Annotated in this window: 181 protein-coding genes, 1 pseudogene and 1 riboswitch (1 of these 183 only partly in view); of the genes and pseudogenes, 109 read left to right on the top strand and 73 right to left on the bottom strand. The window is 72.3% G+C overall.

Going from position 1 to position 230,686, the window contains the following annotated elements; all coding sequences use genetic code 11:
- Nucleotides 1–93: the 3' portion of a hypothetical protein gene (locus LG395_RS03780; RefSeq protein ID WP_372463196.1), read on the top strand. The gene continues 42 nt to the left of window position 1, outside the view; the window shows 93 of its 135 coding nt (coding positions 43–135); its start codon lies off the left edge, out of view; its stop codon occupies nt 91–93.
- A 227-nt stretch (nt 94–320) separates the two neighbouring features.
- Here the strand turns inward: LG395_RS03780 and LG395_RS03775 are convergent, their stop codons facing one another.
- Nucleotides 321–1,265, bottom strand: a complete 945-nt coding sequence (locus tag LG395_RS03775) for a hypothetical protein (protein WP_225808429.1) — start codon at nt 1,263–1,265, stop codon at nt 321–323.
- An 80-nt stretch (nt 1,266–1,345) separates the two neighbouring features.
- Here LG395_RS03775 and LG395_RS03770 point away from each other — a divergent pair, with 80 nt between their 5' ends.
- On the top strand, nt 1,346–1,540 hold the full coding sequence (locus LG395_RS03770; protein ID WP_171152288.1) for a DUF3046 domain-containing protein: 195 nt from the start codon (nt 1,346–1,348) through the stop codon (nt 1,538–1,540).
- Nucleotides 1,541–1,720: 180 nt separating this feature from the next.
- Nucleotides 1,721–2,971: an AI-2E family transporter gene (locus LG395_RS03765; protein ID WP_225808461.1), complete on the top strand. Its 1,251-nt coding sequence runs from the start codon at nt 1,721–1,723 to the stop codon at nt 2,969–2,971.
- Between the two features lie 24 nt (nt 2,972–2,995).
- Here LG395_RS03765 and LG395_RS03760 read toward each other — a convergent pair whose 3' ends face one another.
- Both LG395_RS03760 and LG395_RS03755 read right to left on the bottom strand, forming a co-directional pair.
- On the bottom strand, nt 2,996–3,742 hold the full coding sequence (locus LG395_RS03760) for a hypothetical protein (protein ID WP_225808428.1): 747 nt from the start codon (nt 3,740–3,742) through the stop codon (nt 2,996–2,998).
- A gap of 87 nt (nt 3,743–3,829) precedes the next feature.
- Nucleotides 3,830–4,327 (bottom strand): hypothetical protein, encoded by a 498-nt coding sequence (locus LG395_RS03755; protein WP_225808427.1) that lies wholly within the window; start codon nt 4,325–4,327, stop codon nt 3,830–3,832.
- Between the two features lie 235 nt (nt 4,328–4,562).
- Here LG395_RS03755 and recA point away from each other — a divergent pair, with 235 nt between their 5' ends.
- The 3 genes from recA to LG395_RS03740 all read left to right on the top strand — a co-directional run bounded on the left by recA (nt 4,563) and on the right by LG395_RS03740 (nt 9,399).
- The gene (gene recA, locus LG395_RS03750; RefSeq protein WP_225808426.1) at nt 4,563–5,684 is read left to right on the top strand and encodes a recombinase RecA; all 1,122 of its coding nucleotides are present in this window, start codon (nt 4,563–4,565) and stop codon (nt 5,682–5,684) included.
- A gap of 3 nt (nt 5,685–5,687) precedes the next feature.
- On the top strand, nt 5,688–6,569 hold the full coding sequence (gene recX / locus LG395_RS03745; RefSeq protein WP_225808425.1) for a recombination regulator RecX: 882 nt from the start codon (nt 5,688–5,690) through the stop codon (nt 6,567–6,569).
- A 301-nt stretch (nt 6,570–6,870) separates the two neighbouring features.
- Complete coding sequence (locus LG395_RS03740) at nt 6,871–9,399, top strand: ABC transporter permease (RefSeq protein ID WP_225808424.1); 2,529 nt, start codon at nt 6,871–6,873, stop codon at nt 9,397–9,399.
- A 259-nt stretch (nt 9,400–9,658) separates the two neighbouring features.
- Here LG395_RS03740 and LG395_RS03735 read toward each other — a convergent pair whose 3' ends face one another.
- The 8 genes from LG395_RS03735 to LG395_RS03705 all read right to left on the bottom strand — a co-directional run bounded on the left by LG395_RS03735 (nt 9,659) and on the right by LG395_RS03705 (nt 16,201).
- On the bottom strand, nt 9,659–10,099 hold the full coding sequence (locus LG395_RS03735; RefSeq protein ID WP_225808423.1) for a rhodanese-like domain-containing protein: 441 nt from the start codon (nt 10,097–10,099) through the stop codon (nt 9,659–9,661).
- On the bottom strand, nt 10,096–10,647 hold the full coding sequence (locus LG395_RS03730) for a cupin domain-containing protein (RefSeq protein ID WP_171152282.1): 552 nt from the start codon (nt 10,645–10,647) through the stop codon (nt 10,096–10,098). Before LG395_RS03730 ends, LG395_RS03735 begins: the two co-directional genes overlap by 4 nt.
- A gap of 68 nt (nt 10,648–10,715) precedes the next feature.
- Nucleotides 10,716–10,763 carry a hypothetical protein gene (locus LG395_RS41615; RefSeq protein ID WP_309506048.1) on the bottom strand — a complete coding sequence of 16 codons (48 nt, stop codon included), beginning with the start codon at nt 10,761–10,763 and terminating at the stop codon, nt 10,716–10,718.
- Between the two features lie 204 nt (nt 10,764–10,967).
- Complete coding sequence (locus LG395_RS03725; RefSeq protein ID WP_225808422.1) at nt 10,968–12,626, bottom strand: FAD-dependent monooxygenase; 1,659 nt, start codon at nt 12,624–12,626, stop codon at nt 10,968–10,970.
- Nucleotides 12,627–12,803: 177 nt separating this feature from the next.
- A complete protein-coding gene (locus LG395_RS03720) occupies nt 12,804–13,736 on the bottom strand; it encodes an amino acid ABC transporter permease (protein ID WP_171152280.1) in 933 nt (310 codons plus the stop codon).
- A complete protein-coding gene (locus LG395_RS03715; RefSeq protein WP_171152279.1) occupies nt 13,733–14,398 on the bottom strand; it encodes an amino acid ABC transporter permease in 666 nt (221 codons plus the stop codon). The genes LG395_RS03720 and LG395_RS03715 overlap by 4 nt, the downstream gene beginning before the upstream one ends.
- A gap of 74 nt (nt 14,399–14,472) precedes the next feature.
- Nucleotides 14,473–15,312, bottom strand: coding sequence for a glutamate ABC transporter substrate-binding protein (locus tag LG395_RS03710; protein WP_225808421.1), 840 nt, complete (start codon nt 15,310–15,312; stop codon nt 14,473–14,475).
- 112 nt (nt 15,313–15,424) lie between these two features.
- Nucleotides 15,425–16,201, bottom strand: coding sequence for an amino acid ABC transporter ATP-binding protein (locus LG395_RS03705; RefSeq protein WP_171152277.1), 777 nt, complete (start codon nt 16,199–16,201; stop codon nt 15,425–15,427).
- A gap of 296 nt (nt 16,202–16,497) precedes the next feature.
- Here LG395_RS03705 and LG395_RS03700 point away from each other — a divergent pair, with 296 nt between their 5' ends.
- Nucleotides 16,498–17,184 carry a response regulator transcription factor gene (locus LG395_RS03700; RefSeq protein ID WP_225808420.1) on the top strand — a complete coding sequence of 229 codons (687 nt, stop codon included), beginning with the start codon at nt 16,498–16,500 and terminating at the stop codon, nt 17,182–17,184.
- A 9-nt stretch (nt 17,185–17,193) separates the two neighbouring features.
- Nucleotides 17,194–18,624, top strand: a complete 1,431-nt coding sequence (locus tag LG395_RS03695) for a sensor histidine kinase (RefSeq protein WP_225808419.1) — start codon at nt 17,194–17,196, stop codon at nt 18,622–18,624.
- Between the two features lie 64 nt (nt 18,625–18,688).
- Here the strand turns inward: LG395_RS03695 and LG395_RS03690 are convergent, their stop codons facing one another.
- Nucleotides 18,689–19,687 carry a TAXI family TRAP transporter solute-binding subunit gene (locus LG395_RS03690; RefSeq protein ID WP_171152274.1) on the bottom strand — a complete coding sequence of 333 codons (999 nt, stop codon included), beginning with the start codon at nt 19,685–19,687 and terminating at the stop codon, nt 18,689–18,691.
- A 128-nt stretch (nt 19,688–19,815) separates the two neighbouring features.
- On the opposite strand from LG395_RS03690, the gene LG395_RS03685 reads away from it, so the two are divergent.
- Nucleotides 19,816–20,247 carry a pyrophosphohydrolase domain-containing protein gene (locus tag LG395_RS03685; RefSeq protein ID WP_225808418.1) on the top strand — a complete coding sequence of 144 codons (432 nt, stop codon included), beginning with the start codon at nt 19,816–19,818 and terminating at the stop codon, nt 20,245–20,247.
- Between the two features lie 12 nt (nt 20,248–20,259).
- Here LG395_RS03685 and LG395_RS03680 read toward each other — a convergent pair whose 3' ends face one another.
- The 3 genes from LG395_RS03680 to LG395_RS03670 form a co-directional block, all read right to left on the bottom strand.
- On the bottom strand, nt 20,260–20,703 hold the full coding sequence (locus LG395_RS03680) for a MarR family winged helix-turn-helix transcriptional regulator (protein ID WP_225808417.1): 444 nt from the start codon (nt 20,701–20,703) through the stop codon (nt 20,260–20,262).
- A 59-nt stretch (nt 20,704–20,762) separates the two neighbouring features.
- Entirely contained in the window at nt 20,763–21,122 is a 360-nt protein-coding gene (locus LG395_RS03675) for a DUF6204 family protein (RefSeq protein ID WP_225808416.1), read from the bottom strand.
- Between the two features lie 231 nt (nt 21,123–21,353).
- Nucleotides 21,354–22,727 (bottom strand): chitinase, encoded by a 1,374-nt coding sequence (locus tag LG395_RS03670; RefSeq protein WP_171152270.1) that lies wholly within the window; start codon nt 22,725–22,727, stop codon nt 21,354–21,356.
- Between the two features lie 242 nt (nt 22,728–22,969).
- Between LG395_RS03670 and LG395_RS03665 the strand changes: the two genes are divergently transcribed.
- On the top strand, nt 22,970–23,806 hold the full coding sequence (locus LG395_RS03665; protein ID WP_225808415.1) for an SDR family NAD(P)-dependent oxidoreductase: 837 nt from the start codon (nt 22,970–22,972) through the stop codon (nt 23,804–23,806).
- Nucleotides 23,807–24,191: 385 nt separating this feature from the next.
- Here LG395_RS03665 and LG395_RS03660 read toward each other — a convergent pair whose 3' ends face one another.
- Both LG395_RS03660 and LG395_RS03655 read right to left on the bottom strand, forming a co-directional pair.
- On the bottom strand, nt 24,192–25,340 hold the full coding sequence (locus LG395_RS03660; protein WP_171152268.1) for an MAB_1171c family putative transporter: 1,149 nt from the start codon (nt 25,338–25,340) through the stop codon (nt 24,192–24,194).
- Entirely contained in the window at nt 25,333–25,854 is a 522-nt protein-coding gene (locus LG395_RS03655; protein ID WP_171152267.1) for a regulator component, read from the bottom strand. Before LG395_RS03655 ends, LG395_RS03660 begins: the two co-directional genes overlap by 8 nt.
- 358 nt (nt 25,855–26,212) lie before the next feature.
- Between LG395_RS03655 and miaB the strand changes: the two genes are divergently transcribed.
- Together miaB and LG395_RS03645 are read left to right on the top strand one after the other, a co-directional pair.
- Entirely contained in the window at nt 26,213–27,742 is a 1,530-nt protein-coding gene (gene miaB, locus LG395_RS03650; protein ID WP_225808414.1) for a tRNA (N6-isopentenyl adenosine(37)-C2)-methylthiotransferase MiaB, read from the top strand.
- Between the two features lie 143 nt (nt 27,743–27,885).
- Nucleotides 27,886–28,599, top strand: a complete 714-nt coding sequence (locus tag LG395_RS03645; RefSeq protein ID WP_225808413.1) for a class III extradiol dioxygenase subunit B-like domain-containing protein — start codon at nt 27,886–27,888, stop codon at nt 28,597–28,599.
- Between the two features lie 246 nt (nt 28,600–28,845).
- On the opposite strand, the gene LG395_RS03640 is transcribed toward LG395_RS03645, so the two are convergent.
- A complete protein-coding gene (locus LG395_RS03640) occupies nt 28,846–29,133 on the bottom strand; it encodes an antitoxin (RefSeq protein WP_171152264.1) in 288 nt (95 codons plus the stop codon).
- Nucleotides 29,134–29,157: 24 nt separating this feature from the next.
- Nucleotides 29,158–29,442: a hypothetical protein gene (locus LG395_RS03635; RefSeq protein WP_225808412.1), complete on the bottom strand. Its 285-nt coding sequence runs from the start codon at nt 29,440–29,442 to the stop codon at nt 29,158–29,160.
- A 181-nt stretch (nt 29,443–29,623) separates the two neighbouring features.
- Here LG395_RS03635 and miaA point away from each other — a divergent pair, with 181 nt between their 5' ends.
- From miaA to hflX, 6 genes are all read left to right on the top strand, one after another.
- Complete coding sequence (gene miaA / locus LG395_RS03630) at nt 29,624–30,562, top strand: tRNA (adenosine(37)-N6)-dimethylallyltransferase MiaA (protein WP_225808411.1); 939 nt, start codon at nt 29,624–29,626, stop codon at nt 30,560–30,562.
- Nucleotides 30,563–30,888: 326 nt separating this feature from the next.
- Nucleotides 30,889–31,356, top strand: coding sequence for a hypothetical protein (locus tag LG395_RS03625; RefSeq protein ID WP_225808460.1), 468 nt, complete (start codon nt 30,889–30,891; stop codon nt 31,354–31,356).
- Between the two features lie 66 nt (nt 31,357–31,422).
- Entirely contained in the window at nt 31,423–32,292 is an 870-nt protein-coding gene (dapF, locus tag LG395_RS03620; protein WP_171152261.1) for a diaminopimelate epimerase, read from the top strand.
- 187 nt (nt 32,293–32,479) lie between these two features.
- Nucleotides 32,480–34,921, top strand: a complete 2,442-nt coding sequence (locus LG395_RS03615; protein WP_225808410.1) for a RelA/SpoT family protein — start codon at nt 32,480–32,482, stop codon at nt 34,919–34,921.
- Nucleotides 34,922–35,003: 82 nt separating this feature from the next.
- The gene (locus LG395_RS03610; RefSeq protein ID WP_225808409.1) at nt 35,004–36,527 is read left to right on the top strand and encodes a M1 family metallopeptidase; all 1,524 of its coding nucleotides are present in this window, start codon (nt 35,004–35,006) and stop codon (nt 36,525–36,527) included.
- 208 nt (nt 36,528–36,735) lie between these two features.
- A complete protein-coding gene (gene hflX / locus LG395_RS03605) occupies nt 36,736–38,226 on the top strand; it encodes a GTPase HflX (RefSeq protein ID WP_225808408.1) in 1,491 nt (496 codons plus the stop codon).
- 63 nt (nt 38,227–38,289) lie between these two features.
- Here the strand turns inward: hflX and LG395_RS03600 are convergent, their stop codons facing one another.
- A complete protein-coding gene (locus tag LG395_RS03600) occupies nt 38,290–39,498 on the bottom strand; it encodes a trypsin-like serine peptidase (RefSeq protein WP_225808407.1) in 1,209 nt (402 codons plus the stop codon).
- A gap of 459 nt (nt 39,499–39,957) precedes the next feature.
- On the opposite strand from LG395_RS03600, the gene LG395_RS03595 reads away from it, so the two are divergent.
- The 4 genes from LG395_RS03595 to LG395_RS03580 all read left to right on the top strand — a co-directional run bounded on the left by LG395_RS03595 (nt 39,958) and on the right by LG395_RS03580 (nt 46,960).
- Nucleotides 39,958–41,463, top strand: coding sequence for a diaminobutyrate--2-oxoglutarate transaminase family protein (locus LG395_RS03595; RefSeq protein ID WP_225808406.1), 1,506 nt, complete (start codon nt 39,958–39,960; stop codon nt 41,461–41,463).
- 212 nt (nt 41,464–41,675) lie between these two features.
- Complete coding sequence (locus LG395_RS03590) at nt 41,676–43,772, top strand: IucA/IucC family protein (protein ID WP_225808405.1); 2,097 nt, start codon at nt 41,676–41,678, stop codon at nt 43,770–43,772.
- Between the two features lie 105 nt (nt 43,773–43,877).
- Nucleotides 43,878–44,648: a GNAT family N-acetyltransferase gene (locus LG395_RS03585; protein WP_225808404.1), complete on the top strand. Its 771-nt coding sequence runs from the start codon at nt 43,878–43,880 to the stop codon at nt 44,646–44,648.
- 320 nt (nt 44,649–44,968) lie between these two features.
- Nucleotides 44,969–46,960: an ATP-dependent DNA helicase gene (locus LG395_RS03580; protein ID WP_225808403.1), complete on the top strand. Its 1,992-nt coding sequence runs from the start codon at nt 44,969–44,971 to the stop codon at nt 46,958–46,960.
- A 208-nt stretch (nt 46,961–47,168) separates the two neighbouring features.
- Here the strand turns inward: LG395_RS03580 and lexA are convergent, their stop codons facing one another.
- Nucleotides 47,169–47,948, bottom strand: coding sequence for a transcriptional repressor LexA (gene lexA, locus LG395_RS03575; protein WP_225808402.1), 780 nt, complete (start codon nt 47,946–47,948; stop codon nt 47,169–47,171).
- Between the two features lie 564 nt (nt 47,949–48,512).
- On the opposite strand from lexA, the gene nrdR reads away from it, so the two are divergent.
- Nucleotides 48,513–49,064 (top strand): transcriptional regulator NrdR, encoded by a 552-nt coding sequence (gene nrdR, locus LG395_RS03570; RefSeq protein WP_225808401.1) that lies wholly within the window; start codon nt 48,513–48,515, stop codon nt 49,062–49,064.
- A 165-nt stretch (nt 49,065–49,229) separates the two neighbouring features.
- Nucleotides 49,230–52,124, top strand: a complete 2,895-nt coding sequence (locus LG395_RS03565) for a vitamin B12-dependent ribonucleotide reductase (RefSeq protein WP_225808400.1) — start codon at nt 49,230–49,232, stop codon at nt 52,122–52,124.
- A gap of 70 nt (nt 52,125–52,194) precedes the next feature.
- Here the strand turns inward: LG395_RS03565 and LG395_RS03560 are convergent, their stop codons facing one another.
- Entirely contained in the window at nt 52,195–52,728 is a 534-nt protein-coding gene (locus tag LG395_RS03560) for a TerD family protein (RefSeq protein ID WP_225808399.1), read from the bottom strand.
- Nucleotides 52,729–52,883: 155 nt separating this feature from the next.
- On the opposite strand from LG395_RS03560, the gene LG395_RS03555 reads away from it, so the two are divergent.
- The 3 genes from LG395_RS03555 to LG395_RS03545 all read left to right on the top strand — a co-directional run bounded on the left by LG395_RS03555 (nt 52,884) and on the right by LG395_RS03545 (nt 55,203).
- Complete coding sequence (locus LG395_RS03555; protein WP_171152245.1) at nt 52,884–53,489, top strand: YdbC family protein; 606 nt, start codon at nt 52,884–52,886, stop codon at nt 53,487–53,489.
- 136 nt (nt 53,490–53,625) lie between these two features.
- On the top strand, nt 53,626–54,285 hold the full coding sequence (locus tag LG395_RS03550; RefSeq protein WP_225808398.1) for a histidine phosphatase family protein: 660 nt from the start codon (nt 53,626–53,628) through the stop codon (nt 54,283–54,285).
- Between the two features lie 12 nt (nt 54,286–54,297).
- The gene (locus LG395_RS03545) at nt 54,298–55,203 is read left to right on the top strand and encodes an ADP-ribosylglycohydrolase family protein (RefSeq protein WP_225808397.1); all 906 of its coding nucleotides are present in this window, start codon (nt 54,298–54,300) and stop codon (nt 55,201–55,203) included.
- Between the two features lie 363 nt (nt 55,204–55,566).
- On the opposite strand, the gene LG395_RS03540 is transcribed toward LG395_RS03545, so the two are convergent.
- Complete coding sequence (locus LG395_RS03540) at nt 55,567–57,117, bottom strand: MFS transporter (protein ID WP_225808396.1); 1,551 nt, start codon at nt 57,115–57,117, stop codon at nt 55,567–55,569.
- A 184-nt stretch (nt 57,118–57,301) separates the two neighbouring features.
- On the opposite strand from LG395_RS03540, the gene LG395_RS03535 reads away from it, so the two are divergent.
- The 3 genes from LG395_RS03535 (at nt 57,302) to LG395_RS03525 (ending at nt 59,409) form a co-directional block, all read left to right on the top strand.
- Complete coding sequence (locus LG395_RS03535; RefSeq protein WP_171152238.1) at nt 57,302–57,925, top strand: TetR/AcrR family transcriptional regulator; 624 nt, start codon at nt 57,302–57,304, stop codon at nt 57,923–57,925.
- An 81-nt stretch (nt 57,926–58,006) separates the two neighbouring features.
- Complete coding sequence (gene rnhB / locus LG395_RS03530; protein ID WP_225808395.1) at nt 58,007–58,708, top strand: ribonuclease HII; 702 nt, start codon at nt 58,007–58,009, stop codon at nt 58,706–58,708.
- Nucleotides 58,709–58,776: 68 nt separating this feature from the next.
- The gene (locus tag LG395_RS03525; RefSeq protein WP_171152234.1) at nt 58,777–59,409 is read left to right on the top strand and encodes a hypothetical protein; all 633 of its coding nucleotides are present in this window, start codon (nt 58,777–58,779) and stop codon (nt 59,407–59,409) included.
- A gap of 517 nt (nt 59,410–59,926) precedes the next feature.
- Here LG395_RS03525 and LG395_RS03520 read toward each other — a convergent pair.
- Both LG395_RS03520 and LG395_RS03515 read right to left on the bottom strand, forming a co-directional pair.
- Nucleotides 59,927–60,547: a hypothetical protein gene (locus LG395_RS03520; protein ID WP_171152232.1), complete on the bottom strand. Its 621-nt coding sequence runs from the start codon at nt 60,545–60,547 to the stop codon at nt 59,927–59,929.
- Nucleotides 60,548–60,942: 395 nt separating this feature from the next.
- Nucleotides 60,943–63,108 (bottom strand): RecQ family ATP-dependent DNA helicase, encoded by a 2,166-nt coding sequence (locus LG395_RS03515; protein WP_225808394.1) that lies wholly within the window; start codon nt 63,106–63,108, stop codon nt 60,943–60,945.
- Nucleotides 63,109–63,250: 142 nt separating this feature from the next.
- Between LG395_RS03515 and LG395_RS03510 the strand changes: the two genes are divergently transcribed.
- The 7 genes from LG395_RS03510 (at nt 63,251) to LG395_RS03480 (ending at nt 75,523) form a co-directional block, all read left to right on the top strand.
- The gene (locus tag LG395_RS03510; protein ID WP_225808393.1) at nt 63,251–64,813 is read left to right on the top strand and encodes a DUF4192 domain-containing protein; all 1,563 of its coding nucleotides are present in this window, start codon (nt 63,251–63,253) and stop codon (nt 64,811–64,813) included.
- A 974-nt stretch (nt 64,814–65,787) separates the two neighbouring features.
- Complete coding sequence (locus tag LG395_RS03505) at nt 65,788–67,701, top strand: glycogen debranching N-terminal domain-containing protein (RefSeq protein ID WP_263982106.1); 1,914 nt, start codon at nt 65,788–65,790, stop codon at nt 67,699–67,701.
- A gap of 152 nt (nt 67,702–67,853) precedes the next feature.
- Entirely contained in the window at nt 67,854–68,612 is a 759-nt protein-coding gene (locus tag LG395_RS03500) for an NUDIX hydrolase (RefSeq protein WP_171152226.1), read from the top strand.
- Nucleotides 68,613–68,775: 163 nt separating this feature from the next.
- The gene (locus LG395_RS03495; protein WP_372463195.1) at nt 68,776–71,523 is read left to right on the top strand and encodes an ATP-binding cassette domain-containing protein; all 2,748 of its coding nucleotides are present in this window, start codon (nt 68,776–68,778) and stop codon (nt 71,521–71,523) included.
- A 162-nt stretch (nt 71,524–71,685) separates the two neighbouring features.
- A complete protein-coding gene (locus LG395_RS03490; RefSeq protein ID WP_171152222.1) occupies nt 71,686–72,573 on the top strand; it encodes a FadR/GntR family transcriptional regulator in 888 nt (295 codons plus the stop codon).
- Nucleotides 72,574–73,006: 433 nt separating this feature from the next.
- On the top strand, nt 73,007–74,548 hold the full coding sequence (locus LG395_RS03485) for an RNA polymerase sigma factor (RefSeq protein ID WP_171152220.1): 1,542 nt from the start codon (nt 73,007–73,009) through the stop codon (nt 74,546–74,548).
- Nucleotides 74,549–74,668: 120 nt separating this feature from the next.
- On the top strand, nt 74,669–75,523 hold the full coding sequence (locus tag LG395_RS03480; protein ID WP_225808390.1) for a serine protease: 855 nt from the start codon (nt 74,669–74,671) through the stop codon (nt 75,521–75,523).
- Between the two features lie 98 nt (nt 75,524–75,621).
- Here the strand turns inward: LG395_RS03480 and LG395_RS03475 are convergent, their stop codons facing one another.
- The gene (locus tag LG395_RS03475; RefSeq protein WP_014675476.1) at nt 75,622–75,852 is read right to left on the bottom strand and encodes a DUF7455 domain-containing protein; all 231 of its coding nucleotides are present in this window, start codon (nt 75,850–75,852) and stop codon (nt 75,622–75,624) included.
- Nucleotides 75,853–76,293: 441 nt separating this feature from the next.
- Here LG395_RS03475 and LG395_RS03470 point away from each other — a divergent pair, with 441 nt between their 5' ends.
- The 6 genes from LG395_RS03470 (at nt 76,294) to LG395_RS03445 (ending at nt 83,318) form a co-directional block, all read left to right on the top strand.
- Nucleotides 76,294–78,417, top strand: a complete 2,124-nt coding sequence (locus LG395_RS03470; RefSeq protein WP_171152216.1) for a DNA gyrase/topoisomerase IV subunit B — start codon at nt 76,294–76,296, stop codon at nt 78,415–78,417.
- Nucleotides 78,418–78,740: 323 nt separating this feature from the next.
- The gene (locus tag LG395_RS03465; RefSeq protein WP_225808389.1) at nt 78,741–79,277 is read left to right on the top strand and encodes a DUF1453 domain-containing protein; all 537 of its coding nucleotides are present in this window, start codon (nt 78,741–78,743) and stop codon (nt 79,275–79,277) included.
- Nucleotides 79,274–80,425, top strand: a complete 1,152-nt coding sequence (locus LG395_RS03460) for a sensor histidine kinase (RefSeq protein ID WP_225808388.1) — start codon at nt 79,274–79,276, stop codon at nt 80,423–80,425. Before LG395_RS03465 ends, LG395_RS03460 begins: the two co-directional genes overlap by 4 nt.
- A complete protein-coding gene (locus LG395_RS03455) occupies nt 80,422–81,111 on the top strand; it encodes a response regulator transcription factor (protein WP_225808387.1) in 690 nt (229 codons plus the stop codon). The genes LG395_RS03460 and LG395_RS03455 overlap by 4 nt, the downstream gene beginning before the upstream one ends.
- A 162-nt stretch (nt 81,112–81,273) precedes the next feature.
- A complete protein-coding gene (locus LG395_RS03450; protein ID WP_225808386.1) occupies nt 81,274–81,729 on the top strand; it encodes a DUF485 domain-containing protein in 456 nt (151 codons plus the stop codon).
- Nucleotides 81,726–83,318: a monocarboxylic acid transporter gene (locus LG395_RS03445; RefSeq protein WP_225808385.1), complete on the top strand. Its 1,593-nt coding sequence runs from the start codon at nt 81,726–81,728 to the stop codon at nt 83,316–83,318. The genes LG395_RS03450 and LG395_RS03445 overlap by 4 nt, the downstream gene beginning before the upstream one ends.
- Before the next feature lie 14 nt (nt 83,319–83,332).
- Here LG395_RS03445 and LG395_RS03440 read toward each other — a convergent pair whose 3' ends face one another.
- Entirely contained in the window at nt 83,333–84,022 is a 690-nt protein-coding gene (locus LG395_RS03440; RefSeq protein ID WP_171152194.1) for a response regulator, read from the bottom strand.
- A gap of 157 nt (nt 84,023–84,179) precedes the next feature.
- Between LG395_RS03440 and LG395_RS03435 the strand changes: the two genes are divergently transcribed.
- The 3 genes from LG395_RS03435 to LG395_RS03425 all read left to right on the top strand — a co-directional run bounded on the left by LG395_RS03435 (nt 84,180) and on the right by LG395_RS03425 (nt 86,968).
- Nucleotides 84,180–84,995, top strand: a complete 816-nt coding sequence (locus tag LG395_RS03435; protein WP_014675484.1) for an ABC transporter ATP-binding protein — start codon at nt 84,180–84,182, stop codon at nt 84,993–84,995.
- Nucleotides 84,985–85,848 (top strand): ABC transporter permease, encoded by an 864-nt coding sequence (locus LG395_RS03430; protein ID WP_171152193.1) that lies wholly within the window; start codon nt 84,985–84,987, stop codon nt 85,846–85,848. The genes LG395_RS03435 and LG395_RS03430 overlap by 11 nt, the downstream gene beginning before the upstream one ends.
- Nucleotides 85,849–85,909: 61 nt before the next feature.
- The gene (locus LG395_RS03425; RefSeq protein ID WP_225808384.1) at nt 85,910–86,968 is read left to right on the top strand and encodes an ABC transporter substrate-binding protein; all 1,059 of its coding nucleotides are present in this window, start codon (nt 85,910–85,912) and stop codon (nt 86,966–86,968) included.
- A 27-nt stretch (nt 86,969–86,995) separates the two neighbouring features.
- Here LG395_RS03425 and LG395_RS03420 read toward each other — a convergent pair whose 3' ends face one another.
- The 4 genes from LG395_RS03420 to LG395_RS03405 all read right to left on the bottom strand — a co-directional run bounded on the left by LG395_RS03420 (nt 86,996) and on the right by LG395_RS03405 (nt 91,703).
- The gene (locus LG395_RS03420) at nt 86,996–87,676 is read right to left on the bottom strand and encodes a response regulator (RefSeq protein ID WP_225808383.1); all 681 of its coding nucleotides are present in this window, start codon (nt 87,674–87,676) and stop codon (nt 86,996–86,998) included.
- Entirely contained in the window at nt 87,673–89,352 is a 1,680-nt protein-coding gene (locus tag LG395_RS03415; RefSeq protein ID WP_225808382.1) for an ATP-binding protein, read from the bottom strand. Before LG395_RS03415 ends, LG395_RS03420 begins: the two co-directional genes overlap by 4 nt.
- A 99-nt stretch (nt 89,353–89,451) precedes the next feature.
- Nucleotides 89,452–90,393: a ferredoxin family protein gene (locus LG395_RS03410; protein ID WP_225808381.1), complete on the bottom strand. Its 942-nt coding sequence runs from the start codon at nt 90,391–90,393 to the stop codon at nt 89,452–89,454.
- A 53-nt stretch (nt 90,394–90,446) separates the two neighbouring features.
- Complete coding sequence (locus tag LG395_RS03405) at nt 90,447–91,703, bottom strand: citrate synthase (RefSeq protein WP_225808380.1); 1,257 nt, start codon at nt 91,701–91,703, stop codon at nt 90,447–90,449.
- A 120-nt stretch (nt 91,704–91,823) separates the two neighbouring features.
- Here LG395_RS03405 and LG395_RS03400 point away from each other — a divergent pair, with 120 nt between their 5' ends.
- Both LG395_RS03400 and LG395_RS03395 read left to right on the top strand, forming a co-directional pair.
- On the top strand, nt 91,824–93,020 hold the full coding sequence (locus tag LG395_RS03400) for a citrate synthase/methylcitrate synthase (protein ID WP_225808379.1): 1,197 nt from the start codon (nt 91,824–91,826) through the stop codon (nt 93,018–93,020).
- Between the two features lie 338 nt (nt 93,021–93,358).
- Nucleotides 93,359–94,459: a CobW family GTP-binding protein gene (locus LG395_RS03395; RefSeq protein WP_225808378.1), complete on the top strand. Its 1,101-nt coding sequence runs from the start codon at nt 93,359–93,361 to the stop codon at nt 94,457–94,459.
- Between the two features lie 53 nt (nt 94,460–94,512).
- Here the strand turns inward: LG395_RS03395 and LG395_RS03390 are convergent, their stop codons facing one another.
- Entirely contained in the window at nt 94,513–96,972 is a 2,460-nt protein-coding gene (locus tag LG395_RS03390; RefSeq protein WP_225808377.1) for a DNA gyrase/topoisomerase IV subunit A, read from the bottom strand.
- Between the two features lie 270 nt (nt 96,973–97,242).
- Here LG395_RS03390 and LG395_RS03385 point away from each other — a divergent pair, with 270 nt between their 5' ends.
- The 4 genes from LG395_RS03385 to LG395_RS03370 all read left to right on the top strand — a co-directional run bounded on the left by LG395_RS03385 (nt 97,243) and on the right by LG395_RS03370 (nt 102,078).
- Complete coding sequence (locus tag LG395_RS03385; protein ID WP_171152176.1) at nt 97,243–98,646, top strand: M16 family metallopeptidase; 1,404 nt, start codon at nt 97,243–97,245, stop codon at nt 98,644–98,646.
- The gene (locus LG395_RS03380) at nt 98,643–100,031 is read left to right on the top strand and encodes a M16 family metallopeptidase (RefSeq protein ID WP_225808376.1); all 1,389 of its coding nucleotides are present in this window, start codon (nt 98,643–98,645) and stop codon (nt 100,029–100,031) included. The genes LG395_RS03385 and LG395_RS03380 overlap by 4 nt, the downstream gene beginning before the upstream one ends.
- A 234-nt stretch (nt 100,032–100,265) precedes the next feature.
- Nucleotides 100,266–100,426, top strand: a riboswitch (cyclic di-AMP (ydaO/yuaA leader).
- 12 nt (nt 100,427–100,438) lie between these two features.
- Nucleotides 100,439–101,194, top strand: a complete 756-nt coding sequence (locus LG395_RS03375) for a M23 family metallopeptidase (RefSeq protein ID WP_171152173.1) — start codon at nt 100,439–100,441, stop codon at nt 101,192–101,194.
- 197 nt (nt 101,195–101,391) lie between these two features.
- The gene (locus LG395_RS03370; RefSeq protein WP_171152170.1) at nt 101,392–102,078 is read left to right on the top strand and encodes a GntR family transcriptional regulator; all 687 of its coding nucleotides are present in this window, start codon (nt 101,392–101,394) and stop codon (nt 102,076–102,078) included.
- Between the two features lie 203 nt (nt 102,079–102,281).
- On the opposite strand, the gene LG395_RS03365 is transcribed toward LG395_RS03370, so the two are convergent.
- Nucleotides 102,282–102,563: an HPr family phosphocarrier protein gene (locus LG395_RS03365; protein WP_171152168.1), complete on the bottom strand. Its 282-nt coding sequence runs from the start codon at nt 102,561–102,563 to the stop codon at nt 102,282–102,284.
- 176 nt (nt 102,564–102,739) lie between these two features.
- Between LG395_RS03365 and LG395_RS03360 the strand changes: the two genes are divergently transcribed.
- The 4 genes from LG395_RS03360 to LG395_RS03345 all read left to right on the top strand — a co-directional run bounded on the left by LG395_RS03360 (nt 102,740) and on the right by LG395_RS03345 (nt 108,452).
- Nucleotides 102,740–105,550, top strand: coding sequence for a bifunctional acetate--CoA ligase family protein/GNAT family N-acetyltransferase (locus LG395_RS03360; RefSeq protein ID WP_225808375.1), 2,811 nt, complete (start codon nt 102,740–102,742; stop codon nt 105,548–105,550).
- A 397-nt stretch (nt 105,551–105,947) separates the two neighbouring features.
- Entirely contained in the window at nt 105,948–106,544 is a 597-nt protein-coding gene (locus LG395_RS03355; RefSeq protein WP_014675503.1) for a DUF5998 family protein, read from the top strand.
- Nucleotides 106,544–107,740, top strand: coding sequence for an alkaline phosphatase family protein (locus LG395_RS03350; RefSeq protein ID WP_171152164.1), 1,197 nt, complete (start codon nt 106,544–106,546; stop codon nt 107,738–107,740). Before LG395_RS03355 ends, LG395_RS03350 begins: the two co-directional genes overlap by 1 nt.
- 52 nt (nt 107,741–107,792) lie before the next feature.
- Complete coding sequence (locus LG395_RS03345; RefSeq protein ID WP_171152162.1) at nt 107,793–108,452, top strand: thymidine kinase; 660 nt, start codon at nt 107,793–107,795, stop codon at nt 108,450–108,452.
- A 30-nt stretch (nt 108,453–108,482) separates the two neighbouring features.
- Here the strand turns inward: LG395_RS03345 and LG395_RS03340 are convergent, their stop codons facing one another.
- The gene (locus tag LG395_RS03340) at nt 108,483–109,274 is read right to left on the bottom strand and encodes a VOC family protein (protein WP_225808374.1); all 792 of its coding nucleotides are present in this window, start codon (nt 109,272–109,274) and stop codon (nt 108,483–108,485) included.
- A 318-nt stretch (nt 109,275–109,592) separates the two neighbouring features.
- Here LG395_RS03340 and LG395_RS03335 point away from each other — a divergent pair, with 318 nt between their 5' ends.
- On the top strand, nt 109,593–110,441 hold the full coding sequence (locus LG395_RS03335; RefSeq protein WP_225808373.1) for a sulfurtransferase: 849 nt from the start codon (nt 109,593–109,595) through the stop codon (nt 110,439–110,441).
- A 60-nt stretch (nt 110,442–110,501) separates the two neighbouring features.
- Here LG395_RS03335 and sepH read toward each other — a convergent pair whose 3' ends face one another.
- On the bottom strand, nt 110,502–111,542 hold the full coding sequence (sepH, locus tag LG395_RS03330) for a septation protein SepH (protein ID WP_225808372.1): 1,041 nt from the start codon (nt 111,540–111,542) through the stop codon (nt 110,502–110,504).
- Nucleotides 111,543–112,042: 500 nt separating this feature from the next.
- Here sepH and LG395_RS03325 point away from each other — a divergent pair, with 500 nt between their 5' ends.
- Nucleotides 112,043–112,822 (top strand): hypothetical protein, encoded by a 780-nt coding sequence (locus LG395_RS03325; protein ID WP_225808371.1) that lies wholly within the window; start codon nt 112,043–112,045, stop codon nt 112,820–112,822.
- Here the strand turns inward: LG395_RS03325 and LG395_RS03320 are convergent.
- Both LG395_RS03320 and LG395_RS03315 read right to left on the bottom strand, forming a co-directional pair.
- Complete coding sequence (locus LG395_RS03320) at nt 112,746–114,065, bottom strand: D-arabinono-1,4-lactone oxidase (protein ID WP_225808370.1); 1,320 nt, start codon at nt 114,063–114,065, stop codon at nt 112,746–112,748. The two genes, LG395_RS03325 and LG395_RS03320, sit on opposite strands and share 77 nt — an antisense overlap.
- Nucleotides 114,025–115,263: an MFS transporter gene (locus tag LG395_RS03315; RefSeq protein WP_225808369.1), complete on the bottom strand. Its 1,239-nt coding sequence runs from the start codon at nt 115,261–115,263 to the stop codon at nt 114,025–114,027. The genes LG395_RS03320 and LG395_RS03315 overlap by 41 nt, the downstream gene beginning before the upstream one ends.
- Before the next feature lie 172 nt (nt 115,264–115,435).
- Between LG395_RS03315 and LG395_RS03310 the strand changes: the two genes are divergently transcribed.
- Nucleotides 115,436–116,563, top strand: coding sequence for a ferrochelatase (locus LG395_RS03310; protein ID WP_225808368.1), 1,128 nt, complete (start codon nt 115,436–115,438; stop codon nt 116,561–116,563).
- A gap of 8 nt (nt 116,564–116,571) precedes the next feature.
- Nucleotides 116,572–117,387, top strand: a complete 816-nt coding sequence (locus tag LG395_RS03305; RefSeq protein WP_171152147.1) for an inositol monophosphatase family protein — start codon at nt 116,572–116,574, stop codon at nt 117,385–117,387.
- Nucleotides 117,388–117,464: 77 nt separating this feature from the next.
- Here the strand turns inward: LG395_RS03305 and LG395_RS03300 are convergent, their stop codons facing one another.
- A complete protein-coding gene (locus tag LG395_RS03300; protein WP_171152145.1) occupies nt 117,465–117,638 on the bottom strand; it encodes a hypothetical protein in 174 nt (57 codons plus the stop codon).
- 413 nt (nt 117,639–118,051) lie between these two features.
- Here LG395_RS03300 and LG395_RS03295 point away from each other — a divergent pair, with 413 nt between their 5' ends.
- The 4 genes from LG395_RS03295 to LG395_RS03280 all read left to right on the top strand — a co-directional run bounded on the left by LG395_RS03295 (nt 118,052) and on the right by LG395_RS03280 (nt 121,585).
- Nucleotides 118,052–118,705, top strand: coding sequence for a response regulator transcription factor (locus LG395_RS03295; RefSeq protein ID WP_130438183.1), 654 nt, complete (start codon nt 118,052–118,054; stop codon nt 118,703–118,705).
- 5 nt (nt 118,706–118,710) lie between these two features.
- Nucleotides 118,711–119,967 carry a sensor histidine kinase gene (locus LG395_RS03290; RefSeq protein WP_225808367.1) on the top strand — a complete coding sequence of 419 codons (1,257 nt, stop codon included), beginning with the start codon at nt 118,711–118,713 and terminating at the stop codon, nt 119,965–119,967.
- Between the two features lie 393 nt (nt 119,968–120,360).
- The gene (locus LG395_RS03285) at nt 120,361–120,657 is read left to right on the top strand and encodes a DUF4193 domain-containing protein (protein ID WP_171152140.1); all 297 of its coding nucleotides are present in this window, start codon (nt 120,361–120,363) and stop codon (nt 120,655–120,657) included.
- Between the two features lie 13 nt (nt 120,658–120,670).
- The gene (locus LG395_RS03280; RefSeq protein WP_225808366.1) at nt 120,671–121,585 is read left to right on the top strand and encodes a hypothetical protein; all 915 of its coding nucleotides are present in this window, start codon (nt 120,671–120,673) and stop codon (nt 121,583–121,585) included.
- Between the two features lie 57 nt (nt 121,586–121,642).
- Here LG395_RS03280 and LG395_RS03275 read toward each other — a convergent pair whose 3' ends face one another.
- A complete protein-coding gene (locus LG395_RS03275) occupies nt 121,643–122,107 on the bottom strand; it encodes a DUF3093 domain-containing protein (protein WP_171152137.1) in 465 nt (154 codons plus the stop codon).
- A gap of 112 nt (nt 122,108–122,219) precedes the next feature.
- Between LG395_RS03275 and LG395_RS03270 the strand changes: the two genes are divergently transcribed.
- The 8 genes from LG395_RS03270 (at nt 122,220) to LG395_RS03235 (ending at nt 129,677) form a co-directional block, all read left to right on the top strand.
- Nucleotides 122,220–122,804, top strand: a complete 585-nt coding sequence (locus tag LG395_RS03270) for a PaaI family thioesterase (RefSeq protein ID WP_225808365.1) — start codon at nt 122,220–122,222, stop codon at nt 122,802–122,804.
- Nucleotides 122,801–123,352: a dUTP diphosphatase gene (dut, locus tag LG395_RS03265; RefSeq protein WP_171152133.1), complete on the top strand. Its 552-nt coding sequence runs from the start codon at nt 122,801–122,803 to the stop codon at nt 123,350–123,352. Before LG395_RS03270 ends, dut begins: the two co-directional genes overlap by 4 nt.
- A gap of 1 nt (nt 123,353) precedes the next feature.
- Nucleotides 123,354–124,115: a DUF3710 domain-containing protein gene (locus LG395_RS03260; RefSeq protein WP_171152131.1), complete on the top strand. Its 762-nt coding sequence runs from the start codon at nt 123,354–123,356 to the stop codon at nt 124,113–124,115.
- A gap of 199 nt (nt 124,116–124,314) precedes the next feature.
- Nucleotides 124,315–125,040: an ABC transporter ATP-binding protein gene (locus LG395_RS03255; protein ID WP_225808364.1), complete on the top strand. Its 726-nt coding sequence runs from the start codon at nt 124,315–124,317 to the stop codon at nt 125,038–125,040.
- Between the two features lie 134 nt (nt 125,041–125,174).
- Nucleotides 125,175–127,733, top strand: a complete 2,559-nt coding sequence (locus LG395_RS03250) for an ATP-binding protein (protein WP_225808363.1) — start codon at nt 125,175–125,177, stop codon at nt 127,731–127,733.
- Nucleotides 127,727–128,446: a response regulator gene (locus tag LG395_RS03245; protein WP_171152124.1), complete on the top strand. Its 720-nt coding sequence runs from the start codon at nt 127,727–127,729 to the stop codon at nt 128,444–128,446. The genes LG395_RS03250 and LG395_RS03245 overlap by 7 nt, the downstream gene beginning before the upstream one ends.
- Nucleotides 128,447–128,525: 79 nt before the next feature.
- A complete protein-coding gene (locus LG395_RS03240; RefSeq protein ID WP_171152122.1) occupies nt 128,526–128,924 on the top strand; it encodes an OB-fold nucleic acid binding domain-containing protein in 399 nt (132 codons plus the stop codon).
- A 3-nt stretch (nt 128,925–128,927) separates the two neighbouring features.
- Nucleotides 128,928–129,677 carry a DUF3159 domain-containing protein gene (locus LG395_RS03235; RefSeq protein WP_225808362.1) on the top strand — a complete coding sequence of 250 codons (750 nt, stop codon included), beginning with the start codon at nt 128,928–128,930 and terminating at the stop codon, nt 129,675–129,677.
- A 103-nt stretch (nt 129,678–129,780) separates the two neighbouring features.
- On the opposite strand, the gene LG395_RS03230 is transcribed toward LG395_RS03235, so the two are convergent.
- The 3 genes from LG395_RS03230 to LG395_RS03220 all read right to left on the bottom strand — a co-directional run bounded on the left by LG395_RS03230 (nt 129,781) and on the right by LG395_RS03220 (nt 131,333).
- The gene (locus LG395_RS03230) at nt 129,781–130,449 is read right to left on the bottom strand and encodes a potassium channel family protein (RefSeq protein WP_014675525.1); all 669 of its coding nucleotides are present in this window, start codon (nt 130,447–130,449) and stop codon (nt 129,781–129,783) included.
- Nucleotides 130,449–131,120, bottom strand: coding sequence for a potassium channel family protein (locus LG395_RS03225; protein WP_014675526.1), 672 nt, complete (start codon nt 131,118–131,120; stop codon nt 130,449–130,451). Before LG395_RS03225 ends, LG395_RS03230 begins: the two co-directional genes overlap by 1 nt.
- A gap of 63 nt (nt 131,121–131,183) precedes the next feature.
- The gene (locus LG395_RS03220) at nt 131,184–131,333 is read right to left on the bottom strand and encodes a hypothetical protein (RefSeq protein WP_167347930.1); all 150 of its coding nucleotides are present in this window, start codon (nt 131,331–131,333) and stop codon (nt 131,184–131,186) included.
- 161 nt (nt 131,334–131,494) lie between these two features.
- Between LG395_RS03220 and LG395_RS03215 the strand changes: the two genes are divergently transcribed.
- Complete coding sequence (locus LG395_RS03215; protein ID WP_171152118.1) at nt 131,495–133,543, top strand: APC family permease; 2,049 nt, start codon at nt 131,495–131,497, stop codon at nt 133,541–133,543.
- 86 nt (nt 133,544–133,629) lie between these two features.
- Nucleotides 133,630–134,958, top strand: coding sequence for a class I SAM-dependent RNA methyltransferase (locus LG395_RS03210; RefSeq protein WP_171152116.1), 1,329 nt, complete (start codon nt 133,630–133,632; stop codon nt 134,956–134,958).
- A 245-nt stretch (nt 134,959–135,203) separates the two neighbouring features.
- On the opposite strand, the pseudogene LG395_RS03205 reads toward LG395_RS03210, so the two are convergent.
- Nucleotides 135,204–135,572: pseudogene (locus LG395_RS03205) on the bottom strand (transposase family protein); the annotation flags it as partial.
- A 290-nt stretch (nt 135,573–135,862) separates the two neighbouring features.
- On the opposite strand from LG395_RS03205, the gene LG395_RS03200 reads away from it, so the two are divergent.
- The 14 genes from LG395_RS03200 (at nt 135,863) to LG395_RS03135 (ending at nt 153,011) form a co-directional block, all read left to right on the top strand.
- Nucleotides 135,863–136,291: a hypothetical protein gene (locus tag LG395_RS03200; protein ID WP_225808361.1), complete on the top strand. Its 429-nt coding sequence runs from the start codon at nt 135,863–135,865 to the stop codon at nt 136,289–136,291.
- Nucleotides 136,292–136,310: 19 nt separating this feature from the next.
- A complete protein-coding gene (locus tag LG395_RS03195; protein WP_225808360.1) occupies nt 136,311–138,659 on the top strand; it encodes a hypothetical protein in 2,349 nt (782 codons plus the stop codon).
- A 206-nt stretch (nt 138,660–138,865) separates the two neighbouring features.
- Nucleotides 138,866–139,384, top strand: coding sequence for a hypothetical protein (locus LG395_RS03190; protein ID WP_225808359.1), 519 nt, complete (start codon nt 138,866–138,868; stop codon nt 139,382–139,384).
- A 500-nt stretch (nt 139,385–139,884) separates the two neighbouring features.
- The gene (locus tag LG395_RS03185) at nt 139,885–140,781 is read left to right on the top strand and encodes an LLM class flavin-dependent oxidoreductase (RefSeq protein WP_225808358.1); all 897 of its coding nucleotides are present in this window, start codon (nt 139,885–139,887) and stop codon (nt 140,779–140,781) included.
- 243 nt (nt 140,782–141,024) lie between these two features.
- Nucleotides 141,025–141,216: a hypothetical protein gene (locus LG395_RS03180; protein WP_225808357.1), complete on the top strand. Its 192-nt coding sequence runs from the start codon at nt 141,025–141,027 to the stop codon at nt 141,214–141,216.
- 31 nt (nt 141,217–141,247) lie between these two features.
- Nucleotides 141,248–141,541 (top strand): hypothetical protein, encoded by a 294-nt coding sequence (locus tag LG395_RS03175; protein ID WP_225808356.1) that lies wholly within the window; start codon nt 141,248–141,250, stop codon nt 141,539–141,541.
- 74 nt (nt 141,542–141,615) lie between these two features.
- Nucleotides 141,616–142,638 carry a ParB/RepB/Spo0J family partition protein gene (locus tag LG395_RS03170; protein WP_171152103.1) on the top strand — a complete coding sequence of 341 codons (1,023 nt, stop codon included), beginning with the start codon at nt 141,616–141,618 and terminating at the stop codon, nt 142,636–142,638.
- 103 nt (nt 142,639–142,741) lie between these two features.
- Nucleotides 142,742–143,845 carry a DUF6421 family protein gene (locus tag LG395_RS03165; protein WP_225808355.1) on the top strand — a complete coding sequence of 368 codons (1,104 nt, stop codon included), beginning with the start codon at nt 142,742–142,744 and terminating at the stop codon, nt 143,843–143,845.
- Between the two features lie 118 nt (nt 143,846–143,963).
- The gene (locus LG395_RS03160; protein ID WP_225808354.1) at nt 143,964–146,060 is read left to right on the top strand and encodes a SidA/IucD/PvdA family monooxygenase; all 2,097 of its coding nucleotides are present in this window, start codon (nt 143,964–143,966) and stop codon (nt 146,058–146,060) included.
- Nucleotides 146,053–146,265, top strand: a complete 213-nt coding sequence (locus tag LG395_RS03155) for an MbtH family protein (protein WP_171152096.1) — start codon at nt 146,053–146,055, stop codon at nt 146,263–146,265. The genes LG395_RS03160 and LG395_RS03155 overlap by 8 nt, the downstream gene beginning before the upstream one ends.
- Complete coding sequence (locus LG395_RS03150; protein ID WP_171152089.1) at nt 146,262–147,086, top strand: 2OG-Fe(II)-dependent halogenase WelO5 family protein; 825 nt, start codon at nt 146,262–146,264, stop codon at nt 147,084–147,086. Before LG395_RS03155 ends, LG395_RS03150 begins: the two co-directional genes overlap by 4 nt.
- 30 nt (nt 147,087–147,116) lie before the next feature.
- Entirely contained in the window at nt 147,117–147,929 is an 813-nt protein-coding gene (locus LG395_RS03145; RefSeq protein WP_225808353.1) for a phytanoyl-CoA dioxygenase family protein, read from the top strand.
- Complete coding sequence (locus LG395_RS03140; protein WP_171152085.1) at nt 147,926–149,026, top strand: zinc-binding dehydrogenase; 1,101 nt, start codon at nt 147,926–147,928, stop codon at nt 149,024–149,026. The genes LG395_RS03145 and LG395_RS03140 overlap by 4 nt, the downstream gene beginning before the upstream one ends.
- A gap of 88 nt (nt 149,027–149,114) precedes the next feature.
- Nucleotides 149,115–153,011 (top strand): non-ribosomal peptide synthetase, encoded by a 3,897-nt coding sequence (locus LG395_RS03135; protein ID WP_225808352.1) that lies wholly within the window; start codon nt 149,115–149,117, stop codon nt 153,009–153,011.
- Between the two features lie 727 nt (nt 153,012–153,738).
- Here the strand turns inward: LG395_RS03135 and LG395_RS03130 are convergent.
- Entirely contained in the window at nt 153,739–154,653 is a 915-nt protein-coding gene (locus LG395_RS03130) for a thioesterase II family protein (RefSeq protein WP_171152081.1), read from the bottom strand.
- A 43-nt stretch (nt 154,654–154,696) separates the two neighbouring features.
- A complete protein-coding gene (locus LG395_RS03125; RefSeq protein WP_225808351.1) occupies nt 154,697–155,935 on the bottom strand; it encodes an MFS transporter in 1,239 nt (412 codons plus the stop codon).
- Between the two features lie 220 nt (nt 155,936–156,155).
- Between LG395_RS03125 and LG395_RS03120 the strand changes: the two genes are divergently transcribed.
- From LG395_RS03120 to LG395_RS03045, 16 genes are all read left to right on the top strand, one after another.
- Nucleotides 156,156–157,337 carry a cytochrome P450 gene (locus tag LG395_RS03120; RefSeq protein WP_171152077.1) on the top strand — a complete coding sequence of 394 codons (1,182 nt, stop codon included), beginning with the start codon at nt 156,156–156,158 and terminating at the stop codon, nt 157,335–157,337.
- A 34-nt stretch (nt 157,338–157,371) separates the two neighbouring features.
- The gene (locus tag LG395_RS03115; protein WP_225808350.1) at nt 157,372–163,911 is read left to right on the top strand and encodes a non-ribosomal peptide synthetase; all 6,540 of its coding nucleotides are present in this window, start codon (nt 157,372–157,374) and stop codon (nt 163,909–163,911) included.
- 26 nt (nt 163,912–163,937) lie between these two features.
- Entirely contained in the window at nt 163,938–166,358 is a 2,421-nt protein-coding gene (locus LG395_RS03110; RefSeq protein ID WP_225808349.1) for a non-ribosomal peptide synthetase, read from the top strand.
- Between the two features lie 55 nt (nt 166,359–166,413).
- Entirely contained in the window at nt 166,414–171,171 is a 4,758-nt protein-coding gene (locus LG395_RS03105; protein WP_225808348.1) for an excinuclease ABC subunit UvrA, read from the top strand.
- Nucleotides 171,168–172,139 carry a hypothetical protein gene (locus LG395_RS03100; protein WP_225808347.1) on the top strand — a complete coding sequence of 324 codons (972 nt, stop codon included), beginning with the start codon at nt 171,168–171,170 and terminating at the stop codon, nt 172,137–172,139. Before LG395_RS03105 ends, LG395_RS03100 begins: the two co-directional genes overlap by 4 nt.
- 195 nt (nt 172,140–172,334) lie before the next feature.
- Nucleotides 172,335–176,261 carry a non-ribosomal peptide synthetase gene (locus tag LG395_RS03095; protein ID WP_225808346.1) on the top strand — a complete coding sequence of 1,309 codons (3,927 nt, stop codon included), beginning with the start codon at nt 172,335–172,337 and terminating at the stop codon, nt 176,259–176,261.
- 15 nt (nt 176,262–176,276) lie between these two features.
- Nucleotides 176,277–177,119 carry a DUF6202 family protein gene (locus tag LG395_RS03090; RefSeq protein WP_225808345.1) on the top strand — a complete coding sequence of 281 codons (843 nt, stop codon included), beginning with the start codon at nt 176,277–176,279 and terminating at the stop codon, nt 177,117–177,119.
- A 1-nt stretch (nt 177,120) separates the two neighbouring features.
- Nucleotides 177,121–177,945, top strand: a complete 825-nt coding sequence (locus LG395_RS03085; protein ID WP_171152061.1) for an aspartyl/asparaginyl beta-hydroxylase domain-containing protein — start codon at nt 177,121–177,123, stop codon at nt 177,943–177,945.
- 58 nt (nt 177,946–178,003) lie between these two features.
- The gene (locus LG395_RS03080; RefSeq protein ID WP_225808344.1) at nt 178,004–179,050 is read left to right on the top strand and encodes a ketoacyl-ACP synthase III family protein; all 1,047 of its coding nucleotides are present in this window, start codon (nt 178,004–178,006) and stop codon (nt 179,048–179,050) included.
- Nucleotides 179,047–180,972 carry an HAD-IIIC family phosphatase gene (locus LG395_RS03075; RefSeq protein ID WP_225808343.1) on the top strand — a complete coding sequence of 642 codons (1,926 nt, stop codon included), beginning with the start codon at nt 179,047–179,049 and terminating at the stop codon, nt 180,970–180,972. The genes LG395_RS03080 and LG395_RS03075 overlap by 4 nt, the downstream gene beginning before the upstream one ends.
- Nucleotides 180,965–181,225, top strand: a complete 261-nt coding sequence (locus LG395_RS03070; RefSeq protein WP_225808342.1) for an acyl carrier protein — start codon at nt 180,965–180,967, stop codon at nt 181,223–181,225. The genes LG395_RS03075 and LG395_RS03070 overlap by 8 nt, the downstream gene beginning before the upstream one ends.
- Before the next feature lie 39 nt (nt 181,226–181,264).
- On the top strand, nt 181,265–181,696 hold the full coding sequence (locus LG395_RS03065) for a VOC family protein (RefSeq protein ID WP_171152052.1): 432 nt from the start codon (nt 181,265–181,267) through the stop codon (nt 181,694–181,696).
- Between the two features lie 69 nt (nt 181,697–181,765).
- Nucleotides 181,766–182,608 carry a dimethylargininase gene (ddaH, locus tag LG395_RS03060; RefSeq protein ID WP_212768341.1) on the top strand — a complete coding sequence of 281 codons (843 nt, stop codon included), beginning with the start codon at nt 181,766–181,768 and terminating at the stop codon, nt 182,606–182,608.
- A gap of 40 nt (nt 182,609–182,648) precedes the next feature.
- A complete protein-coding gene (locus LG395_RS03055; RefSeq protein WP_171152050.1) occupies nt 182,649–183,248 on the top strand; it encodes a nitroreductase family protein in 600 nt (199 codons plus the stop codon).
- A 4-nt stretch (nt 183,249–183,252) separates the two neighbouring features.
- Nucleotides 183,253–183,960, top strand: a complete 708-nt coding sequence (locus LG395_RS03050) for a 4'-phosphopantetheinyl transferase family protein (protein WP_225808341.1) — start codon at nt 183,253–183,255, stop codon at nt 183,958–183,960.
- A 242-nt stretch (nt 183,961–184,202) separates the two neighbouring features.
- Complete coding sequence (locus LG395_RS03045) at nt 184,203–185,111, top strand: LuxR C-terminal-related transcriptional regulator (protein ID WP_308071205.1); 909 nt, start codon at nt 184,203–184,205, stop codon at nt 185,109–185,111.
- Between the two features lie 118 nt (nt 185,112–185,229).
- On the opposite strand, the gene LG395_RS03040 is transcribed toward LG395_RS03045, so the two are convergent.
- Complete coding sequence (locus LG395_RS03040; protein ID WP_225808340.1) at nt 185,230–186,669, bottom strand: endo-1,4-beta-xylanase; 1,440 nt, start codon at nt 186,667–186,669, stop codon at nt 185,230–185,232.
- Nucleotides 186,670–187,158: 489 nt separating this feature from the next.
- On the opposite strand from LG395_RS03040, the gene LG395_RS03035 reads away from it, so the two are divergent.
- Entirely contained in the window at nt 187,159–188,583 is a 1,425-nt protein-coding gene (locus LG395_RS03035; protein ID WP_225808339.1) for a non-reducing end alpha-L-arabinofuranosidase family hydrolase, read from the top strand.
- Between the two features lie 123 nt (nt 188,584–188,706).
- Here LG395_RS03035 and LG395_RS03030 read toward each other — a convergent pair whose 3' ends face one another.
- A complete protein-coding gene (locus LG395_RS03030; RefSeq protein WP_225808338.1) occupies nt 188,707–189,960 on the bottom strand; it encodes an MFS transporter in 1,254 nt (417 codons plus the stop codon).
- Between the two features lie 267 nt (nt 189,961–190,227).
- Between LG395_RS03030 and LG395_RS03025 the strand changes: the two genes are divergently transcribed.
- A complete protein-coding gene (locus LG395_RS03025; RefSeq protein ID WP_225808337.1) occupies nt 190,228–192,720 on the top strand; it encodes a phospholipase D-like domain-containing protein in 2,493 nt (830 codons plus the stop codon).
- 174 nt (nt 192,721–192,894) lie between these two features.
- Nucleotides 192,895–193,587, top strand: a complete 693-nt coding sequence (locus LG395_RS03020) for a phosphatase PAP2 family protein (protein ID WP_225808459.1) — start codon at nt 192,895–192,897, stop codon at nt 193,585–193,587.
- A 7-nt stretch (nt 193,588–193,594) separates the two neighbouring features.
- On the opposite strand, the gene LG395_RS03015 is transcribed toward LG395_RS03020, so the two are convergent.
- From LG395_RS03015 to LG395_RS02895, 25 genes are all read right to left on the bottom strand, one after another.
- The gene (locus LG395_RS03015; protein ID WP_171152039.1) at nt 193,595–194,920 is read right to left on the bottom strand and encodes a glutamate-1-semialdehyde 2,1-aminomutase; all 1,326 of its coding nucleotides are present in this window, start codon (nt 194,918–194,920) and stop codon (nt 193,595–193,597) included.
- 7 nt (nt 194,921–194,927) lie between these two features.
- Nucleotides 194,928–195,479, bottom strand: a complete 552-nt coding sequence (locus LG395_RS03010; RefSeq protein WP_171152037.1) for a dTDP-4-dehydrorhamnose 3,5-epimerase family protein — start codon at nt 195,477–195,479, stop codon at nt 194,928–194,930.
- A complete protein-coding gene (locus tag LG395_RS03005; protein WP_225808336.1) occupies nt 195,476–196,702 on the bottom strand; it encodes a polysaccharide pyruvyl transferase family protein in 1,227 nt (408 codons plus the stop codon). Before LG395_RS03005 ends, LG395_RS03010 begins: the two co-directional genes overlap by 4 nt.
- Nucleotides 196,699–197,646 (bottom strand): glycosyltransferase family 2 protein, encoded by a 948-nt coding sequence (locus LG395_RS03000; protein ID WP_171152033.1) that lies wholly within the window; start codon nt 197,644–197,646, stop codon nt 196,699–196,701. The genes LG395_RS03005 and LG395_RS03000 overlap by 4 nt, the downstream gene beginning before the upstream one ends.
- Entirely contained in the window at nt 197,643–198,962 is a 1,320-nt protein-coding gene (locus tag LG395_RS02995) for an MATE family efflux transporter (RefSeq protein WP_225808335.1), read from the bottom strand. The genes LG395_RS03000 and LG395_RS02995 overlap by 4 nt, the downstream gene beginning before the upstream one ends.
- Nucleotides 198,963–198,967: 5 nt before the next feature.
- Nucleotides 198,968–200,251, bottom strand: a complete 1,284-nt coding sequence (locus LG395_RS02990) for a DUF4910 domain-containing protein (RefSeq protein ID WP_225808334.1) — start codon at nt 200,249–200,251, stop codon at nt 198,968–198,970.
- The gene (locus tag LG395_RS02985) at nt 200,239–201,264 is read right to left on the bottom strand and encodes an NAD-dependent epimerase/dehydratase family protein (RefSeq protein WP_171152029.1); all 1,026 of its coding nucleotides are present in this window, start codon (nt 201,262–201,264) and stop codon (nt 200,239–200,241) included. The genes LG395_RS02990 and LG395_RS02985 overlap by 13 nt, the downstream gene beginning before the upstream one ends.
- A gap of 3 nt (nt 201,265–201,267) precedes the next feature.
- Nucleotides 201,268–201,915 (bottom strand): PIG-L deacetylase family protein, encoded by a 648-nt coding sequence (locus LG395_RS02980; RefSeq protein WP_225808333.1) that lies wholly within the window; start codon nt 201,913–201,915, stop codon nt 201,268–201,270.
- Nucleotides 201,912–202,706: a glycosyltransferase family protein gene (locus LG395_RS02975; RefSeq protein WP_171152025.1), complete on the bottom strand. Its 795-nt coding sequence runs from the start codon at nt 202,704–202,706 to the stop codon at nt 201,912–201,914. The genes LG395_RS02980 and LG395_RS02975 overlap by 4 nt, the downstream gene beginning before the upstream one ends.
- Nucleotides 202,703–203,953 carry a class I SAM-dependent methyltransferase gene (locus LG395_RS02970; RefSeq protein ID WP_225808332.1) on the bottom strand — a complete coding sequence of 417 codons (1,251 nt, stop codon included), beginning with the start codon at nt 203,951–203,953 and terminating at the stop codon, nt 202,703–202,705. Before LG395_RS02970 ends, LG395_RS02975 begins: the two co-directional genes overlap by 4 nt.
- Nucleotides 203,954–205,177: a glycosyltransferase gene (locus tag LG395_RS02965; RefSeq protein ID WP_225808331.1), complete on the bottom strand. Its 1,224-nt coding sequence runs from the start codon at nt 205,175–205,177 to the stop codon at nt 203,954–203,956.
- Nucleotides 205,178–205,179: 2 nt separating this feature from the next.
- Nucleotides 205,180–206,418 (bottom strand): O-antigen ligase domain-containing protein, encoded by a 1,239-nt coding sequence (locus tag LG395_RS02960; RefSeq protein ID WP_225808330.1) that lies wholly within the window; start codon nt 206,416–206,418, stop codon nt 205,180–205,182.
- 1 nt (nt 206,419) lies between these two features.
- Nucleotides 206,420–207,967: a right-handed parallel beta-helix repeat-containing protein gene (locus LG395_RS02955; protein ID WP_225808329.1), complete on the bottom strand. Its 1,548-nt coding sequence runs from the start codon at nt 207,965–207,967 to the stop codon at nt 206,420–206,422.
- A 12-nt stretch (nt 207,968–207,979) separates the two neighbouring features.
- Nucleotides 207,980–209,932 carry an alginate lyase family protein gene (locus LG395_RS02950; protein WP_225808328.1) on the bottom strand — a complete coding sequence of 651 codons (1,953 nt, stop codon included), beginning with the start codon at nt 209,930–209,932 and terminating at the stop codon, nt 207,980–207,982.
- On the bottom strand, nt 209,929–212,109 hold the full coding sequence (locus LG395_RS02945) for a bi-domain-containing oxidoreductase (RefSeq protein WP_225808327.1): 2,181 nt from the start codon (nt 212,107–212,109) through the stop codon (nt 209,929–209,931). Before LG395_RS02945 ends, LG395_RS02950 begins: the two co-directional genes overlap by 4 nt.
- A 17-nt stretch (nt 212,110–212,126) precedes the next feature.
- Nucleotides 212,127–214,061, bottom strand: a complete 1,935-nt coding sequence (asnB, locus tag LG395_RS02940; protein ID WP_225808326.1) for an asparagine synthase (glutamine-hydrolyzing) — start codon at nt 214,059–214,061, stop codon at nt 212,127–212,129.
- Nucleotides 214,062–214,064: 3 nt separating this feature from the next.
- Complete coding sequence (locus LG395_RS02935) at nt 214,065–215,585, bottom strand: Wzz/FepE/Etk N-terminal domain-containing protein (protein ID WP_225808325.1); 1,521 nt, start codon at nt 215,583–215,585, stop codon at nt 214,065–214,067.
- Nucleotides 215,582–216,952, bottom strand: coding sequence for a Wzz/FepE/Etk N-terminal domain-containing protein (locus LG395_RS02930; RefSeq protein ID WP_171152006.1), 1,371 nt, complete (start codon nt 216,950–216,952; stop codon nt 215,582–215,584). The genes LG395_RS02935 and LG395_RS02930 overlap by 4 nt, the downstream gene beginning before the upstream one ends.
- Complete coding sequence (locus LG395_RS02925; protein ID WP_225808324.1) at nt 216,949–218,202, bottom strand: glycosyltransferase family 4 protein; 1,254 nt, start codon at nt 218,200–218,202, stop codon at nt 216,949–216,951. Before LG395_RS02925 ends, LG395_RS02930 begins: the two co-directional genes overlap by 4 nt.
- A gap of 1 nt (nt 218,203) precedes the next feature.
- Nucleotides 218,204–219,520: a nucleotide sugar dehydrogenase gene (locus LG395_RS02920; RefSeq protein ID WP_225808323.1), complete on the bottom strand. Its 1,317-nt coding sequence runs from the start codon at nt 219,518–219,520 to the stop codon at nt 218,204–218,206.
- Nucleotides 219,521–219,593: 73 nt separating this feature from the next.
- On the bottom strand, nt 219,594–221,072 hold the full coding sequence (locus LG395_RS02915; RefSeq protein ID WP_225808322.1) for a sugar transferase: 1,479 nt from the start codon (nt 221,070–221,072) through the stop codon (nt 219,594–219,596).
- Between the two features lie 817 nt (nt 221,073–221,889).
- Nucleotides 221,890–222,894, bottom strand: a complete 1,005-nt coding sequence (gene meaB, locus LG395_RS02910; protein ID WP_225808321.1) for a methylmalonyl Co-A mutase-associated GTPase MeaB — start codon at nt 222,892–222,894, stop codon at nt 221,890–221,892.
- A 7-nt stretch (nt 222,895–222,901) separates the two neighbouring features.
- Nucleotides 222,902–225,076, bottom strand: coding sequence for a methylmalonyl-CoA mutase (scpA, locus tag LG395_RS02905; RefSeq protein WP_225808320.1), 2,175 nt, complete (start codon nt 225,074–225,076; stop codon nt 222,902–222,904).
- On the bottom strand, nt 225,076–226,890 hold the full coding sequence (locus LG395_RS02900) for a methylmalonyl-CoA mutase family protein (RefSeq protein WP_225808319.1): 1,815 nt from the start codon (nt 226,888–226,890) through the stop codon (nt 225,076–225,078). Before LG395_RS02900 ends, scpA begins: the two co-directional genes overlap by 1 nt.
- A gap of 100 nt (nt 226,891–226,990) precedes the next feature.
- The gene (locus LG395_RS02895) at nt 226,991–227,488 is read right to left on the bottom strand and encodes a MarR family winged helix-turn-helix transcriptional regulator (RefSeq protein WP_225808318.1); all 498 of its coding nucleotides are present in this window, start codon (nt 227,486–227,488) and stop codon (nt 226,991–226,993) included.
- Nucleotides 227,489–227,608: 120 nt separating this feature from the next.
- Here LG395_RS02895 and LG395_RS02890 point away from each other — a divergent pair, with 120 nt between their 5' ends.
- Nucleotides 227,609–228,124: a YceI family protein gene (locus tag LG395_RS02890; RefSeq protein WP_225808317.1), complete on the top strand. Its 516-nt coding sequence runs from the start codon at nt 227,609–227,611 to the stop codon at nt 228,122–228,124.
- Here LG395_RS02890 and LG395_RS02885 read toward each other — a convergent pair.
- Nucleotides 228,105–229,853 (bottom strand): hypothetical protein, encoded by a 1,749-nt coding sequence (locus LG395_RS02885; protein WP_372463202.1) that lies wholly within the window; start codon nt 229,851–229,853, stop codon nt 228,105–228,107. The two genes, LG395_RS02890 and LG395_RS02885, sit on opposite strands and share 20 nt — an antisense overlap.
- Before the next feature lie 250 nt (nt 229,854–230,103).
- On the opposite strand from LG395_RS02885, the gene LG395_RS02880 reads away from it, so the two are divergent.
- Nucleotides 230,104–230,493, top strand: coding sequence for a cell division protein SepF (locus LG395_RS02880; RefSeq protein ID WP_171151990.1), 390 nt, complete (start codon nt 230,104–230,106; stop codon nt 230,491–230,493).
- Nucleotides 230,494–230,686 lie beyond the last annotated feature (193 nt).

The raw sequence follows: 230,686 nt of genomic DNA, 5'->3' as shown, positions 1-230,686 counted from the left end.
GACGCCCTGGTCGCCGGGCCCGGTGCGGCGGCCCGGGCACTCGTGGGGCGGACCTCGTTCCTGCTGGTCGTGGCGGCGCGGCCGGGGCGGTGACGTCGGCGGGCGGGCCGACGGCGGGCGTACGGGCCGTCGGCGGGCGTACGGGCCGTCGGCGGGTCAGCGGAGGCGGGCGGCAGGTGATCGGCCCTTGGCGGCCGAGCGGGCCGCCCTCCCCTGACGGGTCGGGCCGCCCTCCCCCTGACGGTCGGCGCCGGCCGTCGACAGGACCGGCTCGGGCCGCCCTCCCCCTGACGGGCGGCCCCGGCCGTCGACAGGACCGGTCAGCCCACGAAGCGGCCGTAAGCCCGCAGGGTGCGCAGGGCTTCGATCGTCACCAGGGAGCGCGCCTCCAGGGCGGGCGCGGGAGCCCACCGGCGCCACCGTACCGGCCAGCCGCCGTCCTCCTCCTGACCGGCGGCCAGGTGGTCCAGCGAGCGCGTCATCTCGTCGTCCGTGAACCACGCGCGCGCGAGCGAGTCCGGGCGCGGGGCGAAGTCGTGCGGGAAGTGGTGCTCACCCGGGGCATAGCCGGACGGGACCGGGAACGCGTCGAGCCGCTCCGGGTCCAGGGCCGCGAGCCGCTGCTCCCGCACCAGGCGGCCCAGCCGGTCGGCGGCGGCCTCCGCGCGCGTGCGGTCGGGGGCGGAGTCCAGGAAGGCCAGGGCGGCCCGCACCTCGTAGGGGTGGGACTTCTCCAGGGACTCCACCGCCTGCCAGCAGTAGTCGGTGGCCCGGAACAGCCAGGCATGCCACACCTCGTTGCGGTGCAGCAGCCCGACCACCGGCCCGGTGGCCAGCAGGTCGCTGGGCGGATCGTCGACGACCGGGACGAACGGCGCCGTCGGGTACCCGCGCTGGCCAGGGTGGATCGCCGGCAGGGCGCCGTCCGGGGTGGACACCGAGGTCAGGTAGCGGCACACGCGCTCCACCCGCTGGCCGCCGCACCGCCCGATGGCGTCCAGCACGCCCAGGGCGTGCGCCGTGTGCAGGGGCTGGCTGACCGGCCCGCGCAGATCGGGCTCCAGCGCGTGCCCGTAGCCCCCGTCCTCGTTGCGGTAGGCGTCCAGTGCCGCTTCCACCGCCTCCGGGCTGCCGCGCAGGAAGTGGTACGCGAAGAGGTGCTGCTCCAGCACGCGCGCGGTGAGCCACACGAACTGTTCGGCACGGAAGAGCGGGGAGCGCGCCGGGGGCGTGGAGGGGGGTGGGGAAGCTCCTGTATCGGCCATGCGTCAGACCGTAGGACGGAAAGCGGTCTCGGCAGGCGCTCCCGGACAGGGCCCACCCCCAGGGGCGGGATACTGGAGTCATGCGGTTGACGGTCTTCTGGCAGCGGATGGCGGAACACTTCGGTCCGGGGTACGCCGACACCTTCGCGCGCGATCACGTGATGTCGGAACTGGGCGGACGCACGGTGAACCAGGCGCTGGACGCCGGCTGGGAGGCCAAGGACGTGTGGCGCGTGGTCTGCGCGGTGATGGGCGTACCCGGCGAGAAGCGCTGAGGTGCGGAGACGGGCGTGCCGGACGTGCCGGGAGAGAAGCGCTGACGTGCCGGCCGGAATGCCGGGTTTGCCGGTGAGGAAGTCGACAGTACGGCACTGATCTGTCACGAAGATCGCAGCGAGGCGCCGGTTGTCGGTGGGGTGGGCGAGACTGGGCGCGTGGCACCCAACGAGCACCCCCTGGCACCCACTCCCGAGGACGGCGAGCAGTCCCGCGGGCAGACGGCGACGGCCGATACGCTCCCGCCCGACCGGCCCCCCGCCCCCGGCACCGTCGCGCCGGGCGCCCGGATGCCGCGCTGGCTGCCGCGCGCCATGGTGCTCGCGCTCGCGCTGGTCGCCGCGTTCCAGCTGGGCAGCTGGGCCTTCCACCAGCTGACCGGGCTCCTGATCAACATACTGATCGCGTTCTTCCTGGCCCTCGCGATAGAGCCCGCGGTGAGCCGGATGGCGGCCCGTGGCATGCGCAGGGGGCTCGCGACCTTCCTGGTCTTCCTCGGCCTGACCGTCTTCGCCGCCGGGTTCGTCACCCTGCTCGGGTCCATGCTGGCCGGCCAGATCATCAAGATGATCGAGGGCTTCCCCGGCTACCTGGACTCGCTCATCCACTGGATCAACCAGACCTTCCGCACCGATCTCAGACGGGTGGATGTCCAGGAGGGCCTCCTCCACTCCGACTGGCTGCGCAAGTACGTGCAGAACAGCGCGGCCGGAGTCCTCGACGTCTCCGCCCAGGTGCTGGGCGGGCTCTTCCAGCTGCTGACGGTCGCGCTGTTCTCCTTCTACTTCGCCGCCGACGGCCCCCGGCTGCGCCGCGCCCTGTGCTCCGTCCTGCCGCCCGCACGCCAGGCCGAGGTGCTGCGCGCCTGGGAGATCGCCGTCGACAAGACGGGCGGCTATCTGTACTCGCGCGGCCTCATGGCACTCGTCTCCGGCATCGCCCACTACATCCTGCTGGAGGCCCTCGGTGTGCCGTACGCGCCCGTGCTCGGCGTCTGGGTGGGCCTGGTCTCGCAGTTCATCCCCACCATCGGAACGTACCTCGCGGGCGCGCTGCCGATGCTGATCGCGTTCACCGTCAACCCCTGGTACGCGCTCTGGGTGCTGATCTTCGTCGTGATCTACCAGCAGTTCGAGAACTACATGCTCCAGCCGAAGCTGACCGCCAAGACGGTCGACATCCACCCGGCGGTCGCCTTCGGCTCGGTCGTCGCGGGCACCGCGCTGCTGGGCGCGGTCGGCGCGCTGATCGCCATCCCGGCGGTGGCCACGCTCCAGGCGTTCCTGGGGGCGTACGTGAAGCGGTACGCCGTCACGGACGACCCCCGGGTGCACGGCCGCCGCGGCAGCGGCCCGGGCGGCCCCGGGGTGCTCACGCGCGCGCGTCGGCTCTGGGCCGGCCGCCGCCCCGACGGGGCACAGCGGCCGTAGCCCGCCCGCGCGCGACGGCGCGTCTCAGTACGTCAGGACCGCCCACACGGCGGCCACGGCGACGGCCGCCGTGTAGCCGCCCGCCGCCACGGCCACGATGCGCCGGCGCGTCCGCTCGCCCCACGCGGTGCGGGTCAGCAGTCGGGCCAGCAGGGGCAGGACGAGGACCGCGTGCAGGCTCACGCCGTGCAGCGGCTTGAGCGGGGCCGTCGAGTGATAGGCCGCCTCCTGGTGGCCGGTCCGGGTCAGGACGACCCCGCGCGCGATCATCGCCGCGCCGGAGGCCAGCGCGACCAGCAGGAGCGCGAAACCGGAACGCACGGCCAGGGGCATGCCGGCGGGGCCCGTCGGCCGGCGCCGGAAGGACGCGACGGCGAAGACGGTGAGCAGGACCACCAGGACGCCGCCGCCCACCGCGAGCGTCATGGACACCACCGTGTCGAAGGGGGTCTCCCTGTTCAGGTGCGAGGGCACCCGGCGCCAGGCCTGGAGGGTGATCCCGCCCACCTCCAGCACGCAGTCGGCGGCGAAGACCAGCAGCAGGACCGGGCGCAGCCGGTCACCGGTCCGCAGGTAGGACGTGACCCACGTGACGGCGATCAGCGTCACCCCGAACGAGAGCCCGAAGGTGACGGGCTTGCGCCAGGAGACGGGACCGTCCCAGGGACCGCCGTCGACCGCGAACACCACCAGGTGGGCGAGGCCGGACAGGACGAGGAGCAGCCCCGTCGTGTGACAGAGGCGGTCGACGGCGGCGCGCGGGTTCTTCATGGGCCCAAGGCTTCCGGGCCCGGCCCGCGGGGTCGTCGTCCTGCCGGAGACACCCGTGGTACGCCGCCGGGAGCACGCCCGCGCCTGTCACAGGTGGTCGAAGAACCGGGTCCACCAGGTCGCGTGGTCCCCGTCGGTGAGCCAGGTCAAGCCGTCGTACGGCCGGTGGAGCAGCCGAGGGGCGACGGGCCGGTAGCCCAGGTCGGCCAGGGCCACCGTGATCCGGTCGCGGTCCGTCTCCGAGAGCGCGCCGTCGCGCACGGCGTCGTCCAGGTCGTCGTGGCCGCCGGGCGCCGACGTGATGACCACCGCCAGATCGCCGTAGTCGCTCAGCCGCACACCGAGGGGCACCCCGGCCCCGGTCGCCTCGGCCGGGATGTCCAGGGAGAAGGAGAAGCTCGCGTCCTGGAACCCCTCGTCGAGTCGGCAGGGCCGGCCGAAGTCGTGGGAGAGCCGGTCCCGCAGCCCCGCCGCCCGCAGCCGCGCCCGGGCGTGGTCGAAGCCGTCGGGGTGTTCCAGGTGGCGCGGTCCGGGCAGCCGGTCAAGGGCGTGGAACAGGGCCCGCGTCCCGTCGTCGTCCTCCATCGCCGCACAGCCTACGGAGGCCCCGGCCGGTGCCCGGTGGCGCGCTTGACACGAAAATCGAACATCCATTCTTATGGAGGCTCAGGCGAGGCTTTCGGTGGGGATTTCGCCCCGGTTCGCGGGCAGATGTCCCTCGGTTATCCACAGGCCAGGCCTGCGTCGGGGCGCATTGTCAGTGGCAGGCGTTAGCGTCTTTGACGTGAAGCGATCGACTCAAGCAAACCGGGTGGAACCCATGGCAGGAACCGACCGCGAGAAGGCGCTCGACGCCGCGCTCGCGCAGATTGAACGACAATTCGGCAAGGGCGCGGTCATGCGCATGGGCGAGCGGTCGAAGGAGCCCATCGAGGTCATCCCGACCGGGTCGACCGCCCTCGACGTCGCCCTCGGCGTCGGTGGCCTGCCGCGCGGCCGTGTCGTGGAGATCTACGGACCGGAGTCCTCCGGTAAGACGACCCTGACCCTGCACGCCGTGGCGAACGCACAGAAGGCCGGCGGCCAGGTCGCCTTCGTGGACGCCGAGCACGCCCTCGACCCCGAGTACGCGCGCAAGCTCGGCGTCGACATCGACAACCTCATCCTGTCCCAGCCGGACAACGGCGAGCAGGCCCTGGAGATCGTGGACATGCTGGTCCGCTCCGGTGCCCTGGACCTCATCGTCATCGACTCCGTCGCCGCGCTCGTCCCGCGCGCGGAGATCGAGGGCGAGATGGGCGACAGCCACGTGGGTCTGCAGGCCCGCCTGATGAGCCAGGCGCTGCGGAAGATCACCAGCGCGCTCAACCAGTCCAAGACCACCGCGATCTTCATCAACCAGCTCCGCGAGAAGATCGGCGTGATGTTCGGCTCACCGGAGACCACGACCGGTGGCCGGGCGCTGAAGTTCTACGCCTCGGTGCGTATCGACATCCGCCGCATCGAGACCTTGAAGGACGGCACGGAGGCGGTCGGCAACCGCACGCGCTGCAAGGTCGTCAAGAACAAGGTCGCGCCGCCCTTCAAGCAGGCCGAGTTCGACATCCTCTACGGCCAGGGCATCAGCCGCGAGGGCGGTCTGATCGACATGGGCGTGGAGCACGGCTTCGTGCGCAAGGCCGGCGCCTGGTACACGTACGAGGGCGACCAGCTCGGCCAGGGCAAGGAGAACGCGCGCAACTTCCTGAAGGACAACCCCGACCTGGCCAACGAGATCGAGAAGAAGATCAAGGAGAAGCTGGGCGTGGGAGTCCGGCCGGAGGAGCCCGCCGCCGAGCCGGGCGCCGACGCGGTCACCGCGGCCGACGACCCCGCCAAGTCGGTCCCCGCACCGGCAGCCGCCAAGGCCACCAAGCCCAAGGCCGCCGCAGCCAAGAGCTGACCCGTGACACGACGAACCGACTGGGCCGAGTACGAGTACGTCACCGGCGCCCCACGGGGGAGGGGCACCGGTGGCCACCCGGACCCCGTCCCGGAGGGTGACGCCGGACACCGGGAGGACGGGTTCGGCGGCGCGTACGGCGGACCTGACGCGTACCCGGGGACCGGCGGCTACGGCGGTGACAGGGGTGCCGCGGGCCTGGGGGACGAGGACGGCGAGCCGCACGGGGGCGATTCGCTCGGCGGTCGCCGGTCCGGGCGGTCCGGGGGAGCGCGCAGCGGCCGTCGGGGGCGTGGCCGGCGGCGCGGGTTCGGCGACGCGTCCGGGCCCGGTGAGGACGAAGGCGCCCCTTCCTCGGCGAGGGACGAGCAGGGGGAGTCTTCAGGGGACCCGGTCGAGCGGGCCCGGGCGATCTGCCTGCGCCTGCTCACCGGGACCCCGCGCACCCGCAAGCAACTCGCGGACGCCCTGCGCAAGCGGGAGATCCCCGAGGACGCGGCCGAGGAGGTGCTGTCGAGGTTCGAGGAGGTCGGGCTCATCGACGACGGTGCCTTCGCGGACGCCTGGGTGGAGTCCCGGCACCATGGCCGAGGGCTCGCCCGCCGCGCACTCGCCAGGGAACTGCGCACCAAGGGGGTCGACTCGGCAGTGATCGAGGACGCCGTCGCCCAGCTCGACTCCGAGCAGGAGGAGGAGACCGCCCGCGAACTCGTCGCCCGCAAACTGCGGGCCACCCGCGGCCTCGAACGGGACAAGCGGCTCCGCCGGCTCGCGGGCATGCTGGCCCGCAAGGGCTACCCGGAGGGCATGGCCCTCAGGGTCGTCCGCCAGGCCTTGGAGGAAGAGGGGGAGGACACCGAGTTCCTCGAGGACGGAAACTTCTGACGAGCCTCGGGACGAGGGCTGCGGCCGCTCGTCGGCGGCTTCCGGCCGCTTCGCGGAAGGGCGGTGCGGGGGCTCCCCCGGGACGAGGAGTGCGACGGCCTCCCGGGACGGAGGCGGACGGTGCGGTCGGAGGCGTGTGACGGGCTCCCGGGGTGGGGCCGATCCCGCCGCGGACGGTAGGGGTGGCCCCCCTCCCAGGACGCCGGGCCACCGCAGTGCTCTCCCGCTCCGCACCGGCGAGTCTGTACGCACGCCCAGCGCACGACACAACTGATGCGTACAACAGAAGAGAGCCCGTCCCATGATGCTGCGTTACGCCCTGCAGTCGGTCCGCGCCCGCAAGGCGGGCTTCCTCGGCGCCTTCCTGGCCCTGTTGTGCGCGGCCGCTCTGATCACCGCGTGCGGCACCCTCCTGGACACCGGCCTGCGCGGCACCATCCGGACCGAGCGCTACGCCGCCGCTCCCGTCGTGGTCTCCGCCGACCAGTACGTGCACCGGACCACCGTCAAGCACAAGAAGGGCAAGACCAAGGTCAAGCACAAGGCGAAACCCATCGCCGAGCGCGCCTGGCTGCCCGAACACCTGCGCGGCACCCTCGCCCACACTCCCGGCGTGGCCCGGGTCGTCCCCGAACTCACCTTCCCCGCACAGCCGTTGACCCAGGGCGGCACCGGTGGCCGTGCCGCCTACGGCCATGCCTGGGACTCGGCCGCGCTGACCCCGTACCGGCTGACAGCGGGCGGTGCCCCTCAGGCCGCCGGTGACGTCGTCATCGACGGCTACCTTGCCGCACGCGACCGGCTGCGCCCCGGCGACCGGCTCACCGTGCAGTCCACCCAGGCCCCGCGCACCTACCGGATCACCGGTATCGCAGCCCCGGCCACCGCCGTACGCCACCAGACGTCCCTGTTCTTCTCCACCGGGGAGGCCCGCAGACTGGCCGCGCACCCCGGACAGGTCACCGCGTTCGGTGTGCTCCCGGCCAAGGGGGCGGACCCCGAACGGGTGCGCGGAAGCGTGGCACGGGCGCTGGACGGCACCACGGCACAGGTAGGCACCGGGGACGCCCGCGGGCCCGTGGAGTTCCTCGACGCGGCAGCGGCCCGTACCCGGCTGGTCAGCATGGGCGGGGCCATGGGCGGCACCTCGCTGCTGGTGGCGGTGCTCGTGGTGGTCGGCACCTTCGCGCTCACCGTCCAGCAGCGCCACCGCGAACTCGCCCTGCTGCGGGCCATCGCCGCCACATCCGGCCAGATCCGCAAACTGCTCGGCAGGGAGGCGCTGATCGTCGGCGCGCTGGCGGGCACGGCCGGCGCCCTGCTCGGACTGCCGCTCGGCGGCTGGTTGCACGCGAGGTTCGTCGCCCTGGGCGCCGTACCCGACACGCTCGACCACACCGTGAGCGTCTTCCCGCCGCTCGCCGCTCTTGCCGCCACCCTTCTCGGAGCCTGGGCGGCGGCCCGGAACGCCTCCCGCAGGATCGCCCGGATCCGCCCGGCCGAGGCCCTGGCCGAAGCCAGGACCGAGCGCACCCGGCCGGCCTGGGGCCGCATCGCCGCCGGACTGTCGCTGCTCGCCGGCGGAGTCGTCCTCGTCGTCGTCCTCACCTCTCTGCGCACCGAGCCCGCCTCCACGCCCGTGACCTTCCTGGCCGTCGTCGTCCTGTCCGCCTCCGTGGCCCTGCTCGGTCCCCTCCTGGTCAAGGCCGCCGCGCTGCTCCTGGCCGGCCCGCTCCGGCTCACCGGTCACGGCGGCAGGCTCGCCACCGCCAACCTGCGCGGCAACGCCGCCCGCATGGCCTCCGTCGTCACCCCCCTCACCCTGCTCGTCGGCATGACATGCACCGTCCTGTTCGTCCAGGACACCCTCGGCGATGCCGCCCGCACCCAGGTCCGCGAGGGCGTCCGGGCCGACTGGGTCGTCGCCGCCCAAGGGCCCGGCGTTCCCGGCGAGGCCGCCGAGCGCCTGCGCGCGCGGCACGACACCGTCACCGAGGTGGTCCGCACGACTGTCCGCGTCGGCCTCGACAAATACCCCGCACAGGGCGTCACCCCGGCGGGTCTGACCCGCACCTGGGACCCGAAGGTGACCGCCGGCTCCCTGGGCCGGCTCGGCCCCGGCACCGTCGCCGTCAGCGAACTGGCCGCCGACCAGGAGCATCTGACGCCGGGAAGCACCCTGAAACTCACGCTCGGCGACGGCACGCCCGCCACGCTGACCGTCGCCGCCGTCTACGCCCGGGGTCTCGGCTTCGGCGACCTGACCCTCGCCCACGACCTCGTGGCCCGCCACGTGGACAATCCGCTCGCCTCCTCCGTCCTCGTCCGCACGTCCCGTACACAGCAACAACTCGCGACTACGCTCCGTGAGTTCCCGGGAGTGCGCATTCTTTCGCCGGCCGCCGCCGACGCCCTCCAGGCCGATCGGCAGCAGGCGAACGCCGAGGTCAACTACCTGGCCATGGGACTCGTCCTGGCCTTCACCGCCATCGCCGTCGTGAACACGCTCGCCATGTCGGTCGCCGAGCGTGTCCGGGAGTTCGCCCTGCTCCGCCTCGCCGGCGCGACCCGCCGCCAGGTGCTGCGCATGCTGCGTACCGAGGCGCTGTCCGCCCTGCTCCTCGCCACGTCGGTCGGCAGCGGTATCGCCCTCGCCGTGCTCAGCGCGTTCAGCGTCGGCATGACGGGCCGGGCCGCGCCGGCGGTCACCCCGCTGCTCTACCTCGGCGTCGTCGCCGTCGCCGGCCTCCTCGCACTCGTCGCCAGCGCCGTACCGGGACGCGCGGCGCTCCGGGTGCGGGCGGTGACCGTGGCCACGGCGAAGGAGTAGGACCGGCCCCACGTGCGTAAGGGTTCCCGGTCAGTGCCGGTCAGGCGCCACTCCGGTCAGGCCCTATTCCGGTCAGGCGCCAGTGGCGGGCGGGGCGCCCGGCCCCGACCGGGCGTCAAGGGCCCGCCGAGGCGCCCGGCCACGGTCAGGGCGCCGAGCCCCGGCCAGGGGCACCCGCTCCCGGTCGGGGCGTCCAGCCCCAGGCGGGGCGCCCCGACCCGGTCCATGCGTCGCCTGCCGGTACGGCACCCCGTGCCGGTCAGGCCGTCGCCGGGGTCACCGGCAGGCCCTCCGCGCGCCACGCCTGGAAGCCGCCCACCAGGTCCGTCGCCCGGCGCAGGCCCAGCTGGTGGAGGGAGGCGGCGGCGAGGCTGGAGGCGTAGCCCTCGTTGCAGATCACCACGATCCGCAGGTCGTGGCCGGTGGCCTCCGGGAGGCGGTGGCTGCCCTGGGGGTCGAGTCGCCACTCCAGTTCGTTGCGCTCGATCACGACGGCGCCCGGGATGAGCCCGTCCCGGTCGCGCAGGGCGGCGTACCGGATGTCGACCAGGAGCGCGTCGCCGGACCGCGCCGCCTCATACGCCTCCCGTGCCTCGACGCGCCGGTAGCCGGCGCGCACGCGCTCCAGCCACTCGTCGATGCCGAGCGGCCGCTGCGACGCCACCCCGGCGGTCCCCGGCTGCTCGATCGTGCCGCTCACTGCCAGTCCTCCGGGCGTTCGACCTGCTCCAGGCGCAGCACCTGGCCCGTGCGACTGTAGCGGCGGATCCGGGGCAGCGGCGGGTAGTAGGCGTGGACGGAGATCGCGTGTCGCTCGCGGGACTCGTTGAGCACCTCGTGCACATGGTGGCGGCCGAAGGCGCGGCCCCGTCCGGCGGGCAGCCGGCGTACGCGGTCCACCCCCTCGGTGAGTTCCAGGGTCTTCCAGCCGTCGGTGGGCAGCCGGGCGGCGAGGGAGTTCTCGGTGAGTTCGCCCGAAGCGGTGAGGAAGGCGCCGACCGAGTCGGCGTGGTCGTGCCAGCCGGTGCCGGTACCGGGAGGCCAGCCGATGAGCCAGGCCTCGCTGCCGCCGGGGCCCTGGAGCCGCACCCAGGTGCGGCCCTCGGGGTCGAGCGGCAGCGAGGCGATCAGCTCGGTGTCGGCCGCCGTACGCCGGACGAAGTCCAGCAGTTCCGTCTGGGTGGGCGCCGGTCCGGCGGCGGGGGACACGGACGCGGGCAGAGAAGGCGAGGGGGAGGGGACAGACACGTGCACCGTCCTGATGAGCGTTCGCGGAACGGGCGCGCGACGGCGCCCGGAAAGGGGGGGATGCGAATTCAGCAGGACGGACGACACACGCAGCCCGCATAGCGGACGAGGTCCATATGGACCCTCCGCCACAGGCGCACACAGGTGTCGGTCACGATCCGGAGTACAGCATTGCCGCCGCACCGCGGTCAACCGAGTGTCACCTTGTGGACGGGGGTGCGAGGGGTGCGGCGGCGCGTACGGGAGCCCGCCGCGGAGCACGGCCGGTACGCGGGAGCCGTACACCGGCGGCCGTGGCCGGTGTACCGGCGGGCCTGTCGTCAGCGTGCGCCCGAGCCGGCCTCCGCCGCCTTCTTCTCCTTCTGCGCGTCCCCCTCCCCCTCCTCCTGCTGTGGCTGTGCCTCCCGCGCCCCCGCCGTGCCCCCCACCGTGGCCTCGGCCGCCGCGTACAGGTCGGCCGGGCGGACCCCGCTCAGGGCGGTGACCAGGTGGCCGTCGGGACGGACGAGCAGCACGCTGTGCGCCGGCGCTCCCGGGTAGCTCTCGGCCACCAGGAGTTCGGCGGGGTGCGGCAGCGCGGTCACCGCCGCCGCGAGCCGGGGCATCACCCCGGCGGACCTCCAGTGCTTGCGGTCCCAGACACCCGTGCCGGGCGCGATGAGCACGACGAGCAGCGGGCCGCGGCCGAGCCGGTCGCGCAACCGGACGAAGGACCCGTCCTCCGCCGTGACCCGGACGTCGGTGACCGGTGCGCCGGGCGGGGTGCCGACCGGGATCTCCCCTTCCAGGCGCCGGGGGGCGAGCGGGGAGTCGGCGTACGTGCCGGACCCGCCCAGCGGACCGCGGCCCAGGTGACCGTCGGTGAGCAGCGCGTCGTGGTTGCGGGCCGAGCCGGGGACGATGTGACGCAGTCCGCCCCCGCCGCGCAGCACCGGCAGGGCCTGGTCGGCGGCGCGCAGCCGGGCGGAGACCTGTGCGCGCCGCTCGGTCTGGTAGCTGTCCAGCAGGGCCTCGTGCGGGCCGTGGTGCCAGGCCGTGGCCAGCTTCCAGGCAAGGTTGTCGGCGTCCCTGAGGCCCTCGTCGAGCCCCTGGGTGCCGAGTGCGCCGAGCAGGTGGGCCGCGTCCCCGGCGACGAAGACCCGGCCGGCGCGCCAGCGGCGGGCGAGACGGTGGTGCACCGTGTGGACGCCGGTGTCGAGCAGCTCGTACGCCGGTGTGGTGCTGCCCGTCCAGCCCGTGAGGGTCTCATGGATCCGGGCCAGCAGGATCTCGGGTGTGACCAGGTCCTTGCCCGGTGGCAGCAGCCAGTCCAGGCGCCACACGCCGTCCGGGAGGGGGCGGGCGGTCACCTCCCCGGCCGAGGGTCCGGACGACCGCCACGGCGGCATCCGGTGGAGCAACGCCTGACCCTCCCACGGAAGTTCCGTGCGCAGCGCGGCGACCGCGTGCCGCTCCACCGCGGTACGGCCCGGGAAGCGGATGTCCTGGAGCTTGCGCACGGTCGAGCGGGCACCGTCGCAGCCGACCAGGTAACTGCCGCGCCACCAGGTGCCCTGCGCGCCACGGGTGCGCGCGGTGATGCCGGAACGCTCCTGCTCGATCGCGTCGAGGCGGCTGTCCACCGCCGTCTTCACCAGGGGCTCGGCCGCGACGGCTCCGCGCAGCAGGCCCGTGAGGACGTGCTGGGCGATGTGCAGGGGCGCGGGTTCGGCCGCGTCGAAGGTGATCTCGTTCATCACCTGCTTGCGCCTGACGGACCGCCAGCCGGCCCAGCGCAGACCGTGCTCCGCGAACGCCGTCCCGGTCAGCCGCTCCAGCAGGGCGGCCGTGTCCTCGTGCAGGACGACGGTGCGCGCCGGACGGGGCTCCTCCTTGCCGGCGCCCTCGTCCAGCACCACGGACGGCACCTGCTGACGCGCCAGCGCCAGGGCGAGCGTGAGCCCGACGGGCCCCGCTCCGACGATGATCACCGGGTCCACGGTGTGGCGCCCCCTGCTCGCGGCGATGCCTTGACGGAGACAAGTGAACAGGAAGGTGAAGCGGGGTGCACGATCACACAACGTATGCAACCCATTGGCAGAGTTTGCGTCAAGCGAACGGAGGCAGTGGCGATCATGCCACTGCCCCCGAACGGAGTCATGCCACCTGACCGGCCGTCACTTCCTGACGCCGTCGATGTCGCCGATGCCCGCGGCGGTGCCGGCCGGGTCGGCGTCGGCCGCCGTGCCCGCGATGTCCGCGACGGCCTGGGCGCCGAGCACCGCCCCGGTCGACTTCCTGCCGCGCCGCAGCCGGCCCTCGAGCCAGCTCGCGAACGAGGTCAGCGAGAAGTTGATGACCACGAAGATGACGCCGACGACGGCCAGGGAGGCGATGATGTTGCCGTAGTAGCCGGACATCGTGTTGGCCGAGGCCAGCAGTTCCGGGTAGGTGAGCACCGCACCGCCGAGCGCGGTGTCCTTCACGATGACCACCAGCTGGCTGACGATCGCCGGGAGCATGGTGGTGACCGCCTGCGGCAGCAGGATGAGTCGCATCACCTGGTTCTTGCGCAGACCGATGGCCATGGCCGCCTCGGACTGGCCCTTCGGCAGGGCGAGGATGCCCGCGCGGACGATCTCGGCGAGCACCGACGCGTTGTACAGCACCAGGCCGGTGACGACCGCGTAGAACGGACGGTCGTCCGAACTGACGTCGGTGTACTGGGCGAAGAGCGCCAGCCCGAAGATCATCAGGACCAGCACCGGGATCGCGCGGAAGAACTCGACCACGACCGCGGCCGGGACGCGCACCCACACGTGGTCCGAGAGCCGGGCCATGCCGAGGACCGCACCCAGCGGAAGGGCGATGACCATGGCCAGGGCCGCCGCCTTCAGGGTGTTCCGCAGACCGGGCCAGATGTACGTCGAGTACGCCTCGGTGCCGCTGAAGAAGGGCTTCCACAGGGCCCAGGCCAGCTGGCCCTTGTCGTCGAGGGCCTTGTACACCCACCACACGACGGCCGCGAGGACCACCAGGAAGACGGCCGTGTACAGGACGTTGCGCCGCTTGGCGCGGGGCCCCTGAGCGTCGTAGAGAACGGAGGTCATCGCTTCACCGCCATCTTCTTGCCCACCCAGCCGAGGATCAGCCCGGTCGGCAGGGTCAGGCACACGAACCCGAAGGCGATGACTGCCGAGATCACCAGCAGCTGCGCCTCGTTCTCGATCATTTCCTTCATCAGGAACGCGGCCTCCGCCACGCCGATCGCCGCGGCCACCGTCGTGTTCTTCGTGAGCGCGATCAGCACGTTGGTCAGCGGACCGATGGCCGCGCGGAACGCCTGCGGCAGCACGATCAGGCCGAGCACCTGGGTGAAGCTCAGACCGATGGCACGCGCGGCCTCGGCCTGGCCGACCGGCACGGTGTTGATGCCGGAGCGGATCGCCTCGCAGACGAAGGCCGAGGTGTAGAGGATCAGACCGAGCACGGCCAGCCGGAAGCCCTGGACCTTGAAGTCGTGCGCACCGAGGGTGATACCCAGCGTCTGGCTGAGGCCGAGTGAGGAGAACAGGATGATCACCGTGAGCGGGATGTTCCGCACGATGTTCACGTAGGCGGTGCCGAAGCCGCGCATCAGCGGCACCGGGCCCACCCGCATACCGGCCAGCAGGGTGCCCCAGACCAGGGAGCCGACGGCGGACAGCAAGGTGAGCTGCACGGTCGTCCAGAAGGCGCCCAGTACGTCGTAACGTCCAAGAAAGTCGAACACGATCTCCCGCGCTTCCGCGTGTAGGGATGCCCCGGTGCGCCGCCGTCAGGGGCGGCGCACCGGCGGGCATTGCCTCAGCTCTTGATGTCGCCGATCTTCGGGGCGGGCTCGTTCTTGTAGTTGGCCGGACCGAAGTTCTTCTTCACGGCGGCGTCCCAGGAACCGTCGGAGACCATGTCCTCGAGCGCCTTGTTGATCTTGGCCTTGAGGTCGCTGCCCTTCTTGACGCCGATGCCGTAGTTCTCGTTGGTCATCTTGAAGCCGCCGAGCTTGAACTTGCCCTTGAACTGGGACTGGGCGGCGTAACCGGCGAGGATCGAGTCGTCCGTGGTGAGGGCGTCGATGGCCCCGCTCTGCAGGCCGGACAGACACGCCGAGTAGGTCGGGTAGGTCTGCAGGTTCGCCTTCGGGGCCAGCGTCTTCTTGACGTTCTGCGCCGAGGTGGAGCCGGCCACCGAACACAGGTTCTTGTTGTTCAGGTCCGCCGGCGACTTGATCTTCGACTCGTCCGCGCGCAGCAGCACGTCCTGGTGGGCCAGCAGGTACGGCCCGGCGAAGTCGACCTTCTGCTGACGCTCAGGCGTGATCGAGTAGGAGGCGGCGATGAACTGGACGTCACCACGCTGCAGCATGGTCTCGCGGTCCGCGCTCTTCGACTCCTTCCACTCGATCTGGTCGGCGCCGTAACCGAGCTTCTTGGCGATGTAGGTGGCCACGTCGACGTCGAAGCCCGAGTAGCCCTGCGGGGTCTTCTGGCCGATGCCCGGCTGGTCGAACTTGATGCCGATGGTGATCTTCTTGCCGCCACCGGAGGAGCTGTTGTCGTCCTTCTTGTCGTCGCCGCCGCAGGCGGTGGCGGCCACGGAGAGGGCGAGGAGGACGGCCGAGGCGGCGGTGACCTTGCGGAGCTTCATGGTGAACATCCTTCTGAGTGGTGAGGAACGAGTCCCTGAGGCAGGGGTGACGCGGACCCGGGTGGCCGTGGGGCGGGTGCGGCCGGCCGGTGCGGGCGGCCCGGTGGTGCCGTCAGTGGTGCAGGATCTTGGACAGGAAGTCCTTGGCCCGGTCGCTGCGCGGGTTGCTGAAGAACTGGTCGGGCGTGGCCTGTTCGACGATCCGGCCGTCCGCCATGAAGACCACCCGGTTCGCGGCCGACCGCGCGAAGCCCATCTCGTGGGTGACTACGATCATGGTCATGCCCTCGCGCGCGAGCTGCTGCATGACCTCCAGGACCTCGTTGATCATCTCGGGGTCGAGGGCGGACGTCGGCTCGTCGAACAGCATGACCTTCGGGTCCATGGCCAGCGCCCGCGCGATCGCGACCCGCTGCTGCTGGCCGCCGGAGAGCTGGGCGGGGTACTTGTCGGCCTGCGTGCCCACGCCGACCCGGTCCAGCAGCGCCCGGGCCTTCTCCTCGGCCTGCTTCTTGTCGGCCTTGCGGACCTTGACCTGACCCAGCATCACGTTCTCGAGCACGGTCTTGTGCGCGAAGAGGTTGAACGACTGGAACACCATGCCCACGTCCGCCCGCAGCCGCGCCAGCTCGCGGCCCTCGTGCGGCAGGGGCTTGCCGTCGATCGTGATCGTGCCCGAGTCGATCGTCTCCAGGCGGTTGATGGTGCGGCACAGGGTCGACTTCCCGGACCCGGAGGGCCCGATGACCACGACGACCTCACCGCGGTCGATCGTCAGATCAATGTCCTGGAGCACGTGCAACGCGCCGAAGTGCTTGTTGACGCTCCTCAGGACGACCAGTTCGTCGGACGTGACCACATCTTCCTTGGCCACCGATACATTGGTCATCGCTCTCAGGCTCCGTCCTCCTCGGGTTTCCGAGGACAGTAGTGAGGGGCTGTGACCTGCGTCATCACATCTGAGGGAGACTTGAGCATCACGATCCGATAGCAATCGGACACATGTCGTAGCACTGGTCGCCGGTGCGCGTATCGGCCGGATAACGGAAGCGACGGGCAACCGGAAGCCTCTTGACGCCGTCCTTGTCCATCAGCGTCACTGCCATGGTGCACGGGCGGGGGCGCGTGATCTACACGCGCGACGCGAACCGAGACCGTACGACCGCTGAACCGGAGGGGGCCGGGATGAGACTGCTCCTCGTCGAGGACGACAACCACGTCGCCGCGGCGCTGTCCGCCGTTCTCGCGAAGCACGGATTCCAGGTCACCCACGCGCGCAGCGGCGAGGAAGCCCTCCAGGCTCTCGTCCCCGAGGGCAACGGATTCGGTGTCGTCCTGCTCGACCTGGGCCTGCCCGACCAGGACGGCTACGAGGTCTGCGGCAAGATCCGCAAGCGCACCAGCACCCCGGTGATCATGGTCACCGCGCGCTCCGACGTCCGCTCCCGCATCCACGGGCTCAACCTGGGCGCCGACGACTACGTCGTGAAGCCGTACGACACCGGGGAACTGCTCGCCCGCATCCACGCCGTCAGCCGGCGCACCGCCCACGAGGACCCGTCGACCGGTGGCGACAGCGCCCTGCTCCTCGGCCCGGTCCGGATCGAACTGCCCACCCGCCAGGTCAGCGTGGACGGTTCGGCCGTCCAGCTGACGCGCAAGGAGTTCGACCTGCTCGCCCTGCTCGCCCAGCGGCCCGGCGTGGTCTTCCGGCGCGAACAGATCATCAGCGAGGTCTGGCGCACCAGCTGGGAGGGGACCGGCCGCACCCTGGAGGTGCACGTCGCCTCCCTGCGCTCCAAGCTGCGGATGCCCGCGCTGATCGAGACCGTACGCGGCGTCGGCTACCGGCTCGTCGCCCCGGCCGCCTAGCGGGGACGGGTGCGCACACGCCTCCTCCCGCTGCTCATCGTCCTGCTGGCGGCCGTCCTGCTCGCGCTCGGCATCCCGCTCGCCGGCAGTGTGGCCGCCGCACAGCAGCAGCGGGTCGTCGTCGACCGGATAGACGACACGGCACGCTTCGCGGCGCTCGCCCAGTTCGTCACCGACGGGCCCAGCGGACCCCACCGCACCGCCACGGACGAGCGCGGGGAGACCCTGCGCAGTGAACTGGAGAGCTACTACGGGGTCTACGGCATCCGCGCCGGTGTCTTCTACCGCAACGGCTCCGCCATGGCCAACGCGCCCGGCGACTGGTTCGTACCGCGGACGGGTGAGGTCCGCAGGGCGTTCGACGAGGCGCTGCTCAGCCGGCGCAGCCACGACCCGCGGCAGGTGTGGCCCTGGCAGCGCGGCAGGCTCGTCGTCGCCTCACCGGTGATACGGGACGGGGACGTCGTCGCGGTCGTGGTCACCGACTCGCCGACCGGACAACTGCGTTCGCGGATCCTGCGCGGCTGGCTGTTCATCGGGGCCGGTGAGATCGCGGCCATGCTGCTCGCCGTCGGCGCCGCGCTCAGGCTGACCGGCTGGGTGCTCAGGCCGGTCCGGGTCCTGGACGCCACCACTCACGACATCGCCACCGGGCGCCTGAAGTCCCGGGTCGCGGTCGCCGGCGGGCCGCCGGAACTCAGACGTCTGGCCCGCTCGTTCAACGAGATGGCGGACAACGTCGAGGCCGTGCTGGAGCAGCAGCGCGCCTTCGTCGCCGACGCCTCGCACCAGTTGCGCAACCCGCTCGCGGCGCTGCTGCTGCGCATCGAACTGCTCGCCCTCGAACTGCCCGAGGGCAACGAGGAGATCGCCTCGGTCCGCACCGAGGGCAAGCGCCTCGCGCAGGTCCTGGACGACCTGCTCGACCTGGCGCTGGCCGAGCACGCCGAGGCCGACCTCGTGCTGACCGACATCGGCGCCCTGGCCGAGGAACGGGTGGCCGCCTGGGCACCGGCCGCCCGGACCAAGGGCGTCCGGCTGACCGGCGACTGCCCGCCCACCACCGGCTGGGCCGACCCGATCGCCCTGTCCAGCGCCCTGGACGCGGTGATCGACAACGCGGTGAAGTTCACCCCCGAGGAGGGCACGGTCTCGGTCACCGTCGCCGCCGACGGCGACACCAGCACCGTCGTCGTCACGGACACCGGACCCGGGCTCACCGACGAGGAACTCGCGCGCGTGGGCGACCGTTTCTGGCGCAGCGGCCGGCACCAGAACGTGAAGGGCTCGGGCCTCGGACTGTCCATCACCCGCGCGCTGCTCGCGGCGGGCGGCGGTTCGATCGACTACGCCCACCACGAGCCGCGGGGGCTACGGGTGACGGTCCGGGTGCCCCGGCAGGCGGACACCGGGACGGACGCGGCGGACACGGCCTCCTAGGCTCCGCCGGCGGGTGCAGGGATTCCGAGGCCGGCTCTCCCATCAGTGCCGCACCGGGAGGCCCTTACGGCTTGACCGACCGGTAGTACCGCCGGGCGCCCTCCTGCAAGGGCAGCGGGTCGGTGTAGATGGCGGTGCGCAGATCGACGAGCTGGGCGGAGTGGACATGGGCGCCGATGCCGTCCCGGCTCTTGATCACCGTACGGGTCACCCACTCGGTCAGCCGGGGGTCCACGTCCGTGCGGGTCATCAGCAGGTTGGACACGGCGATCGTCGGAACCTGCACTCCCTGCTGCACGTTGGGGTACGCCGACTCGGGGATGTTGGTGGTCCGGTAGTACCGCGCGCCCTCGCCCTGGCCGTGCAGCCGGGTGACGAGGCCGTCGCCGATCGGCAGGAACCGGAACCCGCCCTGCCGTGCCAGCGCGAGCAGCCCCTTCGTGGGCAGGCCGCCGGACCAGAAGAAGGCGTCGATCTTCCCGTCCCGCAGCCGCGCGGGCCCGGTGTCGATGCCGTCCGCGACCGGCGTGATGTCCTTGCGCGGGTCGATACCGGCGGCCCGCAGCACCCGCTCGGCTATCAGCCGCACACCGGAATCGGGCAGTCCGGTCGCCACCCGCTTGTGCCGCAGGTCGGCGATGCTCCGGACGTCCGAGTCGCGGGGCACGATGAGGTGCACGTAGTCGTCGTAGAGCCGGGCCACCCCGCGCAGCCGGCCGGCGCCGCTGCCGTGCTCCAGCTCGTACGCCGCCACCGCGTCGGCCGCCGCGATGGTGAAGTCGGCCTTGCCTGTCGCCACCCGCTGGACGTTCTCCTGGGAGCCGGCGCTGGTGAGCAGCTTCACCTTCAGGCCCGGCATGTCCCTGCCCAGCTCGGTGCGCAGCCGCTCGCCGTACTCCTGGTAGACCCCGCGGGAGGTGCCGGTGCTGAACACGATCGTCCCGCTCGGCGGCTTCTCGCCCAAGGGCAGCAGCCACCACAGCAGCAGCGCGAGGGCGACGGCACCGACGGCCGCGCCCTGCAACGCTCGGCGCCTGCCGAGCCGGGGGAACACCTTGGACATGCGGCGATCCTGCCAGGTGACGCGCGCCACTGACCAGGGCCGGGGGACGCCCGGGACCCACGGAGCGGATGCCGCCGGGTCCGCACGGGCCGAAGGGCGTTGTCAGTGGCCGCCGTTACAGTCGCCGTATGACCACTTCGCCCGCCGGCCGCACGAACACGTCACCGGCCCGCCTCGTCCGTGAGTTCCACGACGCCTTCGGTCTCGACGCCCGCAGCACGCCGACGGAGGTGGATCCCGAGCTGGCCGCCCACCGCGGTGAACTGCTCGCCGAGGAGGCCGCGGAGGTCGCCGAGGTCGCGGTGGAGGGGCCGCTGGACCGGCTCGCGCACGAGCTGGCCGACGTGGTGTACGTGGCCTACGGCACGGCCCTGGTGCACGGCATCGACCTCGACGAGGTGATCGCCGAGATCCACCGCGCCAACATGAGCAAGAGAGGCCCGGACGGGACGGTCGCCCGCCGGGCCGACGGCAAGGTGCTCAAGGGGGAGCACTACCGGGCGCCGGACGTGTCGGCCGTGCTGCGCCGCCAGGGCTGGACACCGGGCGGCGCGGCCTGAGGGGGCGTTGACTCAGCGCCCCCTCAGGCCGGTGCCGCCGAGGCGGGTCAGCAGGTCCGCGAGGCGGGCGATGTCCGCCGCGGGCCACGCCGGGCCGGCGAAGACCTCGGCGGCGGTCTCCTCCGCCGTGGTCCGCATCTCCGCCAGCCGCCGCCGGCCCGTCCCGGTCAGCGCCGCGTAGGCCACACGCGCGTCCCGGGCGTCCGTCTCCCGGGTGACCAGGCCGATCCGCTCCAGCGGAGCGAGCCCACGCGTGACGCCCGAGGCGGTCAGGCCCAGGGACTCGGCGAGGTCCACCCGGCGCATCCGGCCGCCGGGCGCCTGGTCCAGCCGCAGCAGCAGGGTGAAGTCGGCCAGACTGACGCCGTGCAGGCCGCCGAGCCGCGCGTCGAAGCGTCGTACGAGCGCCGACTGGGCCCGTACCAGGCGCAGCGCCACGTCCAGGCCCTCACTCACGGCCCACTCCCTCTCGCGTTCCTTGCCTTGTCTTTGAGTACTCAAGTTTATGGCGAACGTCAGAGACCGTTCGTACGGGCGGCGCGGCGCTGCCGCTTGCCCAGGGGCGCCTGCGAGAGGTCCTCAGTGGTCGACCGCAGGTGCTTGAAGCCGTAGCCGCGCGCCGTCAGCCAGGACTTCGCCGCCTCCTCGGCCCGTTCCGTCGCCTCGAGGATGTCCTCCTCCTTCTCCCCCGTCGCGGAGAAGCGGAAGGTGAAGGCGGGCCGGGCGGCGATGTCGTAGGTGAGGGAGCCCTCGGGGGTGAAGGCGGCGCGCAGGACGTCGTGTTCGGCGGCGTCTGCGAGCAGGGCGGCGCGCTGGTCGTCGGTGAGGGCGTCGAAGGCGCCGCGGACGGTGATGCGGAAGGTCCGTGTGGTCATGCCGCGACCCTAGGCGCAGCGCGGGGGACTCCTCCACCGGGTTTCCCGGTCCGTGCGCGGCGATGACGGCGACGGGGTCGGGATCCGCTTGAGTGGAAGGCGCCGGACAGGTGGAGACGGGAGGCGTCGAACGCGTCGAGCGCCTCCCGTGGGGCCACCGGTGAGGTGACCGCTCGAGCCCCGGGCGGCCGGCCCCGGCCGGGCCCGCGGCCGGTCGCGGGGCCGGGGCGGTCAGCCGGTGTAGCCGGCGAAGACCCGCGTGTAGTCCCAGGCGTTCTGGCCGACGCCGGAGCAGCTGTCGGCGGGGCCGCCGGTGCAGGGACGGTCCCGGTTGGCGGACCAGAAGGTCAGCCGGGCCAGGTGGTGCTGCTGGGCGTAGCCGAGGATGGTGCGGAAGTCGGCCACCGTGACGGTCTCGTTCTGGTCGGTGACGCCGTTCATGGACGAGATGCCCATGTCCCGGTAGGCCTGGTCGTCGCTGTAGTGGTAGGCGTTCTTCAGGGCGTTCTTCAGGCCCTCGGCCGCCTGCACGGTCAGGTTGCCCATGTTCTGGCCCGCGCCGCCGAAGTCGAACGGCATGATGGCCCAGGCGTCGACGGTCAGCCCGGAGGCGGCGGCCCGGTTGATGAGGCTGGTGTCGGGGCCGCTCTGCCCGGTTCCGATGGTGATGTACACCTTCAGGCCGGGGTTGTTGGCCTTCACGGTCTTCAGCGCGTCGACCGTGCGCTGCTGGACGGTGCCGTTGCTGTAGGCGTCGGCCTCCAGGTCGATGTCGATCGCCTTCAGGCCGTAGGTGTTGATGACCTTCTGGTAGGCGCCGGCGAGTTCGCCGGCGCTGGAGCAGGAACTCTCCAGCTTGTTGCCGCTGTAGCCGCCGAAGGACGGGATGACGTCACCGCCGTTCGCCCGCACGGTGTTGACCGTCTGCTGGTCCACTCCGCCGGTCAGGGGCCGGCTGCCGTCCCACTGGGGGTTGCAGTAGCCGTTGCTCAGCACGAAGGCGAGCGTGAACCACTTGACGCCCGTGGCCTGGGTGATGGTGGTCGGGCTGGGCGGGCTGCCCCAGCCGTTGTACAGGTACGGGGCCACCGCCATCGGCGCCGAGGGGGTGCCGCCGCCGGCCGCGGGCGCGTTCCACTTCTGGTTGGCGGCGCCGGTGCAGCTCCAGATCTGTGTCCGGGAGCCGTTGGCGGAGTTGTTGTCGGTCACGTCCAGGCACTTGTCGGCCTGTGGGTTGACGATGTCGTGGGCGGCGGTGACGGTCCACTTCTGGTTGGCGGCGCCGGTACAGGTCCACAGCTGCACCTTGGCTCCGTCGGCGGTGGAGTTGCCGGTGACGTCGAGGCACTTGCCGAGGGCGCGGATGGTGCCGTCGCTGCCGACCGTCCACTGCTGGGCGCTGGTGCCGTTGCAGTCGTAGATCTGTACGGCGGTGCCGTCGGCGGAGCTTGCCCCGGCGACGTCGAGGCACTTGCCGGCCAGGCCGGTGATCGTGCCGGTGGCGGCCTGCGCGGGGGAGGCGGCCAGCAGCCCGGTGGACAGGGTGAGGGCGGCGACCGCCAGCGCGGCGGAAGCGGACGGGGGGAAGGACCTGGCTCTGGGCATGGTGGGGGCGCCCTTTCGTGAGGTGTGGGGTGGTCGCCCGGCGAAACTAGAGGTACAGACCACTTCCGTCAAGGTATGAAGTAAGAAGTGAGGGAAGGCGGTTGTCGTGTCGCACGCGGGCGCCGGCGGCGGACCGGACGCTGGCCGGAAGTCGCCCCGGTCGCTGGGACGGGTCATAAGCTCGGTCGCGCTTGACGATCTCGGTGATGCTCGGCGATCTCGGTGAAGGGGCCTGAACTGCGGTGGAGGACAAGCGCGTTGTCATCGTGACCGGCGGTGGCTCGGGCATCGGCCGGGCGACGGCCCGGCTGCTGGCCGAGGCGGGTCACCAGGTCGTCGTCTCCGGCCGCCGGGCCGAACCCCTCGAGCGGCTCGCGCGGGAGACGGGGGCGCTGGCGCACCCGTCCGACGTCGGGGATCCCGACGCCGTCGAGGGACTCGTCCAGGCCGCCCTGGCCGCGTACGGACGGCTCGACGGGCTGGTGCTGAACGCGGGCATCGGGCGCGGCGGCGCCGTGGGCGACATGTCGCTGCGGGACTGGGACGAGGTGATGCGCACCAACGTGACCGGACCGCTCCTGCTGCTGCGCGCCGCGGTCCCGCACCTGCTGGCGTCCCGGGGAGCGGTGGTCGCCGTCGCGTCGGTGTCCGCGCTGCGCAACGGCACGAGCAACGCGCCGTACGCCACCTCCAAGGCCGCCCTGCTCCAGTTGTGCCGTTCCGTCGCCGTCGACTACGGCCGCCAGGGGGTGCGGGCCAACATCGTGTGTCCCGGCTGGGTGCGCACCGAGATGGCCGACCGGCGCATGGCGCGCTTCGCCGCGGAGGCGGAGCTGCCGGGCGACGGGACGGAGGCGGCCTACGCGGAAGCCACGAGGCTGCTGCCGCAGGGGCGCCCGGGTGAGCCGCGCGAGGTGGCGGAGGCGATCGGCTGGCTGCTGTCCCCGGCGGCGTCGTACGTCAACGGCGCGGTGCTCACCGTGGACGGCGGTGCGACCGCCCTCGATCCCGGAACGCTCGGGTTCGACTACCGGATCACGCCCCGCGGCGGCGAGAACGGCGCCGACGCCGCCCGCTGAGCGGGCTCTTCGACGCTGCCGGGCGGTCTTTCAACGGGCGGTCTTTCAACGGGCCGAGGAGGCGTCGACGCTGCTGGGCCGGTGTTTCAGCGCGGCCTGCGAGCCTTGGCGCAGCCGGGCCGGCCTTCGGTGCGGTTGAGCGGGCTTCGGCGGAGCCGGGCCTTCGGCAGGCCGGCCCGGCGTCGAAGTTGCTCCGGCGTTCAGCGAGGGCGGCCACCGTCAGGGAGGCCGACCACCGTCAGGGAGGCCGACCGGCCTCAGCTGGGTCGACCACGCCTCGGCGTCCGGCCACGCTCCGGCGACCGGCCTGGCTCCGGCGGCCGGCCACGCTCCGGCGACCGGCCTGGCTCCGGCGGCCGGCCTGGCTCCGGCGGCCGGCCCGGCTTCAGCGCCGATGGGCCGGCGGGATGCGATCGGGGCACGGAAGAGCGCCGGTCATCGCGGGCCACATCCGGGCGATGCCGAGCAGTGTCCCGGTACTGCCGTGCGTCACCCCGGGCAGGGGCCGGGGATCGGCCGGCGGCACGCCGGCGAGGACGGCCCGCCGGGCCTGGTCCACGGCACCGGCGAGCGCGGCGGAGGCCAGGCGGTCGTCCGGTACCCCCGCCCGTCTGGCGTACCCGTACGCGCTCTCGTAGGCGTCCGGCCGCACGTACTGCTGGAGTGTCAGAAGGGCGTCGTACGTCTCGATGGTCTGCCGGTGTGCCTGCAAGGCTGGTGGGAGGCGCGGCCACAGCACCTCCTGGAGCCGGGACCGCCGCGGCCTGGCGAGGGCCACGTCGGGCACCGCCGTCACCAGGTCGCGCCACAGCGGCCACAGCCGCCAGACCGTCCGCAGCGCGCCGGCCGACCGTACGAGGGCGCTCGCGCTGGGGACCAGCAGGGACGCCGCCCGCAGGAAGCCGTGCACACTCATGATCACGGTCAGGTAGGGGAGCAGGCGCGGGGCACGGTCGTAGAGGTGCCAGAGGTAGCCGGACCAGAAGGCGAGGGCGAGCACGCTGCCCGCCGCGAACAGACGCAGCGACCACACGAGATCGCGCTCGGCGGTCCGCAGGCTGTAGCGCCAGCAGACCACGACGGCGACGGCGTCACCGGCGAGATGGGCGGCGATGAGGATCAGCCAGTAGGCGGACGCACCCGACGCGGGCCCCTGGGCGGACGCCGTTCCCCTGCCGATGTGCAGCAGATCCAGGACGAGCAACGAGACGAGGGCCGCCGTCATCCCCACGGCCACGTGGCGGCGCAGCCGCGGAGGACCGCTGGAGTCGACCACGAAGAGCAGGACCAGCCCCGCGCTGAGCACGCCGATCAGATTGCGGACGAGGGACACCGTGTGGATGTCGAGGCCGGCCGACGTGAGCGGGCCGACGATCCCGGGCTGGAAGAGGGTGATCGCGATGGTCGCCGCCAGCACGGTGAGCCAGAGTCCCCGCTGCTGGGAGTGGCGCAGTGCCGGCCGGGCCCGCCAGACGAGGGCGCACCACAGGGCGAGGACGCCGGCGAGTCCGGCGCGGGCCGCCAGCTCATTCACCGGCGCCGGCCGTCACCCCGAGGAACGCGCCGAGCCGGCCCAGGGGCCCGGCCTCCCGCCCCGCGGTCCCGGCGCTCTGGATCAGGGTGGCGATCATCTCGGCCTCCTGCTCCTCGGTGTTCGTGTAACTGGTCCTGGCCCTGAACCGGGTGACGCGCTGCGGCTGCAGCCCGACCAGGAGGTCACCGGGCGGCTGCTCGCCGTCCTCCGTGAGGCTCCTGTGGTGGTCGCACAGCACGTGGCCGATCTCATGGAGGATGATGTGCTCCCGGTGCAGCGGTGCGGTCCGGGCCTCGTAGAAGACGTAGTCGGCCTTGTCGGTGGCCATCCAGAGGCCGCAGGCTCCGGCGGCCGCCACCTCCTCCGGCAGCTCCCTCAGCACGAGGGGACGGCCCCGGAGTTCCTCCACCCGTTCCCGGACCGCCTCCAGGGACAGCGACCGCGGCACCCCGAGATCGCGCAGGATCGCGGTGCAGCGGCGCCGTAGCGCGGTGTACTCGCCCGTTCTCCTCACCTGCCGTGTCACCCCGTTCGGGCGAGAAAGCACTTCCCGTCACCAGCGGACAAACTGTGGCTCACACCTAAGCAGGTCGTGCGTCCTCTTGCACACGCCTGCCCGGAAATTCGGTCGCCCTTTGGCGTAAACCTTCTGCCGCGCCCGGCGGGCTCCCGGACCGGCGGTCCCGCGCGGACGGGCTCGCCGGAACCGGCGCAGCTCCCGGACCGGCGGTCCCGCGCGGACGGGCTCCGCCGGGACCGGCGCCGCGGGGACTCGTCGCGGACAGCCCGCCGAAACCCCCGGGAGACCGGGCCCGGGACCGCCGGGCGGCAGGGCAGCCGTCGCCCCCTCCGGGACCGCCTACCCTTGACGCATGACCAGCAGCAGCGACCGGAGCCCGGCAGTGGACGTTCAAGGATCCAAGAGTTACGAAATCCGCACCTACGGGTGCCAGATGAACGTCCACGACTCCGAGCGATTGGCCGGGCTGCTCGAGGATGCCGGGTATGTGCGGGCCCCCGAGGGCTCGGACGGTGACGCCGACGTCGTCGTCTTCAACACCTGCGCGGTCCGGGAGAACGCCGACAACCGGCTCTACGGCAACCTGGGCCGGCTCGCGCCGAGGAAGGCCTCGCGCCCCGGCATGCAGATCGCGGTCGGCGGCTGTCTGGCGCAGAAGGACCGGGACACCATCGTGAAGAAGGCGCCCTGGGTGGACGTCGTCTTCGGCACGCACAACATCGGCAAGCTGCCGGTCCTGCTGGAGCGCGCCCGCGTCCAGGAGGAGGCGCAGGTCGAGATCGCCGAGTCCCTGGAGGCCTTCCCCTCCACGCTGCCGACCCGCCGTGAGAGTGCGTACGCGGCCTGGGTGTCGATCTCCGTCGGCTGCAACAACACGTGCACCTTCTGCATCGTCCCGGCCCTGCGCGGCAAGGAGAAGGACCGCCGTCCCGGCGACATCCTCGCCGAGATCGAGGCACTCGTCGGCGAGGGCGTCTCCGAGATCACCCTGCTCGGCCAGAACGTCAACGCCTACGGCTCCGACATCGGCGACCGCGAGGCCTTCAGCAAGCTGCTGCGCGCCTGCGGGAGCATCGAGGGCCTGGAGCGGGTCCGCTTCACCTCCCCCCACCCGCGCGACTTCACCGACGACGTCATCGCCGCCATGGCCGAGACGCCGAACGTCATGCCGCAGCTGCACATGCCGCTCCAGTCCGGCTCGGACACGGTCCTGAAGGCGATGCGCCGCTCCTACCGCCAGGACCGCTACCTGGGGATCATCGAGAAGGTGCGGGTGGCCATCCCGCACGCCGCGATCACCACCGACATCATCGTGGGCTTCCCCGGCGAGACCGAGGAGGACTTCGAGCAGACGCTGCACGTCGTCCGCGAGGCCCGCTTCGCGCAGGCCTTCACCTTCCAGTACTCCAAGCGTCCCGGCACGCCCGCCGCGACCATGGAGAACCAGATCCCCAAGGAGGTCGTCCAGGCGCGCTACGAGCGGCTGGTCGCCCTGCAGGAGGAGATCTCCTGGGAGGAGAACAAGAAGCAGGTCGGCCGCACGCTGGAGCTGATGGTCGCGGAGGGCGAGGGCCGCAAGGACGGCGCCACCCACCGTCTCTCCGGCCGTGCCCCCGACAACCGCCTCGTGCACTTCACCAAGCCGGACCAGGAGGTGCGCCCCGGCGACGTCGTCACCGTCGAGGTCACCTACGCCGCCCCCCACCACCTCCTCGCCGAGGGCCCCGTCCTCGGGGTGCGCCGCACGCGCGCGGGAGACGCCTGGGAGAAGCGCACCGCCGCGGCGGCCGCCAAGCCGGCGGGTGTCATGCTCGGCCTGCCCAAGATCGGCGTCCCGGCACCGCTGCCGGCGGCCACGGGAAGCGCCTGCGGCTGCGACTGAGGTTGCGCTCTCCCGCAACCTCTTCGTCGAGTACGTGATCAGCGACGGCAAGCTCGTCGTGCTCGTCCTGACGGTGATCGACCTGACGGACGTGCTGGTCGAGGAGTGAGACGCGCTCCGCTCGCGGGGTTACGCTGCCGATCATGCTTGTCGCCGCCGCAGTCTGCCCCTGCCCACCGCTGCTCGTGCCCGAGGTCGCGGCGGGTGCCGCACCAGAGCTGGACACCGCCCGCGCCGCCTGCACGGACGCGCTCGGCGTGCTCGCCGCCGCCCGCCCCGACCTGCTGGTGGTCCTCGGCACCGCCGAGGAGGGCGGACGCGGCCCGTTCCCGCAGGGCACCCCGGGCACCTTCCGCGGATTCGGGGTCGACCTGGAGGTGCGCCTGGGGCCCGCCGGCGGCCCCGCCCGGCAGCGCCGCCTGCCGACCTCCCTTGCCGTCGGCGCCTGGCTGCTGGAGCGGACCGGCTGGTCCGCTGCCCCGGTCGAGGGGCTCGGCGTCGCGGACACGCTGGAGCCGCGGCGGTGCGCCGAGACCGGACGGGAGCTGGCCGGCCGGGCCGGGCGGGTGGCCCTGCTGGTGATGGGGGACGGCAGCGCCTGCCGCTCGCTCAAGGCGCCGGGTTACCTGGACGAGCGGGCGGCACCCTTCGACGCGGAGGCCGCCCGGGCGCTCGGCGCCGCGGACCTGGCCGCCCTGCGGGCACTGGACCCGGCCCTGGCGCACGAACTGAAGGCCGCGGGCCGCGCTCCCTGGCAGATCCTGGCAGGCGCGGCCGAGAACGCGGACCTCACCGGGGCACTGCTGTACGAGGACGCGCCGTACGGCGTGGGGTACATGGTCGCCACCTGGTCCTGAGCCCGCCGCCGGCGGCCGGCCGGCCGTACGGCTGCCGCACGCGCGCGTGGGGGCGTGTCGGATGTACGCCGTGCTGCCGCGCGGTGCCGATCCGCGCTTCTGCTGCTTTCTGTGCCGCCGCATGAGCGGGTGGAGGAACCCGGCTGCCGGCGCTCTCGGCGCCCTTGGAGCACAGCGCGCGCCCGGGGCGCCCCGCGGATCACGAGGCGCCCCGGGCGCGCGGTCACCAGGACGACCGTCGGCTCGTCAGGAAGCCGGTGGCGGGCCCTCCGGAGGGGCCGGACGGGTCGGGGTCATCGGGTCGTGGGGCGCCGCGTCGGGGCCGCCCTTGTGCGCGAGGCGGTCCATCGCCTCCTTGGCCTTGCCCGTGCCCGCGTGGATCTTGTCGCTGTACTTGCCCTTGGTCCGCTCGTCGACGGCCTTCGCGGCCTTGTCGATCCCGTGCTGGACCTTGTCCCCGTGCTGCCGCGCGAGGTCCGACACCTTGTCCTTGGCCGGGCCCAGCTTGGCCTTCATGTTGTCCATCAGACCCATGGTCCACCTTCCCTCGCGGGACAGTTACCTGCGGGCGTTGTCGCCGGCCTCGCTGTCGACGGCCTCGCCCGCGGACTGCTGCCGGGGGATCCCGGCACCCTCGGACGCGTCGTCCGTGCCGGAGTCCGAGCGCACGGCCCCGTCTCCGTGCCCGTCACCGGACGCGTCCGTCGCCTCCGCCGGCCCGGTTCCCGTCGCCCCGGCCGCCTCCGCCTCGGCCGCCTCCGGCTCCGTACCGGCACGCGCCGCCGTGGCCGACGCCTCCCGACCCGCCTTCGATCGGCCGAGAAGCCGTGCAAACACGCCCATATCCACTCCATACGGTACTCGTGCGGGCGAATTCCCGCGTCACCCGGTGCGTAAGGTTGCGCCGCCCGGGTCACCGCCCCGGCAGCCCGGCGGGCGGCACCTCGCACGGGCAACGAACCGGGACGCACGCCGTCACGTAACTCGTTCGAGACCCCACCGAGAGGTTTGCGAGACTGGTGCGGTGAGCAGTGCACCCCCCGCCCCCCGCGTCATCGCCGTCGTCGGTCCCACCGCGGCCGGAAAGTCCGATCTCGGCGTCTTCCTGGCCCAGCGGCTCGGCGGCGAGATCGTCAACGCCGACTCCATGCAGCTGTACCGAGGGATGGACATCGGAACCGCCAAGCTGACGCGCGAGGAGCGCGGCGGCGTCCCGCACCACCTGCTGGACATCTGGGACGTGACGGTCACCGCGTCGGTCGCCGAGTACCAGAGGCTGGCCCGCGCGCGGATCGACGCACTGCTCGCCGAGGGCCGCTGGCCCATCCTCGTGGGCGGCTCCGGCCTGTACGTCCGCGGCGCCGTCGACAATCTGGAGTTCCCCGGCACCGACCCGGAGGTCCGGGCCCGCCTGGAGGAGGAACTGGCGCTGCGCGGTTCGGGCGCGCTGCACGCCCGGCTGGCCGCCGCCGACCCCGAGGCCGCCCGCGCGATCCTGCCGAGCAACGGCCGCCGTATCGTCCGCGCCCTGGAAGTGATCGAGATCACCGGGCAGCCCTTCACGGCCAACCTGCCCGGTCACGACTCCGTCTACGACACCGTCCAGATCGGTGTCGACGTAGCCCGTCCGGAATTGGACGACCGCATCGCGCGGCGCGTCGACCGCATGTGGGAGGCGGGGCTCGTGGCGGAGGTGCGCGCACTGGAGGCGCAGGGCCTGCGCGAGGGGCGCACGGCATCGCGCGCGCTCGGCTACCAGCAGGTGCTGGCGGCACTCGCCGGGGAGTGCACCGAAGCGGAAGCGCGGGCCGAGACCGTCCGTGCCACCAAGCGCTTCGCGCGCCGGCAGGATTCGTGGTTCAGGCGCGATCCCCGGGTGCACTGGTTGAGCGGGGCCGCGGTGGATCGCCGGGAACTTCCGCGGCAGGCCCTGGCGTTGGTCGAACGACCGGTCACAGCCTGATCACGTCATGGCATCGGGATGCGCCGCCGGTCATCGCGGCCTCGGGCGCCGTGCCATCATCGAGCTTCGATCGACCAAGTGGAGCCTAGTTGGGAGGGCGCGTGGCGATGGAGGCCGGCCCTCGCGACACCGCACGAAGTGCCGAGCACGTCACCACAGAGAGTGACGAGCCGGGCCGGAGCGGTCCGGACCCTGGTGGAGACCGTCCACGGGTGAACGGGCGCGCCGACGGCAGCGCGCGCGACGGCGGCCTGCTCGACGCCGCCGCCTCCGACGACGGCCTCGGTGAGGACCGCCTGACGGAGATCACCCTCGCCGACGACCGGCTGTCCGGGGCCGGTGGTCTCTCCGGCGACCGCCTCCCCGAGGACCCTCTGGCCGATGACGGGCCCGACGACATCGTGGGCGGGGTGACCGCCGACGGGCCGGCGCCCGAGGAGATGTACCCGGGCGGACCGGAGGTCGAGGTCGAGCTGCGCCCGCAGCGCCGGCTGCGCATCTGGCAGCTCGCCCCCATCGTGGGCCTGGCCGCCGTCGGCTCCCTGATGTTCGCCTTCCCGCTCGCCTTCGACTTCGGCGACAGCGGCGCGGTCATCGCCATGCTCGGTCTGCTGATCTGCTCCTGCGCGGCGGGCTGGGGCATGATGGCCGCCCGCCGGGTGGGCTACACCTGGCCCGGCCTGCCCCCGCGCGGCTCCGGCCGCCGCCCCGACTGGCGGGTCGTTCTCGGGTACGCGCTCCTGGTGGTCGTGGTCGTCGTGCTCGCGGTGTGGCGCGTAGCCCGCCTGCGCTAGAGCCAAGCAAGGCAAGCCAGGCCCGCCGCCAAGGGCACGGTCCCACCTACCCCGTACGATCGAGGGATGAGCACACGGATCGCCTTCCTCAAGGGGCACGGCACCGAGAACGACTTCGTGATCGTCCCGGACCCCGACAACGCCCTCGAGCTGTCCCCGGCCGCCGTCGCCGCCCTGTGCGACCGCCGGGCGGGCCTCGGTGGCGACGGCGTGCTGCACGTCGTGCGGTCCGCGGCTCACCCGGAGGCGCGAGGCATGGCCGACGAGGCTGAGTGGTTCATGGACTACCGCAACGGCGACGGCTCGGTCGCCGAGATGTGCGGCAACGGCGTCCGTGTGTTCGCGCGCTACCTGCAGCACGCCGGACACGTCGCCGAAGGGGACCTCACGATCGCCACGCGCGCGGGCGTGAAGAGCGTCCACATCGCCAAGGACGGCGACATCACCGTCGGCATGGGCCGCGCCCGCCTCCCCGAGGGAGACGTCACGGTCACCGTCGGTGAGCACAGCTGGCCCGCGCGCAACGTGAACATGGGCAACCCGCACGCGGTGGCCTTCGTGGCCGACCTGGCGCACGCCGGCGACCTGTACACCGCGCCGCCGGTCAGCCCGGCGGCCACCTACCCCGACGGTGTGAACGTCGAGTTCGTGGTCGACCGCGGCCCCCGCCACGTCGCCATGCGCGTGCACGAGCGCGGCTCCGGCGAAACCCGCTCGTGCGGCACGGGCGCGTGTGCCGTCGCCGTGGCCGCCGCCCGGCGGGACGGCACCGACCCGGCCGCCACCGGCACCCCGGCGACCTACACCGTCGACGTGCCCGGCGGACGCCTCGTCATCACCGAGCGGCCGGACGGCGAGATCGAGATGACCGGCCCCGCCGTGATCGTCGCCGAGGGCGAGTTCGACGCCGAGTGGCTGGCTCACGCGTTCGGCTGACCCGCGACCCTAAACCTCGATTCCATCGCTCGAAGGGGTGATCCGTTTCACGCTCGGCGAGAGGCGGTCTGTCGCACGTGGTGGGCTCGGTAGCATCAAGCACCGGCACGGACGGGGGAACGTCGCCATCCCTGAGCCGCGTACGCCCTTGGGGGCCCGTCCGCCGGTCCACGAGCCGGAGGTGCCCATGAGTGCGGAGGCCACGAATCCTGCGACCGCTGGCCCGGTAGCGCCCACAGCGCCACAAGCGCTCACAGCGTCCGTGGCGCCCGCGGCGGCGCGCAGGAAGTCCCGGCCCCGGATCGATCTGCGCCGACTGGGCCGGGCCGCGCTGCTCGGCCCCGCGGCCCGCGGCAGACTGCCCGACGCGATCGGCCACGTCGTGGAGGCGCACCGCGCCCACCACCCCGACGCCGACCTCGAACCCCTGCGCCGCGCCTACGTCCTGGCGGAGTCCTCGCACCGCGGCCAGATGCGCAAGAGCGGTGAGCCGTACATCACGCACCCGCTCGCCGTGACCCTGATCCTCGCCGAACTCGGTGCCGAGACCACGACGTTGACCGCGTCCCTGCTGCACGACACGGTCGAGGACACCGAGGTGACGCTGGATCAGGTGCGGGAACAGTTCGGCGAGGAGGTCCGTTATCTGGTCGACGGCGTCACGAAACTGGAGAAGGTCGACTACGGAGCCGCCGCCGAGCCGGAGACCTTCCGCAAGATGCTCGTCGCCACCGGCAACGACGTGCGCGTGATGTCGATCAAACTCGCCGACCGCCTGCACAACATGCGCACCCTCGGCGTGATGCGTCCCGAGAAACAGGAGCGGATCGCCAAGGTCACCCGTGACGTCCTCATCCCGCTCGCCGAACGCCTCGGCGTGCAGGCCCTGAAGACCGAGCTGGAGGACCTGGTCTTCGCCATCCTCCACCCCGAGGAGTACGAGCACACCAGAGAACTCATCGCGGAGAACGCCGCCCGCCCCGGCGACCCCCTCGCCGAGGTCGCCGACGAGGTGCGCGGGGTGCTGCGCGAGTCCGGCATCCCGGCCGAGGTCCTCATCCGCCCCCGGCACTTCGTCTCCGTCCACCGCGTGGCCCGCAAACGCGGACAACTGCGCGGCACCGACTTCGGCCGCCTGCTGGTGCTGGTCAACGAGGACGCGGACTGTTACGGCGTCCTCGGCGAACTCCACACGTGCATGACGCCGGTGGTGTCGGAGTTCAAGGACTTCATCGCCGTACCGAAGTTCAACCTGTACCAGTCCCTGCACACCGCCGTCGCCCGCCCCGACGGCCAGATGGTCGAAGTCCTCATCCGCACCCACCAGATGCACAAGGTGGCCGAGGCCGGTGTCGTGGCCCTCGGCAACCCGTACGCACCCGCCGCCGACACGTCCGTGTCCGACACTCCCGCGTCCGGCGACGCCACGGCCGGCGCCCCGTCGTCTTCCGGTGCCCCGGCCGACGGTGAGCGCGCCGATCCCACCCGCCCCGGCTGGCTCTCCCGCCTCCTCGACTGGCAGCAGGCCGCCCCCGACCCCGACACCTTCTGGTCCACCCTGCGTGCGGACCTCGCCCAGGACCGCGAAATCACCGTCTTCCGGCCCGACGGCGGCGCGCTCGGCCTGCCCGAGGGCTCTACCTGCGTGGACGCCGCCTACGCGCAGTACGGCGAGGACGCGCACGCCTGCATCGGCGCCCGTGTCAACGGCCGGCTGGCCACCCTCAGCACGGTCCTGCGCGACGGCGACACGGTCCAGCTCCTGATGGGCCAGGACCCGGCCTCCGAGCCCTCCCGCGAGTGGCTGGAGCACGCGCACACCCCGGCCGCCCGCATCGCCATCCAGCGCTGGCTGGCGACCCACCCCGCCGGCGGCACCGACCCGGCGGAGCCGGCCGGCCCCGGGGAGCCGGGCGAGCCGGGCGGCACCCGGGCCGGGGCCACCGCGCCCGGCACGGCGTCCGCCCGGGCGGGTAACACCCCTTCGACCGAGCCGGCAGCCACCACCGGCCGCCCAGCCGCCACCGCGGCCCCCTCCGCAGGCCCTTCTGCGGCGGCCCGCCGCGCCGAGCCGTCCGGCACCCGCGCCGCGACACCTTCCGCCCGCCGCCCCTCGGCCGCTCCGGGGGCCGCGCCGGAGCGCGCCGCCGACGGTGCCCCCGACCCGCGATCGAGGCGCGCCGACGTCCTCGTGGACCGGCCCGGTGCCGCCGCACGGCTCGCCGGGTGCTGCACGCCCGTACCACCGGACGAGATCACCGGGTTCGCGGTGCGCGGGGGAGTGGTGACCGTGCACCGCGCGGAGTGCGCGGCGGTGGCACACATGAAGAGCAGGGGACGCGCGGAGATCGGCGTGCGCTGGGGGGACACCGCCGAGTGCCGCGTCACCCTGGTCGCTGAATCGTTCGGCCGCCCCCACCTCCTCGCCGACCTCACAGAGGCGATCGCCTCGCAGGGCGTCGAGATCGTCTCCGCCACCGTCGAACCGCCCACCCAGCAGCGGGTGCGCCACACCTACACCCTCCAGTTGCCCGACGCGGCCCACCTGCCGGCCCTGATGCGCGCCATGCGGGACGTACCCGGGGTGTACGACGTACGCAGGGCCCAGCACCAGCCGAGAACGTCCTGACGACGGCGCCCGGCGTACCCGTTCGGGTGGGCCGGTCGCGCGTCGTCACCGCGGGGCGGGCGGCCACTGGTAGCGGTGGTCCATGCTGCTCACCCCTCGCTCCCGGCCCCGGACCGCCGTCACCCGGACCACGCCCAAGCCCTCCCGGCACCGGAAGGCGGCCCTGCTCGCCGCCGCCGTCTCCGTCTGCCTCCTGGCCGCCGCGGCGCCGCCCGAACCGCTCGGCGTCGGCGACCGGCTCTTCCCCCACCTCGGCAACCCGGGCTACGACGTCGCCTCGTACGACCTGTCCTTCACCTACCCCGGCAGCAACGACAAGCCGCTCCAGGCCGTCACCACCATCGACGCATGGACCACCACCGACCTGGAGCGACTCAACCTGGACTTCGCGCACGGCACCGTGCGGTCGGTCGAGGTCGACGGGCGCCCCGCCGACTTCACCAGCGCGGGCGAGGACCTGGTCGTCACCCCGGAGCAGCCCCTGGCCGAGGGCAGCTGGACCCGGATCACCGTGCGCCACACCAGCGACCCCGTCTACGGCAAGGACCAGCAGGGCGGCTGGGTGCGCACCTCCGACGGCCTCGCCATGGCGAACCAGGCCGACGCCGCCCACCTGGTGTTCCCGTGCAACGACCACCCGTCCGACAAGGCGATGTTCACCTTCCGGATCACCGCGCCGAACGGCTACACCGCCGTCGCCAACGGCCTGCCCGCCGGTGCCGCCCGGGTCGGCACCACCACCACCTGGACATACCGCACCCAGCACCCCATGGCCACCGAGCTCACCCAGGTCTCGATCGGCCGCTCCGCCGTGCTGCGCCGCGAGGGCCCCCACGGCCTGCCCGTGCGCGACGTCGTACCCGCGAGCGACCGCAAGGCACTCGAACCGTGGCTCGCGAAGACACCCGACCAGATCGCCTGGATGGAGAGCAAGGTCGGCCGCTACCCGTTCGAGAACTACGGCCTGCTCATGGCCCAGGCCTCCACGGGCTTCGAACTGGAGACACAGACCCTCTCGCTCTTCGAGAAAGGCCTGTTCACCGAGCCCGAGTACCCCAAGTGGTACATCGAGTCGATCATGGTGCACGAGCTGTCCCACCAGTGGTTCGGGGACAGCGTCACACCCCGGGCCTGGTCCGACGTCTGGCTGAACGAGGGCCATGCCACCTGGTACGAGGCGCTGTACGCCGAGGAGACGGCGAACCGGCCGATGGAGGCGCGGATGAAGGCCGCCTACGGCGCCTCCGACCGCCGGCGCGAGGCCGGCGGACCGCCCGCCCGGCCCAAGCCGCCCGTCCCGGGCCAGAAGATCAGCATTTTCCGGCCCAGCATCTACGACGGCGCCGCCCTCGCCCTCTACGCCCTGCGCCAGGAGATCGGCCGGCCCGCCTTCGAGCGGCTGGAGCGGATCTGGGTCCGGGAGCACCAGGACGCCACCGCCACCACCGCCGACTTCGTCCGGCTGGCCTCGGCCGTCGCCGGCCGCGACCTGAGCGGCTTCCTCAAGGCCTGGCTGTACGACGACAAGACCCCGCCGATGCCCGGCCACCCGGACTGGAAGCAGAAGGAATCGGCTCAGCCCGCCTCGCCGCGCGCCCGGCGGTGACCCGGTGACGCCCGGCGATAACCCGATGACGAGACGCGGCGTACCGTGCGACCATCTAGGGGTGGGCGCGCGGGGAGACGGGAATCTCCCGGGGTACCCGCGCGTTGTAGACCACGTACGGAGCGGGTGACCGCCCGCCGTACGGAAACCGTCGCGCCGACGCGGAGACGGCACTCCCACCGACGTATCTCATCGACGTAAGGATCCAATGACCTCCTCTTCTTCCCCTTCCCAGGACACCAAGCGCCTCGCGCACGCCTATCCCGAGGGTCTTCGGGCCGATGCCCTGATGGAAGAGGACGTCGCCTGGAGCCACGAGATCGACGGCGATCGGGACGGCGACCAGTTCGACCGCTCCGAGCGCGCGGCCCTGCGCCGCGTGGTGGGCCTGTCCACCGAGCTGGAGGACGTCACCGAGGTCGAGTACCGCCAGCTCCGCCTGGAGCGGGTCGTGCTCGTCGGCGTGTGGACCACCGGCACGGCGCAGGACGCCGACAACTCCCTCGCGGAGCTGGCCGCCCTCGCGGAGACCGCGGGCGCGCTCGTGCTCGACGGTGTGATCCAGCGCCGCGACAAGCCGGACGCGGCCACCTACATCGGCTCCGGCAAGGCCGCCGAGCTGCGTGACATCGTCATCGAAACGGGCGCGGACACCGTCATCTGCGACGGTGAGCTGAGCCCCGGCCAGCTGATCCAGCTGGAGGACGTCGTCAAGGTCAAGGTCATCGACCGTACGGCCCTGATCCTGGACATCTTCGCCCAGCACGCCAAGTCCCGCGAGGGCAAGGCGCAGGTCGCGCTCGCGCAGATGCAGTACATGCTGCCGCGGCTGCGCGGCTGGGGTCAGTCGCTGTCCCGGCAGATGGGTGGCGGTCGCGGTGGTCTCGCCACGCGTGGCCCCGGTGAGACCAAGATCGAGACGGACCGGCGCCGGATCCGCGAGAAGATGGCCAAGATGCGCCGGGAGATCGCGGAGATGAAGACCGGCCGCGAGATCAAGCGCCAGGAGCGCCGGCGGAACAAGGTGCCGTCGGTCGCCATCGCCGGCTACACCAACGCCGGCAAGTCCTCCCTGCTCAACCGCCTCACGGGCGCCGGCGTCCTGGTCGAGAACGCCCTGTTCGCGACCCTGGACCCGACCGTCCGCCGGGCGGAGACCCCGAGCGGCCGGCTCTACACCTTGACGGACACCGTCGGCTTCGTCCGGCACCTGCCGCACCACCTGGTCGAGGCGTTCCGCTCCACCGTGGAGGAGGTCGGCGACTCCGACCTGATCCTGCACGTGGTGGACGGCTCGCACCCGAACCCGGAGGAGCAGCTCGCCGCCGTGCGCGAGGTGATCCGGGACGTCGGCGCCACCGACGTGCCCGAGATCGTCGTGGTCAACAAGGCGGACGCGGCCGACCCGCTGGTCCTCCAGCGGCTGCTGCGGGTCGAGAAGCGCTCGATCGCCGTCTCGGCACGCACCGGCCAGGGCATCGAGGAACTGCTCGGCCTGATCGACGACGAGCTGCCCCGCCCCTCGGTCGAGATCGAGGCGCTCGTGCCCTACACCCACGGCAAGCTGGTCGCCCGCGCCCACACCGAGGGCGAGGTGATCTCCGAGGAGCACACCGCGGAGGGCACCCTGCTCAAGGTCCGGGTGCACGAGGAGCTGGCGGCGGACCTCGCGCCGTACGTACCGGTCTCCGCGGCCTGACCCAGCCCATGACGAGGGCCCGCCACCCCAGGGTGGCGGGCCCTCGTCATGCCCGGCGCCAGGTCACCGGCCGGCGAACTGCTTGCTCACCGACTCGTACACGCTCTTGGCCACCTCACCCAGCCGGGGACCGGCCAGCCAGCCGGAACGCACCGGGCCGATGGACGTGTTCGACACCAGCGCGGGCTTGCCGTCCGCGCCCGTCTCCACCCAGCCGCCACCGGAGGCGCCACCGGTCATGGTGCAGCCGATCCGGTACATCGTCGGGTCGGACTGCTCGATGGAGAGCCGGCCCGGCTTGTCCTGGCACTGGTACAGCCGCTGACCGTCGTACGGCGCCGCCGCCGGGTAGCCGGACGCCGTGATGCTCCGCACCTGGGACACGGCCGGCGCGTCGAAGTTCACCGGCAGCGCCCCGCCGACGGTCTCCTCCAGCGACTTGCCGCCGCTGCCCTGCTCGGGCGTCACATGGATGACGGCGAAGTCGTACGACGCGCCGTCGCCACCCGTCTCGCCCCCCTTGCTGATCCACTGCTGCGAGGTCTTCGCCGCGTCGGCCCACCACACGCCGTACGGCGCGATCTCGGAGCGGCTGGCACCCTCCAGCTCGGCCGCCGACCTGCCCTGGTCGTTGTACGACGGCACGAAGGCGAGGTTGCGGTACCAGCCGCCCTTCTTACCGGCGTGCACACAGTGACCCGCCGTCCAGACGAGGTTGGACTTGCCCGGGTGCGCCGGGTCCGTCACCACCGTCGCGGAGCAGACCATGGTGCCCCCGGGGGCGTCGAAGAGCAGCTTGCCCGAGGTGGCCGCACTGGTGTGGTACGGCGGGGTGACCGCACGCGCCTGCACCGGCTGCGGCGTCGGGTCCGTCACGCCCTGGTCACCGGAGATGTCGTTGTCGTCGACGCCCCGGTCCGGGTCGTCGGCGTCACGCATCCGGTCCGAGTCCCAAAGGCCCTTGATGATCGGGTTGACGAAGTCGTTGGCCTCGCGCAGCCAGTCGTCCCGGTTCCAGTTCTTCCAGGCGCCGTGCTTCCACTTGTCGATGTCGATCCCGTGCTCCTTGAGCCTCTGCTTCAGGTCGTCCGGGATCGTGATCTTGCCGTCGCGGCTGCTCACCGCGGACGGCTTGCCGTCGGAGCCGTCGTCGCCGCACGCCGTGGCGGTCAGCGCCAGCACCGACGCGAGAGCGACCGCCGTCAGCGAGGTGGAGGTCCGGCGACCGCCCCTGCCTCGCCGAGCGGTGAACGACGGCCGTATGGATCGCATGTTCTTGACTCCCCCTGCTGTGAAAGGAATTCGGCGCTTCGGCCCCGACACCGGCGGTGAACTCACGGACGGTTCATGCCGGTCCCACGACCTTCTGGGAACGGCATCACACACTATGCCGTCGCCGTGGGGGAGTTCCGACCGGAGGGCAACGGTTCCGTCACAGGCCGCCTGAACAGGGCACGAGCGCCGGCCGGTCCGAGCGCCGCCTCGTCGTCCGCAAAGAACCGTGCCGCCCGTCCGCGGTGACCCGTGCCGGCTCCAGGCCGTCACCGACTCCCGCAGTCGCGGAGGGGCTCGTCCCCGTGCCGTCCGGGCAAGGATCTCCCGGCGAGCCCGTAACCGCCCGATCGGTGCGCTGTTGTAGCCGGTGGGGCCTGCTGCCAGTGTCCGGTCCCCGAGGATCAACTCGCCTTTCAGCAGCGGGGAGGACAACGCGCCGTGGCCGTTACGGAGTCGATGGCTGGAGGCACGTCCGGGGAAGCGCGGGCCGTGCACGAGGGAATCCTCAGACGCCAGTCGGCGCGCGAGTCCTCGGCGCGCACCTATGCCCGCGCCCTGCCCATCGTGCCGGTCCGGGCGCGAGGACTCACCATCGAGGGCGCCGACGGACGCCGCTACCTCGACTGCCTCTCCGGCGCCGGCACCCTCGCCCTCGGGCACAACCACCCGGTCGTGCTGGAAGCCATCCGCCGGGTCCTCGACTCCGGCGCCCCCCTCTCCGTCCTCGACCTCGCGACCCCCGTCAAGGACGCCTTCGTCACCGAGCTGTTCCGCACACTCCCACCCGGCCTCGCCGGCCGCTCTCGGGTCCAGTTCTGCGGACCCGCCGGCACGGACGCCGTCGAGGCAGCCCTCAAACTGGTCAGGACCGCGACCGGCCGCACCGGCATCCTCGCCTTCACCGGCGCCTACCACGGCATGACCGCCGGCGCCCTGGCCGTCTCCGGCGGAGCCCCCGACGTCCAGGTGACCCGCCTGCCCTACCCGCAGGACTACCGCTGCCCCTTCGGCGTCGGCGGCCCGCACGGCGCCGAACTCGCCGCCCGCTGGACCGAGTCCCTCCTCGACGACCCCAAGTCGGGCGTCCCGCTGCCGGCCGGGATGATCCTCGAACCGGTCCAGGGCGAGGGCGGAGTGATCCCCGCGCCGGACGCCTGGCTGCGCCGCGTGCGCCGGCTCACGGCGGACCGGTCCATCCCCCTGATCGCCGACGAGATCCAGACCGGAGTCGGCCGCACGGGCGCCTTCTGGGCCGTCGACCACAGCGGCGTCACCCCCGACGTCATGGTCCTGTCCAAGGCCATCGGCGGCAGCCTCCCACTGGCCGTGATCGTCTACCGCGACGACCTCGACGTCTGGCAGCCCGGCGCCCACGCCGGCACCTTCCGCGGCAACCAGCTCGCCATGGCCGCCGGCACCGCCACCCTCGCCCACGTCCGCGAGAACGCCCTCGCCGAACGCGCAGCCGCACTCGGCTCCCGCATGCTGCGCCAACTCGCCGAACTCAGGCACGCGTTCCCCTGCGTGGGAGACGTCCGAGGGCGCGGACTCATGATCGGGCTCGAACTGGTCGACCCGGACGCCGACCACGGCACTTCTCGCCCGGTGCCCCTCGCCGGTGACACCGGTGACACCGCCGGCCTCGACAGTGGGGGCACGGGCGGCACGGGTGGTCTCAGCGGCGCGGCGGTCCGGCCGGAGCCCGCCCGCACGCCGTCCCCGGCCGCCCCCGAACTCGCCGCCGCCGTGCAGCGGGAGTGCCTCCAGCGCGGACTGATCGTCGAACTCGGCGGCCGGCACGCGTCCGTGGTCCGGCTGCTTCCGCCCCTCACGATCACCGACGAACAGGCGACGGCCGTACTCGACCGGCTGACCGACGCGGTGGCCGCGGTCGCCCGTCACCACCAATCCCATGGCCCACACCAGCAACGCCCAGCCTGCCCAGCCCCGCACGCGGGCTGACCACCGGCCGCGCCGGGCGCCCCCGACGCCCGCCTGCGGGCGCACACCGCTTCCCATTCCCGTTCAGCCCCCTTCGGGCGTCCAGGCCGGCGTCCACCGCCGGCCACAACCACACGGCCATCCCGCCCCCACCGACCGCCGGCCCCGGAGGAACGGCGCCCGAGCGGACGGCGAACGAGTCCGCACCCCCACTCCAGCCCCAGAGGAGCGTCATGAACGCCATCCCCACCCCCGACGACCGGGGAGGCACCGGCGCCCCGTCCTCCGCCGCACCGCTCACCGAGTCGGTCCCGCAGCAGAGCAAGCGGCACCCCGATCCCGTCCGGCGGCCGGCTCCCGAGGCCGGTGCGGTCGAGAGCCCCGGTCCGCTGGAGCATCCGGATCTGCTGGAGCATCCGGATCCGCTGGAGGACCCGGATCCGCTGGAGGACCCCGATCCCCACGCCGCGGCCCAGGCCGCCGCCGTCGAGAACCTCCTGCGGTGCTGGGCCCGCGAGACCGGTCTGACCGCTCCCACGGCGGGCAGCCTCCACATCCCACTGCCGGCCAGCGGCGCCACCCTGATCGCACCGGTCCGTCACTGGTCCCCGACGGGCTGGCACCGCTTCGGCCTCCCGCGTCTGGCCGACGCGTCCGACGCGGCGCCACCCGTCGACGCCGTCACCCTCGCGGCCCTCCTCGCGCGGGAAACCGCCCCCGAGCCGGCCGGCACCACCTCCTCCCCGCCGCGCACCTCCTCGGACTCCACTGACGGCATCGGTCCCCAGGGCACCGGTTCCCACAGCACCGGCTCAGACGTCACCGTTCCCCGTCCTCACACCGGCGCCGGAGACCGAGCCGACGGCCCGGACCTCGTGGCCAGAGTCGCCGACTCCGTCCGCCGTACGGCGACCTTCATCCGGCACCGGCGGGCACACCCCGCCGACACCCCCGACCGCTTCCTCGGCGCCGAGCAGGCCCTCCTGCTCGGACACCCGCTGCATCCGACCCCGAAGAGCAGGGAAGGCCTGACCGAAGCGGAAGCCGAGCGGTACTCACCGGAGCTGCGTGGCTCCTTCCCCCTGCACTGGCTGGCCGTCGACCCCTCTCTCCTCGCGACCGACTCCGCCTGGACCGAGCGCGGCCGTGCCGTGCCCGCCGGGCACCTCGTCCGCCGCCTCGCCGGCACCGCCCTGCCGCTGCCCGACGGTCACACCGCCCTGCCACTGCACCCCTGGCAGGCCCGCGAGGTCCGGCACCGCGCGCCCGTCGCCGCGCTGCTCGACTCGGGGCTGCTCCGGGACCTCGGACCCCTGGGCGCTCCCTGGTGTCCCACCTCCTCCGTACGCACCGTGTACCGATCCGGCGCCCCCGCGATGCTCAAGCTCTCGCTGGCCCTGAGCATCACCAACTCCCGCCGGGAGAACCTCCGCAAGGAACTCCACCGGGGAGTCGAGGTGCACCGGCTCCTGCGCACCGGGCTCGCCCGCCAGTGGCAGACCGCCCACCCCGATTTCGACATCGTCCGCGACCCGGCCTGGCTCGCCGTCGACGGCCCGGACGGCCTGCCCCTGCCCGGTCTCGACGTGGTGATCCGGCACAACCCGTTCACCCCGGCCGACGACGCCGGCTGCGTCGCCGGACTGATCGCCCCCCGCCCGTTCCCCGAGCCGCCCGCCGGCACCGCGCCGCACCACTCCGCTCGGCCGATGCGGTCCCGGCTGGCCCGAGTCGTCGCAGGTCTCGCCACGCGTACCGGCCGACCCGTCGGCGCGGTCGCCGCCGAGTGGTTCCTGCGCTACCTGGAGCAGGTCGTCCGGCCCGTCCTCTGGCTGGACGGCGAGGCCGGCATCGCCCTCGAAGCGCACCAGCAGAACACGCTGGTCCTGCTGGACGGTGACGGGTGGCCCACCGGCGGCCGTTACCGCGACAACCAGGGGTACTACTTCCGCGAGTCCCGGCGCGCCGAACTGACGGCCCGGCTGCCCGGCATCGGCGAGCACAGTGACACCTTCGTCCCGGACGAGGTCGCCGACGAGCGCCTCGCCTACTACCTCGCCGTCAACAACGTGCTCGGTCTGATCGGTGCCTTCGGCTCCCAGTGCCTCGCCGACGAACGGCTGCTGCTCTCGGCCTTCCGCCGCTTCCTCACCGGTCTCGCCTCGGGGCCCGCCCCGCTGCGCACCTCCCTGCCCGGCCGCCTCCTCGACTCACCCGTCCTGCGCTGCAAGGCCAACCTGCTGACCCGGCTGCACGGTCTCGACGAACTCGTGGGCCCGGTCGACACCCAGTCCGTCTACGTCACCATCGCCAACCCCCTTCACGCGTGAACGAAGTACCGCCGCGCACCACCTGAGCGGACCGACCTCGACGAGCCGACCACCGTCCCCCGTCCGAGGAACATGACCCACCACGTCTCCTGAGAGGAGCGCACCGTGCCCCCCACCGACGCCGGCGCCGGAACCGGCCCTCGCCCGGCCCAACGGGACAGCACCACCCGCCACGCGGCCACCGAAGGGCCCCGGAGCCCCCTCTTCGGACGGCTCACCGTCCAGGACGAGGAGCCGGACAGCGAGGACACGCTGGAGCTGTGCCTGCCCGCGAAGTTCGTCGCCCTCCGCGCCGGCGCGACGACCGGTCTCCTCGGCCGACTCGCCACGTGGGGCTCGGTGGTGACCCCGGCCGGCTCCTTCCGGCTGACGCCCGTACGCCTTGATCAGGACCTCTCGCTCGTCCACCGCTGGATGAACGACCCCGCCGTCGCCGAGTTCTGGGAGCTGGCCGGGCCCCGGACGCGGACGGAGCACCACCTGAGGGCGCAGCTGCACGGCGACGGGCGCAGCGTGCCGTGCCTCGGCGTACTGGACGGCACCCCGATGAGCTACTGGGAGATCTACCGTGCCGACCTGGATCCGCTGGCCTGTCACTACCCGGCCCGTCCGCACGACACCGGGATCCACCTCCTCGTCGGGGACGCCGCCGACCGGGGACGAGGACTGGGATCCGTCCTGCTCCGAGCCGTGGCCGGCCTGATCCTCGACCGGCGTCCCCCGTGCGCACGTGTCGTCGCGGAACCCGATCTTCGCAACACCCCCTCCGTCGCCGCGTTCCTGAGCGCGGGCTTCCGGTTCGCGGCGGAGGTCGACCTGCCCGGCAAGCGGGCCGCCCTCATGATCCGGGACCGAGTCCTGCGCGATGTCCTGTAGCGCCTAGTGACCGGGCGCTCACAGATAGATACGAGTGGGGGATCCGTGGTGTTCCCGCCTACGGAAAAAAGTTCTTGGCCGAGTCGCCCGGGCCGGCACCGCGGCGACCCGGCGGCGAGAACCGGCCCGCCCCTGCCCCAGCCCGACGAGCAGGTCGCGGCCACCGGCCCGCACCCGCCCCGCTCCGACGCCCAGTCCCCGCACCCGCTTCCACCCACCACCGGAACCCCAGCCCACCCAGGAGCCCCGCCCGTGAGCCCTCCGCCTGCCCCCGTGACGACCCCCCGTTTGTCAGTGCAGGGCCGTAGGGTGGTCAGGCTATGACGAAGCCCTCCCTCCCCGAACTCCTGCACGCCGCCGTCGCCGCCGTCGGCGGAGCGGAGCGCCCCGGCCAGGTGACCATGGCCGAAGCGGTCGCCGAGGCGATCGACGACGGATCACACCTGCTGGTCCAGGCCGGCACCGGCACCGGAAAGTCGCTCGGCTATCTCGTGCCCGCGCTCGCGCACGGAGAACGCGTGGTGGTCGCGACGGCCACGCTCGCCCTCCAGCGCCAGCTCGTCGAGCGGGATCTCCCGCGCACCGTCGACGCCCTGCACCCGCTGCTGCGCCGACGCCCGGACTTCGCGATGCTCAAGGGCAGGTCGAACTACCTGTGTCTGCACCGCCTGCACGAGGGCATGCCGCAGGACGAGGAAGAGGGGCTCTTCGACCAGTTCGAGGCCGCGGCGCCCACCAGCAAGCTGGGCCAGGACCTGCTTCGACTGCGGGACTGGGCCGACGAGACGGAGAGCGGTGACCGGGACGATCTCACCCCGGGCGTCTCGGACCGTGCCTGGGCCCAGGTCTCGGTGTCGTCGCGGGAGTGCCTGGGCGCGTCGAAGTGCGCGTACGGCGCCGAGTGCTTCGCGGAGATGGCCCGTGAGCGGGCCAAGCTCGCCGAGGTGGTGGTCACCAATCACGCGCTGCTGGCCATCGACGCCATCGAGGGTGCCCCGGTGCTGCCCCAGCACGAGGTGCTGATCGTGGACGAGGCGCATGAACTCGTCTCCCGCGTCACGGGCGTCGCCACCGGCGAACTCACGCCCGGGCAGGTCAACCGCGCGGTGCGTCGCGCCGCCAAGTTGGTCAACGAGAAGGCAGCCGATCAGCTCCAGACCGCCGCCGAGGGCTTCGAGCGGCTCATGGAACTCGCCCTGCCGGGCCGCCTGGAGGAGATCCCGGAGGACCTGGGCTATGCCCTGATGGCGCTGCGGGACGCGGCCCGCACGGTGATCTCGGCGATCGGCGCGACGCGCGACAAGTCCGTCCAGGACGAGGACGCCGTCCGCAAGCAGGCGCTGGCCTCGGTGGAGACGGTGCACGACGTGGCGGAGCGGGTCGTGAACGGCTCGGAGTGGGACGTCGTCTGGTACGAGCGGCACGACCGCTTCGGCGCGTCCCTCCGGGTGGCGCCCATGTCGGTCTCCGGTCTGCTCAGGGAGAAGCTGTTCGCCGACCGGACCGTGGTCCTCACCTCGGCGACGCTCAAGCTGGGCGGCGATTTCAACGGCGTCGGCGCCTCCCTGGGGCTCGGCCCGGAAGGCGCGGAGGGCGAGGACCTGCCGAAGTGGAAGGGCGTCGACGTCGGCTCGCCCTTCGACTACCGCAAGCAGGGCATCCTCTACGTCGCCAAGCATCTGGCCCGCCCGGCACGCGACGGTGAGCGCTCCGACATGCTGGACGAGCTGACCGAGCTGATCCAGGCGGCCGGCGGGCGCACCCTCGGCCTGTTCTCGTCCATGCGGGCCGCTCAGCTCGCCGCGGAGGAGCTGCGCTCCCGGATCCCGGAGTTCCCGATCCTGCTGCAGGGCGAGGAGACGCTCGGTGAACTGATCAAGAACTTCGCTGCCGACCCGAGGACGTGTCTCTTCGGCACGCTGTCACTGTGGCAGGGCGTCGACGTCCCGGGCCCCAGCTGCCAGCTGGTCGTCATGGACAAGATCCCGTTCCCGCGGCCCGACGACCCGCTGATGAGCGCGCGCCAGAAGGCGGTGGAGGAGGCGGGAGGCAACGGTTTCATGGCGGTGGCCGCGACGCACGCGGCCCTGCTCATGGCACAGGGCGCCGGCCGTCTCGTCCGGGCGTCCGGCGACCGGGGTGTGGTCGCCGTACTGGACCAGCGGCTGGCCACCGCGCGTTACGGCGGCTATCTGAAGGCGTCACTGCCGGACTTCTGGTACACCACGGACCGCAATCAGGTCCGCAAGTCGCTGGCGGCGATCGACGCCGTGGCCAAGCAGGCGGAGGCTGAGCCGGCGGCGGCCAAGTGATAGCGGGGTAGTCCGGCCGGCACCGGCCGGACTACCCCGGGGTGCGCTCGGATTCCACGGCCGCCCATGAACACAGGGCCGCCGGACACAGCCGGGGCCTCGGACGGGCATGCGCCGGGTCCCCGGGCATACGCAGGGCCCCGGAACCGGCGCAGGGGTTCCGGGGCCCGGTCAGGGAGCGGACGGGCCGACCCGCCCGCCGCGGCCGTCACACGCGGCGCAGGACGGCGACGACCTTGCCGAGGATGGTCGCGTCGTCGCCGGGGATCGGCTCGTAGGCCGCGTTGTGCGGGAGGAGCCATACGTGGCCGTCCTCGCGCTTGAAGCGCTTGACGGTGGCTTCGCCGTCGAGCATGGCGGCGACGATGTCGCCGTTCTCGGCGACCGGCTGGCGGCGGACGGTGACCCAGTCGCCGTCGCAGATCGCGGCTTCGATCATCGAGTCGCCGACGACCTTCAGGACGAACAGTTCACCGTCGCCGACGAGCTGGCGGGGGAGGGGGAAGACGTCCTCGACGGACTCCTCCGCGAGGATCGGGCCACCGGCGGCGATGCGGCCGACCAGCGGGACGTACGACGCGGCGGGCTTGCCGGCGGTGTCCGTGGGCTGCACGGTGACGGCCTGGTCGGAGCCGCGCACCTCGTAGGCGCGCGGGCGGTGCGGGTCGCGGCGCAGGAAGCCCTTGCGTTCGAGCGCCATGAGCTGATGGGCGACCGAGGACGTGCTGGAGAGGCCGACGGCCTGGCCGATCTCCCGCATCGACGGCGGGTAACCGCGCCGCTGTACGGAGTCCCTGATGACCTCGATCACCCGGCGCTGCCGGTCGGTGAGGCCGGAACTGTCCGCCCGGATGCCTGGAGGTCGGCCCGGCAGGGAGCGCTTGGGTCCCTCGGGATTCGTGGCTTCGTTCATCGCGTGCACCGGCTCGACTCGGCCCAAGGAGCGGTCCTGGGCGGTGATGGTGGCACTGTCTGCGGTGGTGGTCACGTCGGCCCCTCTCGATGGTCTCCCTGCTGCACAACGGTAGTTGCTTTCGAAAGGTTGCGCCAAACACACGTTCGAGTGAAAAAGTGCGTTTTGCCTGACGTGATCACGTGCCTGGGTGTATTGCTGGCGCGGCACTTGGCGGACAAAAGCGCCCATTGTTGTACTCTTCACCGCCGGGGTCTGGCGGCCTCGTGGGCCGGGCCCCAGTCTGCCATCCGGAATCCCGCAGTCCGGGAGCCGGGGGCCTTTCTGCGCGGGAGTGCCACGCCTCCTCCCTGTGGCGCCCACCGTATCCCCGCAAGCCTCGCGGGAACACTGCCCGGCGCCCGCGTGTCCTCCGCAGGTCGCCGACGGCGCTCGGGGCCGTCCTTCCGGCGCGACACGCGAGTCTGCCTCGCTGTATGAGCCAATCCCTACATCTAGTGGTTGGATGGCTACCGCAGCCCAGAAGTTGTGGTCCCCCGGGTCCGAGACGCCTCGGCGATCGCCTATGCTTAGGGCTGCTTCGCGGGACCTGTGGGTCCTGTGAGGCCGACGAGTCTGCTGTGAGGAGGGTTGGAGAACATGCACTGTCCCTTCTGCAGGCATCCCGACAGCCGTGTGGTCGACAGCCGTACGACCGACGACGGCACGTCCATCCGCAGGCGCCGCCAGTGCCCCGACTGCTCCCGTCGTTTCACGACCGTGGAGACGTGCTCGCTCATGGTGGTCAAGCGGTCCGGAGTCACCGAGCCCTTCAGTCGCACCAAGATCATCAATGGTGTGCGCAAGGCGTGCCAGGGACGGCCTGTCACCGAGGACGCGCTGGCCCAGCTGGGCCAGCGGGTCGAGGAGGCGGTGCGTGCGACCGGCAGCGCCGAGCTGACCACCCACGACGTGGGTCTGGCCATACTCGGCCCGTTGCAGGAGCTCGACCTCGTCGCCTATCTGCGGTTCGCCTCCGTCTACCGGGCGTTCGACTCGCTCGACGACTTCGAGGCCGCCATCGCGGAGCTGAGGGAGGCGACGGGAGGCCCCGCCGTGCTCGGGGAAGACGCGGGAGCGGGGAGCCAGGAAGACGATCGCGGGTCCGGCGGGACCACTCAGGTCCCCGTGCCCGCACGCGCCGCCGACTGACCGGAGGGCCGGAAACCGGGAGGAGAGCCGGGTTCCGGCCGGGAGGCGGCGAACCAAGACCTGTTGCGGGCGGCAGCTGAGGGTGCCCGCAACGCACGACAGAAACACGTGCCCATCGGAACAAATGGGCACTTCAGGGCGTTTTTGCCCGTACAGGGAGGCGGCATGACAGAGACGGCGAGCGGTCCGGCACGAGGTTCCCGAGCCAAGGGCACCAAGGCCACCAAGGGACTGCGTATCGAGCGCATCCACACCACCCCCGGAGTGCACCCGTACGACGAGGTGTCGTGGGAGCGCCGTGACGTCGTCATGACCAACTGGCGCGACGGCTCGGTCAACTTCGAGCAGCGTGGCGTCGAGTTTCCCGACTTCTGGTCGGTGAACGCGGTCAACATCGTCACCAGCAAGTACTTCCGGGGAGCCGTCGGCACCCCGCAGCGCGAGACCAGCCTCAGGCAGCTGATCGACCGCATCGTGAAGACGTACCGGAAGGCCGGTGAGGACTACAAGTACTTCGCCTCGCCCGCTGACGCCGAGATCTTCGAGCACGAGCTGGCGTACGCCCTCCTGCACCAGATCTTCAGCTTCAACAGCCCCGTCTGGTTCAACGTCGGCACTCCGCAGCCCCAGCAGGTCTCGGCCTGCTTCATCCTGTCCGTCGACGACTCCATGGAGTCGATCCTCGACTGGTACAAGGAAGAGGGCATGATCTTCAAGGGCGGCTCCGGTGCCGGCCTGAACCTCTCCCGCATCCGCTCCTCCAAGGAGCTGCTCTCCTCGGGCGGCAACGCCTCCGGCCCGGTCTCCTTCATGCGCGGCGCCGACGCCTCCGCCGGCACCATCAAGTCCGGTGGCGCCACCCGCCGCGCCGCCAAGATGGTCGTGCTCGACGTCGACCACCCCGACATCGAGGACTTCATCGAGACCAAGGTCAAGGAAGAGGAGAAGATCCGCGTCCTGCGCGACGCGGGCTTCGACATGGACCTGGGCGGCGACGACATCACGTCCGTCCAGTACCAGAACGCCAACAACTCGGTCCGCGTGAACGACGAGTTCATGCAGGCGGTAGAGAACGGCGGCAAGTTCGGCCTGCGCGCCCGCATGACCGGTGAGGTCATCGAGGAGGTCGAGGCCAAGGCCCTGTTCCGCAAGATCGCCGAGGCGGCCTGGGCCTGCGCCGACCCGGGCATCCAGTACGACGACACGATCAACAACTGGCACACCTGCCCCGAGTCCGGCCGGATCACCGCGTCGAACCCGTGCAGCGAGTACATGCACCTGGACAACACGTCCTGCAACCTGGCCTCGCTGAACCTGATGAAGTTCCTGAAGGACGACGGCAAGGGCACCCAGTCCTTCGAGACCGAGCGCTTCCAGAAGGTCGTCGAGCTGGTCATCACCGCGATGGACATCTCGATCTGCTTCGCGGACTTCCCGACGCAGAAGATCGGTGAGAACACGCGCGCGTTCCGCCAGCTCGGCATCGGCTATGCCAACCTCGGCGCCCTGCTGATGGCCACCGGCCACGCCTACGACTCCGATGGCGGCCGCGCCCTGGCCGGCGCCATCACCTCCCTGATGACGGGAACGGCCTACCGCCGCTCCGCCGAGCTGGCCGCGGTCGTCGGCACCTACGACGGCTACGCCCGCAACGCCGACGCCCACAACCGCGTCATGAAGCAGCACGCCGACGCCAACGGCACGGCCGTCCGCATGGACGACCTGGACACCCCGGTGTGGGCCGCCGCCACGGAGGCCTGGCAGGACGTCCTGCGTCTCGGCGAGAAGAACGGTTTCCGTAACTCCCAGGCGTCCGTCCTCGCGCCGACCGGCACCATCGGCCTCGCGATGTCCTGCGACACCACCGGTGTCGAGCCCGACCTGGCGCTGGTGAAGTTCAAGAAGCTGGTCGGCGGCGGCTCGATGCAGATCGTCAACGGCACCGTCCCGCAGGCCCTGCGCCGCCTGGGCTACCAGGAGGAGCAGATCGAGGCGATCGTCGCCCACATCGCCGAGCACGGCAACGTGATCGACGCCCCCGGCCTCAAGCACGAGCACTACGAGGTGTTCGACTGCGCCATGGGCGAGCGCGCCATCTCCCCGATGGGCCACGTCCGCATGATGGCGGCGATCCAGCCGTGGATCTCCGGCGCCATCTCCAAGACGGTCAACATGCCGGAGACGGCGACCGTCGAGGAGGTCGAGGAGATCTACTTCGAGGCCTGGAAGCTGGGCGTCAAGGCGCTCGCGATCTACCGCGACAACTGCAAGGTCGGCCAGCCGCTCTCCGCGAAGACCAAGGAGAAGGAGAAGGCCGAGGTCACCGCGAAGGCCGAGGAGACCATCCGGACCGCGGTCGAGAAGGTCGTCGAGTACCGCCCGGTCCGCAAGCGCCTCCCGAAGGGACGTCCCGGCATCACCACGTCCTTCACCGTCGGCGGCGCCGAGGGCTACATGACCGCCAACTCCTACCCGGACGACGGTCTCGGCGAGGTCTTCCTGAAGATGTCGAAGCAGGGCTCCACCCTCGCGGGCATGATGGACGCCTTCTCCATCGCCGTCTCCGTCGGTCTGCAGTACGGCGTGCCGCTGGAGACGTACGTCTCGAAGTTCACCAACATGCGCTTCGAGCCGGCCGGCATGACGGACGACCCGGACGTGCGGATGGCGCAGTCGATCGTCGACTACATCTTCCGCCGCCTGGCGCTGGACTTCCTCCCCTTCGAGACCCGCTCCGCGCTCGGCATCCACTCCGCCGAGGAGCGTCAGCGGCACCTGGAGACCGGCTCCTACGAGCCGGCGGAGGACGAGGTCGACGTCGAGGGCCTGGCCCAGTCGGCCCCGCGCGCCCAGGAGCTGAAGGCGGTCGCCACGCCGAAGGCCGAGACCGAGGCCGCCAAGCCCGCGCCGCGGCAGGCGCACACCAGCGCCGAGCTGGTGGAGATGCAGCTGGGCATCCAGGCGGACGCTCCGCTGTGCTTCTCCTGCGGTACGAAGATGCAGCGGGCCGGTTCCTGCTACATCTGCGAGGGCTGCGGCTCGACCAGCGGCTGCAGCTGATGACACGCCGTTCCTGAGGTAAGGGGCGCCGGTCCAGGCCGGCGCCCCTTACCCGTACGGGTCCGAACCCTCAGGACGGCTGAGTCCTGCCCATGACCCGGGTGAAGGTGACCGGGTCCTCGTCGAAGCCCCGTACACCGGGGCGGAACGTCCACTCCTGCGCGTCGTCCCGGACGAATTCGGCGATCGTGGCGGCCGTCGACCCGAGGACCGAAGCGAAACCGTCCTCGGCGAGCACGGTGTACCCCTCACGGATGCGTACGGCGGGATTCAGCACCTGGGCGAACGTCTTGTGCCCGGTCCGCTGCTGGATGACGACACCCACCACCACGCGCGCGTAGCGGTCGCTGAGGCGGTCCAGCTCCAGCGTCATGACCTCGTCCCAGCCGAAGCCCTTGCCGTCCGTGCTGTCGCGGTTGAGGAGGATCGTGCCGTCCGGCGAGCGGCTGTCGAAGTGCACCAGGTAGGCGGGTTCCCCGTACGGGGAACCCGACAGGAACGTCGCGGCGACGATGTCCAGATCCGTCGGCGGCCGACCCGCCGGACTGGGGTCCCATTTGAGCGCGACCTCGACCTTGCGGATTCCCTTGCTGAAGCCGGTCACCAGGCCTTCCCTTCCCCCTGTGGCTCGCTCGACCCCAACTCCCCATCGGCCGGGGTCCCTTGCCGTCCATCGTCCCACGCGCGCGGGGGCGCGTGCGCGGGCGATCTCCGCCGGAGCGTGACCGACGCCACGCCCGGTGGCCTTACGATGGCGCGGTGCTGGTCAAGTGGATTCGCTGCACCGTGGTGGACCGCCGGGGGTTCGAGCGGGGACAGCGAAAATGGGCGGGGCTTCCGGGGGAGCCGGGATTTCGGGGACAGGGCGGGGGCTGGAGCCGGCAGCGCGCGGGGGTGGCGCACATCTTCACCTTCTGGGAGAGCCGTGCCTTCTACGACTCCTTCATGGCCCGCTCCCACGACCGCCTGGCCGCCGCCCAGTCCGGCACGTTCAAGGACGCGCAGGTGAAGTTGTTCGAGTACCGCTTCGACGTGAAGACGGGCTTCGAACCGCGGTTCACCGACGCCGATCTGATCCGCGTGGCCCTGTGCCGGGTCCACGAGGAGCGCGTGGAGCACTTCACACTCATGCAGGAAAAGGTCTGGAATCCCGCGATGGCGGGTTCGCCCGGCATGATCCGCGGCATGTTCGCGGAGGCTCCGGAGCAGGAGTTCCTGATCCTTTCGATGTGGCGGTCGGCGGCCGAGCACGGGAAGTACCGCACGGAGCGTGTGGAGCGCCTCGCCCTGCGTGCCCAGACCGAGGCGGACATCGCGGCGCTCTCCGGGGACATCGTGGACCTGGAGCCGTCCTGGACGGTCTGACGTGTCGGCAGGGGAATGCGGGCGCTCCCGGGGAAAGCGTATGGGGGAGCGGCTCCGGAGAGGGGAGGCGTGTGACATACGCCGTACAGGGCCGTGTGAGTGCTCGGCTCCCCGAAGTTCGAACTAGGGTTTTGGCATGGCACGACCACGGCGCATCGTCCTTGTCCGGCACGGCGAGTCCACGGGCAACGCCGACGACTCCGTGTACGAGCGCGAGCCCGACCACGCCCTCGCGCTGACCGAGCGCGGCTGGAGGCAGGCAGAGGAGACCGGCAAGCGGCTCCGCGAGGTCTTCGGCCGGGAACGGGTGAGCGTGTACGTCTCCCCCTACCGCCGCACGCACGAGACGCTCCGCGCCTTCCACCTCGACCCGGATCTCATACGCGTACGGGAGGAACCCAGACTGCGCGAGCAGGACTGGGGCAACTGGCAGGACCGCGACGACGTCCGCCTGCAGAAGGCCTACCGCGACGCGTACGGCCACTTCTTCTTCCGGTTCCCGCAGGGCGAGTCCGGCGCCGACGTGTACGACCGGGTGGGCGGCTTCCTGGAAAGCCTCTTCCGCAGCTTCGAGGCCCCCGACCACCCACCGAACGTCCTGCTGGTGACGCACGGGCTGGCGATGCGGCTGTTCTGCATGCGCTGGTTCCACTGGACGGTCGCGGAATTCGAGTCGCTGTCCAACCCCGGGAACGCCGAGATGCGGATGCTCGTTCTGGGAGAGGACGGCAAGTACACACTCGACCGGCCCTTCGAGCGCTGGCGGAAACCGGTGCCGTACTGGGCGAACGGATAGAGTGGCAGGGCGATGACCGCTGACTCCTCTTTCCCCGTACGCCTGGAACGCGCCCTGGCGAGCCTGCGCGGACTGGCCGTGGGGGACGCGCTGGGCTCCCAGTTCTTCGTTCCCGTGAACTACGCCCTGCTGAAGCGCCGCGAGCTGCCCGCAGGCCCCTGGCAGTGGACGGACGACACCGAGATGGCCTGTTCGGTGGTCGCCGTTCTCGCCGCCCATCACCGCATCGACCAGGACGCGCTCGCCCGCTCCTTCGCCGAGCACCACGACTTCGACCGTGGCTACGGCCCCGCGGTCAACCGGCTGCTGCGTCTCGTCCGGGAGGGCGAGGACTGGCGCCGGCTGGCCGCCGGGCTCTTCAACGGCCAGGGGTCGTGGGGCAACGGCGCTGCGATGCGGATCGCCCCTCTGGGTGCGTGGTACGAGGACGACCCCGAGCAGGCGACCCACCAGGCGGAGATCTCGTCCTACACCACGCACCAGCACCGGGAGGCGGTGGTCGGAGCAATGGCGGTGGCCGCGGCGGCGGCCATGGCGGGCTCGCCCGACGGCCCGCCCGCCCCGGAGGCACTGCTCGACGGCGTCATCGCGCTCGTTCCCAAGAGTGCGGTCGGCCAGGGGCTGCGCCGCGCCCGCGACATGCTCGACTACGCCGACGCCGCCACCGTCGCCGCTGTCCTCGGCTGCGGGCGCCGCACGACGGCCCACGACACCGTCCCCTTCGCCCTGTGGTCCGCCGCGCGTTCCCTCGGGGACTACGCGTCGGCGTTCTGGACGACTGCCCAGGTCGGCGGGGACGTCGACACGACCTGCGCGATCGTGGGAGGCGTGCTGGCCGCGGGCAAGGCCGGGGCGCCGCCCGCGGAGTGGGTGCGGCACACCGAGGCACTGCCGGACTGGGTTCCCGCCGGAGGCTGAGAACTCCTTCGTGCCGTCGGCTTGGCTGCTCTCCCGCCGGTTTCGCAGCCACCATCGGAAACTCTCCGTGCGCACCGGGAACTGTGCGTGACCGCCGTCCGTTCTTCCGGTATCCGCCGTCCGTCGTCCGCCTCGTTCGTGGTCGGGTCCTCGGGCGGTGCCGTGACCGTGACGACGAGGGACGGAGGGCGGGGGATGGCGTTCGCCGTGCCGGTGCCGAAGGTGGTTCGGGCCCTGTCCTTCGTGTTTCTCGGCTGGTGCAGGGTGCTGGTGGCCGTGGTGCGGCCGGCCGGATCTTCGCGTCCGCCGTTGGTTCCCTGGCGGCGATCCGGTCGGCCGCGGCCTAGCGCGGCCCGGCCCGGATCAGCCGAGGTGGGGTCCCGCCGTCCCCGCGAGGGATTCGAGGTCGCTCTTGCGGACCCTGAGTACCAGCCAAGCGGTGAGGAAGGCGAGGACGGCCATCGCCGCGGCCGGTATGAAGGCCGTGGAGATGCCGTGGGCGAGCACGTCGTGACCCCAGGGTGCGGGCAGCTGGTGCGTCTTGGCGAACTCCGCCTTCTGCTCCGGCGAGGCGTCGGCGAGGAACTTCGGCAGCTGCTTCTTCGCCTCGTCGGTGCTGGCCGATCCGAAGACGGTCGTCAGGATGGAAAGACCGAGCGAACCGCCGACCTGCTGCATGGCGTTGAGGAGTCCGGAAGCCGCTCCCGCCTCGTGCTGGGCGACACCCGACACGGCGGTGACGGTGGCCGTGACGAAGTTCAGGCCCATGCCGAAGCCGAACACCAGCATGGGGCCCAGCACCCCGCCCACGTACGTGCTGTCGGGCCGGATGAACGTCTGCCAGACCAGCCCGATGACCACCAACGCGGAACCGCCCATCATGAACGGCTTGGGGCCGAGCACCGGCAGGAGACGCTGGGACAGGCCCGCCCCCACGGCGATCGCGGCGGTCACGGGAAGAAAGGCGAGGCCGGCCTTGATGGCGCTGTAGCCGAGCACGTTCTGCACGAACAGCACGATGTAGAAGAACATGCCGAACATCGCCGCGGCCAGGCTCAGCATGATCACGTAGGTGCCCCAGCGGTTCCGGTCGGCGAACATCCTGAGCGGGGTGATCGGTTCCTTCGCCCGCACCTCGGTGAAGACGAAGGCGAACAGGAGGACCACGGCCGCGCCGAAGGAGCCCAGGGTGAGGCCGTCCCGCCAGCCGTCCTCGGCGGCACGTATGAACCCGTACACCAGCGAGGCCATGCCGACCGTCGAGGTCAGCGCACCGGTGAGGTCGAAGCGTCCGGGGTGCCGCTCGGACTCGTTGATGTACAGCGGTGCCAGCGATGCGATCAGCACACCGATGGGCACGTTGACGAACAGCACCCACCGCCAGTCGAGCCAGTCGGTGAGCATGCCACCCGCGAGCAGGCCGATGGCACCACCGCCCGCGGAGACGGCGGCGAAGACTCCGAAGGCCCGGTTCCGCTCCGGGCCTTCGGGGAACGTCGTGGTGATCAGCGCCAGCGACGTGGGCGAGGCGATCGCGCCGCCCACGCCCTGCAGGGCCCGTGCGGCCAGCAACTGCCAGGGTTCCTGGGCCAGCCCGCCCAGCAGCGAAGCGAAGGTGAACAGCAGGATGCCGGCCATGAACACCCTGCGACGGCCGAGGATGTCACCGGCCCGTGCGCCGAGCAGCAGCAGACCGCCGAATGTCAGCGTGTACGCGCTGACCACCCAGGTCAGGTCGGTGGTGCTGAACTTGAGGGCCTCTTGAATGTGCGGGAGCGCGATGTTCACAATCGTCGCGTCGAGTACCACCATGAGTTGGCAGGCCGCGATGACGGTGAGTGCGATGCCGGGATGCCCCTCCCGGCGGGCCACGCCCGGTTTCTGATCGTCTTTGAGCAGCTGAGAGGTCGTCACTATGGGTCCCCCATAAAGGCTCTAGTGAACGCTCGCGTTCACTTTCGCGTCCACGGTAGTGAGTCCCCGACAGTGAACGCAAGCGTTCACTTAATCGGGTGCCGCGTCCCGCGTCCCCCTGTTGCTGCGGCACGGCGCCCCTCCCCCCGGAACCCCCGCTTCCCTTGCATGTTGGAGAACTCAGATGGTTACCTCGCGCTGGACGGCCGCCCCTGACCGGACGGTTTCACCTCGTCGGCGCGGTGCGGTGCTGGAGCGCGCGATCCTGGACGCCGCTTTGGAGCAGCTCAGCACGGTCGGCTGGAAGGGGCTGACCATGGAGGGCGTCGCGGCCGGCGCCCAGACCGGCAAGGCCGCGGTCTACCGGCGCTGGCCCTCCAAGGAGGATCTGGTCGCCGACGCCCTGGTCTCCGGACTGCCCCGGGTCGAGAAGGCCCCGGACCTCGGAAGCGTGCGCGAGGACCTCCTCACCCTGTGCCGGCAGGTACGGCGGATCATGTACTCACGCCCCGGGCTCGCCCTGCGTTCGGTAATTCACGAGTGCGATCATATGCAAGTGGAACGCTTCGAGGGCGTGATCGTCGGCACCGTGGTGGAGCCGACCGTCAAGCTGCTCCGGGAGGTCATCACTCGTGGAATAGAGCGAGGGGAGGTCCGCTCGGACGCGGCCAACGGCTACGTCTTCGATGCCATCCCGGCCATGATGATGTACCGGTCGAAGATGTGCGCCAGCGAATGGAGCGACCAGGACCTGGAAGAGATGATCGACCAGCTGATGCTCCCGCTGCTGCGGCCCTACGAGACCTGACCCGCCGCGTCCGCACTCCTGATGCCGGCAGGATGCCCGGGGTGTCGCGAGGCGATCCGGGCGGCGTACGCTAAGGGCGCCATGCCGTACGAACCACCTACTCACACCGTCGAGCGCTCCCTGCGCGCCACGACCGGAGCGAAGGTCATTGCCGGTGTCGACGAGGTGGGGCGCGGCGCCTGGGCCGGGCCCGTCACCGTCTGCGCGGCGATCACCGGACTGCGCCGCCCACCCGAGGGGCTGACCGACTCCAAGCTGCTGACGGTCAAGCGCCGGACGGAGCTCGCTCTGATCCTGCGGTCATGGGTGACGGCCTACGCACTGGGGCATGCTTCCCCGGAGGAGATCGACGACCTGGGGATGACGGCCGCTCTGCGGCTCGCCGCGGTCCGCGCTCTGGACGCCCTGCCGGTCCGTCCCGACGCCGTGATCCTCGACGGGAAGCACGACTACCTCGGCGACCCCTGGCAGGTGCGCACGGTGATCAAGGGTGATCGGTCGTGTGTGGCCGTCGCGGCGGCGTCGGTGATCGCCAAGGTCCAGCGCGACAAAATGATGGCCGAACTGGGTGGCGACCATGCAGACTTCGGATTCGCGGACAACGCCGGGTATCCGTCGCCCGTGCACAAGGCGGCACTGGAGGAGTGGGGGCCCACCCCGCACCACCGGTTGTCGTGGGCGTATCTTGATGCGTTGCCTCAGTGGCGGCACCTCAAGAAGGTCCGCAGCTGGGCGGACGGAAACGTTCCGGAAATCGAGGGTCAGCTCGTTCTCGATTTCTGACGGTTCCGATCGCACTGATGTGCCACCCGGTCATCCGCGCCGCACCAACGTTTGATAAATATCAGCTCATGCCTCTCATTCCCGAGGAGCCTCAGATTCACGAGAGTGCCCAGGGTCCCCGCGCCACACCGGCCAGCGGCCGTACCGCGCCGACCCCCCGCCCCGTACCCGGCCCCCGCCCCGCGGCTCCGTCCCGCCCCGGTCGTCCCGGCCCTCTGCGGCCCACGCCGCCGGTGCAGCGCACGCCGCGTGACGTGGCTCCGGCCAAGCCCGGCCCCTCCGGTCCGGCCACTCCCACCGCCACCGCGGCGAGCCCGCAGATCCAGCTGATCCCGGCTTCGGCCGAGGGCGCGCTCGACGCCGCCGAGGAGGCCGTGGACCTGCTCCTGGACTCGGGCCGCGCCCCCGGCGACGTGCTTGTGATCACCACTGGTGCCCAGCACCCGTGGGCCGAGCACGAGCTGTCCTTCGGCGAGACGTCCTACTGGGCGCAGCATGACACCGGTGACGACGTCTTCTACGCGGATGCCGCCGTCGCCTCCCGTGCCGCGACCCGTCCGGTGGTCGTCGTGGCCGTCAACGGAGGACCCGCCTCCGCCGCTGCCACCGCCCTTCCGCTGGCGCACTCCCGGGCCGGCGCCCTGCTGATCGTCTGCGGCGACCCGCAGCAGATCAACTCGGTGCTGGGCGCCGGCGTCTGAGCCGCGTCCGGCACCCCGGGTCACCGGGGTGCCGAGGGGGCCGCTCCGGCGGAATCCGCACGGTTCGGCTTTTGGCGTGCCCGGGTGCGGGCGGCGACAGCGTCTGAAGAGGCGTGCTGCCCGGTGCCTGGGCGTCCGGGCCGAGGCCGAAGTGACCGCGCCGGGTTGCTCTCGGGGCTGGTCTGGTCGGGGTGGATCTCCTACTCCGGACCCGCGCGTGAGCCGGCGTGTGTCCTCGGCACCCCTCGCGACGGACGACTGCTCGGCTCGGGCACCACGGCTCGGCTCGGGCATCGCGTACTTGCACCGACTACCGGTTGGCCACGTCCGGTTGGTCATGCGCCCCGCGTGCCCCCGGCTGGCCGTTTCCGTTCCTGCGGCCCGGCTGCCCGCGGTGCTCGGGCAACTCGGGCGGCCGTGGCAATCGCACTCAGGCCGTCGTACCGGCCGTCGCGTTCGTGGACCCCGGCCGGCGGCACGAACCGTCATGCCGCCGGCGGAGCGCCACCAGGCTGACTCAGCGAGCCGCGGCCCGGCGCAGCACCTCGGAGACCGGGCCACCGGTGCGCGGTACGAGAGGTGGAGCCTCCGCCGTGCCGAAGGGCTCGGGAGCCGAGTGCGCGTTGGGCCGGCGTCCGCCGCGCCCCTCCCCGAGGACCTGCCAGCCGTCATGCGTCAGCGTGATGTACGCCCCGCAGCGCAGCCCGTGCAGCGTGCAGGCGTCGCGCAGTCCCCACATCCAGGCGCCGTCCTCCTCGGTCCAACGCGCGTCACCCTCACGGCAGTAGAGCAGGACAGCCGTGCGCACGGGGGTGCGGCGGCGGAGGTCGTGCGGGATCACCCGGCGCAGTTGGTCCAGGAGTGTGTTGCGGAACATCCAGCCGTCGGCGGCAGCCGGACGGCGTGTGAACGAGGCGCTGGCCCGCAGCCGCTCGTCCGGGTCGAGAACCGCCACGATCGCCGTGAGCGGCTTCGGGCGGTGGCGGGTGTGCAGTCCGCTGACGACCTCACGGGGGTTGCGCAGCAGGGGGATTCCGGCAGCGGCCCACTCGGCCGGCTCGAGCAGGCGACTGGCGGAAGCGGCGGACGTGGACGTCGACAAGGAGGCCGCCGAGGACGAGGCGAATCCGAAGGTCACGTTCCTCCCTTCGGCTACGCGCCCATACTGCGGGCGAGGTCGGATTCGGGGGAGCGCGCACCGCAGCGGAGCCCAACCGGATCACGGACGAACCGTGCGGGGAGCGGACCTCAATTCTTCCTGTCGAACTTGGCTGCGGCAACGAGCAATTGGCACCGTCGACTGTTATCTGGCGGTGCGTGGCTTATATCCCTACCCAAAGGTTCGGCTGACGACGCCTGAGGTGCCTCGTCACCGCCCGCCGGGTCACGGTGCGTAGTGGCGCGGTCCTCCCTGAGCTGCGCGGCCCTGCGGCAACGCCGCTCAGCCCGGGGAGGAGAGAACGAGCGGCGGCACGCACGCCGGTCGTCCCCGGATCACCCTTGAACGGCAAGGCGCGGTCCACGGCACATCTGTCAGCCCTGCACGGCGAGAACCAGCGGCAGCACTCCGCGCGCCCCGGACTTCCGCAGCAGACGTGTCGCGACGGCGAGCGTCCAGCCCGTCTCCGTGAAGTCGTCGACCAGCAGCACGGGACCGTCCGCCCCGGCGAGCGCCGACGCCAGCTCGGGCGGCACCGTCAACGCGCCGTCGAGGCTCTTCAGCCGCTGCGCGCTGTTGCTGCGGGGCGAGCGGGGAGCGTCCCCGGCGTACTCCACCGAGCCGAGCAGGGGCAGTCGGCCGACTTCGGCGATCCGGGTGCCGAGGGACCGGATCAGCCGGGGTCTGCTGCGCGAGGCCACGGTGACGACGCCCACCGGCCGGGGCGGGGCGTCGGACGCACCGGAGGCCCAGCCGCCGGGACCTCGGGCCCAGTCGGCAAGGACGTCCACCACGGCTCGCGCCACGTCGTCGGGCACGGCATCGTCCGGCGTCTGGGGCGCGAGCAGCGGACGCAGACGGTTGCCCCAGCCGATGTCCGACAGACGTCCCAGCGCCCGCCCGGGCAAGGCCTGCTCCCCGGCCGGGATGCGTCCCTTGAGGTCGATGCCGATGGCCGGCAGGCCGGTCGGCCACATGCGGCGGGGCTCCACTTCCACTCCGGCGCGGCCCAGGTCGCTCCGCGCCGCGTCGAGGGCCGCCGGAGACAGACCGGAGGTGAAGCGCGGTCCGGCGCAGTTGTCGCAGCGGCCACAGGGTTTGGCGCCCTCGTCGTCCAGCTGGCGCTGGAGGAACTCCATCCGGCACTCGGTGGTGGCCGCGTACTCCCGCATCGCCTGCTGCTCGGCCGCGCGCTGCCGGGCCACCCACGCGTAACGGTCGGAGTCGTAGGACCACGGCTGCCCGGTCGCGATCCAGCCGCCCTTGACGCGGCGCACCGCTCCGTCCACGTCGAGGACCTTCAGCATGGTTTCCAGGCGTGAGCGCCGCAGCTCGACGAGCGGTTCCAGGGCGGGCAGCGACAGGGGCCCGTCGGCCCCGGCCAGGACGTCCAGGGTGCGCCGGACCAGATCCTCGGAGGGGAAGGCCAGCGACGCGAAGTACTGCCAGATCGCCTCGTCCTCCTTGCCGGGCAGCAGCAGTACCTCCGCGTGGTCGACACCGCGGCCGGCCCTGCCGACCTGCTGGTAGTAGGCGATGGGGGAGGAAGGCGAGCCGAGATGGACCACGAAACCGAGATCCGCTTTGTCGAAGCCCATGCCGAGCGCGGAGGTGGCGACCAGGGCCTTGACGCGGTTGGCGAGCAGGTCGTCCTCGGCCTGCTGCCGTTCGGCGTTCTCCGTCTTGCCCGTGTACGAGGCGACGGCGTGCCCGCGCTGCCGCAGGAAGGCGGTGACCTCCTCGGCGGCGGCCACGGTCAGCGTGTACACGATGCCGGAGCCCGGCAGGTCGTCCAGATGATCGGCGAGCCAGGCCATCCGGTGCGCGGCGTCCGGGAGCCGCAGCACGCCGAGGCTCAGACTCTCCCGGTCCAGCGGCCCGCGCAGGACCAGCGCGTCGGACGCGCCCCCCGTACCGAGCTGCTCGGCGACGTCCGCGGTCACTCGCGCGTTGGCCGTGGCGGTGGTGGCCAGTACGGGAACCCCGGGCGGCAGGTCGGCGAGCATGGTGCGCAGCCGGCGGTAGTCGGGGCGGAAATCGTGGCCCCAGTCGGAGATGCAGTGGGCCTCGTCCACGACGAGCAGACCGGTGGCCGCGGACAGCTTGGGCAGGACCTGGTCCCGGAAGTCCGGGTTGTTCAGCCGCTCCGGCGAGACGAGCAACACGTCGACGTCGCCCGCCGCGATCTCGGCCTGGACGGCCTCCCACTCCTCGGTGTTGGCGGAGTTGATGGTCCGGGCGTGGATACCGGCCCGGCCGGCCGCGTCCACCTGGTTCCGCATGAGCGCGAGCAGCGGCGAGACGATCACCGTGGGCCCGCTTCCTTTGGCCCGCAGCAGCGAGGTCGCCACGAAGTACACCGCGGACTTGCCCCAGCCCGTGCGCTGCACGACCAGGGCCCGGCGCCGGTCCGCGACCAGTGCCTCGATCGCCCGCCACTGGTCCTCGCGCAGCCGGGCCGTGCCCGTGGCATCCCCGACGAGCCGGGCGAGGACGGCGTCCGCCCGGGCCCGGAGATCCGCGTTGCTCGTGTGCTCCATGCGTCCATACAACAGGACGGGACCGACAAACGGGCGGGCACGGTCCGAGGCTGTGGACAACGCGGCCCAGCGTTGTCGTGTCCCTGATTCGAGTTATCCACAGGCTCAACCGGAACCTCGAGATCCGCGAGATTGTCGGCGCATGACGAATCACAGCGAAGCCACCGGACCGTTCGAAAACGACGACATGTCGGGACAGCAGCCGTCGGCCGGACCGGCCGACCACGTCACGCAGGTCACGCTGCGCACCCCGGCGGAGCTGGCCGACGCCCTGCCCTACCTCCTCGGTTACCGCCCGGAGGACAGCATGGTGCTGGTCGCCCTGCACGACCACACGGGCCGCCGCGGCAGGTTCGGCGGCCGGGCCCGGCTCGGCATCCCCGCGGCGGAGGAGGACTGGGAGGCCGCCGCCCGGCAGCTGGCCCGCGGTCTGGTCACCGGCAGCGAGCGGCGCGGCTCACGGCCCGAGCGGATGGTGGCCTACGTCTGCCAGGAACCGGGTCCGGGAGAGTCCGGCCGGGACGTCAAACGACGGCTGGAGAGGCTGGCCCACCTGATGCGGACCGAATGCGGCAGTCTCGACGTGCCGGTGATCGAGGCCCTGTGCATCTCCGACGGCCGTTTCTGGTCGTACTGCTGCCCGGTCGAGGGCTGCTGCCCCGAGGACGGTTCGCCGATGGGCCTGCCCGGCACGTCGGTGCTCGCCGCGGCGGCGACCTACGCCGGCATCCAGGTGCGCGGCACACTGCGGGAGCTGCGCGCCAGGTTGCGGCCGTGGGAGACCGGCGCGGCGCTGGAACAGGAGGTCGCCCTGGACGCCGCCGGCATGAGCCTGGTGCCCCGCATCCTGGACGAGACGTCCCGTCAGAAGGTGGCCGAGGAGACCCTGGACCTGGCCGAGCGGATCATTCGCCGCTACCGCACCGCGTCCCCGGTCCCCGGCACCCATCCGGCGGACGCGCGCGACGACAACCTCCTCGCGGACGACGAGGCGGCCACGCTGATCCTCGGGCTCCAGGACCGTACGACCCGAGACAGGGCCGCAGCCTGGATGGAAGGGGACGACGCAGGGCCGGCGCTCCGGCTCTGGCGTGCCCTGGCCCGCCGCTGCGTCGGGCCCTACGGCGAGCACGCCGCCGCACCACTGACCCTCGCGGGCTGGGTCGCCTGGTCCATGGGCGATGAACTGGAAGCGCGGGAGGCGCTGGCCATGGCCCTGGCCGCCGATCCCGACTACCTCTTCGCCCGCCTGCTGCACCAGGCGTGCAACGAGGGGCTCGACCCGGAGGCGGTCCGCCGCTGCCTGCGCACGGACAGCACACGGCGCACAACGACGGGGACCGCGGAGCTGACGGACCCGGCACCGCGGACCACCCTCACCGCACCCCCGCAGGCCCCGGAGCCGGCACCCGCAGCCGGCATCCAGGCGGACGACCATAGCGCCCCGTCCGGCTCCCGGACGGGCAGGCAACGACGGCGCCGGGCGCGCACCGCGGACGGCGAGGACGGCCGTCAGACGGCACACGCGAAGGGAGGCCGACGGAGGCCGGCCGACACCCGCCCCCGGACGTCCGCTGCCGAGTCCTCCGGGCCCGGCACCCGCGGCCCGGTCACCACGCACACGCGTGGGACGGGTCCAGGTGAGGCCACGACCGGTGGCGCCCGCTCGGACACCGGGCGTCCGCAGCCCGAGGAGAACGGATGAGCACCGGCGAGTGTCAGGCGCCGACCCGCACGGGAACGACCGCCGGGCCACCGGGTCCCGGTGAGGGGTTCCTCCGGACACGCCGGGCGCGCACTGTCGGCGAGGCACCTAGTCCGATCGGCACCGGGTGCCCGGACGTTCACCTCTCGCCGGTCGGTCATGTCATCACCACGTGTCAGGGTGCCCACCTCTCGCCGGCTGATGATGCCGTCGCCGGATGCTCGTACGCTCACCTCTCGCCGGTCGGTCATGGTGTCGCCGGGCGCCCGGGCGCCCACCTCTCGCCGGCGGGTCACGCCATCACCGGGTGCCCGGACGTCTGCCTCTCGCCACCCGGTCATGTCACCACCGGGCGCCCGGGTGCCCACCTCTCGCCGACCGGTCAAACCATCACCGGGTGCTCCGACGCCCACCCTCCGCTCGCTGGTGATGCCGCTCCCGGGTGCCCGGACGTCCACTCCGAGCCGACCTGTCCCGCCACCATCAAGTGGCCTGCCACCCACCTTGCGCCGCGCCGTCAGGCCACGATCGGTCGGCTTCATGGGGCGAGCCGTGACCCGGAGGAGTCCGCCGCCGTTCACCTGAGTGGCGGAAAGCCTGGACGGGCCCAGCCGCCGTACCTCCCCTGTCCTCCGGGGCGGCCCACCGGCCACCCAGCACGTCCGAGGCACACCGAGCGCAGAAGAAGCCAGCCCATGCACCAGCAGCCGACTCCGCCCTCCGCCACCGGCGAACGTCCGTCCCGGAGCAGGTCCGAGCCGTTCCTGACGGACGGCACAGGCCCCCGCACACCGAAGGCAGCCGGCTTTCGACCGACCTCCCGTGCGGACGTCCGCCCCCTCGCCCCGGCCACCCAGGGCAGCCCTCTGCCCCCCGTCACGGCCCGGTCCCGCGAAGCCGCCACGGCTGCGCCGGCCCGTACACCTCCGGTCAGCCACCCGGTGCCGGAGTTGCCGCCCACGCACACCGCCCTGATGTGCGTGGCCCTGCCCGGCCTCGCCATCTGCGGCGAGTCGGGACAGTTGGCCGGGCGGGGACTGGACGGGTTCTACCGGGGCGGCAGGAGGCTGCTGGCCCGGTGCCACGTCCGCGTGGCCGGCCGTGAACCGCTGCCCGTGCGGGCCTGGATGACCGGAGCCGACAGCGCCCGCTTCGTGGGGACGCTGCGCACTGCCGCGGCCACCGGCCCCGATCCCGACGTCGTCGTCGAGCGGACACGCCACGCCGACGGAACCGAACGGATCACATTGCGCAGCGCGGCCCCGCGTCCGCTGCGCCTGCCCGTCGAGGTCGCCCTCGGCACCGACCTGGCGGAACTCGCCGCCATCGCCGCCGGGGCGGCAGGCCCCGAACTCCCGGCCAGCGTCCATGACTCGGGCCTGCGCTGGGCCAGGGAAGGCGCCGCCGCCTGCGTCATCCCGGACCCACCGCCGGCCGACGCCCTGGCGTCCGCCGGACTGCTGCGCTGGGAGGTGGAACTGGCGCCGGGCGGGACGGCAACCGTGGAGCTGAGGGTACGGGCCGAGGGTGCCGGTCCCTTGCGGGCCGCGGGACACGTCGCAGGCTCCCTGGCCCCCGCCCGGGCGGCAGGCGACGACCACCGGGTGGGCCCGCTGCTGCACTCGGCCGTCGCCGATCTGCGGGCACTGCTCCTGCGTGATGCCGCGCACCCCGCCGACACCTACCTCGCGGCGGGCGCCCCCTGGCGCTGCGGGATGGCCCCGGCGGAGGCGCTCGCCGCCGCCCGCATGGCGCTGCCCCTGGGCACCCGGCTGGCCGCGGGCACCCTGCGCACCCTGGCCCGTACCCAGCTCCCGGGCCCGGGTCCCCGGGCCGGCATGATCCCCGGCCCCCGTCGCGACGCCGGCCCGCATCTCCCGCCGAGTTGTACAGGAACGGAGGCCACACTGCTCTTCCCCGTCCTGCTCGCCGAAGCCCGCCGCTGGGGACTGCCCGATCAGGAGACCCAGGAACTGCTCCCCGCCGCCGAGCGCTGCCTGGCCTGGCTGCGGACCACCGTCCGCGACGGCACCTACCTCCGCGATCCGCATCCCACCGGTCCGGCCCGCTGCGAGACCCAGGCCCATGCGCACCGTGCCGCCCTGCTCGGTGCCGACCTTCTCGACGCCCATGGCAGACCGGGCGCCACGGAACTGCGCCAGTGGGCCCACACCCTGCGGTCGGCCTTCCGGGCCGACTTCTGGGTGGAGGACCGTGGCGGCGGACGTCCGGCCATGGCCCTGACAGTGGATGGCCGGCCCGTGCCCCACCTGGCCGCCACCGCCGTCCACCTCCTCGACACCGGGCTGCTCGGCGCCGGCATATTGGCCCCGGGCCTGCTCGACAAGGTGCACACCGCACACCTCGCCCGGCTGCTCGGCGCCCCCGCCATGGACGCGGGCTGGGGACTGCGCGGCCTCGGCACCAAGGAGGCGGGGCACAATCCGTTCGGCCACCGGACCGGTGCCGTGCGCGTCTACGAGACGGCACTCGCGGTCGCCGGGCTCGCGGCGGCCGGATACGAGAAGGAAGCGGCCGGACTGCTCAACGGGCTGCTGGACGCAGCGGAACACTTCGGTCACCGCCTGCCCGAGATGTTCGCCGGCGAACAGCGCTCCGCCGGCACCGCGCCCCTCCCGCACCCCGCCGCCTGCCGTCCGGCGGCCACCGCGGCGGCCTCCGTGATCCTGCTGCTGACCGCCCTCGCCGGCATCCGACCCGACGCCCCCGCCCGCACGGTGACCCTGCGCCCCGTGCGCAGCGCCCCGCTCGGTGAAGTCGGACTCCACGGCCTCCGTGTCGCTGGCGCCCCCTTCGCCGTGCGGATCAGCCGCCTGGGACTGGCCATGGTGGAGGAGGCGGCGGACGGTCTGCAACTGGGCGCGTGACACCCGTGGAACAGGCCGTGACCTCGTAACACAGCACTGGTCGGACAGACGGAGAGCCGGTCCGGCGCCCCGGACGGGAGAGAAGCGGAATCACTCCCCGTGCGACTGGCGAAGGGAGTGTTTATCGTCAGGCAGACGACTATGATCGCGGCATGCCCTACGACCCGTCAGCCTTTCCGCCCTTCGCCGTCACCGTGGATCTGGTCGTGCTGACCGTGCGCCGCCATTCCCTGTGCGCGCTGGCGGTACGCAGGGGCGAGCCTCCGTTCCAGGGGCGCTGGGCGCTGCCCGGCGGCTTCGTACGGGCCGACGAGGATCTGTCCCAGGCGGCGGCGCGCGAGCTGGCCGAGGAGACCGGGCTGTGCGCCCACGATCCCTCGGTCCCAGCCCAGGACAACGGGGCCCACCTGGAGCAGCTCGCCACCTACGGTGATCCCAAGCGGGACCCCCGCATGCGTGTGGTCAGCGTCGCGCACCTCGCGCTCGCGCCCGACCTGCCCGCACCGCGCGCCGGCGGCGACGCCAGCAATGCGCGCTGGGCCCCCGTCGAGGAGCTGCTCCAGCAGGGTGGCTATGGCCGCGACGGCGAACCCGTGGCACCACTCGCCTTCGACCACGCGCTGATCCTCGCCGACGGAGTGGAACGCGCCCGCTCCAAGATCGAGTACTCGTCGCTGGCCACCGCCTTCTGCCCGCCCGAGTTCACCGTCGGAGAGCTGCGCCGGGTGTACGAGGCGGTCTGGGGCGTGGCCCTCGACCCGCGCAACTTCCACCGCAAGGTCACCGGAACACCCGGGTTCCTCGTCCCTACAGGGGGTACGACCACCCGCCAGGGTGGCAGGCCGGCCCAGCTTTTCCGAGCCGGCGGTGCCACGCTGCTCAACCCGCCGATGCTGCGCCCCGAGGTGTGAGATCACGGGCCGCGGGCCCGGCTGGACGACTGGTGCAGCGGGCTGCCGTACCGAGCCCCGAGTCCATCGAACGGCGGACAAGATCGGGCCTAGACCACACGGCATGTTTCCGCAAGTCGTCTTATACCGGGAAAACCGGACACATAGCGCTATCTTGCTGCAGGTGATCCAGGCCTTCGGACTGACCAGCAACCCCCGCAAGGCGCATCCGCCCGCCGTCGACGACGTTTCCTTCGAAGCGCGCGCCGGGCATGTCACCGCGCTCCTCGGGGCCGCCGGCGCGGGCAAGACGACGGCGCTCAGACTCATGCTCGAGCTCCGCGCCGGGCGAGGCATCACGTACTTCAAGGGACGGCCACTGCACCGGATCGCGCATCCATCACAGGAAGTCGGCGTACTCCTCGGTGACGTGCCGGGGCACCCTTCCCGCACGGTCCGTGGCCATCTGCGCATGCTGTGCGCGGCGGCGGGAGTTCCCGCGCGGCGGGCCGACGAGGTCCTCGAAGTGGTCGGTCTCGTCAGCCTCCGCGAGGAGCGCCTCGGCACGCTGTCGCGCGGCATGGACCGCAGGCTCGGCCTGGCCTGCGCCCTGCTGCCCGACCCGCACACGCTCGTCCTGGACGAACCCGCCGACGGTCTTTCCGCCCGTGAGGCCCAGTGGCTGCACATCATGCTGCGGGCCCACGCCGCCCAGGGCGGCACGGTGCTCTTCACCACGGCCGACACCAAAGAAGCCGCCCGGAGCGCCGACCGGGTCGTCACGCTCGACGCCGGGAGAGTCGTCGCGGACCAGGAGGCGAGGGCGTTCGCCCGCACCCGGCTGCGCCCCCGCGTGGCCGTCCGCAGCCCCCACGCCGTACGCCTCGCGGCCCTGCTCACCAAAGACGCGCGCACCACTCGCCGCTCCGTCGAGGTCGTACGCGAGGGCGGCAACCGCCTGTCGGTGTACGGCACCACGACCGCCGACATCGGCGAGATCGCGTTCCGCAACGGCATCCTCGTTCACCAACTGGCCGACGAGGTAGGCGACATGGGGCCGGGAGCCGGTGCCGAGTGCGATACGGGGGTGTGGTCCACCGAGCCCCTTCCGGTGGTCCCGGACCCGGTGCCGGCAGAACCGGAGACACGGCAGGGCCACAGCCAGGCGGAATCGCAACCGGCGCCACCCGGCACCACGTCCGAGGAACCGGAGCAGGCCTCGGCGGGCCTTTCGTGGACGCGTCGCCGACGTACGGTGTCGGGCTCCCCGGCACCGGAGTCCGCCCAGCACTCCTCACCGGAACCCGGCTCGGCCGTGCTCGACGACTCCCCGCCGGACGCGAGCGGCACCGCGGACGAGCCGTCGACGGCGCCGGAACGCGCGAGGCCGGTGTCCGGGGAGACCACGCCTCCCGTCCTTCACGCTGTGGAGTCGCGTCGCATGCCGCCGTCAGGGGAGGCGCGTGATCCGGTTACCAGTGCGGCAGCGGCCGGATCCCGCCCGAAAACCCCCGACCGGTCCGCGCCCGGCCCGGGCGCCGCCGCGCCGGGGCACCCCTCGGCCGACACGGCCATCGCCGGGCAGCCTTCGGGGCACCCCGAGCACACTCTCGATTCGACCGCACCTGAGCCTGAGCGGTCCGTGGGCGGCTTCTCCCAGGGCGGCGAAGACCGGTTGGCGCCCGGGCCCGCGGCGCGGGAACACGAGCGGACCGCCGACGGTGGGCGGACCTCGCCGGGCCACGATCCCGATCAAGACGGCGCCGCCCAGCGTCCGCTGATCGTCCCCGGCGCTGCGGCGCACGCCGCGCCGTCGGCCGGTACAGCCGTCGGCGGCGACGGCCACGGCGAAGTCACCGCACTCGGCGAGAAGAAGACGGCCGGCGCCGACGCCGGTGCCGCGCCTGTCAGGGCCACCGGCGGCCGGTCCGCCGACCCGGCGGCCACCCCGGACTCCGGCTCCGGCGGAGTCACCACGGCTTCCGCACCGCAACCCGCAAGCGCCTCCACCTCCACCACGACCCTCGCCGGCGCCCGCACCCTCCTGCCCGGGGCCAGGAATCCGGGCGCCCGGCAGCAGACCGGCCGCCCCGCGCGGCCCGACGGCGCCCGTCCCGTCCCCGCCCTCTCCTCCCTCCCGCCCCCCATCTCCGTCCGGCCCGCCCGCACCCCCCTGCGCCCCCTGCGGTACGAGATCCGGCGCGCCGGCGGAATCGGCACCGGTTTCCTCGTCTGCGGTGCCGTACTGGTGGTGTCCGCGCTCATCGCCGTGCTCCTGGCCCGGCTCGGTCACACCCCGCAGGCACGGCTGTTCGCGGCGTGGCCGCGGGAGCTGCCGCTGCCGCCCGCGGCGTTCGCGGCGGGACTGCTCGGTGCGCTGGCCTACGGGGACGAGTTCCGCCACCCCGCCCTTGCGGCGGACCGCGGCACCGTCCCCCGTCGGCTGGGGCTGCTCACCGCGAAACTGATCGTCTCCGGAGCCACCGCGGTGCTGCTCGCCTTCCTCACCGTGGGCTGCGACGCCGAAGCCCTCTACGTCGTCTACGGACGGGAAATGACACGGGTTCCCGCGGACTGGCTCTCGCTGACCGCGAGTTGGTTCGGGCTGGTCGTCGGTTGCGCCTGGGCCGGTGTACTGGCGGCCGGTGTGTTCCGGTCCACGACGGCCGGACTGGCCGCCGTCCTCGCCGTGCCCGTCCTCGTCGTGCCCCTCGTGCACGGAGCGCTGCGGGGTCCGGCCGTACGGATGGCGGCCGGCTTCCCGGTGCGGATGCGCGAGGTCCTCCTGCTGCAGTGGCCCTTCGGCGGAGAGCGGTACCTGGCCGCGGCCGCGCGGCTCCTCGCCCAACCCGTCGGGGGCGCGCTGGCGTTGTCGCTGGCCGCACTGCTCGGCGCGTACCTGTTCACCGCGCTGCGCACCCGGTTCCGATGACAACTGTCCGTACGCTTCCGTTCTCGCTTTGTACACAACTCCCCGAAGTGAGCCCATTTCTTTTCGATAAGGCGTCAATTGCGACGCCGTGAGCGATCACCCTTTCGTGTGCTTTTCACCAAAGCCCTCAAGGGAGTTGAAAGCGACGCCGACAAAGGATCCGTGAGTACCCTTGCGCACACCATGATGACCGCCGCCCGCTCCGCAGACTCAGGTCTGGCCGGCCCGGGCGAACTCGACCGCTACCCCTACGCCGAGGCGCCGGTGACCGACCGCGTCGGCACACCTGCCTGGGAGGGCGGGGACCCCGATCTGGGCCGTGTCGGCAGAAGGGCCTCGGGCAGCCGCGGACGCGGACTGCACGGCCAGCTCGTCCAGCAGCTGGGACAGATGATCGTCTCCGGTGACCTGGGCGCCGACCGCCCGCTGGTGCCGGAGGAGATCGGCCAGCGCTTCGAGGTCTCCCGCACCGTCGTCCGCGAGTCCCTGCGGGTCCTGGAGGCCAAGGGCCTGGTCAGCGCCCGTCCCAACGTCGGTACGCGCGTGCGTCCCGTCAGTGACTGGAATCTTCTGGACCCGGACATCATCGAGTGGCGGGCCTTCGGGCCCCAGCGCGACGACCAGCGCAGGGAACTGAGCGAGCTGCGGTGGACGATCGAGCCGCTCGCCGCCCGCCTCGCCGCCGGGCACGGGCGCGAGGAGGTGCAGCAGCGCCTCTGCGACATGGTGGAGATCATGAGCCACGCGCTCGCCCAGGGCGACGCGCTCACCTACGCGCGTGCCGACACGGAGTTCCACACGCTGCTGATCCAGATCGCGGGCAACCGCATGCTGGAGCACCTGTCCGGCATCGTCTCGGCGGCGCTCCAGGTCTCCGGCGGCCCGGTCACCGGCTGTGACCGGCCGAACGAGGCGTCCCTCGCGCAGCACGCGCGGATCGTCGACGCGCTCGGTACCGGCGACGGCACGGCGGCGGAGAGCGCCATGCGCCAGCTCCTCACCGTCCACCCCGAAGTGGAGCGCGTGGTTCCCGCCCCGCGCGAGCACTGACCTCGCGAGGAACGCGGTGCGGTCGCCGGTGTGCGGCGCTCTCGTGGTACTCGTGGCGGCACCAGGCCCGGGTACCGGCCGCCGCCGGACCCGGCCGGACCTCTGGGGTCCGGCCGGGTCCGGCGGTGACGGGAAGCCCTGGTCTCGGGAGCGGCCGGTCGAAGGTCAAGAGTGATCTCATTTGTACATGTCTGACCTCCTTTGACCGCTTACGGGGTGTGACTCGGGCCACGCAGATTGGGCGTAACGCTCGTGGAGACAGCGCGATGACCTAAGAGGTGACAGCCGCGGAGGGAATACGGACGCCGAACCAGGCGCTGTGCGTCCTCCCGGCCCCCGCCCGCGCCGTCGGCCCATCCCCAGGCCGGTGGTCGGCTCCTGTCCTCCGTGGACGGTGCCGGAAGCCGTTTTCCAACGTTCCGAGAGGTTGTTCGTGTCGGCCAGCACATCCCGTACGCTCCCGCCGGAGATCGCCGAGTCCGTCTCTGTCATGGCGCTCATTGAGCGGGGAAAGGCTGAGGGGCAGATCGCCGGCGACGATGTGCGTCGGGCCTTCGAAGCTGACCAGATTCCGGCCACTCAGTGGAAGAACGTACTGCGCAGCCTCAACCAGATCCTTGAGGAAGAGGGTGTGACGCTGATGGTCAGTGCCGCAGAGCCCAAGCGCACCCGCAAGAGCGTCGCAGCGAAGAGCCCCGCCAAGCGCACCGCCACCAAGACGGTCGCGGCGAAGACGGTGACCACCCGCAAGGCCACCGCGACCACGGCCGCCCCCGCGGCACCCGCCGCCCCGGCCGCAGCCGATTCCGCCGACGAAGCCGCACCCGCCAAGAAGGCCGCCGCCAAGAAGGTGACCGCCAAGAAGACGGTCGCGAAGAAGGCCGTCGCCAAGAAGACGGCCGCCAAGAAGACCACGGCCAAGAAGGACGACGTCGAGCTCCTCGAGGACGAGGTTCTCGAGGACACCAAGGTCGCCGACGAACCCGAGGGAGCCGAGAGCGCCGGCTTCGTCCTGTCCGACGAGGACGAGGACGACGCGCCCGCGCAGCAGGTCGCCGCGGCCGGTGCCACCGCCGACCCGGTCAAGGACTACCTGAAGCAGATCGGCAAGGTCCCCCTGCTCAACGCCGAGCAGGAGGTCGAGCTGGCCAAGCGCATCGAGGCCGGCCTGTTCGCCGAGGACAAGCTGGCGAACGCCGACAAGCTCGCCCCGAAGCTCAAGCGCGAGCTGGAGATCATCGCCGAGGACGGCCGCCGCGCCAAGAACCACCTCCTGGAGGCCAACCTCCGTCTGGTGGTCTCCCTGGCCAAGCGCTACACCGGCCGCGGCATGCTCTTCCTGGACCTCATCCAGGAGGGCAACCTCGGTCTGATCCGCGCGGTCGAGAAGTTCGACTACACCAAGGGCTACAAGTTCTCCACGTATGCCACCTGGTGGATCCGGCAGGCGATCACCCGCGCCATGGCCGACCAGGCCCGCACCATCCGTATCCCGGTGCACATGGTCGAGGTCATCAACAAGCTCGCGCGTGTGCAGCGCCAGATGCTCCAGGACCTGGGCCGCGAGCCCACCCCGGAGGAGCTGGCCAAGGAACTCGACATGACCCCGGAGAAGGTCATCGAGGTCCAGAAGTACGGCCGCGAGCCCATCTCGCTGCACACCCCGCTGGGCGAGGACGGCGACAGCGAGTTCGGTGACCTCATCGAGGACTCCGAGGCCGTCGTCCCGGCCGACGCGGTCAGCTTCACGCTCCTGCAGGAGCAGCTGCACTCCGTCCTGGACACCCTGTCCGAGCGCGAGGCGGGCGTCGTCTCCATGCGCTTCGGTCTCACCGACGGTCAGCCGAAGACCCTCGACGAGATCGGCAAGGTGTACGGCGTGACGCGTGAGCGGATCCGCCAGATCGAGTCCAAGACCATGTCGAAGCTGCGCCACCCGTCGCGTTCGCAGGTGCTGCGCGACTACCTCGACTAGGTCGCGGCCGTACGACGGCGAAGGCCCGGTTCCCTCGCGGGAGCCGGGCCTTCGTGCTGCGCGCGAGCAGGGCGTGGATGACTCTGGGTGTCCCAGCAGGACCCAGAGTGAGGAGCATGCATGCGCCGTTCTCTTGTCCGGGCACTGATCCGGCCGTTGGCCATGGCGGCCACCGTGACCGCGATACCCCTGATGAGCGCGGCTCCCGCGGGCGCCGACAGCGTAGTGGTCGGGGGGTTCCCGATCGACGTCTCCCAGGCTCCGTGGACGATGGCGCTGGCCAGCCGTGACCGGTTCGGAGGTACCCGGGCGGGCCAGTTCTGCGGCGCCGTGGCCGTCGGGCGCACCACCGTGGTCACCGCGGCCCACTGTCTGTCCGACGACGCCCTCGGATCACCGCCGAACCGGCTGCGCGACCTCAAGGTCATCGCGGGCCGTACCGACCTGCTGTCACGGCAGGGCGACGAGATCGCCGTACGCAAGGTCCGGTTCAATCCCGCCTACGACGCCACGACCCACTCCGGGGACTTCGCGGTCCTCGAGCTGGCCGCACCGCTGCCGCAGGGCGCGGTCGTCGCCATGGCGGACACGGGCGATCCGGCCTACGCGCCGGGCACGCAGGCCCTGGTGTCCGGGTGGGGCGACACGACCGGCGCGGGGTCCTACCCGTACCGGCTCCATGCCGCACGCGTACGCGTACTGCCCGACGAAATGTGTGCCCGCGCCTTTCCGGGCGGCCCGGACGGCTCCTACCGGGCCGAGACCATGCTCTGCGCCGGTGAGCTCGCCGGAGGCCCCGACGCCTGCCAGGGGGACAGTGGTGGCCCTCTGGTGGCCCGGGGACGGCTGATCGGCCTCGTGTCGTGGGGGAGCGGCTGCGGACGGCCGGGGCTTCCCGGCGTCTACACACGCGTCTCCGAGATCGTACGAGCGCTGCGGCCGGCCGACGGCGCCCCGCCTTCCGGGCGCTCCTGAGCGCGCTTCGACGGGCATGAGCACGGGCGGCCGCTCCAGTGAGGAGCGGCCGCCCGTTCACCGGCCTGTGCCGGGGCTGGCTCGTCGTGGTGCGAGATTCAGCGCTCTTCGTCGGAAGCGGTGTTCGGAACGGACGTCAGCCGCTCCGTCTCGTCCTGTATCTCAGCGGCGATCTTCTTGAGTTCCGGCTCGAACTTGCGACCGTGGTGGGCGCAGAAGAGCAGTTCTCCGCCGCTGAGCAGGACGACGCGCAGGTATGCCTGGGCGCCGCAGCGGTCGCAGCGATCGGCGGCCGTCAACGGGCTCGCGGGGGTCAGAACAGTAGTCACGTCGCCTCTTCTCTAGCTCGACGAGCTGTCGTACCAGGGTCAACATCCAACCAGCCCGAAAACGTTCCCGCTCGTGGCTTTTCCTCGAAAAAATCTTTCCGGGGCGGCTGTCTGCTGCCGGTTGGCGGCGAATGTGCCGTATTGCGTCTCTTGTATGCCTACGGGTTCGCGCTGTCTTGCTGTCTCGGTCCTCCCGGCCGGGTTGCCGGTTGTTCATGAGGACGTGCCCGGAGCCTAAATGGTTCATGCCTCGAAGGGAACGTGATGTGTGCTTCACTCCTACGAGGGATCGAACAGGTATGCGAGCTTGGACTAGTGTGAGTTGCCGACGAGGGTGGCGTTACACCGGCTCTACCAGGGCTCGGTACCCTCTGTGCGGCGACCGAAGCCGCCCCCTTACCCAAAAGGGGGCCACCTGAAATTCAGCGAGGAGCGAACCGCGTGACCGCCGATACGTCCGTGCCGTCCACAGCGCTGCTGGCAGGAGCAGACCGGGACGGTTCCAACTACACCGCGCGGCACCTGCTCGTCCTCGAGGGGCTCGAGGCCGTGCGCAAGCGCCCCGGCATGTACATCGGCTCGACCGACAGCCGCGGTCTGATGCACTGCCTCTGGGAGATCATCGACAACTCGGTGGACGAGGCCCTCGGCGGCTACTGCGACCACATCGAGGTGATCCTCCACGACGACGGCTCCGTCGAGGTGCGCGACAACGGCCGCGGCATCCCCGTGGACGTGGAACCGAAGACCGGCCTGTCCGGCGTCGAGGTCGTCATGACCAAGCTGCACGCCGGCGGCAAGTTCGGGGGCGGCTCCTACGCTGCCTCCGGCGGTCTGCACGGCGTCGGCGCCTCCGTGGTCAACGCCCTCTCGGCCCGCCTCGACGTCGAAGTGGACCGCGGCGGTCACACGCACGCCATCAGCTTCCGGCGTGGCGTGCCCGGAGCCTTCGCCGCCGAGGGCGCCGACGCGAAGTTCGAGGCCAAGAGCGGTCTGCGCAAGGCCAAGAAGATCCCCAAGACGCGCACCGGCACGCGCGTGCGTTACTGGGCCGACCGGCAGATCTTCCTCAAGGACGCCAAGCTGTCCCTGGAGAACCTGCACCAGCGCGCCCGGCAGACCGCCTTCCTGGTGCCCGGCCTGACCATCGTCGTCCGTGACGAGTTCGGCCTCGGCGAGGGCGGCAGCAAGGGCGAGGAGTCGTTCCGCTTCGACGGCGGTATCAGCGAGTTCTGCGAGTACCTGGCGAACGACAAGGCGATCTGCGACGTCCTCCGCTTCTCGGGCAAAGGCACCTTCAAGGAGACCGTCCCGGTTCTGGACGACCACGGCCAGATGACCCCCACCGAGGTCACCCGTGAGCTGGGCGTCGACGTCGCGATGCGATGGGGCACGGGCTACGACACGACCGTCAGGTCGTTCGTCAACATCATCGCCACACCCAAGGGCGGCACCCACGTCGCCGGGTTCGAACAGGCCCTCACCCAGACGCTGAACGATGTGCTGCGCGCCAAGAAGCTGCTGCGCGTGGCCGAGGACAACATCGTCAAGGACGACGCCCTGGAGGGCCTCACCGCCGTCGTCACCGTCCGGCTGGCCGAGCCGCAGTTCGAGGGGCAGACCAAGGAGGTCCTCGGCACCTCGGCGGCCCGCCGCATCGTGAACAGCGTGATCAGCAAGGAACTGAAGGCGTTCCTCACGGCCACCAAGCGCGACGCGGCCGCCCAGGCACGGGTGGTCATGGAGAAGGTGGTCGCGGCCGCCCGCACCCGGGTCGCGGCCCGCCAGCACAAGGACGCCCAGCGCCGGAAGACGGCCCTGGAGTCCTCCTCCCTGCCGGCCAAGCTCGCCGACTGCCGCAGCGACGACGTCGACCGCAGCGAGCTGTTCATCGTCGAGGGAGACTCCGCGCTCGGCACGGCCAAGCTGGCCCGGAACTCCGAGTTCCAGGCTCTGCTGCCGATCCGCGGCAAGATCCTCAACGTGCAGCGGTCGTCGGTCACCGACATGCTCAAGAACGCCGAGTGTGGCGCGATCATCCAGGTCATAGGAGCGGGCTCGGGCCGTACCTTCGACATCGACCAGGCCCGCTACGGCAAGATCATCATGATGACCGACGCCGATGTGGACGGTTCGCACATCCGCTGCCTGCTGCTCACGCTGTTCCAGCGCTACATGCGGCCCATGGTCGAGGCCGGCCGGGTCTTCGCCGCGGTGCCGCCGCTGCACCGCGTCGAGCTGATCCAGCCGAAGAAGGGGCAGGAGAAGTACGTCTACACGTACTCCGACCGCGAGCTGCGCGACAAGCTCATGGAGTTCCAGAGCAAGGGCATCCGGTACAAGGACTCCATCCAGCGCTACAAGGGTCTGGGCGAGATGGACGCGGACCAGCTGGCCGAGACCACGATGGACCCGCGCCACCGCACCCTGCGCCGCATCAACCTCTCCGACCTGGAGGCCGCGGAACAGGTCTTCGACCTGCTGATGGGCAACGACGTCGCACCCCGCAAGGAGTTCATCTCCAGCTCGGCGGCGACGCTGGACCGGTCACGCATCGACGCCTAGCCGCTGCGCTGGGCTCGGCGGACGGGGTTGGGGGTCCGGCCGACGGGAATTGTCGCCCGGGGTGAGGGGCTTGGCGGGGGTGGGCGTTCGGTGGGGTGCGGGTAATCCCGATCACCGACGCTCCGCCCTCACCCGTCCCTTACAGCCACCAGCCACCCTCGTCCCGCCCCCAGGTCTCTCCACCCCCGGGTGGAGGCGGGGCGGTTTCGGCTTCCACCCGTGATCCACCCTGGCTCCGATCCCCTGGCCTGCGGACTTCCGTAGTTTCGAAGGCGTCGGCAGCACTCGCTTCCGGCACCGTCCTCTCGCTCACGGAGGTCCAGATGCCCGGGCTCGTCAACGTGCTGGTGATCGTTGCCGTGGTCGCCATTGTGATCGCGCGGCAGTTCCGCGCCCGGGCGATCGGCACGGAGCGGCGCTGGTGGCTGCTCCCCGTGATCCTGGCCGTCGTCTCGCTGCGCGAGCCCGGCATCCTCGACGCCCACCACCGGGCCGAATCCGCCGTACTGCTCGTGGGGGAGCTGTTCATCGGCCTGGTCACCGGCCTCGGCTGGGGCTGGACCACCCGCATCTGGACCGCGCCGGACGGCGTCGTGTGGACCAGGAGCAGCAAGGCGAGCGGCGCCGTGTGGATCGCGGGCATAGCCCTGCGGGCCGGGGTCTTCGCCCTCGGCTCCGCTCTCGGCGTGCACCAGGACAGCTCCGCGCTGGTGCTCGGCCTCGCGGGCACCCTGCTGGTCCGCGGTGGAGTCCTGGCCTTTCGGGCCCAGTCCCTCGGCGCCCCGAGCCACCCCGCCCCGAGCCGTCCCGCTCCGGCGTACGGTGACGACGAGCGGTCGGCGTGGAAGGAGCGCGTGTGACGGAGAACGCTTGGACACGCTGGCCGTCACGAGAAGCGCTCGGCCGTTCGGGAACCACCCGTCCCCGGCGCATGCTCGCGTGGGTCGTCCGACTGCTCGTGCTGGCCCTGCTCCTGTGGAGTGCCTTCAGCAAGAGGCACGTCGGTCTCTGGGAAGCACTCGCGGCAGCGGCGGCGGTCCTCCTCGCCGCCCTCGTCTCCCGGGCCTTCTTCCGGACCACCTACGCGCACCGGCTGGTGCCCTCCCTCGCGCTGATGGGCGTGCTCCTGGGCATCGCGGTCGCCGCGGAGGCCACGGGATTCACGGGGCCGGCACTCGTGATCTGGTGCGGCTGTGGAGTCGGCGCGCTGGAACGACTGCCGCTGGGGGCCGCGGTCCCCGTCGCGTCAGTGGCGCTGGCCTCGTACTCCGCGTTCAACAACGACGTCTGGCTGACCACGGCCGCCACCGTGGCCGGCATGGCCCTCGCCGGGTACGTGCTGCGGCTGGACGCGGAAGCACGCGGCAGCGCACAACGGCTCCTCGCCCAGGAGCGCGCCGCCCGCGCGGCCGAGGCCGAGTCCGCCGCACTGGCCGAGCGTGCCAGCATCGCACGGGAGATCCACGACGTGCTGGCGCACAGCCTTTCGGCCCAGCTCGTGCACCTGGAGGCGGCCCGGTTGCTGATCGAGGGTGGCGCGGATCGCGAGCGGATCCTGGAGCGGGTGGTGGCCGCGCGGGGCATGGCCCGTGACGGCCTCGCCGAGACCCGGCAGGCGCTGTCCGCGCTGCGGGGCGAGCTGACCCCGCTGGAGGACTTCCTGGCCGAACTCGTCAGCACGGCCGAAGGTGCCCAGGTCACCGTCACAGGTGAACGCAGGCCCCTCCCGGCCGAGGCGTCCCAGGCCGTGCGGCGGGTCGCTCAGGAAGCCCTGACGAACGTCCGCAAGCACGCGCAGGGTGCCAAGGTGACCGTGTGGCTCGACTACAGCGAGCACGAAGTGAGGCTGGACGTGCGGGACTCGGGCGGCGAAGCGGGCGAACTGAACGGTTCCGGGGGCGGGTACGGTCTGCTGGGCATGCGTGAGCGCGCCGAACTGCTCGGCGGTTCGCTGGACGCGGGGCCGGGTGAGGAGGGGTTCGTGGTGACGCTGAAGGTGCCCGTATGACGCGGACGGAAGGGGAGCGGAAACCCGCGCGGGTGGTGGTCGCCGACGATCAGACCGTGGTCCGCGAAGGCATCGCGATGCTGCTCGGGCTGCTGCCCGGCGTGGAGGTCGTCGGGGCGGCGGGAGACGGGGAGGAGGCGGTGCGGCTGGTCGGGGAACTGGCCCCGGATGTCGTGCTGATGGACCTCAGGATGCCCCGCTGCGACGGCGTGGAGGCCACCCGGCGCATCCGGGAGCAGTACCCGGGCACGCAGGTGGTGGTGCTCACCACCTACGCGGACGACGATTCGCTGTTCCCCGCGCTCAAGGCCGGTGCCCGGGGTTACCTGACCAAGGACGCGGGCGGGGACGAGATCGTCCGTGCCGTGCACAGCGTGCTCTCGGGGGACGCGGGACTGTCGCCGAGTGTCCAGCGGCGGTTGCTGGAGAGGCTGTCGCAGGCAGAGCCCGTGCCGGTGCCCACGGCCGGCGAGGCGCCCGACGGGCTGACCGCACGCGAGACCGAGGTCCTGGTGCTGATCGGCGAAGGGCTCACCAATCAGGAGATCGCCCGCCGGCTGCACGTGTCGACCGCGACCGTGAAGACCCACATCAACAATCTCTTCGCCAAGACGGGTCTCAAGGACCGGGCGCAGGCCGTGCGGTACGCCTACGGCAAGGGGCTGGTGCGACCACCGACCGGGTAAATCACCTGATGGGGTGAAGAGCCGGAGGAAGAAGAGTCAGGGATCCACCCGTTCTGTCCATCCTTGGGCATGCAGTCAAGCAATGGTCGTCCCCGTGGAGTCGGGGACGGTCCCGAGAGATCGGCCGGGAACCAGGAAGACGACGGCGCGTCCTGCCGTGACGTGGCGTACGAGGACCCCTGGTACGACACATCGGCCTCGGGCTGGGGCGAGCTGGACGGCGCGGGTATGCCGGCACCGGCCGTGCCGGCCGCGCGTGCCGAGCCCGGCGCGGCGGCGGCGCGCGCCCGCGACGTGTACGTCGAGGTGCAGCGGAGCGAGGCGTTCCAGGAGGTGCGCGGGAGGTACCGGCGGTTCGTGGTGCCGGGGGTCACGGCCTTCCTGGTGTGGTACGTGGCCTATGTGGTCGCCGCGACGACCGCGCCGCGGCTCATGGCCCGGCCGGTGGTGGGAGCGGTGAACGTGGGGATGCTCGCGGGGCTCGGACAGTTCGTCACCACGTTCCTTTTCACCTGGGCGTATGCCCGGCACGCGCGGCTGCGCAGGGACCGGGCCGCACTGGAGCTGCGCTGGGACACGCAGGAACTGGCCCGCGGAGCGCAGGGAGGGAACCCGTGACCGGTGATCACCAGACTCTGGCGCTGCTGCTGTTCAGCGGGTTCGTGGCGGTCACTCTCGCGATCACGACGTGGGTGAGCCGAAGGCGGCACGGTTCGGCGGAGGAGTTCTACGCGGGCGGGCGGCTGTTCTCCCCGATGGAGAATGGTTTTGCCATCGCGGGGGACTACATGTCGGCGGCCTCCTTCCTGGGCATCAGCGGGCTCATCGCGCTGTACGGGTACGACGGGCTGCTCTACGGGGTGGGGTTCCTCGTGGCATGGCTGGTCGTGCTGTACCTGGTGGCCGAACTGGTGCGCAATTGCGGGCGGTTCACGCTGGCCGACGTGGTGGCCGCCCGGATGAGCGAGCGGCCGGTGCGGATCGCCGCGGGAGCGTCCTCGGTCACGGTGTCCGTGCTGTACCTGGTGGCGCAGATGGTCGGCGCGGGCAGTCTGGTGGCGTTGCTGCTGGGGCGCACGAGCGGCGCGGCCCAGGCGTGGACGGTCATCGGTGTCGGCGCGCTCATGGTGATCTACGTGTCGTTGGGAGGGATGCGCGCCACCACCTGGATCCAGATCGTGAAGGCGGTGCTGTTGCTGAGCGGGACGGTCGTGCTGACCGTCCTGGTCCTGCTGCGCTTCCACGGCGACGTCGACCGGCTGCTGCTCACGGCGGCGGAGCGCAGCGGCCAGGGCAGGGCCTTCCTGGCACCCGGGCTGAAGTACGGCGGGGACTGGAACTCCCGGTTGGACTTCGTCAGCCTGGGACTCGCCCTGGTGCTGGGCACGGCCGGGCTGCCGCACATCCTGTCGCGCTTCTACACCGTGCCGACGGCGCGGGCCGCTCGCCGCTCGGTGGTGTGGTCCATCGGCCTGATCGGCGGCTTCTACCTGATGACGATCGTCCTCGGCTTCGGGGCGGCGGCGGTGGTCGGGCCGCGGGCCGTACGCGGATCCAACGCGGCCGGGAACACGGCGGTGCCCCTCCTCGCCCTCGACCTGGGCGGCGGAGCGGGCTCGACCGGGGGCACCGTGCTGTTCGCGGTGGTCGCAGCCGTGGCCTTCGCCACGATCCTCGCGGTGGTCGCGGGCATCACGCTCGCCTCCTCGGCCTCGGTGGCCCACGACCTGTACGCGTCACTGCGCCGCCGGCACGGCAAGCACCGCAGCGAGGTGGCCGTGGCCCGGTGGGCGGCGGCCGGCATCGGCGTGGTGGCGATCGGACTCGGCCTGCTGGCCCGCGATCTCAATGTCGCCTTCCTCGTCGGCCTCGCCTTCGCGGTCGCCGCATCGGCGAACCTGCCGGTCCTGCTCTACTCGCTGTTCTGGCGCGGTTTCACCACGCGGGGCGCGGTGTGGGCGGTGTACGGCGGGCTGCTCCCGGCGATCGGACTGGTGCTGCTCTCCCCGGTTGTGTCCGGCAGCCCGGAATCCCTGTTCCCCGGCGTCGACTTCCAGTACTTCCCGCTGGAGAACCCCGGCATCGTCTCCATCCCGCTCGGCTTCCTCGCCGGCTGGCTGGGCACGGTGACCTCGGACGAGGTTCCGGACGAGGCCGGGTACGCCGAGACGGAGGTGCGTTCGCTGACCGGGGCCGGAGCCGTGTAGCCGGGCCGTGCGCGTTACGGCGCGACCCAGGCGTACCGGTGTTCCGGGCGGCCGGTGTCGCCGTACTTCAGGGAGAGGCGCAGACGGCCCGCCTGTTCGAGGTGGCGCAGATAGCGCTGGGCGGTGGAGCGGCTCAGGCCCGTGCGGGCGGCCACCTCGTGGGCCGAGAGCGGATGGTCGGCGCGGTGCAGGACACCGCAGATGAGGTCGGTCGTGGGCTCGGAGTGGCCGGTCGGCAGGCCGGGTGCGGAAGGGGCGGGAGCGCGTAGGGCGCCGAAGATCCGGTCGACCTGTTCCTGGCCCGTCAGGCCCCGGCCGCCCACCCGGTCGACCGTGCGGCGCAGGGCGGCGTAGGAGTCCAGGCGGGTGCGCAGCGCGGCGAAGGTGAAGGGCTTGACCAGATAGTGCAGGGCGCCCAGGCGCATCGCCTGCTGGACGGTCGTCACATCGCTGGCCGCCGTGATCATGATGACGTCGGTGCCATGACCCTGCTCGCGCATGCGGTGCACGAGCTCGAGGCCGGTCTGGTCCGGCAGGTAGTGGTCGAGCAGCACCAGGTCGATGGAGCCGCGTTCCACGGCGGCCAGGGCCTGGGCGGCACTGTGCGCGCGGGCGGCCACCCGGAAGCCGGGAACCTTCCCCACGTACTTGGCGTTTATCTCAGCGACACGGAAGTCGTCGTCGACCACCAGGACGTCAATCATCAGGCCTCTCCTTACAAGGCCGGCGAGCGTTCAGCCCGTTTCGGCTCCGCAGTTGTAGCGCGAGCAAAACGAGCACAACAGGTGCTTGCGAGCAAAAGAACGGCTTGTGCTCACAAGACTCCTGTTGTGGCCGGGGCCACACCTACCGTCCCGGCCCATGAGCGCACACACCAGCCCCGCCATCGAGTTGCGGGGCGCGAGCAAGACCTTCAGAACTCCGTCCGGGGGACTGCACACGGCGGTGCGCGGCCTGGACCTCACCGTGGAGCGCGGCGAGTTCGTGGCCGTCGTAGGACCGACCGGATGCGGCAAGTCCACGACGCTGACCCTGGTCAGCGGCCTGGAGGAGCCCACCGAGGGCGAGGTGCTGGTGGCCGGGGAACCGGTCGACGGGGTCGGCGACAAGGTCGGTTTCGTCTTCCAGCAGGACGCCACCTTTCCCTGGCGGACCGTGCTGTCGAACGTCATGGCCGGTCCGCGTTTCCGGGGCGTGCCCAAGGCGGAGGCCAAGCAGAGGGCCCGCGACTGGCTGGCCCGGGTCGGGCTCGCCGCCTTCGAGGACCGTTATCCGCACCAGCTCTCCGGCGGTCAGCGCAAGCGGGTCGCCCTGGCGGCCACGTTCGTCAACGACCCCGAGATCCTGCTGATGGACGAGCCGTTCTCGGCGCTCGACGTGCAGACCCGCGCGCTGATGTCGGACGAGCTGCTGGAGCTGTGGGAAGGCACCGGCGCCTCCGTCGTCTTCGTCACCCACGACCTGGAGGAGTCCATCGCGCTGGCCGACAAGGTGGTCGTGATGACCGCCGGACCCGCGACCGTGAAGCAGGTCTTCGACATCGACCTGCCCCGCCCGCGCAAGGTGGAGTCGGTGCGGCTGGAGCCGCGGTTCATCGAGATCTACCGCGAGATCTGGGAGTCCCTCGGCGAAGAGGTCCGCATCACGCGTGAGAGGGGTGCCGCCCATGTCGCCTGAGGTCCTCAGCACCCCGGTGGTGGACACCGTCAAGACACCCGATCGCGCGCGGACCCGCGCCCAGGCCGCACGCCGGCGCAGGCTCCTCGTCAACGTCGTGCGGGTGGTGCTCCTGGTGGCCGTCCTCGGACTGTGGGAGGCGTTGTCCCGCGCCAAGGTCATCGACCCGTTCAACTTCTCGATGCCCTCGAAGATCTGGGACCAGATCTGGACCTGGGTGACCCACGGGACGGCGCTCGGCTCCCTGGGTGAGCAGATCTGGTACACGCTGTACGAGGCCCTGCTCGGCTGGATCATCGGCGTGGTCGCCGGTGTGCTGCTCGGCATCGCGCTCGGGCGGATAAGATTGCTCGCCGAGGTTCTTGGTCCATACATCAAGGTGCTCAACTCGATCCCCAGGATCGTGCTGGCGCCCATCTTCCTGATCTGGTTCGGCCTCGGACCGTCCTCCAAGGTGGCCTCCGCCGTGGTGCTCGTCTTCTTCCCGGTGTTCTTCAACGCCTTCCAGGGCGCCCGCGAAGTGGACCGCAACCTGGTGGCCAACGCCCGCATCCTGGGCGCGAGCGACCGCAGGGTGACCCTCCAGGTGGTCATCCCGTCGGCCACCTCCTGGATCTTCACCAGCCTGCACGTCAGCTTTGGCTTCGCTCTCATCGGCGCCATCGTCGGCGAGTACATCGGCGCCACCAAGGGCATCGGCCTGCTCGTCTCGCAGTCGCAGAACACCTTCAACGCCGCCGGCGTGTACGCCGCGATGGTCATCCTCGCCGTCGTCGCCCTCGTCGCCGAGGGGCTGCTGACCTTCGCCGAGCGCCGCATCTTCCGCTGGAAGCCCACCGGTTCCGACAGCTGACCGGTTCCCCGCCACCCCCCGCTCCTTCCCGCACCGCCCTCTCACAAGGACGTGAACCCGCATGCGCAAGACCGCCCGACACGCCTCCTTGGCAGTCGCCGGACTGCTCGCCCTCTCCTCGCTCACCGCCTGCGCCAACGACGCGGCAAGCTCCACCGCCGACACCGGCAGCGGCGGGGGCGGCGGGAAGGGGGAGAGCGTCAAGATCATGGTCGGTGGCCTGGACAAGGTCATCTACCTGCCCGCGATGCTCACCCAGCGCCTCGGCTACTTCCAGGCGGAGGGGCTGAACGTCCAGCTCCTCAGCGAGCCCGCCGGGGTGCAGGCCGAGACCGCGCTCGTCTCCGGCCAGGTGCAAGGAGCGGTCGGGTTCTACGACCACACCCTGGACCTCCAGGTGAAGGGCAAGTCGGTGGAGTCCGTCGTGCAGTTCTCGCACGCGCCCGGCGAGGTCGAGGTCGTCTCGAACAAGGCCGCCGGCGACCTCGCCTCGCCCAAGGACTTCAAGGGCCGCAAGCTGGGCGTGACCGGGCTCGGTTCCTCGACCGACTTCCTCACCAAGTACCTGGCGGTCAAGAACGGAGTGAAGGTCAGCGACTTCACGCCGGTCGCGGTGGGGGCCGGACCCACGTTCATCGCGGCACTCGAGAAGGGCGCGATCGACGGCGGCATGACCACCGACCCGACCGTCGCGACGCTCCTGGACAAGAAGGCCGGCAAGATCCTCATCGACATGCGCACCCCCGAGGGCTCGCAGGAAGCGCTGGGCGGGCCGTACCCCTCGTCGAGTCTGTACATGCAGACGGACTGGGTGAACGGACACAAGGAGACCGTCCAGAAGTTGGCCAACGCATTCGTCAAGACGCTCAAGTGGATGTCCACGCACAGCGCCGACGAGATCGCCGCCAAGATGCCCGCCGACTACTCCCAGGGCGACAAGGCGCTGTACGCGCAGGCCATCAAGAGCACCCTTCCGATGTTCACCGACGACGGCGTGATGCCCCAGGACGGTCCCGAGACCGTGGAGAAGGTCCTCAAGGCGTTCAATCCCAACATCAAGAACGCGAAGGTCGACTTGAGCAAGACGTACACGACGGAGTTCGTCAACGCGGTCAAGTGACCGCTGCCGCGTCGACGTGCATCGCGCTCAGGCGCGGGTCGCCCACACGTAACGGTGTTCGGGGCGGCCCGCGTCGCCGTACTTCAGGGTCAACCGCGCCCGGCCCGTGCGCTCCAGGAGCTTCAGATACCGCTGGGCGGTCTGCCGGCTCACCCCCGTCCGCTCGGCGATCTCCTGGGCGGACAGGGGGTGTTCGGCGTTGAGCAGCGCCCGGCGCACCAGCTCGGCCGTCGTGGGGGAGTGCCCCTTGGGCAGCCCGGGCTCCGAGGGGGCGGACAGGGCGCCGAAGATGCGGTCCACCTCCGCCTGCTCGGCCTCGCCCCCGCCGTCCAGGGTGCGCCGCAGCTCGGCGTACGCCTCCAGCTTCGCCCGCAGGCCGGCGAAGGCGAACGGCTTCACCAGGTACTGCAGCGCGCCCTGCCGCATGGCGGCCTGCACGGTCGACACGTCGCGCGCGGCCGTCACCATGATCACGTCGGTCTGGTGGCCGCGCCGGCGCATCTCCTTGACCACCGACAGACCCGTGTCGTCGGGCAGGTAGTGGTCCATCAGGACGAGGTCCAGCCGGGGCAGCGCCTCGACCTGACGCAGCGCCTCCGCCGCGTTGTGCGCCTTGCCGGCGACATGGAAGCCGGGCACCTTCTCCACGTAGGCGGCGTTGACCCGGGCCACGCGGGTGTCGTCGTCCACGACCAGGACTTCTATCATCGGGCTTCCTCCTCGGCGACGGCAGCGGTCCCGGCGGACCTCCCGGGCGGCGCCGGTTGCAGTTCCGGCTCGGTCAGCGCCTCCGGCAGGACCACGGTGAACTCCGCGCCACCACCGGCCGCACCGCCCACGGCCGCGCTCCCGCCCTGCCGTTCGGCGAGCCGGCGCACCAGGGGGAGCCCGATGCCCCGCTTGCCGTGCGCGGGCGGCTTCTTCGTGGACCAGCCCTCCGTGAAGATCAGCTCCCGCTGGTCCTCGGGAATCCCGGGACCCGTGTCGCACACCCGGAGGACGACCGTGCGGTTCTCCGCGCGCAACTCGACCTCCACGCGCGCGTGCGGTGTCCCCGCGACCGCGTCGAGGGCGTTGTCCACGAGGTTGCCCACGACCGTGACCAGCCCGCGGGGGTCGATCAGCCGGTCGGGGAGCCGGGTGCGTTCCGACACCCACAGGGCGACCCCGCGCTCGGCCGCCACGGTCGCCTTGCCCACCAGCAGCGCGGCCAGCAGCGGGTCCTGGATCTTCTCCGTGACCTGCTCGGCGGTGGCCCGGTGGTCCCCGACCACCTCGCCGACGAACTCCACCGCGTCGTCGTACATCTCCAGCTCCAGCAGCCCCAGCAGGGTGTGCATGCGGTTGGCGTGTTCGTGGTCCTGGGCGCGCAGGGCGTCGATCAGCCCGCGCGTGGAGTCCAGTTCGCGTCCCAGCTGTTCCAGTTCGGTACGGTCGCGCAGGGTCGCCACCGCGCCGCCGTCGTCGGTGGGCATGCGGTTGGCGACCAGGACGCGATGGCCGCGCACGGTGAGCAGATCGGTGCCGGTCACCCGGCCGGCCAGCACGTCCGTGGTACGGCCCGCGCCGAGCGCCTCGTCCGGAGTGCGCCCGACGGCCTCGTCGCCGATGCCCAGCAGCCGCCGTGCCTCGTCGTTCAGCAGGCGGATACGGCCGCCCCGGTCGAGCGCGACCACACCCTCCCGGATGCCGTGCAGCATCGCCTCGCGCTCCGCGAGCAGCGCCGAGATGTCGGAGAAGGCCAGGTCCCGGGTCTGCCGCTGCACCCGGCGCGAGATCAGCCAGGCGGCCAGCGCGCCCACCGCGAGCGCACCGCCGGCGTACGCGAACAGGCCCGGGATCGCGTTGATCAGCCGCGCCCGCACGCTGTCGTAGGCGATGCCGACGGAGACCGCGCCGACGATGCGGTGGTCGGTGTCGTACAGCGGCACCTTGCCGCGCGCCGAGCGTCCCAGGGTGCCCCTGTCGATCTCCATGACCTCCTGGCCGGCCAGGGCGTTCCTGGGGTCGGTGGAGACGCGCCTGCCGATCTCCGAGGCCGTGGGGTGCGACCAGCGCACCCAGTTCCGATCCAGCACCACGATGTACTCGGCGTGCGTCGCCCGCCGGATCCGCTCGGCCTCCTCCTGCACGGGGCCGTTCCTGCTCGGCGGGGTGGTCAGCACGCCCTCGGCGATCTGCGGGTCCTGGGCCGTGGTCTCGGCGATGGCCAGCGCGCGGCGCATCGCCTCCTGGTCCAGCTGCTTGCTCAGCGGGGCGAGGAAGAGCCCGGTCGCGAGCACCGCCACCCCCGCGGCGATCACCACCTGCATCAGCAGCACCTGGGAGAACATCCGCCGTGGCAGACCGAGGCGCAGCCGGCGGGCGGGGGGAGTGGGGCTCATGCCCATGACGGTACGTGCGGCGGCCGGGCGCACCCCAGCGGGTGTGGTGTGGATCTCTTGATCCATGCGTTGATCAAAGGCTGACGGCACCTGCGCCGGTCAGCTCGCCAGCGCCGTCGGCCTCAGCTCGCGCACCTCGACCACGTCCATCCGCGCGGGCGTACCGAGCACCGCCGCGCCACAGCTCTCGGGGCGGGGCGGCAGCGCCGTCCCGCGCGCCACGGTGACCCGCCACCGGCGGCCGTCGGCGTGCCGGACGGTGACGGCCCAGCCGGAGTCGGTGCCGTCGGTCCGTACGACGTTGAGCACACCCGCCCGGTACTCGCCCGCGGCGGACCGCACGGCCAGTTCCGCCGCCTGTCCCGGGCGTTCCCACGCCGAGCACCCCCTGCACCCCTCCAGGACCACACGTCCCTCCTGGACGCCGTGCAGGGCCTCCTTGACGGTGTGCGCCTCGGCGCGGCCGTAGGCGTAGCCGTACGGCAGGACCAGCACCGTGGGCGCGAAGCGATGTCCACCCAGATGGGTGACCTCCCAGACCCCGCGCACCCCGGAGGCGACCAGCTCCGTGGCGAGCGGGCGGCCCAGGAGGGCACAGCAGCGGTCGCGCTTGCCGTTGGTGCACACGAGCGCCAGCGGATCACCCCGGTGCGGCCGTCCGCCGAGCACCGTGCCGAAGGAACGGTGCTCGCCCGCTCCGAGGCCGGCGAAGTCGAGGTCGAGCAGCCGCCGCGGATCACGCGTGGCCGCGCCCTGCAGCCACACACGCCCGGGAACGGTGTGCGCGGCGTACACCTGCCGGATCTCGGGCGTACCGGGGTCGGCGTGGCGCCCGGGGCGCCGGATGAGGGCGATCCGCACGCCGGTTCCGTCGGCGGCGGCCTCCAGTTCCCGGCCCAGCGCGGGGTCCAGGTGACTGGACGTGAGGGCCTTGGCACCCCAGGGGCCGGGCTGTTCCAGCAGCAGCCAGGTCGTCGCCGTCGCCGCCGTACCGGACACGGGTTCCTCGAGGCTCCGGGACGCGGTCGCACACCTACTCACAGAGGTGAGCCTAACCTGACTTTCCCCGGGGCGACTTCCGGCCCGTCCGTGTCCTACTCCGGCAGGGGCTGCGGCGGGCGCGGGCCGACGTAATGGCCACTGGGCCGCATGCGCAGCGGACGCTCGCCGTACTCCTCCAGGGCGTGGGCGATCCAGCCCGCGGTCCGCGCGACGGCGAAGATCGTCTCACCGGCGGTGGCCGGCATGCCGCTGGACGCGGTGAACACCGCGAGGGCCAGGTCCACATTGGCGTGCAGCGGAGTGTGCCGGGCGGCCGTCGCGACGATGTCTCGGGCCGCGAGCAGCGCGGACTCCGCGCGCGGGACCCGCTCCAGGAGGCCGAACAGCATGCGCGCGCGGGGGTCCTCACCGGCGTACAGCCGGTGGCCGAGACCGGGCACGCGGCGGCCCGCGCGCAGCTCGTCGGCGATCACCGGGACCGCTGTCCCCTGGTCGAGCACGTCCAGGAGCATCCGGTGGGCCAGGCCGCTCGCGGCGCCGTGCAGCGGCCCCTCCAGGACGCCGAGCCCGGCCGAGACGGCCGCGTAAGCGTGCGCCCGGGCCGAGGCGGCGACCCGCACCGCCAGCGTGGACGCGGCGAGGTCGTGGTCGGCGAGCAGCGCGAGCGCGGTGTCCAGGACGCGCAGGGAGTCCTCGTCGGCCGGGTGGCCGGTCAGCCGCCCCCACAGCCGTTGCGCCAGTGCCCCGCCGTCCTGGTGGTCGGCCCGGACCGGCGGGAGCGCGGCGACGAGGGTCGGGATCAGGACCCGCGCCGTGTTCAGCACGGCGTCCTCGGACAGGTCGAAGCGCAGCGGGTCCTCGGCCGCCGCGGCGATCGCGGCGACCCGCAGCCGGTCGACCGGGGAGGCGTGTTCGGACAGGGCGTCCACCGCGCGGCGGGCGACCTCGACGGTGGGCCCGGGCGCGGAGAACGTCGCCCCGGGGCTCAGCCGGCCGGTCCACAGCCACTCGGCGACCTCCTCGTAGGAGTGGCGGGTGGCCAGGTCGACGGCGTCCACGCCCCGGTAGAAGTACCGCTCCTGCTCGATGAGGGTGATCCGGGTGCGGACGGACAGGTCGCCGCCGGACCCCGGAGTCCCGGCTACCTCGCGCCGGTTGCGGCGCGCGAGGGCCTCCACCTCCCCGGCCTCGAACGTGCTGGACCGGCCGCCGGGTTCGCGTCTGCTGCTGAGCAGGCCGCGGCTCACGTACGCGTAGACCGTCTCGGGCTTCACCCCGAGCAGTTCGGCGGTCTCCTTGGTGCTCAGCCGGCGCCCGGGACGGTGAGGAGCGGTGTCGTGATCGCGCATGGGGTCACCGTAGTGGCAGCACACATGTTGATAGAGGTGTGTTGATCGGATCAACGTTGACAGCATAGCGTCAAGCATGGACAGTCGGATCAAGTTTCGGGGGACCCGAGGAGGAGATCCATGGCCGTCAACGCGCCCGCCACCCCGCTCAGCGCCACACCGCTCAGCGAGACCCCGCTCATCGACGTCCCGCGCGGTCTCGCCGGTGTCGTCGTCGCCGAGACCGAGATCGGCGACGTCCGGGGCCGTGAGGGCTTCTACCACTACCGGCAGTACTCGGCCGTCGACCTCGCGCACACCCGGAGCTTCGAGGACGTCTGGCATCTGCTGGTCCACGGCACCCTGCCGGACGCCCGGAGCGGTGCCGCCTTCGCCGCGGAGACCGCCGCCCTGCGGCGCCTGCCGGAGGACGTCCGCGCGGCCCTCCCCGCCATCGCCGCGGCCGGGCGGCGTTCGGGGCCGCTCGCCGGACTGCGTACGGCGCTGTCCCTGCTGGGCGCGGCACAGGGCTTCCGGCCGGTGTACGACACCGACCCCGACCGGCGCCGCGCCGACACCGTGGCCGCCTGCGCGGCCGTACCGACCCTGCTCACGGCGCTCTACCGGCTCGGCCGCGGCCTCGACCCGGTCGAGCCGCGCGAGGACCTCTCGTACGCGGGCAACTACCTGTACATGGTGACGGGTTCGGAACCGGATCCGCGCCGGGCGCGGGCGGTCGAGCAATACCTGATCTCAACCATTGATCACGGATTCAATGCGTCAACCTTCACCGCACGCGTCATCGCCTCCACGGGCGCCGACGTGGCGGCCTGCCTGGCCGGCGCCGTCGGCGCCCTGTCCGGTCCGCTGCACGGAGGCGCGCCCAGCCGGGCCCTGGACACCCTGGACGCGATCGGCACGCCCGACCGGATCGACGCCTGGATCCGCGAGAGGGTGCTCGCCGGTGACCGGATCATGGGCTTCGGGCACGCCGTGTACCGCACGCAGGACCCGCGGTCCCGGATGCTGCGCGAGATCGCCCTCGGCTTCGGCGGCCCCCGGGCCCGGTTCGCGGTGGAGGTCGAGCGGCGCGTGGAAGCGATCCTCGCCGAGCTGAAGCCCGGCCGCGAACTCCACACGAACGTCGAGTTCTACGCCGGTGTGGTCATGGAACTGTGCGGCCTGCCCCGGGAGATGTTCACCCCCACCTTCGCGTCGGCACGGGTCGTGGGCTGGAGCGCCAACATCCTGGAACAGGCCGCCGATTCGAAGATCATCCGCCCGCTGGCGCGGTACGTGGGCCCCGAGCCCAAGGCCACGGTGCCCGCCGCCGGGTGAGCGCGGGCGGGTGAGCGCGGGCGGAGCGCGGTCCCCCGCGCCGACGCCGAGCGCTCGCGGGCGGGGCGCCGCGTTCCGGTGCCGCCCGCCGTATCCGCGCCGCCGTCGTATCCCCGCGGCGCCCGCTGTGGCGCCGAGCCACCCGCCGTGCCCCCCCCACCCGCCGTGCGCCCTCACCACCGGCTGTGACCCGCGCCGAAGCCCTCTGGCCCCGCGGCGGCGCCGGCGCCCGAGGCCCTCGGGCTGCCGACCCGCTCGTATCCTTGACGCGCAGTCCACGCCCGTCCGCGCACCGGGCCGCGAACCGGTGCGCCCCGGTAGGTCAGAGAGGTCGTCCGTTGGGGAACAGCCAGGCTCGCGGCGGCAGTCCGCGGCAGATCCCGGTCGTCGTGCTCGCCGGATTCCTGGGGTCCGGGAAGACCACGCTCCTCAACCATCTGCTGCACCGCAGCGGAGGCAGCCGGATCGGGGCTATCGTCAACGACTTCGGGGCGATCGAGATCGACGCGATGGCCGTCGCCGGCGCCCTGGGCGACTCGACCGTCTCGCTCGGCAACGGCTGCCTGTGCTGTGCCGTCGACGCGAGCGAACTCGACCTCTACCTGGACCGGCTCGCCGCCCCCGGCACCGGGATCGACGTGATCGTCATCGAGGCCAGCGGGCTGGCCGAGCCCGGGGAACTCGTGCGCATGGTGCTCGCCAGCGAGCACCCGGGCATCGTGTACGGCGGTCTCGTCGAGGTCGTCGACGCCGCCGAGTTCGACGACACGCGGGCGAAGCACCCCGAGATCGACCGGCACCTGGCGCTCGCCGACCTGGTCGTCGTCAACAAGCTCGACCGTGCGGACGACGCCGAGCGGACGCTGGGGGCCGTTCGCGCGCTCGCCGGCCGCGCCGCCGTCGTCCCGGCCACCTACGGCCGGGTCGACCCCGAGTTCCTCTTCGACTGCCGTCCGGGCGAGGAGCGCATCGGACAGCTGTCCTTCGACGACCTGCACGGCCACGACGGCGACAGCGACGACCACGACGCCGACCAGCACGCCGGGCATCTGCACACCGGCTACGACAGCCTGTCCTTCACCTCCGACGTGCCCCTGGAGCCCCGTCGGCTCATGCGGTTCCTGGACAGCCGGCCCGAGGGGCTGTACCGGATCAAGGGGTACGTCGACTTCGGGCCGTACGACCCGCTCAACCGCTACGCCGTGCACGCCGTCGGCCGGTTCCTGCGCTTCTACCCGCAGCCCTGGGCGCCCGGCGAGGAGCGCCTCACCCAGCTGGTGCTGATCGGCGCCGGCATCGACGCGGACACCCTCGGCAAGGAACTGCGGGCGTGCGGGGACGACGCCCCGCACGCCGACGAGCACGGCATGTGGGGGGTCCTGCGCTACGTGCGGGACCCCGACGAAGCGGACGCCGACGTGGAGGACCCGCCCGCCTAGAGCCAGCGGGGGCCCGGCCGGGCGAGCCCCCGGGGGGCCCGCCCGGAGCCCGGCTACAGCACCGGGCCCGCCACCACCGACACCGTCTTCGCCAACGACGTGCCCGAGCCGTCGCGGCGCGGGTCCGGCTCCGGCAGGTCCGCCGGGGTGCCGTTCTTCTGCGCCGCGAGCGCGGGCACCGGACCCGCCCAGGCCAGCGACAGGCAGTCCTCGCCCTTCAGGAACCGCTGGCAGCGCACGCCGCCCGTCGCCCGGCCCTTGCGCGGGTACTGGTCGAACGGGGTGAGCTTGGCCGTCGTCTGCACCGAGTCGTCCAGCGTGCCGCGCGAGCCCGCGACCGTGAACACCACCGCGTCGACGGCCGGGTCGACCGCGGTGAAGGAGATCACCTTCGCGCCCTCGGCGAGCTTGATGCCCGCCATGCCGCCCGCCGGCCGGCCCTGCGGGCGGACGATGGAGGCCTGGAAACGCAGCAGCTGGGCGTCGTCCGTGATGAACACCAGGTCCTCCTCGCCGGTGCGCAGCTCCACCGCGCCGACGATCCGGTCGCCCTCCTTGAGCGTGATGACCTCCAACTCGTCCTTGTTGGACGGGTAGTCGGGCACCACGCGCTTGACGACGCCCTGCTCGGTGCCGAGCGCGAGACCCGGGGACGACTCGTCCAGCGTGGTCAGGCAGACCACCGTCTCGTCGTCCTCCAGGGAGACGAACTCCGCCAGCGGGGCACCTCCGGAGAGGTTGGGCGCGGTCACCGACTCGGGCAGTTGCGGCAGGTCGACCACGTTGATCCGCAGCAGCCGGCCCGCCGAGGTCACCGCGCCGATCACCCCGCGCGCGGTCGCCGGCACCGCCGAGACGATCACGTCGTGCTTGACGCGCTTGGCGCCCGCCGCCCCCGGGAACGGCTCGTCGGTCGCCGTACGGGCCAGCAGCCCCGTCGAGGACAGCAGCACCCGGCACGGGTCGTCGGCCACCTGGAGCGGGACGGTGGCCGCCGGGGCGCCGGCGGACTCCAGCAGGACCGTGCGCCGGTCGGTGCCGAACTTCTTCGCGACGGCGGCCAGTTCGGCCGAGACCAGCTTGCGCAGCTCGGCGTCCGACTCCAGGATCCGGGTCAGCTCCTCGATCTCCGCGGTGAGCTTGTCCTTCTCCGCCTCCAGCTCGATCCGGTCGTACTTGGTGAGCCGGCGCAGCGGCGTGTCGAGGATGTACTGCGTCTGCACCTCGCTCAGCGAGAAGCGCTCGATCAGGCGCTCCTTGGCCTGCGCGGAGTTCTCGCTGGACCGGATGATCCGGATGACCTCGTCGATGTCGACCAGCGCGGTCAGCAGGCCCTCGACCAGGTGCAGCCGGTCGCGCTTCTTGCCGCGGCGGAACTCGCTGCGGCGCCGGACCACGTCGAAGCGGTGGTCCAGATAGACCTCCAGCAGCTCCTTCAGGCCCAGGGTGAGCGGCTGGCCGTCGACCAGGGCGACGTTGTTGATGCCGAAGGACTCCTCCATCGGGGTCAGCTTGTACAGCTGCTCCAGGATCGCCTCGGGCACGAAGCCGTTCTTGATCTCGATGACCAGGCGCAGGCCGTGCTCGCGGTCGGTGAGGTCCTTGACGTCGGCGATGCCCTGGACCTTCTTCGCGTTGACCAGGTCCTTGATCTTCGCGATGACCTTCTCGGGACCGACCGTGAACGGCAGCTCGGTGACCACCAGGCCCTTGCGGCGGGCGGTGACCGTCTCGACCGAGACCGTCGCGCGCATCTTGAAGGTGCCACGGCCGGTCGCGTACGCGTCCCGGACGCCGTCCAGGCCGACGATCCGGCCGCCGGTGGGCAGGTCCGGGCCCGGGACGTGCTTCATCAGCGCGTCCAGGTCCGCGTTCGGGTTCCGGATCAGGTGGCGGGCGGCGGCGATGACCTCGCGCAGATTGTGCGGCGGCATGTTCGTCGCCATACCGACCGCGATGCCCGAGGAGCCGTTGACCAGCAGGTTCGGGAAGGCGGCGGGCAGCGCCACCGGCTCCTGCTCCTGGCCGTCGTAGTTCGGCGCGAAGTCGACCGTGTCCTCGTCGATCGACTCCGTCATCAGGCTCGTCGCCTCGGCCATCCGGCACTCGGTGTACCGCATGGCGGCCGGCGGGTCGTCGTTGCCCAGCGAGCCGAAGTTGCCGTGGCCGTCGACCAGCGGCACGCGCATGGAGAAGGGCTGCGCCATGCGCACCAGGGCGTCGTAGATCGACGCGTCGCCGTGCGGGTGCAGCTTGCCCATGACCTCGCCGACGACACGGGCGCACTTCACGTAGCCGCGCTCGGGGCGCAGGCCCATCTCGTTCATCTGGTACACGATCCGGCGGTGCACCGGCTTCAGGCCGTCACGGGCGTCCGGCAGGGCGCGCGAGTAGATGACCGAGTACGCGTACTCCAGGTAGGAGCCACGCATCTCGTCCACGACGTCGATGTCGAGGATCCTCTCCTCGAACGAATCGTCGGGCGGCGGGGTCTTCGTGCTGCGGCGGGCCATCGCTGCCGGCTCCTTGCTGAAAGGATGGACGGAACTGACGCCGACCATTGTGGACCGAGGCAGTGACAACCCGTGCCGCGACCCGGTCCGGCAGGCACCGCCGGGAGCCGGGACCGCGTCCCGGACGGGTCGCGGGCGGGTCCCGGGATCCGCTGTGGGCGTACGCCCCGCGGGAACTTCGCCGAGGCCCCGCACGCTTTGCATACAGTGGCAGGAACGGCAGGAAAACCGCGGTTTCCATCAACCGCCTCCGCTTGCGAAGGGACGTACATGCCCATGGGTCACACGACCACAGCCGAGGCAGGCTCCGGGGGCCTGACAGCGACCGAGCACCGCCTGGCCAACGGTCTGCGCGTGGTGCTCTCCGAGGACCACCTGACCCCGGTGGCGGCGGTCTGCCTCTGGTACGACGTCGGCTCCCGCCACGAAGTCAAGGGGCGTACCGGCCTGGCTCACCTTTTCGAGCACCTGATGTTCCAGGGCTCGGCGCAGGTGAAGGGCAACGGCCACTTCGAGCTGGTGCAGGGCGCCGGCGGCTCGCTGAACGGCACCACCAGCTTCGAGCGGACCAACTACTTCGAGACCATGCCCGCCCACCAGCTGGAGCTGGCGCTCTGGCTGGAGGCCGACCGCATGGGCTCGCTGCTGGCCGCCCTGGACGACGAGTCCATGGAGAACCAGCGGGACGTCGTCAAGAACGAGCGCCGCCAGCGCTACGACAACGTCCCGTACGGCACCGCCTTCGAGAAGCTGACCGCGCTCTCCTACCCGGAGGGCCACCCGTACCACCACACGCCGATCGGCTCGATGGCGGACCTGGACGCGGCCACCCTGGAGGACGCCCGCCAGTTCTTCCGCACCTACTACGCGCCGAACAACGCGGTGCTCTCCGTGGTCGGCGACATCGACCCCCAGCAGACCCTCGCCTGGATCGAGAAGTACTTCGGCTCGATCCCGTCCCACGACGGCAAGCCCGCGCCCCGCGACGGCTCCCTGCCGGACGTCATCGGCGAGCAGAAGCGCGAGGTCGTCGTGGAGGAGGTCCCGGCGCGCGCCCTGATGGCCGCCTACCGGCTCCCGCACGACGGCACGCGCGCGTGCGACGCGGCCGACCTCGCCCTGACCATCCTGGGCGGCGGCGAGTCCTCCCGCCTGTACAACCGGCTGGTGCGCCGTGACCGGACGGCCGTCGCGGCCGGCTTCGGCCTGCTGCGCCTGGCCGGCGCGCCCTCCATGGGGTGGCTGGACGTGAAGACCTCCGGTGACGTCGAGGTGCCGGTCATCGAGGCCGCCATCGACGAGGAGCTGGCGCGGTTCGCCGCGGAGGGCCCCACGCCCGAGGAGATGGAGCGCGCCCAGGCCCAGCTGGAGCGCGAGTGGCTGGACCGGCTCGGCACGGTCGCCGGCCGCGCCGACGAACTGTGCCGGTACGCGGTCTTGTTCGGCGACCCGCAGCTCGCCCTGACCGCCGTCAAGCGCGTCCTGGAGGTGAGCCCGCAGGAGGTCCAGGAGGTCGCCCAGGCCCGCCTGCGTCCCGACAACCGCGCGGTCCTCGTGTACGAGCCGAAGTCCCCGGAGACCGTCCCGGACGCCGGGGTCCCCGAGGACCCCGAGCAGGAAGCGACCGTAGAGGCCGGCCGCGACGAGACCGAGACCGAGGAGACGGCCAAGTGACCGAGCTCGCCACCATGGACTTCCACCCCCAGCCGCGGCCCGGCGAGGCCAAGCCGTGGGCGTTCCCGGCGCCCGAGCGTGGCACGCTGGACAACGGCCTGACCGTGCTGCGCTGCCACCGCCCGGGCCAGCAGGTCGTCGCCGTCGAGGTACTGCTGGACGCGCCGCTGGACGCCGAGCCGGCCGGCCTGGACGGCGTCGCCACGATCATGGCGCGGGCCTTCTCCGAGGGCACCGACAAGCACTCCGCCGAGGAGTTCGCCGCCGAGCTGGAGCGCGCGGGCGCCACCCTCGACGCGCACGCCGACCACCCCGGCGTCCGGCTCAGCCTGGAGGTCCCGGCCTCCCGCCTGGCCAAGGGTCTCGGCCTGCTCGCCGACGCCCTGCGCGCGCCCGCCTTCGCCGCGAGCGAGGTCGAGCGGCTGGTCCGCAACCGCCTGGACGAGATCCCGCACGAGCTGGCCAACCCCTCCCGCCGGGCCGCCAAGGAACTCTCCAAGGAGCTGTTCCCGGCGACCTCGCGCATGTCCCGTCCGCGCCAGGGCACCGAGGAGACGGTCGAGAAGATCGACGAGGCGGCCGTACGCGCCTTCTACGACCGTCATGTGCGGCCCGGCACGGCCACCGCGGTCGTCGTCGGCGACCTGACCGGCGTCGACCTGGACGCGTTGCTGGACGACACCCTGGGGGCGTGGACCGGCACTCCGGGCGAGCCCCGGCCGGTGCCGCCGGTGACCGCCGACGACACCGGGCGCGTGGTCATCGTGGACCGGCCCGGCGCGGTCCAGACCCAGCTGCTCATCGGCCGGATCGGGCCCGACCGGCACGACCGGGTGTGGCCCGCCCAGGTGCTCGGCACGTACTGCCTCGGCGGCACGCTCACCTCCCGCCTGGACCGCGTCCTGCGCGAGGAGAAGGGCTACACCTACGGCGTGCGCGCCTTCGGGCAGGTCCTGCGATCCGCGCCGGACGGCACGGGCGCGGCGATGCTCGCCATCAGCGGCTCCGTGGACACCCCCAACACCGGCCCGGCGCTGGACGACCTGTGGAAGGTGCTGCGCACGGTCGCGGCGGACGGCCTGACCGACGCCGAGCGGGACGTCGCCGTGCAGAACCTGGTCGGTGTGGCGCCGCTGAAGTACGAGACCGCGGCGGCCGTCGCGAGCACGCTGGCCGACCAGGTCGAGCAGCACCTGCCCGACGACTTCCAGGCGACGCTGTACCAGCAGTTGGCGGCCACGGGCACGGTGGAGGCCACCGCGGCCGTCGTGAACGCCTTCCCGGTGGACCGCCTGGTGACCGTCCTCGTCGGTGACGCGTCGCAGATCAAGGAGCCGGTCCAGGCGCTGGGCATCGGTGAAGTGACCGTGGTGGCGGCCGAGTAGACGGCACCGCGGCGGCCGGACGACGGCACGCGCGCGTGGGGCCCTGGTGACCTACGGGTCGTCAGGGCCCCACGTTGTTCCACTCGCTTCCTCAGATGCCCGTTTTGGGGCGGAGGTTGCGTGTCTGCCCTGTGGGATGCGCTACAAAAGCCGGGATGCGTTTGAGGATTGACAGTGCGCTTGCGTAGCTTCGTCCGGGCTGTTCGTCAGGCAGTGCGCCGCACCCGCGGCACCGGACAGTCATCGCCGAGTCCCCGTACGGCGCGAGCCAGGGGAGCCGGGGACCCACCGTCCCTGGGGTGAATCGGGCGTCCGCGCGTGTGCGAGGGGGCCCGTAGGAGACCTTCCTGCTCCGAACCCGTCAGCTAACCCGGTAGGCGAGAGGGAAGGAAAGGACCAGCCACTTCATGGCGTTCATGTGCGCCACCGGGAAGCACCGCAAGCCCGGCCGGGTCAAGCGGACCACCGCCCAGGCGGCCGGCGTCGCGGCCCTCACCACCACCGGCGTCATCGGCACCCTCGCCGCCTCCCCGGCGCTCGCCGCCGGGAACACCGCGGAGCAGACCGGCCTCACCCCGGTCGTCGCCGTGTCCGAGGGCGTCGCCGACGAGATCGACGCGCAGGCCGCCGCGCAGCAGCAGGCCGCCGAGCAGAGGGCGGCCGAGGCGGCCGCGGCCAAGGCGGCGGCCGAGCGGGCGCAGAGGATCCGCGCCGAGAAGGTCCGGGCCGCGCGTGAGGCCGAGCGCAAGCTGCTGAACACCTTCGTCGCCCCGATCGCGCACTCCTACGTCTCCACCGCCTACCAGGCGAGCAGCTCCCTGTGGAGCTCCGGCGCGCACACCGGGATCGACTTCCACGCGGCCAGCGGCACGGCCGTCCACGCGGTGGGCTCCGGCACGGTCGTCTCCGCGGGCTGGGGCGGCGCGTACGGCAACCAGGTCGTGATCCGCATGGCCGACGGCATGTACACCCAGTACGGCCACCTGTCGTCCATCGGGGTCACGGTGGGCCAGAAGGTCGTCCCCGGCCGGCAGATCGGCCTGTCCGGGGCGACGGGCCACGTCACGGGCCCGCACCTGCACTTCGAGGTGCGCACGACCCCCGAGTACGGCTCGGACGTCGACCCCGTCGCCTACCTCCGCAAGCACGGCGTGAACGTCTGACACCGACCGCACGGCTGTCCGAGGCCCCGGCTCACCGAGCCGGGGCTTTCGTCGTTTTTCCCGGTGTACGCCGGAGCGCTGACCAAAAAATAGCCATGGATTAGTGCCCGGCGTCGGAAATTCCGGCTCATTGGAATAGAGTCACGGAACACACGTCCATCGTCGACGTTTCACGGGGATTAAGGCGGAGGTCGGTCATGCGTATTCCGGCGCACTCGGTGTGCACGGCCATCCGGGACGACATCGTCGCGGGTGTCCACGAGCGCGGCAGCCGCCTCACCGAGGAAGTCCTGGCCCGCCGCTACGGCGTCTCGCGCGTCCCCGTGCGCGAGGCCCTGCGCACCCTGGAGGCCGAGGGCTTCGTGGTGACGCGCCGGCACGCGGGCGCGTGCGTGGCCGAGCCGACCGAGCAGGAGGCCGCCGACCTGCTGGAGATGCGGACGCTGCTGGAGCCGCTGGGCGCCGCCCGGGCCGCCCAGCGGCGCACGGAGGCCCATCTGAAGGTGCTGCGCGGTCTGGTCCGGCTGGGCCAGGAGCGGGCCCGCAGGGGCAGCAACGAGGACCTGCGCTCCTTGGGCGGCTGGTTCCACGAGACGCTCGCCCAGGCCTCCGGCAGCACCTCGCTGACCTCGGTGCTCACCCAGCTGCGGCACAAGATCGCGTGGATGTACACGGTGGAGGCACCGGTCAGCCCCGTCGAGTCCTGGACGGAGCACGGTGCCATCGTGGACGCGGTGGCCCGCGGCGACGCCGAGCGCGCGCGGGCGCTCACGACGCTGCACGCCGAGCGCGCGACGGGCGCGCACCGGCTGCGGTTCTCTCCCGCCGGGGAGCGCGTGAGGACTTCGCAACATGCCGTAAACATGTCGGGCCCGCGGCTTTAACAAGGGCACCGTATACAAAGAGATGTTGTTTTCGGGCGGGGTATTTCCTGCTGCCCGAATTCACCGTGCGAGAAATTCCGGGAGTCCGTCGCCCGGCGGCACGCGGTAAATCGAAGACGCATCGGGTCGGATGCGTCCGCATACGGCGAAGCCGCGCCGCCCCGGAAGGCGAACGCGGCTCCGGCGTTCTGTGCGGTGCTCGCTCAGACGGTCTCGGGCAGCTCGTCCAGGCCCTCGGAGACCAGCTTGGCCAGACGGTCCAGGGCGGCGTCGGCGCCCTCGGCGTCGGAGGCGAGGACGATCTCCTCGCCACCCTGGGCACCCAGGCCCAGGACGGCCAGCATGGAGGCCGCGTTGACGGGGTTGCCCCCCGCCTTGGCGATCGTCACCGGGACGCCTGTGGCCGTGGCGGCTCGGACGAAGATGGAAGCGGGGCGGGCGTGGAGGCCCTCGGCCCAGCCGACGTTGACGCGGCGCTCAGCCATGTGTTGCTGCCCTTCGGTGTTCAGGTTGTCTAGACCAGTTTCCCATATCGTGAAGCGTGTCCGGAGCGGACGCCCGTCCCCTCCGGTGTGGCACCGGACCGCGGCCTCGGTCCGGCGTCCCGTCCTCCACAGACTGCCTCGCGCCGTTGTCGGACGCGAGCCGTACTCTGGGGCCCATGCAGACCTCGGCGGGCCGGCAGGACCGGCACCAGTACCCCGCCCACTGGGAGGCGGACGTGGTGCTGCGCGACGGTGGCACCGCGCGCATCAGGCCCATCACCGTTGATGACGCCGACCGCCTGGTCAGTTTCTACGAGCAGGTCTCGGACGAGTCGAAGTACTACCGCTTCTTCGCGCCGTACCCACGGCTCTCCGCCAAGGACGTCCACCGCTTCACGCACCACGACTTTGTGGACCGGGTGGGACTCGCGGCCACCATCGGCGGCGAGTTCATCGCCACCGTACGCTATGACCGCATCGGCACCGACGGCATGCCCGCGTCCGCGCCCGCCGACGAGGCCGAGGTCGCCTTCCTGGTGCAGGACGCCCACCAGGGCCGTGGGGTCGCCTCCGCCCTGCTGGAGCACATCGCGGCCGTCGCGCGCGAGCGCGGCATCCGCCGCTTCGCCGCCGAGGTGCTGCCCGCCAACACCAAGATGATCAAGGTGTTCACGGACGCGGGCTACACCCAGAAGCGCAGCTTCGAGGACGGCGTCGTCCGCCTGGAGTTCGACCTCGAGCCCACGGACCGCTCCTTGGCCGTGCAGCGCGCGCGGGAGCAGCGCGCCGAGGCCCGCTCCGTACGGCGGCTCCTCGCGCCCGGCTCCGTCGCCGTCGTCGGCGTCGGCCGCGCCCCCGGCGGGGTGGGCCGCGACGTCCTCGGCAACCTCCGCGACGCCGGCTACCCCGGCCGGCTGCACGCCGTGAACAAGGCCTTCCCGGACGACCTCAAGGAGGTCGACGGGGTGCCCGCGCACCGCTCGGTGCGGGACATCGACGGACCCGTCGACCTGGCCGTCGTCGCCGTACCGGCCGCGCACGTGCCCGCCGTGGTCGCCGAGTGCGGGGAACACGGCGTCCAGGGGCTGGTCGTGCTCTCCGCCGGATACGCCGAGAGCGGGCCCGAGGGGCGCGAGCGGCAACGCGCCCTCGTGCGTGCCGCGCGCGCGTACGGCATGCGGATCATCGGCCCGAACGCCTTCGGCGTCATCAACACCGCCCCGGACGTCCGGCTGAACGCCTCGCTCGCCCCCGAGATGCCCCGCCCCGGCCCCATCGGACTGTTCGCCCAGTCCGGCGCCATCGGCATCGCCCTGCTCTCCCGGCTTCACCGGCGCGGCGGAGGGGTCACCGGCGTCACCGGCGTCTCCACCTTCGTGTCCGCCGGCAACCGCGCCGACGTCTCCGGCAACGACGTCCTGCAGTACTGGTACGACGACCCCGAGACCGACGTCGTCCTCATGTACCTGGAGTCGATCGGCAACCCCCGCAAGTTCACCCGCCTCGCCCGGCGGACGGCGGCGGCCAAACCGCTCGTGGTGGTGCAGGGGACCGGCACGGCACCACAGGGGCACGCGGTACGGGCCACCCGGCTGCCGTACGAGACCGTCTCCGCGCTCCTCAGGCAGGCCGGTGTGATCCGGGTCGACACGATCACCGAGCTGGTCGACGCGGGCCTGCTGCTCGCGCGGCAGCCGCTGCCCGCCGGACCGCGCGTGGCCATCCTCGGCAACTCCGAGTCGCTGGGCGTGCTGACCTACGACCGGTGTCTCGCCGAGGGACTGCGACCCGCGCGGCCGGTCGACCTGACGACCGGGGCGACGGCGGAGGACTTCCACCGGGCGCTCGCCGCCGCGCTGGCCGACGGCACGAACGACGCCGTCGTCGTCACGGCGATCCCCGCGATAGGCGAGAGCTCCCCCGGGGACGCGGAGCTGGCGGAGGCGCTGCGGTCCGCCGCGGCGGCGGTGCCGGGCAAGCCGGTGCTCGTGGTGCACGTGGAGCTGGGGGGACTGGCGGAAGCGTTGTCGGCGGCGGCGAGCACCGCGCCGGGAGCCGTCGAGAAGGCGCCCGGCACCGAGGGGGCGGCGGCCACCGCCCCGCTCACCACCCCGCCCGAGGGCACCCACCTCATCCCCGCCTACCCCGCCGCCGAACGTGCCGTCCGCGCCCTCGCCGAAGCCGTGAAGTACGCGCAGTGGCGGCGGGAGGCGGCCGATCCCGGGAAGGTGCCGGAGTACGACGACATCGACGAGAAGGGGGCCGCCCGGCTGATCGGCGAGCTGCTCGCGCGCGGGCAGGGGCTCACCATCTCCGACGCGGAGACCTGTGAGCTGCTCGCCAGGTACGGCATACCCGTGCGCCGGGCCCTGCCCGCGCTCACCGCGGACGCCGCCGTCGAGGCCGCCCGCGCGCTCGGCTACCCGGTCGCCCTCAAGGCCACCGCCCCGCACCTCAGGCACCGGGCCGACCTGGGCGGCGTCCGCCTCGACCTCGCGGACGAGGAGCAACTGCTGCGGGCGTACGCCGAATTGACCGAGCTGTTCGGGAAGCCCGAGGAACTGCGGCCGGTGGTGCAGGGCATGGCACCGCGCGGCGTCGACACGGTCGTACGGGCCGTGATCGACCCGGCGGCCGGGGCCGTGCTGTCCTTCGGCCTGGCCGGGGCCGCCTCGCAGCTGCTCGGCGACATGGCCCACCGGCTCATCCCCGTCACCGACCGGGAGGCGACCTCGCTGGTGCGGTCGATCCGGACGGCACCGCTGCTGTTCGGCTGGCGCGGCTCCACCCCGGTGGACACCCCGGCCCTGGAGGAACTGCTGCTGCGGGTGTCGCGGCTGGTCGACGACCACCCGGAGGTGGTCGCTGTCACCCTGGAGCCGGTCGTCGTCGCCCCCCACGGGGCCAGCGTGCTCGGCGCCACCGTACGGCTCGCCCCGCCGCCCGCCCGTGACGACCTCGGCCCGCGCACCCTGCCGGCCTACTGAGCCGGGCGGGGGTCACATGGAGACCGCCGCGCGGAAGCCGCCGCCGGGACGGGAAGGTCGTCGCCCGCGACCCAGGGCGGCGGCCGGGGCTCGTGCCGAGGCCCCCGCGCGCGGACGCAGGGGCCTTCCCCCCGTCCGCGCGGCCCCTGCTCGTCGCGCTCCCAGGGGTCCGTCTTCCGTCCGCCGACGCCCGAGGTGACGGCGCGTGTCGCGAGCCGTCCTGGGGTCGACGCGCCCCTGACCGTCGTGTTCGAAGCGGACGCCAGGGGCCGGGAGGGCGTGTCCTGCCCGGTGGCCGGCGGAGCGCCGGGGCTCGTGCCGAGGCCCCCGCGCGCGGACGCAGGGGCCGCCACCGGTCCGCGCGACTGGCCCTGACCCCCCTTGCCCACGGATTAGGATGGACGCCATGGCCAAGACCAGTACGACGACCCAGGGGCTGCGCGCGGCGATCGAGCGCAGCGGCTACTACCCGGCCCTCGTGGCCGAGGCGGTGGAGGCCGCTGTGGGCGGCGAGCCCATCCGGTCGTACCTGGTCCACCAGGAGACCACGTTCGACCAGAACGAGGTGCGCCGGCACGTCACCGTGCTGGTCCTGACCGGCAACCGCTTCATCGTCAGCCACACCGACGAGCAGGCCGCCGACAGCACGTCCCCGACGCCGTACGCCACCACCTCCACCGAGTCCGTGAAGCTCGACCGGATCTCCTCGGTCGTGGTCAGCCGGGTCGTCGCGAACCCCGAGCAGTACACGCCGGGCACCCTGCCCCGCGAGGTCGTGCTGACCATCGGCTGGGGCGCGGTCAGCCGCATCGACCTGGAGCCCGCCGCCTGCGGCGACCCCAACTGCGACGCCGACCACGGCTACACGGGCAGCTCCACGGCGGACGACCTCAGCCTGCGCGTCAGCGAGGCCGGGGACGGCCCGGAGACGGTGCGCCAGGCGCTCGCCTTCGCGCAGGCCATCTCGGAGGCGACCGCGGACGTCACGCGCTGATGTCCCAGCTCTCCGCCTGGGACCACCCGGAACCCCTCGCCCTCGACACCGCGCCGCTGCCGGAGTACGGCAGCGGCTCCCTCGCCGACCTGCTGCCCACCCTGGCCGCCGGCATGGGCGTGCCCGGGCTGACCGCCACGATCGGGGAACTGACCCCCGCCGACCGGGTCTGCGTCTTCCTGGTCGACGGCCTCGGCTGGGAGCAGCTGAAGGCCCACCCGGACGAGGCCCCGTTCCTGACCTCCCTGCTCGGCAGCTCACGCGGCGGCACCGGCCGCCCGCTCACCGCCGGCTACCCGGCGACCACCGCGACCTCCCTCGCCTCCGTCGGCACCGGCCTGCCGCCCGGCGCCCACGGCCTGCCCGGCTACGCCGTGCGCAACCCGGACACCGGCGCGCTGATGAACCAGCTCCGCTGGCAGCCGTACACCGAACCGCGCCCCTGGCAGCCGTACCCCACCGTCTTCGAGCTCGCCCACCAGGCCGGGGTGCACGCCGCCCAGGTGTCCTCGCCCGCCTTCCAGCACACCCCCCTCACCAAGGTGGCGCTCAGCGGCGGCAGCTTCCATGGACGGCTCACCGGCGAGGAGCGCATGGACCTCGCGGCCGGGCAACTGGCCGCCGCGGACCGCGCGCTGGTGTACACGTACTACGCCGAACTGGACGGCTCCGGACACCGCTACGGCATCGCCTCCGACACCTGGCGCGGCCAGCTGATGTACGTCGACCGGCTCGTCCAGCGCCTCGCGGAGCAACTGCCGCCGCGCAGCGCCCTCTACGTCACCGCCGACCACGGCATGGTCGACATCCCGTTCGACGAGCGGCACCGCATCGACTTCGACGAGGACTGGGAACTGCGTGCCGGGGTCGCCCTGCTGGGCGGCGAGGGCCGGGCCCGGCACGTGTACGCGGTGCCGGGCGCCGAGAACGACGTGCTGACGGTGTGGCGCGAGGTGCTGGGGGAGCAGTTCTGGGTGGCCTCCAGGGACGAGGCCATCGCGGCGGGCTGGTTCGGGCCGCCCGGCGAGTGCGACGAGCGCGTGTACCCGCGGATCGGGGATGTGGTCGCCGCCGCGCACGACGACGTCCTGATCATCGCGTCCGAACGGGAGCCCAAGGAGTCGGCGCTGGTCGGCAACCACGGCTCGATGACCCCTGCCGAGCAGCTGGTCCCGCTGCTCGAAGTACGCTCCTGAACCGTCCCCCGCCCCCGTCTTCCGCGACTCGCCGAAAGGTGCTCAACTCCTCATGCCCGAGCTGGTGTTCTTCTCCGGAACGATGGACTGCGGGAAGTCGACGCTGGCTCTGCAGATCGAGCACAACCGCTCCGCGCGCGGCCTGGCCGGCATGATCTTCACCCGGGACGACCGGGCCGGGGAGGGCAAGCTGTCCTCCCGGCTGGGCCTGGTCACCGACGCGGTGGAGGTCGAGGACCGCCAGGACCTGTACGCCTATCTGGTGGACCACCTCTCGCGGGGCGGCCGGGCCGACTACGTGATCGCGGACGAGGCGCAGTTCCTCGCCCCCGAGCAGATCGACCAGCTCGCGCGCGTGGTCGACGATCTCGGCCTGGACGTGTTCGCCTTCGGCATCACCACCGACTTCCGCTCCAAGCTGTTCCCCGGCTCCCAGCGGCTCGTGGAGCTGGCCGACCGGATCGAGGTGCTCCAGGTGGAGGCGTTGTGCTGGTGCGGCGCCCGGGCCACGCACAACGCCCGCACGATAGACGGCGAGATGGTGGTCGAGGGCGCCCAGGTGGTCGTCGGGGACGTCAACCAGTCGGCGGGCCAGGTCGGCTACGAGGTGCTGTGCCGGCGCCACCACCGGCGCCGGATGACCGCGGCGACGGCCCGCGCGGCGGCCCTGTCCCCGGACGTGCTGCCCGTGCCGTCCTCCGGAACCCCCTGACTGCCCGTCCCGTCCTCCGGAACCCCCTGCTCAGCGCGGCTCCTGGACCACCGAGAACTCGGCGCCCTCCGGGTCCGCCACCGTCGCCAGCCGCCCGTGCGGGCCGTCGTGGGCCGGCTGGAGGATCCGGCCGCCGAGGCCGGTGACCTGCCGTAGCGTTTCGGCGAGGTCGGCGACCTCGAAGTACGTCTGCCAGTACGGCCCGCGGTCCCGGGGCAGCAGGTGACCCACGCCGTGCAGCCCCGCCACCGGACGGCCGTCGAGGCGCAGGGTCAGGTAGTCGTAGTCGGCGGAGAGCACCGGCTCCTCCTCGTAGCCGAACACGCTCCTGTAGAACTTGGCGACGCTTTCCGTCTCCAGGGTGACCAGTTCGTTCCAGACGGGCGTGCCGGGGACGCCGGTGACCGGCGTGCCGAGGTGCACGGAGCCCTGCCAGATCCCGAACACCGCCCCGGAGGGGTCGGAGGCGATGGCCATCCGTCCGGCCTCGGCCGCGTCCAGCGGCCCGACGGCCAGCGTGCCGCCGCACAGCCGTACGGTGTCCGCGGTGCGGTCCACGTCGTCCGAGGCGAAGTACGGCGTCCAGGCGACCGGCAGCCGGCGGTCCGGCGGCAACTGACCCATGCCGGCGACCTCGCGCCCGTCCAGCAGCGCCCGCACATAGGGCCCGAGCTGTTGCGGGCCCGGCAGGAACTCCCAGCCGAACAGCTCACCGTAGAACTCCTCGGTGGCGTCCAGCGCGTGCACCATCAGGCTCACCCAGCAGGGTGTGCCGGGCACGCGCCGCGCGTGCGGACCGGCCGGCTCCCGTGCCTCGGTCATCGATCACTCTCTCCCCGGCCCCTCGTGGTGGCCGTGTCGCTTCCGCTCCCCGGAAGGGTGTCCGCGCTGGTGGCGCGTACGCCCGTGCCGGTGCCCGCATCCTCCGGGGTGCCGCGGGGCCGTACCGCGCCGCTCGGCCGTACGTCCGGGAGGATGCCCGATCTGCCGTCTTTCGCCGTTTCCTGACGATGGCCGGCGGGTGTCCGTCGGCGGTACAGCACGTGCTCGACCACCTACGTGCTGTGATCGAGCCTGTCCGGCCGAGCAGAGTAGCGGGACCTGGACGCCGCGGCCACCCCTGGCGTAAGGATGGACGCCATGACAGCCATCATCACCGCATCCGAACTCGCACACGAGCTGACCGCCGGCGACCCGCCGGTGCTGCTGGACGTGCGCTGGCAGCTGAGCACGGCGAAGGCGGGCGCGCCGCCCTTCGACGGGCGGGCCGAGTACGCGGCCGGTCACCTCCCCGGCGCGGTCTTCGTCGACCTGGACCGTGAGCTGGCCGCCGCGCCCGGCGCGCACGGCCGGCACCCGCTGCCCGATCTGGCGGAGTTCGGTGCCGCGATGCGTCGCGCGGGCGTGTCGGCGCGCCGGCCGGTCGTGGTGTACGACGGCGGACAGGGCTGGGCCGCCGCGCGCGCGTGGTGGCTGCTGCGCTGGACGGGTCACCCGGACGTGCGGGTCCTCGACGGAGGGTTGCCGTCCTGGGAGGGCGAGCTGTCCACCGCGGTGCCTGCCCCGGCCGAGGGCGACTTCGAGCCGGTGCCGGGCGCGCCGGGGCTGCTGGACGCGGACGGGGCCGCGGCCCTCGCCCGCACGGGTGTGCTGCTGGACGCCCGCGCGGGGGAGCGGTACCGCGGCGAGGTGGAGCCGATCGACCGGGTCGGCGGGCACATTCCGGGCGCGGTGTCGGCGCCGACGGCGGAGAACGTGGGCCCGGACGGCCGTTTCCTGCCCGCGGCGGAGCTGAGGGACCGCTTCAAGGCCCTGGGGGTGTCCGAGGACACCGAGGTGGGCGTGTACTGCGGTTCGGGCGTCTCCGCCGCCCATGAGGTCCTCGCGCTGGCAGTGGCGGGCATTCCGGCGGCCCTGTACGTCGGTTCCTGGTCCGAGTGGTCCGCGGACCCGTCCCGGCCGGTGGCGGTGGGCGCGGACCCGCAGTAACCGGACAGCCGGTGAGAGGGGGCACGCGCGCGCGTGCCCCCTCTCACCGGTACGGCAGTCCTACTCCTGCTTCTTGCGGCGCGTGCCAAACACGATCTCGTCCCAGCTCGGCACGGCGGCGCGGCGGCCGGGGCGGACGCCGTCGGCCTCGGCCTGGCGGTCGGTCGCGCCGATGAGCCGGTCGCGGTGGCTGCCGACGGAGCGCGGCATCAGGACGTCCGCGTAGGCGGAGCCGGCGGACGCGGCGGGTGCCGGCGGCTCCTCGGCGGCGGGCTCCTCCTCGGTGTCCTCCGAGGGCTCCGACGGGAGTTCCGGGACGACCAGGTCCCCCCGGAAGCTCGGCACGGCCTCCAGCAGGCTGGTCAGCGAGTCGCGTTCGCCCGTGCTCTCCTCGGCGGGCTCCGACGCCTGCGCGGGCAGGCTGGGCCGCTCCCGGTCGCTCCGTTCGAGAGCACGGTCCATGGTGCGCTCGCGGGGCAGCCGGGCGATCCTCGGGACGAACGGGAAGCTCGGCTCCGGCACGGCGAGGTCGTCGGACTCGCCGATCAGTGAGCGCGCCTCGTCGTCCACGGCCTGGACGAGCCGCCGGGGCGGGTCGTACGTCCAGCTCGCCGAGTGCGGTTCACCCGCGACCCGGTAGACGAGGAGCACCTCCCAGGTGCCGTCGTCGCGGCGCCAGGAGTCCCACTGCACGGTGTCCTTCTCGGCACCGCGCAGCAACAGCCGCTCCTGTACGGCCTCGCCGAGCAGCGGGCCGGAGTTCTCGCCGGGGCGGCGGACCGGGGTCTTGCGGGCCCGCTCGGCCATGAAGGCGCGCTCGGCCAGCACCGGACCCTCGAAGCGCCGTACCCGGTCGACGGGGATGCCGGCGAGCTGCGCGACCTCTTCCGCCGTGGCACCGGCCCGTATCCGCGCCTGGATGTCGCGCGGGCGCAGATGGCTCTCGACCTCGATCTCGATCTGGCCGAGGCGTGGCCGGTCGCCGCGGACGGCGGCGCGCAGCCGCTCGTCGATCGGAAGCGTGTACTCCGTAGAGTCGGCAGCCTTCAGCACCAGCCGTGTGCCGTCATTCGAGACGGCCACGACACGCAGTTCGGGCATGGGGACCTCCCGGGTGGTGCCTGCCGACGTCACGTGCGTCGCTGCTTCCGCTAGTCGAGTGTGGCCTGCCCGGGTGCAGCCTGCCACAACCTTGCCGAGTTGCCCGGCGTGTCGGGCACGGGCCCGGAACCGCCGTTATGGCACGGTTACCTGTTCGCAACGCTAAGTGACCAACTCCGTCACCCTGTGCAACTAGCCCCCTCCCGGCGATCCTGCAAGGCCGCGGGCACCCTGGTGGGAGACCGGACCCAGGGCTCGCAACAGTACTCCATTCGGACCACGTGCGTGGATTGGCGCGCCGCCCAACTTCTGGCAAGGGGCGCGACTTGGCCGTCCGCAACCGGTTTTGTGGATCATGAACGTGGCGAACTTCACGCAATCGCCAGAAACGGAACTAATGGTTTCGTTCGTACGTCCCTTTCTCGTGTGGTCGGCCGGTCAATGTCGGCAACTGCGGCAAGTGCTCCATGAGGTGTGGGAAAGGCAGGCAAGTTCCGGGTATGCGTGAGACGCCCGATACGGGTCGGAAGCGGATCGACCTGAACGTCCCCCAGGTCGCGGGCAGCGCTCTCGCGGCGGTGGTGGCGGCCAAACTGGCTTCGTACTTCGGGGTGTACGGCACGATCCTCGGCGCCGGCGTCGTCAGCGTCGTCGCCACCTGCGGCGGATCGGTCTTCCAGCACTTCTTCAAGCGGACCGGGGAGCAGCTCCGGGAGAAGACCGCCGTGGCGGCCCGGCCGCTGGAGGAACGGGGGGCGCCGGCACGGGGGCGGCGGACGTCCCTGCCGCCGGGCGAGTTCACCGAGGGCACCGTCTACCGCGCGCGGGCCAGGGGCCGCCGCCGGCCGCTGGTCGCCGCCGCCCTGGTCTTCGGGGTCACGCTGGCCGGCATCACGACGTACGAGCTGGTCTCCGGGAACAGCTTCAGCGGCGGTACGGGCACGACGGTCAGCGACGCCGTCACCGGCCGGGGCTCCTCCGGTGCCGCGCCCGACCGGACGCCGGCCCCCTCGCGCACCACCTCCCCGGAGCACACCCCGTCCACCGGGGACGGCACGGGCCACGGCACGTCCCCGGCGCCCGGCGACTCACCCGGCGGCCGGCCGACCGGGCAGCCGGACACCGAGGGGAGCGGGGAACCGGGCGGCGACCCGGCGACTCCGGTCCCCACGCCCAGCGCCCCCAGCGCGTCCGCCACGACGCCTACGCCCCCAGAACCCTCCGCAGATAGTCGTTCTGGAACAGCCGGTCCGGGTCCAGACGGTCCCGCAACGCCGTGAACTCGCCGAAGCGCGGATACACCCGGGAGAAGTACTCCGCGTCCCGCGTGTGCACCTTGCCCCAGTGCGGACGCCCCTCGTGCGCGGTGAAGATCCGCTCGGCGGCCGTGAAGTACGCCTGGTACGGCGTGCCCCGGAACATGTGGACGGCGATGTAGGCGCTGTCCCGGCCGGAGGCGGTGGACAGGGTGATGTCGTCGGCCGGGGCGGTGCGCACCTCGACCGGGAAGCTGACGCGCAGCCCGGAGCGGTCGACCATGGCCTTCAGTTCGCGCAGCGTCTCCACCAGGGCCGCGCGCGGGACGGCGTACTCCATCTCCACGAAGCGCACCCGGCGCGGTGAGGTGTAGACCCTGTACGGGATGTCCGTGTACGTCCGCGCGGACAGGGCCCTGCTGGAGACCTGCGCGATCGCCGGAACGGTCGCCGGGACCGCGCGCCCGACCCACTGGGCCACCTGGAAGACGCCGTTGGAGAGGAACTCGTCCTCGAACCAGCCCGCGAGGCGGCCCACCGGCTGCTCGGGGCCGGCGCTGCGGTTGTTCCGCTTGGTGTTGGTGTTGCCGGTGTGCGGGAACCAGTAGAACTCGAAGTGCTCGTTCTCGGTCCACAGCTGGTCGAACTCGGCGAGGACCCGCTCGAAGGACATGGGTTCCTCGCGCGCGGTGAGCAGGAAGAGCGGCTCCACGGCGAAGGTGACCGCGGTGATGACGCCCAGGGCGCCGAGGCCGATCCGGGCCGCCGCGAAGACCTCCGGGTTCTCCTTCCCGGAACAGGTGAGCACCGAGCCGTCGGCCGTGACCAGTTCCAGCGCCTTGATCTGGGCGGCGATGGAGCCCGACGTGCGGCCGGTGCCGTGGGTGCCCGTGCTGGTGGCCCCCGACACGGTCTGCTCCATGATGTCGCCCATGTTGGTGAGCGAGAGACCCTCGCGCGCGAGGGCGGCGTTGAGTCTCTTGAGCGGGGTACCCGCTTCCACCGTGACCGTCATGGACGCCCGGTCGATGGTGCGTATACCGGTCAACAGTTGAGGGCGTATCAACACACCGTCCGTGGCGGCGATCGAGGTGAAGGAGTGTCCGGTGCCGACCGCCTTCACCCTCAGGCCGTCCTCCCGGGCCCGGCGCACCGCACCGGCCAGCTCCTCCACGGAGGCCGGCGTGACCTGCCGGGCGGGCCGGGCGGAGACATTGCCGCCCCAGTTACGCCAGGTGCCGTTCTTCCCGCTCGCTGTGCTGCTCAACGGTGCCTCCCCGACCCGCGGCCGGCCTGCGCAGCCGGCGGTACCCGAGGAAACCGACCGTGACCGCGACGGCCCCGGACACGGCCGGAACCCCGTACCCGGCCCGTGCCCCGGCCGCGTCGATCACCCAGCCGGCCACGGAGGAGCCGGCCGCGACGCCGACGGCGAGGCCGGTACTCACCCAGGTCATGCCCTCGGTGAGCTGCGCGCGCGGTACGTGCTCTTCGATGAGGGACATCGTCGTGATCATCGTCGGTGCGATGGACAGCCCCGCAACGAACAGCGCCACGGCCAGAAGCGGCAGGTTTCCGACCAGTAGGAGGGGGATCATACTCACGGCCATCGCCGCCACGCCCAGCAACCAGCGTCGCTCGGGCGCACCGCTGAGGCGCAGCAGGCCGAAGACCACGCCCGCGACGCACGAACCGGCCGCGTACAGCGCCAGGACCAGGCTCGCGGCGCCCTTGTGGCCGCGCTCTTCGGCGAAGGCGACGGTGACCACGTCCACGGCTCCGAAGATCGCGCCGGTCGCCGCGAAGGTCGCCACCAGCACCTGGAGCCCCGGTGCGCGCAGGGCGCTGCCGCCGCCCCGCCGCGCGCGCGGGTGCGGTTCCGGCTCGGTGGCGCGCTGGGAGGTCAGCCACAGGACGCCGGCCAGCAGGAAGCAGGCGGCGAGCAGCGGGCCCGCCTCCGGGAACCAGGCCGTGGACAGGCCGATGGAGATGATCGGCCCGAAGATGAAGCACACCTCGTCGACGACCGACTCGAACGAGTAGGCGGTGTGCAGCTTCGGAGTGCCCCGGTACAGCGCCGCCCAGCGGGCCCGGATCATCGCGCCCAGGCTCGGCACCGAGCCGATCCCGGCCGCGCAGACGAACAGCACCCAGTCCGGCCACCGGAAGTGAGCGGCGAGCAGCAGCCCGGCCGCAGCGAGCAGGGCCACCAGGGTCGCGGGGCGCAGCACCCGGCGCTGCCCGTGCCGGTCCACCAGCCGGGAGATCTGCGGGCCGATCGCCGCGGCGGACAGCGCGAGGGTGGCCGACAGGGCGCCCGCGAGGCCGTAGCGCCCGGTGAGCTGGGAGACCATCGTGACGACGCCGATGCCCATCATCGACAACGGCATCCGCCCGATGAATCCCGCGGCGGAGAAGGCCTTGGTGCCGGGCTCGGCGAACAGGGCTCTGTAGGGGCTGGGCACGGGGTCTCCGAAGCGGCTCGGTAAGGCGCGAACGCGGCTCATACAGCTTACGAGTTAGGGCAACCTAATCGCACCTGATATGACAACCGGAGAAATCGCCCCGGATCGGCCGGAGTCCGACCCTTCCCCCCGCTGTTTTCCCGCTGTCAGTGCCGGGTGGGAGGATCGACCCATGCCAGACGCGCTCGATCCCACCCCCTACGACGCCCTGCTCCTGCTCTCCTTCGGTGGTCCCGAAGGCCCGGACGACGTGGTCCCGTTCCTGGAGAACGTCACGCGCGGGCGCGGTATCCCCAAGGAACGTCTCAAGGAGGTCGGGCAGCACTACTTCCTGTTCGGCGGGGTCAGCCCCATCAACGCCCAGAACCGCGCCCTGCTGGACGCCCTGCGCAAGGACTTCGCCGGCCACGGCCTGGACCTGCCGGTCTACTGGGGCAACCGCAACTGGGCGCCGTACCTGACGGACACCCTGCGCGAGATGGTCGCCGACGGCCGTCGCCGCATCCTGGTCCTCGCCACCAGCGCCTACGCCTCCTACTCGGGCTGCCGCCAGTACCGGGAGAACCTCGCCGACGCGCTCGCCGCCCTGGAGGCCGAGGGCCTTCAGCTGCCGAGGATCGACAAGCTGCGGCATTACTTCAACCACCCCGGCTTCGTCGAGCCCATGATCGACGGCGTGCTGCGCTCCCTCGCCGACCTCCCCGAGGACGTCCGCGCGGGTGCCCACATCGCCTTCACCACCCACTCCATCCCGACCTCCGCCGCCGACAGCTCCGGCCCCGTCGAGGCCCACGGCGAGGGCGGCGCCTACGTCGAGCAGCACCTGGACGTGGCCCGGCTGATCGCCGACGCCGTCCGCGAGCGCACCGGAATCGACCACCCCTGGCGGCTCGTCTACCAGTCCCGCTCCGGCGCCCCGCACATCCCCTGGCTGGAGCCGGACATCTGCGACCACCTGGAGGAGCGGCACGCCGCCGGTGTCCCGGCCGTCGTCATGGCCCCCATCGGCTTCGTCTCCGACCACATGGAGGTCCTCTACGACCTCGACACCGAGGCGACGGCCAAGGCCGGGGAGCTGGGCCTGCCGGTGCGCCGCTCGGCCACCGTGGGCGCCGACCCGCGGTTCGCCGCGGCGGTCCGCGAGCTGATCGTGGAGCGCGCCGCCGTGGAACGCGGCCAGGAGACCGCCCCCTGCGCCCTGGGCGCACTCGGCCCCAGCCACCACCTCTGCCCGGTCGGCTGCTGCCCGGCCCGCGCCCCGCGCCCCGCCGCCGCGGGCGCCGACAGCCCCTACGCGTGAGGAGACCCGTGACCGACGCCCTGCACCGGGACCTGCTCGAACTGGCCCAGGAGGCCGCCCGCCGCGCCGGCGCGCTGCTGCGCGACGGCCGCCCCGCCGACCTGGCCGTGGCGAAGACCAAGTCCAGCCCCATCGACGTCGTCACCGAGATGGACATCGCGGCGGAGAAGCTGATCACCGATCTGATCTCCGGGCAGCGCCCCGACGACGGCTTCCTCGGCGAGGAGGGAGCCTCCGTCGAGGGCACGAGCGGCATCCGCTGGGTGATCGACCCGCTGGACGGCACCGTCAACTACCTGTACGGCCTGCCGACCTGGGCGGTGTCCATCGCCGCCGAGCAGGACGGCGAGACCGTCGTCGGGGTGGTCGCCGCTCCGATGCGCGGCGAGACGTACCACGCGGTGCGCGGCGGCGGCGCGTGGGCCACGGGCGCGTGGCAGGGCGAGCGGGCGCTCGCCTGCCGGCCCGCGCCCCCACTGGACCAGGCCCTGGTCTCCACCGGCTTCAACTACGTCACCGAGGTCCGCGCCCACCAGGCCGGGATCGCCGCCCGGCTGATCCCCGTCCTGCGGGACATCCGGCGCGGCGGTTCGGCGGCGATCGACCTGTGCGACGTGGCCTGCGGCCGGCTCGACGGGTACTACGAGCGGGGGCTCAACGCGTGGGACTTCGCGGCGGGGGACCTGATCGCCCGGGAGGCCGGCGCGCTGACCGGTGGACGCCCCGGTGAGCGGCCGTCGCGGGAGCTGACCGTGGCCGGGTCACCGGGGGTCTTCGAGCCCCTCCAGCGGCTGCTGGAGGAGCTCGGCGCCTGGCACGACTGAACCGGGTCGGCGGGCAAGCGAAAAGGACCCCGGCGCTGGATTCGCCGGGGTCCTTTTCGCTTGCCCTGCCGGGCCGTTCAGACGCGTGACGCGCCGACCTCCACACCGTGTTCGGCGGCGAGGCGTCGCAGGTCTTCGAGCTCGGCCTGCTCCACCTCGGCGAGGAAGTCGTCGCCCTCGTCACGAGCCCGAGACAGGTCGGACTCGGTCGCCCTTATGCGCTGCAGAAGTCCTGCGGTGAAAGCGTCCATGCTGCGCCCCCTCGTCCAGGGTCGTGGGTCGGTGGCACGGGGGTGTGCCGTTCAGAAGGGGCGATCACGTCTCTCGCGGGTGCCCAGCGCTGCCCGGGCTGGGCGGCGACGGTGCCGGACACCCGCGCCCGCTCTGCGAAGCGGAGGCCGAAGTACCGCATGGTGCTGCGGCACATGCAGAGCGTGATCGCGGGGTGTAAAGCCGTCCTCCCCCCGCTCCCCTCTGGAGAAACCTCAACCGCAGGAGAAATTCTCGTATTCCCGCCCCCGGCCTTCCCTTCCCGCGGTCCGGACACCGCCTTACAGCCGACTTATGGCCGAAAAGGGCAGGATGGGGGTCACATCCACGGACACCCCTGCCCGCACGCGCCCGCGGCGCGTCCTCGCGGGTGGACACAGGAAGGACAAGCGACGTGCGCGTACTCGTCGTCGAGGACGAGCAGCTGCTCGCCGATGCGGTGGCCACCGGACTGCGCCGGGAGGCCATGGCCGTCGACGTCGTGTACGACGGTGCGGCCGCCCTGGAGCGCATCGGCGTCAACGACTACGACGTGGTCGTCCTCGACCGCGACCTCCCGCTCGTCCACGGCGACGACGTCTGCCGCAAGATCGTCGAGCTGGGCATGGCCACGCGCGTGCTCATGCTCACCGCCTCCGGCGACGTCAGCGACCGCGTCGAGGGCCTGGAGATCGGCGCCGACGACTACCTGCCCAAGCCGTTCGCGTTCAGCGAGCTGATCGCGCGCGTCCGCGCCCTCGGCCGCCGGACCAGCGTGCCGCTGCCGCCGGTCCTGGAGCGCGCCGGCATCAAGCTCGACCCCAACCGCCGTGAGGTCTTCCGCGACGGCAAGGAGGTCCAGCTCGCGCCCAAGGAGTTCGCGGTGCTGGAGGTGCTGATGCGCAGCGAGGGCGCGGTCGTCTCGGCGGAGCAGCTGCTGGAGAAGGCCTGGGACGAGAACACCGACCCCTTCACCAACGTGGTGCGCGTGACGGTGATGACCCTGCGCCGCAAGCTGGGCGAGCCGCCCGTCATCGTCACCGTCCCCGGCTCCGGCTACCGGATCTGATCCCCGTGGCCACGACACCCGCACCGCCCCAGGCGCCCCCGAAGCCCACCTGGGACCCCAGGAGGCCGCAGCCGCCCTTCCCGTGGCTGCGCCCCACCATCCGCATACGGCTGACGCTGCTCTACGGCGGCATGTTCCTGATCGCCGGCATCCTGCTGCTGTCGATCATCTATCTGCTGGCCGCACAGGCGATCAGCACCGGCAACCAGCCGTTGTTCAAGATCGTCAGCGGTTCGGCGATCAAGGTCACCAGTGACAACTGCCCCGCGGTCACCGCGATCAACTCCGGGCCGGTGCCGCTGTCGGACTTCAACGAGGCCATCGCCCACTGCGTGGACCAGCAGCGCCAGGCGGCGCTGGACAACCTGCTCAGCCGCTCCCTGCTGGCGCTCCTGGGCCTCGCCGTGATCGCCTTCGCGTTCGGCTACGCGATGGCGGGCCGTGTGCTCTCCCCGCTCGGCCGGATCACCCGTACCGCCCGCCAGGTCGCCGGCTCGGACCTCTCCCGCCGGATCGAGCTGGACGGCCCGGACGACGAGCTGAAGGAGCTGGCCGACACCTTCGACGACATGCTGGAGCGGCTGGAGCGGGCCTTCACCGCCCAGCAGCGCTTCGTCGGCAACGCCTCGCACGAACTGCGCACCCCCCTCGCGATCAACCGCACGCTCCTCGAGGTGCACCTGTCGGACCCGAACGCGCCGGTGGAACTCCAGCAGCTCGGCAAGACCCTGCTCGCCACCAACGAGCGCAGCGAACAGCTGGTCGAGGGGCTGCTGCTGCTCGCCCGCAGTGACAACCAGATCGTCGAGCGCAAACCGGTCGACCTGGCCGAGGTCGCCACGCAGGCCGTCGACCAGGTGCACGCCGAGGCCGATGCCAAGGGCGTGAAGATCCGCGGCGAGCGCAAGCCCGCCGTGGTCCAGGGCAACGGCGTGCTGCTGGAACGGATCGCGCTGAACCTCGTCCAGAACGCCGTGCGGTACAACGTGCCGGAGGACGGCTGGGTGGAGGTGGACACCGAGATCGAGCACGGGCAGGCCGTGCTGACCGTCACGAACACCGGGCCGGTCGTGCCGGCGTACGAGATCGACAATCTCTTCGAGCCCTTCCGGCGGTTGCGTACCGAGCGGACGGGCAGTGACAAGGGTGTGGGTCTCGGCCTGTCCATCGCCCGGTCCGTGGCCCGCGCGCACGGCGGTCACATCCTGGCCCGGCCGCGGGAGGGCGGTGGTCTGGTGATGCGTGTCACCCTGCCGTTGTGATCAGGGACGACACACGCGGGCATTGTTCGCTTCGCGCGGAATTTTTCGACCGCCGTACATGGTTCTTCCTGTGTGATCGATCACATGGGCGGATTTCCGGCCATGTACGCACAGTGATCATAACAGAAGGTGGAAAGCCGGGAAAGTCCGGGTTTTCAGGGCTCTTGATCACGGGAAGTACACGGTGAGGCGCCTTTGAGGTGCGGCATTCGAACCGTGTACGGTCCTCACCGCCATCCAAGCCGATCACTCTTGAGGGGTCGGGTTGGGTGTCGATTGAGTAACAGACCTTGATGTGAGGCAAAATCTCCGCCTCAGGTCGGGCACAAGTCCGGCCTCTCACGCGTTACGTGCGCTGGAGACACCGCAGACACCCAGAGGGGGAGAGCGACTATGGCAACCGATTACGACACTCCACGCAAGACCGACGACGACGTCGACTCGGACAGCCTTGAAGAGCTGAAGGCCCGGCGGAACGACAAGTCCACCTCGGCGGTGGACGTCGACGAGTTCGAGGCCGCCGAGGGCCTCGAACTGCCCGGCGCCGACCTCTCGAACGAGGAGCTGGCCGTCCGGGTGCTGCCGAAGCAGCAGGACGAGTTCACCTGCTCGAGCTGCTTCCTGGTGCACCACCGCAGCCAGCTGGCCAGGGAGAAGAACGGCCAGCCGATCTGCCGCGACTGCGACTGAGGACGGGTCGGCCGTGTCTGGCTCGACCCCTCCCCGGAAGCGCCGCTTCCCCCTGCGGAAAGCGGACCAAGGGCCGATCGGCGGCCCGCACGGCGCGCGTGACGGCGAGCGGGGCTCACCCGTGGCGGGAGCCCCGCTCGAACCGCGAGCCGGCCGGGAGGACTCGCCCGCGCCGGCGCAGCACCCCGCACCCGTCGCCCGGCGGCGGGCGGCGGTCGTCCGCGACAAGGCCCGGGATCTGACCCGGGAAGGCGCCCGTAAGGGCGGCAGCCGGGCTCGCGCGGGCCTGGCGTACCTCGCGGACCGGATCATCGAGATCGCCCCGCGCATCCCCGTACGCGACCTCGCGACCCTGCGCGGGCAGTTCCCCGGCCTCGGACCCGAGGAACTGGCCGACAAACTGGTGGCGGGCGCGGCGGCCGGCACCTCGACGGTGGGAGCCGGGATCGGGGCCGCGGCCATGCTGCCGGTGCCGCCGGCCATGCCTACCGAACTGGCCGCGGAGATCACCGGGGTCGCGGCGATCGAGCTGAAGCTCATCGCCGAACTGCACGAGGTCTACGGGGTACGCCCGCCCGGGAACCTCAGGACCCGCTCCGCCGCGTATCTGTCCTCCTGGTCGGGGGAGCGCGGGATCGACGTGCTGAAGCCGTCGACGTACGACACCGCCATGGGCGGCCAGATGAAGCGCCGCATGCGCCAGCAGATCATGAAGCGGGTGGTCCGCGACCTGCCCAACCTGATGCCGTTCATGGTCGGGGCCGCGGTCGGGGCGGTCATGAACCGCCGGGACACCAAGAGACTGGCGGCCCGCATCCGGGCCGACCTCCGCAAGATCCAGGTGCCCTGGGACGAACTGCCGGAACTGCCGCCGCTGGAGGAGCCGGCGCAACCGCTGAGACTGCGCGAGCTGCCCGACGGCCCCTAGGCCCCGTCGTCGGCGCCGGACCCCGCTCCTGATCCGGCCTCAACCGATCGGAAGACCCTAGGCGTGTGCCTTGCGTGCCGCCTCGATCGCCGCGGCCAGCTTCTCCGGCTCCCGCGTCGACAGATACAGGTACGGCGTCGGGTCCTCAGGGTCGGTGACCTCCACGCGCAGCGCCGTCGGGATGTAGGCGCGCAGCAGCAGGAACGCGCGGGTGTCGGCCTTGTACGTCCGCCAGGCGCGGGCCTCCTCCGCGTCCAGGATCTGCGCCTCGCCCAGTGCCGCCACCGGGATCTTCGCCTCGCCCGCGATCAGGGAGTCGCCGACGACCCGGATGCGGGGAGAGCCGTAGGCGCTGGCCACCACCGCTGCCGCGGCCGTGCCGCCGACCAGTCCGCCGAGCAGCGGCAGCGTGCCGAAGGGCAGCAGTATCAGGGCGAACGAGACCCCCACCAGGAAGCTGATCAGCCACCACGAGCGGGGGGCGGTGAGGCGTTCTTCGTACGGGGTGGCGGAGAGCTGCATGCAGCCAAGCTTGGCACGGGATCCGCACGGCGCCGGAGCCGGGGCGTCCGGCGCGCAGCGCTGTCGTACGGGGCGGTGGTGGGCGACGGGCGGGCGGGTAAGGTCTGCGGCTGTGAGTGGTAGTTCCGCAGCTCTTCAGCCCCCTGCCGACGCGGTGAAACCGGTACGGCACCCCGACGCGCCCGCGCCCGGGGAACTCCTCGGCGCCCACTACGAACACTGTTTCGGGTGCGGTCCCGGACAGCCGCACGGACTGCACCTGGAGGCCCGGGCCGGCGAGGGCGTCTCGCTGACCGCCGAGTTCACCGTGCAGCCCGCCCACCAGGGCGCCCCGGGGCTCGCGCACGGCGGAGTGCTCGCCACGGCCCTGGACGAGACCCTCGGCTCGCTGAACTGGCTGCTGCGCACCATCGCCGTCACCGGACGGCTGGAGACCGACTTCCTGCGGCCCGTGCCCGTCGGCACCACGCTGTACCTGGAGGCCGAGGTCACCGCCGTCGCCGGGCGGAAGATCTACTGCACGGCCACCGGGCGCCTCGGCGGCCCCGGCGGACCGCTCGCCGTGCGCGCCGACGCCCTCTTCGTCGAGGTCAAGGTCGACCACTTCGTCGACCACGGCCGCCAGGAGGAGATCCAGGCCGTCATGAGCGACCCGGACCAGATCCGGCGCACCCGCGCCTTCGAGGTGAACCCGTGAGCCGAGACCCGCTGAACGTCCTGATCCGGCGCATCGACGCGGACGTACCGCTTCCGGCGTACGAGCACCCCGGGGACGCCGGAGCCGATCTGCGCACCACCGAGGCGTGCGAACTGGCGCCCGGAGAACGGGCCGTCCTGCCCACGGGTGTGTCGATCGCCCTGCCCGAGGGGTACGCGGCCTTCGTGCATCCGCGTTCCGGTCTCGCCGCCCGCTGCGGTGTCGCTCTCGTGAATGCCCCGGGGACGGTTGATGCCGGGTACCGTGGGGAGATCAAGGTGATCGTGGTGAATCTCGACCCGCGCGAGAGCGTGCGGTTCGAGCGCTTCGACCGGATTGCCCAACTGGTCGTCCAGCAGGTCGAGAGGGTCCGCTTCCAGGAGGTCGCGGAGCTTCCCGGCTCGGCGCGGGCCGAAGGGGGCTTCGGGTCCACCGGTGGCCATGCCGCGGTGGGCGGCGAGGGCGGCACAAGCGGTCAGGCCGCCGAGGGCGGTCCGACGGGTGGGAATCGATACGCTTCGGTCGTATCCGACCGGGAAGGACAGTGACGTGTTCGGACGTCGCAAGAAGAAGGGTGCCGCCGAGGACGCGGCCGGCGAGGCCGAGCAGGTCGTCGACAGCGTCGACACCGAGGCGGACGAAGCAGAGGCCGAGCGCGAGCGCGTCCGGCTGGAGCCCGGACCCCGGCCCGACGGGCCGTGGGACAGCAGCGAGGTGCGCGACCCGGCCGAGGGCCGCGTGGACCTCGGCGGTCTGTTCGTACCGGGCGTCGACGGCATGGAGCTGCGGGTCGAGGTCGCCGGGGACGCCATCGTCGCCGCGACCGTCGTGCTGCGCGACAGCGCCGTCCAGCTCCAGGCGTTCGCCGCGCCCAAGCGCGAGGGCATCTGGGGCGAGGTCCGCGAGGAGATCGCGTCCGGCATCACCCAGCAGGGTGGCATCGTCGACGAGGTCGAGGGCCCGCTCGGGTGGGAGCTGCGCGCCCAGGTTCCGGTGCAGCTGCCCGACGGCACCGGCGGCTTCCAGGTCGTCCGGTTCGTCGGCGTGGACGGCCCGCGGTGGTTCCTGCGCGGGGTGATCTCCGGCCAGGGCGCGGTGCAGCCGCAGGCGGCCGGGCTGCTGGAGCAGATCTTCCGGGACACCGTCGTGGTCCGCGGCGAGGGCCCGATGGCCCCGCGCGACCCGATCGTCCTCAAGCTGCCCAACGACGCGCAGATGGTTCCCGAGGGGGTCCAGCAGGAGGAGGGCTCGCGGTTCTCCGGGGGGATGGGGCAGTTGCAGCGGGGTCCCGAGATCACGGAAGTCCGCTAGGCGCTCCACAGGGTTCAGCCGTTCATCTCGGCGGGCCGTGCCTCCAGGGCGCGGCCCGCCTTCTTGCGGGATCCCGCCGTTGAGGATCCGCCGTCGCCCGGGTGCGGGTTCCTCGTGGCGGGTGGCGCAGGTCCCCGCGCCCCTTACGGGGCGCTGCCCGACCGGTGATACTGATGCGCGGTCGGCTGGGGGAGGGGACATGAGCCAGGTGGTCACCGAGACCATGGTGCGGGTCGAGGGTGTGCACAAGTCGTACGGCGCGGGGGCCGCAGCCGTGCACGCGCTGCGCGGGGTGTCCTTCGAGGTGCCCCGCGGGGAACTCGTGGCCCTGAAGGGGCGGTCGGGGTCCGGCAAGACCACCCTGCTGAACATCGTCGGCGGGCTGGACACCCCTGACCGGGGCCGGGTGGAGGTCGAGGGGCGGGATCTCGCCCGGCTCGGCGAGAGCGAGCTGCTGCGGCTGCGGCGGGACCGGATCGGGTTCGTGTTCCAGTCCTTCGGGCTCATCCCGATCCTGAGCGCCGCCGAGAACGTCGGCGTACCGCTGCGGCTGCGCCGGGCCGACCCGCGCGAGCGCGAGGAGCGGGTCGGACTGCTGCTCTCCCTCGTGGGGCTCGCCGGGCACGCGGCCCAGCGGCCCGGTGAGCTGTCCGGCGGCCAGCAGCAGCGGGTCGCCATCGCCCGGGCCCTCGCCAACCGGCCCGCCCTGCTCATCGCGGACGAGCCCACCGGCCAGCTCGACGCCGAGACGGGGCACGCCGTCATGGAGCTGCTGCGCGCCGTCGTCCGCGGCTGGGGGCACCTCCCTGGCCCCTTGGGGCACTGGGGGAGGGTCACGGCGCTGGTCGCCACGCACGACGCGACCCTGCTGGACCTGGCCGACCGGGTGCTGGAGCTGCGCGACGGGGAGATCACCGAGCACTGAGCCGCGCCGCCCGGCGGGCTCATCAGGGTTGCGTCAAAGTTGCGCCCCGCCTCCGCTCCCCGTCCCGTTCGCCGTGGTCGTGGGCCGTAAGGTCGACGCTGCGTAGGCGACAGGCACGGGAAGACAATGGGGCCATGGCACGCGGCAAGCTTCGGATCTACCTCGGCGCGGCACCGGGCGTGGGCAAGACCTACGCGATGCTCTCCGAGGCGCACCGCAGGGTCGAGCGGGGCACCGACTGCGTGGTCGCGCTGGTGGAGAGCCACGGCCGGCCGCGCACCGAGGTGATGCTGCACGGTCTGGAACAGGTGCCGCGCAGACAGCTGGAGTACCGGGACGCCGTCTTCGGCGAGATGGACGTCGACGCCGTGCTGCGCCGGGCGCCCGCCGTCGCCCTGGTCGACGAGCTGGCCCACACCAACATCCCCGGCTCCCGCAACGCCAAGCGCTGGCAGGACGTGGAGGAACTGCTGGCCGCCGGCATCGACGTAATCTCCACGGTCAACATCCAGCACCTGGAGTCACTCGGCGACGTGGTCGAGTCGATCACCGGGGTGCGGCAGCGGGAGACCGTACCGGACGAGGTCGTACGGCGGGCCGACGACATCGAGCTGGTCGACATGTCCCCGCAGGCGCTGCGCCGCCGCATGGCCCACGGCAACATCTACCAGCCGGACAAGGTCGACGCGGCCCTGTCCAACTACTTCCGCCCCGGCAACCTCACCGCCCTGCGCGAGCTGGCGCTGCTGTGGGTGGCCGACCGGGTCGACGCGTACCTGAACGCCTACCGCAGCGAGCACCGGGTCTCCGCGATATGGGGCTCCCGGGAGCGGATCGTGGTGGGCCTGACCGGCGGTCCCGAGGGACGCACCCTGATCCGCCGGGCCACCCGGCTCGCCGAGAAGGGTGCCGGCGGCGAGGTCATGGCCGTCTACATCGCCCGCAGCGACGGGCTGTCCTCGGCCTCCCCGAAGGAACTGGCCGTCCAGCGCACCCTGGTCGAGGACCTCGGCGGAACGTTCCACCAGGTGGTCGGCGACGACGTCCCGGCCGCCCTGCTCGACTTCGCGCGCGGGGTGAACGCCACCCAGATCGTGCTCGGCTCCTCCCGCCGCAAGGCCTGGCAGTACGTCTTCGGGCCCGGCGTCGGCGCCACGGTCGCCCGGGACTCCGGCCCCGACCTGGACGTGCACATCGTCACCCACGAGGAGGTCGCCAAGGGCCGGGGACTGCCCGTGGCCCGCGGCGGCCGGCTCGGACGGGCCCGGATCGTCTGGGGCTGGGCCGTCGGCCTGGGCGGTCCCGCGATCCTCGCGGTGCTGCTGAACACCGTCGACCTCGGCCTCGCCAACGACATGCTGCTGTTCCTGGCCGTCACCGTCGCGGCGGCCCTGCTCGGCGGCCTGCTGCCCGCCCTCGCCTCGGCGGCCTTCGGCTCACTGCTGCTGAACTACTTCTACACCCCGCCGCTGCACCGGCTGACCGTCGCCGACCCCAAGAACATCGTCGCCATCGCGATCTTCTTCGGAGTGGGGATGGCGGTCGCCTCGGTGGTCGACCTCGCCGCCCGGCGCACCCACCAGGCCGCCCGGCTGCGCGCCGAGTCCGAGATCCTCTCCTTCCTCGCGGGGAACGTGCTGCGGGGCGAGACGAGCCTGGAGGAGCTGCTGGAACGGGTCCGCGAGACCTTCGCCATGGAGTCGGCCGCCCTGCTGGAACGCACGAGCGACGTGGCGCCCTGGACGTGCGCGGGCCGCGCCGGCTTCGGGCCGCCGCTGGAACGCCCCGAGGACGCCGACGTCGACGTGCCCGTCGGCGACCACATGGCACTGGCGCTCACCGGCCGGGTGCTGCCCGCGGCGGACCGCCGGGTGCTCGCCGCGTTCGCCGCCCAGGCCGCCGTCGTGCTCGACCGCAGGCGCCTGAAGGAGGAGGCCGACCGGGCCCGCACGCTCGCCGAGGGCAACCGCATCCGCACCGCCCTGCTGGCCGCCGTCAGCCACGACCTGCGCACCCCGCTGGCCGGCATCAAGGCCGCCGTGTCCTCCCTGCGCTCCGACGACGTCGCCTGGTCCGAGGAGGACCAGGCGGAGCTGCTGGAGGGCATCGAGGAGGGCGCCGACCGGCTCGACCACCTCGTGGGCAACCTCCTGGACATGTCCCGCCTCCAGACCGGCACGGTCACCCCGCTGATCCGCGAGATCGACGTCGACGAGGTCGTACCGATGGCCCTGGGCGGCGTACCCGAGGACAGCGTGGAGCTGGACGTGCCCGAGACGCTGCCCATGGTCGCCGTCGACCCCGGGCTGCTGGAGCGGTCGGTGGCCAACCTGGTGGAGAACGCCGTCAAGTACAGCCCGCCCGGGCGGCCCGTGCTGGTGGCCGCGAGCGCCATCGCCGACCGCGTGGAGGTCCGCGTGGTGGACCGCGGCCCGGGCGTCCCGGACGAGGCCAAGGAGCGCATCTTCGAGCCCTTCCAGCGGTACGGTGACGCACCGCGCGGGGCCGGCGTGGGGCTCGGCCTCGCGGTCGCCCGGGGCTTCGCCGAGGCCATGGGCGGCACCCTCACCGCCGAGGACACGCCGGGCGGCGGGCTCACCATGGTGCTGAGCCTGCGCGCGGCGGGACCGCGTCCCGAGCCGCTCCCCGCCGGGGAGCCCCGTACCGAACCGGAAAGGCAGGCCACATGGTGAGCCCGGCTGGGGGGACCCCCCAGACCCCCGTGAGGGTGCTCGTGGTCGACGACGAGCCGCAGATCGTGCGCGCCCTCGTGATCAACCTCAAGGCGCGCAAGTACGAGGTCGACGCGGCCGCCGACGGCAGGACCGCACTCGAACTCGCCGCCTCCCGCCACCCCGACGTGGTCGTCCTCGACCTGGGACTGCCCGACATGGACGGCGTCGAGGTGATCAGGGGGCTGCGCGGCTGGACCCGGGTGCCGATCCTGGTGCTGTCCGCCCGCCACTCCTCCGACGAGAAGGTGGAGGCGCTGGACGCGGGCGCCGACGACTACGTGACCAAGCCGTTCGGCATGGACGAGCTGCTGGCCCGGCTGCGGGCCGCCGTCCGCCGGGCCGAGCCGGCCGGGCCGGGCGAGGACGACCTGACGACCGTGGAGACCGAGGGGTTCACCGTCGACCTCGCCGCCAAGAAGGTCAACCGGGGCGGCAGGGACGTCCGGCTCACCCCGACCGAGTGGCACCTGCTGGAGGTGCTGGTCCGCAACACCGGCCGGCTGGTCAGCCAGAAACAGCTGCTCCAGGAGGTGTGGGGGCCGTCGTACGGGACCGAGAGCAACTACCTGCGGGTGTACATGGCCCAGCTGCGCCGGAAGCTGGAGTCGGACCCGTCGCACCCCAGGCACTTCATCACCGAGCCGGGGATGGGGTACCGGTTCGAGAAGTGAACCGGCCCGCGGGCAGGAGGCGCGCTGTGGAGGTGAGCTGCGCTACGGCCCTGTCGGCGCACCCCGGTACGCTTCAGGTATGACTGCTGTTCCTCGTTCCGAGAAGCCGGCCGGCCGGTTCCGGCGCATGCTCGACCGGCTCTCCTCGTCGCAGGAGGACCTGGAGTCCGAGGAGCTGCGCGAGGACGCCGAGACGGCCGGGTGCACGAAGATCGGTGACTGTCACGACCGACAGATCGTCACCGTAACTGGTACCTTGCGCACGGTCACCCTGCGCCCGCGTGCCGGAGTCCCGGCCCTGGAGGCCGAGCTGTTCGACGGCACCGCCGCGCTGGACGTGGTGTGGCTCGGCAGGCGCTCCATCGTGGGGATAGAACCGGGGCGCAAGCTGATCGCATCGGGCCGGATCTCGATGAGCCGGGGCCGCCGGGTGCTGTTCAACCCCAAATACGAACTGCGACCCCTCGGACGGGAGTAGCCGGTGACGTCCCTCGACAAGCCGACCCAAGACACCGACCAGACTCAGCCCGACGCCCGCGCGGTGACCGAGGCGGCGCTGTTCGAGGCCTTCGGCGGGGTCCGCGGCATGGTCGAGACGGTCCTGCCGGGCCTGCTCTTCGTCGCGATCTTCACGGTCAACAAGAACCTGCACATGGCGGCGATCGCCGCGCTGGCCCTGTCCCTGATCCTGGTCGTCGTCCGGCTGGCGATGAAGGACACCGTCAAGCACGCCTTCAGCGGTGTCTTCGGCGTGGCCTTCGGTGTCGTGTTCGCGATGTTCACCGGCAACGCCAAGGACTTCTACCTCCCCGGCATGCTCTACACGCTGGGCCTGGCGCTGGCGTACATCATCACGACGCTGGCCGGCGTGCCCCTGATCGGCCTCATCCTCGGCCCGGTCTTCAAGGAGAACCTCTCCTGGCGCACCCGCAACCCCGGCCGCAAGAAGGCGTACGCCAAGGCCAGTTGGGCCTGGGGCCTGATCCTGCTGGCCAAGTGCGCCATCCTCTTCCCGCTGTACTGGTGGGCCGACACCACGCAGCTCGGCTGGGTCCTGGTCATCCTCAAGATCCCGCCGTTCCTGCTGGCGGTGTGGCTGACCTGGGTCTTCCTCGCCAAGGCGCCCGCGCCGATCGACGTGTTCGCGGAGATGGAGGCGGAGGAGAAGGCGGCCGAGGAGAGGAAGGCCGCCGCCGAGGCGGCCGGCGGCCGGCACCGCCGGGAGGGCTGAGCGGGCCCCGCAGGGGCCGGGCGGGCTCCGCCGGGACGCCTGAGCGCGCATACGACGACGAAGGGCGCCCCCGTCGCCGGGGGCGCCCTTCGTCGTCGTGCGGTCAGTCCTCGCGCCGCACCGACAGCAGGTCCTCCAGCTGCTCCTCCCGGGCCTGCGCGGCCACGAAGAGCAGTTCGTCCCCCGGCTCCAGGGAGTCCTCCTTGGAGGGCGTCAGCACACGGGTCCCGCGGATGATGGTGACCAGGGAGGTGTCCTCCGGCCACTGCACGTCCCCGACCTGGGTGCCGGCCAGCGCCGACTCCTCCGGCAGGGTCAGCTCGACGAGGTTGGCGTCACCGTGGCTGAAGCGGAGCAGCCGGACGAGGTCGCCGACGCTCACCGCCTCCTCGACCAGGGCGGACATCAGACGCGGGGTGGAGACGGCGACGTCGACGCCCCAGGCCTCGTTGAACAGCCACTCGTTCTTCGGGTTGTTCACCCGGGCCACGACGCGCGGAACGCCGTACTCCGTCTTGGCGAGCAGCGACACGACCAGGTTCACCTTGTCGTCGCCGGTCGCGGCGATCACGACGTTGCAGCGCTGCAGCGCCGCCTCGTCCAGGGAGGTGATCTCGCAGGCGTCGGCGAGCAGCCACTCCGCCTGCGGGACGCGCTCGACCGAGATGGCGGTCGGCGCCTTGTCGATCAGCAGGACCTCGTGGCCGTTCTCCAGCAGCTCGCCCGCGATCGAGCGGCCGACGGCGCCGGCCCCGGCAATGGCGACCCTCATCAGTGACCGCCCTCCTCTTCCGGGCCACCGGCGAACGCCGCCTCGACCTTGTCCACGTCGTCCGTCCGCATCATCACGTGCACGAGGTCGCCCTCCTGCAGCACCGTCTGCGAGGTGGGCAGGATCGCCTCGCCCAGGCGGGTCAGGAACGCCACCCGGACGCCCGTCTCCTCCTGCAGCTTGCTGATCTTGTGGCCGACCCACTTCGGTGAGGCGTGCACCTCGGCCAGCTGCACCCCGCCGGTGGGATCGCGCCACAGCGGCTCGGCCCCGGAAGGCAGCAGCCGGCGCAGCATCTGGTCGGCGGTCCAGCGCACCGTGGCCACGGTGGGGATGCCCAGACGCTGGTAGACCTCGGCACGGCGGGGGTCGTAGATCCGGGCGGCCACGTTCTCCACGCCGAACATCTCGCGTGCCACGCGCGCGGAGATGATGTTGGAGTTGTCGCCGCTGGAGACGGCGGCGAAGGCGCCGGCCTCCTCGATGCCCGCCTCGCGCAGGGTGTCCTGGTCGAAGCCGACCCCGGTGACCCGGCGGCCCCCGAATCCCGGGCCCAGCCGGCGGAAGGCGGTGGGGTCCTGGTCGATCACGGCGACCGTGTGTCCCTGTTGCTCCAGGGTCTGGGCAAGAGCGGAACCCACTCTTCCGCAGCCCATGATGACGATGTGCACGACCGTCCTTCCGGTGTCCAAAAGCTACTGCTCAGCATCAGGGTCTCAGACCGACGCCCAAAGCTACACACGGGCGCCGCGCGGCGGGCACCCCTGTGCCGCGGGCGGTGGCGGGAGCCGTCGGCGAGTGATGCTGCGCACGCTGCACAGGGTCAGGATTCCGAGGCCGCCGAGGGCGAGCAGCGCCCCGATCAGCTCCGCGGTCGCGGGCATGGAACCTCCGAAGTGCGATGACAGGCGGGGTTTGCCATCTAGGCACGGCGGGCACACGAAGCACGGATTCCGTAGTTCCGTGCGCCCCCGATTTCACTCGTGAGGCAGATCCAGCACGCCGGGTGGGCGGGTGCCAGTTCGAAGGCTTACGATCCTCTCTCGTGTCCAAACTGACCGACGTGCCCAAACGGATCCTGATCGGGCGCGCACTGCGCAGTGACCGGCTGGGCGAAACGCTCCTGCCGAAGCGCATCGCACTCCCCGTCTTCGCTTCCGACCCGCTGTCCTCCGTCGCCTACGCGCCGGGGGAGGTCCTGCTGGTCCTGTCCATCGCGGGCGTGTCGGCGTACCACTTCAGCCCCTGGATCGCGGTCGCGGTCGTAGTGCTGATGTTCACCGTGGTCGCCTCCTACCGGCAGAACGTGCACGCCTACCCGAGCGGCGGCGGCGACTACGAGGTCGCGACCACCAACCTGGGTCCCAAGGCCGGCCTCACCGTGGCCAGTGCCCTGCTCGTGGACTACGTCCTGACCGTCGCCGTCTCCATCTCCTCCGGCATCGAGAACCTCGGCTCCGCGATCCCCTTCGTGGTCGAGCACAAGGTCTTCTGCGCGGCCGCCGTGATCGTGCTGCTGACGCTCATGAACCTGCGGGGCGTGAAGGAGTCGGGCAAGCTCTTCGCGATCCCGACCTACGTGTTCGTCGGCGGCGTCTTCATCATGATCGCGTGGGGCGCCTTCCGCGGTCTGGTCCTCGGCGACACCATGCGGGCGCCGACCGCCGCCTACCACATCAAGGCCGAGCACCAGGGCCTCGCGGGCTTCGCGCTCGTCTTCCTGCTGCTGCGCGCCTTCTCCTCCGGCTGTGCCGCCCTCACCGGCGTCGAGGCCATCTCCAACGGCGTCCCGGCCTTCCGCAAGCCCAAGTCGAAGAACGCGGCCACGACCCTCGCCATGATGGGCCTGCTGGCCGTCACCATGTTCTGCGGCATCATCGCGCTCGCCATGACCACCAAGGTCCGCATGGCCGAGAGGCCGGCCACGGACCTGCTGCACAACGGCGTCCCGCTCGGCCCCGGCTACGTCCAGAACCCGGTGATCTCCCAGGTCGCCGAGGCGGTCTTCGGCAAGGGCAGCTTCCTGTTCGTCCTCCTCGCCGCCGCCACCGCGCTCGTGCTGTTCCTGGCCGCGAACACGGCGTACAACGGCTTCCCGCTGCTCGGCTCGATCCTCGCCCAGGACCGCTACCTGCCGCGCCAGCTGCACACCCGCGGCGACCGGCTCGCCTTCTCCAACGGCATCGTGCTGCTCGCGGGCACGGCGATGCTGCTCGTCTTCATCTACGGCGCCGACTCCACCCGCCTGATCCAGCTGTACATCGTCGGCGTGTTCGTCTCCTTCACGCTGAGCCAGACCGGCATGGTCCGGCACTGGAACCGCCACCTGCGGGTCGAGAAGGACCCGGCCAAGCGCAGCCACATGGTCCGCTCGCGGGCGATCAACGCGTTCGGCGCCTTCTTCACCGGCCTGGTGCTCGTCGTCGTGCTGGTCACCAAGTTCACCCACGGCGCCTGGGTCGCCCTGCTCGGCATGTGCATCTTCTACGCGACGATGACGGCGATCCGGAAGCACTACGACCGGGTCGCCGAGGAGATCGCCGCGCCCGAGGGCCCGGCCGACGACATGGTCCGCCCGTCGCGGGTCCACTCGCTGGTGCTGATCTCGAAGATCCACCGTCCGACGCTGCGCGCCCTGGCCTACGCCAAGCTCATGCGCTCGGACACCCTGGAGGCGCTGACCGTCAACGTCGACCCGGCCGAGACCAAGGCGCTGCGCGAGGAGTGGGAGCGGCGCGGGATCGACGTACCGCTCAAGGTCCTGGACTCGCCGTACCGCGAGATCACGCGGCCGATCATCGAGTACGTCAAGGGCCTGCGCAAGGAGTCCCCGCGCGACGCGGTCTCCGTGATCATCCCCGAGTACGTGGTCGGCCACTGGTACGAGCACCTGCTGCACAACCAGAGCGCGCTGCGGCTCAAGGGCCGTCTGCTGTTCACGCCGGGCGTCATGGTCACCTCGGTGCCCTACCAGCTGCAGTCCTCGGAGGCGGCCAAGCTGCGGGCCCGCAGGCGGCAGGAGTGGAACGCGCCGGGCGCGGTCCGGCGGGGCCCGGCCGTGGAGCGGCCGAAGGAGCCGTCGGCCAAGGACTGAGCCGCGGCGGGGAGGCCGTAGACTGGTGGGCTGTTGCCGGGCCCGCCGGCCCGTTCCCCGATTTCCCGGTCTGGAGTCACCCCACCATGCAGGCAGAACCGACCAAGTCTCTGGTGGGCGAGGAGTACGAGGTCGAGATCGGCCCCGTCGCCCACGGCGGCCACTGCATCGCCCGTACCCCCGGGGGACAGGTGCTGTTCGTCCGGCACGCGCTGCCCGGCGAGCGGGTGGTGGCGAGGGTGACCGAGGGGGAGGAGGGCGCCCGCTTCCTGCGCGCGGACGCCGTCCGGGTCCTGGAGGCGTCCAAGGACCGCATCGAGGCCCCCTGCCCCTTCGCCGGCCCCGGCCGCTGCGGCGGCTGCGACTGGCAGCACGCCAAGCCGGGCGCCCAGCGCCGGCTGAAGGCCGACGTCATCGCCGAGCAGCTCCAGCGGCTCGCCGGCCTCACCCCCGAGGAGGCGGGCTGGGACGGCACCGTGGTCCCGGCCGAGGGCGACAAGCTGCCCGCCGGCCAGGTCCCGCAGTGGCGCACCCGCGTCCAGTACGCCGTCGACGCCGAGGGCCACGCCGGTCTGCGCCGGCACCGCTCGCACGAGGTCGAGCGCATCGACCACTGCATGATCGCGGCGGCCGGCGTGAGCGAGCTGGGCATCGAGAAGCGGGACTGGACCGGCATGGACTCGGTCGAGGCCGTCGCGGCGACCGGCTCCCAGGACCGTCAGGTGATCCTCACCCCGCGCCCGGGCGCCCGCCTGCCGCTGGTCGAACTGGACCGGCCGGTGTCGGTCCTGCGGGTCGACGAGAAGTCCGGCGGAGTGCACCGCGTGCACGGCCGCCCCTTCGTCCGTGAACGCGCGGACGGCCGTACGCACCGGGTGGGCAACGGCGGCTTCTGGCAGGTCCACCCGAAGGCGGCGGACACGCTTGTCACCGCCGTCATGCAGGGCCTGCTGCCCCGCAAGGGCGAGACGGCCCTGGACCTGTACTGCGGCGTCGGCCTCTTCGCCGGCGCGCTCGCCGACCGCCTCGGCGAGAAGGGCGCGGTGCTCGGCATCGAGTCCGGCAAGCGGGCGGTGGAGGACGCGCGGCACAACCTGGCCGACTTCCCGCGGGTCCGCGTCGAACAGGGCAAGGTCGAGTCGGTCCTGCCGCGCACCGGCATCACCGAGGTCGACCTGATCGTCCTCGACCCGCCCCGCGCCGGCGCCGGCCGCGACACGGTCGCCCACCTGTCCTCCCTCGGCGCCCGCCGCATCGCCTACGTGGCCTGCGATCCCGCTGCGCTGGCCCGGGACCTGGGGTACTTCCGGGAGGGCGGCTACCGGGTGCGGACGCTGCGGGCGTTCGATCTGTTTCCGATGACGCATCACGTGGAGTGCGTGGCGATTTTGGAGCCGGCAGCAAAGGGCTCCTGACCTGCCCGTTCCTCTGGAGTGCCGGGTCTCTGCCGGTCCTGCCGACCTGTTTCCACGGGGACATGACGTGGGGCAGGCAGCATGCCCGACGTACGGGCGTGACCTATGGTCCCGGTCGGTGACGAGGAGATGGACACGTCATTCCGCGCGGGCGTCCATCGCCGCGCTCGGAGGTGGCATGGCGGCGCTGAGACGGTCCGATGTCGACGGACCGAATGGCGGTTGCGCCCTTGTCTGCTAGCGCAGTTGCGGCTTCCCCCGGTCAAGATGATCGGGGGCGGGGTGCCGTGTCCGTCGGTGATCAGGTGGTGTTGGGAGCCGACTGTGCCCCGGTCGACCGGCGAGGGGCCGGTGAAGCTCCCTTTTCCGAGGAGTCGAGCACGCAGTGGGAGCAGTCCAGCTTCCGTTCCGCGTTCAGCTCGGTCAGCAGCACCTCGTGCGGTTGCTGCCAGCCGGCAACGGCTTCCGGCCCGGATACCGGAACCGACACTCTCTTCCTCGGTAACAGCGGCTCGATCCGCTCCCACGACTCATCCGACGACCCACGGTGATACCCCCACGCACCCGCAACGGCTAAACCTGCCGCACAGACATGGCCCACGGCACGAACGCAGGGGCGTCTAACGGGCTGAGAGCGACAGGGGTGGGGTCGGCCGTGGACCGGTGGATCCGCCCTCACCACGGCAAGAAGTGGACTTCAGCCACTGGTCCGGGGACCGGCGGGGTACCGCCGCGACGCCGGCTCGGTCAGCGTACTTCGGTGGCCCGATCGGTGTGGCGTCCGGGCTTGGAGGGAGCGACTACCGTCCGTTCCGTGGGCTGGTGATGGTACAAGTGACAGCTGATCAGGTGGTGGCCGCGCGAGTACGGTGGAACGGCCTGCCCGGATGTACTTGGGGGAATTATGACGTTCGAGCAAGAGTGGGCCGAACTGCGCGCGGCGGCGGCCGAACGAACTGCCCTGCGGATCGACAGCGTTCCGGCCGACGGTGGCGGAGGTGGTGGCGTCGGGGAGCTGGTGGTCAATCGGGACGACCTCGGTGCTATCGGCAATGATGCGTACGACCTGCTGGGCCGGCTGGGCAAGGAGGGCGACATCGCCCGTTCTTCCACGTTCGACGCGGCGACGGCACTGACCAATGGAAACTTCGTGAGCGGTTCGGCCGTGCTGAAGGTGCACGATTTCTGGCAGACGCACCTGAAGACGCTGTTGGATTCCTGCGCGCAGATTTCGAACCACCTCGATTACAGCAAGGTCCGGCACGCCGAGGACGAGGCGAAGATCGAGGGAGACCTGACGCGGATTTCCGTGCTTACGGAATACCTGAAATAGGGCTCGGGGGGCGCACCACATGCTGAAGTACGAGGACATCATCGACGCCCCGGTGGCGAAGCTGAAGGCCGCCGCCGACGACTGGTCCGAGATGGCGGGGAAGCTGGAAAAGCTCGCCACCGACGCCGCCGACGGGATGAAGGCGAAGGCGGACAGGGCGGCCTGGGAGGGCGTCAACGCAGGGGTCACCAGAGCGTTCATCGGTAAGACAGCCAAGGAGTTCACGGACGCCGCGGCCGAGGCCAGGGGTGTGAAGCTGATCCTGGAAGAGGGTCACGCGGCCATCAAGAAGGCCAAGGACGACCTGGTCAACATCCGGGACCACGAGGGGCCCGCGGCCGGCATCCGCGTGGACGGCAAGGGCAGGGTCACGGCGCGGAACCCGTTGTCCGAGATCCCCGCGGCGCGGCACGACCCCGACTACAGCGAACTTCTGCAGCAGGAGAGGCGGAACATCGAGTCGTGGCAGAAGAGGATCGACCTCATCGTCGACAACTGCAACGACACCGACCTTGCCCTGAAGAACACCCTCGAGGCCAACGTCACCGACCGTAAGGACTTCGGCGCTCCGACGTACACGAAGCTGGACCAGGAGGAGGCCGCCCGCGCCGCCGCTCTGGCGGCCAAGGGCCGGGACATGACCCACGCCGAGCTGCAGCAGCTCAACGAGCTGTTGAAGGACAACAGTTCGTCGGTGGAGTTCTCCAAGGACTTCTACGAGAAGCTCGGCCCCAAGAAGTCGCTCGCGTTCTTCGGTCAGCTCTCCACGGACACGTACGAGTACGGCAAGGTCGACCCGGAGCGCCTCAAGGACGTCCAGGAGCTCCAGAAGAACCTCGGCCTCAACCTGGCCACCGCCTCCCACGACAAGGAATTCACCGATAAGTGGGGCCCGGAGCTTCGCAAGTTGGGTACGGAGCGCATTCCGCTGGCCAAGAACGACTACGGCGGGCCGTTCGGGTACCAGCTGCTCGGTGGGATCATGCGGTACGGGAACTACGACGCGAGGTTCCTCAACCCGATCGCCGAACACGTGGCACAGCTGCACGCGAAGGACCCGTACATGTTCGCCGACAACAAGGTGGTGAACAGTCCGTTCAAGAACCCCTTCAACCCCTCCGGCGTGAACGGAGCCGGCTACGACCCGGCCACCGCCATGCTGGAAGCACTCGGCAACAGTCCCGAAGCGGCGAAGAAGTTCTTCACCGACCCCCCGACCGCGTACAACGAGGACGGCACGGTCAACCACGGCGCCGCGGCCGGCCTCGGCAAGGACAAGGACGGCAAGGCGATCGACAATTACCTCGATTTCTTCAGCAACGAGAAGTGGGAGTCCTTCCCCGACGTCAACTCGCTTGATCAGAAGGAGTCCAAGGCGTCGCTCGACCAGATGCCCGACGCCCTCGGCCACGCCCTGGAGGCAGCGACTCTCGGTTACCCGGCCGGGCACCCGGACGCTGGCATGGTGCGCGACGCGGACAACGCCGCGGTCATGCAGAAGGTCATGGAGAAGTACGGTGCGGATCCGGGTCTGCTCAAGAAGCACCACGAGGCGATGGCCGACAGCCTGGGCGTCATGGGCGCCGGTTACATCGACGACATCAACTGGGCGCTGGACAAAAACGATCCGGACAGCGTGTTCGCGCCGGGCAGGAATCCGGACGGGCACCTCGACTTCGCGGACACCGCGGACGGGAACGGGCGGAGCGTCGTCCGGGGCTTCCTCAGCACCCTGGGCCAGCACCCGGACGCCTACGCGACGGTCTCGACCGCGGAGCAGGTTTACACCCGCAGCGCGCTGGAAGAGACGGTGGGCCCGGACGGAAGGATTCACGAGGGCGCTGCCAGGGCGACCGTGCGCGTGGGTGCCGAGGTGCAGGGCATGCTCGACCAGTCCCGGGCCGACCAGGTGGAGGCGACGAACCTCAAGACCCACGAGGACTACGAGAAGGCGGTCGCCAAGCGGTCGGGCTGGGTCGAGTTCGGGGCCACTGCGGGCATCGCGGCGGGCGTCGCCTTCCTTCCCGCGACCGCGGCTGTGGGAACGGCCGCGGTTCTCATTCCGCTGGCGACCGACACCGCCAGTGGTGCCGCCGAACAGCTCATCGGCCAGATGGTCGGCGACGTCTCCGACAACTCGGTGGATGAGCACAAGGAGAAGATGGAGGACCTCACAAGAGAGGAGAAGACCAAGGTTTACTCCGCTGGTGAAGGCATGGCCGAGGCCCCGATGGAGGAGTTCCTGGAGCGTCGCGGTGTGGGAAGGGACAGCGTTTTCAGTCAGGACCTGCACGAATCGTTGCTGATCGGCTACGGGGTCGGCAACGACCGGGAGAACCAGCAGGGAAACGACCCGGAGACGGGCTGAGGCCGGCAGACGGCCGAGGACACGTGAGGATGCGGACAGTGATCAGTCGTAGGTCGGTACGCGGGGGGCTTCTCCCGGCGGCCGTGGCCGGCTCGTTGTTTTTCGGGGCCACGGGTTGTGGAGGGGGCGGAGACGCGGACGGGACTCCGAAAACTCCGCAGGACTACAAGGTCGTTGCGGGGAAACAACTCTGCGGTGGCGATGCCATGTCCGCTGACGCGTCCAAGGCACTGAAGGTCATCACGGGGTCGTCGCGGTTCGAGGCGTCGGCGGAGAAGTACACCGTGGCGAAGGCCGCGGCGAGCCTTGTCGGAACGTTTCCGGGCTCCACCGTGCCCAAGGACGCCTGCCGTGTCTACACGCCCATCGGTACGCCGGACTTCGAGCTCAGGATCACCTGGGACCTGGCCGACAACGCCCCGACGGGCCCCTCGGCCCCGCAGTTCACCGAGTTGAAGATGGGGGAGCGGGCCGTGGCCGCGGCGGACAAGGCGTACGTCTTCTTCGCGTGCCGGAGCGGCAGGCTGTCCGCCTCCTCGGAAGTGGCCCACATCATCGTCGGCGTGGAGCGCGGGGGCATGCCCAAGCCACCCGAGGGCGACGGGGAGACGTTGAAGGACGCCTACGCGACCGTGGCCCATTCCTTCTCGCTGGCCATGGCCAGGGAACTGCGCTGCGAGAAGAACGGCGGGCTCCCCGCGAAGCCCGTGCTGGATCCCGCGTAGCCGCTGACGAACGCGGAAACGAGCATGATCAGGAGGCCGCCTCTGTCCGGAGAAGGGCCGCCTGCCGTATGCGGTGTGCCGCGGACGAGCGGTGCACGGGCCCCGTCTCCAGGGTGCGCCGACCTCGCGCTCGCCCAACGACTTCGACCCGGTCCGCCCCCGTACCGGGCGGTGAGGAGAAACCTTCCCCGGTGGGGACCCGGTCGGGGTATGCCGTCGGCAGCGAGCTTCCACTCGGCCTCGGGCATACCGTTGTCCCAGTCGACCGGAATGGTCACACTCGCAGTGGTGTGGTGTAGCCGGTCTGGTCGGTGATCCAGGTGGCGCGTCTACCCGGTCGGCGTCGTTGCCGGTGGTGCAGGGTGCACGCCCACGTCAGCCGCATCCCTCGGCCCACGCCGCGCTGCTGGTCGTACGCCCGGCCGCGCCCCGCGGAGGGCCCGAGACACCGCTCGCTGATTCCCCGGCGGCCCGGAGGGGCGCGCGCTTAGTGTCGGCGCATGCGACTGAGTACTGTGATCCTTCCCGTCCGGCGGTGGCACGACGGGGGCCGTGAGCAGTGGGTACGGGCCGAGCGGCTCGGCTTCCACGCGGCGTACACGTACGACCACCTGTCCTGGCGGAGCCTGCGTGACCGCGCCTGGTTCGGGGCGGTACCGACCCTGACGGCCGCCGCCGGGGTCACCGAGCGGCTGCGTCTCGGCACCATGGTGACCTCGCCGAACTTCCGGCATCCGGTCACGCTGGCCAAGGAGCTGATCACGCTCGACGACGTCTCCGGCGGCCGGATCACCCTGGGCATCGGCGCCGGCGCCGCCGGGTACGACGCGACCGCGCTCGGCCAGGAGGCCTGGAGCCCGCGTGAACGGGCCGCGCGGTTCGAGGAGTTCGTGCCGCTGCTCGACCGGCTCCTGACCGAGGACGCGGTCAGCCACGACGGCACCTACTACTCCGCCTCCGAGGCCCGCACCATCCCCGGCTGCGTCCAGCGGCCCCGTCTCCCCTTCGCCATCGCGGCGGCGGGCCCCCGGGCGCTCGGGGTCGTCGCCCGCCACGGCCAGGCGTGGGTGACGATCGGCGACATCAAGCTCTGGCGGACCGGGACGGCCGAGCAGTCGATGGAGGCGATCCGCGAGCAGTCGGCCCGGCTCGACGACGCCTGCGCCGCGGAGGGCAGGGACCCGGCCGGGCTGGAGCGGATCCTGCTCACGGGGCTCACCCCGGACCGGCCGCTGGCCTCCCTCGACGCGTTCGTGGACTTCGCCGGGAAGTACGCGGCGCTCGGCTTCACCGAGATCGTCCTCCACGCGCCCGTACCGGACTCGATGTTCGACACCTCGCAGGAGGTCTTCGAGCGGATCGCGACGGAGGGCCTCGCTCAACTGGGCGGTAACTAGGGGAACCTCGGGGGCTGGCACGAACGTGCTTGGCCGGGTGTGGCCAGCGCCGCAACGTCCAAGGTGGGCCGGGTGGTGGCTCCCGCGCACGGGAGGCCCCATCCGGCCTGGCCTGTTGGTGCAACGCGGCATGTACTGACAGTGACACGGCGGCGAGCCAGTATTTCTCTCGAACGCCACGGCGGCCGGTTCATCCGATACGGCCTTCGTCATCGCTGGTTCCCGATTCCCCGAAGGAATAACGTGAAGAATTCCCGGCTTTCCGTCGCCCGTTTTGTCGTCGCCGCCGCCGCGGTCGCCGCCGTCGCCGTGCCGGTCGCCGGCTTCGCCGACGGCACGGGCCGCGCCGATGCCGCGGTGACCGTCTCCACCGACACCCCGGCCTCCGACGCGAGCGTCACCGAGAGCCCGGAGCCCGGCTTCGGCTGGGGCTGACCGGCACCCGCCACCGAGCCGAAGCACGTCCATGTATGCCGCCGTCGTCGTGCTCAAACCCGGCGCCGACCAGGCCAAAGCCTCCGTCGACAGCGCCTCGCTGACCGACGCGTTCTGGGCGCACGCGCAAGAGGGCGACGGCATGGAGCACGTACGGATCGCAGACGGCGCCGACGGCTTCTCGGTGGTGCTCTTCATGCACGGGGGAGACGAGGCCGAGGTGGCCACATCCGCGCTCGCCCTGTGCTGGCGCCTGGTGATGGTCATGCCGCCCCTGACGGGCTGGTATGTCGATTCCTGTGTCGTGCGCGGCGCCTGGCGATAAAGGCGGCCACACGGATGCGGAATTCCGTCGACTCCGACCGGGTCGGCGCCGCAGCAGAATTGCCCGGAGGAAGAGTGAGCATCTCCCTGAATCTGCCGGAATCCCTTTCTCTCGACGTCCTCGACCCGGACGCCGACGACGCGCCGACGGTCTCCCTCCCCGTCCGCGCGCTGCGGTTCGGGGACTCGCCGCGCGGCGGCGGGCTGAACGACGCGCACTGCCGCATGCTGGCCGCCGCCGGGGACACCCTGCCCCCGGTCGTCGTGCACAGCCGCACCATGCGCGTCGTGGACGGCAACCACCGGGTGCGGGCCGCCGTGCTGCGCGGCCGGCAGGAGATCACGGCCCGGATGTTCGAGGGGACGGCCGACGAGGCGTTCGTGCTGGCCGTGCGGCTGAACACCCTGCACGGCCGCGGCCTGCTCCTGTCGCGTACCGATCGCACCGCCGCGGCGGCGCGCCTGGTCACCACCCACCCGCACTGGTCCAACCGCATGATCGCCTCCCTGACGGGGCTGTCGGCGGGCACCATCGGCCGCATCCGGGGCCAGCTGACCGCGGAGTCCGGCGGCGCGGTCGTACGGGTCGGCAAGGACGGGCGGGCACGGCCCGTGGACGGCTCCAGCGGCCGGATGAAGGTCTACGAGCTGCTGATGAGCGATCCGACCGCGTCCATCCGCGACATCGCGCAGCGTGTCGGCGTCTCCCCGTCGACCGTGCACGACGTGCGCAAGCGCGTCCTGGCGGGGGAGGAGCCGGTCTCCCGGCGCCGCCGGGCGCAGGCCGAGGACGAGACCGAGCAGGACCGCACCACCGCGCCGCGCCCGCAGCCCGAGCCGGAACGGGAGGCACCCGCCGACCCCGCGGCGATCATCGCGGCGCTCACCAAGGACCCGTCCCTGCGCTACAACAACATCGGCCGGCGGCTGATCCGCTGGCTCGACGGGTGCCGGCGCGGCGTGGCCGAGTGCCCGGAGATCGCCGAGCGGGTGCCCTCCCACAACATCGACCCGGTGGCGGCGCTCGCCCGCGAGTACGCCTACGCGTGGCTCGACTTCGCCACCGCGCTGGAAGAGCGCAACCGCGACGCCTGCTGACCGCCGTCCTGCAGGCGCACACGCCGCGGCGGCCATTCACCATCCCGTGACCGGTCCGACAGGCCGCCGGGGTGCATTCTCGGAAGGGTATTCCATGGCTGACATGACCGAGGTATTCGCCGAAATAGAGGACATCAGGGCGAGCCTCCCCGAACGACAGTTCCTGCGGGACGAGACCGAACTCAAGGAGCTCTCCCGTCAGCTCGGTTCCAGCCGTGCGCTGCGCGGTGTGCCGGCGGTCGAGGCGTTTCTCGACGACCTCGCCGTCTTCGAGCCGGGAAAGCGTCTGGAGGCGACCAAGGCACACATCAACAACCGGCGCGACAACGTCATCTTCTCGCTCTTCGACGCCTCGTACTTCCCGCGTCTGAACCTCGACTGCCTCACGTACGACACGCTGCCGACCGACCCGTATCTGGCCGAGCGTTACGCCAGCAACACCATGCCCGTGAACATCACGGGAAAGACCACCGGATTCGGCTCCCGGGTCGTCGTGGCGCTGTTCCCGGAGAACCACCTCGACGGCATCCAGAAGCCGGACGACCTCATCTTCTACTTCATCGACAAGTTCCTGGTGCGGCACAACAGGATCACCCGTCTCCTCATCGACGAGGTGATGGAGCCGGGGAGCTTCCCGCTGATCCAGGGCGCCTCCGACCGGAAGGTCGAGCAGGCCTCGTCCTGGTGGGTCCGCCTGCACGAGTACCACCACCGCCACGGCGACATGCCGATCCCGGAGTACCTCGCGGCGAAGAAGCTGAAGCCGCTGGCCGGCCTGGAGGAACTGCGCGTCGACGTCTCCGGCATGCTCGTCTGCCTGCACGACACGAAACTGCCGCGCGAGGAGGCGCGGGCCGCGTACGAGTTCATCCTCGCCGAGCGTCTGCTGCGCTACGCGGTGGAGGGAATCCCGCGCCCGAACTACGACGCGGTCGCCTCCCAGCTGCTCTTCAACTATCTCGAGGGGAACGGCGGGATCGGTCTGGTCGACGGCCGTATCCGGCTCACGGAAAAGCTCCCCGACGTGCTGCGTGATTTCCTCTCGGAGATCGAGCGCATCGAATCCGGTATCCACCGGGACCCGGTCGACGTCGTGAAGCAGCGCCTTCTCGACTTCACCAACCGGTACACCGACTACGACACCGAGTCGCGCGACTACCGGCACATTCCCTACTTCGCCGAGGTCAAGACCCGACTCGGCGTCTGAGGACATCACCGGGCCGGGGTGTTCGACCGTGCAGCACAGTCGATCACGCCGGCCGATCAGTGCGGGCATCATCAGGAAATCGCCCTGCGTAAGAGCCGACTGTTCTAGAGGAGTAGTTGTGAGAAACGAAGGCGCGGCCCCCGAGGGCGAGGACCTGGTGGGAACGACCGCGGAACGCCCCTACGACCTCCTGGGCATAGGATTCGGCCCCTCCAACCTGGCTCTCGCCGTGTGCGCCCGCGAGCAGCGGCTGCCTCTGTCCTGCCTGTTCGTCGAGCGCCGCGAGGGCGTCGCCTGGCACCCCGGCATGCTCATCGACGGCGCCCGGATGCAGATCTCCTTCCTCAAGGACCTGGTGTCGCTGCGGAACCCGGCCAGCCCCTACTCGTTCCTCCAGTACACCAAGGCCAAGGGGCGGCTGGAGCGGTTCGTCAACCTCAACGAGTTCCGGCCGACCCGGATCGAGTACGACGACTACCTGAAGTGGGTCGCCGAGGACTTCGCCGACCAGGTCCGCTTCGGTACGCGGGTGCACCGCGTGACACCGGTGCCGGCCGGCGGCGGCACCCTGTCGCTCTTCCGCGTCGAGACCGAGGAGGTCGCCACCGGCCGGCGCACCACCCACTACGCCCGCAACGTCGTCCACGCGGGCGGCGGGCGGGCGGGCCGGCCGGACGCTGTCGCCGACGTCTCCGCCGTCATTCACTCCAGCGAGTTCCTGACCCGCTTCCCGGAGCGGTTCAAGGACCACGACGCGCCGTACCGGTTCGTGATCGCCGGCGGCGGCCAGAGCGCGGGCGAGATCGCCGAGTACCTCCTCCACCACTACGACCGGGCCGAGATCCACCTCGTCGTCTCCGGGTACACCCTCCAGCCGACCGACAACAGCCCCTTCGTCAACGAGCAGTTCTACTCCGGCGGCGCCGACTCCTTCTACCGGATGGCGCCCGAGCACCGCGCGGTCGTCGCCGCCCAGCTGCGCGACGCCAACTACGGCGTGGTCCGCGAGGACCTGCTGGAGCGGCTCTTCAACACCGACTACCTCGACGAGGTCAAGGGCCGCCGCCGGCTGCACATCCACTCCTTCTCCCGCCTCGGCGAGGTCCGCGAGGACGGCGACGGCCTGGCCGCGACCCTCCACGGGCGGCTGGAGGAGCGCCCGGACGAGGTGCTGGCCTGCGACGGCGTGGTCCTGGCCACCGGCTACGACCGCTCGCTCGACCCGGAGATCTTCGCGGAGGTGCTGCCCCACCTCGTCGCGGACGAGGCCGGCACCGGTGTCTCCCTCACGCGCAGCTACCGGGCCCGTACCGGCTCCGAGCTGCGGGCCGGGCTGTACCTCCAGGGCTTCGGCGAGGCGCAGTTCGGCCTCGGTGACACGCTGCTGTCACTGCTGCCGTTCCGTTCCAAGGAGATCGTGGACGACATCGCGGACCGGGTGCCGGCCCCGGCGGGCATCGGCGGCTGCCCGGTGATGTCGCCGGGCGCGACCGGCCGCCCTGCCGTCTCCGCCCCGGCCGCCGCGTCCGGCACCGCCGTGTACCCGCCGAGCTGGTACCTGGAGCACGACCGGGAGAAGCTCTACGCCCTGATGGAGCGGTTCCGCTTCGCCACGCTGATCTCGGCGCGCTCGGGCGACGAGCCGTTCGCCACCCACCTGCCGCTGATCCTCGACCGGTCCCGCGGCACCAAGGGCGTCCTGTTCGGGCACCTGGACCGGGCGAACGAGCACGCCTCGCTCATCGACGGCCGCCGCATGCTCGCCGTCTTCCACGGCCCCAACGCCTACATGCCGCCCGCCCTCTTCGCGAGCGACCCACTGCCCACGTGGAACTCGATGTCCGTCCACGTGCGCGGCCGGGTCCGGGTCATCGAGGACCGGGAGACGCTGGTGCGCGGTCTGGTCGGGATCGCGGAACACTCCGAGCCCGACAACCGGCTGCGCGGCGACGACCCGCGCATCGACCGCATCATCGGCGGCATCGTCGGCTTCGAGTTCGAGATCGACGAGCTCGTGGGCCGCTTCAAGCTGTCGCAGGACCGCGACGAGACCGACCGCCGGCACGCCGCCGTGGCCCTGGCCCGCGCGACCGAACGCGGCGAGCGGGACTTCATCGAGTACGCGGTGGGGCTCAGCCTCATCACCGAGGACGCCCCCCGGGACTTGGCCGACCGCCCCCTCCTCCCCATCGCCATTGGAGGCATTCATGAGTGACACGACACTGACCCAGGAGCGTTACTTCGTGGTCCGCAACCACGAGGAGCAGTACTCGGTCTGGCGCGCCGACCGCGAGCTGCCGCAGGGCTGGGAGTCCGTCGGCGAGGCCGCCGCCAAGGAGGAGTGCCTGAGCCGGATCGAGGAGCTGTGGACCGACATGCGGCCGCTCAGCCTCCGGACCTTCATGGAGACGGAACGATGAGCGGGACGGAGCTTCGGGACGTCTCCACCAACGCCTCGCCGATCTTCACCCTCTTCGACGCCGAGACGGTCGACGAACTGACCCGGGACCACATCCTGCGGCTGGCCGTCGGAGTGCTCGGCGCGGTACGGATCCGCGGCTTCTCCTCCGAGGAGGAGTGCGCCGACATCATGGAGGGCCTGGACCACCGCGAGTTCGGGGCCTACGACGAGAACCTGATCTTCCCGCCCATCGCCAAGATCGGTCCCGCCGCGTACGACTTCTACGGCGCGCATACGCTGACCGACGAGTACTGGAAGATCGCGGACGAGGCGCTCCGCCTGCGCGGGAAGCTGCACCACGGCTCGGACCCGATGGACCTGGCCGTGGAGCGGGTCGGCCGCGCCTGGGGCGACGAGGTCGTGCCCGCCCGGTCCAGGGGCCGCGACATGTTCGCGGGGATGATCCGGGAGATCCCGAACGGCGCCAAGCTCCACTTCGACGAGATCGTCCGGGAGTTCCCCGGCATCCTGGACGAGACCCCGGCCAGTTTCCTCACCCTCAACTGGTACCTCTCCATGCCGGAGCAGGGCGGTGAGACCCGTGTCTACCGGCGCCGCTGGCGGCCGGTCGACGAGCCCTTCCGCGACGGCTACGGCTATGACGAGAAGGTGGTCGAGGACGAGCCGGTGGCGGTGGTCCGGCCCCGCACCGGCGACGCGGTGATCTTCGACTCGCGCAACCTCCACGCGGTCAACGAGATCGGTGGCGAGGGCCGCCGGGTCAGTCTCTCCTTCTTCCTGGGCGTGACCGGGCGCGGCCCGCTCCAGGTCTGGTCCTGACACACCCCTACCGATGAGCAGAGTGATCACATGCGACTCAGCCAAGAGCAGGTGCGGCAATTCCGGACTCAGGGCTACCTGATCCTCGACCGGTTGTTCGGCCCGGAGGAGGCCGAGGCCCTTCAGGACGCCTTCCAGCGCGACTCCCTCATACCCGGTGACCACCGTGTGGCCGAGCAGGACGGCGGCGAGGTGCGCGCCGTCTACGCCTCCCACACCCGACAGCCCGAGTTCGCCGCCCTGATCCGCACCCCGAGGGTCCTCGGCCCGGTGCGCCAGCTCCTCGGCGGCGAGGCGTACATCTATCAGTTCAAGATCAACGCGAAGGCACCCTTCTCCGGCGCCGGGTGGTCCTGGCACCAGGACTTCGCCGCCTGGCAGATGGCCGACGAACTGCGCCTGCCCCGGCTCGTCAACGTCGGCGTCTTCCTCGACGAGGTCAACGAGTTCAACGGGCCGGTGATCTTCTGCCCGGGCTCGCACCGCGACGGCCTGGTGAAGAAGGGCCGGGCGGCCGGCCCGGCCGCCTCCGAACAGCACGTCGACCCTGAGGACATCGCCCTCACCGCGGCGGACATGACCGGGCTCGTGGAGCGCCACGGCCTGGTCAGCGCCAAGGGCGCCGCCGGCACCGTCGTCCTGTTCGACCCCGAGATCGTGCACGGCTCCGCGCCCAACATGGCGCCCTTCCGGCGCCGGCTGCTGATCGTGACGTACAACGACGTCACCAACGTGCCGCAGCCGGTGGGCGCCCGCCGCCCCGAGTACGTCGTCGGCCGCGACACCGCGCCGCTGGAGCTCACCGACCAGGAGATCGTCCCGGCCCTGGAGGTGATGGTATGAGCGTCGGACGCGCCGTCGTCCTGACGGAGTTCGGCCGCCCGTTGGAACTGAGGAAGTTCCCGGTCCCGCCGGCGCCGGAGGGCGGCATGATCGTCGCCAGCCGGTACGGCGGGGTCTGCGGCACCGACCTCCACCTCCAGCAGGGCCACCTCGAGGTCCCCACGCCGCTGGTCCTCGGCCACGAGGGCCTCGGCACCGTCCACGAACTGGGCGCCCGCGCCGGCACCGACGTCCACGGCACGCCGCTGCGCCCCGGCGACACGGTGATGTGGGCGTCCTCGATCGCCTGCGGCAGCTGTGTGCCCTGCCGCATCCACCGCGAGCCCACGCTGTGCGAGTACCGCCGCACCTACGGCGTGAACCGGCCCACGGACCAGGAGCCGGGCCTGTCGGGCTCCTGGGCCGAGTACATCTGCCTGCGCCCCGGCACGACCGTGGTGAAGGTCCCGGACGGCGTCGACCCGGTGGCCGCGATGTCCTTCGCCTGCGCGGGCCCCACCATGGTCCACGCCCTCTACGAGCGGCGCCCGGTCCGCGTCGGCGAGACCGTCGTCGTCCAGGGCAGCGGCCCGGTCGGCCTGGCCGCCGCCGCCCTCGCCCAGCTCTCCGGCGCCGCGCGGGTGATCCTCGTCGGCGGCCCCGGCAAGCGGCTCGCCACCGCCGCCGAGGCGCGCGTCGGCGACCACCACGTCAACATCGTGGAGGCCGCCGATCCCTCCGCCGCCCTCGCCGAGGTCATGGAACTGACCGGTGGCCGGGGCGCGGACCTGGTCATCGAGGCCACCGGAGCACCGGCCGCGATCGACCAGGGCCTGCGCCTGGCCCGGCGCGGCGGCTCGTACCTGGTGGTCGGCCAGTACACCGACAGCGGGGACACCACGATCAACCCGCACCAGATCGTCCACCGCCAGCTGGACGTGGTCGGCTCCTGGGCGTTCACCGGCGCCCACCTCGTGCAGTACGTCGCGTTGCTGCCCGCGCTGGTACGGCGCTTCGACCTGGCGCGGCTGGTGACCAGCTACCCCCTGGAGGACCACGGCAGGGCGCTGGCGGACGTCGCCGCCGGAGCCGTGATGAAGGCCGTCCTCGTCAGCTGAGCCGGCCCCCGGGCCGGACCGCACCCACCCCACGCAGCCCACCCACGGCCGCGGCGCGGTGCCGCGGCCCGGAACGAGGGAAGTACGCATGGCGACCCCGCCGAGCACCCACCAGCCCTGGCAGGCGGCCCTGGCCGATCTGCCGGAGAAGACCGACCTGCCCGGCCTGCGCCGGCCCGACGAGACCGGCCCGCCCGGGACGGCCACCGTCGAGTGCCGGCTCGACCCCGGACTCGGCGGGGCCATGACCCGCCTCGCCGGGGAGGCGGACGGCGGCGCGACCCTCGCCACCGTCTTCACGGCCGGCGTCGCCGCGCTGCTCACCCTGCTGCGCGCCGGTGCCGATCTGCCGCTGGCCACGGCCGCAGCGGCCACGCCCACCGGCGTCCGGCTGCTGCGGGTGGCCGGGTCGGCGGCGACGGACTTCCGCACGCTGATGGCGGCCGTCCGCGCCGGCGAACGCGCCGCCGCCGCCCAGGACGGCGTCCCCTTCGCCGAGATCGTACGGACCGTCAACACCGCCCGCGGCACGCCCGGCCTGCCGCTCTTCCAGGTCGGCACGGCCGTGGACGCCGCGCCGCCCGCCCCCGTGCCGGGCCGCGACGCGGGCGAGCTGTGGTTCTGCCTGCACACCACGGACGGCGCCGCGGGGGCCCGGCCGCACGTCCGGCTCACCTACCCGGTCTCCGTGCTCGACCGCGCCGGCGCCCAGGCCCTGTGCGACCGGCTCGTACGCGTCCTCACCCGCGCCGTGCGCGCGCCCGGCGCCAGGCTCGACACCGTCGACTGCCTGCTGCCCGGCGAGGCCGCCGGCCTGATCGGCGAGGGGTACGCGGGCCCCGTGCCCGACGCCACCCTCGCCGGGTGGTTCGAGGAGCGGGCGGCGCGCTGCGCCGACGCCGTCGCCGTCGTCGACGGCCCCCGGCGCGTGACGTACGCGGAACTCAACGCGCGCGCCAACCGGCTGGCCCGGACGCTGACGGCGGCCGGGGCCGGCCCCGAGCGCGTCGTCGCGCTGGTCCTGCCCCGCTCGGAGCTGTCGGTGACCGCGTTCCTCGCGGTGCTCAAGACCGGTGCCACCTATCTGCCCGTCGACCCCGAACTCCCGCCCGAGCGCGTGGCGCTGATGCTGGAGGACGCCGCGCCGGTGGTGACGGTCACGGACGCCGGGCACGCCGGGCCGCTGCCCGCCGGGGCCGCCCCGCCGCTGCTGCTCGACACGGAGCTCTCCGCCTGCGCCGGGCAGAGCGCGGACAACCCGGCCGAGGCGGAGCTCACCGCGCCCGTCGGCGGCGCCACCCCCGCCTACCTGCTCTACACCTCCGGCTCTACGGGCCGCCCCAAGGGGGTCCTGATGACACAGGAGGCCGTGCGCAACCTCATGGCCTGGCACCTGGACGAGATCCCCAGCGAACCGGGCCGCGTCACCGTCCAGTTCACCTCCGTCAGCTTCGACATCTCCGTCCAGGAGATGCTCTCGGCGTTGCTGTCCGGCGCGACGCTCGCCATCGTCCCCGAGGACGTCCGGCGCAGCCCGCAGGACTTCGCGCCCTGGCTGGAGGAGCACGGCGTCACGGACCTGTTCGCGCCCAATGTCGTGATCGAGCTGGTCTGCCAGGCCGCGCTGGAACAGGGCCGCACCCTGCCCGCCCTCACCCATGTCGCACAGGCGGGCGAGGCGCTCGTCCTCAGCGAGGCCGTACGGGAGTTCTTCCGGCTGCGGCCCGGGCGGCGCCTGTACAACCACTACGGCCCCACCGAGACGCACGCCGTCACCTCGTACGTCCTGCCGGAGGACGTGGCCGCCTGGCCGGCGTCGGCGCCCGTCGGGACGGCCGTGTGGAACACCTCCGTGTACGTGATGGACGAGGCGCTGCGCCTGGTGCCGCCCGGTGTCGCGGGCGAGCTGTACGCCTCCGGGGTCTGCCTGGCGCGCGGCTACTTCGACCGCCCCGGCCTGACCGCCGACCGCTTCCTGCCCGACCCGTACGGCCCGCCCGGCGCGCGCATGTACCGCACCGGGGACCTGGTGCGCCGCCGGCCGGACGGTGCCGTCGAGTACCTCGGCCGCACCGACCACCAGATCAAGATCCGCGGCATGCGCGTCGAACTCGGCGAGATCGAGGCCGCCCTGCGCGCCGCGCCCGGGGTGCGCGACGCCGTCCTCGTCACGGCGGGGGAGGGCGGCGCCCGGCGCATCGACGCCTATCTCGTGCCCGCCCCCGGCGCCGACGCGCGGGCCCTGGGCGCCGCGACCCGCGCGGAGCTGCGCCGGACGCTGCCGCCCGCGATGGTCCCGGCCTCGTTCACCGTGGTGCCCGGGTTCCCGCTCAACTCCAACGGCAAGGTGGACCGGCGGGCGCTGCCCGAGCCGGTGTTCGGCGGTCCCGACGAGGCGGACCGGCCCCGCACCCCGGAACAGGAACGGCTCGCGAGGATCTTCACCGAGGTGCTCGGGCTGCCGGCCGTCGGCGTCCACGACAGCTTCTACGACGTCGGCGGGCACTCCCTGCTCGCCGCCGAACTCACCGTCCGCGTCCGCAAGGAGTTCCGGGTCGAGCTGTCGCTCGGCGACGTCCTCGGCAACCCCTCGGTCGCCGAGCTCGGCGCGCTCCTGACCCGCGTGGAGCCGGCCCGCCCGCCGGTCGTGCCGCGCACCGGCGACGCGCCCGCGCCCGCCTCCTTCGCGCAGCAGAGCCTGTGGGTCCTCGACCAGCTGGAAGGCGCGAGCCCCCGGTACAACGAGCCGCTCGCCCTGCGGCTGACCGGGCGGGTCGACGTACCGGCGCTGCGCGGCGCCCTGGCCGACGTACTCGACCGCCACCACGTCCTGCGCACGGTCCTGACCATGGAGGACGGCCAGATCGTCCAGCGTGTCCTCGACGGCCCGGCCGCCGTGCCCGCGCTCGGCGAGACCGCCGTCGCGGCGGACGGCCTCGACGCGGCGCTGCTCGCCGCGGCCCGTGTGCCGTTCGACCTGGCGCGCGACCTGCCGGTACGGGCGACGCTCTTCCACCTGGCGGACGTGCGGGAGGAGACGTACGTCCTGCTCGTCGTCATGCACCACATCGCCTGCGACGGCGTCTCCCTCCCCACCTTCCTGCGCGACCTCGCCGCCGCCCACGACGCGCGCGCCGCCGGTGGTGCCCCCGACTGGGCGCCGCTGCCCGTGCAGTACGCCGACTACGCCGTCTGGCAGCGCGATCTGTTCGCCTCCGACGGGACCGGGCCGGCGGCGGCGCTGCGCCGGCAGTACCGCTACTGGGAGGAGAAGCTCGCCGGGCTGCCGGCCGCGATCCCGCTGCCGCTGGACCGGCCGCGGCCCGCCGTGCGCTCGGGCGAAGGCGCGGCCGTGCCGTTCTCCGTCGGGCCCGCCCTGCACCGCGCCGTCCGCGCCCTCGCACAGAGCCGGCGCACCACCACGTTCACCGTGGTCCACGCCGCGCTGACGGCGCTGCTCGCCGAGCGGGGCGCGGGCGACGACATCGTGGTGGCGGCGGTCGTCTCCGACCGGGGCGACCCGGCCCTGGACGATCTGGTGGGCTTCTTCGTCAGGACGCTCGTCCTGCGCGTCGACGCGTCGGGAGAGCCGGACTTCGGGGAGCTGCTCGACCGGGTGCGGGAGACCGACGTGGCCGCCTTCGCCCACCAGGACCTGCCGTTCGAGCACGTCGTGGAGCTGGTCAACCCGGCCCGCTCGCTCGACTGCCACCCGCTGGCGCAGGTGATGCTGGCCTTCCAGGTCGAGGAGGCGGAGCCGCCCCGGATGACCGGGCTGACCGTCCGGCACGAGCCGGTGGAGCTGGGCGTGGCCAAGTTCGACCTGTGCTTCAAGGTCGTGGAGCGGTTCACCGCGGACGGCGAGCCGGCCGGGGTGGAGGGGCTCCTGGAGTACGCGACCGATGTCTTCGACGCGGAGACGGCCGCCGCCCTCGCGGCGGACCTGGCCGGCTTCCTGGAGGCGGGCGCGGCCGGCTCCGCCTGAGCCGCGGCGGCACACGAGAGAGGGCCACGGCTTCGACGCCGTGGCCCTCGGTGCGTGGGGGCGACTGTTCAGCCGGGCGGGTGGCCCTGGGTCCCGGCGGCTGTGGCGAGTACCTGGGCGGCGGTGGTCACGGGGATGAAGTGACCGCCGTTACGCGGTGGACGGAGGTCGGGTCGCCCGCGTCCGGGGCGGTCACGCCTGGTGGTGGCCGTCGGTGCGTGCGGGCGACTGTTCAGCCGGGTGGGACGCCCCGGTTCCCGGCGGCTGTGGCGAGCACTTCGTCGGCGGTGGTCACGGGGATGAAGTGGCCGCCTGCCACGCGGTGGACGGAGATCGGGTCGCCTGCGCCCGGGGCGGTCACGCCTGGTGGTGGCGTTCGGTGCGTGCGGGCGACTGTTCAGCCGGGTGGGTGGCCCTGGGTCCCGGCGGCTGTGGCGAGTACCTGGCCGGCGGCGGTTACGGGGATGAAGTGACCGCCGTTACGCGGTGGACGGAGGTCGGGTCGCCCGCGTCCGGGGCGGTCACGCCTGGTGGTGGCCTTCGGTGCGTGCGGGCGACTGTTCAGCCGGGTGGGTGGCCCTGGGTCCCGGCGGCTGTGGCGAGTACCTGGGCGGCGGCGGTTACGGGGATGAAGTGACCGCCCGTGACGCGGTGGACGGAGATCGGGTCGCCCGCGCCCGGGGCGGTCACGCCTGGTGGTGGCCTTCGGTGCGTGTGGGGCGATCGTTCAGCCGGTCGGGACGCCCAGCTGCCCGGCGACCGTGGCGAGCACCTCGTCGGCGGCGGTCACGGGGAAGAAGTGGCCGCCCTCCACGCGGCGGACGGAGAACGGGCCGGCCGCCCAGGGCCGCCACGCCTGGCAGTGGCCCTCGGGCGCCGTCTCGTCCTGGAGCCCGCCGAGCGCCACCATCGGCACGCTCACCCGCTCGGCCGGCGACACCTCCCGGCGGCAGGAGTGGAACAGCCGCATGTCCGCGCGGAGCGTCGGCAGGAAGGTCCGCAGGAAGGCGGGGTCGGCCAGCAGTTCGGCGGGGGTGCCCTGCCACGCGTTCAGGTGCGCGAGCAGCTCCTCGTCGGTGGGGTCCGGGCCCGGCTCCGCCACCAGGTGCGGTGGCAGCGCCCCGGCCACGAACAGCGCCCGCTGCAAGGTGGTGGAGGCGCCGAGACGGCGGGTGACCTCGCGGGCGACGAGGGCGCCGGTGCTGTGCCCGAAGACGCCGAAGGGCCGGTCCGCGTGGCCGAGGATCTTCTCGGCGATCCGGTCGGCCAGCGCGGCGACATCGGTGAACGGCGCCTCGCCGAACCGCTCCTCGCGGCCGGGGGTGAGGACGGCCTCGATCCGCAGCCCGGCCGGGGCGGCCGCCGACCACGGCCGGTAGGTGCCGGGGCCGGCGCCCGCGGCGGGGATCAGATAGAGCAGGACGTCACCGTCGCCCCGGGTGAGGCGCTTGAACCAGCGGTCCCCGGACTCCGCGCCGATCTTCGCCGCGATGGGCCGCTCCTGTGTCCGCAGCAGCATGACGAACCGGTCGTCCAGGGCCGGGGCGTCCCCCGCGAACTGGAGCCGGCCCGCCGAGTCCACCCAGAGCCGCACCTGACGGCGCCGGGCCTCGCCGATCAGCTGGTCGGCCAGGAATGACATGAGGGTCCTCCTTCTCGTTCGGTTGTCGTGGCCGGGCGGCGGCTCACTCGGCCTGCTCCGGCAGCGTGCGCATCCGGGCCACGGGGGCGAACAGCAGCGGCAGGCAGCTCAGTACGCCGCCGATGACGGCCAGCCAGAGCGCGGGCCGCAGGCCGATCAGGGTGCCCAGCGCGCCGGCGACGAGCGCGCCGGCCGTCCGCACCCCGTGGATGAGCCCGAGGTAGGCGCCCTGCACGCGGGAGCGGTAGCGGTCGGGGGTGAGTGCCTGCTGGATGGAGGAGCCCGCGATGTCGCAGAGCATCAGGCCCATGCCGGAGACGAACTCGGCGGCCACCACCAGGCCGAACGCCACCCACTTGTCCGGCGTCGCGAACGGGACGAGCGCCAGCGCGCCAGGGAAGAGGACGGAGCCGATCAGGAACGTCGGCCCGATACCGGCGCGCCGGCTGACCCAGCCGGTGACGAACGAGCCGAACAGGGCGCCGACGGCGCCGAGTCCGAGCGCGACACCGATCATCCCGGGGGTCAGCCCGAGTTCGCGCGCGATGAAGAGCAGGAAGAGCGTGAAGTAGACCGTGTAGCAGAGGTTGAGCAGCCCGCCGCCGACGAACTTGGCCCGCAGGGCCGGGGTCCGCGAGACGAAGCGCAGACCGTCCCGGATGTGCGAGGACGACCTCTCCTTCTCGGGCACCGGCTCCTCCAGGGACACGGACCGCAGCAGGAGCGCCGAGCCGAGGAACGACACCACGTCGGCGAGGAGCGCCACGGGCGCCGACAGCGCCTGTACCAGCATGCCGCCGAGGCCGGGGCCCGCCACCCAGGAGAAGGAGAAGCTGCCGCGGGTCAGCGACATGCCGTTGACGTAGTCGTCGCGGTCCACGAGCGCGGCGAACAGGCTGTTGCTGGCGACGTTGAAGAGCATGGCCAGGACGCCCGTCACGAAGGCCACCACCCACAAGTGGGCGAGGGTCAGCGCGTCGAGCGCGTACGCGACCGGCACGGTGAGCAGCACGGCGGCGCGGCCGATGTCGCTGAGGATCATCATGTGCCGCAGCCGGCCGTACCGGTCGACGAAGCCCCCGGCGTGCAGCGCGAAGAGCAGGTTGGGCAGCGAGGCCAGCGCGCCGAGGACGCCCATCTCCGCGGCCGAGGCGTCCAGCGCGAGCACGGCCGTGAGGGGCAGCGCCACGGTGGAGACCTGGTCGCCGAGGAAGGAGATGGTCTGCGCGGTCCAGAACCTGCGGAACGTGACCTGCTGCAGCAGTCGAGGTATGCGGTCCATCAGTTGAGTGGCCATCGATAACCATTTCGGTCGTGGAGAGGCGGCTACCGAAGTCGTCGGTCCGGCCGCGCCGGGTTCGGCGCACAATCTACCGGCACGGAACTCCCCTGGTACCCCTGCGTTCGACTGAACACTTGGCGCCATCGAACACCGGATATTCTCGGTCCGGAGGCAGATGGAACACCAACGACGAGGAATTCGAGGCGCCGTGCTGCAGGATATGCCCGCACTCACAGATCCGCTTCTCTATTCCGAGGGCGACCCGCACGAGGTATGGCGGAGGCTGCGGCAGGAAAGCCCGGTCTCCTGGCACGAGTACGGCGAGCACGGAGGCTACTGGGCCGTCACCACGCACGCGGCCGGTCTCGAAGTGCTCACCGAGTGGGAGCGGTTCACCTCCACCAAGGGAATCTTCCTGCGCCCCAACTTCAAGGACCCGTACCCCGGCGCCGGCAAGATGATGGCGCTGAGCGACCCGCCCCGCCACGACCAGCTGCGCAAGGCGATCATGGGCCTTTTCACCGTACGGGCCATAGCGAAAATGGAGGAGCGGACCCGGGACGTCGTCCGGTCCGCGCTGCGCGGCGTGGTGGAGGCCGGCACCTGTGATTTCGTCAAGGACATCGCCGCGCGCATACCCCTGGCCGTCTCGGCGGAGCTGCTCAGTATTTCCATGGACGATGTGGAGATGCTGGCCAAAGTCACCACCGAGGCGGCCGAGAATTCCACCGACATCGATGGGATCGAAGCGCAGCAGGCACATTTCGAAATCCTCCGCCACTACTCCGAGATCATCGACGAGAAGCGCCGGAATCCCGGCCGCGACCTGGTGTCCGCGCTGACCACGGCACAGGCCGAGGGGCTCGACATCACGGACGACGAGGTGATCCTCACCTGCGACAACGTCATCGTGGCGGCCAACGAGACCACCCGGCAGGCGGTGGGCGCCGGCATGCTGGCGCTCCTGGAGAGCCCCGAGCAGTGGCGGGCGCTGCGGGCCGGGGACCTCAAGCTGAAGACCGCCGCCGAGGAGTTCCTGCGCTGGACCGCACCGGTCACCCACATCCTGCGCACCGCCCAGCACGACACGGTGCTGGAGGGCGTGGAGATCCGCGAGGGCGACGCCGTCACCGTCTGGCTGCCGTCGCTCAACCGCGACGAGAAGGTCTTCGACCGGCCGGAGCGGTTCCTGCTCGACCGCACCACCAACCACCACGTCTCCTTCGGCGGCGGCGGCCACTTCTGCGTCGGCGCCAACCTGGCGCGGCTGACCATCCGGGTGATGCTCGAGGAACTGGCCCACCTGCCCGCGGAGATCGAGGTGTGCGGCGAGCCGAAGCGGATCGCCTCCTACATCCTCGGGGGCCTCACCTCACTCCCGCTCGCCTTCCGTCCGCACTGACCACCGACCGAACCATGGGGAGATTGGGCCGAACATGACCGCAGTGCGCGAACTGCTGGACCGGCTGACCGCGGACGGCATACAACTCTGGGTCCAGGACGGACGCTTGCGCTTCCGGCCCACCGGTGCCCTGACATCCGACCAGGTCGCCGAACTGCGTACCCACAAGGACGAGGTCGTCCGCCTGCTGACGCGGCCGGCCGACGCGCCCGGCGGCCTCTTCGACGCCCCGCGCCCGGAGAACCTGCCGCTGTCGTACGGGCAGGAGAGCCTCTGGTTCCTCGACCGGCTCGGCCTCCAGGCCAGCTACAACGTCGGCACCACGCTCCGGATGGAGGGCGAGCTGGACACGCCCGCCCTGGTGCGGGCACTCGACGAGATCATGCGCCGGCACGAGGTGCTGCGCACCCGCTTCCGCGAGCACGACGGCGTGGTCACCCAGATCGTGACGGACGACGCGCGGATGCCGCTGGAGCGGATCGACCTCACCGCCGAGCCGGCCGAGGAGCGCGAGGCCCGCGCCCAGGCCCACCTGGACCGGCACTTCTCCACCCACTTCGACCTCGCCGCGGACCGGCTCGTCACCGCGCAGCTGATCACGCTCGGCGCCACCTCGCACGTCCTCGCCGTCAACGCCCAGCACATCGTCGTGGACGGCGCGTCCATCGGCCGGATCTTCGGTGAACTCAAGGAGCTGTACGAGGCGTTCCGTGCCGGCCGGCCCTCCCCGCTGCCCGAACCGGCCGCCCACTTCGCCGACTACGCGGTGTGGCAGCGCGGCCCGGCCGTCGCCGAGGAGCACGCCCGGCAGCTGGAGTACTGGCGCGAGCGGCTCGCCGGCGCCCCCGAGGGGATCGACCTGCCGCTCGACCACCCCAGGGGCGAGCTGTCCGACTTCGCCGGCGCCAACGTGAGCTTCACCCTGCCGCCCGCCCTGTTCGACCGGCTGCGCGAGGTCGCCGCCCGCACCGGCGCCACCCCGTTCATGGTCGTGCTGGCCGCCTTCCACGTCCTGATGGGCCGCTGGTCCCGGCAGGACGACGTGTGCGTGGGCACCCCCGTCGACTGCCGCGCCCACCCCGAGACCGCCGAGATGATCGGCTACTTCGCCAACACCGTCGTCGTCCGCGCCGACCTCTCCGGCAACCCCTCCTTCACCCGGCTGCTCGACGGGCTGCGGCAGAGCGTCATCGGCGCCTACGACAACCGCCAGCTGCCCTTCGACCGGCTGGTCGCGGCGCTGCGGCCGGGCCGCAGCCAGGCGCGGCAGCCGCTCTTCGACGTGATGTTCTCCTACCAGGGGCAGCAGGACTTCAGCCTGGAGGGGCTCGACGTCACCTTCGTCGACCAGCCCAGCACCACCGCCAAGTTCGACCTCTCCCTCTTCGTCTCCGAGACCGACGACGGCCTGTACGGCAGTTTCGAGTACGCCACCTCGCTCTTCGAGGCCCCCACCGTCGAGGAGCTGTCCCGGCTCTTCGTCCGCCTCCTGGAAGGCATCGCCGCCGACCCCGGCGCCCGCATCCTGGACCTGCCGCTGCTCACCCCCGCCGAGCGGCCCGAACTGGTGACCGGCGGCGTCACCGGCCGGCTGCGCGAGGGCTCCCTCGCCGGCTGGTTCGAGGAGCGGGCCGCCGCCGCGTACACCGCCCCCGCCGTCGTGGACGGCGAACTCACCCGTACCTACGGGGAGCTGAACGCCCGGGCCAACCGGCTCGCCCGCGCACTGGTCCGGCACGGCATCGGCCCCGAGCGGGTCGGCGCGGTGCTCCTGCCCCGCTCCGGCCTGGCGGTCACCGCCTTCCTCGCGGTGCTCAAGAGCGGCGGCGTCTACCTGCCCGTCGACCCCGCCCTCCCGGCCGAACGCGTCTCGGTGCTGCTCACCGACGCCCGGCCCGGGGTCGTCGTCACCGACGTGGCCGGCGCCGCGCTCCTGGCCGGCCACGACGTGCCCGTCCTCCTCGTCGACGAGGAGCTGTCGGCGTACGCGGGGGAGAGCCCCGCCGACCTCGATGACAATGAGCGGACCGCGCCCGTCACCGACGCCACCCCCGCCTACCTGCTCTACACCTCGGGCTCGACCGGGCGCCCCAAGGGCGTCGTCATGACCACCGGTGCCATGCTGAACATGATGGAGTGGCACTTCACCGCCCTCCCCACCGGGCCCGGCCGGGTCACCGCCCAGTTCACCGCCCTCAGCTTCGACGTCTCCGTCCAGGAGATGCTCTTCACCCTCCTGTCCGGAGCGGCCCTCGCGATCGTCCCCGAGGAACTGCGGCGCAGCCCCGAGCAGTTCACCGCCTGGCTCGACGACCGGCGGGTCACCGACCTCTTCGCGCCGAACGTCGTGCTCGAGCTGACCGCCCGCGCCGCGCTCGCCGCCGGCCGCCCGCTGCCCGCCCTCACCCACGTCGTGCAGGTCGGCGAGGGCCTCGTCCTCAGCGACGCCCTGCGCCGGTTCACCGCCGCCGTCCCCGGCCGCCGGCTGCACAACCACTACGGTTCCACCGAGGTCCAGGTCGTCACCGCGCACGACATGGAGCCCGGCATCGACGGCTGGCCCGAGGTCGCGCCGCTCGGCCAGTCCGTGCGCAACACCGTCGCGTACGTGCTCGACGAGGGACTCGGCCTCGTCCCGCCGAACGTCCCCGGCGAGCTGTACGTCTCCGGCGCCTGCGTCGGCCGCGGCTACTTCGGCCGGCCCGCCCTGACCGCCGACCGCTTCCTGCCCGACCCCTACGGGCCGCCCGGCGCGCGCATGTACCGCACCGGGGACCTGGTCCGCCGCCGTCGCGACGGCAGGCTGGAGTACCTCGGCCGCACCGACCACCAGGTCAAGATCCGCGGCATGCGGGTCGAGCTGGGCGAGACCGAGGCGACGCTGCGGCTGCACGAGGGGATCGGCGACGCCGTCGTCCTCGCCCACGCCGACGTCCTCGGCTCCCAGCAGCTCACCGCCTACGTCGTCCCCGCTGCCGCCGGGACGGCCCCCGCGCCGGCGGACCTGCGCGGCTGGCTCCTCGACCGGCTGCCGTCGCACGCCGTGCCCTCGCGTTACGTCGTCCTCGACGCGCTGCCCGTCAACCGCCACGGCAAGACGGACCGCAACGCCCTGCCCGCCCCGGACGACGCCACCTTCGGCTCCGGCACCGAGTACCTCGCCCCCCGCACCGGCGGCGAACGGCTCGTCGCCGACATCTGGCAGGAGGTCCTGCGCGTCGAACAGGTCGGCGCCCACGACGACTTCTTCGCCCTCGGCGGTCACTCCCTGCTCGTCTCCCAGGTCCTCGCCCGGATCAGGAAGCGCACCGGCGCCGACCTCTCCGTACGCGACTTCTACGCCGGGGCGACCGTCGCCCGCCTCGCCGAACTGGTCGCCGAGGCCGACGCGGTCCCCGACAACGTCGTTCCCAGGCCGGCCGGCGCGCCCGCCGAGACGTCCTACGCCCAGCAGCGCATGGTCTTCCTCCACCTCCTCCAGCCCGACGGCGGCCTCTACAACGTGCAGATCCCGCTGGCCCTGCGCGGGCCGCTGGACCCGACGGTGCTCGGCGCCGCCCTCGACGAGATCGTCCGGCGCCACGAGGTGCTGCGCACCACCTTCGACCTCGCCGGCGAGAACATCGCGCCGGTCGTCTCCGACCAGGCCGTCTTCCCCCTCGAGTTCCGCGACGTCAGCGGCGCCGACGACCCCGACGCCGAGGTGCGGGCGCTGCTGCGGACCGAGGGCGAGACCGGCTTCGACATCCAGACCGGCCCGGTCGTCCGCGCCGTCGCCGTGCGGACCTCCCCCGAGGAGCACCTCCTCGTCCTCACCGCCCACCACATCGTCTTCGACGGCTACTCGGTCGCCGTCCTGGTCGAGGAGCTGGGCACGCTGTACGAGGCGTACCTGCGCGCAGAGTCCTCGCCGCTGCCCGAGCCGGTCCTGCAGTACGCCGACTACGCGGCATGGCAGCGCCGCCGCCTCCAGGGCGGCCCCCTGCGCGACCACCTCTTCTACTGGAAGCAGTACCTCGCCGGCACCCCGCACGCCATCGAGCTGCCCACCGACCGGCCCCGGCCCGCCGTGCCCGACTTCGGCGGCGACGCCGTCGACTTCCGCGTCGACGCCGGCCTGACCGCGCGGCTGCGCGCCCTCGCGGGCCGGAACAGGGCCACCCTGTTCATGACCACCATGGCCGCGTACAGCGCCCTGATGCACCGGCTCAGCGGCCAGGACGACGTGTGCGTCGGCTTCTTCTCCGGCAGCCGGCCCACCGTGGAGACCGAGTCCCTCATCGGGCTCTTCGTGAACACGATCCCCGTCCGCTCCCGCGTCGTGCCCGGCCAGAGCTTCGGCTCCCACCTGGAGCGGGTCCGCGAGTCCGTCCTCCTCGGCGACGCCCACCGCGAACTGCCCTTCGAGCTGCTCGTGGACGAGGTCCAGCCCGACCGGGACGTCTCCCGGCACCCCGTCTTCCAGGTCGCCTTCAGCTACTACGCGGCGGCCCCCCAGGAGTCCCGTACCACCGGCTCGGGCCTGCGGATCGCCCCGTCGTCGGCCTCGCCGGGCACCTGGGCGGCCAAGTTCGACCTGACGCTCTACCTGAGGGAGTCGGAGGACGGCGAGCTCCTCGGCGACCTGGAGTTCTCCACCGCCCTCTTCGACCGGCCCACCGTCGAACGGTTCGCCGCCTACTACCTGCGGCTCCTGGAGAGCATCGCCGAGGCCCCCGACACGGCGCTCGAAGCCCTGCCGATGCTCGGCGACGCCGAGCGGCGCCAGGTCCTGGACGACTGGAACGACACCGCCGCCGAGGTCTCCGCGGCCACCCTTCCCGAGCTGTTCCAGCGGCGTGCGGCGCTGGACCCGGCCGCTCCCGCCGTCCACTTCGAACAGACCACGCTCTCCTACGGCGAGCTGAACGCCGAGAGCAACCGCCTCGCCCGCCACCTGGTCGCCCTCGGCATCGGCCCCGGCGACTTCGCCGCCATCGCCCTGCCGCGCACCGAACGCGTCCTCGTCGCCGTCCTCGCCGTCCTGAAGGCGGGCGCCGCCTACGTGCCGATCGACCCCGGCTACCCCGCCGACCGGATCGCCCTCATGCTGGACGACGCCCGGCCGGTACTCGTCCTCACCTCCGAGCAGGCGGAGGACCGCGTCCCCGGCCACGGCCCCGCCCGCCTCGTCCTCGACGCGCCCGGCACCCGCGCCGCCGTCGCCGCCCATCCCGGCCACGACCTGACCGACGCGGAACGCACCGCCCCGCTGGGCGCGCTCCACCCCGCGTACGCCATCTACACCTCCGGCTCCACGGGCCGGCCCAAGGGCGTCCTCGTCGCCCACCGCAGCGTCGCCAACCTGGCGGCCTGGGCGGGCGACACCTTCACCCCCGCCCAGCTGGCACGGGTGCTGGCCGCGACCTCGCTCAACTTCGACGTCTCCGTGTTCGAGATGTTCGGTCCGCTGCTCAACGGCGGCTCCGTCGAGATCGTGCCGTCGCTGCTCAGCCTCGCCGACCCGCCCGCCGGCCCGTACACCGCCTCCCTGCTCAGCGGGGTACCGTCCGCGCTGGCCCAGATCCACGGCACCGGCGGCCTGCACGCCGAGGCCGGCACCGTCGTCATGGCCGGCGAACCGCTGTCCGCGAAGGCCGCCAACGACATCGGCGGCGCCGTCGGCGCAGGACTCGTCGGCAACCTCTACGGCCCCACCGAGTCCACCGTCTACGCCACCGCCTGGTTCACCCGCGACCGCGTCGAGGGCCTCCCCCCGATCGGCCGCCCGCTGCGCAACACCCGGACGTACGTCCTGGACGCGGCGCAGCAGCCGGTGCCGGTGGGCGTGGTGGGCGAGCTGTACCTGGCCGGCGAGGGCCTCGCCCACGGCTACCTGCACCGGCCCGGCCTCACCGCCGACCGGTTCGTGCCCGACCCGTACGGCGCGCCCGGCACCCGCATGTACCGCACCGGCGACCTGGTCCGCTGGACCGCGGACGGCGACCTCCTCTGCCTGGGCCGCGCCGACCACCAGGTGAAGGTGCGCGGTCACCGCATCGAACTCGGCGAGATCGAGGCCCATCTGGCCGACCACCCCGACGTGGACCAGGCCGTCGCCGGCGTGCAGCGGCTCCCCTCCGGCGACCGGCGGCTCGTCGCCCACGTCGTCTGCCACCGGGCGGTCACCGCCGACGCGCTGCGCGAGCACCTGGAGGCCAGACTGCCCGGCTACATGGTCCCCGGCGCGTTCGTCCGCCTCGACGCGCTCCCGCTGAACATCAACGGCAAGGTGGACCGCTCCGCCCTGCCGGAGCCCGAGGACGACGGCGGCGCGGACGGCGACCACGTGCCACCGGCCACCCCGCTGGAGAAGGAACTCGCCGAGATCTGGGCCGACGTCCTGTCCCGGCCGAGGGTCGGCCTGACCGACAACTTCTTCGCCCTCGGCGGCCACTCGCTCCTCGTCACCCAGATGAGCGTCCGCATCCGGCAGCGCCTGGGCGTGGAGATCGGCCTGCTCGACATCTACACCACCGAGAACCTGGGCGAACTCGCCCGCACCATCGCCCGCATGAACGGCATGACGCCGTGACCCACCCGTCCCGAAAGGGGAATGCAGTGTCCATCGAAGGGACTCCGGTCATGACGCCCGGCGAGGACCCGGTGGCGGTGCCCTTCCGGCTCCGTCCGCAGCTTCGGGAGCAGGCGTCGCAGACGGCCCGCCGGTACGGCGTGGGCGAACACGCCGTCCTTCTCGCGGCGCTGCTCGCCACCCGCTTCCGGCACACCCGCCGCGAACACGCCGAGGTCCGGCTGTCGCCCGACGCGCGGCGGGCCGTCCCGCTGACCGTCACCGGGGAGCTGACCTTCGCGGAGCTGCTCCGCGCGGCCGACAAGGGCCTCACCGACGGGCCCACGGCGGAGCCGGCCGACGACACGGCCTCCGGCGGGGCGGTCGAGCGGATGGTCCTCCAGTACGAGGAGGATGCCGCACCGGTCCCGGGCGGTGACCACCTGCACTGCGTGGTCCGGGCCGTCGAGCCCGAGGTCGAAGGCGCCCTGGTCTGCGGGCGACTGCCCTCCGGCTGCACCGCCGAGGAGTGGACCGCCCGCTTCCTGACCCTGCTCGCGGACGCCGTCCGGCGCCCCGGGGCCCGCGTCGACGAACTGGCGCTGCTGTCGCCGCAGCGGCAGGCCGCGCTGGCCGCCGAGGCCAACGCCTCCTTCGAGGAGTACCGCGACCTGCGCACCCTGCACGGCGCGTTCGAGGAGACGGTCCGCCGTCACCCGGAGGCCGTCGCGGTGGAGGCGGGCGGCCGGGCGACGACCTACGCCGAGCTCGACGGCCGCGCCAACCTGCTCGCCCACACGCTGGCCGCCGCCGGGATCGGCGCCGAGAGCCTCGTCGCCGTGCGGGTCGAGCGCTCCGCCGACCTGGTCGTGGCCCTGCTCGCCGTCCTCAAGCGCGGCGCCGCGTTCGTCCCGCTGGTGCCGTCGCTGCCCGCCGAGCGGGTGGCCGTCATCACCGGCGACGCGCGGGTGGCCGCCGTGATCGTGGACCCCTCCGGCACCGACCGGCTCGACGGGCTCGGCGTGCCGCTGATCCCGGTCCCCGCCGAGGGCTCCGCCCCGGCCGCGCCCGAGGCGGACGTGCCCCTGGACCAGGCGGCGTACGTCTACTACACCTCCGGCTCCACCGGCACCCCGAAGGGCGCCGTCCTCGACCACCGCTGCGCGGCGGGCCGTCTGGAGTGGCTGGGCCGCCGCTACGGCCTCCAGCCGGGCGACCGGGTCGTCCACAAGACGCCGCTCATCTTCGACGTGGCGATCTGGGAGATCTTCGGCCCGCTCGCCGCCGGCGCGACCGTCCTCATGGCCGACCCGGGCGCCGAGTCCGACGTGGTGCACCTGAGCCGGCTGCTGTCCACCGAGCGGACCGTCTTCGCGCACTTCGTCCCCTCGATGCTCAACGCCTACCTCAACCTCGCCCCCGAGGTGGACTGCCCCGACCTGCGCTGGGTGCAGCTCTCCGGCGAGGCGGCCGGCACGCGTCTCCTCGAACGGTTCGCCGAGCGGTTCGAGGCGGAGCTGCACAACCTCTACGGCCAGACCGAGACCTCCGAGGTGGCCGGCTGGGAGGGCCGTTCGTACGACGGCACCGGCGGGCTGCCCATCGGCCGCCGGCTCGGCATCTACCGCCTGTTCGTCCTGGACGAGGCGCTGCGTCCGATGCCGCCCGGCGTCCCCGGCGAGCTGTGCGTCTCCGGCACCGGCGGCCTGGCCCGCGGCTACCTCGGCCGGCCCGGGCTGACCGCCGAGCGGTTCGTCCCGCACCCCTACCCGGTGGCGGACGGCGAACGGCTCTACCGCACCGGCGACCTGGTGACCGTCGACGCCGACGGCCTCGTGCAGTACCTCGGCCGCGTCGACAACCAGGTCAAGATCCGTGGCTGCCGGGTCGAGACCGGCGAGGTCGAGGCGGTGCTCGCCGGCCACGACGCCGTCCGCGAGTGCGCCGTCACCGTCTTCCGGGACGAGTCGGACGACAACCAGCTCGCCGCGTACGTCGTCACCGGCGACGAAACCGTCGAGGAGCTGGCCGCCTACGCCGAGGAGCGGCTGCCCGGCTTCATGCTCCCCGCCGTCTACGTCCGTCTCGACGCGCTGCCGCACACCCCGTCCGGCAAGCTCGACCGGCTGCGGCTGCCCGCCCCCTCCCTCGACGACCGGCAGGCCCGCGCCGGGGACGACGCGCCGCACAGTCCCCTGGAGGAGCAGGTCGCCGAGTTGTGGCGGGAGGTGCTCGGCGTCGAACGGATCGGCCGCACCGACAACTTCTTCGCCGTCGGCGGCAATTCGCTGAAGTCGCTGCAACTCCTCAACCGCGTCAACGCGACCTTCGGCGTGCAGGTCTCCGTGCGGGACTTCTTCGCCCTGCCGACGGTCGAGGGCATCGCCGGAGGCGTCGAACGGGCCCTGACCGAACTGGTCGCCGGGCTCTCCGACGAAGAGGCCGCTATGCTGCTCGGCACGCTCTGAGCGGCTCGGCCCGCGAACGAGGAGCGGCGGACAGGACGGCCGGGAGGGCTTGGTCTTGAGTGCACACGGGCCCGGGGTCCGCATCGAGGGCGCCACGGAGAACAACCTCCGCGACATCGACGTGACCCTGTCCGAGGGCGTCACCGCGGTCGTCGGCGCCTCCGGGTCCGGCAAGTCCTCCCTCGTCTTCGACACGCTCCACCGGGAGGCCAGACACCGCTTCCTGGCCACCCTCGCGGGTGCCCCGGCCGCCGCCGCGGCCCGGGCGGCCCGCGTCCGCGCCGTCCACGGGCTGCGGCCGGCCGTCGCCGTCGGCCAGAACGTCCTCAACCGCAACCCCCGCTCCACCGTCGCCACCGCCGCCGGCGTCCACCCCTTCCTGCGGGTGCTGTTCGCCCGGTTCGCCGTGCTGCGCTGCCCGTGCTGCGCGGAGGTCACCGAGACGGTGACGGCCGAGGAACAGCTCTCCTTACTCCGGGCCACCGCCGCGTCGGGACCCGTCGAGGTGGTCGCCCCGCTCACGCGCGGCGCCCTCGGCACCCACACCCGCCTGCTGGCCGGGCTGCGCGAGCGGTACGGGCCCGGGGAGGTCACCGTCGACGGCCGGCCCTGGTCCGGCGACCCGCTCGACCCCGGCCGGCCCCACGACATCGCCGTCCGGGTCGGCTCCCTCAGCGCCGCCGACGACGCCCGGGCCGCCCGGCGGCTCCTGGACGAGGTCGCCGCGCTCGGCTGCGTCCAGGTCTCCTTCCGTACGGCGGCCGGGACGCGGACGCTGTCCCGGGCCCGGCTCTGCGCCTCCTGCGGGGCGCCGCTGCCCTCGGTCCGGCCGCAGGACTTCCGGGCCGGCGGCCCGGACACCGAGGCGTACGAACTGGCCGGCCTGACCCTGCCCGCACTGCTCCGGCTCGATGTCGACCGGGCCCGGCAGGCGCTGGCCGGCGCAGCCCTCCCCGCCCACGCGGGCACCGCCCTGCGGCACGTCCTGCGCCGCCTCGACGCACTCGTCTCCCTCGGCCTCGGCTACCTCGCGCTCGACCGCTCCTCGCCCACCCTCTCGCGCGGCGAGGCCCAGCGCCTGCGCATCGCCGTCCTCCTCGCCAACGACGTCGAGGACCTCCTCCACATCCTGGACGAACCCACCATCGGCCTCGGCGCCGCCCAGGTCGCCCGCCTGATGGACGAACTGGGCAAACTCCCCGGCCCGGTCGTCCTGGTGGAACACGACCGCACCGCCGTCGCCTCCTGCGACCACGTCGTGGAGATCGGCCCCGCGGCCGGCTCCGGCGGCGGCCGCGTCGTCTTCGAGGGCACACCGGCCGACCTCTGGCGCGCGGACACGGTCTCGGGCCGCTGGTTCTCGGGCCGCGAGCGCCTGACGGCACCCCAGGCGGCCGGGACCGGCACCCGGTGGCTCACCGTCCGCGACGCCCGCCACCACAATCTCGCCGGGTTCGACTGCGCCTTCCCGGTCGGCTCCCTGACCGTCGTCACCGGGCCCTCCGGTGCCGGGAAGACCACCCTCGTACGGGACGTGCTCGTCGCCTCCCTTGAGGCGGGGGAGCCACGCGGGTGCGCCGCCCTGGAAGGGGAGGCGATCGTCCCGCTCACCGTCGACCAGTCGCCCATCGGGGTCAACCCCCGCTCCAACCCGGCCACGTACACCGGGCTCGCGGACCGCGTGCGGGCCGTGCTCGCCGACGTGACCGGGCTGGCCGCCGGCACGTTCTCGTTCAACCGCTCCGAGGGCGCCTGCCCCGCCTGTGCCGGTATGGGATCCGTCGAGGTCAAACTGCGCTTCCTGCCCTCCGAATGGGTGCTGTGCGAGGCGTGCGCGGGACGCCGCTTCAGCGCCGAGGCGCTCGCCGTGCGCGCCGCGCTGCCCGACGGGAACACCTACTCCGTGGACGAGATCCACGACCTCAGCGTGCGCGACGCCCTGCCGCTCTTCGGCCACGACGCCCGCGCCCGCCGCATCATCCAGGCCCTGCTCGACGTGGGCCTCGGCTACCTGCGGCTCGGGCAGCCCTCGCCCACCCTCTCCGGCGGCGAGGCCCAGCGCGTCAAGCTGGCCAAGCAGATCGCCGCCACCCGCCCCGCGCAGCTGGTCTACCTGGACGAGCCGACCACGGGACTCCACCCGGCCGACGTGCCCCGGCTCGCCGCCCTGCTGCGCCGTCTCACCGACCGCGGCTGCACCGTCGTCGTCGTGGAGCACAACCGCGACATCGCGGCGATGGCCGACTGGTCGGTCCGGATCGGCCCGGGCAGCGGCCCGGACGGCGGTCGGCTGCTGCACGCGGGACCGCCCGAGCCGCCCGGCGCCCCGCCGGTCCGCCCGCCGGCCACCCCGGCCCGCCGCCCGCGCCCCGCCCGCAGCGCCGTGGAGATCCGCGGCGCCCGCGCCAACAACCTCCGTGACGTCTCGGTGGACATCCCCAAGGGCGCGATGACCGCCGTCGTCGGCGTCTCCGGTTCCGGCAAGTCGTCCCTCGTCCGCGACGTCCTCGAAGCGGAGGCCACGCGCAGGCTGCTGGAGTCGCTCTCCCTCTACGAGCGCCAGTCGGTGCGTGAGGGCCCGGAGGCCGGGGCCGCCTCCCTCACCGGGCTCGGCCCCACCCTCGCCGTCGGCGCCGACGGCCGGGCGCCGGGCCTGCGCAGCACCGTCGGCTCCACCACCGACCTCAGCCCGCACCTCGGCGTGCTCCTCGCCTACGCGGGCGTCCGCCGCTGTCCCGACTGCGGCGGTGAGCAACGGCGTTCGGGGCACCGGCCGGCCAGCCCCTGGACCTGCGCGGACTGCGGGCACCCCGGCCCGCCGGCCGAACCGACGGACTTCTCGCCCCTGCGCTACGAGGCGGCCTGCCTGCGCTGCCACGGCATGGGAACGATCGCCGTGCCCCGCGTCGAGCGCCTGATCCACCGGCCCGAACGGGCGCTGTGCGACGGCGCGATGTACTCCCCGGGCTTCTATCCCCGCTCGTACCTCTCCAAGCCCGCCAACGGCGGCTACTGGATGCTCCTCGCCCTCGGCGAGCGGTACGGCTTCGACCCCGATCGCACACCGTGGCGGGAGATGAGCCGGCAGGCCCAGGAGGCGTTCCTGTTCGGCGAGGAGGAGGTCACCCTCTCGTCCGAGGCCCGGGTCACCCCCTCCGCCACGGTCGTCTGGCGCGGCGTCTTCCGCATCATGGACGGCTGGGACGTCGGCGGCCTCTACACCGAGCGGGTGCCCTGCTCCTCCTGCGCGGGCGGCCGGCTGCGCCCGGAGTTCCTCGACCGGCGGGTGGCCGGGATGAACCGCTACGACCTGCACCACCAGCCGGTCGACGCCGTACGCGACGCGCTCGCCGGGCTGCGGCTCCCGGACGGCGCGCCGGGCTGGGCGGTCCGCTCGCACGCCGTCGTCCTGCGCCGCCTCGGCTTCCTCGGCCGCGTCGGCATCGGCCACCTCCACCTGGACCGGATGGCCAACACGCTCTCCGCCGGAGAACTCCAGCGGGTCCGGCTGACCGCGCTCCTCGGCGCCGAGCTCACCGGCATGACCGTCCTGCTGGACGAGCCCTCGCGCGGTCTGCACCCGCGTGAGGTCGACGAGCTCGGCGCGGTCCTGGAGGAGCTGCGCGACCACGGCAACACGGTGATCCTGGTCGACCACGACACGCGCCTGGTCGCCCGGGCCGACCACCGGATCGTGATGGGACCCGGGGCCGGCCGGCACGGCGGCACCGTCGTCGCGGCCGGCAGCGCGGACCGGGTGCGCGAGGACCCCCGGGCGCGCCCCCTCCTGGAGCGCCCGCTGCCCGCACGCGCCGCCGGGCCGCGTCGCGAGCCCACCGGCTGGATGACCGTCCGCAAACCCGCCGAGAACAACCTCGACGGCCAGGACGTCCGCATCCCGCTCGGCGTCCTCACCGGTGTCTGCGGGGTCTCCGGCTCCGGCAAGTCGACGCTGGCCCTCGGCATCGTGGCCCGCGCGCTCGCCCCCAGGAAGCTGACCACCTCGGCCGCCGCCACACCCGTCGCGCCCGGTGCGCACGAGGGCATCGACGGTGCCCCGAAGCAGGTCCGGCACACCGACCAGAGCAGCGTCGGGATCACCTCGCCCGGCGCCTTCCTGAAGGTGCTCGGCCCGCTGCGGGAGGCGTACGCCGACTCCGCCCCGGCCCGGGAACGCGGCCTGGCCCCGGCCGACCTCCAGCCCCGCTGCGACGGCTGCAAGGGGAAGGGCACCGTGGCCGAGGACATGGGCTTCATGCCGACCGTCCACCGGCCCTGCGACGCCTGCGGCGCGACCGGTTACCGTGCCGAGGCGCGCGAACTCTCCGTGCGCGGCCACAGCCTGCCCGAACTGGAGCGGCTGAGCATCGAGGAGGTGCTCGGGCTGTGGCCGGACGCGGAGGCGGTCGCCGCCCCGCTGCGCGGCGCCGTGGAGCTGGGCCTCGGCTATCTGACTCTCGGCCAGGGCCCCGGCACCCTCTCCGGCGGCGAGCGCCAGCGGCTCAAGCTGGTGCGCGAGATCACCGGCGCGACCGGCCGCCCCGCCCTGCACATCCTGGACGAGCCCACCACCGGACTCCACGACGCCGATGTGGAACTCCTGGTGGAGGCCCTCGACGGACTGGTGGCCCGCGGCCACGGCGTCCTCGTCGTCGACCACGACCCCCGGCTCCTCGCCTGCTGCGACCGGCTGCTCGAACTGGGCCCCGGCGGCGGGCCGGACGGCGGCGTGGTCGTCGCCGAGGGCACCCCCGAGGAAGTGGCCGCCGGGGACACGCCCACCGCCCCGTACCTGCGTGAGGTGCTGTCATGACCAAAGGCGCGTGGCCGCTGCTGTGCGACGCCTCCCCGGCGCTGCGCTGCCGCGTCCTGACCGAGCTGCTCGACGTGGCGGACGACGACCCCGAGCTGGCCGACCTGCTGCCGCGCCGCGCGGAGGACCCGCAGGCACGCGCCTTGCTGGCGGAGGAGCCCGACGGACTCCAGCCGCTGGCCCACCTCCTCGGCCGCCTCGGCCGGCTCGGCTTCGACCGGGGCCACCCCCGGGTGGCGGAGCTGGTCGAGCGGGTCTTCGCCCGGCAGCGCGCCGACGGCTCCTTCCCGCTGGCGGAGTTCCGCACCGACGACCGCTACACGATGATCCCGCTCCAGGTGTCCGTACCGCTGCGGGGCCTCGGCGCCGTCGGCGCCGCGACCGACCCCCGGGCCGAACGCGCCTACGAGTGGCTGCTCGCCCAGCGCGCCGAGGACGGCTCGTGGCCCACGGGCCTCGTCGCCGGCCAGCCCGGCAGCGTCCCCGGCTACCGGAAGCTGCCCGGCTCGCCCGGCTGCCGCGCCAACACCGAGGCCGCCCTGGCCGCCCTCGTCCACCACCCCGGGCGCGCCCGCTCCGAACCGGCCCGCCGCGCCGCCGACCTGCTGCTGCGCCGCGAGACCCGCGACGAATGGGCGCTGGGCACCGAGATCGCCCGGCTCCACGGCCGGGAGCGCGCCACGGGCTTCATCTCCCTGCACTCCCGCTTCGACCTCGCCTTCGTCCTGGACCTGGTCTCCCGTACGGGCGTCTGCGCACGAGACCCCCGGGTCGCCGGCCTGACGGCCTTCCTGGAGGGGCTGCGCGGCCCCGCCGGACTCTGGGAGCACCCGGCCCACCCGGAACTGAGCCGCTGGCTCACCCTCGACCTCCTCGCCGGCCTGCGCCGGCTCGAGGACGGCGAGTGGACCGGTGAGGGGCCGCGGCTGCGCTTCCGCGTCGACGACGTCCCCGTGAAACACCACTGATTCCGCCGCCGACGCCGTAGCGCCCCCTGTCCGCGCTGTTCGACTGAAAAGCTTGGCCAGTCGAATTAGACCGGGGATCGGATAGCTTCTTTCTCGTCTTCCAGAAGTGCTTCCGTTTCCTGTGTGGGGTGTGGACAGGTGAGTCAGCTCAGTGCCGGACAAGCGCAGCTTCTCGAAATGCTCCGCAATCGGAAAGTGGAAAAGGCCGAGGTCTCGATTCCGAAGGTGGAGCAGGGGGCCAGAGTTCCGCTGCTTCCTGCACAGGCTCGTATCTGGTACTTCACCAGGCGTTTTCCGCAGAGCACGGAATACAACCTCTTCGACGCCGTCACCCTCGCGAAGGCTCCCGACCGGGAACGGCTGACCGCAGCCGTCCGGACACTGACCGAGCGTCACGACGCGCTGCGGCTGCGGATCGTGGAGGTGGACGGCGAGCCCGTACAGGAGGACTGCGGCGTCCCCGCGCCGCCGGTGCTCTGGCACGACCTGCGCGACCTCGGCCAGGAGGCCGCCGAGGCCCGGGCCGCCGCGATCGTCCAGGAGGCGGCGGCGCGTCCGCTGCACACCGACGAGGCGCCGATGTTCCGCGTCCTCGCGCTGCTCCTGCCCGACGGCCGGGCCGTGCTCGCCCTCGGCTTCCACCACGTGATCATCGACCACTGGTCGGTCGGCCAGGTCATGGGCGAGCTGACCCGCCTGCTGGCCGGCCACGAGCTGCCGCCCGCCCACGGCGTCGGCTACCTCGACTACGCCGCCGCCCAGGCCCGGAACCTCGACCCGGCCCGCGAGGTACGCGAACTGGCGTACTGGAAGGAGCGGCTCGGCGGCGAGCTGCCCGTGCTCGACCTGCCCAAGGACCGGCCCCGGCCGGCCACCGAGACGCGCGGCGGCGAGCTGGTCGGCTTCCACGTCGAGGCGCCGCTCGCCGACCGGGTGCGCCGCTTCGCCGCCGCCGAGAACACCTCGATGTTCGTCGTCCTGCTCGCGGCCTACCAGACCTTCCTCTCCCGGCTCACCGGCCAGAGCGACATCGTCGTCGGCTCACCGCTCGCCGGGCGCGACGACGAGACCGCCGAGAAGATCGTCGGCTGCTTCGTCAAGCCGGTCGCGCTCCGCGGCGACCTGTCGGCGGCGCCGGCCTTCCGCACGCTGGTCCAGCAGACGCAGCGGACCGTGCTGGAGGCCCAGGACCACCAGATGGTGCCGTTCGAGCGGGTCGTCGCCGAGCTGGGCGTCGTGCGCACCCCCGGCGTCAACCCCGTCTTCCAGACCATCTTCGGCTTCCAGGACGGCGTCATGGTCGACGCCGACGCCGGCGGCGGCTCCCTCGTGTCGCTCGACACCAAGTCGGCCCGCACCGACCTGTCGTTGTCCGTCACCGACGAGGGCGGACGCCTGCGTGGCCTGCTGGAGTACTCCTGCGACCTGTTCCACCGCTCGACGGTCGAGCGGTTCGGGCAGATGTACCTCGACCTGCTCGACGCCCTCCTCGACGCACCCGGCACCTCCGTCGCCGACGCCCCGCTGCTCACCGAGGACGGCCGCCGCCACATCCTGCACGGCCTCAACCCGTACGCGAAGCCGGACATCGCGTACCGGACGCTGGCCGAGCCCTTCGAGGAGCAGGTCCTGCGCACCCCCGACGCCGTCGCCCTCATCGGCGAGGAGGGCGAGGTCACCTACGCGGAGCTGAACGCGCGCGCCAACCGCCTCGCCCACCACCTGCGGGACCGGGGCGTACGGCCCGGCGGCAAGGTCGCCGTCTGCATGGACCGCGGCTTCGCCATGGTGATCGCGCTGTACGCCGTCGCCAAGACCGGCGCCGCCTACGTGCCGATGGATCCCGAACTGCCCGACGGCCGCATGGGGTTCATGCTCGCCGACACGGAACCCCAGCTGGTCCTCGCCGACGAACCCGGCGCCGGGCAGCTCCCGGAGGGGCCCTGGCCCGTGCTGCGCCTCACCGGCGAGGAGCGCCCCTGGGAGGAGTGCCCGAGCGGCAACCTCACGGTGTCGACCCGGCCCGACGCGCCGGCCTTCCTGCTCTACACCTCGGGCTCGACCGGCCGCCCCAAGGCCGTGGCCTACCCCGTCGACGGCGCCCTCGCCAACATCTTCTGGCTCCAGCGCCACTACCCCTTCGGCCCCGGCGACGCCAACATCCTCAAGACCTCGTACGGCTTCGACGTCTCCACGTGGGAGCTGTACTGGCCGCTGTACTACGGCGCCCGCCTCGTCGTCGCCCGCCCCGGCGGCCACCGCGACCCCGAGCACCTGCTCGACCTGACCGAGCGGTACCAGGTCACCACCCTCTTCTTCGTCCCCACGATGATGGAGGTCTTCCTGGCGGCCGCCCCGCCCGGCAGCTGCCGCTCCCTGCGCCGGGTCGTCATCGGCGGCGAGGAGGTCAAGCCCCGGCTGCGCGACGCCTTCCACGCCCACTTCGACGCCGACCTCGTCAACTGCTGCGGCCCCACGGAGGCCGGCACCGTCGTGGAGGGCGTCATCCCCCGCGAGCCCGGCGTCCCGGTCCTGCCGCTCGGCCGGCCCTGCGACAACTTCCGCGTCTACATCCTCGGCCCCGACCTGGAGGTCCTCCCGGTCGGCGTACCCGGCGAGATGTACATCGGCGGCGAGACCGGCCTCGCGCACGGCTACCACAACCGCCCCGCCATGACCGCCGAGCGCTTCCTGCCCGACCCCTTCGGCCCGGTCGGCCGGCGGATGTACCGCACCGGCGACCTGTGCCGCTACCGCGCGGACGGGGTGATCGAGCACCTGGGCCGCATCGACCGCCAGGTCAAGGTCAGGGGCCTGCGCATCGAGCTCTCCGAGATCGAGTCGGTCCTGCGCGACCACCCCGACGTCCACGCCTGCGTCGCCCTCGCCCCCGGCGTCTTCGACGGCCGCATCGCCGCCTTCGTCGTGCCCGAGCCGGGCCACGAGCCCGTCCCGCGCGAACTGGAGCGGCACGCCCGCCACCACCTGCCGACGCACATGGTGCCCGCGGCCGTCGTCACCGTCGACCGCATCCCGTACAACGTCAACGGAAAGATCGACGACAAGGCCCTGCTCGAACGGCTCGGCGGCGAGGCCGCCGGCGGTTCCACGGAGCTGGTCGCGCCCGAGGGCGAGACGGAGACCCGGCTCGCGGCCGTCTTCCGCGAGGTGCTCGGCATCGAGACGCTCAGCGTCACCGACGGCTTCTTCTCCCTCGGCGGCCACTCCCTGCTGGTCTTCAAGCTCATCGCCGCCTGCGGCCGGGAGCTGGGCGTCCGCCCGACCGTCGGCGACGTCTTCGCCGCGCCCTCCGTCCGCGAACTCGCCGTCCGCCTCGGCACCGCCCGCGAGGAGCGTCCCGGCGACGACGTGCTCGTCCCGCTCGTCCGCCCCCAGGGCCGGCCCGTCGTCCTCCTCGTGCACGGCGCCGGCGGCTCCGTCCTGCCCTTCCACGCGGTCGCCCGGGGCCTCGCCGGCCGGTACGACGTGTACGGCCTCCAGGCCGCCGAGGACCCGCGCGGTGCCACGACCATCGAGGAGATGGCGGACCGGTACGTCGCCGCCGCCGACGCCGTACGCGGCACCCGCCCGGTCTTCCTCGCCGGCTGGTCCGTCGGCGGCTGCGTCGCCCTGGAGATGGCCCGGCGGTGGCAGGAGCGCGACGTGGAGCTCGCCGGCGTCGCCCTGCTCGACTCCTGGCTGCCGCCCGCCGCGATCGCCGACCCGTCCGCCGCCGAGCAGGCACGCGCCGCCTTCACGGCCATGGACCTGCTGAAGGGCGAGGGCGACGTGACGGCCCGGCTGGCCGGGCTCTCCGAGGAGGCCGCGCACATCCCCGCCCTCCTGGAGCGGCACCGCGCCGCCTTCCTCGCCTACGCGCCCGAGCCGTACAAGGGCGAGGTGCGCCTGCTGCGGGCGGCCGACCCCTACCCCGATCCCCGGATCGCCTTCCCCGCGATCCTGCGCGGAGAGGACCACGGATGGCGGGAACGGATCTCGGGAATCTCCTTCCGCGAGATCCCCGGGAACCACTTCACCCTCGTCTCCGAGAAGAATTCGGCGGACCTCGCCGATGTCATCCACGAAATCGTCGACGAGACGCTCTCGTTCAGCGAAATCTAGGAATCTGGAGTAGTCGTGACTGATATCGAAATCAGCGCAGACGCGCGCGGCGCACTCGACGAGCGAGTCGATCTGGAGATCGCCGAGGCCGGACTGGGCCGCGCCGACAACCGCTTCTTCAGCTTCGCCCGGGGATTCGAAACGGAGGATTTCCGCGGCCCGCTCGCCGTCGCCCACCAGTGGCGGGCGATGACCAAGGCGTTCATGTTCACCACCCTGGCCGGCCTCGGCGTGACGGCCCGCGCCCTGACCGCCCAGCAGTCCCCGTCCCGGGACGTCCTGGCCGCCTTCCAGACCATCTTCCGCGTCATCGGCGACGACCTGGACAACCTCGCCCCGGTCTTCGGCGCGGTCGCCCCCAAGGGGCCCGCCGGAGCCCACTACGTGTGGTGGGAGGACTCCATCATCACGCCGCTGTCGGAGCACGTCGACGACGCCGGCCGCAAGTCCGCCGCGGAACTGCCCGAGGGCGTCGTGCGCCTCATCGAGAACATGGAGCGCTTCGCGGACTCCCCGCTCGGCGCCGCCGTCCAGCTGCGGGTCGTCGAGACGATCGCGCTGGACATCGCCGTCGCCTTCCGCCGCGTCTACGGCAAGCTGGAGGTGAACGGCGAGCGCCTCTTCCCCGAGACCGAGGACCTCGCCTGGATCGACTCGCACATCAAGGCCGAGACGATGCACGCCGCCCAGGTCAGCGACGACGAGACCGGCATGACCTTCCTCGTCACCACCAAGGCCGAGGCCCGCACCTTCGCCGAGATGACCGCCGAGTACTCCGCGAGCTGGGCCGGCGCGCTGAACGCCTTCGCCGACTCCCTCGGCCTGCCCTCCACCGTCGCCGCGACCCGGGCGGCCTGACATGCGCTCACACCGCATCGCCGCGCTCACCCTCGACGACGAGCGGCTCGCCGCCGACCTCGCCGTCTCCGAGGGCTTCGCCTACAACGACTCCTACGCCGACTTCGTCAGCACCGGCCTGCTGCGCAGCACCATGCTGTGGAACCGGAGCGGCAGCCTGGAGGAGGCCTCCCTCGGCGACTACGAGGGCTCGGCGCGGCCCACCCCCCACGGCGAGGCGCTGACCTACGTCAGCGAACTCATCGGCCGGCTCTTCCGCACCGAGTACCTCAAGTACGCGCGCTTCATGCGGCTCGCCGGCGGCAGCCTCTACGTGCCGCACCGCGACTTCCTGGAGCTCAAGGCCGACATGGTGCGGGTCCACCTCCCGCTCCAGACCGACGACAACGTCTACGCCTCCGAGGAGAACACCGTCTTCCGGATGCGCCGGGGCGAGCTGTGGTGCCTGGACGCCACCCGGACCCACTCCGTCGGCTCCTTCTCCGAGCGCGACCGCGTCCACATCGTCTGCGACTTCACCGCCGACAGCCTCCGGCAGGTCCTCGCCCTCGACGTGCCGGACGAGCCGGACATCCCGGCGGGCAACATCGCCGAGCGCCCGCCCCTCGACGACGCGGGCCGCAAGGCGCTGCTCGGCCTCGCCGACGTCGTCGACGAGCACAACTACCAGGAGATCCAGACCCTCCTGATCAAGCAGCACTTCACCACCGGCATCTCCGGCGACGACGTCTTCGCGCTGCTGAAGGAGATCGCGGCCGGCAGCGGCCGGGACGACCTGCTCAACCGCGTCACCGCCCACGAGGAGTACTGCATGGTCAGCCGGTAGCCCGACGCGTCGCACACGACGGGCCCTGGGACCGTACGACGGAAGGAGACCGCACTCCATGCGGTGGAACGGAATCTATCTCAACGCCTGCGGTGCGGTTCTGGGCCGCGGAGAGGAGACCTCGGTCGCGGTGGCCGAGGGACGGTACGACGCGGCGGAGGCGGAGGCCGACGGCTTCCTCTCCATCAGCGTGGCCGACGACGGCCCCGCCGTCGAACTCGCGGTCGAGGCCGCCGACCTCACCATGGGACGCGCCACCGTGGAGCCCGGCGACGTCGACCTCGTCGTCCACTCCAGCTGCCATCACCAGGGCCTCGACCACTTCGCCCCCGCCTCCTACGTCCAGGGCCGCACCGTCGGCGGCCGGGCCGCCGCCGTGGAGGTCAAGCAGTACTCCAACGGCGGCCTGGCCGCCCTGGAGATCGCCGCGGCCTATCTGACCGCCCGGCCGAAGAAGTCGGCCGCCCTGCTCACCACCAGCGACGTGTTCGCCCTGCCCGCCTTCGACCGCTACCGCTCCGACAAGGGCGTGGTCTTCGGTGACGGCGGCACCGCACTGGTGCTCTCCCGGCAGGGCGGCGTGGCCCGGCTGCTGTCCACCGCCGTCATCAGCGACGGCACCTACGGGGCCGTCTACCTCGGCAACAAGCCCTTCGAGGACGCCCCGGCCGACGGCGACGGACCGGTCGACCTCCGCGCCCGCCGCGACGAGTACCTGCTGGAGAACGGCGAACTCCTCCTGAAGATCGTCCAGTCGCTCACCGAACGCCAGCAGGAGAGTGTCTCCGTGGCGCTCGCCGACGCCGGGCTCACCGCCGGCGACATCGACCGCTGGGTCCTCACCAACGTCGGCCGCACCCTGGACGACGTCGACTTCCGGTCCATGTTCGGCATCGAGGACGCCAAGACCACCTGGGAGTGGGGCCGCAGGGTCGGGCACATCGGCGCCGCCGACCAGATCGCGGGACTCACCCACCTGCTGGAGACCGGCCAGGTCGTCCCCGGCGACCGGGTGGCGCTCTGCGGCATCGGCATGGGCTTCACGTACGCCTGCGCCGTCGTCGAGATCCTGGAACAGCCCCGGTGGGAGGCCGCCGCGTCATGACCGGATCGCCGCCCGCCCCGGCGTCCCTGCCCGGGGACGACCTCCTCAACCGGATCCGCGCCCTGCGCGACTCGCCCGCGGCCACCGACACGGGACTCGGGCGCGAGCTCGGCGCCGTCGCGGACCCCCTGCTGCTGCACGAGGCGGGCCGGCTGCTCAAGGGCGTCGCGGCGGCCCGGCTGACCCGCGCGCCGGCCACCCGCGCCACCACCCTGCGGGTCGCCGTCGCCGCCACCTTCACCGCCGACGACGTCGTCCCCCTGCTGCGGGCGGCGCTGCTGGCCGGCGGCGTCGACGCCGAGCTCCACCTGTGCCCCTACGACCAGCTCGGCGTCCAGCTCACCGACCCGGCCTCCGCCCTCGCCGAGTTCGCGCCCGAGGTGACGCTGTGCCTCATGGACGCCGGGGCCCTGCTGCCGCGCGACTGGGACCCGTCCGCCCTGGACGGCGTCCGCACCGCCGTACGGGACCGCGTCGACGCCCACACGGCCGCCGCCGCCGGCTTCGCCGCCCGCACCGGCTCCGCCGTCCTCCTGCACACCGTGCCACTGCCCCGCCCGGACCGGCGCAGCGTCATCAGCTTCCGGGGCGGGGCGGCCCTCGGCCGGATCTGGCGCGAGGCGAACATCGCGCTCCTCGCCGCCGGCGAGACCCGCGACGGGGTCTACACCGTCGACCTGGAGGCGCTGTTCGCCGACGAGCCCGGCCCGGTCCGCGACGAACGGCAGTACCGGTTCGGCCGGATGGCGTGGACGCCGGCCGCGCAACTGGCCTACGCCCGTGAGGCCGCCGCCTTCTGCCGGGCCGTCTCGGGCCTCGGCCGCAAGGTCCTCGTCCTCGACCTCGACAACACGCTGTGGGGCGGCGTCCTCGGCGACGACGGCCCCGCCGGCATCGAACTCGGCACGGTCTACCCCGGCGACTGCTACACCGACCTCCAGCGCCGCGCCCTGGCGCTGCGGCGCCAGGGCGTGCTCCTCGCCGTGTGCAGCAAGAACGAACGCGCCCTCGTGGAGGAGACCCTGGCCGGCCACCCGGACATGGTGCTGCGCCCGGACGACTTCGTCGCCGTCGTCGCCGACTGGCAGCGCAAGGACCTGCACGTCGCCGCCCTCGCCGAGGAACTCGCCCTGGGACTCGACGCGTTCGTCTTCGCCGACGACAGCCCCTTCGAGTGCGGCATGGTCGCCGGCTCCCTGCCCCAGGTGGACGTCGTGGCCCTGGACGGCGACCCCGCCTGCCACTCGACCAGGCTCCTCGAACCCGCCCGCTTCGCCCAGCTCGGCGTCACCGCCACCGACGCCGAACGCACCGCCCTGTACCGCGGCCGGCGCGAACGCCACCGGCTGAGCACCACGCACGAGACGGCGGAGGAGTATCTGCGGGCCCTCGGCATCCACGTCACCGTCGGTCCCGCCGACGCGTACACCCTGCCCCGGCTCGTCCAGCTCGAACAGCGCACCAACCAGTTCAACATGACCGGCCGCGCCCACGGTGAGGCCCTCACCCGGCGGCTCGCCGGCGATCCGGGGCACCTCGTGCTCGCCGTCGAGGTCACCGACCGCTTCGGCGGCGAGGGCGTGGTCGGCGGTGTCTGGCTGGACCGGGGCCCGGACCGGTGGACCGTGCGCAACCTGGTCCTCAGCTGCCGGGTCCTCGGCCGGGGCGTCGAGCGGGCCGTCCTGCAGTACGTCGCCGACACCGCCCGTGCCGCCGGGGCCGCCGTCCTGGAGGCCCGGTTCCGTCCGACCGCCCGCAACGCGCCCGCCGCGACCCTCTACCCCTCCGCCGGCCTCACCCGCGCCGAAGGACCCGCCGGCGACGACGAGACCGTCCGCCACGAGGCCCGTCTCGACCGGCTCCCCACCCTGACCCCCGACTGGATCACCCTGGTCGCCAAGGAGGCCCCGGCCCATGTCTGACACGATGACCACCCTGCGACCCCTCGTCGCCCGCGTCTCCCACCACCCCGCCGAGTCCCTCGCCCCCGACACCCGCTTCACCGCCCTCGGCAGCTGGGGCAGCCTGGCGGCGATGCGCCTGCTGGCGGCCGTCGAGCAGACGTACGGCGTGCAGCTGGACCTGCGCGCGTACATGAAGCTGGAGACGGTCGGCGAGCTGGCGTCGGAGATCTCCACCCGCCTCTCCGGAGGGGCCGAGACCCATGCGGGGTGAGCCTGCGGGCGGGGCCGGCCCCCGCGCGGGCGGCCCGCCGTGATCCTCGGTGTCGACCACGTCGGCCTCGCCACCGCCGAGCCCGCCCGGGCCGGGGAGCAGCTCGCCGCGCTCGGGATGGTCCGCACGGACCACGGGCGGGCCGATGCCTACGGAGTCGCCTGCGAGTTCTGGAACCTGCCCGGGGACCGGGCGGGTACCGCCGTCGAGCTGGTGTCGCCCACGCGCGCCGGGTCGGCGGTCGACGGCCGGCTCGCCGGGCAGGGGCCCGGCCTGTACCACCTCGCCCTCGCCGTCGACGACCTCGCCGGCGAGACCGCCCGCCTGCGCCGGAGCGGCTTCCTCGCCCTGGACGCCGAGCCGTGCCGGGGCGCCCGCCCCGGTATGAGCGTCGCGTTCCTGTACCTGCCCGAGCCCGCCGAACTCCTGGTGGAGCTGGTCCACTACGCGCCGCCCGCCCCGTCCCGCTGAAGCGGGGCGCGCACGTCCCGTTCCCGTACATCGGCCACCACCACATGGCCTTCACACCCTGGGGAGAACATGTCCTCCGACACGACCGCCGCCGCCCCCGCGAAGACCCGCGTCCAGCGCCGTCGTCATTACCTGATGTGCCGCCCCTCCCACTTCGAGGTGGTGTACGCCATCAACCCGTGGATGGACCCGGCCAAGCCGGTCGACACCGGTCTCGCCGTCCTGCAGTGGGAGCGGCTGCGCGAGCTGTACCTGGAGCTCGGCCACACCGTCGACCTGATCGACCCGCTGCCCGGTCTGCCCGACATGGTGTACGCGGCGAACGGCGCCACCGTCGTGGACGGCCGGGTGCTCGGCGCCAGCTTCCGCAACGCCGAGCGCCGCGCCGAGGGCCCCGCGTACCTGGAGTGGTTCCGGGCCAACGGCTTCACCGAGCTGCACGACCCGGCGTACGTCAACGAGGGCGAGGGCGACTTCCTCGTCACCGGCCGCTTCGTCCTGGCGGGCCACGGCTTCCGCAGCGACGCGCGCAGCCACCAGGAGGCGCAGTCCTTCTTCGGCCGTCCGGTCATCAGCCTCGAACTCGTCGACCCGCGCTACTACCACCTCGACACGGCGCTGGCCGTGCTCGACGGCGACGAGATCATGTACCACCCGGAGGCGTTCGCCCCGGGCAGCCGCGAGGTGCTGCGTTCGCTCTTCCCGGACGCCGTGGAGGTGTCGGCGGCGGACGCGGAGGTCTTCGGCCTGAACGCGGTCTCCGACGGCCTCAACGTCGTCCTCCCGGAGGCGGCCCGGATCCTCGCCGGCCGGCTGCGCGAACGCGGCTTCAACCCCATCGGCATGGACCTGTCCGAACTCCTCAAGGGCGGCGGCAGCGTCAAGTGCTGCACCCTCGAGATCCGCCACTGAGCACCCGTACCAGCCGTACCGACTCAGGAAGGTATTCCCCATGGACGTGATGACGGCGGTTATGACCCGGCGCAGCGAGCAGACCCTGCACGGCCCGGCCCCGAGCGACGGGGAGTTCGCCTATCTGCTCCGCGGCGCGAGCACCGCGCCGGACCACGGGCGGCTGCGGCCGTGGCGGTGGGTGCTGCTGCGGGAGGAGGACCGCGACGCCCTGGGGCGCTGCCTCGCGGACGAGGCGGGCGGGGACGAGGTGACGGTGGAGCGGATGCGGGCCAAGCTGCGCCGGGCGCCGCTGGTCGCCGCGCTGGTCTTCTCGCCGCGCGAGGGCCGGATACCGGAGTGGGAGCAGCTGGCCGCCGCCACGTGCATGACGCACGCGCTGATGCTGCTGCTGCACTCGCGCGGTTACGGGAGCATCTGGCGTACCGGCGCGCTGGCGCGCAGCGCGACGGCGGCCGGACTGCTCTGCCTGGAGCCGGGGGAGCGGCTGCTGGGCTCCCTGGACATCGGGACGCCCGACCCCACGGCGACGCGCCACCGCCGTCCGATGGAGGACGTCTCGGGCCTGATCACGTCCTTCGCCGACCTGCGGTCCCGCAGCGCGGCGGACCGGGTGCCGGCCGGGCACGGGGCGGCCTAGGCCGATGGGGGCGCCCGCGCCGCTGGTCCCGCGTCCCGTCGGGGAGGGGTTCTCGGACGGGGGGCTCGATCCGCCGGAGCCGGGCGGCCCGCCGCACCTGTGGCTGGTCCGCGCCGACGCCTACGCCGTGGGGCCGGACGCCGCCCGTCTGCTCGCCGGGGAGCAGACGGCGCGGCGGTCGCGGTTCACGCACGCGACGGACCGGCACCGCTACACCGTGGCCCATGTGGTGCTGCGCCGGCTGCTCGGCGCGTACCTGGGGCGGGATCCGGCCGAGGTGGCGCTCGTGCGCCTGCCGTGCGCGCGCTGCGGGCGGCCCGGTGGCCGGCCGGCGCTGCGCGGGACGGACCTGCACTTCTCGCTCTCACACAGCGGTGAGCTGGCGCTGTACGCGTTCGCCCGCGCGCCGGTCGGGGTGGACGTGGAGGCGGCGCCGCCTCCCGGCACGGCCGGCGAACTGGCGGCGATGCTGCACCCCCGGGAGCGGGCGGAGCTGGCCGCGCTGCCGCCGGCCGAGCGCACGGAGGCGTTCCTGCGGTGCTGGACGCGGAAGGAGGCGTGCCTGAAGGGGTCGGGGGCGGGCCTGACGCACGGCATCGAGGAGCCGTGGGTGGGGGGCGGCCGGGTGCCGGGAGCGGTGGCCGGATGGCGTCTCGCGGATGTGCGGATCCGCGCGGGATATCGCGCCGCGGTCGCCGTTTCCGTACGCTGATGTCCCGTGATGGGCCGCGATTTTTGGCGAGATTGGGAGGAACGTTTCTCCGGCCAAGCGATAAAATGCGCTTTCAGTTATGGTCTCACACCTGACCAGTTTCGGGCGTCGGTCGCGCTTCGGCCCTGGAAGCTGTGAAAGGCATCTGACCATCCCAGGGGGAGGAGTGGCTGTTGCTGGAAGTGCTCGGTTTGGAGCCAGATGTCGAGGCAGTGTACCGATTGCTACTGGAACGGCCCGATATGGGGGTGCTGGACATCTCCGCGCACCTGGGCCTGCCGGAGAAATCCGTCCGCCACGCGCTGGACGACCTCGCCGACCTGCACCTTCTCCGCCCGGGGGAGAGTGACGAGCAGCACCTGACGGTGAGTCCCGAGGTCGGACTGAGCGTCCTGCTCGACCGCATCGAGCTGGAACTGGGCGCGAAACAGCGCAAGTTGGAGACGGCCCGTTCCTCGGTGGCCGCACTGATCACACGGTACGGCCGGCAGCGGCACGCGCCGGAGATCATTCGGCAGCTCTTCGGCCTGGAAGCGGTGCGTCTCCGCCTCGAACAGCTCGCCGCGACCGCCCGTACGGAATGCCTCTCTTTCTTCCCCGGCGGGGCCCAGCGTCCCGACGTCATGGAATCGAGCAAACCGCTCGACCAAATGGCCCTGGAACGCGGCGTTTCCCTTCGCACCCTCTACCAGGACAGTTTCCGCAACGACCCTGGCACGCGCGAGTACGTCCACTGGCTCTCCACCCTGGGCGGCGAGACCCGCACCGTCCCCAGCCTGCCCATGCTGATGGTCCTCGTCGACCGTGAGGTCGCCCTCGTCCCGCTCGACCCCGAGAACGTCCGCAAGGGCGCCCTGGAGATCCGCAGCCGAGGCGTCGTCGAGGCCCTCCACGTCCTGTTCACCCGCTTCTGGGACGCCGGCATCCCCTGGTACGAACAGGACGGCCCCGACTCCACCGGCCTCTCCCGCCGTGAACGCGAACTGATGTACCTGTTGGCGAGCGGCCACACCGACGAGGCCATCAGCAAGAAACTCGGCGTCTCCCTCCGGACGGTCCGCCGCACCGTCTCCAACCTCATGGCCCGCCTGGAAGCCCGCAGCCGCTTCGAGGCCGGGGTCCTGGCGGCCCGCGCGGGCTGGCTCTCCTAGGGCCCCCGTTCGGATCATGCCGGGCTCGCGGGGTCCGGCCTGATCCGGACGGAAGACCCCAGGGGCACGACGTGCGCGAGGGCCGCCGCCACGAGGGCGGCGGCCCGGGCAGGCCCCGTCAGGTGCGGGTCCAGCGCTGGTTGCTGCCGTTCGAGCAGGAGTAGAGCTGGATCAGGGTGCCGTTGGCGGTGCCGCCCCCGACCGCGTCGAGGCAGAGTCCGGACTGGACGCCCACGATGGATCCGTCGGAGTTGAGGCGCCACTTCTGGTTGTCGCCGCCCCAGCAGCTGTAGATCTGCACCCGGGTGCCGTTGCCCGTGCCGCCGGCGTCCAGGCACTTGTTGCCGTAGACCTTCAGCTCACCGGCGTCGCTGAGCGTCCACTGCTGGTTGGTGGCGCCGTTGCAGTCGTAGAGCTGGACCTGCGTGCCGTCGGTGGTGGAGGCGTTGGGCACGTCCACGCAGCGACCCGAGCCGACGCCCTTGATCTGGGTTCCGCCTCCGGTGGGAGGTGGCGTGGTGGTGCCGCCGTTGAGTGCGTTGAGGACGGCGGTGTAGGCGGCCTTCTTGCTGCCGTCGCCGTTGAACAGCAGCGGCGTGTCACCCGACCGCCACGAGTCGGTGTCGCGCACGCCCCAGACGGTGATGCCCAGGCAGCGCGAGACGGCCAGGCAGTCGTTGGTCACGGCGGCGTAGGTCGAGGACGACGCGCCCTGGATGTCGAGCTCGGTGATGGCCACGTCGACGCCGAGGGCGGCGAAGTTCTGCAGCGTGGTGCGGAAGTTGCTGTTGTACGGGCTGCCGCTGTTGAAGTGCGACTGGAAGCCGACGCAGTCGATCGGCACGCCGCGCTGCTTGAAGTCGCGGACCATGTTGTACACGCCCTGGGTCTTCGCCCAGGTCCAGTTCTCGATGTTGTAGTCGTTGTAGCAGAGCTTGGCCGACGGGTCGGCGGCGCGCGCGGTGCGGAAGGCGACCTCGATCCAGTCGTTGCCGGTGCGCTGCAGGTTGGAGTCCCGCCGGCCGCCCGAACCGTCGTCCGAGAAGGCCTCGTTCACGACGTCCCACTGGGCGATCTTGCCCTTGTAGTGGCCCATCACGCCGTTGATGTGGTCGATCATCGCCTGGCGCAGCGCGCTGCCGCTGAGGCTCTGCATCCAGCCGGGCTGCTGGGAGTGCCAGGCCAGGGTGTGACCGCGTACCTGCTTGCCGTTCTGCACCGCCCAGTTGTAGACGCGGTCGGCGGCGCTGAAGTTGAACTGGCCCCGCTGCGGCTCGGTGGCGTCGATCTTCATCTCGTTCTCGGCCGTCACCATGTTGAACTCACGGCCCGCGATCGTCGTGTACGCCGAGTCGCCCAGCCTGCCCGAGGCGATGGCGGTGCCGAAGTAGCGGCCGCTCTGCGCCGCCGCGGCGCCGAGCGTGCTCTCGGCGGCGTGTGCGGTCGGTGGCGTGACCAGTGCGGTGACCACACCGAGGACGCCGGCGACCAGCGCCAGCAGCAGGCCGCGGATCTTCCGGCGGCGGACTAAGGGTTGGTGAAGGGCATACGAGCCCATGGGTGTGCCTCCGAGGTAGGAATCACGGATGGACTGCGACACAGATGCGCAGGTGCGAACCTCACCGGAACGAACGCGGTGGCGCGGGTGCTGTGGTGCGCGGATCAGGCCGGTGTCCCAGACAGGGATGATTGAGGCGGTGGCCAGGGATCGTCAATACTCCGCACAAGAAAAATTTACGATCGGCGTACGAAACTTTCGAATCGGAAGAGCTGGGCAGTGGGCCGGTGACTTCCCTGTTTTGCGCCACACTTGCACCTCATGGAGCCGATTAATGCGAACGGTTTCGCCGGTGAGGGCGATTCGTGCGAGAGGTGTTGACGCCGTTCGCCGGTTCTCTATCATTCGGGTTGCTCAAAGCTTCGACACTCGTTCGGTATAGCGAACAGACTGATTTGCTCGATCGCGCGTGGGGGGAAGTCCGGGCACATGCATGTCATGCGCCTGTCATACCGACACTCCGGCTACCCAAGGGTGAGGAAGTACTCCATGCACAGAGGACGTTTCAGCCGCAGGCACCCGTCCGCGGTGCTCGCCGCCGTGACCGCGGCCCTGGCCGCTTTGGCGGCGCTGCTCGTCGCCGCCCCGGCCCAGGCGGCTTCCAGCGGCGCCCTGCGGGGTGTTGGTTCCGGCCGGTGCCTCGACGTGCCGGGCGCCAGCCAGACCGACGGCACGTACCCGCAGTTGTACGACTGCTGGGGCGGGACCAACCAGCAGTGGACGCTGACGGACGGCAACCAGCTCACCGTGTACGGCAACAAGTGCCTCGACGTTCCGGGCCACGCCACCGCGGCCGGTACCCGGGTGCAGATCTGGACCTGTTCCGGCGGCGCCAACCAGCAGTGGCGGGTGAACTCCGACGGCACGGTCGTCGGCGTCGAGTCCGGGCTGTGCCTGGAGGCCGCGGGCGCCGGTACGGCCAACGGCACGGCGGTGCAGATCTGGACGTGCAACGGCGGCAGCAACCAGAAGTGGACCGGCCTGTCCGGGACCACCCCGCCGGACGGCACGTGCGCGCTTCCCTCGACGTACCGGTGGACGTCGACGGGCGCGCTGGCGCAGCCGGCGAACGGGTGGACCTCGGTGAAGGACTTCACCACCGTCACCTACAACGGCAAGCACCTGGTCTACGCGTCGAACGTCTCGGGATCGTCGTACGGCTCGATGATGTTCCAGCCCTTCACGAACTGGCCGGACATGGCGTCGGCGGGCCAGACCGGCATGAGCCAGGCCGCGGTGGCGCCCACGCTGTTCTACTTCGCGCCCAAGAACATCTGGGTGCTGGCGTACCAGTGGGGTGCCTGGCCCTTCATCTACCGCACCTCCAGCGACCCCACCAACCCCAACGGCTGGTCCGCTCCGCAACCGCTGTTCACCGGGAGCATCTCCGGCTCCGACACCGGCCCGATCGACCAGACCCTGATCGCCGACGGCCAGAACATGTACCTGTTCTTCGCCGGTGACAACGGCAAGATCTACCGGGCGAGCATGCCGATCGGGAACTTCCCGGGCAACTTCGGCTCGTCGTACACGACGGTCATGAGCGACACGAAGGCCAACCTCTTCGAGGCGCCGCAGGTCTACAAGGTGCAGGGCAAGGACCAGTACCTGATGATCGTCGAGGCGATGGGCGCCAACGGACGCTACTTCCGCTCCTTCACCGCCTCCAGCCTCAGCGGCTCGTGGACACCGCAGGCCGCCAGCGAGAGCAACCCCTTCGCGGGCAAGGCCAACAGCGGGGCCGGCTGGACCAACGACATCAGCCACGGTGACCTGGTCCGCAACAACCCCGACCAGACGATGACCGTCGACCCCTGCAACCTGCAGTTCCTCTACCAGGGCAAGTCCCCCACCGCGAGCGGCCCGTACGACCAGCTGCCGTGGCGACCGGGCGTGCTGACCCTGCAGCACTGAACCGGCCCGCGCACCCCGCCGGCGGCCGGCCCCACCGTGACGGGGCCGGCCGCCGCCTTCACCAGCGGCTGCCGGACCCCGCGCCGCACCCGGCGGGGCCGGACCCGACCGGCGTACGGCCGCTCACTCCGCCTGGTCGGGCAGTGTGCGCATGCCCGGCACCGGGGCGAACACCAGCGGCAGGCAGCTGAGCACGCCGCCGATGACGGCCAGCCACAGCGCGGTGCGCAGACCCAGCCACGTGCCCAGACCACCGGCGGCCAGCGCGCCGACGGTCCGCACCCCGTTGATGAGCCCCAGATAGGCCCCCTGCACCCGGGACCGCATGCGGTCCGGTGTCAGGGCCTGCTGGATCGAGGAGCCGGCGATGTCGCAGAGCATCAGGCCCATGCCGGAGACGAACTCGGCCATGACCACCAGGCCGAAGGCCACCCACTTGTCCTGCGTCGCGAACGGCACCAGGGCCAGCGCTCCGGGGAAGAGCACCGAACCGAGCAGGAACGTCGGCCCGATGCCGAGGCGCCGGGTGAACCAGCCGGTGACGAAGGAACCCAGCAGCGCGCCGACGGCACCGAGGCCGAGGGCCACACCGATCATTCCGGACGTCAGCTTGAGTTCGCGCGCGATGAACAGCAGGAAGAGCGTGAAGTAGACCGTGTAGAAGAGGTTGAGCAGGCCACCGCCGACGAACCGGGCCCGCAGGACCGGGTTCCGGGAGACGAACCGCAGCCCGTCCCGGATGTGCGAGGACGACTTCTGCTTCTCGGGTGCCGGCTCCTGCGGGGATATCGACCGCAGCAGGGACGCGGATCCGAGGAAGGACAGCACGTCGGCGAGGAGCGCCCCGGGCGCCGACACGATCTGCACGAGCACACCGCCGACGCTCGGGCCCACCACCCAGGAGAAGGAGAAGCTGCCGCGGGACAGCGAGGTGCCCTGCACGTAGTCCTCGCGGTCCACGAGGGCGGCGAACAGGCTGTTGCTGGAGACGTTGAACAGCATGGCGAGCGTGCCCGTCACGAAGGCCACCACCCACAGGTGGGTGAGCGTCAGCGCGTCCAGCGCGTAGGCGACGGGCACGGTGAGCAGCACCGCCGCCCGTCCCAGGTCGCAGAGGATCATCGTGCGTCTGAGCCGGCCGTGGCGGTCCACGAAGCCGCCCACGTGCAGCGCGAACAGCAGGTTCGGCAGGGAGACCAGAGCCCCGAGCAAACCCATGCCCGCGGCGGAGGCGTTCAGCGCGAGCACCGCGGTGAGCGGGAGCGCGATCGTGGACACCTGGTCCCCGAGGAAGGAAATGGTCTGCGCTGTCCAGAACCTGCGGAACGCGACCTGATGCAACAATCGGGGCAGGCGGTCCATCAGCTGATTGGTCATTCATAACCATTTCGGTCGCGGAGAGGCGGCTGCCGAAGGCGTCGGCCTGGCCGCGACATTGTTCCCGCACGGTCCGGCGCAGGCAAACGCGGTCGCGTGCCCGGGTGTTCGACTGAACAGATCGCGCCATCCGGCGCCGAACACCGTGCCGTCGCCGTCCGGTACGGACGAAGGGCTCCACGTCACGGCCGGTGGTCTGTCATGAGCGTGACCAGCCGCGCCTTAGGATGGCTCGTCCTCCAACTCACGGTGAACCAAAGGAAACACATGGGCAGACAGACAGGGCGCCTCGCGGCACTCGCCGTCCCCCTCGCGCTCGGTGCGGCACTGCTCGCCCCGGCCACCGCTCAAGCGGAGACCGTCGTCTCCGGGAACTACACCGCGGTGTTCAACTACCCCACGCCCACGACGTACGACTCCTCGATCAACACGTCGGTCGGCAGCCTCATCGACCTCGCGGCGCCCAACTCGACGCTGTACATGGGCATGTACTGGTTCAACAGCTCGGACCTCCAGGCCAAGCTCGCCGCCGCGCAGAGCCGCGGCGTCACGCTGCGCATCATCTCCGAGTCGGCGAACCGCGCCAGCAGCAACCTGGACGGTCTGACCCTGACGGGCAACTCCAGCCTCACCTGGTGCTCCCGCGGCTGCCTGGGCAACGGCTCGGGCGACACGAACGCCATCGACCACGACAAGTACATCGTGTTCGACGCGCTCACCGACGGACGCAGGAACGTCGTCTGGCAGAGCTCGCAGAACCTCGCGGGCGGCCAGGACGGCGAGATCAACAACGCGGTCGTCGTGTCCGACAACGCGACCCTCGCCTCCCGGTACCGCGCGCACTTCAACGACCAGATCAAGCACGCAGGCGACAGCTCGCACACCACGTACGACTACACCACCGGCGACCCGAACTCGCCCGTCGAGGCGTTCTTCTTCCCCCGCGACACCGCCTCGGACGCCGGCCACTACGGCAACGCCGACATCCTCGCCTCGTTCATCGACAAGGTCGACTGCTCGATCGACGGAAAGATCAGGATCTCGGCGGCCGAACTCGACCAGCGGACCACCCGCCCGGCCGTCTACGACGCCCTGAAGGCGAAGCGGTCCCAGGGGTGCAGCGTCGACGCGAACGTCCGCGACCTCAGCAACGGCGGTGGCAACGACGGCGTCAACGACCTGACCGCTCTCGACATCGCGGCCTACGGCAACCGTCCCGGCGGGTGCCGCTACAAGCCCTCGGCGACCGCCTCCTGCAACCACGGCACCACCCACTCCAAGTACCTGCTGACGGAGTGGACGAAGGCCGACGGCACCAAGGTCCAGCACGTGTACACGGGCTCCCACAACTGGACCGCGGGCTCGCTGAAGACGAACGACGAGACGCTGCTGCGCATCGACGACCCGGCGGTCTACCAGGCCTACGTCGCCAACTTCAACAAGGTGCGGTCCGGTGCCGTCGACATCGACGCCTCGAAGTACGGCTCGACGTCCCAGCACTACTCGCGGGTCAACGTGCAGACCGACGGCGACCAGCACTACAGCGCCATCGCCTCCGGCGGCACCTCGTCCGTCTACACCGCCGTGGTGTACGAGCAGGGCGACCGGCACGACTCCTCGGACACCGAGCTGGGCACCGACGTGTACATCCGCATGTACAAGGACGGCGTCGCGCTGTGGAACGAGAAGCTGCTGAGCAACAGCGGCACCTCCGGCAGCACGACCTGGTCGCACCAGAAGCCCGACGTCGGCGTGGACGACCAGGGCAACGCGATCGTCGCGTGGGCCAAGGACGACGACGGCAACAAGTACGCCGACATCGCCGTGGTCAGGGTGGCCCCCGACGGAACGGTGACCCCCCTGCCGCGCCCGCACGCCTCCGGCAGCGGGGACCAGCTGCGGCCGACGGTCGCGGTGGCCGGCGACGGCTCCTACACGGTCGCCTGGGAGAGCACGGCCGACGGCTCCACGCTCAACCAGGTCTACGCGAGCAGCTGGTCCGGCACCGGTGCGCTGCGCTACCAGGACGTCCAGGTCAGCACGATCAACTCGGGCGCGGCCGGGTCCAACCGCCGCCCCGACGCGGCGATCGACGACGCCGGGAACACCGTGATCGTCTGGGAGGAGGACGCGGACGGCAACGGCGGCCTCAACATCGGGCTCGCCAAGCTGAACACCTCGGGCGGCTTCGCCGTGGCCCGCAAGGCGGCCAACTCCCTCACCGACGGCCAGCAGACCGTTCCCGCGGTGGCGTCGGCGGGCGACGGCCGGTTCGTCGTGGCGTGGACGGACGAGTACACCACCGGCGCCGGCACGCCGGTGCGCCCCCAGCGGATCTACGACCGCGTCTTCTCCGCGACCGGCAGTGCCGCGGCGGCCGAGCAGCGGACCACCGAGGACGGCACCGGCAGCGGCCCGTACGTCGACGGCCAGCGGCCGATCTCCGACCAGGACGTCGCCGACGTGGCGGTCGCCGACGACGGCAGCTTCGTGGTCGCGTGGAAGGAGGCCTTCGACGTGAACATCGGCGGGACCGTGTTCCCGGGCAAGGACGACGTGTGGGCCCGCGGCTTCAACGCGGACGGCACGACGACCGGCAGGCTCCCCGCCTACCGGATGAACGTGGTGACCGGCGGCGGCCAGGGCGGCCCGGCCGTGACCCTCGCCGCGACCGGCCGGCTCGCGCTGACGTACTCCGACGACTACGACGGCAACGGCTTCAACGAGATGCGGCTGCGGGACGCCTTCGCCAACTCCTGAGTCCGACGGGAGCGGGGCAGTGCCCCCGCTCCCGTCGCCCTCCGGCGAACGGGATCCGGTGCCCCCCGCCGCGCTGTTGGCTAGGGTGACTGGTGGCTCCCGCGCGGAGCCGGGTCGGACACGACGGGGGGCTCGTCGGTGGGCAGTTGGCAGCAGCAGGAGCCGGAGGCCGGTGTGCGCGGTCCCGCTCACCCCGGCCCGGGCCGGGCGCCCGAGGTGCTGCCCCCGTCGCTGCGCGGGCGGCTCGGAGTGGTCGCGGTCCTCGCCGCGCTGGTGGTCGCCGTGCTCGGGGTGCTCTACGCCGGCCACGGCGAGTCCGGCACGGTGGACAGGTGGATCACCCCGCCGACGGCGGACAGCGTGCGGCCACCGTGGCGGTACGCCGCCCTGGCCCTGGACTGGCTGGGGGAGCCCGCCGGAGCGGTGGTGCTGGTCGTGGCCGCCGTGACCGGCTGCCTGCTGCTGCGGCGTCCCCGGGGCGCGGTGCTCGTCGTCGCCGTCGCCGGTGCGGCCGTGGGGACGGCGACCCTGCTCAAGCACGTGGTGGGACGCACCATCCACGGCGACGGCAACCTGTCCTACCCCAGCGGGCACACCGCCTTCGCCACCGCGCTCGCCTACGCGGTGGCGCTGCTCGCGGCCGGCCGTCCCGGCCCCGGCAGGACCGCCGGCGCGTCACCCGTGCTCGCCACGGCGCTGGTGGCCGGCGCCGCCATGGGCTGGGCCGAGGTCTCCCTGAGCGCGCACTACCCGACCGACGCCCTCGGCGGCTGGTGCACCGGGCTGGCGGTGACACCGGCGACCGCGTGGCTGGTCGACCGGACGGCCGGGCGGACGTCCGGCGCCGGCCGGCGCGAGGACGGATGACGCCCCGTCAGGCCAGTCGCCGGAACACGGGCTTCACCGGTCGTCCGCCCAGCCAGGGGGTGGGGTCACCGGCATCCAGTGCCTTCCGGTACACCGCGCACGCCTGGGCCACCACGTCGACGGTGTGGTCGATGTCGTCGTCGCCGAGGGCGCTGCTCACCACGAACGACGGGGCCAGCACCCCGCCCATGAGGAGCCGGCGCAGGAACAGGGTGCGGTACCGCTGCGACGGCTGCCCCTTCTCGTCGAGGGTCGCGAAGACCAGGTTGCTGGCCCGGCCCCGGACGACGACGTGGTCGCCGACGCCCATGGCGGCCGCGGCCTCGCGGACCCCGGCGGCCAGCCGGTCGCCGAGCGCGTGCAGCCGTGCGGTGACGCCCTCCTCGACGTAGGTGGCGAGCACGGCCATCGCGGCGGCCAGGGAGTGCGTTTCCGCGCCGTGCGTGGTGGACAGCAGGAACACCCGGTCGCCGGAGTGGCGCAGCCCGCCCCGTTCCATCAGCTCCCGGCGCCCGGCCAGCGCCGAGACGGCGCAGCCGTTGCCCAGCGCCTTGCCGAACGTGGACAGGTCGGGGACGACGCCGTACAGGCCCTGGGCGCCCGCCTCCGACCAGCGCAGGCCGGTGATCATCTCGTCGAAGACCAGGACGCAGCCGTGCCGGTCGGCCAGCTCGCGCAGGCCGGCGAGGTAGCCGGGCGGCGGCTCGGTGTGCGTCGCGGGTTCCAGGATCAGGCAGGCGACCTCGCCCTTGAACCGATTGAGCAGCTCCTCCGTCGCGGCCAGGTCGCCGTAGGGGAACGTCACGGTCAGCTCGGTGGTCGACTCCGGGATGCCGGCGGACATCGGTGTGGTGCCGATGAACCAGTCGTCGACGGAGAAGAACGGATGGTCGGCGCAGAGGGCCACCCGTGGGCGCCCGGTGACGGCGCGGGCGAGGCGCACCGCGGCGGTGGTGACGTCGGAGCCGTTCTTCGCGAACTTCACCATCTCCGCGGTCGGCACCGTGGCCAGGAAGCGTTCCGCGGCCTCGACCTCGACGACGGACGGCCGGACGAAGTTGGCGCCGCGGTCGAGTTCCCGCCGCACCGCCTCCGTCACGCGCGGGTGGGCGTGCCCGAGGCTGACCGACCGCAGCCCGGAGCCGTACTCGACGTAGCGGTTGCCGTCGACGTCCCACACGTGCGCACCGCGGCCGTGGCTGATGACCGGGGCCAGGTCCTCGGGGTACTGGTCGTCGCCCTTGGCGTAGGTGTGCGCGCCCCCGGGGACCAGGGCGTGCAGCCGTTCGTTCATGGCCCGCGAGCGGGGCAGGTGGAACTCTTCGGTGTCCAAGCCGGCGTCACCCTTCCATCTGCTTCAGGACCTCGGCGAGGCTCGGCGCCTCCCGGTCCCGCTGGGACATCGATGTGACCGGCAGCGGCCACGGGACGGCGAGGTCGGGATCGTCGAAGGCGATCGTGACGTCCTCGGCCGGGTCGTGCGGGCGGTCGATGCGGTACGAGGTGTCGGCGGTGCCGGTGAGCGCCTGGAAGCCGTGCGCGCACCCCGCCGGGACGTACAGGGTCGCCTGCGTGTCGCCGGACAGCTCCAGGAAGACCCGGCCGAGGTACGTCGGCGAGTTCGGCCGCAGGTCCACGACGACGTCGAAGATCCTGCCGTACGAGCACCGCACCAGCTTGGCCTCGCCGGCGCCGGAGCGCAGGTGCAGGCCGCGGAGCACGCCCCGGACCGAGCGGGACAGGCTGTCCTGGACGAAGGCGTCCGGGTCGAGACCCACCGAGCGGACCACGTCGGCGTCGAAGGTGCGGCAGAAGAATCCGCGTTCGTCGGCGTACGGCGTCGGCTCGAACAGGTACGCGCCGGCTATCTGGGGGACTTCGGTCGCCTTCATGAGGCCTCCTGCCGGGAGGGGGTGCGGGCACGGCCGGCCGCCGGGAACAGGGCCGTGGTCAGGGCGGTGAACTGGTGGTCGAGCCCGCGGGCGGCGGCCTCGTTCCGTTCGGCGAGGACGCGCCGCATCTCGTCCGCTCGCTCCTCCAGCTGCCGGAACTGTGCGAGCAGCCGGTCGGCGTCGAGCGCGCGCGCCGGATGGCAGTACGTGCCGAGGCCCATCCGTTCCATCAGCGCCTCGCTCTTCGCCGCGTAGGTGACGGCGAGCGTCGGCGTCCCGGTCTTCAGCGCGCAGATCAGGTTGTGGTAGCGGATCGCCACCACGGTCTCGGCGGCCGCCGTCTCCTTCATCAGGTCGGCCAGGGAGGCCGTCTCGGCGGCGGAGACCAGCGGTGAGTCCACCGCGTCGAGGATCGCGGCTACCACCGGCGCGTCGCACGCGTCACCGGTGAGCAGCCGGACCGCCCTGCCCTCCTCGGCCAGCGCGCGGACGAACCGGATCGTCCCGTCCAGGTAGCGCCGGTGGATCTCCTCGGCCCGGGCCCGGTCGTCGTTGCCGCCGTGGAAGTCCATGACCCCGACGCAGACCGGGCCCGGCGGGTCCGAGGGCACGTTCGCCTCCGGTGCCGGCAGGGCGAACGCGAGGTCCGGGTAGACCTCGTCGCGCGAGGTGTCCACGCCCGTCGCCCGCATCGCGTCGCGGGACCGGGCGTCCCGGTACGACCGGTACGCGGCCAGCCGCGCCGACCAGCGCACCAGGGCCCGGGTCGGCCGGTTGCCGATCGTCGCGGCGCCGACGCTGACGAGCGCGACCCGCGTGCCCAGCAGCCGGCCGCTCGCGCAGAGCAGGAACAGCGCGTACGGGAAGCCCCACGGCCGCAGCGGCAGCGTGGCCTCCAGGACGCCCATGCCCGGCACGATCACCACGTCGTGCCGGCGCACCCAGGCGGCGGTGCGGAAGACGTCGACGAGTTTGCCCAGCCCCTTGGACACGATCGCGCCCGCGCGCGAAGCGGTCCGGTACTCCCCGCGGTACCAGTGCAGCCGCGTCGCGGGGATGCCGAACCGGGCCGTGACGGCCTCGGGTCCGCCGCACAGCGCGTCCACGACCGCCCGCGGGTGCTCGGCGCGCAGGTAGCCGAGCAGGGCCTCCAGCGACCCGTCGTTGCCGAGGTTGCCGGAGCCGAGCAGGCCGAACACCCCGACGCGTGGCGCGCGCCTCATGCCCGCCGCCCCTCACGGCCGGCGACGAGGGCGTCGACCGAGACGGTGAGCCCGGCCGGGTCGACCGGGGGGCGGTCCTCGACCCGCTCGCCGGCGCCCGGCCGGGCCCGGCTGGTCATCCACGCGGCCAGGTGGCGGTAGCAGGCGCGCCGGTCGGCGGGGGACAGCGGCGCCCGCCGGATCGCCGAGACGAAGCCCCAGACGTACTCGGCGAGCAGCCGGGGCGTCGGGTGCAGTGGGCCGGCCCGGCGCGGGTCCAGGTTGACGCACCGGGCCCGCTTGGACGGGTTCGCCCGCTCGGCGCGGGTGGGGTGGTCGCGGCGGAAGTACAGCAGCTCCGGCACCTGGTGGAAGGGCCCGTGCAGGCCGATCTCGGCGACGAACGTGCGGTCCGCGTGGTGGTAGCTGTCCATGGGTCTCACCCGGCGCAGCACGTCGGCCCTGATCACCCCGTAGAAGTCGTCGCCGCCGGGCTCGAACAGCATGCTGCGGAAGCGCTCCGGCGCGTGCGGGGAGGCCGTGGCGAGCGTGTACTCGTAGGGGACCTTCACCTGGCCGTCGCCGTCGATGACCGCCTGGTCGGCGTGCGCGAGGATCACGTGCGGCCGCTCGTCCAGCGCCTCGACGCAGCGCCGCAGCAGGTCCCGGCCGTACAGGTCGTCGTGCGAGGCCCACTTGAACAGCTCGCCGCGGCACTCGGCGAACACGAGGTTGTGGTTCGGGGTGGCGCCGATGTTCCGGGGCAGGCGGATGTACCGGATACGGGAGTCCTTCGCGGCGTACGCGCGGCAGATGTCCTCGGTCCCGTCGGTCGAGGCGTTGTCGGAGACGACCAGCTCGAAGTCCTCGTAGGTCTGGCCGAGCAGGGCGTCGAGCGACTCGGCCAGGTACTCCTCGCCGTTGTAGACGGGCAGGCCGATGCTCAGCCTGGGTCGGTCGGTCATGTGGTCCTCACTTCGGGAACGGAGTGGTGGTGCCGCTCGCGCAGGGCGGACCGCAGCTGCAGCCACCACACGGCCGAGCCGCTGACGGTCGCGGCGGCGACGCCCCAGGCCGAGCCGACCGGGCCCGCGACGGCCGCCCCGCCGAGCCCGCCGCCGACGTAGCAGGCGGACGCGAACAGCTGGGAGCGCAGGCTGCGGCGGGCCGCGCCGAGCGCGCGCAGCCCGGCCGCGGCGCCGGTGCCGAGGCCCGCGCCGGCGACGCTGAGGGTGATCGGCACGATGAGCCGCGAGGCGGAGTGCCAGACGCCGCCCAGGACGAGGTCGCCGAGCCGCTGCGGCAGCAGCAGCAGCGACCCGCCCCACAGCAGCGCGGCGGCGGCCTGCCCGCCGCCCAGCAGCAGGCAGAACGTGCCGAGGCGGTGCGGGGCCTGCCGCAGCACCCGTGCCGCCTCCGGGACGGTCACCAGCGACAGTCCCATCAGCACGGCGAGGAAGGGACCCATCAGGAGCTCGGCACCCCGCACCGCGCCCACCGCGCCGACGCCGGCGATCGCGCCGAGCCCGTACGCCCGCAGCTGGCTCGCGCCGCTGAGGCTGACGTTCTCGGCCAGGTAGCGGGAGCCGAGGTCGCGGTGCTCGCGAAGCCACGCGCGCGCTCCGGCCGCCGCGGGCCGGATCCCCGACTGGAAGCAGCCGTACCCGGCGGCCACCGCGGCGGAGGCCCCCCAGGCGAGGACGAACGCGGCCACGCTGTCCACGCGTGCCGCCAGGACCATCGCCGGGACGAGCGCCACGCACCACACGAGGTCGTTGACGAAGGCCTTCCGCCCGGCGCCGGCGGCGAAGAACGAGAACCGCCAGGCGTCCTGCAGCAGCAGCCCCGGCAGCACGACGCCGAGGCAGGCGAACGCGGGCCCCACACGGCCGCCGAGACCGAGCCCGGCCACCAGGCACGCCGCGCCGATGGCGGCGCCCACACCGAGCGCGGTGCCCGAGGACCGGGCCACCGCCGCGCGCCAGGACGCCTCCGGCACCCCGCTGAAGCGCACCACGAGGGGGTCGGTGGCAAGGCCGCGGGAGACGTTGAGCACCACGCCGTAGGTCACCCAGGCGAGGCTGAACACGCCGAACGCGGTCACCCCCAGCGAGCGGGCCACGTAGATGCCCACCGCGAAGTTGCTGATGCTGGAGGCCGCCTGGTCGGCGAGCCCCCAGGACAGCCGGCCGGCGACGGCCCGCCGGGCGGAGCGCCGGGCGTGCGCGGCCCGGGCCGCCGGTGGCGCCGTCGTCCGCGGATCCTCCCCCTCGGTGGTCATCGGCGTCATGCCTTGATCAGTCCGGCGCCGTGCAGGGCGTCGGCCGCGGCGGCGACGGTGTCGAACGGCAGCCCGGAACGCTCGGTGACGTCCAGCAGACTGTGCTCGCCGTCGGAGAGGTTGAGCACCCAGAGCATGGCCATCTGGGCCTGCTTGGTGTCGCTGCGGCCGCCGAGCGCGTCGTACAGCCCCCGCCGGCCCAGCTGCGGTTCGCCGTAGGGGCTGAGGTTGACGTAGCGCCGGTTGCGGTCGAGGACGGCGAACGCCTCCCGGCAGACGGCGAGCGTGTCGGCCATCGCCTCCGGGGAGACGAAGTCCAGGTCGTCCGCCGAGGTGTGGTACTCGGGGTAGCCCGCGTACGGCGTCCGGGTGAGCGAGCCCACCCCGAGGTCGAACCCGGGCGAGCAGTACTGCCGCTCGTCGTAGCCGTAGGGCGTGAACTCGGTGACGCGGTGCGGGCGTTGGGAGGCGGCCAGGACGTGCCGCATCACCCGGTCGATCTCCGCGTCGCCGCGTCTGCTCTGCTTGTAGGTCAACTGCCCGGGGTCGCCGGCGCAGGCCAGGACCAGGCCGTGCCTGACCCGGTCCACCCGCTCCGCGTTGCGGGCCAGCCAGGTGATCGCCCCGATCGTGCCGGGCGCGAAGACGAACCGGTAGGTGTGGTACGGCGTACGCTCCGCCAGCGCCCGTGCCAGGAACGTCGCCACCGCGATGCCGGCCAGGTTGTCGTTGGCCAGCGACGGGTGGCAGACATGGCAGGAGACGAGCACCTCGTCGGGGACCTGCCCGGGGACCACGTGCTCGGCGTAGCTGAGGTGGCCGTCGGCGAGGGTGGAGTCGACGCGGACCTCGTAGTCGCCGTCCTCCATCGCGTCCAGGGTCTCCTGCGCCAGGCAGAACCCCCAGTCCGGCTTGTAGTAACTGGTGCGGTACGGCACCCAGGCCGGGTGTTCCGGCAGGGTGTGCAGGTGTCCGCGCAGTTCGGCCAGCGGCATGGTCGCCGACACCGGCACGCTGTAGCCGAGCACGTGCAGGCTGGACGCGGCGAAGTCGACGACCCGGTTCCCGGCGGCGTCGGCGATGTACGCGTCGCGGATGTTCCACTCCTGCGGCACGGTCCAGTCGAGCACCTGCGTGCCGGTCGGCACCTCGTGCCGCTGGAGCGGGATGTACTCCCCGACGATGTCCAAGGTGGCGCGCACACCGTCGCCGGTGATGCTCCGGCACAGCGGGTACATCCGCTCCACCAGCGCGTACATCTCCTCGCCGGTCCCGGTCACGGGCGCCACCGCAGGGTGTCGTCGACGGCGCCGGACCCGGACGCCGCGCGCAGCACGGCCAGACGGGTGAAGCGCTGCTCGAAGTCCTCCCGGGTGAGGCCGAACTCGCGGTAGGCGTCGGCGAGTTCGAGCGCGCCCCGCTTCACCGTCCACGCGCAGTCGAAGCCGGGCACCGCGGCGCGGAAACGGGAGAAGTCCACCCGGTAGGACCGCGGATCGGCACCGGTCTCCCCGGTGATCACCACCTTCGCCCCGGACACCGCCTCGGCGACCTGCCCGGCGATCTCGGCGACGGTGACGTTGTTGGTCTCGCTGCCGATGTTGAACGCCCGGTCGTGCACCGCCTCCCGCGGCGCGCTCAGCGCGGCCGAGAAGGCCCGCGCGATATCGGCGGCGTGCACCAGCGGACGCCAGGGGGTGCCGTCGGAGAGCACGAGGACCTCACCGGACAGCAGGGCGTGGCCCACCAGGTTGTTGAGCACGATGTCGGCGCGCAGCCGGGGCGAGTAGCCGAAGGCGGTGGCGTTGCGCATGTACACCGGACTGAAGTCGCCGTCGGCCAGGGAGTGCAGGTCGTCCTCCACCCGCACCTTGGACTCCGCGTACGGCGTCACCGGGCGCAGCGGGGCGTCCTCGGCCACCAGGTCGTCGCCGCCGGCCGCGCCGTAGACGGAGCAGGTCGACGCGTACAGGAAGCGCCGCACCCCGGCGTCGCGGGCCAGCCGGGCCAGCCGCACGGACGCGTGGTGGTTGATGTCGTAGGTGAGCTCCGGTGCCAGCGATCCCAGCGGGTCGTTGGAGAGCGCGGCCAGGTGGATCACGGCGTCCACCCCGGCCAGGTGGTCGGCCGTGACGTCGCGCAGGTCCACCCGGTGCCCCGGCGGGTCGGCGGGCGCGGGGCCCAGGACGCAGTCGGCGAACAGGCCGGAGTCGAGGCCGACGACCTCGTGCCCGGCGGCCGTCAGGACGGGCGCCATGACGGTGCCCAGGTAGCCCTGGTGCCCGGTGAGCAGTACGCGCAAGGTTCATTCCCCCAGGTCGAACGTGAGTTTGGTGACGGCGAACGCCTCGGCGTAGCGCTCGTGGCATTCGATGCCGCGGATCCGGGCCAGGCCGAGGAAGGCCTCCCGGTCGTACCAGGGCCGGTGCCGCTGCGAGGGGTAGTGCTCCTGCAGCAGCCGTACCTTCTGTTCGGCGGTCTGAGGCGTCAGCGGCTGGTAGGCGGACGGCCGGCCGAGATCGCCGTCCCACTTGACGATCTCGTAGCCGAGGACCAGGTGGTCGCGGAACGCGGTCGGCACCAGCCGCGCCAGGCCGCGGTGGTCCTGGTGCGCGTCGTCGGTGCGCGGCGCGAGGACCAGGTCCGGGTCGGTCCGCTCGCGCAGCTCCTCCACGGCGGACTTGGCCTCCTCCCAGTGCGCGGGGAGCCGGCCGTCCGGCAGCTTGTGCACGGTCAGCCGCAGGTCGGCGCCCGGGCAGAAGGCGGCGAGCGCTGCCGCCTCCTCCTGCTCGCGCCCGGTGCCGCCGCCGGAGAGCACCAGCGCGTCGACACGGACGCCCGGGCGCGCGTGGCACAGCGTCAGCAGCGTGCCGCCGGCGCCGATGGCGATGTCGTCGCAGTGCGCGCCCACCGCGACGATCCGCTCCAGGCGTCCCGCCCCGAGCCGGATCACGCGCCCACCCCCGCGCTCTCCCGCTCCCACACGGCCCACGGGCGGTCGCCCCGGGCGTAGGCGGCGTCGAGCGCGGCCCGCTCCTTGACGGTGTCGGTCGGCTTCCAGAAGCCGCGGTGCCGGTGCGCCACCAGCCGTCCGCGCTTGGCCAGCTGGGCGCATCCGTCGGCGACCAGGTCCCCGTCCTCGGGGATGTGGTCGAAGACCTCCTGGCGGAGCACGAAGTAGCCGCCGTTCTCCCACAGCGGCAGTTCGCTCACCGCGGTGATGCCCCCCACCAGGCCGTCCTCGCCCAGCTCCACGCAGTGGAACGACGACTGCGGCGGCACCACCATCATCGACGCACCGGCGTCGCGCCGGGCGAAGTTCTCGATCATCTCCGGCAGCGGGGCGTCGGTGAGCACGTCGGCGTAGTTGGCGAGGAACATCTCGTCGCCGTCCAGGTGGTGCCGCACCCGGCGCAGCCGTTCCCCGATCGGCGACTCGATGCCGGTCTGCGCGAACGTGATGGTCCAGTCCGAGATGTCGGTGGACAGCAGCTCGGTCCGCCCGCCCCGCAGTACGAAGTCGTTGGACGTCGTCTCCTCGTAGTTGAGGAAGAACTCCTTGATGTGGTGGGCCCCGTACCCGAGGCACAGGATGAACTCCGTGTGGCCGAAGTGCGCGTAGTAGCGCATGACGTGCCAGATCAGCGGCCTGGGGCCGACCATCGCCATCGGCTTGGGCACGTCGTCCGCGGCGCCGCTGCGCATCCGCATCCCGTAACCGCCGCAGAACAGAACGACCTTCATGCTGTGACCTCTCGCGACGCGGCCTCGACAACGCTCAGTTCCGGGATGGGGAAGACCAGCCGGCCGCCCCAGTCGTGCACGTAGGACAGCTGCTCGACCAGTTCGGCCCGCAGGTTCCACGGCAGGACCAGCACGTAGTCCGGCTTGTCCGCGGCGATCCGCTCGGGCGGCAGGATCGGGATGCGGGTGCCCGGGGTGAACCTGCCGTGCTTGTAGGGGTTGCGGTCGACCGTGTACGCGAGCAGGTCGGGCCGGACGCCGCAGTGGTTGAGCAGCGTGTTGCCCTTGCCCGGGGCGCCGTAGCCGACCACCGTCTCGCCGCGCTCGGCCGCCTCGACGAGGAACCTCAGCAGGTCCCGGCGCACCTTGGCCACCCGCGTGGAGAACTCGGTGTACCCGGACAGCTCCTGGAGCCCGGCGGCCTTCTCCCGGTCGAGCACGTCGGCCACCCGCCGGGCCGGTTCGCCTGCCACCTCGGCCGGCCGGGCCCACAGCCGGATGGAGCCGCCGTGCGTGGGCAGCAACTCGACGTCCACCAGCGCCAGTCCGCCGCTCGCCAGCGCCCGGATCGCGGCGGCGACCGTGTAGTACTGGAAGTGCTCGTGGTAGATCGTGTCGTACTGGTTCTCCTCGATCAGGGTCAGCAGGTGCTGCACCTCGATGGAGACCCAGCCGTCGTCGGCGACCAGGGCGCGCAGTCCCCGGGTGAACCCGACGACGTCGGGGATGTGCGCGTACACGTTGTTGGCGACGACCAGGTTCGCCGGGCCGTGCTCGGCGCGGACCGCCGCGCCGGTGTCCGGGCTCAGGAACTCCGTGAGCGTGGGCACACCCGCGTCCCGGGCCGCGGCGCCGACGTTCACCGACGGCTCGATGCCGAGGCAGCGGATCCCCCGGTCCACCACGTGCTTGAGCAGGTAGCCGTCGTTGCTCGCGACCTCGACCACGAAGGCGTCCGGGCCGAGCCCCACCCGCCGCACGGCGTCGGCGACGAACGTGCGCGCGTGCTCCACCCAGGACGTCGAGTACGAGGAGAAGTACGCGTACTCCTTGAACGTCTCCTCCGGCGTGATCAGCGGCGGGATCTGCGCGAGCCAGCAGTCGGTGCAGACCCGCAGGTGCAGCGGGTACGTCGGCTCCGGCTCGTCCAGTCGGTCCGCCGCGAGAAAGCTCTCGCACGGCGGCGTCGCCCCCAGGTCGACGACGCTCACCAGCGCCGCCGAGCCGCAGAGTCGGCATCGTGTCATCTAGTGCCCCCCATTGGTTCCGTCCCCCCTCGATTGCGCCCGCCCCGCGATCGCGGCGCGGTACTCCTCTTCCAGGCGCTCCAGCCCGACGGCCGGGCTGAAGCCCTTCTCGTAGCGGCGCCGGGCCGCCTGACCCATCTCCCGGCCCAGCCGCGGCCGGGTCGCGACGCGGCGGATCCGGTCCGCGAGCGAGGCGGGGTCGCCCGGCCGGTGCAGCAGCCCGGTCACCCCGTCCTCGACGAGTTCGACGAAGGCGCCGTGGCCGGCGGCGACGGCCGGCACGCCCGCCGCCATGGCCTCCGCGACCACCAGGCCGAACGTCTCCATGGCCACCGACGGGGCCACCACGGCGACCGACCGCGCGACGGCCTGCCGCACCCGGGCCGGTTCGAGCAGACCGGCGTAGCGCACGTCGTCCCGGCCCGCCGCCCACGCGGTCACCTCCCGCTCCAGCGGTCCCGCGCCGGCGAGCACGAGCGGCACGCCGACACCGCCGTCCGCCGCGATCTCGTCCCACGCGGCCATGAGCAGCCCCACTCCCTTGGCCTCCGCCAGCCGGCCGAGGAAGAGCAGGTGCTCCCCGTCGCCCTCCCGGCAGGCGCCGGGATCGGGCACGAAGTTGTGCTTCACCGTCAGCAACCCGGCCGGCAGGCCCGCGCGCACCAGGACGTCGCGCTGCGCCTCGGAGATGCAGAAGAACCGCTCCACACCGGACCACCACCGCCGCCGGTTGACCGACAGGCTCACCGCGAGCGGCACCGTCGCGAGACGGGAGCCCCGGTAGCAGCCGTGCCGGACGGCGGGCAGCGGCACCGCCGGGCCGACGCACTCGGTGCACAGCCGGCCGTCCCGTTGCAGCGTGCCGGGCGGGCAGACCTGGGTGTAGTTGTGCAGCGTGGCGACGACGGGCACGCCGGCGTCGGCGCAGGCGGCGAGGACCGCGGGCGACAGGAGCGGGAAGACGTTGTGGACGTGCACCACGTCCGGCCGCTCGGCGCGGAGCCTGGCGGTGAGCTCCCGGCGCACCGCCGGGTTCCACGGCACAAGCAGCGGCACCGCGACCTTGCCCGGCAGGGACCGGCCGGCGATGTCGTCGCTGCGCCGCTCGAACACCTCGACCCGGTGGCCGGCCGAGCGCAGCAGCGCCACCTCCTCGTCGACGACCCGGTTCTCGCCGCTCGGCTGCGCCGAGGAGTAGCGGTTGTGCACCACGAGGACGTGCATGGTCAGCTCACCTCCCGGTCCCGGGCCCAGCGCGGGACACCTGGTCGGGGCGGCGGGGGTGCCGGCGGCGGCGGGGCCGCGGCGGGCGCTACGAGCAGCGAGGCGGCCAGGGCCAGGTGCAGCAGGTACGGCGAGGCGTCGCCGAGGCCCGCCTCGGTGTACGACGAGATCGCGACGTAGCTGATCAGGAAGATCGCGCAGGCCCTCGACAGCGACGGCGGCCGCAGCAGCGCGACACCGCCGAGCACGAGCAGGACCGCCGCCACGAGGGCGACACCGACCAGGCCCTGCTCGTTGTAGACGGCCAGCCAGCTGTTGTCGATCGGCAGCCCGCCGAACGACTTGTCGCCAAGGCCCACGCCGAAGAACCGCTCCCCGGTCGTCCGGGGCGCCGCCAGCAGGGCGTCCCAGACCTTGGCCCGGCCGGTGAGGCTGGAGAAGTTCTCCTTGCTCTGGCCGCGCAGGAACCACGCCTGGAGCGCGGAGGCGAACCCCACCGCGGCCACCGTGGCGCACAGCACCGCCCAGGTGAAGAAGCGGCGGGCCGCGGCGCTGGTGAGCATGAGCGAGCCGATCGCGAGCGCCAGCCCGGCGAGCAGGCCGACGGTGGCGGTCCGGGTGTGGGTGAGCGCGAGGAGGACGAGTGACGGAACGATGACCACCGCCGCACTGGTCCGGTCGACCTGGCGGCCGAGGAGGAGCAGCACGGTCAACCCGGTGATCACCGCCGTGTACTGCCCGATCTGCGGCGGGGTGAGCGGCCACAGCGCGCCGACGAGACGTCCGCCGTACAGGTCGGGCATGGCCGCGCCCGGTGAGATGGCCAGGCCCGCGGCCACCGACACGAGCACCCCGAAGTACATCCGGATGTGGTGGCGGACGAACGTCACACTGCCGTCCCACCAGCGGCTCACCAGCCACAGCGTGCCGATGAAGAGGGCCAGCCGGGTGCAGCGGAACAACGCGCCGAACCCGGACTCCAGGTGCACGCTGGAGATCACGCTCGGCACCAGCAGCAGGGTGAGCAGGAACACGAACGCGCTGGGTCTGACCCGCAGCCGCACATTGAGCGCGAGCGCCAGCGCGAACGCGACGACCAGCGAGCCCATGGTGACCAGCTGGATGAGGGAGCGGGGCAGCTGGACGATGGTCTTCGCCCCGGCGGAGCCGAGCGTGTTGAGGCCCAGCAGCAGCCAGACGATCCCGACGGCCTTCGGCGGGGTGGCGGGGGCACGGTCCATCTCAACCACCGGCCCGTCCCGTCGCGAAGGTGCTGCCCGTGTCCTGCCGGTACGGCGGGCCCTGCCACTGCCACCGGTCGAGCACCTGGCCCGGGTCCCGGACGACGAACTGCCACGGTCCGCGGTAGGTGTTGTCGTGCCAGCGGTTGTGCTGCTCGAGGGTGATCGCCTCGGCCACCCGCTTGCCCTTGTACGGCGACCAGTCCGGATAGGTGCCGTAGTTGGCCAGCACCGCCATGCGGTCGCACTTGTCCGTGCACTTGACGACGGACCTGTCCAGGACGAAGCGGTTGTCGTGGATGTCCACCCGCTGGGTCTTCCAGCGGCAGTCGGCGTACAGCGGCGCCCTGGCGATCGCCGGTTTCGCGCAGCGGGCCTTGTCCTTCACCAGCAGCGTGCAGTCACCGGAGGAGGTGTTGGCCGGACTGTTGCAGAACCGGTCGGCGTTCTCCCACAGGGTGATCCCGTTCCAGTTGTTCTCCAGCAGGTTCCGGTAGATCTCGATCTTGTCCGTGCGGGCCGCGACCCGTGGCTCGCCGCCGGCCTCCGACAGGTAGACGGTCCCGAAGGGGAAGTCGTCGCCGCGCTCGGCGGAGCCGCGGCCCTCGACCCAGTTGTTCCGCCGGATCGTGTTGTTCCGGATGACCGCGTTGTAGCTGATCTCGTAGATCAGCGCGGCGCCGTCGTTCTTCTCGATCAGGTTGTCCTCGAAGCGGAAGTCGTTGTTGTTGGTGTCCGCCCACAACCCGGCCCCGCGGTTGTCGTGCACCCAGTTGCCGCGCACCTCGGCGCCGTCGACCGACCAGAACTTGACGCCTCCGGTGCAGCCGCAGCCGGGCTTGCGCCGCTCCCAGTCGCCGGTGTTGTTGCCGGTGATCTCGTTGCCCTCGACCACCAGGTCGCGGATGGTGTTGCCGGTCTTGTACGCGTTCATGCCGTACTGGCCGTTGTCCCGCAGGCAGTTGGCACGGACCTGCTGGCGGGCGCCGGCCATCAGCCCGGCGCCGTCGTTGTCCCGGATCGTGCTGTGCTCGATGACCCACCCGTCGGCCATGTCGTGGTTGACCACGCCCTCGTCGGTCGGGGCGACGAAGCGCTGCACGGTCAGGTAGCGGATGGTGACATCGGGGGCGGTGCCGCTGAACGCGTAGGCGTTCTTCCTCCCGCCGTCGAGGACCGCGCCCGGCGCGCCGAGGTAGCGGTCCCCCTTCTTGGGCATGACCTGGGCGTAGCGCTCCGGATCGAGCCGGTGCGTGCCCGGCCGCAGCCAGAACGTGGTGCCCGCGGGGCTGTTCCTCGTCTTCTCGGCCAGGTCGCCGACCACGTCGGGGTCGACCGTCACCGCGCCCGCCGGAGCCTTCGCGGGCCCGGCGCCGGGCTGGGCGCACACCCGGGCCACGGCCGGCGCGGCCCCGGACCCGGAGGGCGCGGCGGCCGGCTTGCCCGGTGTGTCCGGCGTGTCCGGCGAGCCCGTACAGCCGGCCGCGGCCAGCAGGGCCAGCGTCAGCGGTGCCGCGCGCCACGCCCGGCACCGGCACTCGATCCCCACGTCCCCTCCCCCCTAGCCGCGGAACGTCAGTACGGTGGTGAACCCCCGCACGCCGTCGGCGGAGCCGGTGCCGACCAGCGTGGTGGCGGGTTCCTTGCGCCCGAAACCGGCGGAGTACCAGCCCAGCGGCGGCCCGGTCTCGCCGCGGTGCGCACGCCAGGACAGTTCCCCCGGCAGCACGAGCACCGCCGAGCGCTCCTCGCCGTCCCGGGTCCAGGTCAGCTCCGCCCGGTTCCCCACCAGCTCCGCGCCGATCGCCGGGCCGAGGTGGAAGGCGAGCCGCACGGACCGGCGCGGGCCGCGCACCTCGTCGACCACCCTCAACTCCCGCTCCGCGGCGTTCAGCTCCACCCGTCGGCGGTGCGTGGCGGGGCGGTAACCGTCGTGCTCGGCACACCAGCGGGCCGTACCCCCCGAGGAGGCGCCGGAGGTGTCCGCGACCAGGACGCGGCTGCGGGCGTGCCGGGTCCACAGGAACGGGCCGCCGGAGACGGACTGGTCGCCGCCGTCCAGTTGCAGGGTGTTGTGGCCGAGGGTCGAGCGGAAGTACCGGCGCCACTCGGGCTGCCCGTGGTAGCAGTACGTCCCCGGGTCGGCGAGGACGTCGACCCCGTCGTGGCGGACCTCCACGGACAGCGCGTCCGCGTGGGCGTGGGCGGCGATGGACAGGAAGCCGTGCGGGCCACCGTCGCAGCGGCACCAGATCCCCGCCGGACCGCGCAGGATCGTCATACCCGCGTCGGCGAAGTGGGCCGGCCGGCTCGCCGGACGGGACACCGGCAGCCGGGCGGGTCCGAGGAGCGCGGCCAGCAGCGGGGTGCGCACATCGGTGCCGGTCACCTCCGGCCACCAGGCGAGCCGGCCGAACACGGCGTCACCGGTGGCCAGCAACGAGGCCCAGCGGTCGGTGCCCGCACCGTCCACGACCAGACCGTGCCCGTCGTCCCCGTCGCCCTGGCGCGGCGGCCGCAGCCGGTCGTCCACGACGGCCGCGAGCGCGTCGGTCATCCGCAGCAGCACCAGGCGCACCGTCGCGGGAACCGGCACGCCCGCGGCGTCCGCCTCGGCCAGCGCGGCCAGGCCGAGCTCCAGCACGAGCCCGTGGTACTCGGAGGCCAGCTCGCGGTTGAGGCCGGAGGGGAAGGTGTTGACGCGCAGGTGCCGGTCCAGCGACCGCAGCGCGTCGGCCCGCCAGCGCGCCGAGTCGGGGAACCAGTCGAACGCGCAGGCCGCGGCGAACTGCCCGGCGGCCTCGGCGATCACGTGGTTGTTCGCCGACGACCCCCGGCTGGGGAAGGCCGCCAGCCAGCGCTGGTGGTGCCAGATCTGGCCGAGCGCCACCGGGTCGCCCTCGAACAGGGCGGTCGCGCCCGGCCAGCCGTCGAGCAGCCGGCGGATCCACACCCAGGACAGCAGCCGGATGCCCAGCTCGATGCCGCTGGTCCAGTGCACCCCGCGCAGCGGTGGGTTGGCCGCCCACCACGACCGCAGGTGCCCGGCCACGCGTTCGGCGTACCGCTCGTTCCCGGTGATCGCGTAGGCGGCGGCGAGCACGGTGAGGTACTGGTGCCGGGACGGCTCCCAGATCTGCTTGATGTCCCCGACCGCGTCCTCGTCCCGGTAGGGCACGTCGAAGGCGTAGCCCTGCGGGGCCCGGCGCCCGGTCCTCGGGTCGTACCGCCAGTCCGGGTCGGCCAGGTCGTCGCGGACCACCCCGAAGAACTCGGCGTGCCCGTCCATGAGCCGGTCCGCCTCGGCGACGAGTCGTTTGGCGGCGTCCGGCGGCACCGCCGCGACGGCCCCCGCGGGCAGGACCGCGGTGAACCGGGCGCCGCTCACGCCCGGGCAGTCCGGCGGCGCCGAACGCCACCGCCGTCTGCGCACCGCGTCGCCCGCCCGGCCCGCGACCTCCCGCGGTCCCATCCGGGACAGCCGCCGCAGGTACCAGCCCGCGCTCATGGTCATCGCGCCCGCTCCAGCGTCACCGGCGCACCGGCGGCCAGGCCGGTCCGCACCGCGAGGGTGGCCGTCGTGGTGGCGACCAGCGACGCGAGCGGCACCGGCATCGGCCCGCCGGTCCGCACGGCCTTGACGAACGCGGCCAGCTCGGCGTTCTGGCCCTTGTCCCGGGCCTTGGGCAGCCGCGAACTGACCCACCGCTTGCGGTCGTACACGAAGGCGCGGACGAAGTCGTCCAACCGCAGCGCCTTGCCGTCCGCGACCAGGTCCAGCGTCTCCTTGGGGAAGCCCGCCGGGCCGCTGGTGACGTAGCTGATGGTGGCGGTGGACCCGTCCGGGTAGCGCAGGACGACCTGGAGGTCCTCGTTGCCGGGCGAGGCGACCGCGTACACCGAGACCGGGTCGGCCCCGAGCAGCCAGCTCGCCGTGTCGATGAAGTGCCCGCCCTCGCCGGCGAACCGCGAGCCCTCGGTGCCCTGCCGGAGGTACCAGCTGTTGTGGTCGAGGCGTCCCGCGTTGACCAGGTACCGCAGGTTCGCCGGACCGGTCCGGGTGCCGAACCGTGCCCTGGCCTCCCGCAGCAGCGGCGAGAACCGGCGGTTGAAGCCCACCTGCAAGCGGTCGTTGCCGGACTCCTCCACCGCCGCGAGCACCCCGGCCAGCTCCTCCTCGGTGAGGGCCAGCGGCTTCTCCACGAACACGGCCTTGCCGGCCAGCAGTGCCCGGCGGGTCAGGTCGGCGTGCGAGCTGTGCCGGGTGACGACGAACACCGCGTCGACGGACTCGTCACCGAGCACGGCGTCGAGGTCGGTGGTCGCCTCGGCGAAGCCGAACTTGCGCTGGGCGTTGGCCGCGGACAGCGCCGTCGTGGTGACGACGGTCGACAGCTCGACACCGTCGCGCTGCGCCAGGTGCGGCAGCAGCATCGACGTCGCGTAGTTGCCCGCGCCGACGAACGCCAGCCGCACCGACGCGTTGGCCGCCCGGACCGGACGCCGCCGCGCGTTCACCGCGGGCACGGCCACCGCCGGTGCCACCGCCTCCCCGGCCCTCCCCTCCTGCTCGGGGTACCGGAACAGCACGGCCACGGCCTTCAGTTCGCCGTCCTTCAGACGCCGGTACGTCTCGACCGCGTCGTCGAAGTCGGCGACGTGGGACACCAGGGGCTCCACGTCGACGCTGCCGCGGGCGAGGAGGTCGAGGAAGCACGCCAGGTTGCGGCGCTCGGTCCAGCGGACATAGCCGATCGGGTAGTCGCGCCCCTCCAGCTCGTACTCCGGGTCGTAGCGACCGGGGCCGTAACTGCGGGAGAACCGGACGTCGAGCTCCTTCTCGTAGTACGCGTTCCACGGCAGGTCCAGGCGGCACTTGCCGATGTCGACGACCCGGCCGCGGTCCCGGCTCAGCCGGGCGGCCAGCTCGACGGGCTGGTTGCTGCCGCCGCCGGCGGCCAGGTACACATGGTCCACGCCCAGGCCGCCGGTGAGTTCGGCGACGGCGCTCTCCACGGCCGCGGACGCGGGATCGCCGCAGGCCGCGGCGCCCAGACGCCCGGCCAGCTCGCAGCGCGCCGGGTCGGGGTCGACCCCGACGACGCGCACCCCGGACGCGGTCAGCAGCTGCACCACCAGCTGTCCGATCAGCCCGAGGCCGATGACCAGTGCCACTTCGCCGAGCCGCGGCTCGCCCTGGCGGACGCCCTGCAGGGCGATCGAGCCGACCGTGCCGAAGGCCGCGTGCCGCGGCGCGAGGCCGTCCGGCACCGGGACGTACAGGTTCTTCGGCACCCAGTTCACCTCGGCGTGCAACGCGTGCTCGTTGCCCGCGCAGGCCACGAGGTCGCCGGCCTTCACATCGTCGATCCCGGCGCCGACCTGCTCGACCACCCCGCACAGCGAGTAGCCCAGCGGCGTGTAGGAGTCCAGCTTGCCCATCACCTTGCGGTAGGTGGCGGGCACCCCGTTGGTGGCCACGCTCTGCATGACCTTGGCCACCTGGTCGGGACGGGAGCGGGCCTTGCCCAGCATCGACATGCCGGCCTCGGAGACCTTCATGAGCTCGGTCCCGGTGGAGATCAGCGAGTAGGCGCTGCGGACCAGCACTCCGCCCGGCTTGCACCCCGGCACCGGCACGTCGAGCACGGCCAGCTCGCCGCTCTTGTAGTTCTGCACAACCTGTTTCACCCGAACTCCTCTGATTCCTAAGCCGTCATCCGAGTGCTCTGGCCGGACCCAGAGGTCGCGTCGCGATACCAGTACTCGAGCGTCAGTACGTGCCACAGATGCTTGGAGAAGTCCCGCTGCCCGGCGGCGTCCTCGGCGACCATCCGCTTCAGTGCGTCGCGGCGCAGGAACCCGGAGCGGACCAGCTCCCCGTCGTCGACCACCTCACGCACCAGCGGTGCCAGGTCCCGGCTCATCCAGGCCCGCAGCGGCGCGCTGAACAGGCCCTTGGGCCGGTACACGATCTCCCGGGGCAGGACGGAGACGGCCGCCTCCTTCAGGACGGCCTTGCCCTGCCGTCCGGCGATCTTGCGGTCCCCGGGCACGGCGAAGGCGGCCCTGACCACCTCGACATCGACGTACGGCACCCTCACCTCGGTCGACGCGGCCATGCTGGAGCGGTCCGTGTACGCGAGGTTCAGACCCGGCAGGAACATCCGGGCGTCGGTCAGGCACATGCGGTTGACGAAGTCGTCCAGGTCGTTGTCCCGGTAGGTGTCCGCGTGCTCGGTGAGCACGTCGTCGACCGTCCCCGCCAGGTCCGGATCGAGGAGGGCGAGCAGCTCGTCCTGGTCGTACATGGTGTAGCTGCGCCGGAACGCGGTCTCCTCCGGCAGATCGGCGAAGGAGAGGAACCGCTTGGCGAACCGCACCGACCGGTACCCCCGGCGGGACGTGGCGACCGGCAGCCGGTCCACGGCCGCGGACACCCCGCGCCGCAGGGGCCGCGGGACGCGCTGGTAGCGCAGCGCGAGCAGGTTGGCCAGGTGCTTGCGGTACCCGGCGAACAGCTCGTCGGCGCCCATCCCCGACAGCAGCACCTTGACCCCGGCCTCCCGGGCGGCCGAGCAGATCAGGAACGTGTTGATCGCGGCGGGGTCGCCGATCGGCTCGTCCAGGTGGTGCGTCATCCGCGGCAGCAGGTCGAGCACGTCCGGGGCGATCTCGATCTCGTGCAGGTCGACGCCGAACCGCTCGGCCACCTGCCGGGCGTAGCGCAGGTCGTCGGGCATCGCCTCGAACCTGGCGTCCTCGGCGCGAAACCCGATCGTGTAGGCGGAGATGCCCGGCCGGTGACGGGCGGCCAGCGCGGTCAGGTAGCTGGAGTCCAGCCCGCCGGAGAGGAAGGTCGCCACGGGCACGTCGGAGAGCAGGTGGCGCCGGGCCGACTCCTCGACGACGGCGGCCAGGTCCGGCCGCTCGCCGGCCCGGGCCCGCTCCCGGCCCTCGGCGGCGACGTCCCGCAGGTTCCAGAACCGGCCGCGCTCCACCGAGCCGTCGGCCCGGCACCGCAGCCAGCTCCCCGGCGGCAGTTTCTCCGCCTCGCGGAACGCGCACCGCGAGTCCGGCACCCAGTAGTACAGCAGCGAGGCCACCAGCGCCGCGTGGTCCACCTCCAGCGGCCCGCCGGTCGCGGCGGCGAGCGCCTTGAGCTCGGAGGCGAACACCAGCCCCTCGCCGCGCCGCAGCAGGAACAGCGGTTTGACGCCGAGCTGGTCCCGGACGAGGACGAGGTCACCGGTGCGCTCGTCGAAGATCCCGAACGCGAACATGCCGCGCAGCCGGGGCAGGCAGTCGGTGCCCCAGCGCCGCCAGGCCTCCAGCAGCACCTCGGTGTCGGAGGTGCCGCGAAAGCGCACACCGGCGGCGGCCAGCTCGGCACGCAGCTCAGGCGCGTTGTACAGCTCGCCGTTGTACGTCAGGGCGAGGCCGCCCGAGACCATCGGCTGGGCGCCGGTCTCCGACAGGTCGATGATGGCCAGCCGGCGGTGCCCGAGGTGCACCTCGCCGTCACCGGCCCGGTGGCTGTACCGGCCCGACCCGTCCGGACCGCGGTGGGCCAGGATGCCGGTGAGCCGGTCGGTCACCACCTTGCCGTCCGGCCAGCGGTACGTACCCGCGATGCCACACATGTCCTACCGCGCCTCCTGGTCGTTGTCCGCGCCCCGGGCGGCCCACATCGGCTGCCGCTCCGTGCGCCGCCGGCCCGTCTGCTGGGCCGGGCGCTCGCTGCGGCCGCGGAGCGCGGTGTGCAGCCCGTCCCACAGCGTGCCGTCGGTCCGGTCGCGCGGATCGGGGTCGATCAGCACCACACCGATCACCGCGATGTGCTGGTCGGCGAGCTGCCGCGCCACGGTGTGCAGCCACGCGGCGCCGCCGTGGCCGGCACGCACGACGAGCACGGTCTGCGTGCCCAGGTACCGCAGGTCGGTCCACGCCGTCCCGGGCGCCACCGAGCCGACGCCGAGCCGGCGTTCCTGGGGCGGCAGGGCCGCGGCGCGCTCGGCGCCGACCACGGCCGGGTCGCCGGGCTTCGGGCGGCGGTCCGCGAGCTGCGGGCCGGGCAGGGCGTCGACGACGGTCACCGCCCCCTCCGCCGCCATCGCCCTGGCGAGGTCGAGGGCGATCACACCGGTGGCGCGCGCGCAGCCGAGTTCCAGCAGCGACACCGGTTCGGTGGAGCCGCGCACGGTGCGGGCGAGGTGCGCGGTGAGCCGTTCGCGGGACAGCCGGGTCCGTCGGCGCCGCCAGGGCCTGCCCGGCCGGCGGGGCAGCTCGGCGATGACCGAGGCGCCGAGGTTCGCCGCGATGTCCCGGCGCAGCACGGGGCGGTCGGCGACCACGACGCCCACGGCGGCGACGGAGAGGCCGAGCACGAGACCGAGGACGAGCCCGATCGCGGCGTCGGTGGCGGCGGCCTTGGGCAGCGAGTGCTTCACCGGGCGCGGGGCGTCCACGATCTCCGTGCCGGCGACGACCTGGGGCGTGCCGACCCGCGCCTCCTCGGCGCGCTGGTTGAAGTCGGCGATCCGCGTGGTCAGTTCGGCCCGGCGGGCGAAGAGCGACTCGATGCTCGCCGATTCCTGCGGGTCGCTCGCCGTCTCCGGTGACCGGTCTCCGATGTCCTTGTTGACCTGGGCGAGTTCGTCCTTCATGCGGTCACGCTGGTCGAGCAGGGCCTTGGCCTCGGCGTTCGCCGTCGCCCGCATCCTGCGCACGTGGTCCGCGACGAACGCGTCGGCCAGGGCCCCGGCCCGGGCCACCGCCTCCGCGTCGCTGTCGCCCGTCACGGTGATCTCCAGCAGGTTGTTGGTGATGCCGGCGCCCCGGTAGTCCCGCATGAAGTCCTCGGGATCCTCGTGGGACTTGAGCGACCGCAGGGCGTTCTCGGCGATCCGGGTGGTTCCCAGCACCTCGACGTCGGTGCGGATCAGCGTTCCGGTGTCGTTCGGCTGGTCCTCCTTGTGCGCGACCAGCACCTTGGTGACCGCGGTCGGCGGCGGTGGCATCAGGACGGCCACGGCCGCGCCGGCCAGCAGTCCCAGGAGTGCCATGGCGCACCAGAGGCGGCGGCGCCTGCGGACGGCGACGACCAGGGCCTGCAGGTCGAGGAGCGGGGTGGTGGCCGACGACTCCGGTGTCGTGCTCGTCGTCACGCCGGACCCCCCGTCGCGTGGCCGGGTACCGCGAGGGCCAGAGTGGACTCGTCCGCAGGACGTGCGGCCGTCCTGGTGGGCCGGGTCCGGACCAGGCCGGCGACGACGACGCCGACGACCTCGTGCCCGCCGTCCGCGCACGCCTCGGCGATGCCGGCGAGCTCCTCCGCGGTCCAGTTCCCCGCGCTCAGGACGACCAGGGCGCCGGACTCGGTGTCGCGGTCCGGTACGACCGGCCGGTCCACCGAGACCGGCACCACCCGCAGCTGCGGGTCGCTCTTGGCCTCGGCGGCGAGCTGTTCGGCGGCCCGGCGGCCGATCTCGTCGCCGTCCGGTACGACGGCCAGGAGACGGCGCGGAGACGGCAGTCGCGTACGGAGCCGGGCGCACACCCGGCGGTAGCGGATCCGCCGGCCGGCCTCGTCGCCGGATGCCTGCGGGGCCGGCAGGTCCCACCGGGTGTCGATGCCGAGGAGCCGGCGGATCCCGGCCCGTGGGCCGCGGTCCTCCGGCCGGTGCCCGCCCCGCCGTTCGGCGGGCACGTCGACGGTGCCGAGGAGCGCCGAGCCCAGCGCCGCGGCGATCTCCGGCTCGGTGCGCAGCCGGCGGTTCGCCCGCGCGGCGACGAGGTGGCCGACGACCGCGAGCAGGAAGAACAGCAGCGCCCCGGCGACGACGAGCTGCACCCTGGTCGGCGGCGCCTCGCCGGTCGGGCGGGCCGCCGGCCCCATGACGACCATGCCGGCCACGGTGTTCGCCGGGTCGGCCTGCTCGAGCTTCGTCATGGCCTCCTCCAGCGACGTGCGCAGCTTCTCCAGCTCGGTGCGGGCCTGCACGCTCTCCACGGTCTGTCCCGGATCGGCCGCGGCGGCCAGTTCGCTGATGCGGCGGTTGGTCTCCTCGACCTTCTTCCGCAGCGCCCCGGGCCCGGTGGCCGCTTTGGCGTCGGTGCCGCCGCCCGCGATCCGCGCCGCGAACTTCACGAACTGGTCGGCCACCTGGTCGGCCAGCCGCTGGGCGCGCTCCGGGGTGCCGGCCGTGCCCGAGATCTTGATGATGTTGCCGTCGGCGGCCTTGGCGGCCACCTGGTCGCGCAGCTCCGTGCCGCTGACGCCCGGCCAGCCGAGCGAGGCCGCGGCGCGGTCGACCACCGTCGAACTCGTCGCGATGTCCACCTGGGTGAGCAGTTCGCGTTCCTCCCACTGCCCGGGCAGCAGGACCGAGGCCGACGCCGTGTACCGCGGCGGGAACAGCAGGGAGGCGCCGTAGCCGGCGAGCGCCCCCACCAGGGCGAGGACGGTGAGGAGCCGCCAGCGCCGGCGGAACACCCGCCCGATCGTGACCAGGCGTATCGTGTCGTCGCTCAACGTCGAGGCCTCTTCCCTGCCCGGACCGGACCGCCCGCCGGCACCGGAGCGCGGTCACGGCAGGCAGCGGCGTAGGCGGCGAGCAGCGACGCCTGCGAGTTCCGCCAGGACAGCGGCCCGCCGATCCGCTCCTGGCCGAGCTTGCCCATCCTGGCCCGCCGCTCCGGATCGTCCAGCAGCCGCGCGATGAGCTCCGCGAACTCGGTCTCGTCGTTGGCGCGCGCGTAGACGGCGGCGTCACCGGCGGAGACCCGCGCCTCGCGCAGGTCGAACGAGACGATGGGCCGGCCCATCACCATGTACTCCAGGACCTTGTTCATGGTGGACACGTCGTTGAGTGGATTGAGCGGGTCGGGGGAGAGGCACACGTCCGCGGTGGACAGGTAGCGCACCAGGTCGGCGTCGGGCACGCGCCCGGTGAACTCCACCTGCTCCGCGAGCCCGAGCCGCCAGGACAGCTCCACCATCGCGTCGAAGGTGTCGCCGGCACCGACGAACACCGCGTGCCAGTCGGTCCGCCCGAGCTCGTCGCGCAGCTTCGCGAGGGCTCGCAGGGCGTAGTCGACGCCGTCCTGCGGGCCCATCACGCCCAGGTAGCACAGCAGATGAGGCTTGCCGCGCTTCAGCTGCGGCTCCGGCGGTACCGGCTGGAACCGCTCGGTGTCGGGCGCGCTGCGCACCACGAAGACGTCCTGCGGACGCCGGCCGCCACGGCGCAGCGCGACGTCCCGGTAGCTCTCGTTCGTGGCGAGCACGACGTCCGCGGCCCGGTAGGTCAGCCGTTCCAGCGCGCACACGGCGCGGTAGAGCAGGTCCTTGCCGCGGTCGAACCGGGAGAGGTACAGCTCGGGCACCAGGTCGTGCTGGTCGAACACGAACCGCGCCCCGCGCCGCTTCAGCCACAGGGCCGGCAGGAACAGCAGGTCGGGCGGGTTGCAGGCGTGGACCACGTCGACCGGGCCGACCTTCCGGGCCAGCCGGACCGTGTGCCACAGCGCCGATCCGTACTCCCGCAGGTAGCCGGCCGGTCCTCCGGTGGCGGCGCGCAACGGGTAGCGGTGGACGCGCACCCCGTCGATCACCGCCTCCGGCTCCGTGTCCCGCTTGGTCCCCCTGGGGCAGATGACGTGCACCTCCCAGCCGGCGTCGCGCAGCGTCGTGCACTCCTGCCACACGCGCCGGTCGAACGGCACGGACAGGTTCTCCACCAGGATCAGCGCGCGCCGGGCCGGCCCGGCGCCGCCCGTCATGTCACCAGGCAAGGCCCACGTACCCCGGTTCGGCCCGGCGCGCCTCGGCGTCGGGGAGGCGGACGAGGTCGACGAGCACCGGTCCGTCGCCCTGGGGCAGGGCCGACAGCACGGCCGGGTCCCTGGTGCCGACCAGGCACACCTCGGCGTGCTCCAGCACCTCGCCGACGGAGTCCGCGAGCAGTTGCGCGAGGTGGGGCAGCCGGTTCTCGATGTACTCGCGGTTCGCGCCGATCAGCCGGGAGAGGTTCACGTTGGCGTCGTAGATCCGCAGGTCGTACCCCTTGCCGAAGAGCCTCTCCGCCAGCTCGACGAGCGGGCTCTCGCGCAGGTCGTCGGTGCCGGGTTTGAAGGAGAGCCCGAACATGCCTATGCGTCTCCTGCCGGTCCGCTCGACCAGGTCCACCGCGCGTTGCAGGTGGTCGGAGTTGGAGGGCAGCACGTGCGCGAGGATGGGCACCGAGACGTCGGCCCGCTGCGCCGCGTGCACCAGGCTGCGCAGGTCCTTGGGCAGGCAGGAGCCGCCGAAGGCGAAGCCGGGCCGCAGGTAGGCGGGGCTGATGTTCAGCTTGCGGTCGGCCAGGAAGACGTCCATCACCTGGTGCGAGTCGACGCCGAGCGCCTGGCACACCGCGCCCAGTTCGTTCGCGAAGCCGATCTTGAGGCCGTGGAACGCGTTGTCCGCGTACTTGATCGCCTCGGCCGTCGGGATGGGCACCCGGAACACCTCTCCGGGCAGGCCGTCGTACAGCGCCGTCACCGTGTCGCCGCTCGCCGCGTCCAGCTCGCCGACGACGGTCTTGGGCGGGTCGAAGAAGTCCCGCACGCTCGTGCCCTCGCGCAGGAACTCCGGGTTGACCGCGACCCCGACGTCCACGCCGGCCGTACCGCCGACGTACTTCTCCAGGATCGGCACCAGCAGGTTCAGGCAGGTGCCCGGGAGCATGGTGCTGCGGAAGACGACGGTGTGCCGCCCGCCGCGTTCGGCCAGCGCCGCGCCGATCTGCTCGGTGACCCGCTCCAGGTACGTGGTGCACAGACTGCCGTTGGGCTCCGACGGCGTCCCCACGCAGACCAGCGACACCTCGCTGTTCATGACCGCCTCGCGGACGTCGCCGGTGGCGCGCAACGCCCCCGTCCGCACGACCTCGGCGGTGAGCTCGCCGATCCGCTCCTCGACCACCGGGGCCTTGCCGTCGTTGACCAGGTCGACCTTCACCTGGTTGACGTCCACCCCGATGACCTCGTGACCCATGCTGGCCAGGCACGCGGCCGACACGCAGCCCACGTAGCCGAGCCCGAAAACGCTGACTCTCATGACCCGTTCCTCCCCCCAGGCAGGCCTTGTGGCCTGCGGTCCGCGCGTCCGGCCGGACGACGGCCCCCGCACATCAGTAGGCGCCCTGCCCGTAGAGCACCGCACGCAGCGTCTTCCACAAGATCACTGTGTCCAGGGCGAGCGACCAGTCCTCCACGTACCGCAGGTCCAGGCGGACCGCTTCCTCCCACGACAGGTCGCTGCGCCCGCTGATCTGCCACAGACCGGTGAGTCCGGGCTTGACCAGCAGCCGACGCCGGATGTCCGGGTCGTACGCGGCGCACTCCTCCGGCAACGGAGGCCGCGGACCGACGAGCGACATCGATCCGGTGAGCACGTTGAACAGCTGCGGGAGCTCGTCGAGCGAGTACCGGCGCAGCACGGTTCCGACCCGGGTCACGCGCGGGTCCCGGCGGAGCTTGAACAGCGGGCCGGCGCCCTCGTTGCGGTGGGCCAGCTGGGCACGCGCCCCGTCGGCCCCGACGACCATGGTGCGGAACTTGTACATGGTGAACTCACGGCCGTCCTTGCCGACCCTGCGCTGCCGGTAGAACGCCCCGCCCCGGCTGTCCGCCACCACGAGCAGCCCGACGAGCACCATCAGCGGTGCGAACAGCAGCAGCAGGAGCGCCGCGCCCATCCGGTCGACGACGCCCTTGACCGCCCGGCGACCCCCGGTGAAGGCCGGCATGCTCACCCGCAGCAGCGGGATGCCGAGCACCGCGTCGACGTGCAGCCGGGGACCGGCCACCTCCATCAGCACCGGTGCCACGACCATCTCGGCATCGCTGCCCTCGAGGTTCCAGGCCAGCCGCTGCAGCCGGGCCGGTGACCAGTGGGGGTCCGGTGTGACCGCGACGACCCGGTAGCCGTCGTGGTGGACGTGCTTGGCGACGTCCTCGAGCCGGCCGACGACCGGCACCCCCTCCAGTTCGTCACCGTCGAGACCGAGACCGTCCGTCGTGCACACCGCGTCCACGCGCCAGCCGAGGTGCGGGAACTTGCGGGTGCGGGTGATCAGGTCGCGCACGGTGGCCACGCTCCCGGCGGCGAGCACCGGCCGCAGGCACTGTCCCTCCTTGCGCTGCTTGTGCAGCCACAGGCGCAGCAGGTACCGCGCGGTCATGGTGACGAGCGCGATCGCGGGGACCGCGACGAAGATCCAGAGCTTGATGTTGCGTGAGGTGAGGGCTATCCCGCCGAGGGCGAGGACGACGGTCGCCGTGAACAGCGAGCGCCCGAGCCGCCGGAACTCCTCGGCTCCCTGGCCGAGCACGGCCGGAGCCCACGCCCGGCTCACCGCGAGCGCCCCGAGCACCAGCAGTTCGGTGCCGAAGGCGAGTATCCCCCACTTCTCGTGCCAGTTGGCCGCGTCGCGGGCCCCGAAGAAGTTGCCGATCGCCGCCACCACGAAGGCCGTGGCCACGGTGTCGCTGATGATCACGGTACGGCGGTACCGCTGCTCCCAGTCGGTTGTGGGCCGGCTGGCCGCCCCGTCCGCCAGACGCTCGCGCGCAGACGGAAACGGGCTGACAAGTCCCCCTTGCCGCACAGAACCCCCCCAGGTCCCAGTGGTTCGACGTGTTCGCCCAACACTGTTCGTCCCCCTCGGGAGGCCCCCGCCTCCCGCACTGTTCCTCCCCCGGGGGCCCCCGCCCCCGCGCCTGCCGTCCCGGCTGTTCCGGAACCCCTGGTGCTCCCCGCACCCCGAGGCCCCGTCTCGGGCTCCCAGAAATGATCATCAATACGTCCGGGACGCGGGACGTGACTGCCGGCTTTCCGTTGCGCCGGGCTTAAAGATCATTAATTGGTTGCCAAGTGTCCGAACAGCTGAAGCACGGTCAATCTAGACCATCGGGGCCGATCTGAAGAGAGGATGTGTGGAATTTGTGCTCGGGCTTTTGGGGCCCGGTCCACCGCCCGGTGACCGCCCACGGGCGCCTTTGCGCCACCGCGCGCCCAGCGGCTCGTCCGGCCCCGCAAGCGGCTTCCAGGTGACCTGGGCGTGCGGACAGAGGGCCTTTGACCTGCGGCTTCCGCCGATGGCTGAGGGTGATGGGCGTCGCGCCGATCATGGCGCCGGCCGTCATGAATGCCGCCGGGGGCCCGCGTGACGGGCGACCGGCATGATCGAAACCAGCACTGCGCGGTATGGCCGGTCTTCACTGGTTCCCGGCAATCCCGCACGTCACTTCAGGAACTGACGTTCATATGTTCGCGCGTTTGTTCGCGCTGTGCGCTTCTCCCGATTCCCGGATCGCACAACCGGGTTCATTCCGTGGAAGGCATTTCCGAGCCGTACCGCCGGCGGTCCGCCGCACCGCCGCGTCCCGCCGCGCCGGAGGGACGCGGCGGGAGCCGGGCGTCGCTCAGTCCTCGGCGGGAAGCGCCGTACGGCCCTCGAAAGCCGCCAGGATGCGCTCCGCCGCCAGAGTGGCCGTCAACCGGCCCTCCCTGACCTGCCGTTCGAGGTCGGGGGCCGTCGCGCGGACCACCGGGTCGGCGTGCAGACGGCCGAGGAGTTCGTCGCGGACCATCGCCCACGTCCAGCCGACCTGCTGGTCCCGGCGCTTGGCGGCCAGCCGGCCGGTGGAGTCGAGCAGGGCGCGGTGCTGCTCCAGACGCTCCCAGACCGTGTCGAGGCCGGCCGACTCGCGGGCGCTGCAGTGCAGCACCGGCGGGGTCCAGAAGGCGTCCTTGCCGTGCATCAGGCGCAGCGCGCCCGCCAGCTCCCGGGCCGCCGCCCGCGCGTCGCGCTCGTGCGGGCCGTCCGCCTTGTTGACGGCGATCACGTCGGCCAGCTCCAGGACGCCCTTCTTGATGCCCTGCAACTGGTCACCGGTGCGGGCCAGCGTCAGCAGCAGGAAGGAGTCGACCATCTCGGCGACCGTCGTCTCGGACTGGCCGACGCCGACGGTCTCGACCAGGACCACGTCGTAGCCCGCCGCCTCCATCACCACCATCGACTCCCGGGTGGCCTTCGCGACCCCGCCCAGCGTGCCCGCGCTGGGGGAGGGGCGGACGAAGGCCGCCGGATCGACCGCGAGACGCTCCATCCTGGTCTTGTCGCCCAGGATGGAGCCGCCCGTGCGGGTGGAGGACGGGTCGACGGCGAGGACCGCCACCCGGTGGCCCAGCGAGGTCAGCATCGTGCCGAACGCGTCGATGAACGTCGACTTGCCCACCCCTGGCACCCCGCTGACGCCGATCCGCCGCGCCCGGCCGCTGTGCGGCAGCAGCTCGGTGAGCAACTGCTGTGCCAGGGCCCGGTGCTGGGGCCGGGTGGACTCGACGAGCGTGATGGCGCGGGCCACCAGGGCCCGTTTCCCGTCGAGCACACCCTTCACATAGGTGTCCAGATCGATCGCGGCCATCGCGGCCCTACAGCTCGTGGCCGAGGTCGGCCGACAGGCGCTTGACCAGGTCGTGGGCGGCGTCCGGGATCACGGTCCCCGGCAGGAACACCTCCGCCGCGCCCATCTCCCGCAGGGCCGGGACGTCCTGCGGCGGAATCACCCCGCCGACCACGATCATGATGTCCTCACGGCCCTCCTCGGCGAGCCTCTCGCGCAGCGCCGGGACGAGCGTGAGGTGACCGGCGGCCAGCGAGGACACCCCGACCACGTGCACGTCCGCCTCGACGGCCTGCCGGGCGACCTCCTCCGGCGTCTGGAACAGCGGGCCGACGTCGACGTCGAAGCCGAGGTCGGCGAAGGCGGTCGCGATCACCTTCTGGCCGCGGTCGTGGCCGTCCTGGCCCATCTTGGCGACCAGGATGCGCGGCCGGCGCCCCTCGGCCTCCTCGAACGCGTCCACCAGCGCCCGGGTGCGGTCCACGGACGGGGACCGGCCTGCTTCGTTGCGGTACACGCCGGAGATCGTACGGATCTGGCTCGCGTGCCGCCCGTACACCTTCTCCAGGGCGTCGGAGATCTCACCGACCGTCGCCTTGGCGCGGGCGGCGCGCACGGCCAGCTCCAGCAGGTTCTCCGTGCCGTCGGCCGCCCGGGTCAGCGCGTCCAGGGCGTCCTGGCAGGCCCGCTCGTCGCGCTCCGCCCGCAGCCGGCGCAGCTTCTCGATCTGCTGCGCCCGCACGGAGGAGTTGTCGACCTTGAGGACCTCGATCCGCTCGTCGCTGTCGACGCGGTACTTGTTGACGCCGATCACCGGCTGCCGGCCGGAGTCGATGCGGGCCTGGGTGCGGGCCGCGGCCTCCTCCACGCGCAGCTTGGGGATGCCCGCGTCGATGGCCTGCGCCATGCCGCCCGCCTGCTCGACCTCCTGGATGTGCGCCCACGCCTTGCGGGCGAGGTCGTACGTCAGCCGCTCCACGTAGGCGCTGCCGCCCCACGGGTCGATGACCCGGGTGGTGCCCGACTCCTGCTGGATGAGCAGCTGGGTGTTGCGGGCGATGCGCGCCGAGAAGTCGGTCGGCAGTGCCAGGGCCTCGTCGAGGGCGTTGGTGTGCAGCGACTGGGTGTGCCCCTGGGTCGCCGCCATCGCCTCCACGGCCGTACGCGTGGCGTTGTTGAACACGTCCTGCGCGGTCAGCGACCAGCCCGAGGTCTGCGAATGGGTGCGCAGCGAGAGGGACTTGGCGTTCTTCGGGTCGAACTGCCGCACCAGCTTCGCCCACAGCAGCCGGGCCGCGCGCAGCTTGGCGATCTCCATGAAGAAGTTCATGCCGATCGCCCAGAAGAAGGACAGCCGGGGCGCGAACGCGTCGACGTCCAGGCCCGCCTCCCGGCCCGCGCGGATGTACTCGACCCCGTCCGCGAGCGTGTACGCCAGCTCCAGGTCGGCCGTCGCGCCGGCCTCCTGGATGTGGTAGCCGGAGATGGAGATGGAGTTGTAGCGGGGCATCCGCTGCGAGGTGTACGCGAAGATGTCGGAGATGATCCGCATCGACGGCTTCGGCGGGTAGATGTAGGTGTTGCGGACCATGAACTCCTTCAGGATGTCGTTCTGAATGGTCCCGGCCAGCTTCTCGGGCGGTACGCCCTGTTCCTCCGCCGCCACGATGTACAGCGCCAGCACCGGCAGCACGGCGCCGTTCATCGTCATCGACACCGTCATCCGGTCCAGCGGGATGCCGTCGAACAGCCGGCGCATGTCGTAGATCGAGTCGATGGCCACGCCCGCCATGCCGACGTCACCGGTCACGCGCGGGTGGTCACTGTCGTAGCCCCGGTGCGTGGGCAGGTCGAAGGCGACCGACAGGCCCTTCTGACCGGCCGCCAGGTTGCGCCGGTAGAAGGCGTTGGACTCCTCGGCGGTGGAGAAGCCCGCGTACTGGCGGATCGTCCAGGGCTGGTTGACGTACATCGTCGGGTACGGGCCGCGCAGGTACGGCGCGATGCCCGGGTAGGTGCCCAGGAAGTCCAGGCCCTCCAGGTCCCGGCCGGTGTACAGCGGCTTGACCCCGATGCCCTCCGGGGTCTCCCACAGCGGCTCCGTGCCCCCGGTGGCCCGCTTCAGGGCCTCACGCCACTCGCCCTCGGTGGCGTCGGCGGCCGGGGTCCCCAGCTCGATGCCGGAGAAGTCGGGGATTCCCATCAGGACACTCCCATGCGGTCGAGGGTCGCGGACAGGACGTCCACGGCGTCACAGCCCGCGAAGACGTACGAGTCGATGCCGGCGTAGTCGCCCCGGCCCGCCAGGAAGACGTGCCGGGCACCGGCCGCGCGCAGCGCCCGCGCCGCCTGTTCGGCCTGTTCGGCGTAGAGAGCGTCGGTGGAGCACAGCACGGCCTCGGTGGCGCCGCTGTCCTCGAAACGGCCCTCGGCGACCGGCTCGACGCCGCCGGCCTGGAAGAGGTTGGCGGCGAAGGTGGAGCGGGCGGTGTACTCGGCGGCGGAGCCGATCGTGGCGAGGAAGATCCGCGGCCGGGCGCCGGTCGCCGCCAGGTGGGCGTCGGAGCGGGCGCGCAGCTCCTCGAACGCCTCGTCGCGGCGCACGCGCGGCAGTCCGCCGGACGGCGGCTCGGGCGCGGGCGCGCGCTTGACCGGCTGCTCCGCCAGCAGTGGGAACTCGCTGACCCCGGTGACGGGTTCGCGCCGCTTGGCGAGCCGCTTGGAGCGCTCGGCCCAGGTCGTCGCGAGGTCGGTGCGCAGCCGGCCGGAGCGCAGCACGGCCGCCTGGCCGCCGTCGCGCTCGAGCGACCGGAAGAACTGCCAGGCGGCCTCTGCGAGTTCGTCGGTCAGCCGCTCGACGTACCAGGAGCCGCCGGCCGGGTCGATGACCCGGGCCAGGTGGGACTCCTCGATCAGGATGGAGGAGGTGTTGCGGGCGATCCGGCGCGCGAAGGCGTCCGGGAGGCCGAGCGCGTGGTCGAACGGCAGCACGGTCACGGAGTCCGCCCCGCCCACCCCCGCGGCGAGCGTCGCGACCGTCGTGCGGAGCATGTTCACCCAGGGGTCGCGGCGGGTCATCATCACCGGCGACGTCACCACGTGCTGCACCTGCGCGCCCGCGGCCGGTGCCCCGCACACCTCGGTGACCCGCGCCCACAGCCGGCGCGCGGCGCGCAGCTTGGCGATGGTCAGGAACTGGTCGGCGGTGGCCGCGTAGCGGAACTCCAGCTGGGCTGCGGCCTGGTCGACGCCGAGCCCGGCCTCGGTCAGCTCCCGCAGGTAGGCCACGCCGGTGGCCAGCGAGGCGCCCAGCTCCTGCGCGGCGGAGCCGCCCGCCTCGTGGTAGGGCAGCGCGTCCACGGTCAGCGCGCGCAGGCCCGGGTACCGCTCGGCGCAGCGGACGGCCAGGGCGGCGAAGGGGGCGAAGTCCAGTGCGGTGCCGGTGCGGGCCTCGTACCCGAGCGGGTCGCCGCCCAGGGTGCCGCGGGCGGCCCGCGGGGCGACGCCCTTGTCGTCGTACAGCCGCAGCAGCACCTCGGCGGCGGCCTCGGTGTCGCGGCCCGCGTCCAGGGCGACCGGCGCCAGATCGAGGTAGACGCCGTCGAGGGCGCGGCCCAGCGCGGAGACCGGGATGCCGCCCTCGCCCAGCACCAGCCACAGGGACGTGGCGCCGTTCTCCAGGTCGGCGAGCACGGCGTCGGCCGTGCCGTCGGCGAGTGCCGTGTGCCGCTGCCGTACGTCCCAGCCGCTCGTGCTGGTGCCCTCCGGGCGGCTGCCCCGCACGAAGGGGGCGAAGCCCGGCAGGCCGGGGTCGGGCGCGCTGTCGCGCGCGGTGTACAGGGGCCGGGTGCGCAGCCCGTCCTCCAGCGTCGTGGACAGGGCGTCCTCGGCTGCCGCGCCGGTCAGTTCCTTGCCCGACTTGCGCAGGACGCCCTCGACCAGGCGTTGCCACTGCTCATGTGTCGCGTCAGGGAACTCGGCGGCCAGTGAGAGCCCGTCGTCAGGCAGGACCGTCATGGCTCGGATGCTAGGGCAGGGCGTCGGAGCCGGGGCGGAGGACGGGCTGTGAGGTTTCTCTTCTTGCGGTGGTGATCCGTGTCTCTCCGCACCCGGCGGCTCAGTGGGTCCCGGTCTCCAGGTCCGGGACGAGGGCGCACATGGCCGCCCGCTGCTCGGGACCCATGGAGTCGGCGAGGGCCTGGCGGACGGTGCCGGCGAGCAGGGCGGAGGTCTCGCGCAGCAGGTCGCGGGCCTTGTCGGTGAGGGCGACCTGCACGCCCCGCTTGTCGCCGCACACGGAGGCGCGGCTGACGAGACCGGCCCGCTGGAGGCAGGCGATCTGGTAGGTGAGGCGGGTCTTGGGGCGGCCGAGGAGATCGGCGACCTGGGTCATCCGCAGTGCGGTGCGCGGCTGCTCCGCCAGCAGGCACAGGATCAGGAACTCGTCGTGGGAGACGTCGAGGGTCTCCTTCACGGCCGACCGCAGCCGCTGCTCCACGGCGCCGGTCGCGGCCAGCAGGACCATCCAGGCGCGCAGCTCTCCCGGGAGCAGCCCGTCGCCGTGCGCGAGGGGGCAGGAGGGCAGGTCGGCGGTGTGCGCGTCGGAGGCGGACATGCGTGGAGTCTATCTGTTGTCCGAATTTGTACGAGTACACGTGGGCGGTGGTTGTTCAAATTTGGATGAGGGGCTAGCGTGAGGTCCAGTCATCCAAATTTGAATCACCTGGAGTACGACATGAGCGTCGCCGTGGAAGCAGGCCTGTGGCAGCTCGACCCGACCGCGTCCACCGTGGGCCTGCGGCACAAGACGCTGTGGGGCCTGGTCACCGTGAAGGGCACCTTCACCGGCGTCGGCGGCACCGGCGAGGTCCGGCCCGACGGCTCGGCCACCGGCACCGTGACCCTGGACGCGGCCTCCCTCGACACGAGGAACGCCAAGCGGGACGTCCACCTGCGCTCGGCCGACTTCTTCGACACCGACCGTCACCCGGAGATCACCTTCACCGTGCGCGGCGCCGACCGGCTCGAGGGCGACACGGTCCGGGTCACCGGACAGCTCACCGTCCGGGGCGTCGGCAGGCCCCTGTCCCTCACCGCCCGCCTGACCGGCGTGAGCGCCGACGCGCTGACCCTGGAGACGGAGTTCGGCGTGGACCGCGAGCAGTTCGGCATGGGCTGGAACCAGCTCGGCATGATCCGCGGACTGACCACGGTCACGGCCGCGCTCCGCTTCACCCGCGCCGCGGACTGAGGCCCAGCTCCGCCCGGGGCACGTCCTGGGTGGACAGCGTCTGCGGGTCCGCCGTGAAGGCGCGCAGCCGGAACCGGGTACCGGGCTTCGCCGGCGCCTGGACATCGCCGGAGGGCGCCCACAGTTCCACGGTCGCCGTGCGGTGGGCGGGAATCGTCGCCGGGCCGCGCATCAGCGACCAGTAACGGCCCATGCCCTGGCCGGCGCTGAGCATGTAGTGCGGGGTGAGCGCGGTGCCGCCCGTGTTGGTGACCCGCAGGGTCAGCCGGGACAGGGTCCGCGCCGGGGTCCGCCGGGCCGCCGTGACGTCCATCCGCAGCGGCGGCGTCCCCGTCACCGCCAGGGCCGCGCTCACCAGCGCGGGCGTGACCAGCGCGCCGACCGCCACGGCCAGAGCCGTCCGGCGGCGCGGACCGGTGAACGGGCGGGGCCGCGGCTGCCAGGCGTGGGCGAACTCCGGCAGGGGCGCGGTCACCGCCGCCGCCAGCCACAACGGGGTCATCATCAGGTAGTAGCCGTCCTGGGACCGGGTCGCCAGGTAGAACGCGCACCAGGGCAGCACGGTCGCGGCCGGCCCGAGCCGCCGGACGAACAGCGCGAACGCCGCCAGCAGGGCGGCGGCGAGCAGAACGCTCGCCCGGCCGTACCAGTCGAGGCGGTCGCTGCCGTGGGTGAAGTACAGCGAGACGTCCACCAGTCCCTGGCCGTGCAGCACCGCGCCCTGGGTCAGCGGCAGGGCGATGCCCCGCAGCCACCGGCCGGGCTCGCTCACGACGAAGTACACGTTGATCAGCAGCCAGGTGAGCACCGCGGTCGCCACGATCCGCAGCACCACCCGCGCCGCCGCCCGGCCGCCCAGCTCGCCGCGCCGCACGGCGTAGATCCCGGCCAGCAGGAACGGCGTGACGAACCACGGCAGTTGCTGGGCGGCGCACGCGGCGCCGAGACACGCGGCCCGCGCGATCCCGGCCGCGCCCAGCCGGCCGCGCGCGCCGAGCCGGGGCCAGCGCACCACCACCGGCAGCAGCAGGACCAGGCCGATGATCGCCGGGTAGCCCTGGCGGGCGTAGCTCGGCAGGAAGCCGAAGCCGAGGCAGACCATCGTCGCCGCCGAGCGCCAGGGCACCGGGAGCAGCCGCCACAGCACCACTGCGCCCACGACCAGCGCGACCGTCGCCGCCGCGGTCGCGGGGGCGCCGCCGTGCCCCAGCCACAGCAGGGGCGCGGCGAGCAGCGGGGCCAGCGGGGGATAGCCGTAGGTGAAGTCGTATCCGCCGTCCATGGTCGGCGTCAGCGCGACGCCCTGGGCGTGGAACAGCCACGGCCAGGGCTGCTCGTACACCGGGTGCCCGGCGACGAGTTCCCGCGCGGCCTGGGTCGTGAGGACCGCCTCGTCACCGCCGTCGTGGTTCAGCGCCCAGGCGCACAGGGCGAGCGTGACCGCCGTCGCCAGCACCACCAGGTCCAGGCGGGCCAGCGAGCGCGTCCGGCGGACGGTGAGGGCGAGCACGCCGGTCACCAGGATCGAGGCGTAGCAGACCGAGATGACGCCCGCGAGGACCAGCCGGTGCGTCGCCGCCTGGGTCCACACCGAGCGGGTGCCGATGAACAGGCTCACGTCGGCGAGGAGCGTCAGTACGCGGTGCCACTGCGCGGGGCCGTCCGGCGCCGCCGCGCGGGCCCCCGGATCGGCGGACACCGCCGACGATGTCCGCCGTCCGGGTGTCACCTGCTGTGTCTCTGCCACGTGCACGGCACGCGACGCTAGCGGGGAGCGGTGAGCGGAGGCGCGCGGACCGATGAAGAGTCGGGTATGAGCCCGGTAAGAAGCGGGCGTATCCGTACATCTGACGCAGGGTGTGACGAGCGAGATACGGCCGGCCCGGTCGCGCACCGTGTCGTTGTTGGGCCGAACGGGTGACTTGGCGTAAGAATTGGCTGGTGCAGGGAATGAGTGCGAGTCAGGTCAGGGGGAGCCGGTGAGCCGTTACGACGTCACCGATGAACAGTGGGAAGGGCTCGCCCAGGTCGTGCCGCTGCGGGGCCGGGACGCCTGGCCGTCCGCGGTGGACCACCGCTCGCTGCCCGACGCCGAGACCGAGACCCGGCGACGGTTCGTGGTCCTGCGTGTCAACGTCTTCGCGGACGCCCGGGAAGTCGCCGAGACCCTGATGGCCGGGGCGCCGGTGCTGCTCGACCTGTCCGGCGCGGAGGGCGACGTCGCCAAGCGCGTCCTCGACTTCAGCACGGGCGTCGTCTTCGGCCTGGGCAGCGGCATGCACCGCGTGGACCGCAACGTCTTCCTCCTCACCCCGCCCGGGACGGAGGTCAGCGGACTCATGGAGGGCGCGGCGCTCTCAGGCGGCTGAGCCGCACCGCCCCGGCTCACCCCGGCACGACGCCCTGCCGGGGGCGGCGGGGCTGCGGGAGCGCGGGCCGGGTCGCGGGAGCCCCGGCCGTCGGCGTGCGGCAGGAGCATGGCGTCCACGGTGCCGCCGTCCGTGTCGAAGGCCGTGGGCGCGGGCGAGGGGCCGCGGCGGTCGGCTCGTTCCGCGGGGCGCG

Origin of the sequence: Streptomyces spinosus (genome assembly GCF_020400655.1) — a bacterium.
Lineage (GTDB): Bacteria > Actinomycetota > Actinomycetes > Streptomycetales > Streptomycetaceae > Streptomyces > Streptomyces argyrophylli.
Note: the sequence above shows the minus strand (reverse complement) of the source record. Positions and strands in the feature narration are given on the sequence as shown.

Bases quoted from the DNA above. Each gene is read 5' to 3' on its own strand.
- LG395_RS03130 (WP_171152081.1), bottom strand. From the start codon at position 154,653: ATGTCATTCCTGGCCGACCAGCTGATCGGCGAGGCCCGGCGCCGTCAG.
- LG395_RS03525 (WP_171152234.1), top strand. From the start codon at position 58,777: ATGCCTCTCATTCCCGAGGAGCCTCAGATTCACGAGAGTGCCCAGGGT.
- dapF (WP_171152261.1), top strand. From the start codon at position 31,423: ATGAGCACACGGATCGCCTTCCTCAAGGGGCACGGCACCGAGAACGAC.
- LG395_RS03590 (WP_225808405.1), top strand. From the start codon at position 41,676: ATGAACGCCATCCCCACCCCCGACGACCGGGGAGGCACCGGCGCCCCG.
- LG395_RS03040 (WP_225808340.1), bottom strand. From the start codon at position 186,669: ATGGGCTCGTATGCCCTTCACCAACCCTTAGTCCGCCGCCGGAAGATC.
- recA (WP_225808426.1), top strand. From the start codon at position 4,563: ATGGCAGGAACCGACCGCGAGAAGGCGCTCGACGCCGCGCTCGCGCAG.
- LG395_RS03245 (WP_171152124.1), top strand. From the start codon at position 127,727: ATGGTGAGCCCGGCTGGGGGGACCCCCCAGACCCCCGTGAGGGTGCTC.
- LG395_RS03240 (WP_171152122.1), top strand. From the start codon at position 128,526: ATGACTGCTGTTCCTCGTTCCGAGAAGCCGGCCGGCCGGTTCCGGCGC.
- LG395_RS03300 (WP_171152145.1), bottom strand. From the start codon at position 117,638: ATGGACGCTTTCACCGCAGGACTTCTGCAGCGCATAAGGGCGACCGAG.
- LG395_RS03640 (WP_171152264.1), bottom strand. From the start codon at position 29,133: ATGGGTCTGATGGACAACATGAAGGCCAAGCTGGGCCCGGCCAAGGAC.
- LG395_RS03690 (WP_171152274.1), bottom strand. From the start codon at position 19,687: ATGTCCAAGGTGTTCCCCCGGCTCGGCAGGCGCCGAGCGTTGCAGGGC.
- LG395_RS03420 (WP_225808383.1), bottom strand. From the start codon at position 87,676: ATGATAGAAGTCCTGGTCGTGGACGACGACACCCGCGTGGCCCGGGTC.
- LG395_RS03155 (WP_171152096.1), top strand. From the start codon at position 146,053: ATGAGTGACACGACACTGACCCAGGAGCGTTACTTCGTGGTCCGCAAC.
- LG395_RS03125 (WP_225808351.1), bottom strand. From the start codon at position 155,935: ATGGACCGCATACCTCGACTGCTGCAGCAGGTCACGTTCCGCAGGTTC.
- scpA (WP_225808320.1), bottom strand. From the start codon at position 225,076: ATGGGAATCCCCGACTTCTCCGGCATCGAGCTGGGGACCCCGGCCGCC.
- LG395_RS03500 (WP_171152226.1), top strand. From the start codon at position 67,854: ATGCCCTACGACCCGTCAGCCTTTCCGCCCTTCGCCGTCACCGTGGAT.
- LG395_RS02965 (WP_225808331.1), bottom strand. From the start codon at position 205,177: ATGCACGTCCTCGTGGTGCACAACCGCTACTCCTCGGCGCAGCCGAGC.
- LG395_RS03515 (WP_225808394.1), bottom strand. From the start codon at position 63,108: ATGGAGCACACGAGCAACGCGGATCTCCGGGCCCGGGCGGACGCCGTC.
- miaB (WP_225808414.1), top strand. From the start codon at position 26,213: ATGACCAGCAGCAGCGACCGGAGCCCGGCAGTGGACGTTCAAGGATCC.
- LG395_RS03430 (WP_171152193.1), top strand. From the start codon at position 84,985: ATGTCGCCTGAGGTCCTCAGCACCCCGGTGGTGGACACCGTCAAGACA.
- LG395_RS02890 (WP_225808317.1), top strand. From the start codon at position 227,609: ATGAGCGTCGCCGTGGAAGCAGGCCTGTGGCAGCTCGACCCGACCGCG.
- LG395_RS03615 (WP_225808410.1), top strand. From the start codon at position 32,480: ATGAGTGCGGAGGCCACGAATCCTGCGACCGCTGGCCCGGTAGCGCCC.
- LG395_RS03165 (WP_225808355.1), top strand. From the start codon at position 142,742: ATGACCGAGGTATTCGCCGAAATAGAGGACATCAGGGCGAGCCTCCCC.
- LG395_RS03055 (WP_171152050.1), top strand. From the start codon at position 182,649: ATGGACGTGATGACGGCGGTTATGACCCGGCGCAGCGAGCAGACCCTG.
- LG395_RS03185 (WP_225808358.1), top strand. From the start codon at position 139,885: ATGCGACTGAGTACTGTGATCCTTCCCGTCCGGCGGTGGCACGACGGG.
- LG395_RS03535 (WP_171152238.1), top strand. From the start codon at position 57,302: ATGGTTACCTCGCGCTGGACGGCCGCCCCTGACCGGACGGTTTCACCT.
- LG395_RS03120 (WP_171152077.1), top strand. From the start codon at position 156,156: ATGCCCGCACTCACAGATCCGCTTCTCTATTCCGAGGGCGACCCGCAC.
- LG395_RS03140 (WP_171152085.1), top strand. From the start codon at position 147,926: ATGAGCGTCGGACGCGCCGTCGTCCTGACGGAGTTCGGCCGCCCGTTG.
- LG395_RS03360 (WP_225808375.1), top strand. From the start codon at position 102,740: ATGCAGACCTCGGCGGGCCGGCAGGACCGGCACCAGTACCCCGCCCAC.
- LG395_RS03370 (WP_171152170.1), top strand. From the start codon at position 101,392: ATGCGTATTCCGGCGCACTCGGTGTGCACGGCCATCCGGGACGACATC.
- LG395_RS03230 (WP_014675525.1), bottom strand. From the start codon at position 130,449: ATGAGGGTCGCCATTGCCGGGGCCGGCGCCGTCGGCCGCTCGATCGCG.
- LG395_RS03685 (WP_225808418.1), top strand. From the start codon at position 19,816: ATGACCACTTCGCCCGCCGGCCGCACGAACACGTCACCGGCCCGCCTC.
- LG395_RS03190 (WP_225808359.1), top strand. From the start codon at position 138,866: ATGTCCGCTGACGCGTCCAAGGCACTGAAGGTCATCACGGGGTCGTCG.
- LG395_RS03000 (WP_171152033.1), bottom strand. From the start codon at position 197,646: ATGACCGACCGACCCAGGCTGAGCATCGGCCTGCCCGTCTACAACGGC.
- LG395_RS03080 (WP_225808344.1), top strand. From the start codon at position 178,004: ATGCGGTGGAACGGAATCTATCTCAACGCCTGCGGTGCGGTTCTGGGC.
- LG395_RS03045 (WP_308071205.1), top strand. From the start codon at position 184,203: ATGGGGGTGCTGGACATCTCCGCGCACCTGGGCCTGCCGGAGAAATCC.
- LG395_RS03335 (WP_225808373.1), top strand. From the start codon at position 109,593: ATGACAGCCATCATCACCGCATCCGAACTCGCACACGAGCTGACCGCC.
- LG395_RS03400 (WP_225808379.1), top strand. From the start codon at position 91,824: ATGGCCGTCAACGCGCCCGCCACCCCGCTCAGCGCCACACCGCTCAGC.
- LG395_RS03455 (WP_225808387.1), top strand. From the start codon at position 80,422: ATGACGCGGACGGAAGGGGAGCGGAAACCCGCGCGGGTGGTGGTCGCC.
- LG395_RS03075 (WP_225808343.1), top strand. From the start codon at position 179,047: ATGACCGGATCGCCGCCCGCCCCGGCGTCCCTGCCCGGGGACGACCTC.
- LG395_RS03345 (WP_171152162.1), top strand. From the start codon at position 107,793: ATGCCCGAGCTGGTGTTCTTCTCCGGAACGATGGACTGCGGGAAGTCG.
- LG395_RS03635 (WP_225808412.1), bottom strand. From the start codon at position 29,442: ATGGGCGTGTTTGCACGGCTTCTCGGCCGATCGAAGGCGGGTCGGGAG.
- LG395_RS03505 (WP_263982106.1), top strand. From the start codon at position 65,788: ATGTGCGTGGCCCTGCCCGGCCTCGCCATCTGCGGCGAGTCGGGACAG.
- LG395_RS03595 (WP_225808406.1), top strand. From the start codon at position 39,958: ATGGCTGGAGGCACGTCCGGGGAAGCGCGGGCCGTGCACGAGGGAATC.
- LG395_RS02960 (WP_225808330.1), bottom strand. From the start codon at position 206,418: ATGGACCGTGCCCCCGCCACCCCGCCGAAGGCCGTCGGGATCGTCTGG.
- asnB (WP_225808326.1), bottom strand. From the start codon at position 214,061: ATGTGTGGCATCGCGGGTACGTACCGCTGGCCGGACGGCAAGGTGGTG.
- LG395_RS03030 (WP_225808338.1), bottom strand. From the start codon at position 189,960: ATGACCAATCAGCTGATGGACCGCCTGCCCCGATTGTTGCATCAGGTC.
- LG395_RS03375 (WP_171152173.1), top strand. From the start codon at position 100,439: ATGGCGTTCATGTGCGCCACCGGGAAGCACCGCAAGCCCGGCCGGGTC.
- LG395_RS02970 (WP_225808332.1), bottom strand. From the start codon at position 203,953: ATGACACGATGCCGACTCTGCGGCTCGGCGGCGCTGGTGAGCGTCGTC.
- ddaH (WP_212768341.1), top strand. From the start codon at position 181,766: ATGTCCTCCGACACGACCGCCGCCGCCCCCGCGAAGACCCGCGTCCAG.
- LG395_RS02925 (WP_225808324.1), bottom strand. From the start codon at position 218,202: ATGACGGGCGGCGCCGGGCCGGCCCGGCGCGCGCTGATCCTGGTGGAG.
- LG395_RS02950 (WP_225808328.1), bottom strand. From the start codon at position 209,932: ATGACCATGAGCGCGGGCTGGTACCTGCGGCGGCTGTCCCGGATGGGA.
- LG395_RS03405 (WP_225808380.1), bottom strand. From the start codon at position 91,703: ATGCGCGATCACGACACCGCTCCTCACCGTCCCGGGCGCCGGCTGAGC.
- LG395_RS03010 (WP_171152037.1), bottom strand. From the start codon at position 195,479: ATGAAGGCGACCGAAGTCCCCCAGATAGCCGGCGCGTACCTGTTCGAG.
- LG395_RS03700 (WP_225808420.1), top strand. From the start codon at position 16,498: ATGAGACTGCTCCTCGTCGAGGACGACAACCACGTCGCCGCGGCGCTG.
- LG395_RS03480 (WP_225808390.1), top strand. From the start codon at position 74,669: ATGCGCCGTTCTCTTGTCCGGGCACTGATCCGGCCGTTGGCCATGGCG.
- LG395_RS02975 (WP_171152025.1), bottom strand. From the start codon at position 202,706: ATGAAGGTCGTTCTGTTCTGCGGCGGTTACGGGATGCGGATGCGCAGC.
- LG395_RS03760 (WP_225808428.1), bottom strand. From the start codon at position 3,742: ATGAAGAACCCGCGCGCCGCCGTCGACCGCCTCTGTCACACGACGGGG.
- LG395_RS03145 (WP_225808353.1), top strand. From the start codon at position 147,117: ATGCGACTCAGCCAAGAGCAGGTGCGGCAATTCCGGACTCAGGGCTAC.
- LG395_RS03050 (WP_225808341.1), top strand. From the start codon at position 183,253: ATGGGGGCGCCCGCGCCGCTGGTCCCGCGTCCCGTCGGGGAGGGGTTC.
- LG395_RS03275 (WP_171152137.1), bottom strand. From the start codon at position 122,107: ATGCAGCTCTCCGCCACCCCGTACGAAGAACGCCTCACCGCCCCCCGC.
- LG395_RS03250 (WP_225808363.1), top strand. From the start codon at position 125,175: ATGGCACGCGGCAAGCTTCGGATCTACCTCGGCGCGGCACCGGGCGTG.
- LG395_RS03705 (WP_171152277.1), bottom strand. From the start codon at position 16,201: ATGACCAATGTATCGGTGGCCAAGGAAGATGTGGTCACGTCCGACGAA.
- LG395_RS03025 (WP_225808337.1), top strand. From the start codon at position 190,228: ATGGGCAGACAGACAGGGCGCCTCGCGGCACTCGCCGTCCCCCTCGCG.
- LG395_RS03720 (WP_171152280.1), bottom strand. From the start codon at position 13,736: ATGACCTCCGTTCTCTACGACGCTCAGGGGCCCCGCGCCAAGCGGCGC.
- LG395_RS03220 (WP_167347930.1), bottom strand. From the start codon at position 131,333: ATGCCCGCGACCGCGGAGCTGATCGGGGCGCTGCTCGCCCTCGGCGGC.
- LG395_RS03390 (WP_225808377.1), bottom strand. From the start codon at position 96,972: ATGGCCCGCCGCAGCACGAAGACCCCGCCGCCCGACGATTCGTTCGAG.
- LG395_RS03510 (WP_225808393.1), top strand. From the start codon at position 63,251: ATGACGAATCACAGCGAAGCCACCGGACCGTTCGAAAACGACGACATG.
- LG395_RS02900 (WP_225808319.1), bottom strand. From the start codon at position 226,890: ATGACGGTCCTGCCTGACGACGGGCTCTCACTGGCCGCCGAGTTCCCT.
- LG395_RS03255 (WP_225808364.1), top strand. From the start codon at position 124,315: ATGAGCCAGGTGGTCACCGAGACCATGGTGCGGGTCGAGGGTGTGCAC.
- LG395_RS03415 (WP_225808382.1), bottom strand. From the start codon at position 89,352: ATGAGCCCCACTCCCCCCGCCCGCCGGCTGCGCCTCGGTCTGCCACGG.
- LG395_RS03710 (WP_225808421.1), bottom strand. From the start codon at position 15,312: ATGAAGCTCCGCAAGGTCACCGCCGCCTCGGCCGTCCTCCTCGCCCTC.
- LG395_RS03385 (WP_171152176.1), top strand. From the start codon at position 97,243: ATGCCCATGGGTCACACGACCACAGCCGAGGCAGGCTCCGGGGGCCTG.
- rnhB (WP_225808395.1), top strand. From the start codon at position 58,007: ATGCCGTACGAACCACCTACTCACACCGTCGAGCGCTCCCTGCGCGCC.
- LG395_RS03610 (WP_225808409.1), top strand. From the start codon at position 35,004: ATGCTGCTCACCCCTCGCTCCCGGCCCCGGACCGCCGTCACCCGGACC.
- LG395_RS03550 (WP_225808398.1), top strand. From the start codon at position 53,626: ATGGCACGACCACGGCGCATCGTCCTTGTCCGGCACGGCGAGTCCACG.
- hflX (WP_225808408.1), top strand. From the start codon at position 36,736: ATGACCTCCTCTTCTTCCCCTTCCCAGGACACCAAGCGCCTCGCGCAC.
- LG395_RS03200 (WP_225808361.1), top strand. From the start codon at position 135,863: ATGACGTTCGAGCAAGAGTGGGCCGAACTGCGCGCGGCGGCGGCCGAA.
- LG395_RS03545 (WP_225808397.1), top strand. From the start codon at position 54,298: ATGACCGCTGACTCCTCTTTCCCCGTACGCCTGGAACGCGCCCTGGCG.
- LG395_RS03580 (WP_225808403.1), top strand. From the start codon at position 44,969: ATGACGAAGCCCTCCCTCCCCGAACTCCTGCACGCCGCCGTCGCCGCC.
- LG395_RS03755 (WP_225808427.1), bottom strand. From the start codon at position 4,327: ATGGAGGACGACGACGGGACGCGGGCCCTGTTCCACGCCCTTGACCGG.
- LG395_RS03210 (WP_171152116.1), top strand. From the start codon at position 133,630: ATGCAGGCAGAACCGACCAAGTCTCTGGTGGGCGAGGAGTACGAGGTC.
- LG395_RS03195 (WP_225808360.1), top strand. From the start codon at position 136,311: ATGCTGAAGTACGAGGACATCATCGACGCCCCGGTGGCGAAGCTGAAG.
- LG395_RS03085 (WP_171152061.1), top strand. From the start codon at position 177,121: ATGCGCTCACACCGCATCGCCGCGCTCACCCTCGACGACGAGCGGCTC.
- LG395_RS03325 (WP_225808371.1), top strand. From the start codon at position 112,043: ATGCGTGAGACGCCCGATACGGGTCGGAAGCGGATCGACCTGAACGTC.
- LG395_RS03005 (WP_225808336.1), bottom strand. From the start codon at position 196,702: ATGAGGCGCGCGCCACGCGTCGGGGTGTTCGGCCTGCTCGGCTCCGGC.
- LG395_RS03675 (WP_225808416.1), bottom strand. From the start codon at position 21,122: ATGACCACACGGACCTTCCGCATCACCGTCCGCGGCGCCTTCGACGCC.
- LG395_RS03565 (WP_225808400.1), top strand. From the start codon at position 49,230: ATGACAGAGACGGCGAGCGGTCCGGCACGAGGTTCCCGAGCCAAGGGC.
- LG395_RS03135 (WP_225808352.1), top strand. From the start codon at position 149,115: ATGGCGACCCCGCCGAGCACCCACCAGCCCTGGCAGGCGGCCCTGGCC.
- LG395_RS03100 (WP_225808347.1), top strand. From the start codon at position 171,168: ATGACCAAAGGCGCGTGGCCGCTGCTGTGCGACGCCTCCCCGGCGCTG.
- meaB (WP_225808321.1), bottom strand. From the start codon at position 222,894: ATGGCCGCGATCGATCTGGACACCTATGTGAAGGGTGTGCTCGACGGG.
- LG395_RS03775 (WP_225808429.1), bottom strand. From the start codon at position 1,265: ATGGCCGATACAGGAGCTTCCCCACCCCCCTCCACGCCCCCGGCGCGC.
- LG395_RS02920 (WP_225808323.1), bottom strand. From the start codon at position 219,520: ATGAGAGTCAGCGTTTTCGGGCTCGGCTACGTGGGCTGCGTGTCGGCC.
- LG395_RS03035 (WP_225808339.1), top strand. From the start codon at position 187,159: ATGCACAGAGGACGTTTCAGCCGCAGGCACCCGTCCGCGGTGCTCGCC.
- LG395_RS03365 (WP_171152168.1), bottom strand. From the start codon at position 102,563: ATGGCTGAGCGCCGCGTCAACGTCGGCTGGGCCGAGGGCCTCCACGCC.
- LG395_RS03285 (WP_171152140.1), top strand. From the start codon at position 120,361: ATGGCAACCGATTACGACACTCCACGCAAGACCGACGACGACGTCGAC.
- LG395_RS03740 (WP_225808424.1), top strand. From the start codon at position 6,871: ATGATGCTGCGTTACGCCCTGCAGTCGGTCCGCGCCCGCAAGGCGGGC.
- sepH (WP_225808372.1), bottom strand. From the start codon at position 111,542: ATGCCCGAACTGCGTGTCGTGGCCGTCTCGAATGACGGCACACGGCTG.
- LG395_RS03670 (WP_171152270.1), bottom strand. From the start codon at position 22,727: ATGCCCAGAGCCAGGTCCTTCCCCCCGTCCGCTTCCGCCGCGCTGGCG.
- LG395_RS02995 (WP_225808335.1), bottom strand. From the start codon at position 198,962: ATGACCACCGAGGGGGAGGATCCGCGGACGACGGCGCCACCGGCGGCC.
- LG395_RS03465 (WP_225808389.1), top strand. From the start codon at position 78,741: ATGCCCGGGCTCGTCAACGTGCTGGTGATCGTTGCCGTGGTCGCCATT.
- LG395_RS03435 (WP_014675484.1), top strand. From the start codon at position 84,180: ATGAGCGCACACACCAGCCCCGCCATCGAGTTGCGGGGCGCGAGCAAG.
- LG395_RS03350 (WP_171152164.1), top strand. From the start codon at position 106,544: ATGTCCCAGCTCTCCGCCTGGGACCACCCGGAACCCCTCGCCCTCGAC.
- LG395_RS03425 (WP_225808384.1), top strand. From the start codon at position 85,910: ATGCGCAAGACCGCCCGACACGCCTCCTTGGCAGTCGCCGGACTGCTC.
- LG395_RS03070 (WP_225808342.1), top strand. From the start codon at position 180,965: ATGTCTGACACGATGACCACCCTGCGACCCCTCGTCGCCCGCGTCTCC.
- LG395_RS03175 (WP_225808356.1), top strand. From the start codon at position 141,248: ATGTATGCCGCCGTCGTCGTGCTCAAACCCGGCGCCGACCAGGCCAAA.
- LG395_RS03645 (WP_225808413.1), top strand. From the start codon at position 27,886: ATGCTTGTCGCCGCCGCAGTCTGCCCCTGCCCACCGCTGCTCGTGCCC.
- LG395_RS03770 (WP_171152288.1), top strand. From the start codon at position 1,346: ATGCGGTTGACGGTCTTCTGGCAGCGGATGGCGGAACACTTCGGTCCG.
- LG395_RS03355 (WP_014675503.1), top strand. From the start codon at position 105,948: ATGGACGCCATGGCCAAGACCAGTACGACGACCCAGGGGCTGCGCGCG.
- nrdR (WP_225808401.1), top strand. From the start codon at position 48,513: ATGCACTGTCCCTTCTGCAGGCATCCCGACAGCCGTGTGGTCGACAGC.
- LG395_RS03115 (WP_225808350.1), top strand. From the start codon at position 157,372: ATGACCGCAGTGCGCGAACTGCTGGACCGGCTGACCGCGGACGGCATA.
- LG395_RS03310 (WP_225808368.1), top strand. From the start codon at position 115,436: ATGCCAGACGCGCTCGATCCCACCCCCTACGACGCCCTGCTCCTGCTC.
- LG395_RS02895 (WP_225808318.1), bottom strand. From the start codon at position 227,488: ATGTCCGCCTCCGACGCGCACACCGCCGACCTGCCCTCCTGCCCCCTC.
- LG395_RS03150 (WP_171152089.1), top strand. From the start codon at position 146,262: ATGAGCGGGACGGAGCTTCGGGACGTCTCCACCAACGCCTCGCCGATC.
- LG395_RS03440 (WP_171152194.1), bottom strand. From the start codon at position 84,022: ATGATTGACGTCCTGGTGGTCGACGACGACTTCCGTGTCGCTGAGATA.
- LG395_RS03600 (WP_225808407.1), bottom strand. From the start codon at position 39,498: ATGCGATCCATACGGCCGTCGTTCACCGCTCGGCGAGGCAGGGGCGGT.
- LG395_RS03340 (WP_225808374.1), bottom strand. From the start codon at position 109,274: ATGACCGAGGCACGGGAGCCGGCCGGTCCGCACGCGCGGCGCGTGCCC.